This window comes from Nannocystis sp. RBIL2, assembly GCF_026626745.1.
Taxonomy (GTDB): domain Bacteria; phylum Myxococcota_A; class Polyangia; order Nannocystales; family Nannocystaceae; genus Nannocystis.
Genome location: NZ_JAPNJW010000001.1, coordinates 4971364 through 5202049, shown reverse-complemented (window position 1 = coordinate 5202049; position 230686 = coordinate 4971364). Strand labels below are relative to the sequence as shown.

Sequence of the window (230686 nt, the reverse complement as noted above, 5' to 3'; positions counted from 1 at the left end):
CGGGGATCAGCGCATGGCCGCGTAGAACTTGATCGAGCCGCCCTCGGGACGGGTGAGCTCGCAGTCACCGGCTGCCTCGGGCGTGGCTGCCCACGCGCCGAGCGGCACCTTGACGTCGTAGCCGGCGTCGGAGTCGTTGACGGTGCCCGAGTAGCTGTAGAGGTAGTGGAAGTCGCAGCAGCCGTTCAGCATGAAGGCGCTGGCCGTCTCGTTGGTGAAGCCCTGGGTGGTCGTCTTGTTCTGGCAGCTGGTCTGGCCGTCGGGGGTCGAGGTGATGCCGAAGTCACCGCCCTTGAGGATCTTGTTGGGGAGGTTGGCCCAACCCATGAAAGCCTGAGCGCTGACACCGTTGTTGGCGGTGATGGTGACCGGGCCCTTCCAGACGGCGTCGGGCTGGACGAGGTTCTGGTTGAAGGCCGGCTTGTTGACGCGCAGCCAGGTGCCGTTGTTGCGGACGAAGATCGTCTCGGTGGAGATGAGGCTGAGCCCGGTCTTCTTGAGCTGGTTGACGCTGTAGTGCTGGAAGTTCAGCGGGTTATTGTTCAGGTTCTCGGTGTTGGTGACCAGGGTGCGCTCGTTGTCGGCGCCGGAGACGGCGTGGAACACGGTCCAGCCGCCGCCGTCCGTCATCATGTCGCACCACACGTCGAAGGGCGGGACGCCGGGGAAGCCGGGGTCGATCGTGTACTTGCCGCTCTGCTTCGAGGGATCGCCGGCGTGGATCTGCTTGCACGACTGCGGCGCAGTGCAGACGTTGGCGACGCAATTGCCGGTGACGCAGTCGCTGGGGCCGGCGCATGCCTGATCCTTGAGGCACTTGCCGCACATCGGGCCGCCGCAGTCGACGTCGGTCTCGGCGCCGCTCTTGATGCCGTCGTTGCAAGCGGGCGGCTTGCACAGGTGGGTGCAGGTGTCGCTGTCGATCTGGTTGCCGTCGTCGCACTGCTCCTGGCCGGCCCACACGTGGCCGTCGCCGCACGACGCGTTGATGCAGCCGTCGAGGCAAGCGTCGGTCTGCAGCTGGTTGCCGTCGTCGCACTGCTCCTGGCCGGCCCACACGAAGCCGTCACCGCACTCGGCGTCCTTGCAGGAGTCGAGGCAGGCGTCGGTGTTCGACATGTTGCTGTCGTCGCACTCCTCCATGTTGGAGGGCTGGATGAAGCCGTCGCCGCAGTCGGCCAGGTTGCAGGCGAGGGTGCACTGGCCGAGGTTGTCGTTGAGGTCGCCGAGGTCGCACTGCTCGGTGCCCTGCTCGAAGCCGTCGCCGCAGGTGGCGAACTTGCAGACGTTGGTGCAGGCGTCGTTGTTGCTCTGGTTGCCGTCGTCGCAGGCCTCGCCGGGGCCGACGTCGGCGTCGCCGCAGAAGTTGGCGCTGCAGTCGGCCTTGCAGGCCTGGCCGGGGCCGTTGTTGGCGCCGTCGTCACACTGCTCGACGTTGGCGTGGATCAGTCCGTCGCCGCACGCGGCGGCGAGGCAGGCGAGGGTGCAGTCGCCGCTGTCGCTGTTGTTCGCGCCGAGGTCGCAGTCCTCGCCGAGGCTCGGCTGCTCGAAGCCGTCGCCGCAGTCGGGGAAGGCGCAGTTGTCGGTGCAGCCGTCGTCGGGGTCGCCGTTGGCGCCGTCGTCGCAGGCCTCGCCGAAGTCGAGGATCTCGTTGCCGCACTGCTCGAGGTCGCAGATGGCGTTGCAGCCGTCGCCGTTGTCGAGGTTGCCGTCGTCGCAGGCCTCCTCGGGGCCCTGGTCGCCGTCGCCGCAGACGTTGAGCTGACACTGGGCGTTGCAGGCCTTGCCGGGGCCGTTCTCGGCCCCGAGGTCGCACTCCTCGGTGCCGCCGCCGCTGCTCCACACGTGGCCGTCGCCGCAGGTGGCGGCCTTGCAGGTGGTGGTGCAGTCGGCGTCGTCGGCGTTGTCGGTGCCGTCGTCGCACTCCTCGCCGACGCCGGCCTGGATGAAGCCGTCGCTGCAGGCGGCGTTGGTGCAGGTGTCGGTGCAGAGGTCGGTGTTGTCGTCGTTGCCGTCGTCGCACGCCTCGGTGGCCGCGACGATCGCGTCGCCGCAGGTCGCCAGGGCGCAGGCGTTGGTACACTCGTCGGCGTCGTCGTCGTTGCCGTCGTCGCAGCCCTCGCCCGGGCCGACGGCCCCGTCGCCGCAGACGTTGTCGGTGCAGTCGGCCTTGCAGCTGTTCATGTCGCCGTTGCCGGCGCCGTCGTCACACTCTTCGCCGGGGCCGACGTCGCCGTCGCCGCAGGCTTGGGTCTGACACTCGGCGTTGCAGGCCTTGCCGGGGCCGTTCTCCGGCCCGTCGTCGCAGGCCTCGCCGTCCTCGACGATGCCGTTGCCGCACTCGGCGACCGGACCGGTGGTGGTGGTCGTGGTGTCGGTGTCGCCGTCGGTGGTGGTCGTGGTGGTGGTGCCCTGCGTGGTGGTCAGCGGGTCGGTGGTCGCGGTCGTGTCGGTCGTGTCGGTGGAGGTCGTGGTCGACGTCGGCGTCGTGGTGGTCGGCAGCGAGGTGGTCGGGACGCCCGTGGTCGGGTCGGGGCCGGTGGTCGGCCCGACGGTCGTGGTCTGCTGCGACGTCGTGCTCTCGGTCGTGGTGTCGGTATTCGCAGTGTCGGTCGTGGTCGCGGTCGAGTCGGAACACGCCGTCACGTACGCGCAAGTGGCCAAGCCAAAGATCAACCTCAAGCCCTTCATGTTCTCCAAGCCTCCAGCGAGGCGACGCTACCACGGGCGATCGTTCAGCAGCAACGCGAGGGCGCGCTCGCAAGCGCGCGACGATCTTCCGGGGGCGAAAGGTCGATCGCGAATCATTGCGCGGCGGGCGGTGTGAAGCTCCGTCGCGCAGCGATCAAATCACCCCATTGATAGGGCACGGCCCACTCGGGGCGAGCGCTCGCAGGGGCGTCGGGCGCGAGCCCGGGCGTGAGGTCGACGATCGTCCACGGCGTGGCGGTGGTGATGTCTGCGACGACCTCGACGCCCTCGGCCGGGCAGCCGAAGACGGTGACGATACGGGTGTCCGAAGGACCAGGTCGCAGCGCCGTCACGTCGAGGACACGGCCGCCGACGCGGAGGGTGGCGACGGCGCCGCCGGGGATCACGAGCATGGAGGCGAGCGCGCCGGGGCGGGCCCGCAGGGTCATGGTCGCGCGACCCGGCGGGTCGCCCTCGGTCCGCGGGCGCAGCTCGAGGCGCGGGCCGGCGTCGCCGAGCAGAGCCGCGGGCGCCGAGGGGACCGCGCGGCTCGACCACGGCAGCAGCGGGCGCGGCTCGTCCCACGCGAGGGCGGCGGCGAGCGGGTCCGGCACGCCGGACGGGGCCTCGACGACGTGCCACGCGCGACCGGCGTCGAGGTCGGTGAGGTGGACGAGGTTGGCCTTGGCCGGATGGTCGCCGTCGTGGCGCGGAGCGACCGCGGCGAGGGTGACGGCGAGGATGGCGACCAGCACGAAAGGCCATGTCCAAAGGGACAGGGTCTTTTCGCCAGGTTCTTCGGTGCAGGTGGGGAGCAGCGCGGTGCACAGCCAGCCGACGGTGGCGCCGACGAGCGGGGCGGACAGGCCGAGGGCCTCGACCAGTGCCGGGGCGAGCGGGGTCCAGACTGCGACCGCGAGCAGGGCGGCGGCGATCGGGGCGAGGCGCGAGGCGGGGGCGAGGGCGGCGAGGACGGCGGGGGCGAGCAGCAAGATCGCGGCGCCGGGGATCTGGATGGCCACGAAGAGGCCGAGGCCGGTCCACAGCGACCATGTGACGAGCGACTGGGCGAGCGGGCCGGCGCGGCGGACGAGCGGGCGCGCGACGGCGAGGGCCGCGGCGACTGCGGCGGTGGCGAGGCCGAGCAGAGCCGTCGAGGTGGCGGCGCACCAGGTGCCGAGCGGGCGGGTGAGGGCCTCGGCCGCGAGGAGCAGGACGGTGGCAGCGGCGACCGCGGCCAGGACTGCGACGAACGGGGCGGCGAGGGCCAGCAGGACGTTGCGGGTGGACAGCTCGCGGCGGCGGCGGACGGCGGTGACGAGCAGCGCGAGCAGGGCGGCGGCGGCGAGCGGGACGTCGAGCCAGGCGGGCCAGCGCAGCAGGACGAGGCCGAGCAGGTCGACGTAGTGGGCGTTGTGCGGAGCGGGCGGCGGCAGGTCGGCGGTCAGCAGGTTGCGCGCGGTGGCGAGGACGGCCTCGCCCTGTTGTTGCACGCTGCCGAGGTCGAGGTGGGCGAGGTCGTCGCGCGGGGTGTGGTAGCGCAGCACGCCGCCGATGAACGCGAAGTTCATGCCCTGAAGGCCATGTTCCTTGAGGACGGTGAGATCGGTGTCGTTGGGCAGGCGGCGGTAGATCTCGTAGGACAGCGACAGGGCGTTCGCGCCGGCGCCGGCGAAGGCGGCGATCAGGGCGCTGTTGCCGTCGCTGGTCTCGAACATGCTGGAGGCGCCGGTGGTGCCGCGGGCCTCGAGGTTGAGGACGACGCCGATCTCGCCGGCGCGCGGGTGCTCGGCGAAGGCGCGCATGCCGAGCAGGCCGGCCTCCTCGCCGTCGGTGAACACCAGCGCCAGCGGCGGGCGGCGCGGGAGGGGGAGCAAGATCTGCAGCAGCTCCAGCGCAGTCGCCACCCCGTGGCCGTCGTCGGCCGCGCCCGGGCCGGCGCCGACCGAGTCGTAGTGCGAGGTGATCGCCAGCGCCGGGCCGGCGACCTGTCCCGGGAGCCAGACGATCACGTTGGTCACCGGGGCACAGTTGCCGCCGCTGCTGCAGGCGAAGCCATGCTGTTCCTCGGGCTCGGTGCCGAGGGCGCGCAGGCGGGCGACCAGGCGCGCGCGGACGGCCTCGTTGGCGGCCGAGCCGACCGGGTGCGGGCGCTCGTCGCCGAGTAACTGGACCAGCTCCTCGCGGGCGCGGGCGGCCGAGAAATTTTCGCGGGGCGCGTCCGGGCCGGCGGGCGCCGGCGGCTGGCTGCGCACGAGGGCGAGGGAGGCGACGCCGAGGCAGGCCGCGAGGACGACGTGACGGAGGCGGCGCGGGGACACGGAGGTGCGCAGGATAGCGCAGAGTCACCGCGGCCGGCGGGCTCGGCGCGGCGATCGCGGGCGCCGGTTAAACGCGAGACGCGAGCGAGGAGCGGGGCTCCTGCTCGCGTCTTCAGGTGTCGTCAGGGACGGGCTGGATTACCAGCGGCCGCCGCCGCCGCCGCCGCGGCCGCCACGGTCGCCACCGCGGCCGCCACCACCACGGCCGCCGCCGCCGCCGCCGCCGAAGCCGCCGCGACCGCCGCCGCCGCCGCCAAAGCCACCGCCGCCGCCGCCGCCGCCGAAGCCGCCGCGGCCGCCACCGCCACCACCGCCGCCGAACGGACGGCTACCACCGCCACCGCCGCCGCCGCCACCCGGGCGATCGCGGCGCTCTTCGGCCTCGTTCACGCGGAGCGGGCGGCCGTCGAGCATCTGGCCGTTGAGGCTCTCGGTGGCGCGCTTGGCGGCCTCGTCGTCGGCCATCGCCACGAAGGCGAAGCCGCGCGAACGACCGGTGTCACGGTCGAGGACGAGGCGGATCTCGGCGATCTCGCCGAAGTCTGCGAAAACTTGCTGGAGGTCCTCCTCGGTGGTCTGGAAGGACAGGTTACCTACGAACAGTCGGTTGCTCATGTGCGTCGTCTCGTGCGTGCGGCTAGTGGGCGCTCTCGCCCCGTGTTCACACCCCGACCGCCGTGGGAGCCGCGCCACGACAGTCAGCGTCGCCGGAGACAAGGACCGATACAAACTCAGAGACGAGCGTGCAAATGAGCCGAGTGCCAGAAACGTTTGTGCGCGCGTGGGATACCACGAGGTTCGCGGGCGCGCAACGAAGCGGGGGACGGGTCGGCGCACGTCGCGGGGCGAACGGCGGTGCACGGCCGTTCGCTGCGCCGCCGGACCCAGCGGGCCCGGGCGTGAGGGTTCAGTCGGCGAGGGTGGTGTCCAGCTCGCGCTCCTCGTCGAGCACGGCGAGGACGTCGACCTCGGGGCGGATTTTGTCGTACAGGTCGGGGAAGGCGGCCGAGGCGCCGTAGCGTTCGCGGACCTGGCGGTACAGCCGGAGGTCGAACATGACCTCGAATTCGTCGCGGGTCATGAAGGTGTCGGCGTAGAGGAACGGGAAGCCGCGCACGCTGGCCGTGAACGCCTCCATGGCCCGCATCGCGTGGACCGTCTTGAACGGCAGGCCGCGCTGGATCGGCCCGGGCACCCCGTAGACCCCGAGGTCGAAGTACATCGCGTAGTCCTTGCCGGGCACGATGTCCTCGGGGAACGGGCGCGGCAGCTGGCCGCCGGCCTCGCCGTGGTCGTACACCCGCGACGGGTACAGCAAGATCGGGAACATCTCGAACCGCTCGTCCACGAGGTCGATCGCGCGCTTCATCGCGCTCATCGGCAGCACGATGTCCTGGAACACCTGCATGGTGAAGGTCATCTTGCGCACCGCGGGGGTGGTCGAGAACTTCAGGAAGGCGATCCGCGGCGGCATCATCCACCCGAGCAGGGCGCGGAACAGCGGGTGGTTGCCCTCCGGGATCATGTGCGCCACCACCCAGAAGATGCTGCGGTTGTGGCGGAGGATGTAGTCCTGCAGCGGGATGTACTCGTCGCCGCCGCGCTCGGCGAACGTCTCGACGTGCTTGTAGAACCACGGCTTGTACCAGCGGCCGACGTGGTTGATCTTGGCCCGCTCGGCCGGCTCGGTCGGCTCGTCGGCGAAGTCGCCGCACATGATCACCGCGCGGTCCTTGGCGTAGACGGTGGCCTCGAGGAAGTGCGGCGCGTCGTCGGCGTTGGCGAGGCGGTACATCTCGTCGCAGTAGCCCTGCTGCGAGTGGACCGGGACGTAGCGCATGTGCACGTACTTCTTGATCGGGACGACGGCGAGCTCGACGCCGACGAGCAGGCCGAGGGTGCCGTGCGACCAGCCCATGGCGCGGAACAGGTCGGGGTGGCTGTCCTTCGTCACGCGCACGAGGCTGCCGTCGGCCAGGACGACCTCGTAGGCGACCACGGTCTCGAACAGCATGCCGACCTTGTGCGAGTGCGTCGTCATGCCGGCGGCCAGGGCGAGGCCGCCGATGGTGGCGTCGGCGATCTCCAGGTGGACCGCGAGCATGTAGCCGCGCTGCGCCAGGAAGCGCATGGCCTGGCCGACGGTGACGAACGGCTCGACGCGGACGGTGCGCGCCTGCTCGTCGAGGCCGAGGACGTCGCGCAGCGCGCCCATGCGCACCTTGTGCCAGGTGTGCTTGGGCTCGAAGCGGGTCGAGAGGTTCATCCACGTGCGCCGGTCGGTGCACATCGGCTTGCGCTCGCTCGCGGGCTGGCTGGCCCAGCGCCGCACCTGCTCCTGGATCTCCCGCACCTTCTCGTCGTGGCGCTCGGGCGCCGCCCCGAGCAGCTCGTAGGCCCGCGCCCGCGCCCGCAGGACGGCGTCGAAGACGAAGCCGACCGGCAGGCCGACGCCGACCAGCAGCAGCGAGCGGTACTTGGTGAGGAGGTCGACGAGCTTCTGGCGCATGGTGTTTTAAGGGGCAGGTGCGGAGAGACAGGTCCGATGGGACATGGCCGAAGCGACAGGCTTCAGCCGATCAGGCGTGGCAGGTGGACGGCGACCTGGCGCTGCCACCAGTCCCAGTCGTGCCGCGACTCGCGGCCCCAGATGTCGGTGACGCTGGGGATGCCCTTCTCCTCGAGCAGCTGGCCGAGAGCGATCGTCTCCTCGATGCAGCCCTCCTCGTAGGCGCCGCGGCCGCAGACGAGGGTGAGGTGGGTGTTGCGGCGCAGGCGGTCGAGCGCCTCGCCGTGCAGGCCGGGGACGAAGGCCAGCGGGTTGTTGAAGTAGAGGTCCGAGTCCTGGTGCTTGCCGGTCAGCTCGGTGGTGAGGTAGCGGCCGCTCATGCACAGCACGCGGCGGAAGGTCTCGGGGTACTTGAGGGCGAACAGGGCGGCGTAGGTGCCGCCCAGGCTGCAGCCGACGGCGGTCATCGGCGCGCCCTCCCAGCGGCAGTCCTCGCGGATGAAGGGCACGAGGGTGTCGAGGATGAAGCCCTCGTAGGCGCGGTGCCGCTGCATGCGCGCGGCGATCGAGCTCTCCTTGTCGGTCCACACCTGGGAGACGTTGCTCTCCGGGCAGTAGAACTTGACCTTGCCGGCGCGGACCAGCGGGCCGAGCACCTCGAACATGCCGTGGCGGTCCCACTCGTGGGCGAAGCCGGCGGCGGAGGGGAAGGCGATGACGGGCGGGCCGTAATGGCCGTAACACCACAGGTGAACCTTGCGCCCCATGGCGGGGCTCTCGAGCATCAAGTGACGGGCGTGCATGCGTGCGACCTCGATGATGCCGGCGCTCGTCGGGCGGGCGCAAGGGTCGGCCGCGGCGGGGCCCGGACGGGCGAATCAGGCGGGTCCGGGGGCGACCAGGGCAGGCGGGGCCGGGTGGCCGCGCCGGGACCTAGCCTTCGGGACAGGTCTCGGCGAGGGTGCTGCGCGTGACCGCCGGGTCGCCGGCGGCGAGCACGAAGATGCCGGGGAAGCCGGCGGTCTCGAAGCCGTCGCTGGGGTTTGCGCACAGCAGCGAGTCGGTCAACGCGAGGGTGCCGCTGCGGTCGTTACTGACGAAGAAGATCGCGCCGCCGCCCTCGTTGGCGTGGTTGTCGCGCACCTCGGTGCCGCACAGCGAGAGGGTGAAGCTGTTGCCGTCGTTGTAGATCGCGCCGCCGCTGCCGCCGCCCGGCGTGCCGCTCTCGGCCGGGTTGGCGCCGTCGCCGACGGCCCGGTTGTGCGAGAAGTGGCTGTTGATCACGGTGTACGACACGCCGATGCTCGACAGGCCGCCGCCGTTCGAACACACGTTGCCGAGCTCGGGCGCGCCGCCGAAGGTGCTGTTGACGACGTAGACCGGGCGATCCTCGTGCTGGTCGAACACCCGGATCGCGCCGCCGCCGACGTCGGGCCCGGTGGCGGCGCAGACGTTGTTGAAGAAGCGCGTGTTGACGGCGCGAAACCGGCCGCCGCGGACGAAGATCGCGCCGCCGCCGTCCTCCTCGCTCCGGGCGTCGCCGTCGACGAAGGTCAGGTTCTGCACGACGAGCCGCGGGTGGTCCTGGTCGTCGCAGTGGTCGGTGGTCCAGCGCTGCGCCTGGTCGCAGGTGTTTTGATAGAGGATCCGCCGCGCCCCGCCGCCCGAGAGGGTGACCTTGCCGCCGCCGTCGATGACGATCTCGGGGCCGGTGTCGTTGAAGATCTTGGCGGTGCGATCCAGAGTGATGACGACCGGCTCGGGGCCGCAGTCGAAGGTGATGACGCCGCCCTGCTCGACCGCGGCGATGAAGGCGTCGCTCGTGCAGCTGGCAGCGGTGCCGTCGCCGACCACGCGGTCGGGGGCGCTGGTGTCGACAGGCCGCGCCTCGTCGGGGATGTCGCAGGCGCCCTCGGGGTTGCCCGCCGGCGGACCATCGGCGGGATCGGTGAGCGGGTTGTCGACGGGGCCGCGATCGTCGCCGCCGCACGACAGGAGGAGCAGCAGGGCCGGGACGAGACGCGCGGGGCGACGGGGCATGGCGCGCCACCTTAGCGCGGCGAGCGGGACGGACGCGCGCGTATCAGCGCACCGCGCGGTGGCACGCCGACCAATGGCGTGTGACCTGGACCGTGGGTCCGCGGGGCCACGCATCTCGCGAGGGCGCCGGGCGATCGCGCGAATACAATGACAGGAGACCATCAGGCGGGCGCGGATCGTCGCGCGGAATCGCGGCGCTGCCGGAGCGACGTGCAGCGTGAGGCGAGGCACGGTAGGATGCGACGATCCACCCGACGAACCGACCCACACTGAAGCCGATGAAGATCGCAATGATTGGCGCCGGGATCTCCGGCATCGCGGCGGCGCGGATGCTGCAGCGATTCGGCCACGAGATCGTAATGTTCGAGCGCGGGCCCCGGCCAGGGGGCGTATGGGCGGTGGCGTATCCGGAGGTCCGCCTGCAAAACCTGGCCGAACACTATCGATTGGCCGACTTCCCGTGGCCGTTCGCGCCGGAGCTGCACCCGACGCGCGAACAACTGATGCGCTACATGGAGGCCGCGATCGCCCACTTCGGCCTCGACGTGCGGACCGAACACGAGGTGCGCGCCAGCGAGTTCCGCGAGGACGGCTGGTCGCTCGAGCTGGGCACGCCGGCGGGGCCGCGGCGCGAGCGGTTCGATTTCGTGGTGGTCGCGAGCGGACAATACACGCAGGCGCCGCACAGGCCAGAGCTGGCCGACAGATCATGCTTTCCAGGGCAGGTGCTGTCCGACCGCGAGGTCCGCGATCTGGCGGTGCTGGCGAACAAGCGGGTGGCGGTGATCGGGTTCGGCAAGAGCGCGGTCGACATGGCGAGCTTCGCGGCGGCCCGCGGCTCGCACGTCGACCACGTGTTCCGCGAGCCGCGCTGGCTGATCCCGCGCAAGGTCCTCGGGGTCCTCGGGACGAGGCTCATGTTCATGCGCGCGAGCACGGCGATGATCCCGGCGTGGGTCCATCCGACCCCGGCAGAGCGGCTGCTGCACACGCGCCTGCGCCCGCTGGTGCGCGGGTTCTGGGGCCTGATCGGGACGATCCTCCGCGCCGAGGCCGGGCTGCACGGGCTGTGGCGCGACCCCGAGGTGCGCCGACGAATGACGACGCTGATCCCGCGGTCGCCGGTGCCGTTCGAGATGCGCTCGGCGGTGGCGGTGGCCCCCGACAACTACTACCCGCAGGTGATCCGCGGGCAGATCGAGCCGCACTGCGGAGAGCCGGTCGGGTACACGCCGCGCGGGCTGCGGCTGGCCGACGGGCGCGAGCTGGCGTGCGATCTGGTGGTGGTGTCGACCGGCTCGCGGTCGCCGCAATTCCCGTTCCTGCCGCAGGAGTACCGCGATTTGCTCGAGGCGGAGCCGGACGGGGTGCAATTGTACCGTCACGTGATTCACCCGAAGGCGCCGCGGCTGGCGTTCGCCGGCCACAACCACGGGTTTTTGCACGTGCCCGGGGTGGAGGTGGCGATGCTGTGGCTGGGGGCGTACCTGCGCGGGGACCTCGAGCTGCCGCCGGAGCCGGAGATCGAGCGCCAAATGGCGGCAGTGCAGCGGTGGAAGCGGGCGAACATCCTGTTCGAGCCGGCGCGTTCGGGTGCCATCAATACGCGCTTTCATCAGTACCTCGACGTGATGCTGTCGGACCTGGGAGTGTCGCCGTACCGCAAGCGCGGGATGCTGGCCGAATTGACCGCGCCCTACACGGCGGCCGACTACGCCGGGATCTTCGAGGAGTACGAGCGCTCGCGCGGGACCGGGCCGCGGCGGCCGTTGCCGCTGCCGACGTGAATCAGGCCCGTCGCACGTGCTGCCAGTGCAGGGCGGTGGCCAGCAGCCAGGCGCAGGCGAATGTCCACAGCAGGCCCTGCTCGAGCAGGATGGCGCCAGCCCGCGGCAGCGCGTGGTCGGCGGCGGCGGCGGCGACGAAGGACAGCGCGCGAGCGATGCCGGCGACCCCCGCGGCGCCCCAGATCCACGCCCACGTGCCACCGAGCTGCAGGGCGGCGCCGGCGAGGACGACGCAGTAGCTGCCGGCGAGGGCGCCGACGCTGGCGGCGAGCAGGCGAAAGGTGATGATGCCGTTGTCGGTCGGGGCCGGGACGACCTCCGCCTGCAATGCGTAGACCGCGAGCGGCAGCGGGACGACGAGGAGGACGACCAGGAGGTCGCGCGGCCGCGTGCGAATGCCGAGACCGCTGCGCCGCAGGCCGCGGAGGCTGCGGACGACGCCGAGCAGCAGGGCGAGGTCGGCGGCGATGTAGAGATAGCGCAGGCCGTACAAGAAGGCGTCCGCGAGGGCAGGGCGCTTCAAGATGACCGAAGGGACAGCCGACAGGTACATCAGGCCGAGGCGCAGCTCGGCGGCGACGCGCAGGCCGAGGCCGAGGCAGATCGCAGTGCTCGCGCCGCGGGTCGGATCGTCGCTGGCGAGGGCGCGCCGGCCGGCCATCGCGGTGGCGAGCGCGAGCACCTCGACGACCACGGTGGCGATGAAGAGGGCGAGGCGCACGTGGGCGGGCTCGACGTCGCGGAGGAAGTCGATCGCGGCCAGCACCGCCGCGGCGCACCAGATCACGAGGATCGGGGCACGGATCGCGGCGAGGCGGGGCGACAGCACTCGCCCGAGGGTGCGCCCGGGTATGCGGCCCGGTCAAGTTGTGGGCAGGCGCGCGAGGCCGCGCGACGGCGGGCGCGGACAATGTCATCACCGGCCGACCGGGGCGGACAGGTGATTGCGAGGACCCGCGCAACGGCGATTGAGAGGACCCGCCGGCGCGGACGGGTGCCCGGTCACAGGCCCGCGCAGGTGCAGGACGGTCGCCCCGCGCCGGACCATCGGCGCGAGGCAGGCGCGAATGCACCAGGTTCGGGCGGTCAGCAGTCGTTGGTCGAGCAGATCACCCAGCCGGTGTACATGACCGAGGCGTTGGCGTCGTTCCAGCCGCCCTCGATGCCGCAGCCCTCGTTCCACTTGTAGATGCGATAATTGACGCTGTTGTCGCCGTTCGGCTCGAACGAGGCCGGCGGGGCGAGGCAGGACACGTTGCCCTGGGCGTTGTCGGTCATCCAGAACGTGCAGGGCTGGCCCTGGCAGCGGCCGGTCCAGTTGGTGATGTACTGGGCGCCGTTGTTCTTGGGGAACACGTTGTAGAGGTTGGGCACGACGCCGCCGTTCCAGCCGACGATCGCGGTTGCGTGGGCCTTGGTCCGCGGGACGATGACCTCCATGCCGACCGCGGCGCACTTGTTGGTGTAGGCGTCCTGGTGGCCGGCGAGCCCGCCGTCGTTGAAGCGGACCATGGTGTAGCCGCAGGCGCCGGCGTCCATGTCGCAGTGGACGCCGAGCGGCTGGATCGCGCCAGCGCCGTCGGGGTCGATGGTGTAATCGCCGTCGCCGAGCGAAGGGTTGACTTGCTTGAGCTCCTTGCAGCTCTTCGTCAATGTGCAGACATTGTTGACGCAGGCCTGCTGGGCGCAGTCGCTGTTGCTCTGGCACGAGCCGCCGAGGCCGCACTTGCCGCAGGAGCCGCCGCAGTCGACGCCGGTCTCGCTGCCGTTCTTGACGCCGTCGCTGCAGGTCGGCGACAGGCACTGGTTGCTGCAGAAGTCCGCGTTCACCTGGTTGCCGTCGTCGCACTGCTCGACGCCCTGGTAGACGACGCCGTCGCCGCAGCTGGCGGACTTGCAGGTGTTGAGGCAAGCGTCGTTGCTCGACAGGTTGCCGTCGTCGCACTGCTCGCCCTTGCCGGGCTGGACGAAGGTGTCGCCGCAGATCGGGTTCTTGCAGGCGAGGGTGCAGGTGCCGGTGTTGCTGTTGTTCATGCCGGCGTCGCACTCCTCGCCGGGCTGCTTGAAGCCGTCGCCGCAGGTGGCGAGCTTGCAGACGTTGGTGCAGGCGTCGTCGTTGCTCTGGTTGCCGTCGTCGCAGGCCTCGCTCGGGCTCTTGTCGCCGTCGCCGCAGACGTTGGTCTTGCACATGGCGTTGCACGGCTTGCCGGGGCCGTTGGCGGCGCCGTCGTCACACTGCTCGACGTTGGCCTGGACGAGGCCGTCGCCGCAGGTGGCGAGCTTGCAGGCGACGGTGCAGGCGCCGCTGTCGCTGTTGAGGCCGCCGAGGTCGCACTGCTCGCCCTCGTTGGGCTGATGGATGCCGTCGCCGCAGGCGGGGAGCTCGCAGCTGTCGGTGCAGCCGTCGTCGTCGTCGCCGTTCTGGGCGTCGTCGCAGTCCTCGCCCGGATCGAGGGTGCCGTTGCCGCACTCCTCGAGCTTGCAGGTCGCGGAGCAGCCGTCGCCCGGGTCGATGTTTGCGTCGTCGCAGGCCTCGCCGGGGCCCTGGTCGCCGTCGCCGCAGGTGTTGAACTGACAGTCGGCGTTGCAGGTCTTGCCGGGGCCGTTGTCGACGCCGTCGTCGCACTCCTCGACGCCGCCGCCGGTGTTGTAGAGGGCCCCGTCGCCGCAGACGTTGAGCTTGCAGGCGGTGGTGCAGCCGGCGTTGTCGGCGTTGTCGCTGCCGTCGTCGCACTCCTCGCCGACGCTGCCCTGGACGTGACCGTCGCTGCAGGTGGCGTCGGTGCAGGTGTCGGTGCAATCGTCGGTGTTGTCGGCGTTGCCGTCGTCACACTGCTCGGTCGGGGCGACGATGCCGTCGCCGCAGCTGGCCAGAGCGCAGGCGTTGGTACAGTCGTCGGCGTCGTCGTCGTTGCCGTCGTCGCAGCCCTCGCCCGGACCGACGGCCCCGTCGCCGCACACGTTGTTGGTGCAGTCGGCCTTGCAGCTGTTGGAGTCCATGTTGTCGGCGCCGTCGTCACACTCCTCGCCGGGGCCCTGGTCACCGTCGCCGCAGGTGTTGCTCTGACACTGCAGGTTGCACGGCTTGCCCGCGCCGTTGTCGGAGCCGTCGTCGCAGGCCTCGCCCGGATCGACGTGGCCGTCGCCGCAGGCGGGGCCCGGATCTGTGGTCGTGGAGGTGTCGTCGGTGTCGCCGGTGGTCGTGCTGGTGGTCGTGGACGTGTCGGTGGTGGTCGGCCCGCTGGTCGTGCCGCTCATGCCCATCGTCGTGGTCGTCGGCGCGCCGGTCGAGGTCGGGTCGGGACCGGTCGAGATCGGCGCGCCCGTGCTGGTCTGCGCATCGGTGCCGCTCGAGCCGTCGGTCGCGCCGCCGGAGGCGGTCGGATCGGTCTGCCCGCAGGCGCCGATGAACAACATGGCCGAAAGGACAGCCGTACAATCGCTAATTCGGATGATCGATCGCTTCATGACTCCTCCACGCCCCGCGCCAGCCCGCCAAACCCATGCAATGTGGCCCAGAGACCTCTCTTGGATATCAGAGCGGGGTCTGTGGGCACCAGAGTCTGCTTCGGGGCGCCGTTCGGCGTCGAATCACGGGGCGCACTCGCGCGCGGGGGCGGTCCGGGGCGCATTCCGTGCGCGAATTTGGAGGGAGGGACGCTCGGCCCGGCGAGCGTCGGATCGCGGCGGCGAAGTCGCGTACTTCGATAACCTGTCTCGATGGACATGTTATGGGCGCTCGAGTGCGAGGTCGTCGCGAGGCAGAGCGCAGCTCGGTGCCGAATCAACCTGGCCTTCGAGACATGAAGAAGCGGTGACGGATCGCTAGGACGTTCGCGTCATCGCGGTGTCGCGGGCTTCGTCGATCGTTATCGAGCGGCGCAGGGGACGCGGTGTGCAAGAGGACGCGCGCGTCGCTCGGCTTGCCCCGATCGCGGGGGCGTCTGTACCTTGCGCGGCATGATGACGAGCTTGCGGGGACTGGGCTGGACGACCGCGCTGTGCGGCGCGCTGAGCGGGTGTGGTGACGACGGGCGGACGGACAGCGCGGGGCTGACGATGACGGGCAGCCTGACGACGACCGGGGCGAGCGCGCCGACCGGGACGGACACGGAGGCGGCGACGACGACGACCGCGCCGACGTCGACGAGCGAGGGCGGGATGAGCGAGTCGGCCAGCGAGGCGACCACCGGCGAGCCGACGTCGACCGGCGTGGCGACGACGACGAGCAGCACCGGCGAGACGACCGCGGGCGTGTGCCCGGCCGACTGCGAGGCGAAGGGCGGCGTGTGCATCGGCGAGGAGTGCTGCCCCGACGAGGACCACGCGTGCGGCGACGTGTGCTGTCCGCAGGGCGACATCTGCTCGTTCAACACCTGCGTGACGCCGGGCGACGCGTGCATCGACGCCAGCGAGTGCGGCGACGACGAGTACTGCGAGTACAGCCTCGGCGAGCCGGCGATGATGGGCGGCGACGAGATGTGCATGGGCGGGATCGTGCCGGCCACCGGCAAGTGCCTGCCGTCGCCGCCGAAGTGCATGGAGGGCGAGGACCCGGGCGACCCGCCGACGTGCCTGGCGACCTGCCAGTACATCCCGGGCGCCGGCCAGTTCACGCCGTCGGTCAAGTACCACTGGGACGCCGGCACAGTGATGATGACGCCGATCGTCGTGCAGCTCGACGACGACAACTGCGACGCGATCGTCGACGAGCGCGACATCCCCGAGATCGCGTTCACCACCTTCGTCGGCGGGGTGTACCAGGAGAACGGGACGATCCGCGTGATCTCGATCGTCGGCGGCGAGATCGTCGAGAAGTGGACCTACAACGCCGGGATGGTCGACCCGATCGCGCCCGGGCGCGAGCTCGCCGGCGGCGACATCGACGGCCTGCCGGGCAACGAGCTGGTGGCCTGCTCGACCACCGGCAAGACGCGGGCGTTCACCGGCGACGGCCAGCCGCTGTGGACTTCGACGTACAGCGGCGCCTGTCACTTCGTGTCGATCGCCGACCTCGACCAGGACGGCAAGCCAGAGGTCATCGTGCCCGGGGCGGTGCTCGACGGGGCGACCGGGGCGACCGAGCTGATGCTCGGCGTCGGCGGCCACAACATGGCGGCCGACCTCGACAGCGACGGTCAGCTCGACATCGTCTACTCGCGCGGGGCCTTCAACGCGGCCGGCGGGGTGCTGGCGACGACCGGCCTCGAAGGGACCTATCCCGCGATCGCCGACCTCGACCTCGACGGCAAGCCGGAGGTCGCGGTGATCTCGAACGCCAACAGCATGACCGTGCCGCACCACCTGCTGCTGTGGCGCCACGACCCGCAGGCGATGGGCGGGGCGCAGATCCTCCGCGCCGGCATCGACATCAACGGGGCGCTGTCGCCCGACCTGTGTCCGGAGGGCTCGGCCGGCAACCTCCGCGGCGGCGGGCCGCCGACGATCGCCGACTTCAACGGCGACGGCACGCCCGACGTCGCGGTCGCGGGCGGGGTCGGCTACGCGGTGTTCGACGGCAAGAAGCTGATGGACCCGAACGTCGCCGACGAGGACACGTTCATGTGGATCAAGCAGACGCGCGACTGCTCGTCGGCGTCGACCGGCTCGTCGGTGTTCGACTTCGACGGCGACGGCAGCGCGGAGGTGGTCTACTCCGACGAGATCCGCCTCCGCGTCTACCGCGGCAGCGACGGCGAGGAGCTGTGGAGCACCTGCAACACCACCGGCACGCTGCAGGAGTACCCGGTGATCGCCGACGTCGACAGCGACGGCCACGCGGACATCGTCGCGGTGTCGAACAACTACTCGGGCATCACCTGCGACGGGACCAAGCAGACGGGCGTGCGGATCTTCGGCGACAGCGAGGGCCAGTGGGTGCGCACGCGGCGGGTGTGGAACCAGCACGCGTACCACGTGACCAACACCGAGGAGGGCGGGAAGATCCCGGCGATCGAGCCGACCAACTGGCTGACGCCCGGGCTCAACAACTATCGCCAGAACGTCCAGCCGGAGGGCGAGTTCGCGGCGCCCGACCTCATCGTCGACCTGCGCCTGTCGTGCGAGCCCGACCCGTACGGGCTGGTCGGCCGCGTGCGCAACATCGGCGAGGCGTCGGTGCCGGCGGGGGTGCCGGTCCACTTCTTCGAGGGCGACCCGATGAACGGCGGGACGCTGCTCGGGAGCGGGGTGACGACCAAGGTGCTGTACCCGGCCGAGGCCGAGGACGTGACGCTGCTGCTGCCGAACGCGCCGCCGGGGGTGCTCGACGGGTCGTCCGTGGTGTGGGTGGTCGTCGACGACGCGATGCCGATGCACGCGTGGCACGAGTGCCGGGTCGACAACAACTCGGCCAGCGGCACCGGTCAGTGCCCGCTGCCGGGATAGAAAGCGACGAAGGCGAGCGCGGAGGCTCGCCTTCTGGCTTTCGGGACAGGCTGTCTTTCGGGGCAGCCTGCGAGCGGCTGCCCCGAGGGACAGGTCACTTGACGGTGTAGCAGGTGCCGCGGCCCATGCCGTGGCGCTTGAGGCGGCCGTGCTTGACCAGCTGGCCGATGTGGAAGCGCAGCTTGCGACGGCCCATGCCGGTCTGCTCCTCGAGGTCCTGCATGGTCGCCTCCTTGAGCTTGCGGACGATCGGGACCAGCAGCTTGGCGGCCTGGTCGAGGTTCATCGCGTCGCTGTCGTCCTGCATCGCCGCGACGTACATGGCGGCCTTCTTGGCGGCCTTCTTGCTCAGCTTCTTGCCGCCCCCGGCGCCCTTCTTGGCCGGCGCGGCGGGGATGTTGGGCAGCGCGGTCTGGGTCGGGGCGACGCGGCCGCCCTTGCCCTTGGCGGCCTTGCCGGCCTTCTTCGCGACGGCCTTGGCCTTCTTGCTGGCCTTGGGCGGGGGCGGCGGCGCGACGTCCTCCTCGGTCTCGCTGAGGTCGTCGTCGTCCTCTTCTTCCTCTTCTTCCTCGTCCTCGTCCTCGGGCTCCTCGGCGAACGCCTCGACCTCTTCCTCTTCTTCTTCCTCGGGCTCGCCGGCGTCGGCGACCGCGGGCGGCACCGCCGGCGCCGCGACCTCGCCGCCGAGCAGGGCCTCAGCGAATTCGCCGAGCGACAGCTCGCCCATCGCGTCGCCCCAACCGAGCTCTTGCGCGGCGTCGACGATGTCACCGAGCGTCGTCGTCGGGTTCAGTTCGCGGGCGATGGTCTCGAGCACGGCCTTGCGTTGCTCGACGACGAGGTGACGACGGTAGCTGTCTTCGAAGCCGGTCGAGAGGTTGCGCTGCACGGCGCGGAATCTTGCTCCCGGGCCGGCGCCTCAGCAAGCGCGAACAGAGGACCGGCGCGCCGCGCGAAGCATGCAGCACGCGAGGGCAGCGGCGAGGACATCGGGGTGGGTGCGCTAACCCACATCAACTAGGACTCTGTACGTTGTTCTCGGCAGGCGCAGCGGCCTCGGCAGGTCCTGGCGCGGCCTCGGCGGCCGGGCCGTCAGCGGGGGCAGGGGTGTCGCTCGGCTTGGGAATGTAGCCCTCGATCGGCTTCTGCCGCGTGCCCTTGATCCGGCCCTCGGCGACGTCGACGGCGATCGGCTGCACGAGCTTGTAACGATATCCGCGGGTCTTGAGGGCGATCTTGAAGGTCTGGTCCTCGTGGACGAATTCGCGGGAAAACCCGAGCTTGATCTGGCCCTCGCGCACGAACTGCCGGTGGCCGAGGATGAACGAGAACAGTCGCACCGCCGACATGTTGTAGAGGCGGTGACAGCCGTGCGAGTAGCGGCGCAGGATCGACATGTAGTCGACGCTGCCGTGGGTCCGGATCGAGTTGTCGAAGTCGGCCTTGAGGGTGCCGTCGGGGTTCTTGATCTCTTTGATGTGGTAGGCCGCGACCAGGCCGTAGGCCGAGGTGTAGCTGGGCCCGAACTCGGCGTTGTTGACGACCGTGCGGACCCGGCCGTCCTTCCACTTGCGGCGCACCAGCTCGCGCGGCGGCGTGGTCGCCGGCGGGATCCACACCGGCGCCGCGACGATCTCCTTCCACACGCGCGGACCTACGTCGGAGTCCTTGTATTTGTAGTACTCGCCGCCGTTGTACAGCTCGCTGCGCCACGAGCCGATCGTGGTGCGCCAGTGGATCAGCGGGATCTTCTGGCCCTCGTAGACGGTGTAGACGGTGATGTGCGGGTAGCGCTCGCGCGGCTGCGACAGGCGCTTGCCGGTGCTGTCGAACGGGAAGTCGTACCAGACGTCGCCGCGGTCGATGACGACCTCGTAGGTCATGTCCTCGAGGTAGTAGTCGGGTCGCGGCGGCAGCTTGACCGCGACCAGCAGGTCCTCGAAGTTGCCGCCGCCGAGCTCGCTGAGCTTGTCGAGCTGACGTCGGGCGCTCTCGGGCGTGCCGAGGTCGAGGGCGGCGACGGCGGCGTCGACCGACTCGCGCACGACGTCGCGCAGCGGCTGCTCCTCGCCGCGGCGGTCCTTCCAGCGGAACTTCGGCTTCCAGCGCGCGGCGCTGCCGTCCTCGAGGATCGCCGCGCCCGAGACGACGCGCTCCTCGACGACCCGCAGCAGCCGGCGGTGGGCGCTCTCGTCCTGCGTGCGCGCGAGGGCCTCGAGGTTCTCGCGCGTGAAGTGGCCCCAGCCCATGATCGCGTGCTTCTTCTCGAACTGCGCCAGCGCGTGGGTGGTCGCCGAGTCGAACTCGCCCTTGGTGTAGGTGCCCTCGCCCTCGGCCGACTGGAACATCTTCTCGCAGCGGAGCCGACGCTGGGCGTGGTCGATGACGTCGACCTTGCTCTGCAGCGCCCGCCAGTTGTCGTAGGCGCGGCCGAGCTTCGGGTGACCCTTGGCCTGCTCGAGGTCGGCGGGGTCGAGCTTGGCCTTCTTCAGGTCCTTCTCGAGCGAGGCCTTCAGCCGCGCGAGCTTGCGGGCGTCGCCCATCTTCTTGTCGGCGTACGCGATGCCGCCGCCGGTCCACGCGCGCAGGACCTCGGGGTCGAACCCGGCGGCCTGCAGACACGGCCCGATCTCGCCGTCGACGGCGCGCCACTCGCCGGCGACGACCTGCAGCGTCGGCGGGATGCCGTACAGCTCGAGGAAGTTGCGCTCGTGCTTGTCGAGCGCCTCGCCGTCGGCGTCGACGCGGTTGTTGGCGAGGTCGACGTAGCGCTTGCGGTAGTCGTTGGGCTGCGCGTCGTCGACTGCGACCGTCTTCTCGCTGAAGATGTACGGCACCCAGCTGTTGCTGAGGTCGATCACCGTGTAGCCGGCGGCCTCGACCGCGGCGATCTCCTGCCGCTTCGGCTCGGCGCCCGGGCCCTCGAACACCCACGCGTGGCCAGCGGACTGCTCGCGCTGGCTGGTCTTGGGGAACACCAGGGCGGCGGGCGGCGCCGCGGGTTCGCTGGGCTGCGGCGCGGCGCTGGCGGCGGCTCCAGTGGGGACCTGGGGCGCAGGTGCGGAGGGGAGATCCGCAGGCGGGGTGCTCGAGCAGGCGAGACAGAGGGCGAAAAACGCGCTCCAGCGGACCGCAAGCGGTCGCGCGCGCACGAGCCGGGGCGAGGCCCCGCGACCCAGCGATACTGGCATGGTGGACCGAGGATAGCCGGCTGCGGGGAAACTGCCAAAAGCCTGGCCAGAACCCGGCCAGACCGTCTCCTGGGCCACGCGCGCGAAGACAGCGTCACACGTGCGTCGCAGCGCGGTCCGTGGTGAAGAAGTGGACACACGGACGGTACGCGCCACGCCGTCCACGCCATCCATCACCCCATGCGGCGGCGGGTGCGTGGCGACGTGTACGCGGCGACGTGTACGGCGGCGACGGCTGCAGGGGCGGCGTGTGCGAGGAGCCTGCCGTGTGCGAGGTGGCGCAGGCGGGCGCGCGCGACGGATGCTTTACAAGCTGTGGCCGGATGTGCCACGTTGACGCTGCCGCAAGGAGACCGCGTTGAACCTCCTCAAGACTGCCCTGACCTACGCCGTCCTGTTTAGCGTGGGCGCCGTGACCTCGGTCGCGTGCTTCGAGCCGGAGCTCGATATCCCGTCGTTCCGCTGCAACCCGGCCCAGGCGAGCGCGCAAGGCGACAACGGCTGCCCGGGCGACGAGACGTGCTGCTCGGACGATCCCGCGGCCGTCGGCGGCAAGATCCCGAATTACTACATGGACGGGGTCAGCAACGAGCGGTACGGCGCCCCGCTGTTCTCGGACAACAACAACGCGCTCAGCACCCAGGGCATGTGCGTGAAGACGGGTGACTTCGACAGCCCGCTCGTCAACGGCTGCCCCGTGCCGTGCAACCCGAAGTGGGACACGGACACGATCAACGAGATCTGCATGGGCTCGCAGTGCTGCCAGACGCAGGAGCTCGACCCGGCCCGCGACTGCATCATGGTCGACGGCAAGTGGCGCGGGGCCAACGGCTCCGACATCCTCGCCATGCGCTCCGGCTGGGGCGGTCAGCACGCGACCAACCAGGACCCGGTCGCCGCGGGCTGCACGGTCTTCTCGCAGAACGATCCGAAGAGCCTGCGCGACTGCATCGAGCAGCTCGGCGTCGCCAGCTCGCGCGGCTTCTGCTACCTGCTCGGCTGCCCGTGCGTCGAGGACGTGTGCGAGATGAAGAACCCCGACTACGTGCCGCGCTGCACCGGCGGCGCGCCGGGCGTGTGAGCGCCGCGGCCGCGTCGCGCGCCCGCGCGTAAGATCGCCGGAGGCGTCGAGCAAGGCGACCGGCGCGACGAGATCGCACGATCAGATCCGCGCGCCGAGATCTTGCACCGCCACTCCAGGGGGCCAATGCTCCGGTCCCGGACCTGAACTCGCGCTCGGACCGCCAGTCCGCGCCCGTCGCTTTCGTGCGTCGGCATTCGCGTCTCGCTGGCGCCGCCGTGAGGCTTCTATTAAAGAGGTAGGCTCCGGTGGACCTGGCGGTGCCAGGTCCGGGGCTTTTTTATTGCCCCTCCTTCCTGTATCTCGTCTCACACGTGACCCCCATGGCGCGAGCTTCTTCTGCAGACGGCACCAAGACCGACGCCCCCACCAAGACCCGCAAGGTCGCCAAGGTGAAGGCGAAGGCGACCGAGGCGGCCACGCCGGCGAAGCCGAAAGCCAAACCGAAGGCTGCCGAGGCCGCCGCAAAGAAGCCCGCGCCGGCGAAGAAAGCGGCGAAGGCCGCGACGCCCAAGGCGGCCAAGCCGCCCAAGGCGACGAAGGCGCCCAAGGCGACGAAGGCGCCCAAGGAGCCCAAGGAAGCGCCGGAGGCCGCGCTCGAGGAGAGCGACGAGGCCGAGGGCGCGTCGGCGCGCGGGAAGCAGCTGGTGATCGTCGAGAGCCCCGCGAAGGCCAAGACGATCAACAAGTACCTCGGCTCGAACTTCGTGGTGCAGGCGTCGGTCGGCCACATCCGCGACCTGCCGACCAAGTCGGAGAAGGGCGCCAAGCAGCCGGTGCCCGGGGTCGATCTCGAGCACGGCTTCCGCCCGACCTACGTGGTCCTGACCAATAAGAGCAAGACCGTCGCCGACCTCAAGCGGCTGGCGAAGAACGCGTCGCAGGTGTGGTTCGCAACGGACTTGGACCGCGAGGGAGAGGCGATCGCCTGGCACCTCGCGGAGGAGCTGCGCATCCCGCCGCAAGCCGCCCGCCGGGTGGTGTTCAACGCGATCACGCAGCAGGCCGTGCACCGCGCGTTCGCCAACCCGCGGCCGATCGACGTCAACAAGGTCAACGCCCAGCAGGCGCGCCGCATCCTCGACCGCATCGTCGGCTACCAGGCGTCGCCGCTGCTGTGGAAGAAGGTGGCGCGCGGGCTGTCGGCCGGGCGCGTGCAGTCGGTCGCGGTCAAGCTGATCGTCGAGCGCGAGCGAGAGATCGCGGCCTTCGTCCCCGACGAGCGCTGGGAGGTCACCGTCCGCCTGTGCGTCGACCCGACCCAGGCCGCGCCGCTGGCGTCGGCGTGGACCACGTTCCTCGCCACCGTCGACGAGAAGGGCAAGGGCCCGACCCTCAAGTCGCAGAACACCTGGATGTCGCAGCACGCGGCGATCGAGTCGGAGCTGGTCGAGCTCGGCGGCGAGAAGTTCTCGATGACGGCCGTCTCGACCGCGCCGCGCGACCTGTCCGGCGACGTGTCCCGCGTGGTCGAGGCCGTCGGCCTGGTCGACGTCAAGGCGACCGCGCGCGACAACCCGGAGGGCAAGGGCCCGCAGAGGACGCTGCGCACGATCACCGGCGCCCTCGACCCGTCGGCGCGCTACCGCGTCAAGTCGGTCGAGACCAAGCGGACCAGCTCGCGCCCGCTGGCGCCGTTCATCACCTCGTCGCTGCAGATCGCCGCCGCCAATCAGCTCGGCTTCACGACCCAGCGGACCATGCGGGCGGCGCAGCAGCTGTACGAGGGCATCGCCATCCCGGGCGAGGGCCAGGTGGGTCTCATCACGTACATGCGCACCGACGCGACCGCGCTGTCGGCCGAGGCGCTGACGCAGATCCGCGGCTTCATCGAGTCCCGCTTCGGCGAGCCCTACCTGCCCGAGAAGCCCAACATCTACACGTCGTCGAACAAGGACGCGCAGGAGGCCCACGAGGCGATCCGGCCGACCGACATCAGCCGCCGCCCGGAGGACCTGCGCGAGGCGCTGACCGACGAGCAGTTCAAGCTGTACTCGCTGATCTGGTCGCGCACGGTGGCGTGCCAGATGACGCCGGCGCAGTGGGACGCGACCGCGGTGATGTTCGAGCGCGCCGACAAGCCGACCGGCGCGGTGGTCCGCGCGACCGGCCGCACCCTGGTGTTCGACGGCTTCCTCAAGGTGCTCGGGGTCCAGGCGACCGACGAGCAGACGCTGCCGACGCTCGGCGAGGGCCAGGCGTTCGGGGCGTTCTCGATCGAGCCGCAGCAGAAGTTCCAGAGCCCGCCGCCGCGCTACACCGAGGCGTCGCTGGTCAAGACGCTCGAGGCCGAGGGCATCGGCCGACCGTCGACCTACGCGTCGATCATCTCGGTCATCCAGGAGCGCAAGTACGTCGAGCAGCTCGACCGCCGCTTCTACGCCACCGACCTCGGCGAGGTCGTGACCGACAAGCTGGTCGAGGCGTTCAAGGACCTGATGGACGTCGGCTACACGCGGGCGATGGAGGCCCAGCTCGACGAGATCGAGGACAAGGGCGCCGACTGGCAGAAGATGCTCGAGCGCTTCTACGGCGGCTTCCGCCGCTCGCTCGACATCGCCAGCGACACGATGACGCACGCCAAGGCCGAGGCGCAGCCGGCGATCTACAAGTGCCCGAAGTGCGGGTCGCCGACCTGCTACCGGTTCGGCAAGAACGGCCGCTTCCTGTCCTGCACGACTTACCCCGAGTGCGACTACGCGGCGCCGATCACCCGCGACGGCCGGCCGCTGCTGCCGGAGCGCGTCGACATGGTCTGCCCCGACGACGGCTCCGACATGGAGCTCCGCAACAGCCGCTTCGGCCCGTTCCTCGCGTCGGTCAACTTCCCGCACACGAAGTTCGTCATCAACCTCGACAAGAAGGAGGGCGTCAAGCTGCCGACGCCCCCGGCGCTCGAGGTCGACGTGCCGTGCCCGAAGTGCGGCGCGGCGCTCAACCTGCGCATGGGCAAGCGCGGCCCGTGGCTCGGCTGCTCGAAGTTCCCCAAGTGCCGCGGCCGCCTGGCCTGGACGGCCCTCGACGAGGAGAAGCAGGCGGCGCTCAGCAAGCTGCTGAGCGCTCACGAGAAGGCCCACCCGCCCGTGGTGCTCAAGCGCCGTGACGGCCGCGTGATCGCCGAGGGCACGCCGGTGGCGGAGCTGCTGATCCCGGGCGGGCTCGCCGAGCTCGAGATCCACCCGGACGCGCTCGCCGACAAGGCCGCAGGCGACAACAAGCCCGCGACCGTGGTCGCGGCGCCCGCGGCCGCGCCCGAGAAGGCGCCGGCGCTGCGCAACTGAGCGACGGGCGCCGCGAGGCGCCCGGGCGGCACGCCTCAGCTCTGCGAGGCGCAGGCGTGCGACCGCACGGCTGGCGCCGGCGCTGCGCGACGGAGTGAGGAGCACGAGGCGCCCGGCGGGTCGCTCGCCGTATGCTCCTTCGAGCATGTCCTTCCGAGCATCTTCTTTTTAGGAGAGACATGACCGATCGGGCATGCCCCTTGAAGCAGGTCTCGACGTTTATGTCTTGACGGACAGGTCGTCGAGCAGCGCCGCGCAGGCGCGAGCGATCTGCCGGTACGCCGAGAGAAAGCCCTCGGGGCCGCCGCGGACGGGGTCGGGGACGTCGAGGTCGGCGCCGCGGGCGCTGGGGTCGGCGAGCGACGCGAGCAGGCGGATGCGCGCCTGTCGGCCGGGGCCGGCGATCGGGCCGAACGCGGAGCCGGCGGTGAGGCGGCGCAGCTCGGAGGCGACCAGGCGGTCGAGCAGCAGGACCTCGTCGAAGTCGAACAGGTCGTCGCGGCGCAGCAGGCGGCTCGAGTGGGTCAGCGTCAGGCCGTGGTCGGCGGCGACGCGGACGCTGCCCGCGTGGGCGGGGTTGCCGGCGTCGGCGGCCACGCCCGCGCTGTCGATGCGGAAGCGCCCCGCGACGCCGCGCTCGTCCGCGAGCCGCGTGAACACTGCGGCGGCCAGGGGCGAGCGGACGATGTTGGCGTAGCAGACGAACAGGACGCCGACCGGACGCGCGCTCATTTGATCAGCTTCTGCACCTCGGCGTCGTCCTTGACGATCTCGAACGTCGGGTCGAAGCCGACCTGCTTGAGCAGCTTCTTGCCGCCGCGCTTCGACACTTCCTTGAGCAGCTCGACGGTCTGCGGGACCTCGCCGGCGTTGGCGCTCTGCTTGGCGAGGTTGAACACCGGCTCGGGGTACGTGGTGTCCTTGTCCTTGGCCCACGTGAAGAACGCGGCGGCCCGCTCGGGCTCGTCAAACAGCGCCTCGCCGCGGGCGTTGGCGGACTCGGCCAGCTCGCGCACGGTGGCGCCGCCCTTCTCGGCCTCCTCGAGCGCCTTCTTGGCGCGCGTATCGGACGTCTTCTTCGCCTTTGCCTCGTCGAGCAGCTTCTTGTTGGCTTCGGCGGCAGCGGCGGGATCGGCCGCGGGCGCCGGCGGAGCGGCCTCACCCGCGGTCGCGGCGGCGTCGGTCTTGGTGTCCTCGGGGACCTTGGCGTCGCCGGGCGGAGGTGTCGCGGGGTCACCAGCCGTCTTCGTCTCGGTCGACGGGGGCGGCTGGGCGACCTTGGCGTCGGCCGGCGGCGCGCCCTTGCTCTCCGGGGCGTCGGTCTTGCCGGCGACGACGGGCGCGTCCTTCGTCGCCGACTCCGGGTTCGTGTTGCACGCGAGGAGCGTCAGCGACGCGAGGACGAGCCGGGAGAAAGGTGGGCGCATGGCGCGGATATTATCGGAGAGTCCTGCGCCGCGCATTGTGGTAACACTCACGGTTGACGCACATGCTCGTGCCTGCAGCACCACTCGTTATGGCTGTCGTTTCGGCCCTCGCGCCGGCCCCTGACCTCGAGGCGAAGGTCAAGGCGATCTTCGAAGACAGCTGCACCGCCTGTCACGATGATGGCGCCGACGAGGTCTCGCTCGCGGGGTCACCTTCACGGCTGACCTCGGTGAAGTCGAAGGCAAACGGCAAACCGATGGTCGTCGCTGGCGACCCCGACGCCAGTTACCTCTACGCCAAGGTCATGGGCACCAAGGGCATCGCCGGCGAGGCGATGCCGCCGGGTGACTCGCTGCCCGCGGCGCAGAAGAAGGTGCTCAAGGAGTGGATCGCCGGCCTCAAGCCGACGACCGCGCCGGCGCCCGCGGCCGCGCCGGCACCTGGCCCTTCGGCCAGCAGCGGCGGCGCGGCCGGCAACAAGAAGGCAGCCGACCTCGAGGTCAAGGTCCGCAAGCTGTTCGACGACAAGTGCAGCGCCTGCCACGAGGCGGGCGGCAGCGAGGTCGTGCTGGTCGGCGACCTGTCGCACCTGTCGCGCGACAAGTCGAAGGAGTCGGGCAAGCGCTTCGTCGTGCCCGGCGACCCCGAAAGCAGCTACCTCGTCGCCAAGCTGGTGCCCGGCCACAAGGGCATCAAGGGCGACGTCATGCCGATGGGCGACGACCCGCTGAACGCCAAGGAGATGGAGCTCGTGCGCTCGTGGATCGTCGCGCTCGGCGAGTCAAGCGCGGGCGCGGCGGTCGAGACGCCGACGCCGAGCGACGGCGCCGCGGCGGAGCCGAGCGAGGGTCCGAGCGAGGGGCCGGCCGACGCCGGCGGCGACGACAAGCCGGCGGAGAAGGAGCGCGGCAAGCCGCCGTTCCACGGCACGTTCCAGATCAACCTGCCGACGACGACGACGCTCGGGCGGCGGACCTTCGAGTTCCGCATCGACCACCGCTTCGGTCAGGTCGGCGCCGAGCGCGGCGCGTTCGGCCTCGACGCCGGCGCCAACATCTCGTACGGCTTCGCCTACGGCATCCTCAACGGCTGGGACGTGCTGATCCGGCGCACCAACTCGCGCAAGGGCTACGAGCTCGGCACCAAGTACATCCCGATCCGCCAGGAGGACGGCAAGAAGCTGAGCTTCGGCGGCTACGCGTCGGTCGAGTACCTGCGCGACTTCCCGAGCAACACCGCCAACCCGTGGGCCGGCAACTTCCAGCTGCTGCTCAGCCGGCTGTGGTTCGACCGCTGGAGCACGCAGCTGACGGTCGGCTACCACCTGCGCACCAACCACTCGGCCAACGTGCAGGTCGACCTGCCTGACGACGACGTCGCCGGGCCGGTCAAGGTCCGCGACAAGCGCGGCACGCTCGGCATCGGCATCGCCTCGACGGTGTGGCTCGGCCAGAAGAAGCGCTGGGGCATCGACCTCGAGTACCACCTGCCGATCCCCGCCGACGTGTTCTTCTACCGCGGCGGCAACGCCGACCGGAACGGCAGCAACATCGGCTCGTGGGCGATCGGCGGCTCGGTCAACACCGGCAAGCACTTCTTCCAGATCTTCATCACCAACACCCGCGAGATCCACACCAACCTGTACGCCCCCGGCGGTCAGAGCAAGAACCCGTTCAGCGACCGCGGCAACTTCTTCTTCGGCTTCAACCTCAGCCGCAAGTGGAGCCTGTAACGACATGTCCCGGAAGACATCCAAGTCCGTGTCCCTCGCCCTGGCGACGACGACGTTGCTCGCGGGCTGCAACCAGCTCGAGGCGATCGAGACCGAGGGCAGCGGCGGCGGCGGCGGCGGCGGCGTGCCGCCGGCCGTGCGCGAGGCGTTCGAGGCCAGCTGCGGCAAGGGCGGCTGTCACTCGCCCGGCGCGACCCTGCCGGTGCTCGCCGGCGACGAGCTCGACGGCATCCTCACCGGCGAGATCAACGGCGTGCCGCTGGTGACGCTCGGCGACACCGCGAACTCGTACCTGGCGATCGTGATGCTGCCCGACGCGCTGCTGTCGAGCCTCGGCCTCACCCGCACGGTGCCGCGCATGCCGGCCGACAACGACTTCCTGAACCCGAACAACCAGGTGATCCTGTCGTGGATCGGCGGCGCCGAGTTCGAGGGCGGCGGGCCGCCCGCCACCGGCGGCGACACCGACACCGACACCGACACCGGCGGGACCGACACCACCGGCGAACCCGCCGAGCCGACGTTCGCCAACGTGCAGGCGATCATCGACGCCAGCTGCTCGTGCCACTTCTCCGCGCCGAGCGCCGCCAACGGCATGCTCGAGATGCCGATGGGCGACTCCTACGGGGCGCTGGTCGGCGTCAAGTCGCCGACGACCGACCTCAACCTGGTCGAGCCCAGCGACCCGGCCGCCAGCTACCTGTACCTCAAGCTGGCCGGCGGCTTCCTGGAAGCGGGCGGCGCGGGCACGCTGATGCCCCCGGTCATGGGCCTGATGGACGACGCGAAGATCGACCTGGTCGAGGCGTGGATCGCCGCGGGAGCGATGAACGACTGAGGACATGGTCCCGGGGACATGGTCTCCGGGACATGGTCGTTGGCACAGGACACCGAGGACAGGACCGATGGGACAGGAGCTCGAAGTGGTCCAGGCGCTCGTGTGCGTCGACGGGCGCGTCCAGGGCGTCTACTACCGCGCCAGCGCGCAAGCCCGAGCCCAAGCCCTCGGCCTGCGCGGCTGGGTCCGCAACCTGCCCGACGGCCGCGTCGAACTGCGCGCCCAGGGCACCCGCGCGAGAGTGGAGGCGCTGGTCGACTGGTGCCGCAAAGGCCCGCCCTCGGCCCGCGTGACTGCGGTCGACGTCGACTGGGAACCAGTCGACTCCGAGATGCCGCTCAGCTTCATCGTGCTGCGCTGAGTCGCGAGGGGGTCGCGCCACCAAGCCGAGTTGGTGGTCCCGCCGAACGCGACGCTGGAGCGGCGCGCGTGAGGGCCTCGCGGTCGCCTGGACGACCCCGCGCGCTCGAGCTACGTTGCGCGCGAACATGGCCGCCCCTGCGCTCAAGTCGGTCGCGCTGAGCCAGCGCCTGCGTAGCTTCGAGGCCCACCACGGCGCGCTCCTGGCCGAAGTGCTGCACGAGCTGGCCCAGGAGGCCGCACGCGAGCCGCGAAACCTGATCGCTTCCACCACCTACGACAACGCGCTGGTGCTCGCCGGCAAGGCCCGTGAGGCGCGAGCGGAGGCCGCACGAGGCTTCGGGCTGTGGCGCTCGTTGCCGGCGGTATCCCCGGAGATCTCGCTGAACCTGGCGGCCGGCCTCGGCGACGCAGGGCTGGTCGCTCCGGCCAAGCAGGTGCTGGCCAGCCTCGACGAACGAGCGCTGGGCGAGCTCGATGCAGCCCGGACCGAGATCGCGGCGCAGATCGCAGTCCGCCACGGCGAGCTCGAGTGGTTCGCGGCGCGTCGCTCGGATCACCCGACGCCGGAGTTCTTGACGAAGCACGCGCTCGTCGACGGCTGGCAGGCCAGACAATCGGCGATCGAGGCGTTCCTCGGCGCACGCGTGGCCTCGTTCGCCGCGTCGATCGTGGGGATCGACGGCGTCCACGATCGCCTGGCGCTGTACTACTGGACGGACGCGGGTTCGTACGAGGAGCTGGATCAGCTCCAGGATGGGCTCCTCGACGTCGTGGACGCGGTCCAGGGCGGCTCTTCACACCTCATCGGTCGCGTCGTCTTCACGGTCTACGGGCCCGAGATCCCGCTCGAGGAGCTCCGCGCATGATCACCCCGGAGGAGCTCTGGGACGAGGCGCTGCTGCACTGCGAGCGCGCCCAGGCGGCGCAGTCGACCGAAGCCGCTCGTCGCCTGGCGATCGCGGCGCTCTACTATGCGACGTACCACTTCACCGGCAGGGCGGTCGGGCTCGACACGAGCGCGAACGACAGCAACCACGAGCGCCTCCTCCAGGTCCTGAAACACTCCCGCGAGGTCCACGTGCGGCGCGCGGCGCAGCGGTACGACGGCCTGAAGCTCCTGTGGGTGAAGTCCCACTACCACTTGCGTCTGCAGATCGGGGCACAGGAGCTCCTGGTCGCCCGCAATCACGCCCGCGCGGTGCGGGCGCTGCTGCGAATCGGGCCGGCGTAGCGCTCGGGACGGTCGAGCTCAGCACGGACAGCCGACGTAGGGCACGGAGTAGGCGTCGCGGAGCTCGGCGCCGCTCGGGTCGTGGGTGCGGAGGACGGTCTCGAAGCCGTCGTCGGTGACTGCCTCGAGCACGCCGTCGCCCTCGAGGTCCATGAGCGCGGTGAGGCCGAGCCAGCCGGGTTGGTCGAAGCGGACGAGCCGGCCGTCGCGCCGCTCGAGCAGGAGGGCGAGGCTGCCGCCGAAGTCGTCGCTGCAGGCCATGCGATCGACGAGCTGCAGCTCGACGCTGACGATCTGGCGCGAGCCGCCGATCTCGTGCCACGCGGTGGTTCTCAGGTTGGCGGCGACGAACTCGTCCCAGCCCGGCAGGTCGGCGCGGCGCTCCGCGTCCATCGGCGCGAGGTACTCGGCGTACTCGCCCGCCAGGCCGGTGAACTCGGCTTGGGCGCGCACGACTGCGGCGGCCTCGGCCTTCAGGACGGCGGCCTCGGCCTCGCTCGCGCCGCGGCGCCCGAACACGGTCGCGGGCGGGAGGTCGACGCGGCGGGCCCACAGGCCTTCGCAGGGGCGGCCGTCGGCGGCGCGCTGGCGGGCCAGCAGCAGCAGGTCGTCCTCCTCGGCGAACAGCTGTTTGACCCTGTCCCGAAGGACAGCCTTGTCGGTCGGCGGCTCGAAGCTCTCGTGGCCGTCGTCATCCATCGAGTGGAAGACGTCGCCGATCTGCTCGAGGTGGAGCCTGGGCGCGTCGACGCCGGCGACGCAGGTGCTGCCGTCGGCGGCGTGCACGACCATGGTCGCGTCCTCCAGGCCGCGCAGTTGCTCCGGCAAGCTGTCCCAACGGACAGATCGGGTGACGAGCAGGTGGCTGGGCTCGGCCTTGATCACGGGGCGACCGCTGGCCCAGCGCAGGTCGGCGTGGGTGTGGAGGACGAGGGCGTCCTTGCGCACGAGCATGGCCTGGCCCACGTCATCGCCAGCGGGCGGGACCACGGGAGCAGCGGTCGGCTCCGCGGCCGCGGGAGCGACGACGGGAGCGACGGGCGCGGGCGGCACGACCGCGGCAGGCGCGGGCGTCGGGGCGGGCGCGACCGGCTCGAGCGCGGCGAGCGGTTCTGCGCTTGCCGGCGCAGGAGCGTCGAGCGAGGGCAGCGCCTGCGAGACGAGGATCGCGGCGAGCGGGGCGACGAGGATGGCGGACAGGGCGACGAGATCGCGGGTGCGGGCCATGACGCGGCGTCAACGAGCCGCCGCCGGGCCGTTATTTCGTCGCTCGCATGCGCGTGCTCGCGTGCAACCCGTTGCCGGCGCGTCGCGTCGTTCGCATGCACCGCGACGTCGGCGCCGACACTCCAGATCGCGTCATCGCCCGGCGATGCTCCAGATGCTGCGAAGGGGACCCGAGAGGGCGTCAGCGCCTGGCGTCGCGTCGGAGGAGCTACTGCACGAGGGCGCCGGCGTAGGCGACCACGCGCTCGGTGTCGCCGGTGACCTGGCCGGAGTGGGTGTAGCCGACGAGCTCGGCCCGGCGCACGCCGAGCTCGAGCGCGGCGACCAGCGCGACCGTGGCCGGCAAGATCCCGCACATGCTGATGTGGTGGCGGCGGACGGTCTCGTGCAGGCCCGCGGGGTCGAGCGCGAGCAGGCGGTCGAGCGCGAGGTGGTCGAGCGCGGCGGCCTCGTCGGCGCCGATGTAGTGGGACATGTCGCTGCTGGCGGCCAGCAGCACCCGCGGCGCCGCGCCGGGGGTGTCGGCCTCGAGCTCGCGGATCGCCGCGGCGATGCCGACGCCGATGGCCTGGCACTCGGCGAAGTCGAGGCCGCCGAGGCAGACCGCGGCGATCTCTGCCTGCGGGTTGCGGGCGCGCAAGAACGGCAGGTGGACCTCGATCGCGTGCTCGCGCAGGTGCGCCGCGGTGTCGGGCTGGAGGCCGGCGTGGCGGACCAGGGCGTCGGTGAGGTCGGCGGCGATCGGCACCGGGCCGGCCGGGGTGTCCCACGCGCCGCCGGGCCAGATCGATCTCCGCGCGCCGCGCCCGGTGTGGTTGGGGCACAGCACCACCACGCGCTCCGGGACATGTACTTGCGACCATGTCTGTCCGGCCAGGGCGCCGCTGTAGACGTAGCCGGCGTGAGGGGCGAGGATCATGCGCGCCGGCACCGGCACGACGTCCCGGTCGAGGCAGCGCTCGAGCTCGCGGCGGAGCGCGCGGGGCTCTCCGGGGTAGAAGCGGTCGGCGACGGCGGGCGGGCGATGCGACTCGAGGTTGGACATGACGCGGCTCCGTTCACGACAGAGGATGGCGCCGGCCGCAATGGATCGACTCGCGGTGGGCATGGCGCGGCTCCGTTCACGATTCACAGCAGATGATAGCGCCGGCCGCCGGAGGTCGACTGGCTGCGCGCGTCGAAGACGCCGGGGATCTGGCGAGCACAGCCGGGGCAGGTGCCGTCGGCCTTGACGCGGTTGGCCGCGACGGCGTGCCAGCGGCGCTCGATCAGCGGGAGGTCGCAGCCGGGGCACGCGGTGACGGAGCCGACGCGGTCCCAGATGTTGCCGGTGTAGACGAAGCGCAGGCCGAAGCCGCGGGCCTCGTCGCGCGCGCGGATCAGGGTCTCGGGCGGCGTGCGCTCGACGTCCTGCAGCTTGTAGTCGGGGTGGAAGGCGGTGAGGTGGAGCGGGACGTCGGGGCCGACGTGCTCGGCGATCCAGCGGAACTGGGCGCGCAGCTCCTCGGGGTCGTCGTTGTGGCCGGGGATCACCAGCGTGGTCAGTTCGACCCACAGGCCGCGCTTGACCGACCACTCGATGGTCTCGAGGACCGGTTGCAGGTGCGAGAAAGTCAGCTTGTGATAGAAGCGCTCGCTGAAGCCCTTGAGGTCGATGTTGAGGGCGTCGAGCTCGGGGTACATGTCGGCGCGCGCGGCGTCGGAGATGTAGCCGGCGGTGACGCCGACGGCCGCGACCCCGGCGGCGCGGGCGGCTCGCGCGGCGTCGATGACGTACTCGGGGTAGATCGTCGGGTCGTTGTAGGTGAACGCGACCGAGGCGGCGCCCTCGCGGCGGGCCAGCGTCGGCACGTCCTCGGGGGCCAGCTCGAGCGCGCGCTTGTGGTGCGACTTGGCCTTCGACAGGTCCCAGTTCTGACAGAAGCGGCAGCCGAGGTTGCAGCCGGCGGTGCCCATGCTGAGGATCGTGGTGCCGGGGAGGAAGTGCCACAGCGGCTTCTTCTCGATCGGGTCGACGGCGACCGCGTTGGGCTTGCCGTAGGCCAGCGACACCAGGCGCCCGTCCTCGTGCTTGCGCACGTAGCAGAAGCCGTGCTGCCCCTCGGACATCGTGCACAGGCGCGGGCAGGCGGTGCAAACGATGCGCTCGCCCTCGCGGTGCCAGTAGCGGGCCGGGTGGGTCATGAGAATCGAGCTTTGGCCCGGGCGGCGCGGCATGCAAGTCCGCGCCGGGGTGTGTAAGCTTGCGCCGCCATGTCAGAACGCCCCCACGACGACCAAGCCCGCGCCGACCTTCATGCCGAGCTCGCTCGCCTCGAGCACGTGTTCGTCGCTCACGAGGATGTCTCGCTCCATGTCGTCCGCAGCCGCCCGTGGGACCGCGGCGAGCGCCGGGCGCCGGTGCTGTTCCTCCACGGCTACCCCGACACGCTCGACACCTGGTCGCTGCAGCTGGCGTCGCTGGGCCAGTCGCACCCGGTGGCGGCGTTCGACCAGCGCGGGGTGGGCCGCTCGACGGCGCCGACGGGCCGCGGGGGCTACGCGTTCGAGCGCTACCTCGAGGACATCGAGGCGGTGATCGACGACCTCACCGGTCCCGAAGGCCAGGTCCACCTGGTGGCCCACGACTGGGGCGCCGCGCTGGCGTGGATGTTCGCCGAGCAGCCGCGCTACGGACGGCGGCTGCGCTCGCTGTCGATCCTCGCCGGGCCCCACCCGAACCTGATGATGCGCCGCCTCGGCCGCGCGGCCAAGAACCCGCGCGAGCTCGGGTTCTTCTTCGATCAGCTGCGCAAGAGCTGGTACATGGTGTTCTTCCAGCTGCCGTGGCTGCCCGAGCAGCTGATCTCGCGCCAGTTCCCCCGCCTGTGGATCCAGGCGCTGCGCAGCGGCGGGGTGGCCAAGGACGACCCGCTGCTGCGCGACTTCGACGCCGAGGGGGCGCGCCGGGCGGCCCTCACGCCGCTGGCGCTGTACCGCCAGGCGCTGTTCCGCAAGCTGCAGCCGCTGCGCCCCGTCGAGGTGCCGACCTGCCTCCTCGTGCCGCTGCACGACATGGCGCTGCGCCCGGAGCTTTATGACGACATCCACGAGGTGGCCGCCGACCTCGAGGTGCATCGCCTCGACGCCAATCACTGGGCGCACCGCGAGCGGCCGACGGAGGTGTCGGGGATCCTCGAGGCCTTTATTCGAAGGGTCGAGCACGACTCCTGACGGGCGCCCGCGGGGCAGGAGCCCCTGTCCCATGGGGCATGTCGTCGCGGCCGGTGCGATTGTCGCCACATGTCTCATGGGACATGTGTTGTGTGTGGGTGTGAATGCCTGTCCTTCGGGACAGGCATGGCTTCACGCCGCCGCGGCCGGCAGCGGGGCGAATTCGACGCTGGGGCCGGCGCGGAGGGCCTCGGCCCACGCCTCGACGGCCTGGGCTTCGGGGCAGGCGAACGGGTCGGCCCAGAACACGCAGGTCTGGTAGCGGGGGTCGGGGTAGGGGTGGAAGCCCAGGCTGTCGTCGACGACGGCGCCGAAGCGGCGGTAGAGGTCGAGGACGTGCTGGTGGGCGCAGCCGACGATCTGCGCGGCCCCGAGGGCGCGGGCGACCGCGAGGGTGGCGGCGGTCAGGTTGGCGGCGAGGTCGGTGCGGCGATAGGAGGGAGCGACCCAGGTGCCGCACAGCTCGACCAGCGGGCCGGGGGCGCGGGCGACCGCCTGTTCGATGGGACATATCGCGGCGAGGGCCCGCTCGACCGGCAGCGGGCTGCCGGAGCGGCGCAGGTGGACCCGCATGCCGCCGACGGCGGCGCCGTCGCGGGCGCGCGCGAGGACCACGAAGGCCTCGGCGATGTGGACAGTCCAGAGCGCGGCCACGCAGCCGGGATGGCGGCGGTAGCTGTCGGCCTGGCCGAGGCAATAGAGCTCGGCGAGGTCGGGGCGCTCGGCGGCGCAGAAGGCCTCAAGGGTCAGCGAGGAGGGGTGGGGTGAAGAGGGTGAGATAGTCGGCATAGGCGTCATAGCTGGCAGTGAAGGCGTCGGCGGCCAAATGAAGGACGGCGAGGAAGCGTTGCTGGGTGGTGTCGTCGCGCAGCAGGCGAGCGAGGACGGCGAGGGTGGCGTTCCAGTGGCCGTCGTCGCCGCCGTCTTCGCGCACGTGGCTGACGAGGAAGCGGGTCGCTCGCGCGGGCTCGCGGTAGCCCCAGCGGCGGATGTTGTCGGCGAGGTCGTCGAGCACGAGCGGACCGACGCGCGCGGCCAGACCCTCGGCGACGAACGGGGCGGCGAGGAAGCAGGTGAGGTCGCCGTGGAACGCGACCATGCTCTCCTGCACGCTCATGAAGGTCAGCGTCGGGCCCCACGGGACCATCGCGCGCAGCACGAATTCGACGTCGGCCTCGAGGTAGCGGAGGTCGGTCTCGATGAGGCGGTCGTGCTTCTGTTCGCCGCGAAAGTGGCGGGTGAAGTGATCGCGCAGCGGTTCGTCGTCGCACACCGAGATCGCGCGGGCCAGCAGCCGCGGGGTGTAGCGGACGTACTGGTGGGTGTTGGCGAGGGCGGCGATGTACTGCTCGCGGGCGAGGCGACCGGCGTGGACGGCCCGGCACCAGGCGTTGCCTGCGAACACCTCGGCGTGGCGCGACAGGCACGCGGCCGCCTCGGCGACGAAGCGGCCGGTCAGCAGCGCGCGGCCTGCCTCGTCGCAGGCGAGGAACAGGCGGTGCATCGCAGCGTCGAGCGGCGCCGCTCGCAGGCCGCGGTGCGCCAGCGCCGACAGTGGCATCGGCGCCAGCGACTGCTCCGCGCTGACGATCGCGGAGCGTCGCCAGATCCGCGCCCGCTGCAGCGCCACGTAGAGGAGCAGCGCGGTCTCCGGCGTCCCGGGCGCGGCGTCGAGGTCGCGCAGCGCCGCGGCTAGCGAGGCCCCCGTCAGCGACGCGGTCGCCAGCTCGACCTCGGCCGGGACCACCGTGACGCCGATCGGCCGCGCCCCGCCGAGCAGCTCGACGCGCACCGCCGATGGCGCGGCGTCGAGGGCGACCGCCTCGCCGCGGAGGTCTCGCTCGCGCACGAACAAGCTGTTTGAAGGGACAGGTGGCAGATCGATCGCGCGGTGATTCATGACGGCTCGGTCCGCCCGAGTTGCAGATCACATTCCAGGCGCGCAACGAGGCGCCCGCGGTTGTGGGCGGCCTCGTTGTCCACGGCGCGCGACGGCGGGCGTCCGACGGTGTCCACCGGAGTAGACGCCGGGTTCGGCCCGGTCTGCTGGATCTCCGCAGGATCGGGCGGGGTCGCGGGCACCGGCGGGGACGCGCGGGGCGTGGCCACGCGCGGGGACGCCCGCGGCCGACCTCGGGTTTCGCGGATGTCATGTCGCGTGGACAGGGTCGTCCATCGCCGACGGCGCGTAGGCCGTTCACGCGAGCGGACGCGCGGTCAGGGGCGCGAGATGTCCAGCGTCTGCATCAAGTTGTAGATGTGCGCGCGCGTGAGCGCGAGCCGGCGCGCGGCCTCGGCGACGTTCCAATTGCTGTCCTCGAGCGCGCTGCGGACCAGCTGGGTCTGGAAGCGGCGCAGCGCCTCGCGGTAGTTGAGCGGGCCTGCGCTTTCGTACCTGTCCTCACGGTCAGGGAACAAGTGGCGCGTCTCGACCTCGCGCGCGTCCTCGCCGACGGCGCGGATGACCGCGGCCTCGACTGCGTTGGCGAGCTCGCGGATGTTGCCCGGCCAGCTCGCGGCCTGGGCGGTGGCGAGTGTCCATTGGGACAGGCGCAGCGGCGGCAGGCGGTGGCGCACGCACGCGCGGACGCAGAAGTGCTGGGCGAGCTCGGGGATGTCGTCGCGCCGCTCGGCCAGCGAGGGCACGCGGATCGGGACCACGTGGAGGCGGTAGTACAGGTCCTCGCGGAACTCGCGGCGGGCGACGCGGGCCTTGAGGTCGCAGTTGGTGGCGGCGATCACCCGCACGTCGGCGGCGCGCGGGCGGCTGGCGCCGAGCGGGTAGTACTCGCGCGATTGCAGCAGCTGCAGCAGCTTGGCCTGCGCGGGCAGCGAGAGCTCGGCGATCTCGTCGAACAGGAGGGTGCCGCCGCGGGCGGCGAACACCTTGCCCTCGACCGCCTTGACCGCGGTCGAGTGGGCGCCCGGGGCCGCGCCGAACAGCTCGCTCTCGACGAGGTTGTCGGGCAGGTTGGCGCAACTGAGCTCGACGAAGTTGCCGGCGGCGGCCCGCGGGCTCGAGGCGTGCATCACGCGGGCGACGTGGGTCTTGCCGGTGCCCGAGGGTCCGGTGAGCAGGACCGAGACGTCGAGGGGAGCCAGCAGCGAGAGCTGGCGCAGCAGCTCGATCATCGGCGGCGAGCGGCCGATCAGGTCGTCGGCGCGGAGCGAGCTGCGGGAGCGGAGCGTCGGGTCGCGCTTCTCGCCCGGCGAGAACGAGGGCCCTATCTCCCCGTGAGCCTCGGGATGCGCGCTGTCCATACCATCATAGTAGACGCGGAAGGATGGCGGCCGCAGGGCCGGCCCGCGTGAGGACATGTCCTTCGGGACATTATGAAGCGCACCTCATGCGCGGGTCTAGGTGATCGTTCGCGGGAGCGCGCGCGTCACTTCGCCGGACCGGCGAGCCAAGCGTCCCGCAGTTCGCGGACACCAGGTTCTGGTGTCGACGAGGCGGCGAAGCGGAACGCCTTGCGCGGGTCGTCGGCGATGGTGACTCGTCGCTGCAGCAGGCGACCGCCGCGGAAGAGGGCGACTTCGACCGACTGCCCGGGAGCGTGGTCCATCAGGCGTTCGGTGGCCTCCTCGCCGGTGCGGGTGCGGCGAGCCGCGACCGCGACGACCTCGTCTCCGGGCAGGAGGCCGGCGAGCTCTGCCGGCGAGCCCGGAGCGACGCTGCGGATCGCGTTGTCGGTGAACACGATTCCGGTCCAGCCCTGTTTGCGGCGAGCTGCCAGCGGAGAGGACTCACCTGCCGACGGCGCGCGAATCTCGACGTCGAGGCCCATTCGCGCCAGCTGCGCGGGAAGCGGAAGCTCGTCGGTGCCCTCGATGTAGCGGCGGAAGAAGTCGCGCACGTCGCTGCCCGCCTCGGCCGACGCGGCGGCGACGATGTCGTCGAACGTGATGCCCTTGCCGCGCGCGCCGTGGCTGGCCATCAGCCGGCGGAACACGCCGAGCAGCGAGCCCTTGCCGCGCGAGCGCAGCCGCAGCTCGAGGTCGAGGCACACGCCGGCGAGGTGGCCCTTCTCGTAGTAGCTGATGGTGGTGGTGAAGTGGCCGGGCGACGGCTTGTACTGCTTGACCCACGCCTCGACGCTGGCCTGCGTCAGCGGCACGTGGTTGCGCCCGGGCTTTTGCAAGTAGGCGGTCCACGCGGTCGCCAGCTCGCGCAGGAACTCGTCGGGGCTGGTGGCCCCGGCGCGCACGAGGATCTGGTTCTCGACGGTCTCGGTGAAGCCCTCGTGGAACCACAGCAGCTGGCTGTAATCCTCGCGCGCATAGTCGTATGGCACGAGCGCCGCGTCGCGCAGGCGCTTGGCGTTCCACAGGTGGAAGAACTCGTGGCTGGCGAGGTGGAGCGCGCGGCGGTAGCCGCCTTCATCTTGGAACATGTCCCGAGGGACACGCATGAGCGTGCTGTCGGCGTGCTCGAGCCCGCCGTCGCCCTTCTCGTCGGCCAGCATCAGGAACACGTAGCGCGAGGTCGGCAGGCCGCCCATCGCCTCGGCGAAGGCGTGGACCACGGGCCTCAGCTCGCGGGCCAGCCGCTCGGTGTCGGCGTTGCTGCCGCCCGGGGCCGAGAACACCAGCTCGACGCGCGTGCCGCCCTCGTCCCACGCGTGGACCACCGGGGTGCCGAGCTCGAGCGGCGAGTCGACCAGGACGTCGTACGAGGACGCGCGCAAGGTGCCGGGGCTCGGCTGCGGCAAGGCGCCGTGGACGGTCCAGTTCGCGGGCAGGCCGGTGAAGCGCAGCTCGGCCGGGCGCGCGGTCTCGCCGACGAGGTAGAGGAACAGGCCGGTGCCGTTGAGGGTCGCGTGGCTGTCGTCGACCACGCTGGTGCGCACCCCCGGCTCGTCGGCCCACACCCGGTAGCGGGCGCGGAAGCTCTTTCCGCCATGTCCGATGCGCCATGTCTGTTTGTCCAGGCGCTCGACCGGCAGCGACACCCCGGCGAGGTCGGTGACCTCGATGCCGTCGAGGTTGCGGGCGAAGTCGCGGACCAGGTAGGAGCCGGGGATCCACGCCGGCAGGGCGACGTCGCTGCGGCGGCCGCGGGGGCGCTCGACTGTCATGACGACCTCGAGCCAGCGCGACTCGGGGGCGGCCAGCGCCACCTCGTACTGGACCAGCTGCTTGCGCTCGCGCGCCGACCAGTCGGCGGGCGCAGGCGCCGGGGCGGCGACGGCCGTCGCACACGCGCCGCCGAGCGCGAGGGCGAGGAGGAGCGGCGAGAATCGCATGCGCGGCGAGTGTACCGGCGAGGCGAGGTCGGCGCGCTCCGATGTCACGCGAGCGCGACGCGGCCGGGACCGGCGGGGCGCGCGTTCCGCTATCCTGGCCGCGCATGACCTCGCCGCCGCGCCCGCCTCGCCCGCGACCCCGCACCGCCCCGACGCGCCGCGAATTCCTGTGGCAGGTGGTCGCTGCGGCCTCGGCGAGCGCCTGCGGCGGGGTCTCCGGGGGCACCGACGGGTCCGGCGAGGTCAGCAGCTCTGGCACGACCGGCACCTCGACCGAGGCGACGCCGACGACGACCGACGCGCCGACCACGACCACCGGGACCACCGGCGAGCCGACGCTGCCGGGGCCGCCGTTCACTCTCGGGGTGGCTTCGGGAGATCCGCTCGCCGACCGCGTGATCCTCTGGACCCGCCTCGCGCCCGATCCGCTCGCCGGCGGGGGGATGCCCGAGACCGCGATCGCGGTCGCGTGGGAGGTCGCGACCGACGAGGCCTTCGCCGACGTCGTCGCCAGCGGCGAGGCGCTCGCCGAGCCGGCGTTCGCCCACTCGGTGCACGTCGACGCCACGGGGCTACAGGCCGACAGCTGGTACTTCTACCGCTTTCACGTCGGCGACTACACCAGCCCGGTCGGCCGCACGCGCACGCTGCCGGCCCCGGACAGCGCGCCCGAGCGGCTGCGCCTGGCCTCGGCGAGCTGCCAGCGCTTCACCACCGGTTACTACACCGCCTACGCCCACGTCGCCGCCGAGGAGCTCGACCTGGTGCTGTTCCTCGGTGACTACATCTACGAAAACGGCGACAGCGGACCGGTCCGCTCGCACATGAGCGAGGAGTGCCGCACCCTGCTCGACTACCGCGACCGCTACGCGCTGTACCGCGGCGACGCGCAGCTGCAGGCGGCGCATCACCGGTTCCCGTGGGCGGTGATCTGGGACGACCACGAGGTCGACAACAACTACGTGGCCGACATCTCGGCGGTCGACGACCCCGAGTTCCTGGCCCGCAGGACAGCCGCGTACCAGGCCTTCTACGAGCACATGCCGATCCGCGTCGGGCCGCCGACGCCGGAGGGGCTGGCGATCTACCGCAAGTTCTCGTGGGGCGACCTGGCCGAGGTGTTTCTGTTGGACACCCGCCAGTACCGCACCGACCAGCTGTGCATGGACGAGCCGGGCGAGGACTGCGGCGAGCTCGAGACCGAGGACGGCGACATGCTCGGCCCGGAGCAGGAGGCGTGGCTGACCGAAGGGCTCTCGGCGTCGCCGGCGATCTGGAAGCTGATCGCCCAGCAGATCGTGTTCTCAAAGGTCGACTTCAGCGGGCTGCTGATCAACTGGGACCAGTGGGACGGCTATCCGAAGGCGCGCCAGCGCATGCTCGACTTCCTGGCCGGCGAGCAGCTCGACAACGTGGTGATCCTCGCGGGCGACCTGCACGTCGGCGGCATGGGCGACCTCAACGCGGTCGCGGGCGACACCAACACGCCGGTGGTGGCGGTCGAGATCGTCACGACCTCGATCACTTCGAGCTCGGAGACCGACGTGCCGCCCGAGACCATCGAGCAGTTGGTCAGCACGATCCCGCAGATCAAGTACTTCAATGCCCACTCGCGCGGCTACGTGACGGTCGACCTGTCGCGCACCGAGCTGCGGGCGCGCTTCCGGATCGTCGACACCATCGAGGCCGAGACCGCCGCGATCGAGACCGAGGCCGAGCTGACCGTGCTCGCCGGGGTGGCGGGGATTCAGGTGCCCTGAAGGGCATGTCCCGAAGAACATGCCCTGGAGGGCATGTCCTCAGGAGAAGGTGACGAGCTCGGTGGTGGCGCCGAGGCCGTGCAGCAGCTCGCGGTAGTAGGCGGCGGTGGCGGCGGCGAGGCCGGGCAGCTGGCTGGTGCCCCAGACGATCGACAGGGTGCGGCGGGTGCCGGGGTGGGTCTTGGTGCGCTGCGAGTCCTTGACCGGGCCGGCGCACGGGCCCTCGGCGTCCAGCAGCGAGACCAGGCCGCCGATGTCGATGACCTGGCCGCTGGCGTTGAACACGTAGCTGGTGCCCATGGCGGGCACGCCGAGGGAATAAGGAGGGACCGCGCGGTCGGTGTCGACGACGCTGATCGGCAGGCCGCTGTGGAGCGAGGCGACGTTGCAGGCGTCGACCGCGGCGTTGATGCTGCCGAGGCTGCCGTCACCGGCCGCCTTGAGCAGGTACTCCGAGGCGGGCTTGCTGCGCCCGGTCGGCTTGAAGCCGGCCTTGCGCAGCAGATCTCGCACGGCGGCGCGGACGCGGTCGTCGGGGCGAGGCAGGGGCGTGGCTGTCTCGAGGGACAGGCCCGCAGTCAGCGCCGCCGACGTCGGGAGCTCACCGAGCTCGCGGCCGAAGTCGGTCACGAACGCGACGAAGTCGGCGAGGCCCAGCAGAGGTTGCAGCGAAGGGTCGGTCTGCATGCAGCGGGCGGGAGTATACGCGGTCCGGGCGCCGTGGTACCGTGGCCCTGATGTCCGATCGGGCTGGCATTACCCGTCGCGGGCTCTTCCGCGGCATCGGCACCGCGGGCCTGCTCGCCGGCTGCAAGCCGAGCGAGCGCCCGCCCACCACCACAGAGGAGCACGGCGACGCGGCCGGGCCCGGCGCCGGCGAGGCCGCGCTCGGGCCGGGTCCGGCGCCGCTGGCCTTCACGCTCAACGGCGAGGCCAAGACCGTCGAGGTCGCGCCGCACGTCACCTTGCTGGCGGCGCTGCGCGAGCAGCTGCGCTTCACCGGCACCAAGGTCGTGTGCGACCGCGGGGCCTGCGGGGCCTGCACGGTGTTGATCGACGGCGTGGCGCGCAACAGCTGCATGACTCTGGCGCACGACGTCGCCGGCGCGGCGGTGACGACGGTCGAGGGCCTGGCGCCCGGCGGCAAGCTGTCGGTGCTGCAGCAGGCGTTCATCCGCCACGACGCGCTGCAGTGCGGGTTCTGCACCTCGGGCATGTTGATGTCGTGCCAGGGGCTGCTCGAGCGGACGCGCGGGCAGAAGCTGGGGCGCGAGGACGTCGAGGCCGCGATCGCCGGCAACCTGTGCCGTTGCGGCACTTACCCCAACGTGGTGGCGGCGGTGCTCGACGCCGCCGGAGGGAGCGCGTAGCCGTGCCGGACGATCAGAGGGTCACGCTCAAGGTCGGGTTCGCCGAGCAGCTGCGCGACATCGAGGTCCAGCTGCCGGCCGGCGAGCCGAAGCCGTGGGACGCGCGCAGCGAGCTCAAGGTGGTCGGCAAGCCGCACCCGCGCGTCGAGGCGCCGCTCAAGGTCTCGGGCGCGGCGAAGTACACCCACGACATCGTGCCGCCGAACGCGTTGTGGGCGGCGGTGCTGCGCAGCCCGCACCCGTGCGCGGTGGTCGAGTCGATCGACGTCGCGCCGGCCCAGTCGCAGCCGGGCGTGTCGGCAGTGCTGGCGCTGGTGAAGCCCGGCGAGCGGGTGATCTTCGCCGGCCAGGACATCGCCGCGGTGGCCGCGAAGACGCCGGAGCAGGCCGAGGCGGCGCTGCGGGCGATCGCCGTCGGCTACAAGACGGAGCCGTTCGTGGTCGACACCGCGGCGGCGATGCAGGACGGCGCGCCGCTGGTCCACCGCGGCAAGGTCACCGAGCGCAGCACCGAGGGCGACGAGCCGGGCGCGGGCGGCAGCGCGGGCCAGCGCGGAAACATCCGCACCTCGCCGTCGATGAAGAAGGGCGACGCGCACAAGGGCCTGCGCATGGCCAAGGTCTCGCACGAGGCGACGTACACCACGCAGGTGCATACGCACTCGGCGCTCGAGACTCACAGCATCGTCGTGCAGTGGGACGGGCCCAAGGCGGCCACGGTGTGGTGCTCGACGCAGGGCATCTTCAGCGTGCGCGACGAGTTCGCCGAGGTGTTCGAGCTCAAGCCGGCCGACGTGCACGTGCACACCGACTTCCTCGGCGGCGGCTTCGGGGCCAAGTTCGGCGCCTCGGCCCCGGGCTCGCGCATGGGCTTCATCGCCGGCGAGCTGGCGCGCCAGGCCGGCGCGCCGGTGCGGCTGCTGCTCGACCGCAAGGAGGAGCACCTGTGCACCGGCAACCGCCCCGACTCGCGCCAGCACGTGAAGCTCGGGGCCAGCGTCGACGGCAAGCTGACCGCGATCCACGTGGTCGCCCACGGGTCGGCGGGCATCGGCACCGGCGCGGGGGTCGGGCGCAACGCGTTCGGCATCTACTCGCGCTGCCCGAACGTCCTGGTCGAGAGCCACGACGTGTTCACCCACGCCGGGCCCGGCACTGCCATGCGCGCGCCCGGGCACCCGCAGGGGGCGTTCGCGCTCGAGCTGGCGATCGACGAGCTGGCCAAGAAGCTGAAGCTCGATCCGCTCGACCTGCGCCTGTCGCACGACGAGCACCCGGTGCGTCGCCACCAGTTCGAGCTCGGCCGCAAGCAGTTCGGCTGGGACGCCGGACGCAAGCAGGCGGCGGCGCTGCGCGACAAGCAGGCCCGGGTGCGCCGCGGCTTCGGCGTGGCTGCGTCGATCTGGGGCGACTTCGGCCGCGGCAAGGCGGTCGTCGCCACGGTCAGCGTCCTGCGCGACGGCAGCGTCGAGGTCAAGAACGGCCTGCAGGACATCGGCGGCGGCATCACCACGGTGGTCGCGCAGGTGGTCGCCGAGGTGCTGCAGCGCCCGGTCGAGGCCGTCCGCGTGCGCCTCGGCGACAGCGAACTCGGGCCGTCGGTCGGCAGCGGCGGCAGCGTGACCACGGCCAGCGTGACGCCGGCGGTGCGCGCGGCGGCCGAGGGGGTCAAGACCCAGCTGACGGCGCTGGCGGCCAAGCAGCTCGGGCGCAAGCCGGAGGAAGTGACCTGGTCCGAAGGCCAGGCGCGCGCCGGCAGCAAGTCGATCGCGTGGGCCGAGCTGTGCAAGAAGATCGAGGGCGAGGCGGTGGTCGCCACCGGCACCCGGCCCGAGACGTACGGCGCCTACCCGGTCAAATTCATGGGCGGCAACAGCTACCAGATCGCCGGGGTCCAGTTCGCCGAGGTGCGCGTCGACACCTGGACCGGCGTGGTCGCGGTCGAGCGGGTGCTGGCGGTCCACGACTGCGGCAAGGTGATGAACCCGCTGACCGCCCGCTCGCAGGTGCAGGGCGGGGTGATCCTCGGCACCAGCTACGCGCTGACCGAGCAGCGCGTGATGGACCGCGTGCGCGGGGTGATGCTGAACCCCAACCTCGAGACCTACAAGATCGCCGGCGCGCGCGACGTGCCGCGCTCGATCGACGTGGTGTTCACGCCGGTCGACACCGGCGCCAACAACACCGGGGCGATCGGCATCGGCGAGCCGTCGACGATCCCCACCGCCGCGGCGATCGCCTGCGCCGTCCACGACGCGCTCGGCGTGGCCGTCCGCGACCTCCCGCTCACCCCCGACCGCGTGCTCGCGGCGCTCGGCGCGGTGCCGACCCGCGGGGCCGGCTGAGGCCGACCTCCGAGGTTACCTTCGGGACATGTCCTCTCAAACATGACGGAAAGACCATGCAACCGTTCGTGCTGAGCCGCCCCAAGACCCTGGCCGAGGCCGCCGAGCTGGCGAGCGCGAGCCCGCAGGACAGCGCGCTGCGAGCCGGCGGGATCGACCTCATCGACCGCATGAAGGAGGGCCTCGAGGCGCCGGCCCGGCTGGTCGAGCTGCGCTGGCTGGGCGAGGCGGACCGCGAGGTCCTGCGCGCGCTCGGGCCCGGGGACGAGCGCGTGCAGATCGGCGCCCTGGTGACGCTGGCGCAGCTGGCGGCGCACGAGGGCTTCGGCGAGGCCCACGCGGCGCTGCGCGAGGCGGCCGGCTCGGCGGCGACGCCGACGATCCGCAACGCCGCGACGCTCGGCGGCAACCTGCTGCAGCGGCCGCGCTGCTGGTACTTCCGCCACGCCGATCTGGTGTGCCTGAAGAAGGGCGGCACTGCCTGCCTGGCAGTGGCGGGGGAGAACAAGTTCCACGCGATCCTCGGCGGCGGGCCGAGCTTCATCGTCCACCCGTCGACTCTGGCGTGCGCGCTGACGGCCCTCGACGCGCAGGTGGAGATCCGCGGGCCCTCGCCGCGCACGCTGCCGATCGCCGAGCTGTTCGTGACGCCGAAGCAGGATTCGAAGCGCGAGCACGCGCTGCAGCCGGGCGAGGTGCTGGTGCGGGCGATCCTGCCGAAGCCGGGGCCGGAGCAGCGCTCCGGCTACGCGGCGGTCAAGGAGAAGCAGTCGCACGACTGGCCGCTGGCGGAGGCCGCGGTGAGGATGTCCCTTCGGTCAGGTGCGATGACCGACGTGCGCGTGGCCCTCGGCCACGTGGCGCCGATCCCCTGGCGCAGCCGCGAGGCCGAGGCCGTGCTCGAGGGCAAGCCGCCGAGCGAGGCGCTGTTCGCCGAGGCGGCCAAGGCGGCCCTCGGCGGGGCGAAGCCGCTGCGCGACAACGCCTATAAAATTCCGCTGGCCCAGGGGCTGCTCCGCGAGGTGCTGCACCGCGTCGCCGGCGTGCCGCTCCCGGAGTGAGAGAAAGCGAGCCCGCCATGCCGACCTTTCTGCGCGTCGTCGACCCCGACCAGCCAGTCTGCCGCCACCTGCGGACCAAGGCGATGCACGTGTACGGGCGCGACACGCCCGACGCGTTCAGCACCAGCCGCTCGAGCAATTATCACTGCCTGCGCACGCAGTTCGTGACCGGCCCCGACGGCGACCTCAGCGTGCCCGAGAGCTGCGCCGAAGGGCGCGAGTGCTTCGAGCGGCGCTGAGCGCATCGCGGCGCGTCGGCGGCCTGCATTAAACTGCTCGAAGAGACAGGTCGCGCCGCGGCTCGTCAAAACTCGGCGTTGGCGATAATGATCAGCAGCAGCAGCTCGGCGCCCGCCAGCAGCGTGCCGAGCAGCGCGAGGGCCATGCCCGGGCGCGAGGGGCCGCTCAGGTGGCGCCAGCTCGCCGCCAGGCCCATGGGCAGCGCCAGCGGGACGCACAGCAGGCTGAGCTCGAGCAGCGACGAGGCGATATCGGCGGCGAGGCCGGTGCCGCGGACGAAGTCATCCAGAAGGAACCGCAGGCCGAGCGCGAGCAGCGGAATCACCGCGAGCACTGCCGACGCGGTGGACAGGCGCGAGCGCTCGGCGGGCGGTGACGGTTCGGCGGGCATGGGACGATGACAGCACATCGGCGGCCGCGCGGCCATCAGGAGGCGTCGCCGCTGCGGCCCTCGTAAGTAGCGATCCGATCCTCCAGGACGCGCTCCATCGCCGCGAACGCGCCGGCGGCGTCGCCCTGGCGCCGGCGCACTGCCGCGAGGGTGAGCTTGAGGCCAGAGTCGTCGATCAGGCCGGAACGCTGGTAGTGCGGCCCGAGAGCCGCGAGGCCGTCGTCGACGAGGTCGAGGGCGCGCGCGAGGTCGCCGCTTCCGGCGGCGGCGCGAGCCTCGGCCAGCGACTCGACGGCGATCCGCATGGGCGAACGGGAGTCCACTCCCTCAGTATGACGGTCCGCGGGCGCTCCGGTAGATTGACCCGCGTGACCGAGATCGCCTGCTTCCACGTCGACGCCTTCACCGACCGCCGCTTCGCCGGCAATCCAGCCGCGGTGTGCCCTCTGCGGGCGTGGCTGCCCGACGCGACGATGCAGCAGATCGCGGCCGAGAACGCGCTGCCGGAGACGGCTTTCTACGTGCCGCGCCCCGGCACGGACGACTTCGACCTGCGCTGGTTCACCCCCGAGGTCGAGGTCGATCTCTGCGGACATGCCACCCTCGCCGCCGCCTTCGTCCACTCGCGCCTGCGCGCCGGCGCGCCGACCCGCCTGCGCTTCTGGACCCTGTCCGGTCCGCTCGAGGTCGCCCGCGACGGCGAGGACTTCACGCTCGACTTCCCGGCGCGGCCGCCTGTCCCACAGGACATGTCCGAAGAGGTGATCGCGGCGCTCGGCCGGCGGCCGCTCGAGCTGCTGGCGTCGCGCGACCTGGTGGCGGTGTTCGCCAGCGCGGCGGAGGTGCGGGCGCTGCGGCCCGACATGGCGGCGCTGAGCCGCTTGGCCGGGGTGTTCGCGGTGATCGCCACTGCCCCGGGCGGTGAACCCGACGCGGACGTGGACTTCGTGTCACGCTTCTTCGCGCCGGTGCAGGGGATCCCCGAAGACCCGGTGACCGGCTCGGCCCACTGCACTCTGACGCCGCTGTGGAGCGAACGCCTGGGCAAGTCGCAGCTCCGCGCCCGCCAGGTGTCCCGCCGCGGCGGCGAGCTGCGGTGCGAAATGGCGGGGGAGCGGGTGCTCATCACCGGCCGCGCGGTGCTGGTCAAGTCGGGGACATTTTATCTGGGGGATGAGGCTGTTCTAAAGGACATGGCGATGTAGACATGTCCGAAAGAGCAGAAGACAGCAAGCTCATGAGCCTGTCTCGAGGGACAGGCGCTCGGCGAGGCGGCGCCACAGCGGGCGCGGGGCGATGAAGCTCAGGCCGGAGAATTGTGGGTCGCCGGGTTCGATGACGATCCACGCGCCGGACTCGAGCTGGGCGATGTCGAGGGACAGCAGCGGGGCGTCGAGGCGGGCGGCGGCGTGGCGGGCCAGGGCCAGGACCTCGGCCTCCTCGGCGGGCGACAGCGCCACGAATTCGTGGAAGTACGGCCAGTAGTAGCCGTGGGCGATCGGCACGTCGGTGGCGGCGACGCGGTGATGGCGGAGGGGAGCGAGCGTCCGCACGATCGCCCGGCCGCGGGAGTGAAACGAGCTGCGCAGCACTGCGGCCACGCGCTCGCGCAGCTCGGGGATCGTCGTAGCGACGCAGTGGCGCCAGCCGAGGTGCTTGCGCGAGAGGACGGCGCCCTTGACGAAGGCGGGCAGGCCGACGACCGCGGCGGCGGCCTCGACATCAGAGAGATCGGTGACGACGACGCTGGTCGGGGTGAGCCCCTCGAGCCGCGGATAGGCGCGGTCGAACTCCATCACCTGCAGGTGCGCGTCGGGGTCGTTGACGAGGTCGACGCCGCGGGCGCGCAGGGCGGCATACACGGCGCGATAGGTGGCAGGTTCGGGGATCGTGCCGATCCACACGGCTGGTTCGCGGACGGGGCGCATCGCCAGGGCGGCGATCGGGCTCAGCAGATCGCCGCGGTGGTCGGCGTCGGGCGGCAGATGCAACGAATTGAAGCCGGCGGCTATCGCGGCGCGCGTGGAGGCGACGATGTCATCGCCGTCTTCGGGCGGCGGGTCCGGCGCCTGCGTCAACAGCAGCACGGATGAAAACTATCAGCGCGGACGGCGAAGCGCGCAGTTCCTCTTCGGGAGACCGAGCGGCCGCGGCTCCATGACGAGAGATGCTCGGCGTGCGCGACCTCGTCATCCGAGTCGGCCCCTCGTGCCGCTAAAGTGGGGCGTGTCGACCCTGGTCCATTCGCTCGTGGCTCTCCGCGGCTGTCCTCTCCCGGGCCTCGTGATCGTCGGCGACGACGGCGCGAAGCGGATCCGCAGCTTCGGCGAGCTGGTGGTGGCGGTCGAGGGCTTCGCGGCGCGCCTGGTGTCGCGGGGGATCCGTCGCGGCGAGCGAGTGGCGATCGCGGCACCTGACCCGGAGTACATGGTCGTTGCGACACTCGGGCGCTGCGCGCCGGGGTGGTGCCGGTGGTGCTCCCCGATCCGTCCGGCCGCTCGGCGGAGGTTTGGCGCGTCGAGGTGACGGAGGTGATGCGCGCGAGCGAGGCGCAGCGGGTGATCCGTCCGTCGTCGCGCGGATCGCTGCCGCCGCTCGGCGAGGTGCGCGAGCAGTTGATCGACGACCTCGGCGAGCATCCGCTGGGTCCGGTGTTCCTGGCGAACGCGGCACTTTTTAAAGGGGACGATGTGGCGCTGCTGGTCTGTACGACGGATCGCACCGGGACCGGGCAGGTCACCAGCTACACGCACGCAGCTCTGGTGGCCGCGGCAGACGCAGCGCTGGCGCAGACGCGGTCGCCCGAGGCCGGTGACAAGGTGCTGGCGTGTGCCGGTCTCGACCGCTGCTTGATCGCGGCAGTGCTGGCGCCGCTGCGTCGCCGGGTGCCGTTCGTGATCCCCAAACCTCCAGTACGCGATGCGGTCCGCTGGCGACAACTGATCGACGAGCTCGGTGTGACCGTGGCGATCGCGGACTCGGCGCTGGCGATGATCGAGGAGCAGACCGAGCCGTCGCGCGTGCGAGTGCTCGGGACCGGCGGCGAGAAAGTGCAAGCAGCGGCGGCCGAGTCGGCAGTCGCGGATCAGGCTCAGGAAAAGCTTATGGGACGTCATGAACAGATCGTGGCGAGCACTGCATCGAGCGAGGGGGCGACGGCCCTCGGCGGACCGGGCGGGCGTAGCGAGCAGGACATGAGCGTAGCGACGAGCGAGGCGACGCCGGCGCTCGCTGGGCCTCGCGGACAGGATGCAAACAGCGGCGCGTCGGCGAGCGAGGGGGCGGGGCAGCTCCGCGTGACGAAGGCGCCGATCCTGGCCCAGATCACGGTCCGCGAGGGCGCGACGGTGCTCGGCGGGTCGAGCGGGCGAGACGTGTTGTCGCTCGTGGCCGCGGCCTTGCGCCCGCAGGACGTGGCGGGTGAGTCGCTCGAGCGAGCGTCGAGGATCGGCGGGTCTTCTGGCCGTAAGGACATGTCCTACCCGACATTTTCTTCGGCGGTCGAGGTGGGGAACGCGGCGCCTCGCGTCGAGGTCGCGCTCGCGGCGAACGACGACGCGATCGTGGTGCAGGGCTGCAGCTACGACCCGCAGCCGATCGAGCGCGAGGCGGCGCGGGTGCCGGGGATCTGCGCGGGCCAGGTGATCGCGCTGACGCGCCCGGGCAAGCTCAGCGACGAGCTCGTGGTGGTGGCTGAGGGCCGACCGGTCGACCGGGTGGTGTTGAACACGATGGCCGCCACCCTGCGCCGGCGGATCCAGGCGGCCCTCGGGCTGCAGGTCGCCGCGCTGGTCCAGGTGCCCGTGGGCGCCCTGCCGCGGACCGTCGGCGGCGAGCTGCAGCGGGCGGCCGCGCGGGCGCTGTACGCCAGCCAGCCGGGTGCTTGACTGGACGTCGCGCTCGCGCAGGCGGGCGACCGGACGGACCGACCGGCGAGCGCTCCTATATGGTTTAAAGAACATGCCCTGAAGGGCATGTCCTCAAAACCAGCCGAACTCGAGCATCACGGTGCCCACGGGTCCGCCGAGGTTGGCCGGGGCGGTCCAGGTGCGGGCGGCGACGAAGCGGTAGCCGAGGGCGAGGTGCAGGCGGACGATGGGGGCGAGGACGACGCGGAGGCCGGCTCGCGGCTCGCCGACGAAGAAGGCGGTCTTGTCGGCGCAGCGGCCGTTCTCGGGGTTCTGCACGCAACCGCCGCCGCCGCCGAGCAGGCCGCCGAGTGTGCCGGCGACTCGCTTGCCGCGGACGTAGGCGACGTCGACCACTAGGCCGCCGTAGTTGATGTTGATCCGGGTGGCCGCGCCGCGGGCGAACGGGCCGGCCTCGACGGGGTTGAGCAGCCATTGCAGCGAGGCGCCGATCGTGAGCCGCTGCAGGATGTTGATGCCGCCCTCGAGGCCGACGAAGGCCGCGAACGCGCCGTTCAGGCCGGACAGGCGCAGGGCAGGGCCGCCGTAGCCGCTGACCTTCGGCCGCGGATCGGGTCCCCACCAGCGCGGGCGCGTGGGGGGCGAGGATCCTGCGGGAGGCGGTGAGGAGGTGGTAGGGGCGGTCGACGCGGGGGATGGCGACGTCGCGGGCTGGGGTTCGGCGGCGTCGACGGGTGACGGCTGGGGTTCGGCGACGACGGCGGGCGACGAGGTCGTGGGCTCGGCGGGTGGTGACGAGGTCGCAGGCGTGACGTCGGTGGTCGCGTCGGGTGAGGTCGCGGGTGACGAGGTCGCCGGTGTCGAGGTCGTGGGCACGACCTCGGTGATCGCATCGGGTGAGGTCGCCGCGGGCGCGGAGGAAAAGGTCGAAGTCGCGGCCGCGGGCGGAGGTGTCGAGATCGCCGGTGATGAGGTCGCGGGCGTGGAGAGAAATGTCGAAGTCGCGGACGCGGGCGTCGCCGATGAGACGATCACGGGTGCGGACGGAGGTGTCGCGTGGGCGTCGACGGGTGACGAGGTCGCGCTCCACTCGGGGGCTGCGGCCGCGAGTCCGAGCGCGAGGAGGGGGGCGTACACGCGCGCGATGATACCCGGTTCGCGCTTGCACGCGGCCGGCGAGGGTGGGAGCCTGGGCCGCATGCGTACACTCGGGGCAGCGGTGGTCTGCGGGCTCGTGGCGCTGGTCGCGGGTCCGGCGTTCGCCGGTGAGTTGGCGGACGCGAGCCCGCCGCCGCCGCAGCCGATCTTCGGCGGCGAAGAGGCGGGCGAGTGCGACTTCCCGAGCGCGGTGGCGATGCTCGACGCCAGCACCGACGGGTTCTTCTGCACCGGCTCGCTGGTCGATCCGAGCGTCGTCGTGTTCGCGGCCCACTGCATGGACCCGGGACTTTCGTGGGCCGTGCCGGGCAGCGTGATGTTCGGCGAGGACGTCGCGGCGCCGGTGCGCAAGGTGGCGGTGACCGAGTGCGCCACGCATCCGCAGTGGGACTCCGGCGCGATGGTCAACGACCTCGCGTTCTGCAAGCTCGCGCAGCCGGTGCACGAGGTGCCGCGGGTGCCGCTCATCATGGGCTGCGAGGTCGACCCGCTGCTGAACTCGCAGGTCACGATCGTCGGCTTCGGCGCGACCAATGCCGTCCTCGATCCCGAGGGCAACCCGCTGCCCACCGGCGGCGGTCGCAAGCGGTTCACCACGCAGTCGGTCATCGAGGTCTCGCTCGCCGCCAACGACATCGTGATGGTGGGGCCCGAGCACGGCGGGTGCTTCGGCGACTCCGGCGGGCCGGCTTACTTGCGCATGGGCGACGGCACGTGGCGGTTGCTCGGCGCGGCCTCGACGTTGCACCTCGGCGATGAGTTCCCGGAGCCCGGCGAAGAAGTGTGCGGGTTCGGCACGGTGTACGAGATGTTCTGGCCGCACATGCAGTGGCTCGAGGAGGCCGCGGGCGTCGACCTGTCGCCGTGCTTCGACACGGCCGGCAACTGGACACCCACGGCCGAGTGCGGCGGCTTCCCCGGCGACTTGATGGATCCGCAGAGCACGTGGGGCGACGGCTGCTCGACCGCGCAGAGCGGGGGCTGGAGCGCCATCTGCGGCGAGCCGTTCGGTCAGGGGCCGTTCCCGGGGCCGGAGCCGGAGCCGGAGCCTGAGCCTGAACCCGAGCCGGAGCCGGAACCGCCGCCTCCCGAGCCGGAACCGCCGCCGCCGGAGCCTGAGCCTGAACCCGAGCCGCAGCCGCAGCCGCAGCCGCAGCCGCAGCCCGAGCCGCCGGGGCCGATCGACCCGACCGGCGACACCGGCGAGGAGGACAGCGGCGACGAGGCAAGCGCCGGGGCCGACGGCGGCGAGCTGGCCGAGCGCGGTTGCTCCTGCACTTCGGGACAGTCTGTCTCTTGGGACAGCTCGTGGCTACTCGGCGGCCTGCTGCTGCTGGCGCGCCGGCGGCGAGGACGATGACGCGGCGTTCGCTCCCATGGCTGCGTGGCCTCGGCGTGCTGGTCGGGGCGCTGGCGGCGATCGCCGCGGCCCCGCCGATGACGCCGGAGGACGCGCAGATCCTCGCCGACGGGGTCGCGGTCGCGCAGGCCGGAGATCCCGCGCGCGCGCCGGCGTGCGCGGAGCAGCTCGAGCAGCTGGCGCAGCGGCTCGGTGACCGTCACGAGCGAGCCGCGGAGGCGCTCGAGTACGCGGCGCGCTGTCACGAGGCCGCCGGGCAGTACGACGCGATGGTGGCGACGCGCGAGCGGCTGGTCGAGAAGTTCCCGACGCTGCCGGCGACCCGCGTCGCGCTGCTGGCCCTCGTGCGCCACCTGCGGGCGACCCTGTCGTTCGAGCGGGCGGCGGCGGCGATGGAGCGGTTCGCCGAGCGCTACCCCGGCGAGGCCGAGGCGAGCGAGCTGCTGCAGGAGGCGGGGCTGCTCCGCGCGCAGCTCGGCCAGGACCAGCGGGCGCTGGCGCTGTTCGAAAAGGTCGAGAAGATCTACGGCACCAAGGACCCGCAGCGCAGCGCGATCGTCCACTGGGCTCGCGTCGACCTGCTCCCGAAGACATTGCCCGACGACCAGGCGCGGCAGAAGCACGCGATCGAGTACCTGGTGCGCCACGGCAGCAAGGGCGGGCCGGCCCGGCGGATCCTCGCCGAGGTGACCGTCGCGGCGATCGAGTGGCGGCGCGCGTGCAAGCAGAAGGGCGGGCCGATGGACCTGTGCGTCACGTCGAAGCCGGCGGCGATGGATTCGCCGAAGCGCGGCAAGCCGCCGACTGTGACGTGCGCAGGGCCGGCGGCGCAGGTCGTGACCGTGTACCCGCGCGATCGTCAGCTCGCCGATTCGGCGCAGCGACGCCTGCGGCAGGTGATCGAGCTCGGCCAGGCGCTGCCGCCGGTCGAGGACCCGTGGCTGCGCATGAAGGTCACCGAGGCGCTCGACGAGGCGGAGATCATCGTGGCCGACCGCGAGCTCGAGGCGGCGCTCGCGGTGCGGGCCCCGACCGACCTGAACTTCCGCGTCGAGGACTACCTGCAGTACTCGGCGAAGGCCAGCGATCGCAAGAAGTACGCCGAGCAGAAGCGCAAGAGCGAGGATTCGCAGCGGCGCTTCCTCGACTACTGGACGAAGATCCGCGAGCAATCCAACGACGTGACCCGCCGCTACGAGAAGATCGCGGCGCGCAAGGGCAGCGCGCGCGGGGCGTTCGCGTCGGCGGCCCGGGTCGCCGTGCTGGTCCAGGCGCAGGTCGACACGCTGCTGGCCGCCGAGGTGCCGGACGGCCTCGGCTCCGACGAGGCGATCAAGGCCTACTGCGGGGCGCTGCGCGACTACACGACGCCGGTCGAGGCCTCGGCGACTCAGGCGCTGGAGTTCTGCTGGGACCGCGCGGCCGCGTTCGCCTACACCGACGCCTCCGTGGAGTTCTGCGGCGCCGAGCTGCAGCGCCGGCTGCCCCGCGCCCACCCGCCGCAGCGCGAGCTGTTCGGCTGGGTGGCGCCGCCGCCGATCGAGCCGGTCTCGGCGCCGGTGCAGGTCGAGCCGCCGCTCACGGAGGAGTGATTTTAAAAAGCCACCGAGTCGAGAGGTTACCTGCTCTCGAAGAGCATGTATGTCGAACAGGATGCTATGTCCCTTCGGACATAAATAAAGCGACAGGCCCGAGAGCCTGTCGCAGTTGGTCGGTCGATCGGGGGGTCTTCGAAAAATTCAGGCGGCACATTCGCCGCGGCCGATGGCCACGTCGAAGGTGCGCTCCTGGCCGAGGTCGAAGATGTCGTCGTCGCGCAGGTTGGTGAACTGGCTGTCGAGGAGGGCGTCGCCGAGGGCCTCGACGACTTCCTCCTTGGTGACGCGGCGGAAGAAGGTGCGCGCGTCCTCGCCGTCCTCGCGCTCGTCGCGGTAGAGGTCGAGCAGGCGCAGGAGGGCCTCGCCGGCCCGGCGGGCGGGGATCTTGACGATGTGCCGGCCGAACTGGACGCCGTCGGCGTCGAAGCCGCCGCCGAGGTGGAGCTGGTACTCGGGGACCTGCTTGCCCTCGCCGACGTGGCGCACGGTGCCGTGGAAGCCGATCGCGGCCACGTGGTGCTGGCCGCACGAGTTGGGGCAGCCGGAGATCTTGATGTCGGCGGAGCGCGCGAGCTCGACGCTGTCGGCCGACTTGCCCGCGTTCTTGAGGAAGCGGGTGAGGTGCTTGGCCAGGCTCATGCTGTGCGTGACCGCGAGGTTGCAGCTGTCGGCGCCGGGGCAGCTGACGACGTCGTGGATCGTGTTGGAGCCGAGGTCGGCGAGGCCGATCTGCTGCAGCGCGGTGAACAGGTGCGGCAGGTACTCGGTGCGGACCCACCGGACGATCAGGTTCTGGCGGTTGCCGGCGCGCAGGGTGCCGTCGGTGAAGGTTTCGGCGAGCTCGGCGAGCTGGTCGAACTGGTCGGCCGAGATGTCGCCGCGGTCGAGCTTGATCGTCACCGCGGCGAAGCCCGCCTGCTTCTGCGGGTCGACGGTGCGCAGCCACTCCTTGTACTGCGGGTCGTCGTCGGCCGCGCGCGGGCCGGCCAGGGCGCGTTCGTTCCACGCCGGAGCCGTCTCCTCGGGCGGCAGCTCGATGGGCCGCTGCAGCGTGCCGGCGGCGACCAGCAGGGCCACCTCCTCCTCGTACGCCGCCACGAAGCCGGCCTCGCCCAGCGTCTTCATGACGTACTTGAGGCGGGCGCGGGCGCGGTTCTTGCGGTTGCCGTGCTTGTCGAACACACGGATGATCGCCTCGGTGCGCGCCAGCATCTCGTCGGCCGGGATGAAGTCGTGCAGGCGATAGGCCGGGCGCGGGCTGGTCGACAGGCCGCCGGCGACGAACACCTCGAAGCCGCGCACGCCGTCGCGGGTCTTGGCGCGGAAGCCGACGTCGTTGATCGCCGTCTGCGCGTGGTCCTCGTGGGTGCAGCCCTCGAAGGCCATCTTGAACTTGCGCGGCAGGTTGTTGGCCCACTCCTCGCGCAGGCACATGCGCACGAGCGCGTGCATGTACGGGGTGATGTCGTACGCCTCGGTGCCGCTGACGCCGGCGTAGGGGCAGCCGGTGACGTTGCGGACGGTGTTGCCGCAGGCCTCGCGGGTGGTCGCGCCGGTGAGGTCGAAGCGGCCCATCACCTCCGGCATGTCGGCCAGCTTGACGAAGTGGAACTGGATGTTCTGCCGCGTGGTGATGTGGCCCTTGTGGTACTGCGTGTACTCGCGGGCCACGCCGGCCGCGGTGCGCAGCTGGGCCGCGCTCATGATGCCGCCGGGGAACTTGACCCGCAGCATGTTCACGTCCATCTGCCGCTGGCCGTACACCCCGCGCTTCAAGCGGAAGGTGCGAAAGTCCTCCGACGAGATCTCGCCGCGCTCGAACCGCTCGAGGACCGAGACGAACTCCTCGACGTCCGCGGGGCTCGAGAAGTGGGTGTCATAACGTGCTTCTTGGGACATGTGCGGCCGCTCCGACAACTTCGCTAGACTGAAGCGTTGTTCAGGATATGGGACGAAGGCGTCCAGTTCAACGAAAAACCTTCAGGGTATTTTACACACCACATGTCGCAAAATAGAGCACGGAGGGCGCCACATGTCGGCGGACGGCGGCCGATCTGCGCCTGCCTAATGCGACATGAGCGAAAGACCAGGTGAGGCCGTACAGCCGTCCGCGGCGCAGCGGACCAGCCATCCGGCGGTGGCCCCGTGGAGGTAGACCCACCCGGCGGCGAACAGGAAGGCGACCCCGAGGAGGACGCGGATCTGGTTCCAATAGCGCGCCGGACGGCCGAGCGGCAGGGTGACGCCGATCATCGGCGGGACTGCGACGAGCGGGTGGACGGCGACGGCTGCGGCGGCGGCGCCGAGGACCAAAAGGCCGCGGGCGAGCGCGAGGGTGCGCGGCACCCCGAGCGCGACGGCGGTCGTGCGCACGCCGGTGTCGCGGTCGGCGTCGTGGTCGCGGATGACCTGGATCGTCTCGAACACGGCCGAGTCGAGCGCGAGCAGGCCGGCCAGCACCCACCCGAGCACGTGCGTCGGCGGGAACGCGATGGTCAGCATCGCCGCGCCCCACACCATCATCGCGGTGATGTCGGCCCCGGCGACGTGCTTGAGCCGCGCCGAGTAGAGCCAGCACACGCCGCCGCCGACGACCAGCGGGACCAGCAGGCCGAGGTCCCACACGCCGGCGAGGACGAGCATCGCTCCGACGAGGCCGACTTGGGCCCCGACTGCGGCGCCGCGGTGGTCGCGGAGGTAACGCGTGTTGGCGTCGTCGCGCTCGGGCGAGCGCAGGTCGGTCGGCAGGTCGAGGAAGTCGTTGTTGAGGTAGACGAGCAGGTTGAGCAGGAAGGCGAAGCCGAGCCGCACCGCGACGTCTGCCGGCGACAGCCGCAGGGCGAGCATGATGAGCAGCGCGCCGCCCATGTTGGCCATCTCGAGCCGCTGCAGCCGGTAGACCGCGACGTTGAAGAGGATCCGCAGGGCCGCGATCATCGCCGGGCCTCCCCGTAGGCGTTGACGATCTCGAGGTCGGCCGGGTGCGGCGCGGGCACGCGGATGAAGCCGACGTGGTCGAGGTCGTCGATCTTCTCGCGGCGGAGCTCACAACCTGGCTCACAGACCAGGTACTCCATCCAGTGGAAGCGCAGCACCAGGTCGATGTTCGGGTCGCTGCCGGTGACGCTGATCCGGTTGGGCGCGGCGACCACCTTGCCGCCGCCTTGCTGGATCAGGTGCGGCTCGATCGTGGTGCGGAAGATCCGGTGGTGGCCGACCTTGCCGGCCGGAACGATCAGGTCGGGCTTGGTGTTCCACCAGGTCGCGTTGCTGGTGACGATCACCCAGCGCACCGCGTAGGTCTCGAAGTACGTGCGCAGCTGGTCGTCGCCGGCGACCCCGAACTTGTGGCGCCGGTAGAGGTTGGCCATGCTGTGCTCGAGGTTGCGGAAGCGGAAGCCGCCGATGATCTGGGCGTCGGTCTGCCAGTGCAGCCGCTCGCCCACGGCTGGCTCTTCGACCAGGAAGCGGCTCTGGCCGTCGTCGACCTCGCGGACCCACTTCGTCACCTCGCCGTGCTCCGGCCGCGACGGGAACAGCCGGTAGTCCGGGTGCGCAGGGTAGCCGCTGGCGGCCAGCAGGACCTTCTCGCCGCTGTAGAGCGGGGCGACCTCGGGCAGGTGCGCGGGGGTGAAGTAGAGGACGTCGCGCACGAGCATCTGCCCGGCCGGCAAGGCGAGGACGACCAGCAGGGCGCGCGCGGGCGGGGCGAGCGAGCGCCACAGCTCGCGCAGGCGCACCGACTCGAGCGCGGCGGCGGCGGGGATGACCGCGAGGAAGGCGAGCGGGAGGACGTGGCGGTACGGCTGGATCTGTCTGAAGAGCCAGATGTAGCCGGAGGCGTAGGCGAGCAGCACCATCGCCACCACCGCGACGACGAACGGCAGGGTGCGAGGGTCGCGGGCCCGTCGCCAGCGCCACAGGCCGACCAGCGCGCCGCCGAGGACGAGGAAGCGGAAGCCGGTGCGCGTGCCGAGGAGGCCGGAGGTGGCGGTGTCGAGGACGAGGCCGAGGTAGTCGGCGAGCAGCCACTGCGGGCCCGACTGACCGAAGAAGCCGGAGTCGAGGATGTAGTGCCAGAACTGGACGGCGACCGCGAGCCACCAGGTGTTGAGCACCAGAGTGAAGACGACCATCGCCAGGACGGCGAAGTGGCCGCGCGCGCCGAGGCGGCGGAGCTCGCGGAGGTACAGCACGAGCATCGGCGCGACCAGGACGACGAAGGTGTAGGGGTGGACGAGGTGGGCGACGCCGAGCGCGAGGCCGGCGGCGAGGCCCTGCCACGGCTTGCGCTGGCGGGTCCAGCGGTAGAAGAGCGCCAGCGGCAGCAGCGAGAGGTAGCCGCACAGGGCGTAGGCGACCATGCCGATCCACCAGCACCAGTGCGAGAACGAGTCGAAGAACCACAGCGCCGAGGCGAGCGCGGCGGCCCACAGGGCGGCGCGACGCGACAGGTCGAACAGCCGCGCCGAGGCGTAGACGACCGGCAGGACGCCGAGGTGCGCGGCCGCGGCGAACAGGTTGAAGGCGAGCCCGGCCGGAACGCCGAGATGGCTCAAGAGCCAGGTCCAGACCTCCCAGCCCTTGTTGTCGGCGTCGAAGATGACGCCGTGCAAGTAGCCGGCGAGCAGCCGCGGGTCGTACAGCCAGCTGTGACCCCAGCCGTCCATGGCCTCCATGAAGCGCCAGGTCTGGCCGACGTGGGTCTCGAAGTCGACGCCGGTGATCGGGGTGTCGGTCCACCAGACGTCCAGCGGGACGAAGTAGAAGAACCACGCCAGGTGAAACGCGACGATGAGCAGCGCGGCGAGGACGAGCCGCACGGGCCGCTCCGGCGCGGACGACCCAGGTGGCTCGGGCCCGGTCGGGCGCGCGGCAGGGTCGTCGACAGCGGGCATGTGGGCGCGGATGATACGAGAAAACAAACTGGTCCGGCGCGTCAACGAGCGAAGCGCCGCCGGTCGCGTGCCGGCCGCCGGCCGCCCGGGCCCGGCCCGGTGATCAGTCGCGGACCGTGGACCCGCGGCGCGCACAGGTGGATCTCGCAAAGCCCCGGTGGTCGCCGACCTCGACCCGATCCCGAGTCGATCGCGTCGGCGTCGATCGACGCGGCCGAACGAATCGGCGGTGATGCGGACTCGGTCGCGAGGTCCGCGCCCGCAGCGAGTCCGTGGTGCGGCAGATCTGCGGCGGCCGGGACGTCGATCGCGGCGGCGCGGCCGTCCTTCGCGTTCCAGCGGCCCCGCGGGGCCGCTCGCGCGGGTTCGCGCACTCGACACGGGGACGCGATCCGCGGTACCGGGCTTGGGTGAGCGCTGCCCGCCCCCGCAGGTTCGTCGCCGTCGCCGGCAACATCGGCGTCGGCAAGTCGACGCTCGTCACGTTCCTGGCGCGGCAGTTCCGACTCACGCCGCACTTCGAGCCGAACGAGCAGAACCCGTACCTGGTCGACTTCTATTCGGACATGCCGCGGTGGGCGTTCCACTCGCAGGTGTTCTTTCTCGCCAAGAAATTTCGCATCCATCAGGAGCTCATCCGGGCGACGCAGCCGGTGATCGGCGACCGCACGATCTACGAGGACGCGGAGATCTTCGCGGAGAACCTGTACCGCCGCAAACAGATGACGCGGCGCGACTATCAGACCTACCGCGAGCTGTACGAGGCGATCGTGCAGCAGCTGCCGCCGCCCGACCTGATGATTTATTTGAAATGTTCGATGCGGACGCTGCGCAAGCGGATCGCGCTGCGCGGGCGGCCGGAGGAGCAGGCGATCCCGACCAGCTACCTGCGGCGGCTGCAGGAGCTCTACGACGCGTGGTTCTCGCGCTACGACCTGTCGGAGACGGTGACGATCGAGACCGACAAGCTCGACTATCTTCACGATCTGGTCGACCGCATCGACCTGTTCGATCGCATCGAGAAGATCTTGAAATTGCGGCGCGACCCGGACGCTGCGCTCGCGGAGTGATCGGCGGAAATTAAAAAAGAACCGGGCGGAGCCGCGAGGGCGCCGCCCGGTCGGGCGAGGCTGTCTTTCAGGTCAGCCGGGCTGGAGGATGAACGGGTAGGTCACGATCGCGGCGCCGCCCGAGGCCGGCTTGGGGAACGACCAGCGCTTGACCGCCTGGGCGATGCAGGACCCGACTGCGCGGTCCTTGAGGTCGGTCTCGCCGACGACGGCCGAGGTGACCTTGCCGGTGCCGCCGATGGTGAACTGGACGGCGACGCGGCCCTTGAGGTTGGCGTCCTTGGCCAGCCCCTGGTTGTAGCAGTAGCGCACCTCGTTGATGTGAGCCCGCACGACGCGGCGGATGAGGTCCTTGTCGAGCCCGCCGACGACCTCGGCCTTGGTGGCGAGGACCTGCGGGGAGCGGGTCTTGCGGGTTTCGAAGCCCGCCGAGCGGCGGAGCAGCCCACCCTCCCCGTCGCCGGGGCGGTTGTGGCCGATGAGGCCGACCGAGGTCAGACCCACCGTGCCCTCGCCGGTGCCGCCGCCGGAGCGACCGGTGCCGACGAGGCCGAGGCCGCCGAAGCCGTTGGACTCGGCGATGTCCTTGCCGACGAGCTGGCCCCACACGTCGTCGCTGTCGTTGCCGACGGCGAAGGTGTCGCCGAAGGGCGAGGCCATGAAGTGACCCGAGTCGGCCTTCATCAGGCCGAGGACGCCGGTGTTGCGCGCGTCCATGTCCGGGTCGAAGTTGCGGGCCAGCTTGGGGATCGCGGACGCGTTGCCCTTGATGGCGTAGCGGCCGCTGACCTGCTTGCTCTCCTTCTTGCCGGCCTTGCCCTCGTCGCCGACGTGGCGCTCGCCCGCGGCGCCGCCGGGCTCGTCGGCCTGCTCCTCGTCGGTCGGGATGGCCTCGTCCTTCTGCTCGTTCGGCTGCGCGAGGTAGCCGACGAAGCGGCTGTCCGCGAGCTCCTCCTGGAGGGCCAGCGCGCCGGCCTCGTTCGGGATCATCTGCGTGAGCAGGATGAGGCTGCCGATCGCGGCCGCCGACAGGCCGTTGTGGAACCAGAACGGCTTGTCGATCTCGCTCTTGCGAGCGATCACGCGGCCGGGCGCGACCGAGTGGATGAAGAAGGTGAGGCCCTGCCAGCAGATCCGGGCCTTCGCGCCGGCGGCCAGCGGGTAGCTGTAGACGCCGGCCTCGACCTGGCGCGCGAGACCGTTGCGGATCAGCTCCTCGAGGGTCACGTGCGTGTCGCCGATCCGCACCTCACCGGCCATGTCGGCGGTGAACTGCAGGTTGTGGTCGCGCTCGCCCTGGACGATCGGGAGCTCGCGGCGGCCGGGGACGGCGACGTGGAAGGCCGCGTCGTGGCCCTCGCCGAGGGTGTAGGCGGTGCGGGCCCGGTCCTGCATGCGCATCGCCGCGACCCCGAACGGGATCAGGCCGAGCATCGCCAGGCCGAAGCCGAGGCCGCCGAGGCCGGTGCCGGGGGCCTTCGGGGCCGGGGCGCTGACCTCCGCCGCGGCCTTGACGGCCTCGGCGTGGCCGTCCCAGTCCTGGGCGGCGTCGTGGCCGAAGAGGGCGAGGCCGCCGAGCACCAGGGCGCCGCCGGCCGCGAGCCACTTGGGCGCGCTGCGCCGGCCGTCGCGGACCTGGCCGAGGTGCTGCACGTCGAGGACGGTGTCGTTGTACATGGCCACGACCTCGGCGACTCGGCCGCCGTCCTGCACCTCGGACTCGTTGTGGAGGGAGCTGACTTCGATTCGATGGTTGCGGGTCGTCATGGCGTCACTGACTTTCATACAATCGTGTGATGACTGAAGGGACATGTTCTTTGGGTACTGTCTCGACGAGCAGGCTCTTCGCGCCGCGCGGGGGTCCGTCGCGGCGGCGGATGGGCTGCTTCGCAGCCGCTTCCCGCCTCGCCGTCGCAGCACCGTCGACGCGGCTACAGACAGAGGTCAGGGGTCGCGGTTCCTCGGGCGACGAAAAATTGTGTGGGCCGCACGCGACGAACTCGCCCGGGAACCTGCGTCAGGCCGCGTTGTCGCGGCGCCCGGCCAGGAACCGGAGCGGGTGGGCGATGTCGGCGGCGGTGAAAGTGACAGCGATCGCGGGCACCGGGAACCCGGCCGCGGTGGCGCTGTCGCGGGCGGCGTGTGGGACAGCGTGGGGGCCGGATCGGGCGCGGCTGCGGTCGCTGTCACTTTCGCGGGGGGCGCGGCGCTGCGAGAATCGGCGCAGTGGCTTCGCGCAAAGGACCGATGTGGGTTTCAGCCCTGCAGCGGCGCAGTGGCCTCGGCGACGGAGGCGAAGGTGCGGCCCGGTACAGCCGAACGGAGATGGAAGCGGCGAAGGCAAAGTCTTGCCTTGCCATCGCAGCCGCCGAGGCGCTCGTCCTCCGCGGCGAGCACTTCTCGAAGAGGAAGCGCTCGCGGGCTCAACTTACCGCCGTAGCCGCGGAGGAGCTCGTCCTCCGCGGCGAGCGCTTCTCGCGGAAGCGCTCGCGGGCTCAGCTCACCCTCGCATCCGCGGAAGAGCTCGTCTCCCGCGGCGAGTCTTCTTTTGCGAGTGACGGGCGCTCGGGGGCTCAGGCGACCTGGCGCAGCGCGTCGAGCGTCGGGGACACGAGCTCGCGCAGGCCCTCGCGCCACAGCGCGGCGCGCAGCGGCGCGTCGACGACCCCGTGCGCGTGCAGCTCGGGCGCGCCGGGCTCGCGCTCGAGCGCCTCGATCGTGGCCTCGGCGCCGGCGATCGCGGCGGCGAACACCGCCTCCGCGCGTGCGCGCTGGTCCGCGCTCGCGCGCGCGAGGGCCCACTGGACGACGCGCCAGCCGAGCTCGGCGTGGCGCTGCTCGTCGGCGGCGATCTGCTCGAGGATCCGGCGCACGGCGGGATCTTCGGCGCGCAGGGCGGCCTCGCGGGCTTCGAGCGCCGACAGCGTCTCGCCGACGCAGGCCTCGCGGATGACCGCGGCGACCACCGCGTCGAGGTCGAGCGCGCCGAGCGGATCGGCGGCGGTCAGCGGGCCGGGGCCGACGCCTGTCCCTTCGTACAGGCTGGCCAGCGCGAAGCACAGGCGCGCGTGCTCGATCTCGTCGGCGAGGGCCTGCTGCGCGTCCTTGACCAGGTCGGCCGGCGCGCCGACGGCCAGCAGCTGCAGGATGAAGCGCGCGAACGAGGCCACCGAGGCGTGCTCGCACAGGCCGATCTGCTGCCAGTACGCGGCCAGGCGCGCGCGCATCGGCGGCAGCGCGACGGGGACGCGGACGAGGGCCCGCCAGTCGTCGCGCGCGCACGCGGGCGCGGTGACGGCCTGCTCCTCGACGAGGAAGGGCCGGCCGCAGGCCGCGTTGGCGCAGGCCCACGACTGGACGCTGTCCTCGAACACGCACGGCGGGCTGGGGCAGTCGCTGTCGCCGGAGCAGGCGTCCTCGGGGGTGGTGCAGTGCGAGGAGAACAGGCCGGGCTCGCAGATGTCGGCCGCGAAGCCGCAGATCTCGCCGGGGCAGTCGGCGTCGGTGATGCAGGTGGCGGGGATGCACTCGGTATAGAGGCCGAGGCCGTCGCCGGCGCAGCGGCACACCTCGCCCGAGGCGCAGTCGCCGTCGGTCTGGCAGCCGTACACGCAGCCGCAGGTGTCGCCGGGCGCGAGGATGCCGCCGAACACCATGTTGAGCTGGCACGAGCCGAACGGCTTCTCGGTGCAGTCGGCGTCGACGAGGCACTCGCTGTCGGGCGAGGCGTCGGCGGGGCAGCTGGTCGGAGTGAGCGGCGACAGGCACTCGCGCGGCTCGGGGCGGTGGACGAGGCCGTCGTCGCACTTCACGAAGCCCGAGGGCGTCGGCGGCTCGACGAAGGCCTGCATGAGCTCGGTGACGGTGCCCTCGCAGACGGCGGGCGGGACAGTGCCGGTGGTCGAGGTCGGAGCCTCGGTGGTGGCGGCCGTCGTGACGGTCTGGCCGCCGGTCTCGGTGCCGGTGCCAGGATCGGTGGTGGTGCCGGTGGTGGGGCTCGTCGTGCCGGTGCCGGTGGTGGCCGGGTCGGTGGTGGCGCCGGTCTCGGACAGCGAGGAGGAGTCGGTCTCGGTCTCGTTCTTGCCGGGGCCGCAGGCGACGAGCAGGCCGAGTGCGGCGAAGAGGGAGGCGCGGACGGGGTCTAAGGAGGTTCGGATAAGCGTCATGGCGGGAAAGGTGACGCAAGAGCGCGGTGCGGGTCAAGCCGCGCGGTTGCCAGCGGCTGCATCGGTTCGTACCGTCGTCGGGTGACGGACAGCGCTGCGCCGGCCGGCCGCTTCGGCTGGATCTCGCCCGACTCCGGGCCGGTGGTCGCACGGCTGTTCCACGCGCTGCTCGGGCTGGTGTTCGTGATCGCGTTCGCCTCGCTGCGGGCGCAGGTGGAGCCACTGTTCGGCGCCGAGGGTCTGTCGCCGCTGGCCGAGGCGGTCGCGCGGGCGCGCCCGGGCGGGTGGGCTGCGACGCCGACGCTGTTCTGGTGGGAGTCGGGCGACGCGGCGCTGCGCGGGGCCGCGACTGCGGGGATGATCCCGGGGGCGCTGGCGCTCGTCGGCGTGTGGCCGCGCGTGTGGCTGGCGATCGCCACGCTGCTCTACCTCAGCTTCGTCAGCGTCGGCGCGCCGTTCCTCCAGTTCCAGTGGGACAGCCTGCTGGTCGAGTGCGGGGTGCTGGCGCTGCTGCTGCCGCGCGACCGGCCGCAGAAGACCGCGCACCTGCTGCTGCTGTTCGCGGCGTTCAAGCTGTACTTCGAGTCAGGTCTGGCCAAATGGGGCTCGCCGATCGGCGACTGGATCGACGGCAGCGCGATGTCCTATTATTACGAGACTGCGCCGCTGCCGGCGCCGCTCGCATGGTTCGCGCACAACCTGCCCGGTTGGTGGCACGCGCTCGAGAGCCGGGCCACTCTGGTCGCCGAGCTGGTGGCGCCGCTGCTGCTGTTCTGCGGGCGTCGCGGGCGGCTGGTCGCGCTGGTGGTGCTGACGGGGTTCCAGCTGCTCAACCTGGCGACCGCGAACTACGCGTTCTTCGTCTGGCTGGCGCTGGGGCTGCACCTTTTCATGCTGCGCGACGCCGATCTTCTGAAGATGTACGCGCGGCTGCCGGGGCGCGCGGTGTGGGGGCGGGTGTTGCTGCCGCGCGAGGACGTGTCGGCGCCGGCGTGGCCGCGGCTGCGCGCAGGGCTGGTGGGTGCGTTTGGGGTCGTGTACGTGACGCTGTCGCTGGCGACTGCGCGGGTCGAGCTCGGCGCCGGCGCGGGGCGGTGGACGGCGGCGCTGCAGCGGTACGCGGAGCCGTGGCACGTGTTCAACGCGTATCACCTGTTCGCGCAGATCACCCGCGTGCGCGTCGAGCCGGAGTTCGCCGGGTTCGAGGCGGGGGCGTGGCGGACGTACGACATGCGCTACAAGCCGGGGCCGCTCGATCGGGCGCCGCCGATCGTGGCGCCGCACCAGCCGCGGCTCGACTTCATGCTGTGGTTCTACGGGCTGCGAGCCCGGCGAGCGCCGCCCGGGTATGTGCGTCGGCTGCTGACGCAGCTGTGCGAGCAGCCGGAGCGGGCGCAGGGGTTCTTCGTGACGCCGCTGCTGGCCCGGCCGTCGCACGTGCGGGTGCAGTTCTGGCGCTACAGGTTCACCCGGCCGGGGGAGGCCGGCTGGTGGCGGCGCGAGGCGGTGGCGCCCGAGCTGGTCGTGGCCTGTTCGAAGGGACAGGTGCTGCGGTGAGCGAGCGGGGGGGCGCTCGAGCAGGTGAGAACATGCTCGAAGGGATTGTGGTGAGACAGCGAGGGTCCGCAGGGGTGATGTGGGAGGGGCGACGGCGGACGAGCGGGTGATGAGTGGTCGAAGGTCTGGGTCGAGCGGGTGGAGGTGGGTGCGAAAATCAGATGTCTGAAAGGTCAGGTGACGAGGTGGGCCCGCGAGCGGGGCGCGGTGACGCGAGGCTCGCCGGCGCGCCGCTGGTTCGGGCTTGACTTCGCCGGGAGGTGCTCGTAACTTCCTCGCCGTTCCGCGGCTGCTGCTCGGAATTCTCTGGGCCCTGGTGCACGGCTGTCCGTCGCGCCAGGGTGGATAGGACCTGTGCGTCACGACACGGCCCGAGGGTCAGGTCGCACAGGCACGAAGCGCGCGCCACCGAATCGGCGCGTCGCAATGCTCGCGCGTGGGCCGACGCGCGCGCAGGAGCCCAGTGTCATGCAGCCAAAGAACTTGCAACGGGTCTTCGCCGCGCTCGCGCGCGAGGGCCTCCATGTCGAGCGCGACGGTCGTGTCTACCGTGTGCGGCTCAAAGACGTCGCCGATGCCCCCGCGGGCGAGGTGCTCCTCCCCGACGACTTCCCGGTCGAGGCCAAGGCGCTGCGCCAGCTCGCCGGGCTCGCCGCGCTGCGCCACCCGGCCGGCGGCGGCGTGACGACGGTGCGAGCGTCGCCCGACTTCCACCCCGGCGACGCCGGAGTGGCGATCGGCTCGATCGTCGAGACCGAGGGGATCGTCGTCCCCGCGGCCGTCGGCACCGACATCAACTGCGGCATGCGCATGCACGTGGTCGACCTGTCGGCCGAGCAGCTGCTGGCCAAGCGCGATGTGTTGGTCGAGCGGCTCAAGGGCGACTACTTCTTCTCGACGCGCGACCTGCCGATGACTGCGGAGGCGATGCAGGGGCTGTTCCGCGAGGGGCTGGTCGGGTGGCTGTCGGCGGTGCGCCGGCGACCGCTCGGGCAGCTGGCGCGCGCGGACCTCGATCAGCTCGAGCAGGAGATCGATCGCGTCCACCTCGGCGGTGCGCTCGACGGGGACCCGCGCTGGGCCCCTGAAGACATCGTGCCGGCGGAAGGGGTGGTGCGCGACGGCGGGCTGGCGACGATCGGCGGCGGCAACCACTTCGTCGAGATCCAGGTGGTCGAGGAGGTCGTCGATCGGGCTCGCGCGCGGCAGTGGGACGTCCGCGCGGGGCAGGTGGCGATCATGATCCACTCGGGCTCGCGCGGGGTCGGCAAGCACGTCGGCGCGATGTGGCGCGACCGGGCGCGCAGCATGTGGCCCAAGGGCCAGAAGTTCCCGCCGGAGGGGCTGTTCTCGCTGTCGCTGGCGGATCAGCCCGAGGCCGTCGCCGGCTACATGCAGGCGGAGGCGACGGCGGCGAACTACGGGTTCCTCAACCGCTTGCTGCTCGCCGAGCTGCTGCGGCAGCGCCTGCGCGAGCTGTTCGGCGAGGTCGCTGCGCCGCTCGTGTACGACCTTCCGCACAACATCACGCTCCCCGTGGAGGGTCCGGCGCGGCGCTGGATCACCCGCAAGGGCGCGTGCCCGGCCGGGGTCGAGCAGCCGGTGATCATCCCCGGGTCGATGGGCGCGGCGTCGTATCTGCTGGTCGGGCGCGGCTCGCCGCACCTGCTCGGCTCGGCGTCGCACGGGGCCGGACGGGCCACCTCGCGCTTCGAGATGGGCCGGCGCGGCCGCGAGACCGAGGACCTCGGCCTCGCCGGCGTCGACTGCATCACGCTCCGCGAGGAGCGGCGGATCGAGGAGGCGCCCGCGGCCTACAAGCCGATCGGCCCGGTGATCGCCTGCCAGGTCGAGGCTGGGCTGTGCGACGTGGTCGCCCGCATGCGGCCGCTCATGACCTTCAAGGCGTGAGCGGCCGCGGCGGGCGCCGCGGTGTGGTGATTCGGCCCGCGAATCACATCGGGATGAAGCAATTGATCGAGGTGTCGATGCGGAAGTTGCTGCCCGCCTCGCAGCGCTCGGCGTGGAAGGCGTCGAGGCTGTAGGTCTCGCCGACGGTGAGGCCGAGCAAGTCGAGCTCGATCGTGCCCATGGCCGGCGGGTGGAGGCCGCCGATGTCCATCGCCAGCTTGCCGTCGATGAAGATCCACACGTCGTCGTCGCCGCTGAAGCTGAAGGTCTGGCCGGCCTCGTAGACGAAGTTGGTGTGGATCTCCGTGGTGAACGAGCCGTTGTGGTTCGGGTAGGTCTCGCCGGCCCAGTTCTCGGTGACGTTGTTGCCGAAGCCTTGACCGGTGAGCGGGAAGAACTCCTCGCTCTCGAAGCTCCAGATGCCTTGCTGGATCTCCGTCAGCTCCAGCTCGCCAGCGATCTCCACGTTGATGCCGTCTTTGGTGTTGTACCAGTCGCTGAACGACGCGGCCGAGGTGATCTGCGGGTTCGAGCCGCCGTACCCCGGCAGGGTCGGGCCCGGCTGCGGGTTGTAGACCGGCTTGCCGTCGCCGCCCAGCATCGGCTGCACGAGGGTCGGCCGCACGCCGTTGCCCCACATGTGACAGCCGAAGTCGGAGTGCAGCGGCTTCATGTCGCGGTAGATGACCGGCAGGTTGCCACACTCGAGCGGCGGCTCGCCGGTGGTGCTCGTCGTAGTGGTGTCGGTGGTGGTGTCGGTGGTGGTGTCGGTAGTCGCGTCGGTGGTCTCGCCGGCGGTCGTGGTCTCGCCCTCGGTGGTCTCGCCGGCGGTCGTGGTGGTCTCGCCCTCGGTGGTCGTGCTCGAGGTGACCGGCGTCGACGTGGCGGTCGCGGTGTCGGTGTCCGTCGCGCTCGGGTCGGTGGTGCTGGTCGGCGCCGTGGTGGTGGTCGTCGTCGACTCGGTGCCGCTCGCGGTGCCGCTGTCGGTGCCGTCGGTCTCGGAGCCGGTGCCGGCGGTCGGATTGTCGGTGGTGGCGGTGCCGTCCGTCGACGCGGTCGATTCGGTGCCGGCGTCGGAGTCGGTGCCGTTGCCCTGCGGCGCCGAGGTGCCACACGCGACCGAGAAGCTCATCACCATCAGGAGGGTCGAGGGGCCCCCACGAGAAGGAATGCTAGACATCGTGCGAATGTAGCGGATCTGCGCACGACCGCAAGCCGCCGTGCTCGTGCCCACGTCGGGGAACGTCACGCGAGGGGCGATCGCGAAAGTCGCGGCGTGATTGTCTCTTCACGCGGCCGCTCACGCCAAGGGTGAGCGGCCGCGGCGGTGGCATCATTCGCCGCGGGGCCGGCGATCACATCGGAATGAAGCAGGCGATCGAGGTGTCGATGCGGAAGTTGCTGCCGCTGTCGCAGCGCTCCGCGTGGAAGGCGTCGAGCGAGTAGCTGTTGCCGGCCACGAGGCCGAGGGTGTCGAGGTTGATGGTGCCGTTGACGGGGCCGTGGAGGCCGCCGAGGTCCATCGCCAACTTGCCGTCGATGAAGACCCACACGTCGTCGTCGCCGCTGAAGCTGAAGACCTGGCCAGCCTCGTAGATGAAGTTGGTGTGGATCTCGGTGGTGAACGAGCCGTTGCGGTCGGGGAAGGTCTGGTTCGCCCAGTTCGGGGTGACGTTGTTGCCGAAGCCCTGGCCGGTGAGCGGGTAGAACGAGTTGCTCTGGAAGCTCCAGATGCCCATTTGAATCTCGGTCAACTCGAGCTCGCCTTCGATCTCGAAGTTGATGTCGGCCTTGGTGTGGTACCAGTCGTCGAACGAGGCGGCGGAGGTGATCTGCGGGTTCGTGCCGCTGTAGTTGGGCGGCGGGCCCGGGGGGTTCGGGTTGTAGACCGGGGTCTGGTCGCCGCCGAGGTTCTGCATCACGAGGCCCGGGCGGGCCATGTTGCCGTTCATGTGACAGCCGAAGTCGGTGTGCAGCGGCTTGAAGTCGCGGTAGATGACCTTGAGGTTGCCACATTCGAGCGGCGGCTCGCCGGTGGTCGTGGTGGTCGTGTCGTCGGTGGTCTCGCCGACTGTCTCGCCGGTGGTCGTGGTCTCGCCGGTGGTCGTGGTCGTGGTCTCGTCCAGCGTGGTCTCGCCGGTGGTCTCGCTCGTGGTCGAGGTCACCGGGGTCGTCGTCGCGGTGCTGGTGTCCGAGGTCTCGCTGACCGTGGAGTCGGTGGTGGTCGTGGTCGGCGACGTGGTGGTCGGCGAAGACTCGGAGCCGCTGTCGGTGCCGCCGCCCTCGGTGCTCTGCGTGGCCGAGCCCGAGGCGGTGCTGTCGGTGGTGACGCCGGTGCCCTCGGTGACGGCGGTGAGGCCGGTGCCCGAGTCCGAGTCCGACTCGGTGCCGGTGCCCTGGTTCGCCGGGCTGCCACACGCGACGGTAAACGTCATCGCCACCAGGAGCGTCGACACGCCCCCGCGAGATTGAATGCTAGACATTGCGCGAGGGTACCGGATCGCCGCAGGCAGGCAAGAGCCGGTTTCGCGCGCGCGCGCCGGGGCAGGCCCGAGGGGCGGCGAGGTGCGACGCGAGCGCCGAGTCGATCGATTGACAGCTCACAATGAAAGCGAAGACAGGCGCCGGATTTTATGCCGATGCGCGCAGTCGCGCGGCGACGGCCGTCGATGTCGTCCGATTCGCGACCGATGTATGACAACGGTGCGATACGCGGCTCGCGTCATCCACTGACTGCCGTCCGCTTCCGGCGCGCACCGCGGGCCGCGAAGGCGCAAGCGCAGGCGAGTGGATCGCAGTCCAGACCGGCGCAGACGCCTGCACGTGGCGGCGATGGATGGAGTGATTCGCCGGCGAGCGGGGCGCCGCGGATGGGGCCGGGACGCGATTGGTGAGAGTGCCCGCGCTGAGGATTCGAGGGGTGGCGAGGCATTGGTGGCACCGGGTGTTTGCAAACAGGTGCTTGCCCGGCCGAGGTCATTTCGGCGTCATGAATGGCTGCCCGCTCGCCGGCGGCGTAGACACAGGGACAGGACGCCGAGCCACAGGAGGCCGTCCGCGCGAGGATTCGACGTGTTGCACGCGCAACCTCCCGCGTCCTTCTCCTGCGCCACGGTGATCGTGAGTGGATCCGAGAATACCGCGGCGGAGAGGTAACTCGCGCCCGCTGTGAGCTCGTGCTCGCCCGGCGTGAGCTCCACCTCGAAGATGGCCTCGTTCGGGCTCGTACAGGGAGAGCACTTATCGACGAGCTCGCCGTCGACCCAGAGTTCGACAGTGTTGGCGGGCGCGTCGCCAGTATCGTCGGTGTCGCCATAGAAGACGTCGCCGTAGGTGACCTCGACGTTGAACTTCAGCGGGACGACGTCGCCGTCCTGAGGCGTGACGATGACGACCGGCGTGGAGGCGGCTCGCACCGCTGTCGGGCCGAGGAAGCCGGCGAACACGAGCGCGAGCGGGACGGTGCCGAGGATTCGCATTCGAGCGAGTATACGCGGACTGCGTCCAGCGGGGCGCCGAAGTTCGCGCGGCTCGTCTCAGGAGAGGAAAGAGCCGGCGGAGCCGTCCTTGGCGGGTTTCGGGCGGTGTCGGCCTTGCGCCCGATTCGACCCAGGTCGTCATGTTTGCGCCAGCCCTGGGGCGGTCAGAGGATGCAGCCGATGCGGGGCGCTGTCGATCGCGCCCTCGTCCATGCGGCATGATGTCATCATCCTGATTGCCGCCGTGGCTCGTGGCGGAAACTTTCGTCACCTGAACCCTGCTCCCGAAAGCTGGCTCGATGCTCAGGAGATCCTGCGCCACCTTCATCGTCCTCGCGCTCGCCTGCCGGGGTGAGCCGCCGCCTCGCGAGCCCGGCGCGGACGTCCCGGCGAAGCCGCCGCCAGCCGACAGCGGTACGGAGGGCGCTCCGAGGTCGAGTCCCTCCCTCTGCCCGCTGATGCCTCCGCGCACCGAGCCTGTCGGCGTCGCGGGCGAGTACCGCCGCCGTCGAGACGGCGTGACGGGTACGGAGATCTGGGAGCATCGCGCGGCGGGAGCTCGGCCGACCGGCTCGGCGCTGATCGATCGGGTCGACGCCGAGCAGCGAGATCGTCTGAGCGCGGTCAAAGGCGTCAATGGTCACGGGATCGCCATGTGCTGCGATCCAGGGCGCCAGGTCGGCTATTCGTGCCTGTTGGTGACGGCCGAACCAGCCGAGCTCGATGCGGAACAGCTGGCGCGCGCGCTCGCGGCCGTGTTCGAGCGGGCGGACGATCTTGATTACGAGGTCATCGTGTTCCCCGAAGGGCTGGCACACTGAGGCGCGAGATCCTCGACCAGATTGACAGGGTTTCTGGGCCCGGATGCTCGTACGGTGAGTCAGAGGACGCAGCCGATGCGCTTCATTGGCCCTCGCAGCGCTCCAGCGGAGGGTTCATCGGAGAGGGAAATGAGGGTGGCGCGTGCGGTGCCCTGGTGAGGCGTGGTAAATTCGCCCTGTGCTACGGAGCAATCTCCCGGGGAAGAGCTCGCTCATGCGGTGCGGTCACGCGATCGCGGGGTTCGTAGGCGCGCTGCTGCTCCACGGGGGCACGGGCTGCTCGGAGTGGGGGTGCGGTGACCTGGCATGCGCGCCGGGGTATGTCGTGGATTTCATCGCAGATTCGGCGTGGGCGCAGGGGGACTATCGATTTCGCGTCGAGCTCGACGATTACGTGGTGACCTGCGAGGGCAGCTTGCCGCTCGATCCGTCGTGTGAAACGGTCTCCATAAGCTGTGAGGATCCGCGAGAGCTCGTCTTCTTCGGTGAAGACGGATGCGCGCTGAGTCCCGAGAAACAGTCCTTCGCCGGGTTTTGGGTGAACTCGACCGATATCTCGCAGGTCGCGGTGAAGGTGTGGCACGCGGAGGAATTGCTCGTCGATGTCGTCCTGGCGCCGAAATTCGCGGTGGAGCGGCCGAACGGCGAGGGGTGCGCGCCCGCATGCACGATGGCGTCTGACGAGATCGTGTTTTGAGGCGGCTGTCGGTCGTCACTGCTCGACGCAATAGAGGCGCAGCTTTTGTGAGCAGTCGACGGCGGGGCAGCCTTCGGTCCAGCCGAGGTTGGTCGCGTGGACGAGGCCGGCGACCGCGATGCCGCTGCCGAGCAGCCAGCCGCTGCATGGTTCGCCGGGGAAGGGGCTGCCGGTGGCGCGGGTGTGGGTCCAGGCGAGGTCGGCGGGCTCGCTGCAGGCGAGGCCGCCGGTGAGCGCGACGCCGTCGGCGGTGTGATCGATGGCGTGGGCGAGGTCCCCGTCGACGAGGTCGAGCCAGTCGTCGGCGACGGGCGTCAGCGAGCCGGGCAGGACGTAGGGCGCGTCGTGGCGCGCGAAGTCGGCGGCCGGCGGCGCGCCGGGGAAGCTCAGCCAGGCGCGGTAGGTGCCCGGCAGCTTGGCGTCCTTGGCCGATTTCTGACAGCGGTCGTCGGTGGCTGCCACGGTGCCGAGCGCGCCGGAGAAGGTCTCGGCGGTGACGAACACGAAGTAGGCGTCGCGCTCGCAGGTGGCCGAGCAGCCGTCGCCTTCGGCCTGGTTGCCGTCGTCGCAGGCCTCGCCGGCGACGAGCAGGCCGTCGCCGCACATCTCGAGCTGGCAGTCGGGCGTGCAGCCGTCGCCGAAGACGAGGTTGCCGTCGTCGCACGTCTCGGTCAGCGCGAGCAGGCCGTCGCCGCAGACGTTAAGCAGGCAATTGTCGGTGCAGCCGTCTTCGGTGACCTGGCACTCCTCGCCGGGCTCGGGGTCGGTGTTGGCGACGCAGCTGGCGAGGGCGCAGGTGGCGTCGCACGGCGGATCGGCGTCGGCGGGTTCGCAGGCCTCGCCGGGGCCGACGAAGCCGTCGCCGCAGGCCGCGAGGTTGCAGGCGGTGGTGCAGGCGGCGGTGTCGCCGTTGTGCGGGCCGTGGTCGCAGATCTCGCCGTCCTGCAAGACGCCGTCGCCGCAGCCCGTCTCGCGGCAGGTGTGGGCGCACGCGTCGCTGTCGTCGCGGTTGCCGTCGTCGCACTGCTCGTCGCTCTGGTTGACGATGCCGTCGCCGCAGCGCACGAAGGTGCAGTCGGGCAGGCAGTCGTCGCCGCCGTCGCAGACCTCGGTCGGGGCGAGGAAGCCGTCGCCGCAGGCCGCGACGGTGCAGTCGGTCTTGCAGATCGCCCAGTCGCCGTTGAGCGGGCCGGCGTCGCACTGCTCGCCCGCCTGCAGCAGGCCGTCACCGCACACCGACGCGGCGCCGGTGGTCACCTCGCTGGTGGTCGTGGTGGTCGGATCGCCGTCGCCGGTCTGGCCGGGCGGCGGGCCGTCGCCGGGGCCGAGGTCGGAGAAGCAGCCGGCGAGCGCCAGCGCGGCCAGGAGCGGAATAGCGTATGTCCGAAAGAACATGTGCTTTCGGACATGGCGAAGAGGACCGGCGGCGAGGCGCTGGCTCGCCGCGGCCTGACGGGGGCCGCCGGTCACGACGGCTGCTCGAAGCAGTAGATGCGGGCCGACAGGTTGCAGTCGACTTCGCCGCAGCCCTCGGTCCAGGCGAAGTCGTCCTTCTTGACGCTGCCGGCGAGCGCGGACATCCCCATGTCGCCGCTGGCCCACTTGGAGCAGTGGTTGCCGAAGCCGTTGTCGGCCTTGATGCCGGTCCAGACGACGTGGTTGCCGTCGCAGTCCGAGCCGCCGGTCAGCTCCTGGTTGTTGTCGGTGACGTCGATGCCGGTGAAGATGTCGGCGTCGACCAGGTCGGTCCAGCTGTCGGCGATCTTGGCGGTGGTGGTGTTGCGGAGGGTGTAGTAGGGGACCGAGCTCTTGTGGAAGTTGTTGCCGGGGCCGACGGTGCCGTCGCCCAGCCAGGCCTTCCACTTGTGGCCCTTGATCTTGAGCCAGCCCATGTCGCTGGCGGCGAGGTCGGCGCAGCGGGCGTCGGCGGCGGCGATCGAGTCGAAGTTGTTGCTGCCGGGGATGAACAGCTGCGAGCTGACGAACACGAGGAAGCCGCTGCGGGTGCAGTCGGCCTTGCACGTGCCCTTGGTGGGGTCGCTGTTGTTGTGGCTGCCGTGGTCGCACTCTTCCTGGGAGTCGGCGTGCAGCCAGCCGTCGCCGCAGGAGGCGGGCTCGCAGTTATCGAGGCAGTCGTCGGTCTGGTCGTCGTTGCCGTCGTCGCAGTCCTCGACGCCCATGTGGACGAAGCCGTCGCCGCAGGTGTTGCTCTTGCAGGTGTCGAGGCAGCCGTCGGTCTGGACGTCGTTGCCGTCATCGCAGTCCTCGCCGTCCTGGACGATGTTGTCGCCGCACACCGGGTTCTTGCAGGCGTTGGTGCACTCGTCGTCGTCGACCTGGTTGCCGTCGTCGCACTGCTCGACGCCCATGTGCGGCTTGCCGTCGCCGCAGGTGTTGTTCTTGCACGCGAGGGTGCAGGCGGCGTTGTCGGCGTTCTGGGTCACGCCGTTGTCGCAGTCCTCGCCGGTCTGGACGATGCTGTCGCCGCACATCGCGTTCTTGCAGGCGTTGCTGCAGTCGTCGTCGTTGACCTGGTTGCCGTCGTCGCAGTCCTCGCCGGGCGACTTGATGCCGTCGCCGCAGCCGGGCGGGCCGCAGCTGTTGGGGCAGTCGTCGTCGTCGACCTGGTTGCCGTCGTCGCAGTGCTCGTTGCCGTCCCACACCAGGCCGTCGCCGCACACGGCCATCTTGCAGCCGTCGACGCAGGCGTCGGTGTCGAGGTCGTTGCCGTCGTCGCACTGCTCGACCCCGACGTGGGTGAAGCTGTCGCCGCAGCCGGCGTTCTTGCAGGTGCTGAGGCAGGCGTCGGTCTCGTCGGCGTTGCCGTCGTCGCACTCCTCACCGGCGTCCATCATGCCGTTGCCGCACGAGGCGAGCTGGCAGTTGACGCAGCCGTCGACCGCACCCTCGCAGTCCTCGCCGGCGCCGACGTAGTTGTCGCCGCACACGTTGTAGGCGCAGCTCGGGGTGCACACGCCGTTGCCGTTCGGCCCCTGGTCGCACTCCTCGCCGGCGTCCTGCTGATAGTTGCCGCACAGGTCGCCGGGGCCGGTCGTGGTCGTCGGCTCGCTGGTGACGTCGCCGGTGGTCGTGGACGTCGTCGTGCCGGTGGTCTCGGTGCCCGCCTGGGTCGTCGGGGGCTGCTCGCCGAAGCCGGTGCCGTCGAAAGTGCAGCCGGCCAGCGCGATGCAGGAGAACAGCAGGGCCGCGGCGTTGCGGGTGATCATCGGAAGGCGCTCCTAAGCGAAGGCGCCCGGGTCGGGCGCGCAGAATTGCCGACACGATACGAGAGCGGGCGGGTGCGCGTCCACTCGGTCGCGTGTCCTCATCGGTGCGGCTGCGGGTCGCCGGCGTAGGTCATCAGGCCGCCCGGCGCGCGGGCGATCCGGCGCGCGCCCCACAGGAGGACCAATCCCCCGAGCAGCACCGGGATCGCGGTGGTGGCGATCGCAAGGTTGAGGCCCGCGGCCTCCGCCGCGCGCACGGCGGCCTCGGTCGGCTCCTGACCGGCGAGGTAGGCCGTCTTGGCCCGGTCGCTCACGTAGCCGATCAAGGTGCGCGACAACGCGTCGCCGAACGCGTGAATGCAGAAGATGTTGACGGCGAAGGCGGTGCCCCGCAGCCACGCCGGGACGCAGCCGACCAGCGCCGCGTTGAGCGGGCCGGTGTTGAGGAACAGCAGCAGCTCGGCGAAGAAGGCGACCACGAACAGCGCGACGAGCTGGTCCATGCGGGTGAGCAGGACGATCAGCGGGGCGCTCAGGACCAGGCCCACGCCGCTCAGCCAGAAGTAGCCGCCGGCGGAACGGGCCTGCAGACGGTCGCCGAGGCTGCCGCCGAGGAGGGTGCCGCACAGGCCGGCCAGGACGGTGACCGCGCCGAACACGGGGCCCGCGCTGGCGGTGCTCATGCCGTGGACCCGCTCGAGGTAGGTCGGCATCCACAGCGAGAGGCCGCCGACGGTGAAGGTCATCATCGCCAGGCCGACGGTGTTGATGCCCCACGCGGGGGTGCGGACGATCCGCCCCAGCGCGGTGAAGAAGGTGCTCTCGGTCCGCGCGCTCGCCGGGTCGAGCCGGCCGCGCTCGGGCTCGACGATCCGCGCGGCCAGTGCGGCGAACAACAGCCCCGGCAGGCCGCCGACCAAAAACACCGCGCGCCAGCCGAAGTGCTCGCCGATGAGCCCCCCGAGGATGAAGCCCAGCGCCGAACCGACCGGGGTGGCGACGTAGAACAGCGCGAGCTTGCGGCTGCGCTCGTCGGGACCGTAGAGGTCGGCGATGATCGAGGGGGCGGTGGTGGCGTAGGCGGCCTCGCCGATGCCGAGCAGCGCGCGGCACACGAGGAGCTCCTCGTAGGTGCGCGCGAAGGCGGCGGCGAGGGTGGCGAGGCTCCACAGCATGACCCCGCCGGCGATGATGTTCTTGCGCTTGAAGCGGTCGCCGAGGTACCCGAGCGGCGCGGCGATCGTGTAGGTGATGACGAACAGGCTGCCGAGCAGGCCGCCCGCGGTGTCGCTCAGGGTGAACTCGAGCTTGATCTGCTCGAGCACGGAGCTGAGCAGCATCTGGTCGATGTAGTTGAGGAAGTTGATGACCGTGAGGACGGTCAGGATCGCCGCGGCCCGGCCGCGCCAGCTCGTGCTCGCGTCGCTCATGCGTCCCCCAGCGCGGACCGCAGCTCGGCCACCCGCGCGGCGTGCTCGCGGTCGGTCAGCACCGGCTCGACGTCGCCCGCCACGACCTCGGCGAGGTCGACCCACGAGTGACAGCCGGCGTACTCGGCCCGATCGGCGATGTCGATGACCTGTCCCGTGCGATAGGTCCGAAGGAACAGGACCCAAAGGCCATGTTTACGGTAAGCGAAGCGGTCGGCGACGCACTGCGGGGCGAGGCCGTGGGCGTCGCCGAGGCGATCGAGGCGCGCGAGCTCGTGGACCTCGACTGCGGCGTCGACCTCGGCCCACAGAGAGAGGTGCAGGCGGCCGGCGGGCGGGGCGTCGGCGAGGACCTGCGGCAGGCGGGCGCGCGCGGCCGGGGCGAGGTCGCGGTCGCGCCCGGGCTCGCGGGCGTGGAACCAGGTGGGGAGCAGCCAGAAGCCGCGGTGCTCGGGGGTGAAGGTGGGAGCCTGCCCGGCCGCGCGGGGCTCGCGGATCCCGCCCTTGCGCACGAGCACGCTCTGCTCGCCGGCGCCGAGGCCCGCGCACAGGACTGCCCACTCCTTGAGGGCGACGGGGGATGTGACCCGCATGGGCCCTCAGGCTACCATGGGGCGGTGTTCCAGCGCCGACGTCGAGCCGCGCTGATGGTCGTCGCGCTCGGGCTCGCGGGCTGCGCCCACGGCCCTGGGCGCGGGCAGGACGGGGCGCTGCGCTGGCGCTACCGCGTCGAGGTGCCGGCGGCGCTCGACCGTCTGCGCGTCGAGGTCTGCTTCCCCGACAAGGCGCCGCGGCGGCTCAAGATCGACGAGGACGACGCGGCGGCGGTGGCGGCGGTGACGGAGGTGTCGGCCGACAAGGGCTCGGCGCGGCTCGACCGCGAGGCGGCGACGATCGTGCTCGGACCGCTGCCGCCGGGCGCGTGCGTCCGCTACTCGGTGGCGACCGAAGCGCTGCTCGAGGGCTCGGGTTCGCGCCTGTCCGCGCGCGCGGGCGAGGTCGTGTCGATCGATCCACGGCTGGTGCTGTGGCGCCCGGCGACGCTCTACTTCGAAGCCGACGTGGCGCTCGAGCTGGCGCTGGCCGACGGCGTGATCGCGTCGGTGCCGTGGCCCGCGACCGGCGAGAACAAGTTCCACTTGCCGGTGACCGCGCTGATGTGGGCGTCGCAGGCGGTGTTCGGCGGCCTGACGACGCAGACGGTCGAGGCGGCGGGCGCGACGTTCTCGGTGGCGATCGTCGACCAGCCGCGCAAGCTCAGCGCGGCCGGCGTGGAGAAGTGGATCGCGACGGCGGCGGAGACTGTGGCGACGCTCTACGGGCGCTTCCCCGTCGAGCGCATGCAGGTGGTGGTGCTGCCGTTCCCGGGCGGCGGCGGGCCGGTGTACTTCGGCATGGCGCTGCGCGGCGGCGGGCCTTCGGTGCAGCTGCTGGTGTCGAGCGAGGCGGCGGACCACGCGTTCCCCGGCGAGTGGGTGGCGATCCACGAGTTCCTCCACCACGGGATGCCGTTCGTGCAGCAGGCCGACGCGTGGCTGTCGGAGGGCTTCGTCACGTACTACACGGAGATCTTGCCGACCCGCCGCGGCTTCCGCAGCGAGTCGGCCGGCTGGCAAGCGCTGCTCGACGGGTTCGGCCGCGGACGCAAGGGCGGCACCGGCCAGCCGCTCGCGCAGGAGAGCCGCGAGATGCACGAGACGCACAGTTATCAGCGCGTCTACTGGTCCGGCGCGGCGCTCGCCTTGCTCGCCGACGTCGGCCTCAGAGGCGGCGGCGGCGAGAGATCGCTCGACGCCGCCATGCGCCACTTGCTGCGCTGCTGCGCCAACACGCCGCGAGTGTGGACGGCCGAGGCGGCGCTGCGCGAGCTCGACGCCTGGGCCGGCAGCCCCGTGTTCACCGAGCTGGCGACGTCGTGGCTGCCGCGCGCCGAGTTCCCCGAGCTGGACGCGGTCTATAGGAGGCTCGGCCTCGATGTGATAAACGGGGAGGTGAAGATCCGCCAATCCGCCCCCGCTGCCGCTGTCCGTCGGGCCATCTTCGCCAGACCTACCGGTCGCTCCGCAGGCCCCTGAGCGGAACCGACGCGCGCGTCCGCGGGCGCCCAGACCCCCACGAGCAAGAAAGAAGCACCCTGTCATGAACGTCAAGCACATCGCCGCCACCCTCGCCATCCTCGGCTCGGCCTCGTTCGCCGTCACCGGCTGCAAGAAGAACGCGGAGGGCACCGAGGTCCCCGCGGAGGGCGAGAAGAAGGCCGACGGCAGCTGCGGCGCGAACAAGGACGGCAGCTGCGGCGCGAACAAGGACGGCAGCTGCAGCGCGAAGAAGGAAGGCGAGGGCGACGCCGCCGCCGAGCCCCCGGCCGAGGGCACCCCGCCGGCCGCCCACTGAGCCACGGCCCGCTCGACCGGCCCGGATTCGGCCCCGCCTGCGCGGCGCCGGGCCCGGGCCGGGCGCTTGTTCGGCGCCCTGCTATACTGTTTCTTCGGACATGTCTTTTCGAGCAGGCATCGCCGCGCGCGCCGCGGTCCCCACCGGCGTCGGCCTCGGCCTGCGTAGCACGTTCCTCGCCGAGGTCGATCGCGGCGCCGCCGACGGTCGCGTGCCGTTCTGGGAGATCTCGCCCGACAACTACGTGGCCCGCGGGGGCAGCCGCCCGGTCCGCCTGGCTCGCGTCGCCGAGCGCTTCCCGATCCTGTCGCACGGGCTGTCGCTGTCGCTCGGCGGGCTCGACCCGCTCGACGGTGAGTTCCTGCAGGGGTTGCGCGGCTTCCTCGACGCGAGCCTGCCGGCGCCGTGGCACTCCGACCACCTGTGCTTCTCGGCCCACGACGGCAAGATGCTGCACGACCTGCTGCCGCTGCCGTGGACGACCGCGTCGGCGAAGCGCGTGGCGGCCCGCGTGCGCGAGGTGTCCGAGCGGCTGGGGCGGCCGATGCTGGTCGAGAACATCAGCTACTACCTGCCGCTCGGATCGACGCCGCTCGACGAGGCCGCGTTCGTGGTCGAGGTGCTCGAGCGAGCCGACTGCGGATTGCTGCTCGACGTCAACAACGTGTTCGTCAACGCGACCAACCATGGCTTCGACGCGCTCGAATGGCTGGCGAAGATTCCGCTCGATCGCGTGGTCCAGCTGCACATCGCCGGCCACGAGTTCTGGGACGACGAGCGCCAGGATCTGATCATCGACACCCACGGCGCGCCGGTCCGCAGCGAGGTCGACGCGCTGCTGGCGTGGGTGGTCGAAAGGACAGGTGCGCTGCCGGTGCTGCTCGAGCGCGACGAGAACATCCCGCCGCTGGCAGAGCTGCTGGCCGAGCGCGACCGCGTCGACTCGGTGTACCAGGCGGCGCTGGCCCGCCACGCGGCCGCGCAGGGAGGTGCCGCATGAGCGAGGAGGCGCTGATCCGGGCGTTCGCCGCCAGCGTGATCGAGCTCGACGCGCCGGCCGCGGTGAAGGCCGATGTCCGCGAGTTCTTCGCCCGCCACGGGGTGCCGCCGGAGGTGGTGGCCGGCTTGCCGGAAGCGGCCGCCGAACGCCTGGCGATCTACCGGACCATGGTCCACAGCCGCCTGCGCGCGGCAGTCGCCGAGTTCTTGCCGAAGACGGCCGCGCGACTCGGCCGACCGCGGCTGCGCCAGCAGATCGAGCGGTTCGTGGCGGAGGCGGCGCCGAAGGCCCCGTACTTCTGGCGGCTGACCGGCGAATTTTTAAATTGGGCCGGGCCGCGCTGGACCGAGGACGCGACGCTGCCGGACTACTTGCTGGACCTGGCGCGGCACGAGTGGTCGGATGCCGAGGTCGGCAACGACCCCGCCGGCGGTGAGGCCGCGAGCGGCAAGCCGCTGGCGCTCGACCAGCCGGTGCAGTTCGACGGCACTGTCCGGCTCCACCGCTACGCCTGGGCGGTCCACCGGGCCACCGAAACAGAGGCGCCCGAGGCCGAGGCGACCGCGCTGCTGCTCTACCGCGACCGCAAGGACCACCAGGTCAAGGTGCTGGAGCTGACGCCCCGGGCGGCCGCGGTCACGACCCGCTTGCTGGCAAGGGAGCCGCTGCAGGCCGCCCTGATGGAGGCGTGCGCCGAGCTCGGCACGCCGCTGGACGACGAGTTCCTGGCGGCGATGGCCGGCTACTTCGCCGACCTCGCCGAGCGCGGTGCGCTGCTCGGCGCGGCCTGAGCTGTTCACGCCACGAGGCTGCCCTTGAACAGCCCGTGCTCGGCGACGTACCGCACGATGCGGACCTCGACCTCGTCCCCGACGCGGTACCGCGCCCGCAGATCGATCGGCTCGAGCGAGACGTCGGGGATAAGGACGAGGATCGCGATGTCCTCGTGCCGCAGATAGAGGCCGTAGTGCTCCACCCGCGTCACGCGAGCGAGCACCCGCTCGCCGATGAGGTCGGCGCGGGCTACGCTCAGAGAAGTGTCTTCAGACATGTCGAATCAGACATGTCGTACGGGACATGCCCTTAAAAACATGTCCCTAGCGCCAGGCTCATGCCGGCGCGCCGTTGAAGATCCAGCGGAACAGGATCTGCACCTTCTCGGCGTCGAGCGGCGCCTTGCCCTTCGGCATCTGCTCGCCCGTGGTCTGCGTGGTGCGGGTCAGCTTTTTGAACAAATAGCTCTGGCCGGGCAGGTCGGGGATGACCCGCTTGGTCTGGGCGTCCTGGGTCGCGGGGGCGAGCAGGGCGGCGTGGACGTCGGGCGCGGCGAGGTCGAAGGCCAGGCCGGCGGGGGGCATCGCGCCCTTGTGGCAGCCGCAGTTGGTGGACAGGACGTTGAGCGCGTCGGTGAAGGCGGCCGCGGCGACCGCCTGGTTGTTGAGGACCGAGACGGTCAGCGGAGCGCTGACTACGCCCTCGACCTCGGCGGTCACTTCGGAGCTGCCGGGGTTGAGGCCGAGGAGGGTGCCCTTGGCGTCGACGTAGAGCACGGTCTCGTCGCTCGACAGCCACTTGACCGTCGCGCCCATCACCGGGTCGCCGTTCTGGTCGAGGACCGTGACGTCGAGGTCCACGGTCTCGCCGATCTCCACGTTCACCGGGCCCTGCTCGTCGATCGTCACCGAGCCGGCGCCGGGATCCTCGCCGCCGCCGCAGTCGAACGCGCCGGCCTCGGGCGCGCCCGCGTCGATCCACGTCTCGATCAGCGTGACCTGGTCGGGCGTCAGCATGCCGCCCTCGGGCATCTGCAGGCCGACCGGCGGCGCGGGCTTAATTTTGGTGACCAGCCAGCTGCCGGCGGAGTTGCCCGGGTCGACGTAGGGGGTGCCCGGCTGGCCCATGCTGTCGACGCCGACCAGCGCCGCGAACGACTGGCCGGCGTTCAGCGCCAGCCCCTTCGGCGGCATGTTGCTCTGGTGGCAGCCGCAGCTGGCGTCGAAGATCGGCTGGATCGAGGTGGGGTAGTCGCAGTCCGCCGGCGGGGGTTCTTCCGTGGTCGGATCGCTGCTCACCGTCGGGTCACTGCTGGGCCCGGCGCTCGGGTCGGGCCCAGTGGTGCTGCTGCTCGTCGACGAGGTCGTCGGGTCGGGCTGGTCGGTCGTGGCGTCGTTCGAGGTGCCGGTGGAGGTCAAACCGGTCGGGTTGCCGGTCGCTCCGGTGGTGTCGGTGTCATCCCCATCGGGGACCTCGTAGACGGTGCACGCGGTCAGCAGGACCAAGAAAAGACATCGTGTCGAGCGCATGCGCACATGCAACCGCATGCGCAGGCGTGAAGACAGTCCTCCCTCGCCGGGTGTAGGAGTGAAAAACGTCACGCAGAAGCAGGACGCGTGGGACCTGTCCTGAGAGTCAGCTCGTAATTCGCTCGTGCGGGGCGCCGAGGCGGCGGGCGATCGCCACCGCGACGCGGAGGCCGTCGAGCGCGGCGGAGACGATGCCGCCGGCGAATCCGGCCCCCTCGCCGCACGGGTAGAGCTGCGGTGTGCTCGGCGACTCGAGCGTCTCGCCGTCGCGGTCGACGCGGACGGGACAGCTGGTGCGGCTCTCGACACCCACGGCGATCGCGTCGTCGCCGAGGAAGCCGGGCATGCGCGCGCCGAGGGCCTGCAGCGCGCTTTGGAGCGGCGGCCCGAGCGGGCCGAGGAGGCGGTCGAGGCGGGCGGGCTGCAGGCCGCGGTGATAGCTGGTGGCCGGCAGGTCGCGCGAGGCGGCGCCGGCGACGAGGTCGGCCAGGCGCTGGGCCGGAGCGACGAAGGCGCCGCCGCCGGCGCGGTAGGCCTCGGCTTCGAAGCGGGCCTGGTACTCGACCCCGGCCAGCGGGTCGTCGGGCGACAGACCGGCGGCCGCGAGGTGCTGCGGCCCGACCTCGGTGACGAGCCCCGAGTTGGCGAACTTGCCGCGCCGGCTGTGCGGGCTCATGCCGTTGACGACCTGCATCCCGGGGTCGGTGGCCGCGGGCACGATGTAGCCGCCGGGGCACATGCAGAACGAGAAGGCCGCGCCCGCGGCGGTCTGCTCGACCAGGCGGTAGGAGGCCGCGCCGAGGGCCGGGTGGCCGGCCAGCGCGCCGTACTGCAGGTGGTTGATGAGCGCCTGCGGGTGCTCGATGCGGACCCCGAGCGCGAACGACTTGAACGACAGCTTGACCCCGGCCGCGCGCAGCCAGGCCTGGACGTCGCGGGCCGAGTGCCCGGGCGCGACCACGACCGCGCGGGCCGGCACGACCTCGCCGCCGCGCAGGCGCACGCCCGCGGCCGCGCCGTCGTGGACCACCAGCGCGTCGGCGCGGGCCTCGAAGCGGAACTCCACCCCGGCGCCGATCAGGTGCTCGCGCATCGCCGTGACCACCCGCGGCAGCCGGTTGGTGCCGATGTGCGGGCGCGCGTCGACGAGGATCTCCGCGGGCGCCCCGTAGCCGGCGAACGCCCGCAGCACCAGGTCGACGGGCCCGCGCTTGGTCGCCCGCGTGTAGAGCTTGCCGTCGGAGAAGGTGCCCGCGCCGCCCTCGCCGAAGCAGTAGTTGCTCTCGGGGTCGAGCTCGCCGCGCTGACTCAGGCCGGCGAGGTCGTGCCGGCGCGCCCGCACGTCGCGCCCGCGCTCGAGCACGACCGACCGCACCCCCGCGCGCGCCAGGCCCCAGGCGCAGAACATGCCCGCCGGGCCGGCGCCGACGATCACCACGGCTGGCTCCTGCGACATGTTCGGGAGGACATGTGGCAAGTAACATGGCTCTTCGGGCACGTCCTTGCCGACATAGACGATCAGCTCGACGTGGACGCGGACGCGGCCGCGGCGGGCGTCGATCGAGCGGTGGGCGACTGCGACGTGGCGGACGTCGGCCTCGCGCAGGCCGGCCGCGCGGGCGCCGGCGCGGCGCAGGGCGTCGGGGTCGAGGAGGGCGTCGGGGTGGAGGTCGACGCGCACCCGCTGAACGGCGGAAGACACGGCGCTCACTCCGCGGCGGGGGCGGTGACCGGGGTCGAGGTCCCCTGGACCCGCTTGACCACGGTGTCGGGGTTCGATCCGGGCAAGCCGGAGGCGAGGCCGCCGCCCTCGGGCGGGGCCTTGTAAGTGATCGGCAAGCCGTCGGCGACCGCCCGCGTGACCCCGTGCACGAGCGTGCCGATCGAGACCAGACCTTCGTAGTTGATCTTGTCGGCGTGGTCGCCCGGCCGGTGGTAGTCGGCGTGGGTGCCGGTGAAGAAGAACAGCACCGGCAGGTTCTTCTTGTAGAAGCTCGCGTGGTCGCTGCGGGTGGCGACGCTGGCCTCGTAGAGGACCGAGAGGCCGGAGTTGCCGATGCGGTCGAGCAGCGGCATCCAGGCGTCGGACGAGACGATGCCGCCGATCGCCAGGCCCTTCGGTCCGAGTCGGCCGATCATGTCGAGGTTGACCATGGCGACGACCTTGTCGAGCGCAAACGGCGGCTTGTCCGCCAGCGCCTTCGAGCCGAGCAGGCCCAGCTCCTCGCCGGCGAAGTGGGCGAACACCACGGTGCGCCGCGGCCGCTGCTCGGCGAAGTGCCGCGCCAGCTCGAGCAGCATGGCGGTGCCGCTGGCGTTGTCGTCGGCGCCGTTGCAGATGACGTCGACCGCGTCGCCCTTGCGGCTCTCGCCGCACTCGCCGCGGCCGACGGCGCCGATGTGATCGTAGTGGGCGCCGACGACGACGATCTCGTCGCGCAGGTCGCTGCCGGAGATCTTCGCCAGCACGTTGGGCACCTTCACCTGGACCGGCTCGACCACCGCCGACAGCTTCAGCGCGACCCCCGGGAGCTCGGCCGACTGCGGCACGAGCTTGGTGTCGATCGCCTGCTGCAGCGCGGAGATCTTCTGCTTGCCCTTGCCCACGCGCAGCAGCCGGTCGGCCGCCTTCCACTTGAGCTGGACGATCGGGAGCGCGAACGGCTCGCCGACCACGCCGTCCTCTCGCTGCAGCGGCGCGAACGCGTCCGCCTCGCGCTCCTCCGCGTCGAGGAAGCTCCGGGGACCCCTCACGGTGACCACCCCGACGGCGCCGGCCTTGGCCAGGCGCTCGACCTTGGTCCGCAGCGATCCCGCGCCCGGGCCGAACTGCGGGCCCTTGCGCTTGCCGGCCTCACGCATGAGCGGGCCGACGAGCGCCTGTAGATCGAACTCGACCGCGAGCGGGTCGGCCGGCAGCGGCCACATGTCCTTCAGGTCAGCCTCGGGCATGAACCGATGCAGCATGGCGATCACGCGCCCGCGGGTGCGCTCGTGCAGCGCGCGCAGGCCGGCCGCGTCGCCGCTCTGCTTGAGCGGGGCCGCGGCTGCCGCGAAATCGCCCGCTTCGCGCTGAAGCCTGCGAAAGAAGGTCATCGTGTCGGGCCGACCCGGAGCGTCGAGCAGCACGACCGCGATCTTCCCTTTGAGGTCGAGCCCGGCGAGGTCGTCGTAGGGCTTGGCCTCGGCCGGCTCGCCGTCGGCTGCGGGCGTCGACTCCGAGGCGGCCGCGTAGCCGACGAACACGGCGGGTCCCTGCACCTCGCCGCTCGCGGTCTGCGGCGAGATGGAGAACTCGCCACCAGCGATCTCGGTCGCCCGCTCGCCGCGGACGACCTGCAAGCTCACAGGCTGACTCGAGCGCACGCCGACGGAAATCGAAAAGTCGGCCAGGAACGAATCGCCCGCAACCGGCTCGAGGCCGAGCGCGCGGTGCCTCTGCGCCAAGTACTCCGCGGCCTGAGCGAGCTCGGGGCTCAGCGTGAAGCGGCCGCGCAACTCGTCGCGCGCGAGAGCAGCAATGTCCGCTTGCAGACGGGCGCGGTCGGGAGCCCACGTCACCGGCGTCGGGGATGGCGACGCATCAGCTCGCTCGACCGGCGCAGCCGTGGTGGTAGCGACGGGCCGTGTGCAGCCTGGCGCCAGCATCAGGGCCGCCGACAACAAAAGCGACGTGGACGAAAACGGCGTGCGCACGAGCGACTCTTAGCGCCCTTTTGACCGCCACCTCGGACATCGCGGTGCTCCCGCTTGCGTGCGTTGCTTCACGCATCATCGTCCAACTACTCGACCGAACCTGACGATTCATCGCGAACTCGACGGTGCTCGAGGCGCACCGCGTACACGTGCAACCTTGGTTGCACGGCCGCCGTCCGGTGTATTGACGCCCTCACGGACTCTGGCGTACCGTGCCCCCCGCTGTCCCAAACCCGCGAAACGTTACGCGCACGCGCGTGGTGTGTCGGAACCGGTCACTAAGCCCCACAAGGATTACCAGCAATGAAGCGTCTCAGTCTGATTGGAAGTTGGAAGCGCCTCGGCGTGCAGGTCGGTCTCCTGGCCGGCGTCGGCATCGCCTTCATCGGCGGCTCCGAGCCGCCGCCCGCGATCGCGGCCCCCGTCTGTGTCGAGGAAGGTCAGTGCACCTTCGTCAAGCCGCTGTTCCTCATCGTCGCCGACTACTCGACGTCGATGAACGCCGAGTTCGACGCCAACCAGACCCGCTGGGAGGCGGCGGTCAGCGCGATCGTGGCGATGGTCGACGCCGACAACGGCTACCTGCAGGGCAACGTCCTGCTCGGCCTCATGCGCTTCGGCCACGACCCCAACGTCGGTCAGACGGGCACGCTGATCCAGAACGACTCGTCGGGCATCACCGACGGTCAGAAGATCGACGTCGGCTTCTACGACGAGGCGGCCCCGGACAAGGCCTACTACCAGTGTAACGGCGAGGCGATCAAGACCGCCATCATGTCGGTGCCCGCGCCGATCAACGGCAGCCTCACCGGCATCGGCACGTGGACCAAGGGCGCGCTGGACAAGGCCAAGGCCTACATCCTCCAGACCTGGGCCGACCACCCGAACGACAAGCAGCAGCGCAAGGGCGCGATCGTGGTGCTCACCGACGGCGAGTGGACCGACCCGTCGGGCACCCAGAAGCTGCAGCCGGCCAACCAGAACCCGTCGCTCACCGCGAAGGACCTGTTCGACAACAGCGGGGTCCCGACCTACGTCGTCGCCATCGGCGAGGCGATGGGCAAGATGTTCGCCGACGAGCTGGCGATGAACGGCGGCACCGGCACGGCGTACGACGCCGCCAACCCGCAGCAGCTGATCGACGCGCTCAAGATGGTCGTCCAGGCGATCATCAACGACGTCATCCAGCCGGTGTGCGCGCCGGGCCTCCCGCGCATCATGGTGCTCCTCGACGCCTCGTCGTCGATGCTCAACATCAACAACGGCACCCAGGCCGCCCCGATGGGCATGAGCGGCTGGGACGCGGCCCGCGACGCGCTCGCCGGCGCCAACTCGCTGTTCGACCAGATCGTCATGGGCAACCAGGCGGTCGAGAACCTGGTGCACCTCGGCCTCGCGGTGTTCGGCTACAACATGCCGGCGCCGGGCGAGCAGAAGCTGCTCGTCGACTACGGCCCGTGCATGAAGGACAACTTCGCGTGGGCCCTCGACCCGAACACCTCGTGCGAGGCGCCCGGTTGCACCGATCCGTGGGGCGGCCCGCCGATCACCTGGACGTTCAAGGACGGCTCGGCGATCGACCCGCCGGGCTTCGACGCCCAGACCCTGAGCCACATGCCCAAGTGCGACTTCGCCGGCAACCTGCCGAACGCGTGCGTCGGCTCCGGCACGTACACGCACCTCGGCCTCCAGCTGGTCCAGCAGAACATCACGGACTACAAGGCCGCGTGCACGAACCCGATGTTCCCGTACCCGTGTGACGCGAACACCAAGTTCATCAACATCCTGGTCACCGACGGCGACTACCAGTCGACCGACGCGCAGGTCCAGGCGCCGCTGCAGGCGATGTTCAACGCGGGCGTCACGACCTACGTGATCGGCTTCGGCGACCTGGTCAACTCGCCCATGTCGATGACGAAGCTGAACAACATGGCGAACTGGGGCTCCGGCGGCGCCGAGATGTACTACGACGCCAACAACCAGGCGGCCCTTGAGGCGGCGCTCGCCAGCATCATCGAGCAGATCTCGTTCGACCCGTGCTGCGGCTTCGTCAACTGCGCCAACGTGCCCGAGCCGACCACGGACGAGCCCGATCCGCTGCCGGTCGACACGACCAGCACCACGTCGGAGTCGGACACCGACGCGACGGCGACGGACACCGACGCGACGGCGACCGACACCGACGCGACGGCGACCGACACCGACGCGACCGACACCACGCCGGTCACCACGACCGAGACGTCCGAGACCACGGCCGGCCCGACCACCGACACGCCGCCGACCACCACCGACACGCCGACCACCGGCGCGACCGAGACCGGCGGCACGGACAGCGACACCGGCGAGCCGACCACCGGCCCGAACCCGACCGGCGGCCAGGTCACGAGCGTCGGCACCGACGGCACCGACACCGAGACCTCCGACACCGAGGGCACGGACTCCGCCACCGGTGGCAGCACCGACAGCGCCGGCGGTTGCGGGTGCAAGGTCGACGACGCCGAGGGTCAGACCCGCGGCCTGCTCGCCTCGCTCTTCACTCTCGGCCTGGCGGGCTTCATCCGCCGCCGCCGCCGCGCCTGAGCGCACGACTCGGACCCTCGCGGTCCGTGAGCGGCCGAGCCGCACGCAGGGGCCGCCTCCGGTTTTCGGAGGCGGCCTCCGCCTTTTTTGTCGTCGGACCCGATCGCCGCGGGTCGCCGCGGGCGCGGGAGGGTTCGATTTTTTTGCCACAAAACGCGGCGCAGCGGCCCGCTGGGGCCCGCGCGGCGTTTTTATGGGTCGCCTCACACCGAGGCGTGCTCGGCTACTGGCCGGCTAGCGGCCCTTTTGCTATGCACACCGATCGTGTCGCAGGAGCACCAGGACCCCGACCTCAACGCGCTGTCCGACGAGGGCGGCCGGATCGTCGCCGAAGAGCTCGACATCTTGCGGCGAATCCAGGAGCGCCTCGATCGCGAGGCCCAGAACGCGCCCGGGCAGATCGAGGATCTCGACGCCCAGCTCATCGAGCTGCGCGACGCCCTGGCTGAAGCCAAGGAGGAGGACCAGGCCTCGCTGGTCGAGCAGATGCACCAAGTCGCCGCCCTGAGCCGCACGCGCGGGCAGGGCCGCGACGCGCCGGTCGACCCGAAGAACCCGTACTTCGGCCACCTCCGCCTGCGCGAGGCCAAGTCGAAGCGCCTGCGCGACGTGCTGGTCGGCAAGCGCACCCTCCTCGACGACGGCGACGGCCTGTCGATCGTCGATTGGCGCAACGCCCCGGTCTCGCGCCTCTACTACCGCTACGAGGAGGACGACGAGTACGAGGAGGAGTTCGACGCTCGCTCGCTCGAGGGCACCGTGATGGTGCGCCGCTCGGTCGCCGTGATGGAGTCCAGCCTGCGCCGCGTGTCGGCCCCGCAGGGCACCTTCGTCAGCGACCGCCGCGGCCGCTGGCGTGACGCCGTCGGCGCCGCCAAGCCGATGCTCGAGGGCGGGGTCGGCACCGCCGTGCGCGTGCCGCAGGGCCAGCTCGGCGTCCACAGCGACGACGACCAGCCGCGCGCCGACAAGCACCTGCAGGAGATCACGGCGCTCATCGACAAGGAGCAGTTCAACCTGATCACGCAGCCCGAGTCGGGCATCGTGCTGATCCAGGGCGGCGCCGGCTCGGGCAAGACGACCGTCGCGCTGCACCGCGTCGCCTACCTCGCCTATCAGGACCGCCGCCGGTTCGCGCCGGCCAAGATGCTGATCATGGTCTTCAACGAGGCCCTGGTCGAGTACATCCGCCACGTGCTGCCGTCGCTCGGCATCGACGGCGTGCCGGTCACGACCTACCGCAAGTGGAGCACCCAGCTGCTGCGCAAGCTGAAGCTGCGGATCCCCATCAGCCACATCGACGGCGTCCCCGACGCCGTCAGCCGCTTCAAGAAGCACCCGGTCGTCCTGCGCATGATCGACGACCGCATCGGCTGGCAGCTCGAGGAGGCCGAGGAGCTGCTCAAGAAGCGGCTCGGCGAGCGCGCCGGCGCCGAGGCGGCGTTCGCGGTGTGGCAGCGCAACGCCGACCTCCCGCCGGTCGTCCGCGCCGAGCGCACGCTCGACCAGATCAAGGCCGACCCCAGCATCGCCGGGCCCGCGCGCGCCGCCGCCGAGACCGCCCTGCGGACCATCCGCGACGACCTGCGCGACGTCTGCGACGACTGGCTCGAGCTCATGACCGACAGCGAGGCCCTGCGCACGGCGCTGCGGGAGTACGCGCCCGGCGCCTTCAACGACGCCGACGTGGCCACGATCGTCCGCTGGTGCGCCGCCAAGGCCGAGCTCGACGAGGAGCCCGAGGCCGAGGAGGAGCGCGACGAGGAGGAGGCCGAGGAGCGCGCCGAGTCGACCATCGACAGCGAGCCGGCGCCGCCGAAGGGCGAGGCCGAGCCCGATGAGGACGGCGAGGCCGAGGCGCCGCCGCCGCGCACGCGCATGGGCCATCACACCGTCGGCCTCGACCCCGAGGACGACGCGATCCTGCTGCGCCTGCTCCAGCGCAAGTACGGCGGCCTGTTCCTCGGCGGCAAGCGCTTCGAGTACGAGCACATCGTCATCGACGAGGCACAGGACCTGGCGCCGATCGAGGTGCGGGTGCTGCTCGACTGCGCGACCGACGGCCAGAGCGTGACCATCGCCGGCGACCGGGCGCAGAAGATGATCTTCGACAACGGCTTCGTCGACTGGCCGCAGCTGCTCGGCGACGCCGGCCTGCCGCACGTGGCGATCCAGCCGCTCAAGATCACCTACCGCTCGACGCGCCAGGTGATGGAGCTGTCGCGCTTCGTGCTCGGCCCGCTGCACAGCCCGGAGGACGCGCTCATCGCCCGCGAGGGCGCGCCGGTCGGCTACTACCAGTTCGGCGACACCGGCGAGGCGGTCGCGTTCCTGGCCGAGGCCCTGCGCGCGCTGATGCAGCGCGAGCCGACCGCCAGCTGCGCGCTCGTCACCCGCTACCCGCAGCAGGCCGACGTGTACCACGACGCCCTGCGGATCGCCGAGGTGCCCAAGCTGCGCCGCGTCGGCCGCCAGGACTTCAGCTTCACCCCCGGCATCGACGTCACCGACATCCGCCAGGTCAAGGGCCTCGAGTTCGACTACGTCGTCCTGCTCGACCCGACGATCCAGAACTACCCCGAGGTGGTCGAGTCCCGCCACCTCCTGCACATCGGGGCCACCCGCGCCGCGCACCAGCTGTGGCTGGTCTGCTCCGGCCCGCCGAGCAAGCTCATCCCCGAGGACCTGATCGTCGCCAGCCTCGAGTAGCGGCGGGTCCAGGAAGAAGAAAGGGACATGCTCTGCGGAGCATGTCCCTTTTTGCATGTTCTATGGGACATGCCCGCGGGGGCATGTCCCGAAGACCCGCTCAGCTCGCCGACTGCGCCAGCTTCTGCAGCGCCAGGTCGGCGATCGCCTGGCCGACCTCGGAGCAGCGGGCCGCCTTGGCCTCGCCGACGAGGTCGTAGGTGAGGGGGTGGCCGTCGCGGAGCACGTCGACCACTGCGGCCTCGATGGCGACGGCGGCGCGGGTGAGGCGCTCGTCGTTCTTGCGCTCGCCGAGCCACTCGAGGCCCTCCTTGACGGCGAGGATCATGGCGATCGGGTTGACCTTGTCCTTGCCGGCGTGCTTCGGCGCGGAGCCGTGGATCGGCTCGAACATGCCGTGCGAGTGGCCGACGTTGGCGCCGACGGCCATGCCCATGCCGCCCTGCAGCACCGAGGCGAGGTCGGTGACGATGTCGCCGAACATGTTGGTGGTGACCACCACGTCGTAGTACTCGGGCTGGCCGATCAGCCACTGCGTGAAGGCGTCGACGATCGCCGAGTCCTTCTCGATCTGCGGGTACTCCTCGCCGACCTGCTGGAACACCTCGGCGAACAGACGGCAGCCGTGCAGCACGTTGTCCTTGACGACCGCGGTGACGCGCAGCTTGCCGTCCTTCGGCGCGCCCTTGTTGCGCTTCTTGCACAGCTCGAAGGCTTTGCGGATCACCTGCTCGCTGGCGCGGCGCGTGATCACGCGGGTGTCGATCGCCAGCTCGGTGGTGCCGCCGGGGGCGAGCTTGCCGCCGACCTGCGAATACAGGCCCTCGGTGTTCTCGCGGATGATCACCATGTCGACCTGGCCCGGCTGCCACACCAGCTTGTTGGCGCCGTGGATCCGGTGCTGCACGCCCTCGTACAGCTTGACCGGGCGGACGTTGGCGAACAGGTTGAGGCGGATGCGGTTGCCGATGACCGGCGAGTAGCCCGCCATCTTGCCGTCCTTCATCAGCACTGGCCCGGGGCCGGTGGGCGACGGCCAGCCGACCGCGCCGAGCAGGATCAGGTCGGCCGCGTCGCAGCGCTCCTCTGCTCCCTCCGGCCAGTCGCGGCTACCGTGCTCGAGATAGAACTGCCCGCCGCACGGGATGTCCTCGACCTCCCACGCGACATCCAGGACCTTGGACAGCGCCGAGAGCACGCGCAGTCCCTCGCGCATCACTTCCGGTCCGGTCCCGTCCCCGCCAAGGGTCACCAGCTTGTACGCCATGGTTCGGGTGTACACGCGCGTCGGCGCGTGCGACCGACCGCGCCGTTCGCCGCGCCGGTGTGGATCCTCACCCAATTCGCGCGCAGGACGCGGTATACATGCACGGCCAGCCGCGAACCTGTGCGCGGCCTCCTGGGATCTCGACGTGCTCGCGCAGCTCCTGCCTGTCTGGGTCCTGGTCGCGTGGGGTGTGTCCGCACGGGCCTTCGCCCCCGCGCCGGCCGCAGGCGCCGCCGAACCGCCGAAGCCCGCGGCCGCGCCCGCCGTCGACAAGCTCGCGCCCGGCGCGGGCGCCCCGTTGCCGGCGCCGGCGCCGAAGGCTCCTGGCGTTCAGGACATGTCCCAAACGCCATTGTGGGTGCGACCGACCAGCGCGCCGCCGCTGCGGCCGGTGGTCGGCAAGGCGAGGGTCCGCGACTTCAAGCTGAAGTCGGCGCGCATCGACGACGACGCGATCGACATCGACGGCCGGCCGAACGAGGGGGCGTGGCTGGCGGTGCCGCTGCTGCCGGACCTGGTCCAGATCGAGCCGCGCTACGGGCACGCGCCGACGCACGAGACGCGGGTGCGGGTCGCCTACGGCACCAAGGGCCTGTACGTCGCCTTCGACTGCATCGACGACCCGAAGCACGTGCGCGCCGGCGTGTTCCGCAAGGACCAGCTCGGCCCGTCCGACATCGTCTGGCTCGAGCTCGACCCCAACAACAACGACACCACCGGCTACTCGTTCGCGCTCAACGCCTCCGGCTCGCAGGAGGACTCGCAGCTGTTCCGCGACGACTCGGAGGAGCTGCTGTGGGACGGCGTGTGGAAGGGCGCGGCCAAGCTCACCGACACCGGCTGGTCGGCCGAGATGTTCATCCCGTGGTCGACGATCCGCTTCACCGCCCGCGACGAGTACACCTTCGGCGTCAACATCGGCCGGTGGATCAACCACGACGGTGAGACGCAGATCCTCTCGCCCACGCCGCAGGGCCTGCCGGGGCGCATGAGCTGGGCGCTCGACTACGTCGGCGTCAAGAACATCCAGCCCGGCCTCAACCTCGAGCTGCGGCCGTTCTTCTCGCTGCGCGGCGTGCCGCGGCGCGGCGACGACAGCCTCGACCGCTCGTTCCCGCTGCTGCCCAACGGCGGCTTCGACCTCAAGTACGGCCTGCGCGGCAACTTGACCCTCGACCTCGCGGTCAACCCCGACTTCGGCCAGGCCGAGGTCGACCCGGCGGTGCTGAACCTCGGGCCGTTCGAGGTCTACTTCCCCGAGCGGCGCACGTTCTTCCTCGAGTCGAAGGAGATCTTCGAGACCCGCTTCCAGCTGTTCTACAGCCGCCGGATCGGACGGATCCCCCGGGCCGCGCTGGCCGACCAGACGCCGCGCGGCGAGGAGGATGGCGAGATCGTCGCGCTCGATCCGCTGACGCGCATCTTCGGGGCCCTGCGCGTCACCGGCCAGGTCAAGCCGGGCTGGAGCCTCGGCGTGCTGACGGCCAACACCGGCGCGAGCTTCGGCGTCGAGCGCTTCTCCGACGGCTTCGAGCGGCGCGTCACGGTCGACCCGATCAGCGAGTACTCGGTAGTCCGCGTGCGCCGCGAGTTCGACGGTCAGACCAGCATCGGCGCGCTGGTCACCGGAGTGGTGCGCGGCGGCGGCGAGCCGTCGGCGTTCACCGGCGGCTTCGACTACCGGATCCGCTTCCGCGAGCGCTGGCGGCACTCGGCGCAGATCATCGGCACTCACAACGGCCGGCGCGAGGGCATGGGCGCGGTGGCCGACATCAACCGCACCAGCAAGAACCTGTCGATGGGGGCGGTGTTCGAGACCCTGACGCCGCACGCCGACTTCAACGACCTCGGCTTCATGCGCTACAACAACTACATCGACGGCAAGGCCAACGTCGGTGTGTTCAACGCCCAGCCGGTCGGCAACGTGCGGCGCATGTCCGCCACGCTGTCGTCGCAGGTCGCCTCGTCGTACCAGGGCTACCTGCTGCAGAAGCAGCTGCACCTCGACCTCAGCCTGAACACGCTCAAGCTGTGGGGCACCTCGATGAACGCCGGCGGCCACCTGCCGCAGTACGACCTGTTCGAGACGCGCGGCGGGATCCCCTACCTCGTCCCGTTCCACTGGTGGATCGGCGGCACCTACTGGAGCCCCGACAACAAGAAGGTCGTCGGCGTGTTCAACTGGGCCTACGGCGAGCAGAACGGCCGCCCCGGCCCCGACTACGGCGTCGAGCTCCGCCTCCGCCCCGTGCCCCGGCTCGAGCTCACCCTCCGCGGCGACCTCAACCTCAGCTTCGGCCGCCCGCGCTGGACCACCACCAACGACCTCGACGAGGCGGTGTTCGGCCGCGCCTACGTCACCCAGTACATCGGCGTGCTGCGCGGGACCCTCGGCATCCTGCCCAACCTGACGCTGCAGACCTTCAACCAGCTGTACTTCCTCTCGGCCCGCCACACCGACTTCTTCATCCTCGAGCGGCCCGGCACTCTGGTCCCGACCAACCCCGCGCCCTACGCCGGCGAGGTCGACCAGGGCCTCACCAGCTTCATCTCCAACTCGATCCTCCGCTGGGAGTACCGCCCCGGCAGCTTCCTGTTCTTCGTCTACACCCACCGCACCGTGCTGTCCGACTTCAGCCCGCGCTTCAGCTACCGCCCGCTCGGCGGCTTCGGCAACCTCGTCGCCCCGGGCGTGGCCAACGAGGACATCCTGTTCCTCAAGCTGCAGCACATGTTCGGCCTGTGAGCGCAAGTCCATAAAGGCATGTCCCAAGGGACATGCGTGAAGAGACATGTTGCCTGAACGATCGCGCCGAGCGCGCCCGGGGCCGACGGTAACGCAGCCTTAATGTCGCCTACGGGTCGGGCGAGACCAGGCCGGCGCGCACGGCGTACTTGACGAGGCCGGCGAGGTGGTGAACATCGAGCTTGGCCATGATCCGGCCGCGGTGGCCCTCGACGGTCTTCATGCTGAGGCCGAGGTCCCGCGCGATCTGGTTGCTCGACTGGCCCTGCACGACGAGCCGGAGGATCTCGCACTCCCGGTTGGTGAGGGCGTCGGCCGGATGGGTCTCGCGCCGCCGCGAGTCGACGAGCACGAGCTTGGCGATCGCAGGGCTGAAGAAGGCGCCGCCGCGGGCGACGGCGGCGATCGCGGCGAGCAGCTCGCTGAACGCCGACCCCTTCAATAAATAACCGCTCGCGCCAGCGCGGATCGCCGGGCGCACGTACTCCTCGCCCGAGTACATCGACAGCACCAAGACCTGGGTGCCAGGAAAGTCGCGGCAGATCACGCGCGTCGCCTCGACGCCGTTCATCTCCGGCATGCCCAGGTCCATGATCACGACGTCGGGCTGCAGTCGGCCGACGGCCGTGACCGCGGCGCGCCCGTCCGCGACCTCGCCGACGACCTCGATGCCGGGCTGGCCGGCGAGCAGCATGCGGACCCCCTCCCGGACGATCGCGTGATCGTCCGCGAGCAACACCCGGACAACCTGCTTCTGTTCCACGCCCCAAACCGTAGCACGCGCCGCCCCGGCGCGCGCGCCGAGAGCCGCCGACCGTATGAAGACCGATTCATGACATTTCCTAAGGGACATGTCTCAATGGTCATCTGAGTCGAGGCTGAGATGCGTTTTCAAAACAATTACAATCCGCGGGGGTGCGGCGAGCGAGCGGCTCTATCTGGCGCATGGGACATGTGCTCTGCTTCGACTTTGGGTCGGACCCTCACGGCGCCCGTCGAGCCGTGCGGATGAGTAGCGACGCTCTCGCGGCTCATGCATGGCGAGGAGCATGGGCAGGCGACGCGTCCGCGGTGCATGCATCACCGAGAGACACGGGGTGGGGGACACCGCTTCCGCTGTGAGGCTGCGAGAGCGCGGCGCCTCGCGGCGTGCCGCGTCGCCACGGATTGGCATTCACCGCGCGGGGTCAGCGATGGGCAAACTTACGAAGCATGGGCATCGTCGCCATGCCCACGCCTCGCAACGGTCAGGCGGTCGCGGTCAGGCGGTGGATCGGCTGTGGGAGCTCGCGCAGCGTCGCCCGTACGTCGCGCGTGCCTGGGCATCACGCCCACGCCTCGCGACGGTCCGGTGCGTCGCAGCTCGGCCGGCGTCGCGCCCGGATGTCGCGGGCGGACGGCCCCGCCCTGCGGCTCAGCGGCGCGCGAGCTTGCGCAGCATCGCCTGCACCTCGTCGCGGGCTTCGCCGAGGCGCTGCGAGCGGTACACGCCGTAGGCGCTGCCGAGGACCGGGCCGGTGATCATGCCGACCACCGGGAGGACCGACGCGGCCAGGCCGATCTTGGCGCCGCTGATCAGCGCCCCGCCGGGCGTGAGGCGCTCGTGGAGGGCCAGCAGCTCGTCGGCGAGCTTCTGCCGCTCGTCGGCGTCGAGCTCGCTCAGGCGGGCCGTGCGCTCGCGCAGGGAATTGAGCTCGCGCTCGAGCGCCGTGTCGCTGAACGGCGCCACGTCGACCATCTGCTTCAGGCGCTCGCCCTGGGCCTTGGCCCAGCCTTTCGGGTCGTTGCGGAGCTGGTCGGACTGCTGCTTGGCCCAATCTCTCGCCTGGTCGCGGATGGACATCGCGCGCCAGCATAGCAGAGGGTCGCCCGGACGCCCGGACGGCCCGGCCGGCGGGACCGGCCGCGCGGCCCGTGCTATCCGAGGGGCATGGACGACGTCGCCCAGGTCCAGTGCCCGTACTGCTTCGAGGTGGTCGAGATCGTGGTCGACCCGGCCACCCGCGGAGAGCTGATCCAGGACTGCGAGGTCTGCTGCCGGCCGTGGCGCATGCTGGTCCGTCGCCGCCGCGACGGCTCGCCGCTGGTCACCGTCGAGCGCGCGCAGTGAGCTGCCCCGCCTCGCGCGCGCACGCCGGACATGTCCTTCAGGTCATGTCACCGGCTTCGCGGGGGCGCGGGCGAAACGGCGTCTTCCGCGTCGCGTCCGGAGGTGGCGGCGCCGGCCGATCCCGGCGGCATCGGCCCCGCGGCGGCGGCCTGCGTCGAGGTCGGACCGCCGCTGCGGCCCCGCAGGCGGGCGGTTCGGGCTCGCGGGCGTGATGTCCCTCAGGGGCCGGTCCCGCCGGCGCCCCGTCATGCGGCCCGGCGAGAGCAGCTATCCTCCGACCTCATGCCGACGCACAGCAGAGTCCTCATCCTCGGTTCGGGCCCCGCGGGCTACACCGCCGCGATCTACGCCGCGCGCGCGAGCCTGGAGCCCGTGATGGTCGCCGGCCCCGAACCGGGCGGCCAGCTCACCACCACCACCGAGGTCGAGAACTATCCGGGCTTCCCCAAGGGCATCACCGGCCCCGACATGATGGAGGAGTTCCGCGCGCAGGCCGAGCGCTTCGGCACCAAGCTCCACTACGACATGGGCGTGCGCGTCGACCTGTCGCGCCGGCCCTTCGTGGTCGAGGGCGAGGCCGACACCTATCACGGCGACGCGCTCATCATCGCCACCGGCGCCTCGGCCAAGTGGCTCGGCTTGCCCAACGAGCAGCGGCTGCGCATGTCGGGCGGCGGCGTCACGGCCTGCGCCACCTGTGACGGCGCCTTCTATCGCAATCAGGACGTCGCGGTGATCGGCGGCGGCGACACTGCGATGGAGGAGGCCACCTTCCTCACCCGCATGTGCCGCAGCGTGCACCTCATCCACCGCCGCGACACCTTCCGCGCCAGCAAGATCATGCAGACGCGCGCGATCGAGAACCCGAAGATCACGGTGCACTACAACACCGAGGTCGCCGACGTCCTCGGCGGCGACCGGGTCGTCGGCCTGGCCCTGCGCGACACCGTGACCGGGGCCGCGCGCGAGCTGCCGGTCACCGGCCTGTTCCTCGCCATCGGCCACCAGCCCAACAGCGACATCTTCAAGGGCCAGCTCGACATGGACGAGACCGGCTACCTCAAGGTCCGCCCCGGCTCGACCTACACCAACATCCCCGGCGTGTTCGCCTGCGGCGACGTGGCCGACAAGGTCTACCGCCAGGCCGTCAGCGCCGCCGGCACCGGCTGCATGGCGGCGATCGACGCCGAACGCTGGCTCGCCGAGCACCTCTAATAAAAGGCGCACCGCACGGGCGCGGCATGAGACGAGCGCGGCGCGCCGACGGGCGCGGGCGCTCGTCTCGTCGCGAGTGGGTGGTCTATCGGACATGCTTTTAAAAGCATGTCCTCATGCACATTTCCTTATCGACATGTCCTTGTGCACATGTCTTTTAAAACAAGATGAAATAGCACCGCCGGCCGGGCGCAGACCCTTGCCGATCGCTGCTCGCGCGCGAGCCCGGGCGCCGCGAGGGCGGCGGCCGGGCTCGTTCGCTCGCAAGCGATCGCGGGCTCAGCGGCGCTCGATCATCGCCGAGTGGGTCGAGCCGCCGCGCTTCACCTCGACGGCGACCTTCCCGTCGTCGCTCGCCAGCGCGCTGGCGACGTCGTTCACCTGCGACACCTTCTGGCCGTTGATCGTCTGCAGCACGTCGCCCTCGCGCAGGCCGAGCTCGTCGGCGAGCGAGCCGGGCATCACGCTGCGGACCGTCAGGCGTCCGTCCTTGGCCTCGACCTGGGCGCCGAGGCGCGGCTGGCCGTCGGGGAACAGCTTGCCGGACTCGCCGTTCATGCGGCGGGCCGAGCGCTGCAGCTCCTCTTCGCTCGGCAGCTTGCCGATCGTCGCCTTGAGGTCGACCTTCTTGCCGCCGCGGTCGACCGACAGGATGACCTGAGAGCCTGGTTTGGTGTCGGCGACGCGGCCGCGCAGGTCGCTGAAGTTGAGCACCTCGCGGCCGTTGATCGCGGTCACGCGGTCGCCCGCGCGCAGGCCTGCCTCGGCGGCAGGGGTGCCGGACTGGACCGCTCCGACCACCGCGCCGGCCTCCGGCGTGCGGCCCACGGCGGGCTCGATCTCCCGGCCGGAGATGCCCAGCCAGCCGCGCACCACCTTGCCGGACGCCTTGAGCTGCGGGATCACCGTCTTCGCCTGGTCGATCGGCACCGCGAAGCCGAGCCCGCGGCCGATCCCGCCGACCGCCGTGTTGATGCCGACGACCTCGCCCGCCATGTTGAACAGCGGCCCGCCGCTGCTGCCCGGCGCGATCGAGGCGTCGGTCTGCAGGAAGTCGATGTAGCTGTTGGCGTAGAGGCCGAGGCTGCCGCGGCCCTTGGCCGAGACGATGCCGGCGGTGGCCGTCTGCTCGAGGCCCATCGGCGAGCCGATCGCCATCACCCAGTCGCCGACCGACAGCGCCGTGCTGTTGCCGAGCGTCGCCGTCTTGAGGCCGCTCGCGCCCTCGAGCTGGACCAGCGCGATGTCGGTGTACGGGTCGGAGCCGAGCACCTTGCCCTTGTACATGCGGCCGTCGTGCAGCTTGACCTCGAGCCGCTCGGTCCCGTTCACCACGTGGTGATTGGTGACCACGAGGCCGTCGGGCGTGAGCACGAAGCCCGAGCCGATGCCTTGCTGCGGCGGCGCCTCGGCGCCGGGGCCCATGTTGAATTGATCGATGAAGGGCAGCATGCGCGGGTCGATGCCCTGCATGTCGAGCTGCGCGCGCTTGCCATAGGCGCGGATGTTGACCACCGCGGGGGACAGCTCCTTGACGAGCGGCGCCAGGCTGCGGCGGGGGTCGAAGTCGCCGCCGACCACCGGCGTGCCGCTGCCCTCGCGCCACAGTGAGCCGCCGGTGTTGGCCGCGGCGACCTCGCCTGCCGCCTCGGCGTGGGTGTGATAGCTGAGTGCGACCGCTGCGCCGCCGAGCGTCGTCAGGCCGAGGAAGGCGAGGAGCGCCTGCGGCGAACGGAGTCGTCGGGACCGGATCGAGGTTGAGCTCATGCCGCGGGAACCGGGGGCTGGGCCCCGCTATTCCCGTCGTCGGTTTCCTCTTTGAAGCCCATGCGGTAGAGCTCGGCGTAGACGCCGCCGCGCGCGAGCAGGACGTCGTGCGGTCCCTGCTCGACGACCACGCCGTCCTGCAGCACGAGGATCTTGTCGGCCCGCCGGACCGTGCTGAGCCGGTGAGCGATCACCAGCACGCTGCGCCCGCGGAGCAGCCGCTCGATCGCGGCCTGCACCTTGTGCTCGGTCATGCTGTCGACGCTCGCGGTCGCCTCGTCGAGGATGAGCAGCGTCGGCTGGCGCGCGGCCACCCGCGCGAACGCCAAGAGCTGCGCCTCGCCGGCCGAGAGGTTGCGCCCGCGCTCGCCGACCACGAACTGTAGCCCGCCGCGCTCCTGCACGAAGTCCCACGCCTGCACCGTGCGCAGCGCGGCCTCGATGCGCGCCGGGTCGTCGGCCAGCCCGGCCTCGCCGAGGCTGACGTTGAAGGCGACGTCGTCGTTGAACAGGAACACGTCCTGTTGGACCATCAGGACATGTCCCCGGAGACAGTCGGGGACCACGTCGCGGACCTCGAGCGCGCCGGCCGGCGCCTGCAGCGAGACGCTGCCGCGGTAGCCGTCGTAGGTGCGCGTCAAGATCCGCCCGAGGCTGGTCTTGCCCGAGCCGGTGCGGCCGACCACCGCCACGACCTCGCCGGGGGCGATGTCGAAGTCGATGCCCTTGAGCACGTCGGCGGCGCCCTCGCGGTAGCCGAAGCGGAGGTCGCGGACCTGCAGCCCGCCGCTCCAGCCCTGCAGCGGGTCGGCGGCGCCGCCGAGGCGGGCCTCGGGCTGCTCGTCGAGGAGGCCGTAGATCCGCTCGAGCGAGGCGACCGCGCGCTGGATGGTCGCGAGCTTGGCCGAGAACTCGCGGATCGGGATGAACACCCGCTGCAGGTAGTCGATGAACGCGAACAGCAGGCCGAGGGTCACGCCGCTGCGGGCGGCGTCCTCGAACAGGTACGGCGCGGCGAAGTAGATCAGCAGCGCCACGCACATCGCGCTGACGCCGTCCATCACCGAGTAGAGCCCGGCGTCGTACCAGTTGGCGGTCTTGACCGCGCGCAGGAAGCGGTCGCCGAGCCGCTCGAACTCCTGCACCGCCGCGCGCTCGCGGCCGAACAGCTGCAGCACCGTCACGCCCGCCAGCTGCTCCGCCAGGTACCCGCTCTGGACCGACTGGGCGCGCCGGATCTCGAGCTGCAGCGTCCGCAGGCGGGCCGAGAAGTGGGCCACGATCACCCACAGCAGCGGCGCCGCGGCCAGCGACACCAGAGTGAGGCGCCAGTCGAGCACGAACATCGCCACCAGGATCGACAGGATCACCGCGATGTCGGTGAGGATCGTGAACACCCCGAACGCGAGCGTCTCGCTCAGCGCCTCGATGTCGCTGGTGCTGCGCGCGAGCAGGTTGCCGATCGGCGTCTTGTCGTAGAAGCGGGCCGGGAGCCGGAGCACGTGGCCGAAGATCGAGCGGCGCAGGTCGGTGATGGTCGCGTGGCCGGCCCGCGACAGCGCGTAGTTCTGGACCGCGAAGGCGAGGAACTCGGCCATCACCGCGCCGAGGAACAGCATGCCGGTGACGCGCAGGCCGAGCAGGTCGCCCTTGGCGATGTCGGTGTCGACGGCCGCCTTGACCAGCAGGGGCCGCAGCGCCGACATCGCCGCGACCACCGGGATCATCCACATGCCGAGCCACAGCCAGCGCTTGTGCGCCTGCGCGTACGGCCAGAACCGGCGCAGCGCCGCCCAGGTGCTGCCCTGCGGCGCGCCCTCCTGGCGGCCCTTCGACCTGGTCTTCGGGTCAGCCATGGTGCGCGGCCTCCTGGTGGCGGTGGGTCTCGGCGTACACGCCGTCGAGCGCGAGCAGCTGGGCGTGTGTGCCGCGCTCGACGACTGCGCCGCGCTCGAGCACGAGGATCTCGTCGGCGTGCTCGAGCACGCTGGTGCGGTGCGACACGATCACCGTGGTCGCCGCCTGCTTCATCAGGCCGCCGCCGGCCTCGTCGTGGAGCCCGCGGATCGCCGCCACCAGGCGCACCTCGGTGCCCTGGTCGACCGCCGACAGCACGTCGTCGAGCAACAGCAGCCCCGGCCCGCGGTACAGCGCCCGCGCCAGCGCCGTCCGCTGGCGCTGCCCGCCCGATAGCATCACTCCGCGCTCGCCGACCACGGTGTCGAGCCCCTCGGGCAGGGAGCGCACGTCGTCGACCAGGCAGGCCGCGCGCAGCACCTGCTGCAGCCGCGGGTCCTCCGCCTCGGCGCGCAGGTGCGACGACGAGGCCGAGCTGCCGCCGTCCTCGCCGCGCACGTGCCCGCTCCGCTCGCCGCGCAGGCGGATGTTGTCGCGCAGCGTGGTCGAGAACAGGAACGGGTCCTGCGGCACGACCGCGAGCTGGGAGCGGACCTGGTCCAAAGGCAAGGTCGTGACGTCCTTGCCGCCGACCAGCACGGTGCCGACCGGCGGCGTGTACACGCGCGACAGCAGGTGGATCAGCGTCGACTTGCCGGCGCCGGTGCGGCCGAAGATCCCGAGCGTCTTGCCGGGCGCCAGCGCGAACGAGATGTCGCGCAGCGACGGCTCCTCCGCCCCGGGGTAGGTGAAGGTCATGCCGCGCAGCTCGAGCGACGGCGGCGGCCCGGGCGGCAAGATGTCCGTCGGGACAGGTAGACCGTCGGGGGTGGTGACGACCTCGTCGACCCGCTTGATCGCCACGAACCCGCGCGACACCGAGGCCAGCACCCACGCGACCGCCATCAGCAGCGCGACCAGGCTGCCCAGCAGCGTGGTGAAGGTGACCAGCGCGCCGACCGGCAGCTCGCCGGCGATCACCCGCGCGCCGCCGACCCACAGCACGATCGCCGCCGCCACCTGACCCGACAGCCCGAGCACCGGCATCGAGAACGCGCGCATCGACGACAGCCGCAGCTGCAGGTCGAGGTAAGTCTGGTTGCGGGTGTCGAAGTGGCGCAGGATCGCCGCCTCGGCCGCGTGCGCGCGCACGGTGCCGATGCCGGCGTACGACTCGAGCACGCGGTCCGACAGCCGCCCGAGCTCCTCGAACGACACCCGGATCAGCGAGTAGAACCGGCGCACCACCGCGATCGTGTAGGCGCTGCCGACCGCGATCGGCAGCAGGCACCACAGCGTCAGCCAGGCGTCGGTGAGCAGCATCTGCCCGAGGTGCAGCGGGACCGCGACGGCGACGTTGCACACCTGCAGGCCGGCGAAGCCGATGAGCAGGCGGATCGACATCGTGTCGTTGGTCGCCATGCTGACCAGCTCGCCGACCTTGCGCTTGAGGAAGAACGGCCGCTGCAGCGCCAGCAGGTGGGTGAACAGGTCGACGCTGACGCGGTACTCGACCTCGCGCCCGGGGTTGAAGAACAGCACCCGCGACAGGGTGCGCACGACCACCACCGCGACCGCCCAGATCATCAGCTCGAGGGCGATGCCCTGGCCGACCGCGAGGGCGTCGGCCTTGCCGCCGCCGAAGGCGTCGAGGGCGTTGCCGATGAGGGTCGGGATCCGCACCACCGCGTAGTTGGTGGCGACCAACATCGCGAAGCCCAGCGCGTACTGCGGCAGGTTGCGCCGGACGTACCGGTGAAAGAAGCGAGTGGCGAGCGACACGGGCGGGCCGGGGTCCGGGGCCTATAGCAGAAATCGACGCCGGGGGTCGGACACTACACTGCAGAATAAACATGGGCCAGACCGGCGAATCGCCAGTCTGGCCCATGGAACAGCAAGCTGAGATCTCCCGGAGGGAGACCAGGCTTACGGGGTGGGGGGGGTGGCAGCCGCGTCGCCACCCTCGGCCGGGGTACCCTCGGCCGGAGTCTCCTCGGCGGTCTTCTCACCCTCGGCGGGGGTCTCCGCCGGGGTCTCGGTCTTCGCCTCGTCGGGGTTGGCGGTGTCGGTCTTGCTCTTGTTGCAGCCAAAGGTCGCCACCGAGAGGGCGGCGAACACGATCGCGATCGTCTTCTTCATGAGTTCTCCTGGCTTCCCCTCGCGGGGCGAATGCACGGCCCCTTGCGAGGGGCAGTCGTCGTGGACGGTGCTTTAGCCAGGTACCGCAAAACTTGGCCAATTACCAGATTCTTGAGCGTCGTCCGCGCAATGCGCGCAAAATGCCCGCCAGACGCCTGAATTCATGGTCCTGAGGCCAGTTCTTCGTCGTGCTCGATCTCGTCGAGCATGCGTGACACGGCGGTGAGCGCGTCACGGAGATCGACGAGGAGGGCGGAGAAGCGCGCGTCGGCAGCGACTTCTCCGCCGAGATCTTCCCGCAGCTCTTCCCAGCGGCGATAGGCGTCGGCGAGCAGGCGCTGGGCCTGACCGCCGTCGAAGCCGTCATCGGCGACGTGCTGATACAACCCTGCGACGCGGTCGGCGCGTCGTCTCGAGACCCCGCGCCAGCGCTCGTAAGCTCGCTGCGGATCGCTCGCGCGCAGCCATCGTCGGGCCGCGCGCTCGATCTCCGCCACGTTGCCGCGCAGCGCCTTCACCACCTCGCGGTACGCCGGCAGGTTGGCCCGCACGTAGCTGCGAGCGACCCGCTCGCGCGCCTCGGCGCGCTCCGCCTCGAGCGTCGCCCCGTCCTGGAAGCCGGCCTTGCGGCGGGTCTCGGCCAGCTCGTCCGGGGTCATCGACGCCGCGGCCGCGGCGACCGTCGGACGCACCGGAGGAGGCTCCGCCCGCGGCGCCGACTCCGGCTCCGCGCACGCTCCGAACACCAGCGCGACCGCTGCGACCCTGCGCATCTCTCGTCCGGTCAACCTTGTAAAATTGCCCGGCGCCTCGAACAAGCCCCGGGCTACACTTCGCGGCGGTGCTCCCGGTCGCTCGCGCCGTCGTCGACGTCCTGTCCGGAAGGACGGGTGGGCCCGCGGCTCTGGCGACGGTGATCGGCCGTTCGGGCTCGGCGCCGCAGGTCGTGGGGGCCCGTCTGCTCCTGCGCGAGGACGGCGTGCAGGTCGGCACGGTGGGCGGTGGTGCGATCGAGGAGCAGGTGCTCGACGCCTGCCGCGCCAGTCTGCGCGACGGCAGCCCGCGGGTGGTCAAGGCGCACCTGGTCCGCGACCTCGGCATGTGCTGCGGCGGCGCCATGGAGGTGTTCGTGGAGTATCTCGCCCCTGAAGCGCGGCTCGTCCTCATCGGCGCCGGCCACGTCGCCCAGGCGGTGGCTCCGGTGGCCGCCGGGGTCGGCTTTCGCGTCGTCGTCGTCGACGACCGCGAGGATCTGCTCGAGCACCCGGCCTTCGCCGGCGCCGAGCGGCACGCCCGCGACGTCGACGAGCTCGAGCTCGCCGTGCCCGACCTCGGCGAGCGCGACTACGTCGTCATCCTCACCCGCGATCACGCCCGTGACGAGCGGGCTCTGGCGCATCTGGTCCGCCGCCCCCACCGCTACCTCGGGATGATCGGCAGCGTCCGCAAGGTCCACGCGATCGTTGCTCGCGTCCTGCGCCGCGAGCAGGAGCTGGGCCGCCCGCTGCCCGACCTGTCGCGCGTGCGGGCCCCGGTGGGAATTGCGCTGGGTGGGCGCACCCCGGCCGAGATCGCCATCAGCATCGTCGCCGAGCTGCTGGCGGACCGCCACGGTGGCACGGGTGCGGCCATGAACGTCGTGCCGCAGGCGCTCGCCCGGCTCGGAGCACCGGCCTCGACCGTCGCCGAAGGCCGCGAAGGCGACGCGCGCGACGACCGCTGATACACTCCGCCGCGATGTTCACCGCCCGCGTCGCGCTCGTGACGGCCGCCATGGTCGTCGCTCCTGCCACACTTGGCTGCGCCAAGAAGACACCGCCGCCCAACGTCGTCGTGGTCGACGAACCGCAGTCGGACGGCGCCGGCAGCGCTCCGGGCGAGGGTCAGGCCGGGACTCCCACGCGCAAGCCGCCCGCGGGCAAGCCCCTGAAGCTGCGCGCCACCCTCCACGGCGCCGGCGATCTGATGACCCTGGTCAAGCAGACCACCACCGCCTGGACCCCCAAGCTGCCGATCGATCCGGCCGCGCAGATCCAGGCGATGCTGCTGCAGATGGGCTTCGGACCTGGCCTTTGGGCCAGCCTCGATCTGGCCGGCCCGTTCGCCGTCGACGCCACCTTCTTCGCCCAGGACCCGAGCAACGACCTCAAGCTCGCGGGCACCCTCGCGGCCGTCAGCGCCAAGGGCGTCATGGACGGCATGCCCTCGGGTCAGCGGCCGCAGCCGCTCGGCAACGGCCTGTGGGAGCTCGTCCAGGGCGAGCTGCGGGTGCTCCTGCGTGAGAAGCCGAAGGCCCTCGAGTTCGCGCTGTCGAACGCCGACCTCGAGCGGGCCGCCGGGCTCGCCGAGGAGGCTGGGCAGGGGCGGCGGCTGCGGCTGCGCGGCACCGACCTGCCGCCCGGCATGCTCGAGACCAGCGCCCTCTCCGGGCTGCCGGCCGGCCTGCGCCGGCAGGTCCTCGCCGTCCTGCGCGAGGCCACCGCCGGCTCGCTCGAGCTCGACGCCGGCACCGACCGCGACCTCGTGCTGCAGCTCTCGGCCGACGCCCCGTTCTCGCGCCTCGGCCTGTCGCCGCTGGGCCCGGCGCGCACCGCCCCGACCGGGCTCGAAGCTGTCCTTCCGGCCAGCCCCGCCTTGGTCGTGGCGATGCCGTGGGGCACCCCCGAGGTCCTGCACACCGCCCTCGACAAGGGCATCCCGCTGAGCCAGATCCCCGCGCCCTTCGACGTCGTCGCCAAGGACGCCATCGCCGCCGCCCACGCCGTCCTCGACCAGGTCCAGAGCGACGTCGTGTTCGCCCTCTACCTCTCGCCGAAGGGCGAGGCCACCGCGGTGCTGGCCGCCAACGTCAAGGACGAGGCCGGCGCGCGGGCGGCCATCCGCGGCATCGAGCAGGCGCTGGCCAAGGGCTTCGCCGCGTTCGACAGCCTGACCGGCGAGGACAAGTCGGCCAAGATCAACTTCACCCTCAAGACCGACGGCGCCAAGGCCGGCCCGGTCAAGGGCGACCTCCTGACGATCCCTGTCCCGAAGAACATGGCCAAGGAGGCAGCCGATCTCGAGCCGTTCCTGGTCGGCAAGAAGAAGCTCGAGGCCGCCTCGTTCGTGACCGGCAACCTCGCGGTGTTCACCGTCGGCGCCGGCGCGACCAAGGTCGCCGGCGACATCGGCGGCGCGCTCAAGGGCCGCAAGACCAGCCTCGGCGCCGACGCCGGCCTGCGCCTGGCCCGGGCCGCCAGCCAGGGCTGCCACTTCTGCGTCAGCGTCGACCCGGCGGCGCTGCTGCGGCTGTCGGTGCTGAGCAGCGCCGAGGCGCGGGCCGACAAGGCGCGCCTGAAGAAGATCGAGACCGGCGCGGCCGCCTTCACCCGCATCGGCGGGGCCGTGGGCGTCGGCGTCAAGCTCGACCCCAACCTCGGCAGCCTGGCCGTCGGCGTGCCCAAGGCGGTGCTCGTGCCCTCGCCGGCCGACGCCGCCCAGCTCGGCGAGCTGTTCGGGGACAAGGCCGAGCCGGCCCGTCCCAACGACAAGCCGCTGTCGAACAAGGGCGCGGCGCGCGAGCCGACGCCGGCCGGCCCGCCTGCCTGAACGGACAGGTCCTTACGCGCACGTCGAGCCCAGCCGCGCTCCTGACTGAAAGGGCCTGTCCGAACGGACAGGTCCTTTTTGCCATGTCCGATCGAGCATGCCCGATCGACCCGCTGCTTTCACCTTCACCGGCCCGCGGAGGCCGCCCGTGACCGCCCTCGGCGCGGTCGTCCTCGCGGCCGGCGCCGGCGAGCGCATGGGCCGGCCCAAGGCGCTGCTCGAGTGGCGCGGCCGCAGCTTCGTGCGCCACGCCGTCGCCCAGGCCGAGGCCGCGGAGGCCAGCCCGATCGTCGTCGTCGAGGGCGCGGTCGTCATCCCGGCCGAGGACCTCGGGCCGGCGATCAAGGTGACCAATCCGACATGGCCTCAAGGACAGATGGACAGCCTGCGCCGCGGCCTGGTCGAACTCGACATGCTGGCGCCCGGGTGCGCCGCGCTGGTGCTGACGGTCGACCGCCCGCACGTGCGGCCCGAGACGGTCGCGGCGCTGGCTGCGGCGTTCCGCGCGGCGCCCACGCAGGTATGGCAGCCGGAGCACGGCGGTCGCCGCGGACACCCGCTGATCTGGCCGGCGATGTTGGTGCCGCAGCTGCTGGCGCTGGGGCAGGACGAGAGCCCGCGCGACCTGCTGGGACGACCCACGGTCACCGGACTCCGCCGCGCCCTCGCCGTCGACGATCCCGCTGTGCTCGACAACCTCGACCGGCCCGCCGATCTCGCGCGGCTACCGTGAGCCGAGGTGGGTCCCATTACCCGCTGGCACTCGCCCGGCGGCCCTCGTATGGTCTCTCGCGCACATGTTCGAGCGCATCGAGGCCCTGCATCCGCACTACGACCCCGAGCTCCGGCTCCTCACGCTGACCCTCGACCACGGCAAGGCCAACGAGGTCGGCACCGTGACGCTGGACGCCTTCGAGGCGCTGTGTGAGCTGCTCGAGCACGGCGAGGTCGCCTGCCTGTGCACCACCAGCCGGCGCGCCAGCAAGTCGGGCACGCCGATCTTCATCTCCGGCGCCGACGTCACCGAACGCGTCGGCTGGGCCGACGAGCGCGTCAAGGCTCATGTCCGCCGCCAGCGCTCGATCCTCCAGCGCCTGCGCCACGTCCCGCTCTTCACCGTCGCGCTGAGCCACGGCGTCACGCTCGGCTGGGGCCTCGAATTCTTGCTCACCGCCGACTACTGCCTGTCGACGCCGAAGGGCCGCTTCGGCCTGCCGGAGACGGGCCTCGGCATCATCCCCGGGGCCCGCGGCACGGCGGAGCTGGCGCTGGCGGTGGGCCCGGCGCACGCGCTCCGGCTCGGCTGCACGGGCGAAGAGATCGGCGCCGACGAGGCGCTGCGGATCGGTCTGTGCCACGAAATCGTCCCGGACATCGACGCAGGTCTCGCCCGCGTGCGCACCTTCGCCGAACTCCTGCGACGACGCTCCCCGACCGCTGTCGCGGTGTTCAAGCGTGGCCTGTTGGGGGCCACCGGGCAGGCCGAAGCGGAGCGCCTGTGCATCGAGGCGGCCGCGTACGAACGCTGTATCGACACCGGTCAGGCCGCGATCGGGCGCGCTTCGTTCAGCGCAATTCGCGCGGGAGAAGTGCCACCGTGGGGTCCCCGCCGGTCTTGAGCGACGGTGCCCCAAAAACCCGCCGGCCTGCGAATATTTCAATTTGATACGTCACTGGGACGTTGCTGTGGAATACTCGTCCCTCGCGTTCGGCCGGTTCCGGGCGGCGGCACGGGTCCGTTGTCCGCGCACCGCGAGCGCCTGATCGCCGCCCCGTCCATCTCGCGCCATGAACCAGTCCGACGCGCAGCAATCGAAGCCCACGGCGGACGGGGCGGAGCCGCCGATGCCGGACAAGATCGCCGGGCGCTATCAGGTCCGCGGGCTGCTGGGGCGCGGCGGTTTCGGCGCCGTCTACGAGGCCTACGACGAGCTGGAGGAGCGCCCGGTGGCGCTCAAGCTGATCCGCCGCGACGCCAGCCTCGACGCGCCCGGCTCGCGCTCCAGCGAGGCCGCGCCGGCCAGCACCGTCCAGCCGACGGCGGCCGCCGCGAGCTCGAGCGCGCGCCTCGACGGCGCCCGGCGACCCCCGATCACCCGCAGCTTCGGCGCCACCCAGGGCGCGGTCAGCGACGACATCGCCGAGTTCAAGGCCGAGTTCCGCCTGCTGACCCAGCTGCACCACCCGAACCTCGCGGCGGTCTACGACTTCGGCCGCTGCGAGGACGGCGGCGTGTACTTCACGCAGGAGCTGCTCGCCGGCGTGTCGCTGCAGGAGTGCCTGCGCACCGCCCCGCGCGAGACGATCGTCGAGCTGTTCGTCCAGCTGGCGCGCGCGCTCGACTACATCCACGCCGTCGGGTTCGTCCACGGCGACATCAAGCCGAGCAACGTCATCGTCTGCCAGCCCGAATCCGAAGGCGGCCAGCCGCAGGCCAAGCTGATCGACTTCGGCCTCGCGCGCCTGTTCCGTCACCACCGCAAGCTCAAGGACCTCGCGCTCGACCAGCTCGACGAGAACGAGGAGCTGATCAAGGTCCGCGGCACCCCCGGCTTCAGCGCGCCGGAGAAGGTCCGCGGCGGGGTCATCGACAGCCGCGCCGACATCTACTCGCTGGCCGCGACGATCTACACCGCGGTCCGCGGCGTGCGGCCGTTCCCCTCGCGCACCTTCAAGGAGGCGCTGCGCAACGCGATCGACTGGCGCCCCGAGCTGGCCGGCGCGCTGCTGCAGCAGTGCGGCCCGGTGGTCGCCGAGCTGGTCGGCCGCATGCTCTCGCCTGACCCCGAGCTGCGGCCGCAGAGCGCCCGCAGCATCGTGCTCGAGCTGCTGCGGCGCGAGTCGAGCCACATCCGCGACCGCCAGAAGTCGGCCCAGGACCGCCGCGAGTTCGCCCGCGTCCTCGTCGAGCTGCTGCCGTTCGTCGACCGCGCCGACTACCTCGACATCCTGCTCCTGCGCGCCCACGACGTGCTGCGCCCCGACTCCGCGCGCAACCGCGGCAGCCGGGTGATCCGCACCGTCATCGTCGAGGCGCCGGAGGGCATGGGCAAGACCCGCCTGCTCAACGAGCTGCGGCGGGAGATCCAGCTCGGCGACGGCCTGTTCGTCGAGGGCTCGTGCTGGACCGGCGACGGCGAGGGCCTCGGCCCGTTCGCGCCGGTCGTGCTGCAGCTGGCCACCGCGCTCGGCGAGCGCAGCGAGGCCGTCCGCAAGTACCCCGACCTGATCCGCGCCGCCCGCGACCGCAGCCACGAGTCGGCCGCCGCCGCCCAGCTGACCGAGTTCCTGGTCCGCTGCGCCGCCGAGCACCCCTACGTGCTCTACCTCAGCGACCTGGCCCGAGGGACAGAGACCACCCGCGTCCTGGTCGAGCAGCTCACCCGCGCCATCGACCACAACGAGGCCCGCGCGCTGCTCTGCATCACCACCGAGCCGCACCCGAAGTTCCGCCCGCAGCTGGTCGCGCTGAGCCGCGAGCAGCTGGTCGAGCTGTGGAACCTGCGCCCGTTCACGCAGAAGGAGATGATGGATGTCCTCAAGGGCATCCTCGGCGACGCGCCGGCGCTGCGCGAGCTCGTCACCATGCTCGACAAGCTCACCGGCGGCCACCCGCTGAGCTTCCGCGAGACCCTGCGCGTCCTGATCGAGGAGTCGATCCTCGTCCGCGACAACGACACCTGGGTCCTGCGCTCCGCCTCGGCCGCCGCCGAGCAGCTGCACAAGACGCTGGCCCAGCGCAGCGAGGCCCGCCTCGACGCGCTCGGCGTGTCGGCCTGGGAGGTCGCCAGCATCCTCTACCTGATCGAGGCGCCGATCGACGAGGAGCGCCTGGCGCACCTCACCGACCTGCGGCGCGAACGCTTCCGCCGCACGCTCGAGCGGCTCGAGGGCGAGGGCCTCATCTTGCGCAGCGCCATCACCGGCGCCTCACAGGTCGTGCTGGCCCACGCGAGCGTGCGCGAGGCGGTGCGCATCCGCTACGAAGACTCGCTGTCCGAGACGCGCCTCGAGCTGGCCGAGCGGATCGCCGAGCAGACCACGGTCGACCCGCAGTTCGTGTTCCTGCGCGCCCGCCTGCTCGACGCCGCCGCCGACGGCCTCGAGTACCTCAGCGAGCTCGAGAAGGCCGCCGAGGACCTGTTCTCCACCGGTCAGCCGAACCTCGCCGCCCAGGTGCTCGAGCGGGTCATCATTCGCCTGCGCAAGTTCGGCCGGGTCCAGGGCCTGCCGCGACTGCTGCGGGCCCAGCTCAACCTGGTCGAGCGGGCCCCCGGCGCGCTCAACGACCCGCGCCGCGAGGCCGCGCAGCACGAGGCCGGCATCCTCGTCGCCGAGCTGCTCGGCGACCATCGGGCCCAGGCGGTGTTCTGGCTCGGCCTCGTCGACCGCTACACCCTCGACGGCGGCTCCGACGCCGAGATGGCGCTCGGTCGCCTGCAGAATGCCGCGCTCGCGGCCAAGCAGGCGCGCGACCGGATCCTCGAGCTGCGGATCGCCAACCGCCGCGCCGAGATCTTGCTCGGCGCCGGCGAGATCGACGGCGCGGTCCGCTGCTCGAAGGAGGCGATGGAGATCCTCGACCTCCCCGACGCGCAGGATCACTACGTCTGCCACGTCATGGGCACCCGCCTGCGCTGCCTCTCGCTCGCCGGACAGCTGGCCGAAGCTCGCCGCCTGCACGACCAGGCCAAGCCGCTCGCGTCGCGCGTGTCGGTGCTGCAGCGCCAGGCCTATATCTCCGGCATCGCCTACCTCGCGGTGCTCGGCAACGAACCCGAACGAGCGATTCCGGAGACCCGCGCCGCCCTGGAGCAATTGCGCGCTGCAGGGGTCACGCGCATGCTCATCAACCCGCTTCACAACCTCGGCGACCTGCTCCTCCGCAGCGGCGACTTCGAGGGCGCGTCCGAGAGCTTCCGCGAGGCCCTGCGCTTCGCCGGCCTGCACGGCTTTGCCTACCACCTCCACCTCAACCGGGGCTTCCTCGGCTACACGCTGGCCCGCATGGGCGAAGTGGAGGAGGGCGCCGCGATGCTCGCCGAGGCGCGGCGCGGGATCCAGACCATCCAGAACGAGCAGTTCGCCCATCATCAGCTGCGCCTGCTCGACGCCGAAGTCGCGCACATGCTCGGGCAGAGCCCGAGAGCGCGCCGCGAGCTCGAAGAGATGTTGGCCGATTTCCACTCGACCAATGAGCTCAGCCTCGCGCAGTGGGCTCAGGAGGCGCTCAGCCGCATCGAGCGCGACCGCGGCACGAGCTTCATCGAGACCCCCGACGAGGCCGACGCGCAGACCGTCTCCCCCGACCAGGACACCGTGCGGACCAAGCCCCTGCGCTGACGCCGGCACAGTGTTCTGCCCCACGCGCGTCCGGCCTGATTTCCGCTTCCCGGCCCTCCGGGCCTGCATTAATGTCCGTGTTGCCTCGAGCCCTCGAGGCCACCTCATGACCCCCACCCTTAGACTACGCGGCGACGTTCGAGACCAGGCGCTGACATGAACGCCGCGGCTGGCAACCCTCGCGACCTCGCGTCGTTGGTCGGCACCGTCCTGGACGGCACCTACCGACTCGACCAGCTCATCGGCGAGGGCGGCATGGGCGCGGTGTTCCGCGGCCGCCACGTCATCATGATGCGGGACGTCGCGATCAAGGTCCTGCACCCGGACTTCAACCGCGACCCCGAGCTGGTGCGACGGTTCGACCGCGAGGCCCAGAGCGCGGCCCGCCTCGACCACCCGAACTGCATCCACGTGTCGGCCTACGGCACCACCGAGGACGGCATGCGCTACCTCGTGATGCAGCTGCTCGAGGGCGTCGAGCTGGCCGACCTGCTGACCGAGCCGACGGCGCCGAAGCGCGTGGTGGAGTGGTCGATCCAGATCTTGCGAGGCCTCGAGCACGCGCACAGCCAGGGCGTGATCCACCGCGACCTCAAGCCGCAGAACGTGTTCCTCACCCGCGACGCGCACGGCAACCAGCTGCTCAAGCTGGTCGACTTCGGCATCGCCAAGCTGGTCGGCAGTGACGCCGGTGACCCGCTCACGCGCGCCGGCATGGTCTTCGGGACACCTCAGTACATGAGCCCGGAGCAGGCGCTCGGCGTCGAGATCGACCCGCGCGCCGACCTCTACGCCGTCGGCATCCTGATGTTCCAGATGTTGACCGGGCGGCTCCCGTTCAACCATGAAGACGCGATCGCGCTGATCCGCATGCAGGTCAGCACCGAGCCGCCGCAGCTGCCCGACAACGTGCCGCAGGAGCTGGCCGCGATCGTCTACCGCCTGCTGGCCAAGCAGCGCGAGCAGCGGTTCCCCGACGCCCGCACCGTCCGCGCCGCGCTCGAGCGCTACCGCAGCAACATGTCGCACAAGGGCCGCGGAGACACCTCCGACCCGCTGATCGACATCGGCTCCGTCACCACCGACACCGCCACCCGCCCGCTGCCCGAGGCCCTGCGGCCGCGCCAGCTCGACTTCGTCGAGTCGGTGCTGCAGACCGACCGCTGGTCGCGGCGCACGTGGTTCAAGGCGGCGATCGCCGGCTGCGTCGTGCTCGCGCTCGCCTCCGCGGGGCTCATCTACTGGCTGTTCTTCAGCGAGGGTTCGCCCGCGCCGACCCAGCCCGATCCGCTCGCCGCCGAGAGCCCCGCCGACCCGGGCAAGGCGGGCGAGCCGGCGGCCACCGGCGGAGCTGGCCCTTCAGCCATGTCCCCTGCGCCAGGTCCCAGCGAGCTCGAGCTGGCGACCCTCGACGACCTGATCAAGCAGGGAAAGCTCGACGAGGCGCAGACCCAGATCGACGCCTTGCTCGAGCGCTACCCGGGCCACGCGCAGCTGGTGTGGCGCGACGCCCGGCAGCTGGCCAGGCGGCCGACGATGCACGAGTCGGCGGTGCGCCGCTACGGCGAGGTGCTGAAGAAGTCGCCCGACCTCGAGCGCGACCTCGGCTTCATCGACGAGGTCGACGCCCTGCTGCGCAAGCGGCCGTACACCGACGCCGCGATCGCCCTGGCGACCGACCTCGGCGCCGCCGGCGTGCCGATCCTCGTCCACTACATCAACGACGCCAAGTCGTGGGCCACCTGGGCTCAGCGGCGGCAGATCCGCGACGCCCTCCCGGCCGACGCCGCCGCCCAGATCGACGTCGTCCTCAACCGCCGCCGCGACCTCGAGCAGTTCGCCGAGGCGCCCGACCCGTGCGCGGCCGCGTTGCCGGCGCTGCAGGCGATTCAGGCCGAGCCGCTGGCCGACTACGTCCCGGCGCTCAAGGCGGCCGTGGCCCCGGTGACGCCCGCGGGCGCCCCCGCCAATCCGGCCTGCGACCAGGCGGCGGCGCTCCTGGCCACCGTCCGCACCGCCTACGCCGGGCGCTTTCCCGAGGCCTTCGCCCCGGCCAAGCCGGTCAAGAAGAAGCCGGCGGCGAAGAAGAAGAAGAAGCGCGGGAAGTGACCTCCGGGACGATGAGCCCGATCAGGTCACTGACCTGACGGTGCGCCTCGATGCGGTGGCGCAGCGGCAGGTCCTTGTGCACGACGTACAAGTTGCGACGTCCGCTTCGGTGGCGGGTGATGTATCCCGACTCTTCGAGTTCGGTGACGATCCGCTGGACCGCTCGTTCCGTGATGCCGACTGCCTCTGCGACGTCGCGCAGACGGATCTCCGGGTCCTGCGCCACGCAGAAGAGCACGTGCGCGTGATTGGTCAGAAACGTCCACTCCGAGGGCCTATCGGGCACAATGAGTCTCCGGTCTCGAATATGAAGAAATCATCACCTTCGGTCAACTCGCTCGCGCCGGCCCCGCCCGTTTTGTCATGAGAGATTCCTGAAACCCATGCGGAACCTTGTTCTAGCGTCGACTTCGCGCTACCGGCGCGAACTCCTGCAACGCCTCGATGTTCCGTTCTTCACGGCGGCGCCCGCGTACGACGAGCGAGCCGAAGACGCGCACTTCGGCGAACTCGGCGCCCCGGGCTTCGCCCTCAGGCTCGCCCTGGGCAAGGCAGAAAGTTTGCGATCTGCGAACTCGGATGCGTGGATCCTCGGGGCCGACCAGGTCGCGGTCGGGCCCGGTTCCGAGCTGCTCCATAAGCCAGGTACCGAAGACCAGGCGATCGCCCAGCTCATGCGCCTGTCCGGGGCGACCTTTCAGCTGGTCACCGGCGTGGTCCTGCTCGACGCAGCCTCGGGCGCCAGCGACACCGCCGTCGACGTCCAGACCTTGACCATGCGCGCCTACGGCGAGGACGAGGCTGCGGCCTACGTCCGCCGCTACCAGCCGCTCGACTGCGCCGGCAGCTTCCGCATCGAGGACGCCGGCATCAAGCTGTTCGCCCGCATCGACAGCGGCGACTTCACCGGCATCATCGGCCTGCCGCTGCTCGCAGTGGCCCGACTGCTCCGCACCGCCGGCCTGCTCCCGGGCCCGTGACCGGTGATGCATGCGCGGTGCGTGAGTGTCGAGCCGCGCAGGTGATGCATGCGTCGCAGATCACGCAGCGCTGGTTCGTGAGTGTCGAGCCGCGCGGCGATTGCCCGCTGCCGACCGCGAGCTCGCACGAGCCCACGCAACGGCTCACCCGCACGCGCCGTCAATGAGCTCGCCGTCGCGATAGCAGCGCCGGCCAGCTCGGTGCTGGTCTCGCCCTCCTTCGCGCGGCCTGTGACGTCGCACTGCGCTGCGCCAGATCGACTCGCCAGGCTCGAGGTCGTCGAAGTGGCCGCGGCCGAGCGTCATCTGGCCCGGCCCGTTGTCCGAGGACCCGGGCGCCGGCTGGAGGTCGCAAACAATTTTCGGCGGCGTTGCGCGCGAACCTCGTCGCGCTCGCTCGCGGGCGAGCCCCGCCGTCGCAGGCGCCGGTCGGCGAAAATCACTCACGGCGGGCTCGGCTGCGGCCTGCGAACGTCGCCGCGAGCCCGAGCGTGAACCGGCGGGCTCCGCCGTGGTGCGCATGGCGGGCGAGCAGCGCGCAACCGCGCGACGGATGAGCTTTGTTCGGCCGGGCAGTATGCGGCGCCGTGCCGCGACCTGCCTCGCGTCCGCTTCGGGCGGCCGCGGCCTCGGTTCGGCCGTGGACCCGCTATCTTGCGGTCATGCTCCGATCGCTGCTCGTCCTTGCGCTCGCGCTCGCCCCGGCCGCCGTCACGGCGGGCTGCACCGGCGCCGCGAAGACCGAGGTCGAGCTGGTGCGGCCGCTGGTGCTGACGCCGGTCGACGACTCCAAGGGCGCGCTGAAACGGGTCGCCGAGGCCGTCCGCGCCGATCCGCAGTCGGGCCTCGAGGTCGAGTCGGGCGAGGTCGCCGGCGTCGACGGCGGGCCTGCGGTTCAGGAGAACTTCGCGACAGGTCCCGAGAAACATGTCCTCGAGGACTACATCCGCACCCACCCCGAGCTCGCCCCGCCGGCCGACCAGGAGTTCGGCTACGAGCGCCTGCGCGACGGCCAGGGCCAGACCTACTGGCGCATGCACTGCGTCCGCGCCGGCGGCCTCGTGCTGCGCAAGCTGGCGGCCGCCGACCTGATCGAGGGCCCCGACAACCGGCCGCGGATCCGCGTGCGCCTGGCGCCGGAGGACAGCCAGCGCTTCGCGGCGCTGACCGCCGAGCATCGCGGCCACCGACTCGCGGTGATTCAGGACGACGAGGTGTTGACGGCGCCGACGCTGCAAGGGCCGCTGACGACCGGCGAGCTCGAGATCCCCCTCGCCGCGGCGACACGCGCCGAAGCCCAGGCCGCGCTCGATCACCTGCTCGGCCGGTGACCTCTTTTCCAATGCGAGCTCGACCGTCACGCTGCTTCGCCGCGGTCGCGCTCGATCACTCGCTCGAACGGCGAGCTCGACCGCGATGCCGCGGCCGCGCTCGACATCCTGCTCGGGCGGTGACTCGCAGGGACGCGAGCTCGACCGCGTGCGAGGCCTGCCCAGTCCGAGGGCGAGTGTGCAAGACCAAGTTGCTCGCTGCCTCAGCCCGTCGCCGCCGCCTTCACCCCGGGCGCACCGCCACCGGCTCGAGCAGCGACAGCGTCGCCCGGCGGGGGTCGAGCTCGACGCGGGAGCCGCAGGGCAGGGCCGCGTGTTCGTGCGGCAGGTGGCCGAAGGGCAAGCCGAGCACCAGCGGTACCCCGAGCGACTGCAGGCGCTCGCGCACCACCGTGCGCGCGTCGGGACTGTCGGGGTTGCCCGCGGGCGGCTCGTCGCACGCGTACAGCTGACCGATCGCGAACCCGCGCACCCCGGCGAACGCGCCGCTGGTGATGAGCTGCGTCAGCGCGCGGTCGAGGCGGTAGGGCCGCTCGCCGATCTCCTCGAGCGCCACGATCGTGCCGGCCAGGTCGGGCAGCCACGGCGTGCCGACCAGCGAGCGCAGCACCTCGAGGTTGGCTGGCACGAGCGGACCGGCCACGCGGGCCTCGCCGACCCCTTCGTCGCCGGACAGGGGGGCGGGGAGCTCGCCGCGCATCAGCGTCGCCAGGCGCTGGGCGTCGGCCTGCGGCAGGGCGGACAGCTGCGTCACCACCGGCCCGTGGACGCTGCACACCCCGGCGCCGAGGGCCCAGCACAGCAGCGCGGTCGCGTCGGAGAAGCCGACCAGCAGCTTGGGCGCGGCCGAAAATCGCTCCGCGCGCAGGTGCGGGAGCAGGCGGGTCAGGCCGTAGCCGCCGCGCGCGCACACGATCGCCGTCACCTCGGGGTCGTCGAGCGCCGCCTGCAGCGCGGCCAGGCGGACGGCGTCCTCGCCGGCGAAATAGCCGGTCTTTACGCCCAGGTTGGCCGCGAGCGAGATCTCACCGATCTGCAAGTCGCGCAGGGCCGCGAGGCCCTCGGCGAGCCTGGCCTCGGGGACGGGGCCGGACGGGGCCACGACGACGACGCGGCCGCTGGGGCCAGACGAGGGCGGGCGCACGAGAGCGGCCTTCACGGGCGCGACAGTACCAGCGGGCGTGTCAGTTATCGCCTTTCTTCTGCGATCATGCCGCGTGGACACGGGCGCGCCTCGCCCGTACCCTTTGCCCGCGCACGGCCCGCCATGTTCAACGGACTCATCAAGAAGATCTTCGGCACCAAGCACGAGCGGCAGATGAAGAAGCTGCAGCCGCTCGTGAGCGCGATCGCTGGCTTGGAGCCCAAGATGAAGGCCCGCAGCGACGCCGAGCTGAAGGCGCTGACGGCCGACTTCAAGCAGCAGGTCGCCAACGGCAAGCCGCTCGACGACCTCATCCCCGAGGCGTTCGCGGCCGTGCGCGAGGCCTCGGTGCGCGTGCTCGGCATGCGCCACTACGACGTGCAGATGATCGGCGGCATCGGCCTGCACCAGGGCAAGATCACCGAGATGCGCACCGGCGAGGGCAAGACCCTCACCGCCACCTCGGCGCTCTACCTCAACGCCCTGGTCGGCCGCGGCGCCCACCTCATCACCGTCAACGACTACCTCGCCAGCCGCGACGCCGAGTGGATGGGCCAGATCTACGGCTTCCTCGGCATGTCGACGGGCGTGATCGTCAACGGGATGTACCACACCGAGCGGCAGAAGAACTACCGCGCGGACATCACGTACGGCACCAACAACGAGTTCGGCTTCGATTATCTCCGCGACAACATGAAGGAGACGATCGAGAAGTACGTGCAGCGCGACCTGTACTACGCGATCGTCGACGAGGTCGACTCGATCCTGATCGACGAGGCCCGCACGCCGCTCATCATCTCCGGCGAGAGCGACAAGCCGCCGGAGACCTACATCACCGTCAACAAGGTCGTCCCGTCGCTGCGGCGTGACCTCGACTACACCGTCGACGAGAAGGCGCACAGCGTGCAGCTGACCGACGCCGGCGTCGACCGCATCGAGCGGCTGCTCGGCTGCAAGAACCTCTACGCGCCCGAGAACAACGAGCTGCTGCACCACGTGTTCCAGGCGCTGCGGGCCCACGTCCTCTACAAGAAGGACGTCAACTACATCGTCGAAAAAGGCCAGGTGGTCATCATCGACGAGTTCCGCGGGCGCAAGATGGAGGGTCGGCGGTGGAGCGACGGCCTGCACCAGGCGGTCGAGGCCAAGGAGGGCGTGGAGATCCAGCCCGAGAGCCAGACGCTGGCGACGATCACGTACCAGAACTACTTCCGCATGTACGACAAGTTGGCGGGCATGACCGGCACCGCCGACACCGAGGCCGAAGAGTTCCACAAGATCTACAACCTCGACGTCATCGTCATCCCGCCCAACCGCACGATCCAGCGCAAGGACGAGGACGACCTCGTCTTCAAGAACGAGCGCGGCAAGTTCCGCGCGGTCGTCAACGAGATCACCGAGGCCAACAAGCGCGGCCAGCCGGTCCTGCTCGGCACTGCCAGCGTGGAGAAGTCGCAGGTGCTGCACGCGATGCTCGAGCGCGCCGGCATCCCGCACGAGGTCCTCAACGCCAAGAACCACGAGCGCGAGGCGTACATCATCGCCCAGGCCGGGCGGAAGTTCGCGGTCACCGTCGCCACCAACATGGCCGGCCGCGGCACCGACATCCTCCTCGGCGGCAACCCGGAGATGATGGCCCGCGCCCGCTTCGACCCCGACAAGGAGCCGGAGAAGTACGAGGCGCTGTTCAAGCAGATCAAGGCCCAGTGCGACGAGGAGAAGAAGGAGGTCCTCGCCGCCGGCGGCCTCTACGTCGTCGGCACCGAGCGCCACGAGAGCCGCCGCATCGACAACCAGCTGCGCGGCCGCTCGGGCCGCCAGGGCGACCCGGGCCGCTCGCGGTTCTTCCTCAGCCTCGAGGACGACCTCATGCGGATCTTCGGCGCCGACCGGATCACCGGCCTGATGGAGCGCCTCGGCATGGAAGAGGACGTGCCGATCGAGGCGCCGCTGGTCAACCGGGCGATCGCCAACGCCCAGTCGCGCGTCGAGGCGATGCACTTCGACACGCGCAAGAACCTGTTCGAGTACGACAACGTCATGAACGACCAGCGCAAGGCGATCTACGCCCTGCGCAAGCAGATCCTCGAGGGCCGCTACCAGCCGGAGATCCTCGACGAGCAGGCGCGCAAGGAGCAGGCCAAGAGCCTGCCGCCGCCGCCGGAGAAGTCGGGCCCGCACACCGTCAGCTCGCTGTCCGAGACGGTCCGCACCCGCATCACCCAGATCCTGAACAACCACACCGCCGCGGTGTTCGAGGCGCAGGGCCAGCCGATCGTGCCGAACGTGCTGCCGCCCGGCGGCATCGTCCCCGAGAAGCTGACCCACGAGCTCTACCGCCACTACGGCGCGCTGGTGAACCTCGAGGACGTGAAGCACGACCGCGAGAAGATCCTCGCGCGCATGATCGACGTGGTCGCTCGCTCGCTCATCCAGCAGCGCGAGCGCGTCCACGACCTCGCGTTCAAGCTGGTCGAGCAGACCGTGCTCGAGCTGTGCCCCGAGGACGTCCACCCCGACGAGTGGGACCTGCCCGGCCTCGAGAAGGCGCTGCTCGAGCGCTTCAAGGTCAAGACCGACCTCAGCCAGGTCGAGGACAGCGTCGACAAGCTGGTCGATCGCGTGTGGCGCTCGGTCGAGGCGCTGCTGACCCGGCCCGAGCAGGAGTTCGACCTCTACACGTTCCTGTTCTACGTCCGCCAGTTCTACCTCGGCGAGATCGACGATCAGTGGATCGCCCACCTCAAGAACATCGAGCACCTGCGCACCGGCATCGGCCTGGTCGGCTACGCCACGCGCAACCCCAAGAACGAGTACAAGATCCGCGGTTTCAACCTCTTCAAGGACATGTGGGAGGGCATCGAGAACACCGTGCTAGGCAAGGTGACCTCGATGAAGCTCACCGCGGACCAGAAGCGGCAGGCCGAGGAGGGCGCCGAGTACGAGACGGCCGTCACCCGCGCCACCCGCCAGGCCGGCGACAAGGTGTCCTCGGCCCAGCGGCAGATGGCCCAGGTGCGAGCCGAGCTGTCCAAGCTGCAGGAGGCGTCCCGCGCCGTGCGCGAGCGCGTCGCTCAGCCCGCCGGCGCAGCGCCGCCGGCGGCCGAGGCGGAAGCGCCGCCGGCGGCCGAGAAGAAGCTGCCGAAGGTCGGCAAGAACGACCCGTGCCCCTGCGGATCGGGCAAGCTCTACCGCAAGTGCCACGGCAAAGAAGTCGCGGCCTGAGCGGTCGAAGCCGAGTTCGTCCCCGGCGCTCCGTGACGGCCGTTGCCGCTGCGGAGGTCGGGGAGTACCTTCCCGGCCATGCGCAACCTGTTCGCAGTGGTCCTCGGCGTCGCGGTCGCCGTGTTCGCGATCATGGTCGTCGAGCTCATCGGCCACGCCATCTTTCCGCCGCCGAGCGAGCTCCGGGTGGATGACCCGGAGGCCATCCGCGATTACATCGAGCAGGCGCCGTTCCTCGCCCTCGCGTTCGTGCCGATCGCCTGGGCCACCGGCGCCTTCTGCGGCGGTGCCGTGGCCGCGCTGGTCGCCAGCGGCCGCCGCCCGCAGCGCTTCGGGGTGATCGTCGGCCTCGTGCTCCTCGTCGCCAGCGCGATGAACCTGTGGGTGATCCCCCACCCGATGTGGCTCGTGCTCGCCGCCCCGTTCGCGTGCCTGATCCCCGGGCGGCTCGGCGGCGCGCTCGGGGCCCGCCGCGAGCTCTGAGATGGCGCTCGGGACATGCCCCCTCGGGCATGTCCCTTGAAGAATGTCTTAGGGGACATGCGCTGCGGCGGTCGCGACGACGCGCGCGTCGCCCGGGGGCACGCGCGCATCGACGTGACCCCGGGGTCAGTTCTTGGTCAGGTCGTCGAGCTGCAGCACCTGGCGGGCGGTCTCGAGGTCCTTGACGTCGCGCAGGCGGCCGCGCTGCGGCGCGTCGGCGTGCGGCACGTTGGTCTCGAGCAGCTCCTTGAAGCGCTGCAGGTCGGACTCGATCTGCTTCTCCGGGTTGGCCCCGAGCGCGCTCGAGATCATGGTGCCGATCACGCCGGCCGGCGGGTGGTACTCGAGGTTGACGGTGATGCGGGTGGTGTGGCCGCCGACGCCGCGCTCGAACCGGACCGAGCCGGCGTTCGGCAGCTCGGCGCCCTCGAGCGAGCGCCAGGCGATCAGCTCGCCCGGGACGTCGTTGATGATCTCGGCGTCCCAGGAGACCGAGATGTCGGCCGGGCCGCGCACGCGCCAGCGCGAGCGGCGTTCGTCGAGCACGGTGACCGACTCGAGGTGACGCATGAAGCGCGGCAGGTTGTCGAGCTCGCGCCAGAACCGGTACACGCGCTCGGGCGGCTGGCGCACGGTGATCGTGTGCAGCAGCTTGACGCCCTGGCCGTGCGGCACGCTGGCACTGGGGCCGCGCACGCCGTGGGCGGTGCTGACCTTCAGGCGGGCGTAGAGCGGGCTGTGGCCGGTCAGCGCCCGGTGCAGCAGCGCGCCGCCGACGGCGATCACCGGGATGCTGCCCCAGGTGCGCCGGACCGCCGCCAGTGCGAAGCAACCGACGGCGCCGGCCAGGGAGGCGGCGCGCTCGAGCGGATGCACGTTGACTTCATCAGGCCAATCGTTTCGGTCGCCGAGGTGGCGACGCAGGTCTCGGAGCTTGTCGAACATGGCACCTCTACCGCGGCGCGGCGCCATGTTTTGGTTCTGGTCGCCGTGTCGTGCAAGTCGCGAGGTCATGGTCGAGCCCGCTGAGGCGGCCGCGCCGACGCGTCCGCGGCCGCCAGCCGCCTGCTCAGGGCGCAGATCCGGCGGCCTCGAGCTCGGCCTCTTCGGTCCACGCGCGCATGTCCGGGGTGGCGAGGACCGCGTCGACGTAGGCCGCGCACACGGGGTCGAGCGCGACGCCGTAGCTGCGGAAGCGGGTCGCGACCGGGGCGTACATGCAGTCGACGATCGACCATGTCCCGAAGAGCATGTCGCCGCCGGCCCCGAAGCGAGCCCGACAGTCGCGCCACAGCTGGCAGATCCGTTCGATCTCGAGCTGCGTCGCGGGCGACGGCGTGACCCGCGTGCGCAGCGTCAGATCCATCGGCATCTCGCCGCGCAGGTCGGCGAAGCCGCCGTGCATCTCGGTCGCCGCGCTGCGCGCCTGCGCGCGGACGCCGGGGTCCGCGGGCCAGAGACCGGCGGCGGGGAACCACTCGGCGAGCGTCTCGCAGATCGCCAGCGACTCCCAGATGGCCAGCTCGCCGTCGAGGAGCACCGGCACTCGGGCGGTCGGCGAGGCGGCCTCGAGCTCGGCGCGCGTGGTGTCGCGATCGAGGAGGATCTTGCGCTCGCGAAAGGGGTACCTGGTGGCCCGCAGCGCGAGCCACGGGCGGAGGCTCCACGACGACTTGCGCTTGTCGCCGATGACGAGGTGAAGCTCGGGGCTGTGCGGCCTGGACATGCGCTCCGGAGGGTAGGCCAGCGGCTTGGCGGTGGACAGTCCTGTTGCTATCGTGCGCCCGCCATGATCGCACGCCAGGCCGCCTACCCCCTCACGCTCGCCCTCGTCCTCGCTGCCTGCGGCGGCGCCAGCGACCCCGCCAAGGGCGCCAAGGCCGACGCCAAGGACGCCAAGGCCGACGCCAAGACCGAGGTCATTGACACCAAGCGCAACGACGCGACCAGCCTCGACAAGGCGGTGCAGGCGCTCGACCTCAGCGGGCCGGTGCCGCCCGAGGCCAGCGCGGTGTTCTTCACGGTCGACGGCGCGCTCATCCCGATCGGCTGCTACGACAGCGCGAAGAAGAAGCTCGAGGGCGGCAAGGACTGCCTCGGCCTGGTCAAGGCCGGCGACGAGGTGTACCTGCGCTCGAACAGCGTCGAGAAGCTCGACAAGGCCGGGGCGCCCAAGAGCTCGATGTGCCAGCCGGGCGAGGACAAGCCGACCAGCATCGGCATCCCCTCGGTCGACTCCGGCGAGACGTTCGACTACGCGGTGTTCCCGAAGTCGATGGGCAAGCTGATCAACCGCGTCGACCCGGAGACCTACAGCGAGAAGGGCCGGGTGGCCAGCGAGGACGAGAAGAAGGCGCTGACCGAGCTCGTCAAGCCCGACGCCGAGCTGCAGATCAACCAGTCGGTGTCGTTCGACGTCGACGGCGACGGCCAGGCCGACAAGCTGTTCTCGGTCTACGTGGTCAACCCGAAGGACAGCGAGAAGCTGTCGTACAGCGGCGTGCTGCTGCAGCGCGGCACCGCCCCGGGCAAGTGGGTGCCGCTGCTCGAGTCGCGCAACGACACCGAGACCTACACGGTCCGCGCGTTCATCGACCTCGACGGCGACAAGTCGCAAGAAGTGTGGGTCAACGCGGTCCTCACCGACGGCGGCGGCGGCGACCGGATCTTCAAGCTCAAAGACGGCGGCGCCGACCCGCTGGCCAAGTGGTCTTGCGGGATCTGAGGCGAGCCTGAGTGCAGCGAGCGCGGCGGGGTGACCGGCCGCGCTCTTTTCTCGATTGGGGATGGCCGAAGAGACAGATTTCGGCGTGGCGATTTGAGATGGCCGAAGAGACAGGTTGATTCGGCTCTCGGCGCCGCTCGCCGCAGTGCGAGATCGACGCGACGCGGCCGTGGCCGAGCGGCGGTTGAGATGGCCGAAGAGACAGGCAGCTTCGGTGCAGCTGCGGGCTGAGCAGCGTGTGAAATGGCCCAAGAGACAGGTCGCGTCCGCGCGCGGCGACGGCGCGAGTTCGGCCAGGTGCCGCGGTAGAGGCGGTGCGGCGCGTGTTACCGTCGCAGGGGCGATGGGTGGGCCGGGCCGAGCCGGGCTCGAGCTGTTGACCCGCGATCCCGAGGCCGAGCGGCAGCAGCGACGGCGGCGGGCGCTGCAGATCGCCGGTGCGATCGTCGGCAGCACGGTGCTCGTCGCAGGGGTGATGTTCGGCTACGCGGCGGCGAGCCGTCACGCGGGCGAGCGCCGGGCGCAGCGCCGGCTGGAGGCGCTGCACGGGCAGATCGAGGCGCTGCGCGCCCGCGGCGACGCCAACGAGGCGCGCCGATCGCTGCGCACGTTCGTGGCCTTGCCCGAGAACCGCGGCCTGGCGGTGGTCGCTCGCGCGTACCTCGAGGGCCGCGGCGGTGCAGGCATCGACGTCGGCCGCGCCGGGCAGCGCGCAGCAGGTGTGGTGGATCGACGCGTGGCTCGGGCTCGGCGAGGTCGAGCGGGCGGCGGCGGACATCCGCACCCTCCTCGCAGTCGTCGGCGAGAGCGGCCCGGTGTACGACGCGCTGCACCAGCGGCTGCGGCGCGGCGACGCGGCGGCGTGGTTGGCGGCGCGCGCCTCGTTCGGCCCGCGGCTCGTCGATCTGGTGATCGACCCGTCCGTCTCGCTGTCGCTGCGGCACGAGGACGTCGACGTCGTCCTGCATCACCTCGCGGCCACCGATCCGCACGCGGCGCCGGAAGATCCGCTGGCGCTGCAGCGGCTGGTCACGATCGACTATGCGCGCGGCCTGGCGCTGATGCGGGCCGGACGGTTGTCGGCCGCGCGCGAGGCGTTCGGCGGGGCGTACGCTCGCGTGACGGGGGACCGGCCGTTCCCGGCGCGCGACAAGCTGCACACGCGCTTGCTCGCCGAGCAGCTCGACCTCGCGGCGGCGATGGAGGATCGCGCAGCGGCGCTGCGGTGGATCGATGTCGCGTTGACGACCAGCGAGACCCCGTACCTCGCGCTCGAGCGCATGCAGTCGCACCCGGGGCTGTCGCGGTTGTTCGGTCCGGAGGTGTGGGCCCGGCTGAAGGCGCAGGTCGTGGCCGCGCGGCCGTGACGGAGCGGCGCCACATCACGCGGCGTCGCCCTCGGGTCTTGGCGCGCGGACGTCGAGGTTTGCTACGCTGGCGCGGTGATTCGCCCCGGCGGTTGGTTCGGATTGGTGTTGGCGCTCGGCTCCTGTCGCAGCCCGGCGGAGCGGCTGGCGAAGCCGCCGGAGTTCGAGATCCCCGGGCAGGGCAAGTGCGTGGTCGGTGGCGCCGCCTCGCACCCGCTGGTGGTCGAGTGGGCGGCGGCCGAGCGGGCCTCGCTCGAGGCTCGGCTCAAGCGCGGCCTCGTGGCGGTGCGCGTCGATGGTTGCGAGATCGCCGTCATGCGCCAGTGCGACGTCCAGGGCGAGTACGCGTACCTCGGCCTCACTCGCAAGAACGACCGCGTGAAGATCCGCAGCGCCGACGAGCTCTACGCCCAGCTCCCTCTCGGCGCCGCCCGGCTCGAGGGCAAGCTGGCTCGCGCCGGCGAGCTCGACGTCGAGATCGCCCTCGTCGGCATGCTCGAGGCGCCGGAGGGCCGGCCCGGGCGCGACCTGCTGGCGGGCGACTGCGACGCGGCCACGCACATCATCACCGGCGTGCAGGTCGGGGCGTTCCACTTCTTCGCCGGCGGGGCCGGGGAGATCAAGGTCGGCGCCGGTTTTAATCAAATTGGCGCCGGCGGCGGCTCGACCGCCGAGCGCGAGACGCTGTCGGCCGACGGCCAGCCTGCCAGCTGCGACGCTTCGACCACCGCGGACCTGCGGCCGCCGGAGGGCTGCGGGGCGCTGATCCGCATCGAGCTGAGCGCGCTGCCGGGGCTGGCGGTCGCCCAGCCGACGGCGTGTCCGACCGGGAGCCGGTGGGACGGTCAGACCTGCGCGATGGAACCTTGCCCTGTGGGCATGTCCCGAAAGACAGACGGGACCTGCGTCGCGTCGGCCGGTCATCCGGGGCCGACGACGCCCGCGTCGCCGGGCAGCGGGCCGACGCCGGCGACGACGACGCCGGTGAGCGAGCCGAGGCCGGCCAACGACGAGGCTGCCCTGTGCCAGCAGATGTGCGAGCGCCAGCTCGGGTGCGAGTCGGAGGCCAACAACATGGCCCCGCCGGAGGGCAAGGCGCGCGAGCGTTACGTGCGGTCGTGCGGGCGCATGTGCGAGTTCGCGGTGACCGACTGGAACCGGCCGCAGATGCGCAAGTGCATGACCGCCGAGACCTGCGGCGAGTTCACCCGCTGCGTCCAGCCGCCCGACTCGCCGTGAGGCGGCGAGGCTGTCTCACATGCTCCTCGGGGCATGTTCATGAGAACATGTCCCGAGAGAAAGATGATGACGGGTCCGCCGCGTGACGATGCTCTTCAGGGCATGTCCTGAAGAACATGTCGCCGCGGCGGTGTTTCAGTCGCGCAGGATGCCGAGCTGGTAGCGGCGGACCACCGGGGCCTTCTGCGGGTTCTTGAGCCACGACCCGCGGGACAGGTCCGTCAGGCCGTGGAAGTCGATCTCGCCCATCATGTGGACCACGCCCTCGTGGTCGAGGCGCTCCATCGCCGCCAGCTCGTCGGGGGTGACGCCGATGACCTGGAGGAACAGGAGCGAGCCGTAGGGGCCGGTGATCTTGCCGAGCAGCGGGTCGGGGACGCAGACGAGGCCGGTGAGCTCGGTGGTCACGCCGGGGGCGATAGGTCCGCCGAGGTCGGCGCGGTGGCCGGTGTCGAAGCCCTTGCGGCTGCCGAGGACGTAGCGGCCGAGGCTCTGCAGGGTGCGCAGCGGCCACGCGGGCGGCTGGTCCTCGCCCTCGGCCCGCGGCACCCGCATCGTCAGCTCGAAGCCGAAGCCGGACACGTTCGGGTCGTGCGATGTCTTTTCGAACAGCTCGGTGAGGCCGTAGGTGACGTAGTGCCAGTGGGCCGGGCGCTGGCCCTCCCACACTGTGATCGCCGGCAGCGGGCTCGCGGACTCGAGCTCGTAGGCGGTCTTGCTGGTGTACTGGTGCGGGACCTGGCGCGCGTAGAGCCGCTGGCAGGCGGCGTCGATCGCGGCCCAGCCCGGGGCCTTCATGGTTTCGGACATGCGGCGGAGGTCGTGGGCGAGGTCGGGCCTACAGGCGGCGCTCGAACTCGGTGATGAACTCGCACAGGGCGGCGACGCCGGCCTCGGGGAAGGCGTTGTAGATCGAGGCGCGGAAACCGCCGACCGAGCGATGGCCCTTGAGGCCGTCGAAGCCGAGCGCCTGCGCCTCGGCCAGGAACTTCTTGGCGATCGCCTCGCGCTGGGCCTCGGGCGCGCGCCCGCAGGTCCACGCGACGTTCATGTGCGAGCGGCTGCCGGGCTGGGCGTGCGCCTGGAACACCTTGCTGTTGTCGAGCACGTCGTACAGCCGCTGGGCCTTGCGCTCGTTGCGGGCGCCGATCGCCTGCAGGCCGCCCTCGTCGCGCATCCACTCGAGCACGAGCTTGAGCACCAGCACGCCGAAGGTGTTGGGCGTGTTGTAGAGGCTCGGCTCCTTGGCGTGGGTCGCGTAGCGCAGGTACACCGGGACGTGCGCGGCGGGCTTCTTGGCCAGCAGGTCCTTGCGCACGTAGACCAGCGTGACGCCCGAGGGGCCGAGGTTCTTCTGCGCGCCGGCGTAGCCGAGCGCGGCCCGCTCGAGCGCCATCGGCCGCGCGCCGGCGTGGCTCGAGAAGTCGATCACCAGCGGCACGCCGCCCTGGGCCTCGGGGATCTCGGCGTACTCGGTGCCGTAGATCGTGTTGTTGGTGGTGATGTGGAGGTAGCTGGCGCCGGCGTAGCTGTCGGCCGCCGGGAACTCGGGGATCCGATCGTAGTTGGTGGCCTTGGAGCTGGCGATGATGCGGGTCGCTCCGAGGCCCTCGCTCTCGGCGATCGCCCGGTTCGACCACACGCCGGTGTCGACGTAGGCGGCGAACTTGTCGGCCTCGCGCAGGTTCATCGGCACCATCACGAACTGCAGGCTCGCGCCGCCCTGCAGGAACAGCACCTGGTGCGTCTCGGGGACCCCCAGGACCTCGTGGACCAGCTTCTCGGCGCCGAACGTGATCGCCTCGTACGGCGCGCTGCGGTGCGAGATCTCGAGGATCGACATGCCGACGCCGGCGGCGTCCCTGGCGTGCCCGTCCTGACGCAGCTCGTGCACGGCCTCGGCCGCGCGCTCGAGCACCACCGGCGGGAGAATGGCCGGACCGGCCGAGAAGTTCCACAGCTTGGGCTTGCCGCTGTCCATGGCGCAGGAGCATATCAGCGCCGCTCGCGGCCAAGGTCGTGGGTTTGCGCACTCTCGCGCGGCCGCGCAGCGCCTCAGCGGCGCGTGTGACCGCGGAAACGTCGCTCGAGGAACTCGCTCGCGCGGACCACGAGCGCGTGTGTCTCCGGGGACAGGTGACCCTCGCGCGCCGCGACCCGCGCCCGCGCCAGCGCCGGACCCTCGCCGGGCAGCGCGTCGGCGACGGCAGTCAGCCGCGCGCGGGCCTCGGCGACGGTGGCGAGGGCCTCGGCGAGCCCGACCTCGTCGGCCGCGAGCGCGGCGTAAAGCATGCACTCGTAGCTGCGACAGGGGCCGGGGCGGTCGTCGTAGATCGTGCAGCTCCGGTCCTGCAGGGCGGCGCACGGCTGGGCCAGAGCGGGGCCCGCGTCGCGATCGAGGACGACGAGGCCGCGCCGCCGCACTGCTTCGACTTCGCCGGGCTGCAGCGGGACGGTCGCGAACAGGTCGCCGTCGCAACACAGGGCGCAGCGCTGACACAGAGTGGCGAGGGACATGGGAGAGGTGCTCCGCCCGCGCTCCGGCCGGCGCAGTCGCGCGGCGCAGCCCGGTGCGGAGGCGTCAGCGCGAGGAGTAGCAGTGCTTCTCGGTGGGGCCGCAGCGGATCCGCACGTGCATGTGCGTGGTGTGACCCTCGACGTGGCGGATGAGGACGCGCTTGTTGCTGCGCTTCTTGATCTTCACCGGCCACTCGAGCCACGCGTCGAGCTGCTCGCGCGACACGCCCGACTCGCGGGCGGCCTTGTAGAGCCGCTTCTGCAGGTTGTACTCGAGGAAGATGTACTCGACCTCGCCGGTGTCGAGGAAGGCGCGCATCAGCTGCCAGGTCGCCTTCCAGTCGACGTCGGCCGAGGTCGTGTGCCGCTTGCCCTCCGCCGAGCGCAGGACCGGCAGGCGGATGTCGACGTCGCGGCCGCTCTGGTGCGACTTGTGCGGCCGGAACCGGCCGCCGCGGGCCCGGCTCATCCCGCCGATCACGACCTGGCCCTTGAAGCTGCTCTCGTGGCGGAAGCGAGTGATCGCCGCCATCGTCTGCATCACGGTGTGGGTCGAGGCGTACGACTCGTCGGGCTTGCGCTTGACGTAGAGGTCGGGGCGGTCGGGCAGCTCGACGCCGCGGACCAGCTTGCCGCGGTTGGGCTTGCCGATGCTGAGGCCGCCGGCACGCACGCGGATCTGCGACAGCTTGGTGCCGAGGCCGGCCGAGGGCGAGACGTCGAGGTCCTTCCAGGCGACGACCTTGAGCTTCTGCTTGGGCTTGGGCTCGAGCTTGTCGCCGAGGCGCGGGTTCTGCTGCCGCAACGTGGCGACCTCGACCCCGAACTCGGCGCCGATCTTCTCCCACGTGTCGCCGCGCTTGATGAGGTGCTCGAGCTTCTCGCGCGGCGGCGGGCTGTGGGTGGTGATCACCCGCAGGTCCTTCTTCTTCTTCGGGATCGGCTCGCCGGCCCGGAGGCCGTTCCACTTGGCGAGATCACCGACCTCGACCTTGTAGAGAGCGGCGATGTCGTCGAGGGACTCGCCGGGGATCAGCGCGTGCTTGAGCGAGCGCGGCTTGACCGGCGGAGGCGGGGGTGGGGGCGGACCCTCGGCGTAGACGATCTCGGGCTCGGGGCCGGCCGGCTGCGACAGCAGCTCGCGCTCGATCGCCTCGAGCTCCGACTCGGGATCTCCGGCGTCCCCGGTGTCCTCCTCGAGGTCGCCCTCGCCGTCGGTGTCGGTCTCGCCCTCGGCCCAGTCGCCGTCGGGGACGGCCTCGGGGCCGACCACGTCGCGCTGCAGGGGCCGGATCGGCTTCGGCGCGGCGGACTTGCTGCTCGCCTTCTTCTTGCTGCCCGACTTCTTCTTCGCGCTCGACTTGCCGCCGGACGACTTCTTCTTGCTGCTGCTGCTGCTCGACTTGCTGCTGCTCGAGGCCGCTGCGGCTTCGGACACCAGCGGCGAGGCCAGGCCGGCGCACAGGACCACGAGCAGCGCCCAGAACGACCCCCACCGCGCGAGGGCGGCGTGCCGGAAGGGGCGTGCGGACGAGGACTGGGTCATGCGGGCAAGAGCACCGGACAAGCTAGCAGAGGCTGTCCGTTGCGGGCACGTCAGTCGCGCGCGCGTCGCCCTCGTCGGCGCCGGCCGCGGAGCCTGCGGCTATTGCCGCGCCGTGCGGCCGAACGGCGGCGAACACGTGGCGCGGCAGGCAAAATTGCAACTACAATCGGGTTGCAATTCGGTCAGGTGCGCGGCGCGCGAGGCGTCGCGCAGGGGAGATCTTCCCCTGTCACTTCTGGGGCTTTTTGCCCTCAGTGGCGTCTTCGACGCCGAGCACGCGCAGCACCTCGGGATAGACCTTGTCGGCGAAGAACTCGCTGCCGGCCATCGTGAAGTGGATGCCGTCCTCTTCGCGCAGGGCCTGGGCCTTGCGCTTGCCGATCGTCGCGGTGTCGATGAGCTCGCCGGCCGAGTCGGTGATGAAGGGGCTGGTGTCGAGGTAGACGCCGGCCTCGCCGAAGTCGGCGAGCGCCTGGCTCTGCACGTCGCGGATGGTGGTCAGCTTCTGCTCGAAGCTGGTGGTGCCGGTGCGCGGCAGGCCGAGCCACAGGACCTTGCGGCCCTCGGCGGAGATCTCGCTGAGGAATTCAGCGACCCGCGCCTTGTAGGCGTCGTTCCACCCGTCGGACTTCCAGGCCACCCGCTTGCCCTTGCCGGACTTGGTGGTGAGGTCCTGGCCGTCGTTGCCGCCCATGATGACGACGACGAGGTCGGGCTTGCGCTGCTCGACCGCCTTCTTGGCCTCCGACTCCCAGTCATAGAAGTCGGGCCGAGCCAGGCCGGTCGCGCTCTTGGCCTTGCGGAAGCACTCGATGTCGGGGTGCTCGTCGAGCTTCTTCTCCAGCATCGCGCCGAAGCCGGTCGCAGCCAGGCTGTCGCCCAGCACGAGCACCTTGCGCGGGCCGCTGGGGGCGGCGGCAACCTCTACGGGCGCGGGCTCCGGAGTCGCCGGCGCGATCGCGGGCTCCCGGGGAGCCGCCGCGGCCGCGGGAGCAGGCTCAGCGGCCGGCGGCTCATCCGAGGGGATCGCCGCGGGCGGGGGCGTCAGCGCCGGGGTCGCAGGCGTCGCCTTGTCGCAGGCGAGGGCGAACACCAGGGTCAGAGGGACGAACAGCCGCAGGAGGGGCATGGGGCCACGCCTATAGCCCGAAGGCCGGCCGCTTGGCAAAGAAGCTGGCACTTCGCCGGGGCGAACCCGAGCAGTTGCCGGGAATGGCGCCGCAGGAAGGCCGGTATTTGCGCCGCTGGCAACCCCCGCGAAGCTGTGAAACACTCGACAAGCCTGAGCATCCACGACCTCGAGGCGTCAGGCACAGGAGCGATGGTCATGCACAACTCAGAGACCGACACCAACCTGGCCACTTCGATCTCCCGCTGGCGGACAGCGCGGAAGATCATCCTCGGCTCGATCATCCTCGCAGGTTCGATGGCCACCTCGGCCGCCCTGCTGCAGCGCTACGCCGGCACCAACTGCAAGGCCCAGCGTACCGTCTCCGTCGCTGAACGCGGTTACACCTACTCGGGCATCGGCGCTGTGATCCAGCAGCGCGGCGAGTTCGTGGTCGTCCGCGATGTCCTCCCCGGCGCTCCCGCCGACGGCGTCCTCCGCGAGGGCATGCACCTCGTGTCGGTCGACGGCATGTACCCGGTGAGCGTCGAAGACTGGGCCGCCGCCCTCCGCGGTCCGTCCGGCACCAGCGTCACCATCGAGGTCGCGACCCGCTGCAGCGGCCACAAGTTCGTCACCCTCGAGCGTCAGCTGATCCGCGTCCAGAAGTGAGCCCGAGCCGCACGGCTCGGATTCCTCGGCGGTCCTCCTGTCCGCTCCCGACGGCCCCCGGCGCCTCGCGCCGCGGGGCTGTTCGCGTTGATTTTCCGGGCCCCCGCGCAGGCTTCGGGTCCGCGAGGTCCCGCGGTCGACAGCTCCACGATGCGGGCACCTGCTCCGGTCGGCGACTCCGCAGCTCGGCTCGCGGCTCGGCGACGTCGCTTCACGCTGTTCCGGGGCGGCAATCAGCCGGCCCGGGCTTGCTCGGGCCGGCCGGAACCAAAACACTCGCGGACATGATCGTCGCCGAGCACGAGGCCCGCGTCCACACCATCGCCGCCGAGGTCCGCGAGCGGACCGCTCGCGGGGAGCGGGTCCACATCGACAAGGGCGGGGTCCACCACGTGGTGCCGTTGCCCGGCGACCGTCGCTTCCGCAGCCCGGCGATCGACGTGTCGCCGCTGCGCAGGGTGCTGCACATCGACCGCGAGGCGCGGCGCTGCGTGGCCGAGCCGGGGCTGACCTTCGCCGACCTGGTCGATGCGACATTGCCCCTGGGACTGGTGCCCGCGGTGGTGCCGGAGCTCGAGGGCATCACGATCGGCGGGGCGGTGGCCGGGTGCGCGGTCGAGTCGAGCTCGTTCCGCGTCGGCGGCTTCCACGACACCTGCCGCGAGCTCGAGCTGGTGAGCGGCGCGGGGGAGGTCATCACTTGCTCGCGCGAGCGCGAGTCGCTGGCGTTCGACATGGTCCACGGCTCGTACGGGACGCTGGCGATCGTGACGCGCCTCGAGTTCGACCTGGTGCCGGCCGAGCCGTTCGTCGAGCTGACCTACGAGCGCCACCGCGACCCGGGCAGCTACTTCGCGGCGATGCGGACCTACTGCGAGGCCGGCGACTACACGTTCATCGACGGCATCATCCACGGGCCGGACGAGCTGGTGCTGTGCCTCGGGCGCTTCGTGGCCCGGGCCCCGTATGTCAGCGACTACCGCCGGCTCGACATCTTCTACAAGAGCACCCGCGCGCGCGAGGTCGACTACCTGCGGACGCGGGACTACTTCTTCCGCTACGACACCGAGTGTCACTGGCTGACGCGCACCGTCCCTGGGCTCGAGAACCGGCTCGTGCGCAGGCTGGTCGGCAAGCACGTGCTGGGTTCGACCAACCTCATTCGCTGGTCGAACCGGCTCGCGCCGCTGCTCGGGGCGATCAAGCGGCGGCCCGACGTCGTCGTCGACCTGTTCGTGCCGCACCGGCGGATCCTCGACTTCTACGGGTGGTACGCCCGCGAGCCGCGGTTCTATCCGCTTTGGGTGATCCCTTATCGTCTGCCGAGGTGGTATCCGTGGCTGAGCCCGGCGATGGTCGACAAGATCGGCGACCCGCTGCTCGTCGACTGTGCCGTGTACGGCATGCCGAACGGCGATCCCGAGCTCGATTGGTCGCAGTTGTTCGAAGATCAGACGTACGCGTGCGACGGGGTGAAGACGTTGATCTCGCGCAATCACTACACCCGCGAGCGCTTCTTCTCGATCTACGACGAAGACAACTACGCGGCGGCCAAGCGGCGCCTCGATCCGCACGGCGTGTTTCCGGGCCTCTACGAGAAGCTGCACCGCGTCGGTTAGGGACGACATCGCGCCTGGACTTCGCAGGTCGCCCGCTGCACCCTTCGCCGCATGAGCCTTGCGCTTCACACGAACCTCCGCGCGCTCCTCCTCGCCGTGTGTACGCTGCCGCTGGCGGCGTGTCCCGAGAAGGAGAACGAGACGGACAGCAGCACCGGCACTGCGACCGAGCCGAGCACGGCGACCGAGCCGAGCACCGCGACCGAGCCGAGCACCGAGGCGACCACGAACACGCCGACGTCGACCGGCACGCCGACCGAGGGCAGCGCGACCGGGACCGAGAGCGGGACCGAGACCGCGGGCACCGACACGATGGGCGGCGAGACGACCGTGGTGACGACGGTCGACGAGACCACGACGATGCCCGTCGACACCGACACCGAGACGGGCGAGCCGGCCCCGCCCGAGCTCGACGCGGCCTGCATGGCGGCCTGCGACAAGTTCTTCGAGTGCTTCCCGATGCCGCCGTTCCCCGACGTCGCCGCGTGCAAGAGCGACTGCGCGAGCGCGCTCGGCAGCGGCGAGGGCTGCCTCGACGTCACGGTGGCGTTCAACTCGTGCATCGGCGACATGACCTGCGACGAGCTGATGAAGGCGTTCGTCGACGAGGAGTTCGGGCCCTGCCAGGACGAGTTCGACGCCGTGAACATGACCTGCGGCGGCGCCGACGACTGCGCCGGCTTCGGCTCGAGCGACGGCGGCGACAACTGCTCGATCGGCGAGGAGTGCCCCGACACCCAGACCGTCGAGTTCAAGTGCGAGGGCGACACCTGCACCTGCCTGGTCGGTGACATGCCGCAGGGCGAGTGCCCCGCGCCGGCCGGCTTCTGCGACCTGGAGTTCGATCAGCAGTCCCAGGCCGCGGCCGACTGCTGCGACTTCGACCTGTAGAGGTTGGCAGCGGGGCGCGGGTCGGGTAGGTTGCGGCGCCGATGCAACCGGACGACCCGCGTCTCGCGTATGTCCTCTTGTATACCGACGGCGCCTGCGCCGGGAACCCCGGCCCGGGCGGTTGGGCGTACGTGCTGATCCACCCGGCCAGCGCCAAGCAGCGCGAGGAGTCCGGCGGCGAGCCGCACACGACCAACAATCGGATGGAGCTGATGGCGGTGATCCGCGGGCTCACGGCGCTGCGCCGGCCGATGACCGTCGACCTCTACTCCGATTCGCAATATGTTTTAAAGGGCATGTCGGAGTGGCTGCCCGGCTGGAAGCGCGCGGGCTGGCGCACCGCGGACCGCCAGCCGGTCAAGAACCAGGACCTGTGGCAGTCGCTCGACGGCTTCCTCGCGACCCACAAGATCCGCTTCCACTGGGTCCGCGGTCACAGCGGCCACCCGGAGAACGAGCGCTGCGACCGGCTCGCGGTCGCGGCTCGCGACGCGGCCCGCAGCGGGTACGCGCCGAAGGACAAGATCTCGGTGGGCGACGCGCCGAGCCTCGCGGTCAAGCGCTGAGGCCACGGCGGACTGGCCTGAAGGACAGGTGCTCCACCCGGCGGAGGATCCTGTCCAGGAGGACAGATCGCCGGTGAGCGGGGAGGCAAGGGACATCTCCCGAAGGACGAGGCGCACGGCTTCGCCTCGGGGCTCGCCATGCCTCGGCGTCGGGGAGCGGAGTGATCAGCCTGTCCCGAAGGACATGCCGAAGTGCACTGCGTCGCCTCGGGGCCGCCATGCCTCGGCGTAGGCGAGGCGGCGTGAGCAGCCTGTCCCGAAGGCCAGGCCGAGGCACACCGCTCTCGGTCGCCGCGCCTCAGCGCTGGTAGACGATCACGTTGTGGACCAGCGTGTGGGTGCGGCCCGGGTTCTCGTAGCTGTGCGGGACGTCGGCGGCGAAGCTGGCGGTGTCGCCGGCGGAGAGGTCGTGGACCTCCTCGGCGACGCGCAGGCGCAGCTGGCCGACCAGGACCGTGACGCTCTCGCCGGTGCCGGGGGCGTGAGGCTCGGAGCTGTGGACCGCGCGCGGGGCCAGGCGCAGCTCGTAGACCTCGACGCCGCCGAGCGTGCCGGCGGGGGTGAGCGGGCGGCTCTCGAGCTGGCCGTCGGCCGAGCGGAGGACCCGCTGGTCGGGGCGGCGGAGCACGCTGACGCGCTCGGTCTTGTCGGCGCCGAGCAGGGCCGAGAACGGGACCTCGAGGCCGGCGGCGATCTTCCACAGGATGGCGATCGTCGGGTTGGTCTTGGCGGTCTCGACCTGCGACAGGCTGGCCCGCGAGACACCTGACCTTCGGGCCATGTCGTCGAGCGAGTAGCCGCGGGCCTTGCGGAGCGTGCGGATGTTGTCGGCCAGGCGGCGCGTCAGCTCGGCCGCGCCGATGTCGCCCTCGCCGAGCAGCGCGATCTCCGAGGCTGCGTCCGCCGAGGCGCGGCCGCCGGACTCGGGCTCGGCCCCCGCCGGGCGCGGGGCGCTCGCAGCGGGAACAGCCTCCGAAGCCGGGCGCCGTGGCGTTCGTGAGGCCATTTCGCGGGTTCGTTATATGTCAGAGGCCGCCGCGTCCGCAAGCGCGGCGTATGCACGCCCCGGGCCGTTGACGGCCTGGCCGACCTCGCGTAAGCCCCGGGCTGCTTGCGCCCCGCGTCGTCATCCCCGGCCGAGCTCGTGCTGGTCCGCCACGGCGAGACCGCGGGCCAGTCGTCGATCCGCCTGCACGGGGCGACGGACGTGGCGCTGTCGTCGCTCGGGCTGCAGCAGATCGAGCGGGTGGCGGCCGCGCTGGCGGCCGAGCCCGGCTTCGCGGCGGTGCTGGCGTCGCCGCTCCAGCGCTCGCGGGCCGCGGCGGCGCTGGTGGCCGCCGGCCAGCGCCCGCCGCCGCCGGTCACGGTGGTGCCCGAGTTCGCGGAGGTCGACTTCGGCGCGTGGGAGGGCCTCACCTTCGCCGAGGTCGCCGAGCGCGACCCGACCGGCCACGGCCGTTACCTCGCCGAGGGCCTCGGCTTCACCTATCCCGGCGGCGAGTCGCGCCAGGCGTTCTGGGACCGCGTGCAGGCGGGTGCGCGCCGGGTCCTGGCCACGCCCGCGAGCCCGCGCGTGGCCGCGGTGCTGCACAAGGGCGTGATCAAGGCCGTGATCGCCGCGCTCACCGGCATGCCCCACGCCGAGGCCATCGCGCTGCCGGTCTCGCTGGCCGGCGTGTACCGCCTGCGCCACCGCGCGGATGGCCGATGGGACATCCATGTCCAGAATGCCACGGACCACCTCGGAGAGCTCGATCTCGGAGGATGAGGTCCGACGACCTCGGGCCGCCTCGGGCCGCGGTTGGCAGGACCTGGGCCGCTTGCTACCGTGAACCCGAGCGAGGACGGGCATGCCTGAGTTCGTGATCGCCGCGAGCGTCGTCGTGCGATCGACCGATCACGTCGGCGGACGGAGAGCGCGCGAGGTCCGGCGATGAAGCTGCGACTGGTGGCCCACGCGTCGCTGCTGATCGAGGCCGGCGGCGCGACGATCTGGACCGACCCGTGGCTCGGCGGCAAGGTCTTCAATAATTCGTGGTCGCTGGTGGCGCCGCCGGCGTGGGACGCGGCGTGGCTCGAGCAGGTCGATTACCTGTGGGTCTCGCACGAGCACCCCGACCACTTCCACCTGCCGACGCTGCGCGACCTGCCGGCCGCGTTCAAGCGGCGCGTGACGGTGCTGTTCCAACAGATGCCGACCGACAAGATGCCGCAGGCGTTCGCCCGCCTCGGCTTCGCCGACGTGCGGCCGCTGCCGCATCGCGGGCTGGTCGACCTGCGGCCGGGGCTGCAGGTCTACTGCTACCAGGTCGGGCAGATGGACTCTGTCCTTGCGGTCATGGCCGATGGGACATGTCTCGTGAACGTCAACGACGCCGAGGCCGACGCCGGTGACTGCCGGCTGATCCGCGGCGACCTCGGGCCGGCGCAGGTGGTGCTGAACCAGTTCTCGCTGGCCGGCTACGGCGGCGAGGCCGACCGCGACGAGCGGCTGCCGCGGCGGGCCCGCGCGGTCGTCGACAGCATGATCGCCAACCATCGCGACCTCGGCGCCGAGACGACGATCCCGATCGCCAGCTTCGTCCGCTTCTCGTGCGAGGACAACGCGTACATGAACACGTACGCCAACACGCCGAGCCACGTCTCGGCGGCGTTCGAACACCTCGGGCTGCGCCTCGACGTGCTCGCGCCCGGCGAGGTCTACGAGGTCGGGCGCGCGTGGGACTCGCGGCCGGCGCTGCAGTTCTGGGACGAGGCCTTCGCGCGCGCGAGCGCGGCCCCGCTCGACCCGCCGGCGCCGGTCGAGCTGCCCGCCCTCGTCGCCGCCGCCGAGGCGCTGGCCGGCCGGCTCGCCGAGCACTACCCGACGTGGCTGCTGCGCGCGTGGCTCGAGCCAGTGGCGATCCGCGTGCGCGACCTCGAGGTCACGCTGCGCCTCGACCTCGCGCGCGGCCGCTGCGAGCCGGTCACGGGCGGCGCGGCCCATGTCGAGGTTTGCGGGCAGCCGCTGCTGTTCGCGCTGACCCAGCCGTTCGGGCTGCAGACCCTGGGCGTGTCGGCGCGGCTGGTGGTGCGGCGGGGGGCCAAGAACTGGCGCCGCCACCGGATCCTCCTGTCGATGTTCAACGCCGAGGTCTACCTGCGGCCGCGGCAGCTGCTGACGCGGCGCAACCTCGGGCACCTGCAGGCCCGCATGCGCGGCGGTCTGCGGCAGCTGCGGTACCAGCTGCAGCGGATGCGATGAGCGCGGCCGCGTGATAGGGTGAGGCGCGATGATCGAGGAGACTCTGGAGATCCCGATCACCGTCGTCGGGCTCGACGGCGAGTTGATCACGCTCGACGCCCGAACCCGCGCCCTGGTCCAGTCGGTGCTGCCGACGGCCATGAGCCACCTGCGGATCGGCGACGTCATCGCGGCCGGCGGCGTGGGCTCGGTGCGGGTCGTCTTCGACAAGTCGCTGCAGCGGCGCATGGCGCTCAAGACCCTGCAGGCCGGCTCGTACAACTATTACTTGCTGGTCCACGCGTTCATCCGCGAGGCCCAGGTCGCGGGCCAGCTCGACCACCCGAACATCGCGCCGATCTACGAGCTCGGCCGCGACCCCGAGGGCGGCATCTTCTTCACGATGAAGCTGATCGAGGGCCGCTCGCTCTACTCGCTGATCAATGGCCGCCCGGCTCGCACGCCCGACCAGCTGCAGCGCCGCCTCGACGCGTTCGTCAAGGTGTGTGACGGCGTCGCGTTCGCCCACAGCCGCGGGGTGCTCCACTGCGACATCAAGACCGCCAACATCATGGTCGGCGCCTACGGCCAGGTGTTCGTGATGGACTGGGGCAACGCGTTCCTGCTGCCGCCGCGGCCCGGCAGCGAGGAGGTGTGGGCGCGCGAGAGCCTGCCGCCGCTGCGGCCCGAGGAGGCCGACAACATCGTCTGGGGCACGCCCGAGTACATGTCGCCCGAGCAGGCGATGGGCCGCCGCAAGTCGCTCGACGAGCGCTCCGACGTGTTCCTGCTCGGCGGCCTGCTGTTCGAGCTGCTGACCGGCCGCCCGCTCTATCAAGACCATGACCCCAAGCGGGTGCTGAAGATGGCGCAGCGCGGCGAGGTCACCTCGCCCGACGTGGTCGTCGGCCCCGAGGTCAGCTTCCCGCCCGAGCTGGTGCGGATCTGCATGAAGGCGCTGGCGGTCAAGCCCGACGACCGCTACCGCCGCGTCGACGACCTCATCGACGACATCAAGGCGCTGCTGCGTGGCGGCGGCAGCTTCGCGGTCACCAGCGTCGCCGCCGGCGAGCTCGTCATCCGCGAGGGCGAGGTCGGCGAGGCCGCCTACATCGTCCGCGCCGGCAAGCTTCAGGTGTTCAAGAATGTCGGTCAGGGCAAGGTGGTGCTGCGCCAGCTCGGGCCCGGTGACGTGTTCGGCGAGACTGCGATCTTCGCCGCCTCGCCGCGCACTGCCAGCGTGGTGGCGCTGACCGACAGCGAGCTCGTGGTCGTGACGAAGAAGACGATCGAGCGCGAGCTCGACGTCATGCAGCCGTGGCTGGCCGCGTTCGTCCGCACTCTGGCGACCCGCTTCGGCGGCGTCGGCAGCCCTGAGTACCTGGCCTGAGGGACAGATGCGGGAAGCGAGCCGCGCCGAGCTCTGACGAGCGAGGGCGTCGGCGAGGGATTCACGCCGGCGCGAGCGACGGCTCGAACGCGGCGAGCACCTCGGCGGCGCGGTTCTCCTCGGTGTACAGGCGCTCGAAGATCAGGCGCCCGCCGGCGATCTGCCAGATGTCGAGGACATCCTCGCATTGCGACAAGATGGCGTACCAGCGCGCGTCCGCCAGCCGGGGAGCGACGCTGGCGAGGATCTGGTAGGCCAGGTCGTAATGCGCATAGACCATGTCGCTGCCGGCCGGCATGAACTCGAGGTACAGCGCCGCGTCGGGCCACGCCCGCCGCTCGGCCGGTCGATAGGCCATGCCGCGGCGACCGGCCCCGCGCTCCAGCAGCCCGATCGCGTTGCGCGGCGGGTCGCCCCCAGGGCCCGGACACGCCGCCAGGAGCGCGCCGACGCGGGCCCGGACCTCGTCCTCGTGGCCGGGCGCGACGGGCAGCACGGCGGTCCACTCGGCGCGGATCGGCGCGACCTGCCAGACGCGCACGGTGTGCGCCGGCTCGGACGGCGCGAGCCCGGCCTCGTACGCGCGCTGGTCGATGCGATCCAGGATCAGCTCGGGCGGCGCATCGTCGGTCATGCGAGCGAGGATACGCCAGACGACGCGAGCGGTCCGCGCAGACAACGCGAGGGCCGCGACGAAATTCGGCGAGAAAAAATCAATTGTGCGGAACCCGGGCGCGTCGCGGCTGTCATGGCGGTCCGGAGGCGTCGACTGCATGGGCGATGACGGTGAACGCTGGAATCTGGCGCGGCGGCTCGGGCTGTCGTTCGTCGGCCTCTATTTTTGCCTCAACATCGTCCCGCTGATGCTGCTGTCGGTGCCGCTGCTCGACGAGTGGTTCGGCGCGCTGTGGTTGACGCTGTGGGTCAAGCTGATGCCGATCCTCGGCAACGCGGCGCTCGGGATCGAAGGGCCGATCTCGATGGAGATCGCCGGCAGCAGCGACATGACCTGGAACTACGTGCAGCAGTTCTGGTACCTCGTGCTCGCGGTCGTCGGCGCGATCGTGTGGGCCGTCCTGCCGCACCGCCGTCTGCCGTTCCCGACGCAATACGCCTGGTTGCGGATCGTCGTCCGCTACGGCCTGGCGATGATGATGCTGTCCTACGGCTTTTTAAAAGTGTTCGGCGGGCAGATGGAGCCGCTCGGCCCGGTCCACCTCTCGCGGACCTACGGCGAATCGTCGCCCGGCGGCCTGCTGTGGTCGTTCATGGGCTTCTCGCCCTTCTACAAGGGGTTCACGGGGATGGCCGAGGTGATCGGCGGGGCGCTGCTGTTGTGGCGCCGCACGGCCACGCTCGGGGCGCTCGTGACGGCCGGCGTGATGGCGCACGTGGTCGTGCTCAACTACTGCTACGACGTGGCGGTAAAGATCTACTCGTCGCTGTTCATGCTGATGGCGTTGTTCCTGGTGGCGCACGAGGCCCGTGCCTTGATCGATCTGTTCGTGCGCGGGCGAGCGGCCGCGCTCGCCGATCCGTCCCCCGTGCTCGGCCGCCGCATGCGGATCGCCCGCGTCGTGCTCAAGGCGGTCGTGTTCGTCAGCATCCTCGAGACGCCGGTGAAGACTGCGATCCGTCAAGCCGCGCCGCAGCCGGAGCCCGGGCCGCTCGCGGGCGCGTGGGAGGTGGTGGAGTTCGTCCACGACGGGCAGGTCCGCCCGTGGTCGCAGCACGACGAGCTCCGCTGGCGACAGCTGGTGATCTTGCCGTATCCGATGGCGCTGGTCCGGGGCATGCGCGGCCAGAAGACCGGCTACGGCGTGGTGCACGACGAGGCGGCCGGGACGCTGACCATGACGAGCATGGCCGATCCGGACGCGAAGCACGTGCTGGCGCTCGAGCGGCCGGCGGTCGACGAGATGATCCTCCGCGGTGCGATCGCCGGCGGGACGGTGACTGTGCGACTGCAACGCCTCGACACCGAGCACGCGCCGCTGATGACCCGCGGCTTCCGCTGGGTCATCGAGGACGGCTTCGGTTGATGGCATGTCCAATAGGACATGCTTTTTTGCGCATGTTCATGAAGACATGTTCTGAAGTTACTTACGGCGGTGGGCGCGGGCGGCTTCGTCGTCGGCGGCACGGGCCACTGCGTCGGCGCGGGCGGTGAGGCCCTGGGCGCGGAGGGCCTGGGCGAGGGCGGCGAGGGTGGCGGCGCGGCGCTCGGAGGGCGGGCCGACCTCGCCTTGCAGCTCGAGCGCGCGGTGCAGCACCGCGGCGGCGCGGACCGGGTCGCCGACGGCCAGGGTCGCCTCGCCGACCAGGGTCCACGCCTCGGCGCGGGCGTCGGCCGCGGCGGCGATGCGCTCGAGCAGCTCGGCGGCGCGGGTGAACGCGTCGCGCGCGGCCGACACCGCGCCGCGGGCCGTCTGAGTGCGGCCTAGGTCGATCAGCGCCGCCGCGACGTCGGGGTGGTCGGGGCCGAGCAGGCGCTCGCGCAGGGCGAGGGCGTCGTTGTGGAACATGAACGCTTCGTCGAGGGCGCCGTGCGCGAGATGGGCGTCGCCGAGGTTCCGCATCGAGGTAGCGACGTCGTGGCTGTCGACGCCGTAGGCCTTGCCGCGGATCGCCAGGGCGCGCTCGTGGTAGCGCACCGCCTGCTCGTACTCGCCGCGGGCCAGAGCGACGTTGCCGAGGGTGTTGAGCGAGCGGGCCACGTCGGGGTGCTCGGCGCCGAGGAGGGCCTCGCGGAGGGCCAGGGCGCGCTCGGAGTGCTCGCGCGCGGCGTCGAGGTCGCCGCGCAACCGGTAGACGGTGCCGAGGACGCTGTGCAGCCGCGCGGCCCGCAGCGAGTCCTCGGCGCCGAGGCGGTGCAGCGCGGCCTGGCCGAGCCGGGCCCAGCGGAGCGCGTCGTCGTGGCGACCGGCGCGGAAGCTGACCGTGAACGCCAGCGTGGAGGTGGCCTCCGCGACCAGCTCGTCGTGGCCCTCGCCGGTGGCGATCCACACCGCCTCCTCGAGCGCGCGCTCGGCCGCGGCGGCGTCGCCCAGGCGCTCGTGGAGGTTGCCGATCCGGATCTGCGCCTCCGCCCGCAGGGCCGGCAGGCCGAAGCGCTCGGCCTCGTGCAACACGTCGCGCGCGGCGGCCAGGCCCTCGGCGAACTTGCCCGAGTCCTCGAGCGCGGCGGCGCGGACCAGCCGCCGGCGCAGCGCGATCGGGTGCGCGGCAAGAGCTGTCCCCTGGGACAGGTCGACTGGAGGTGGGCTCCGGACCTCGCGCAGGCACGTCGACGCCGGCACCAGCCCGGACGCGAGGTAGGGGGCGCGCTGCACGACCTCGGCGTCGGCCTCGACCAGCACGCCGACCACCGCCTCGAGGTCGATGCGGCGCTCGTCGAGGCAGGCGACCTGGCCGGCCGCGAGCTCGAGGGCGTGCGTGTGATCGACGGTGGCGGCGTGGCAGACCGCGACGCGGGTGGCCTTCCAGTCAGCCGCGATGCGGCCGAGCCACTCGGCGCTGTGGTCGGCAGCGATCGCGCCGAGGCGGGCGCCGGTGCTGGCGAAGGCGGACGCGAGGCGGGCGCGCACGTCGGCGTTCCACACCTGATCGACGGCGGCGCCGGCCTGCTCGCACGCGGCGACGGTCTCGGCGGCCTGGAGCTCCTGCGCGCCGAACAGGCCGCCGATGCCGAGCAGGCCGGTCGTCAGGGCCACGCCTTGCCACCACCGGCGCGCGCGACCCTGGCCGTGCGCGAGCTCGGCGAGCAGGTCGTCCATGGCGGCGAAGCGGGCCCGCGGCTCGGCCGAGAGGCCGCGCTCGAGCGCCCGTCGCAGCCAGCGCGGGGCCGTCGGCGGCGGAGGTCGCAGCGCGCCGCTCCCGACCGCGAGCGCGAGGTCGACGAGGCTGTCGCCGGCGAACGGCCGCTGACCGTAGAGCGCCTCCCAGCAGGTCGCGCACCACCCGAACTGATCGGTGCGCGCGTCGGCGGGCAGGCCGGCGAACTGCTCCGGCGCCATGTAAGCCGGGGTGCCGAGGATCGCGCCGACATGGGTGGCGACGAGGTCTTGCGGGACGTCTCCGGGCGACGGCTTCGCGGGCACGAGCTCGCCCGCCCCGCTGCGCGCGAGGCCGAAGTCCATCAGGCGCACGCGACCGTCGCTGCCGACCATGATGTTGTCGGGCTTGATGTCGCGGTGCACGAGGCCTGCCGCGTGCGCAGCAGCGAGTCCGCGGCCGGCCGCGCACAGGACGTCGAGGACCTCGCGCCAGCTGCGGCGCAGCGCCGCCGACCAGGACGACAGCGCCTGGCCCTCGACGAACTCCATCGCCACCCACACGTGGCCGCGGAAGGCCCCGACGTCGAACACCGCGACCACGTTGGGGTGCTGCAGCCGCGCCATCGCCTGCGCCTCGCGCAGCAGCCGGGCCCGCGCGTCGGCCTCGTCGGCGCGCGCGCGCAGCAGCTTGAGCGCGACCTTGCGGTCGAGCTCCGGATCGTAGGCGGCGTAGACGACCCCCATGCCGCCGGCGCCGAGCCGCGCCAGCACGATGTAGCGATCGACCGCCTCGCCCGAGGCGAGCTCGAGCGGCGGCTCGTCGGTGTTGGCGGCCCCGAGAGTGGCCGCCAGCACCGACGCGGTAAGGTTCGACGCCTGCGCCAGAGAGCTCGCGCGGATGGTGTCGCCGGCCGGGTCCGACAAGCAGCCCAGTATAAACGCTGGCCGCGCCGCCGCTGTCACGTGAGGCATCGTTCACGCCCGTGTTCACGGACCGGCCCGCTCGAACTCGCGCGGCGGGCGAGCGAGAATCATGTTCTAGTTCGGGAATGTCCGTGAGGACATGTCCGATGCGACACCTCGTCGCGTGCCCCGAATCACTTGGGCGGCACCACGAACAGGCCGGCCAGGCACATCTCGTTCTGCGTGCCCCAGCCGGGCGTGATCGGCTCCTTGTCGGCGCTGGTGTCGAACTCACACGTGATCTTGAGGCGCGACTTCGGGGTGATCAGCGGCGGATCGGTGAAGAAGTAGTACGTCTGCCAGGCGAAGTCCCAGCGCTGGACGTCGCCGAGGCACTGCTCGCCGGCGTCGTCGGACAGGGTGACGCGCCACTTGCGGCCGCGCTCGTGCATGTGCGGGAAGATGCCGTGGACCTCGACCGAGTCGGCGCCGACCTCGGCGAGCAGCCAGTCGCCGACGTCGGACACCGACTCGTAGCGCGCGGCGGGCTGGCCGGGCGGGAGCGACGCGGGCTCGCCGTAGAAGAGGGTGTCGAGGAAGTTGTCGATCATGAGGAACACGCCCTCGCGCTCGACCGAGTCCGCCATGCGCAGGCGCACCTGGCTGCTGTCGGAGGCGGTGCTGCCCGGGCCGTCGTGGAGGTTGTAGTGGATCTGCACGACGAACACGTCGGTGTCGCGGACGCGCACGCCGGTGCCCTCGGGGTAGTCGACGAAGCCCATGCCCGGGGCCCAGGTGACCGGCTGCTGCTCGACCGAGACGCCCTCGCCGGCGGCGCTGAAGCACGGCCAGCCGTCGCGGCCGTCGTCGTCGAGCTTCTCGATGACCTCGCGGTTGGTGCTGCCGTCGCCGAGCCACGACTCTGCGTCGAGGTCGACCGCCATGGCGAGCACGTGGTGCACGAGCTGCGGGTTGCCGGGGGTGACCTCATAGCCGGTGATGAACTGGTCGTGGTCGAGGCCGGGCTCGACGAGGAAGCAGCGGTACTCGTCGAAGGCCGCCAGCGGGCCGCCCTCGGCCTTCGGTACGAAATCGGGGGTCACGAGGTCGAGGCCCGCGTCGAGGCTCGGCGGGCTCGCCGGCTCGAGGTCGTCGCGCGGCTCGCCCTCGGGCGCGTCGGCGTCGGCCCACGCGGCGATGGTGTCGATCTGCTCCTGCGACAGGGCCAGCGAGTCGCGGTGCTCGCCGCAGCTGCCGTCTGCGGTGAGCAGCCACGGCGGCATCGTCCGCGCGGCCACGGCCGCGGCGCTCGACTGGGCCCAGGTGCGCGCGTCTTCGTAATTGTCGAGGCGGAACGGCGCGATGCCTCCCTCGGTGTGACAACCGACGCAGCTGTCGAAGAAGATCGGCGCGACGTGCTGCCAATAAGTAGTGGTCGTCTCTTCGGCGGGCGGGGGCTCTTCGTCCTTGCACGCGCTCGCGAGCAAGAGGAGCGCCGGGGTGAGATAGCGGAGGTCACGGAGCATGCGACCTCGAACACCGCGCGCCCGCAGAAGTGTCACCGCCTGCGTCGCGCTTGCGAGGCGGTGTGCGCCTGGACAATCATCCCGCCATGCCGCGCGGCGCGATCGGGGGGGCAGGGCGGTCCCTCACAGGGGCTCGCCCGAGCGGTCACGCGGGCGCGGGCGCCGAGGCCGGCGCGGCTTCGCGCGCAGGGCCGCGCGAGGGGGCAAAAAAAATTCGCCGCCGCGGTGACAGGTCCGGCCGGCGGCGGTGTTGGAGGGTCGAGGCGAGCGGGGGCTGATGGCCATCGACGTCGAGGAGACCTACAAGCGCCACGGACCGATGGTCCTGCGCCGCTGCCGGAGCTTGCTGCACGACGAGCAGCAGGCGGTGGATGCCATGCACGATGTCTTCGTACAACTACTGGTGCACCGCGAGCGCCTGGTCGACAAGGGCGCGTGCAGCCTGTTGTGGCGGATCGCCACCAACGTGTGCCTCAACAAGATCCGCTCGCGCAAGCGGCGGCCCGAGGACCCGCAGTCGGAGATGCTGGCCGAGATCGCGGCGATCGACGACGCCGAGTCGCGCGGGGTGGCGCGGGTCGTGTTAGGCAAGTTGTTCGCGCGCGAGCCGGTGTCGACCGGGACCATGGCGGTGATGCACCTGGTCGACGGGATGACGCTCGAGGAGGTCGCCGAGAGCGTGGGGATGTCGGTCTCGGGGGTCCGCAAGCGGCTCCGGACGCTGCGCGCCGGCGTGATGGCGCGAGAGGGGGCCGCATGAGCGACGCGGGGACGAGGAAGCGACCGGCGCTGCACGTCGAGGAGATCGCGGCCGGCGAGCGGCGCGGGGCGATCGACGAGTCCGAGCTGGCGGCGCTGCGGGCCTCGAACGCGGCGATCCTGGCCGCCCACCCGGCCGCGGCGGTGGCCGCCGAGGTCGGGCGCCGGGCCGGCCAGCGGATGGCCGAGGCCCGCGCGCACCGCCAGCGCCACGCGGCGTGGTGGTTCGGCCTGCCGACGATGGCCGCGGCCGCGGCGGTGGCGATCGTGATGCTGCGCCCGGGCGACCCCGAAGCGCCGGGCGTGGAACCATCTGTCTTTAACGACATGTCCCAAGGGGAATCTGCCGACGGCGTGCGGATCAAGGGCCTGGCCTCGCACCTGGTGCTGCACCGCCAGGTCGGCGAGGCTGCCGAGCAGCTGCGGGCGCCGGCGCGGGCCGGGGCCGGAGATGTCCTTCAGGTCAGCTACGTCGCGGCCGGGGCGACCCACGGGGTGGTGGCCTCGCTCGACGGCGCGGGGGTGGTGACGCTGCACTTCCCGGCCGAGGCCGGCGGCTCGACTGCGCTGCGCCAGGGCGGGGCGATCCGCCTGGCCCAATCCTACGAACTCGACGCGGCGCCGAACTTCGAGCGGTTCGTGTTCGTGACCGCGGACGTGCCGATCGACGCGTCGCGGGTGGTCGCGGCGCTCAAGACCGTGGCCCCGTTCGCCGACGCTCCCACGCGGCCGCTGGCGTTGCCGGCGAGCTGGGCGCAGTCCTCGTTCCTCGTCGAGAAGGTGTCGCCATGATCACGTTGACCTCGCTGGCCGCGCTCACCCTGAGCAGCGCGCTGACCGTCGCCCCGCGCGAGCCGGTCTACGACGACGCCGCCGCGGTGCCGGTGCCGCAGCCGCAGACGCGGCGCGTCGCGCTGATCGTCGGCGCCAACGACGGCGGGCCCGGCCGCGTCAAGCTGCGCTACGCCGGCAGCGACGCCAAGGCGCTGTCGCGGGTGCTCGCGGACGTCGGCGGCATCGATCGGCGCGACGCTTTCGTGTTGCTCGATCCGAACCCCACGCAGCTGCTCGACGGCTTTCGCTGGGCCCAGGACCGCGTCGCCAAGGCGCGGGCCGCCGGCGAGCGCGTGCAGTTCCTCTTCTATTATTCGGGGCACGCCGACGATCGCGGGGTCCACCTCGGCGCGTCGCAGATCGACTACCCCAAGCTGCGCGGCCTCATCCACGCGGTCGACGCCCAGGTCCGCCTCGGCCTGCTCGACTCGTGCTCGTCGGGCGCGTTCGTGCGGCTCAAGGGTGGGAAGATGCGGCCGCCGCTGTCGACCGGCGACGCCAACATCCAGGGCCACGCCTTCCTGACGTCGAGCTCGGCCGAAGAAGCCGCGCAGGAGTCGGACCGGATCGGCGGCTCCTACTTCACGCATTATTTGGTGTCGGGCCTGCGCGGCGCGGCCGACGTCAACCGCGACCGCCGGGTCACGTTGCACGAGGCCTACCGCTTCGCGTTCGACGAGACGCTCAAGGGCACCGAGACGACTTTGGGGCGGGCGCAGCACCCGGTCTACGACATTCAGCTGGTCGGCACCGGCGACCTGGTGATGACCGACCTGCGCGAGACGAGCGCGGTCCTCGACATCCACTCGAGCGTCGGCGGGCGGGTCTACGTGCGCGACGCCGACGGCCGGCTGGCAGCCGAGCTGTACAAGGGCGTCGGCGCCGGCGCGGTGTCGCTGGCGCTCGAGCCGGGGCGCTACTCGGTCGTCATCGACGACGGCGCGAAGATGTGGCGCGGCACCGTCGACGTGCGCCCGGGCGTGCAGAACGAGCTCACGCGCGCCGAGCTGACTGCCGTCGGCGCCGAGACGACCACCATGCGCGGTGACGAGGTGCCGATCGATCCGTCGCAGTACCGCGTCATGCCGTTCCAGCTCGGCCTCGTCTATCCGCTGACCACGAACAAGATCGAGAAGCAGCGCAAGGTCATCAACCGCTTCTCGCTCAACCTCATCCTCGGTCGCGCGGCGCAGATCCACGGGGTCGAGGTGTCGAGCGGCGGCAACTGGGTCGACGAGGACGTGCGCGGGGTCCAGCTGTCGGCGGGCGCTAACTACGTCGGCGGCAACGTGCATGGCCTCCAGTCGACCGCCGGCGTCAACATCGTCGGCGGCAACCTGAGCGGGGTCCAGGGCGCGGCCGGCTTCAACAGCGTCGGCGGCGACGCCCACGGCGTGCAGGCGGCTGCCGGCGTCAACCTCGTCCGCGGCCACATGCGCGGGATCCAGGCGGTCGGCGGCGTCAACTGGGCCCGCTCGGTCGCCGGCGCCCAGATCGCCCCGGTCAACGTCACCAAGGAGATCCGCGGCGCCCAGGTCGGCGTGATCGGCGTCGCCGCCGGCAAGGTCCGCGGCGCGCAGATCGGCGTGATCAACTACGCCGACGAGGCCGACGCCCAGGTCGGCGTGCTCAACGTGACGCGCAAGGGCGGCATCTACGCCGACATCTGGACCTCCGACATCGCCGCGCTCAACCTCGCGGTCAAGTTCCGCGCCAAGTACACCTATTCGTTCCTGGCGATCGGCCTCCACCCGGCCGGCCAGGGCCGCGGCTTCATGTCGGGCCTCGGCTTCGGCGGTCACATCCCGATCAAGCAGCGCTTTTACCTCGACATCGACCTCGCCACCTACTGGGCCCAGCCGCAGTTCCGCTTCCGCGACAACCCGGCCCTCATCAACAGCCTGCGCGTGATGTTCGGCTGGCAGGAGAACCGCAGGTTCGCGGTGTGGGGCGGCCCGACCCTCAACCTCGACATCGACTTCCAGGGCGGGCGCGAGCGCATGGGCTACGGCTGGGTGGTCACGCGCGCGCCGATCGACCCCCACGAGATGCGCGTGTGGCCCGGCTTCGTGGTCGGCATCTCGCTGTGACCGCGGCTGCGTCAAAGGGGCATGCGCGAAAGAGCATGTCCTCGGGGTCATGTCACGGAGCGGCCGGCGGCTGGTTCAGCGCCTGCTCGCACACGGGCTCGAGGACGACGTCGTCGTAAACGCCGGAGATCTCGCAATGCAGCTCGAGGCTGCCGGTCTTGAGGCAGCCGGCGAAGGGGCCGCACGGCGGTTCGCCGAGCGGAAACAGCTGGTCGGCGACGACCGCCTGCACGCAGGCGGCGAAGTTGGCGGCGAGGAAATTTTTGTAGTGGGTGAGCGACTGGAGGACGCGAGCCTTGCAGCCGGCGAGGCCGCCGCACGGGGCAGTGGTCGTCGGGTCGGTGATCAGCTCGTCGAAGCGGAGGAGCGCGCCGAGGCAGGCCCCGTGGGCGCAGTCGCTCTTGCAGGTGGCCGCCAGAGCCTCCGCCGACGCGCCCGCCTCGCAACAGGCGCCCACCTCGTCGTCCGCGGGAAAGGCGACCGGCTCGACCGGTTTTTTGACAGGATTGCCGCAGGCGAGCTTGCATTGATCGTAGTAGAAGAACGACTTGGCGAGCTGGCCCTCGCAGCGCACGAGCGTGCCGGGGCCGGCGCCGTCGGCGAATTGCGGCGTGGCGCACGAATCGAGGCTCCGCGCCGACCGAGATTCTGACTCCTCGCCGTCCCATTCGGCGCTGCAGGCGGCGAGGGCGAGCGCGAGGACGAGCCGGCATTCGACGGTGCTTCGGATCATAACTGCGACGAGGCAGCATAATCGATAACTCCCGAGGGGCACCTCGAAGCGCGACGACGACGGCGAGGCGTTCGCCGCGGCGCTCGCCACGCCGAGCTTTCTATTATCAAGACATCCTCGAGGGCATGTCGTGGAAGACATGCGCCGAAGATGCATTGACCAATCATCAAGCCGGCGGCACCTGGACGATCGAGATCGCGTGGCGCCCGGCCAGGCCCTTGAGCTTGAGCTCCTCGGTGCGGGCGGGCAGCTTCGTCTCGGCGAGGGCCGCGCGGACCTCGGGCAGCTCGAGCATGGCCGGGCTGAGGGCGACCTCGTGGCCGCCGGCGACGCCCTGCACGCGCGCGGCGGTGTTGACCGTGGTGCCGAAGTAGTCGATGCGGTCGTTCGCGGTCATGGCGATGCAGGGCCCGCGGTGGAGGCCGATTCGCAGGGCCAGGCCGGCGCCGCCCTCGGCCTCGCGGAGGCCGGGGATCTTCGCGTGCATCGCCAGGGCGGCGCGGAAGGCGTCGTCGCCGCGGCGGAACACCGCCATGATCGCGTCGCCGATCGTCTTCACCAGGGCGCCGCCGTGCTGTGAATAGATGTCGGCCAGCAGGTCGAAGTGGCGGCGCACCAGGCCGAACGCGGCCGCGTCGCCGAGCCGCTCGTACATCGCGGTGGAGCCGACCAGGTCGGTGAACAGGAACACCATGTTCTGGATCGAGAACTCGGCGCCGGGAGCCAGCAGCTCGCTGCCGAACAGCTCGCGGAACTCCTGCAGCGCGGTCAGCTCGGCGACCGTGACCGCGTCGTCGGCCCAGCGCGCGCGGGCGATCATCAATTCGGCGGGCACGCCGAAGTGGCTGTCGATCGCGAATCGTACGACCCCGGCGCGCACTCGCGCGGACGCGCCCGACAGGCCGTCGGTGGCGAGGGTGAGGGCGGACTCTCGCGGGGCGTCGGGCTCGTCGACGACGTCGAAGTAGACCGAGCCGGCCTGCGGCGAGATGAATTGATGGCGGCCGGCGCCGAGCAGCGTCTCGACCTGTCTCGAAGTACCTGGCTCGAAGTTCCAACCGGCGACGCGGTGCGGGGTGTTGCGCGGGCCGGCGTGGCAGTATTCGGCGGACTCCTCGCCGACGCCGAGCGGGCGGGGGGAGAAGCGGACCTCGACCGCGCGGTCGAAGTCGACGCCGAAGCGGATGTTGCAGCTCGGGCAGTGGCCGTGCTCGCGCAGGTCGGCGAGCGAGGCGACGCTGGCCTTGCTGCGCCGGCACGACGGGCAGATGAGGTGGTACTGCAGGTCGAACAGGCCGGCCTTGGTGGCGTGGAGGAACAGGCGCAGCAGCGGCCGCCGATCGACCTGCCACTCGCCCGCGAGCACGTACGGCGCGAGGCTGTCGAGCTCGCTGTCGGGCCTGGCGAGCAGGTGATGCGACAGCTGCTCGGCGAGCGCGGGGCTGCCGAGGCGGTGGGCCAGCGGGACCAGCACGCGCCGCAGCTCGCGGGCCGCGAACCCGCGCGGCGGCAGGCGCTCGCTGCCGATCGCCGGCAGCTCTTGCCCGGCGGCCCACTGTGGCGCGAGGGCGTAGGCGCGGGCGAAGCCGGCCCGCGTCTGCACGCCGATGGCCACCCGCGCGAGCACGCGACCCATGAAGTGGCGCGGGGTCACCGTGATCGTGTGCGTCAACTTGGTGGTGCCCGGCCGGTCGCCGTCGCGCAGGCGCACCTCGGACACCAGGCGCACGAACGGGCCCTTGCTGTAATCGCGGGTGAAGCGGAAGTACTCCGGCTCGACCCATTCGCACGGGCGCTCGACCCATCGCAGCAGCATCCCCGCGGCCCGCGCCTCGGCGACCACCTCGCTGCCGCCGGTGTCGAGCGGCTTGTATTGATAGTGGACCGGGAACACACCGGCCAGCCGGTTGAGCCGCTCGGTGTCGGACACGAAGGCCCACAGCGAGGGCCGGGCGACGGGGATGTCGAACTCCCAGGCGTAGACTTCCGGCTGCATCACGCCCGACTTTAGCAGGGCGGCGCCGCGCAAGCGAAAAATGCGCGGCGCGCGTTCGCGCACGCGACTCTTGAGGGTAGTGCGTAAAACATGTTCAATGAGACATGTAATGACATGACGTCTCCGCCGCGTGTGCCGAGACGCTGTAGAGCCCCGAGTCGTTCGCCCTGAGTTCAGGGCGTGCTCCGCCGGATTGTCGTTGATTTCCAGAATAGATGTGGTTCGTCCGGGAAGCGCGGGAATGCGGGCCGCGTAGGGAGGAGCGGTCTGCATACTCATTGCGAAAGTTCGCGTGAGGCCCGGGTCGCGCCCTCGGGCTTGTCCGGAGTGACGCGCCGGAGAATGCGGCCGTGCGCGCTTCACCGGGTCCGAAGCGCGACATACGTGCTATTCGCCCGCCGGCGCCGTATATCGCCCACTCCAAGCCCGTCGGCGGTCGCGGTCGGCAGCGCGACGAGGTGCAAATTTGTATGGATCGCAATTCCACGAGTACTCGCGCGGATCGATGGGTAACAAGTCGGCGGAGCGCGACCACGAGCATGGCCGTGCCTGCCGTGCATGAGCGACTCCGAGTGTCCAAAGTCGGAGCTGTGCGTGCTGAACCATTGCGTGCGCGACAGTCAGGTCGAGTGCAGCTCTCGGCGCGACTGCGAGGGCGCGGACGCGCTGTGTTTGCTGACCGGGTACACGACCCACGACGGCCGGGGCAACAGCGACATGCGCGCGTACTGCCTGCAACCCTTCGGTGGGAAGGAGCCCACGCCGGAAGAGGTCGCGGCAGAGTTGGCGCGGCAAAACTCGACCCTCGTCGACGCACCGCCGCCCAGGGGGCCGTCGCCGGAGGAGCGCGTGCATGCGCTCCTTCGCGGCTCACCGAAGGGGCTGTGACCCGCGAGCCTGCTGGGACGCCGCTCCAGTCCGTGTGGCACGTAAAGGCGCGGCGACGGCCCGTTCGCGAGCCGCGGCCGACGCTGCTTCGATGCAGCGTCGCCGCGGTCTTTTACTTTAGGCCGCGGCTTTCGACGGCACGAAGTCGCTAACGGCACCGGACATGCCCGTCCTGCTCTCGTGGGTCGAGGCGTTGCAGCCGCGCCCCGGCGGTCATGCCCGCGCAGATCGATCAAAGTGACCTCGGCGATGTCGGCGTCTCCACGAGGGCGCGCGAGTCGACCATCAGCGAGCTGTGCCCACGCCCGGGCGCCTGTCGACGTCGCCAGGCGCCGGCGATCGCTCGGCCGTTTCGTCGAGCATGCCGGCATGTCCCCAGGGACAGGTGAAAGGCGACATGGCGGATGGAACAGGTTCTTGTAGATACCGCGATGTCCCCCGCGGACTACCGGCAAACGTGAGAGTTTGGATCCAGCCACTCTTACCATTCGCCCGAATGCAAGTGGGAAATCCTGCCCCCAGTCGCTGGGGTTTCGCTGGAATTGCGGGTGCAGCGTACGGAACACGGATCAGGCCGCTGGACATTTTCGCCCTGCTTTGCAAGGTTGCGCACCCCATGACCAAGACCCACCCCTCAGTCCTGTTCATCGCGCTGACGCTCCTGCCGCTCGCGTGCAGCAACTCTGCGAAGACCGACACCGCGACGCCGGAGTCGACGGCCTCGGCCCCGCCCGCGCCGGCACCCGAGCCGCCCAAGCCCGAGGTCAAGCCGATCCCCGAGGGCTTCTTTGCCATCACCCCGCAGATCGTCGTCAAGGGCGTCGACGAGGCGGTCGATTTCTACACCAAGAACCTCGGCGCCACCAAGGTGCTGACGATCCCCGGCGAGGGCGGCAAGTCGATCCACGCCGAGGTCAAGATCGGCGACTCGATCGTGATGATCGACGAGGAGTCGGGCGACATGAAGAGCCCGCTGACGCTCGGCGGCTCGCCGGCGCCGCTGGTCGTCTACTCGCCGGACGTCGACGCCACGATCACCGCCCTGACCGCCGCGGGCGCGAAGGTGACGATGCCCGCCGAGGACCAGTTCTGGGGCGACCGCTGGGGCGAGGTCACCGACCCGTTCGGCCACCGCTGGGAGATCGCCACGCACGTCGAGGACCTGACGCCGGAGCAGCTGGCGGAGCGCGCCAAGATCGCCTTCACGCCGACCAAGAAGAAGCCGAAGAAGGGCGCGGCGCCGGCCTGGAAGAAGATCGCCGGCACCCCGGCGACCGACAAGCTGCCGAAGGACTACCACACGGTCACGCCGAGCTTCGCGGTCGCCGACGCCAACGCGGCGATCGAGTTCTACAAGAACGCGTTCGGCGCGACCGAGAAGTCGCGCATGCTGGCGCAGGACGGCAAGAAGATCATGCACGCCGAGATCGTGATCGGCGACAGCGTCATCATGCTGTCCGACGGCTTCCCCGAGATGGGCAGCAAGTCGATCGCCGACTACAAGGGCACGCCGGTGTCGCTCCACCACTACGTGGCCGACGCCGACGCGGTGTTCGCCAAGGCCCAGTCGGCCGGCGGCAAGCCGCTGATGCCGGTCGGCGACATGTTCTGGGGCGACCGCTACGGGATGCTCCTCGACCCCGCCGGCCTGGCCTGGGGCATCGCCACGCACAAGGAGGACGTGTCCCCCGAGCAGATGGCGGAGCGCATGAAGGCCGAGATGGCCAAGCAGAAGCCGCAGTCCTGAGCCGGCCTCGGACGTGAGCGCGGCGCGCCGACCTCGAGAGCGAGGCGGCGCGCCGTCGCCTTTTAAGGAATGGAGCACTGGGACATGTCTTGAGGGACATACCGTGGGCGCGTCGATGCCCGGGCGGATCGGGCCTGGCGGAAAACACGGGCCCGCCCCCGCTTGCGTGGCGGCAGTAAAACGGCTGTCGTCGCGGTGCATGCCGCCGAAGACGAACCCGGAAAAAACCGCTGCGCCGCACCGGCGCTTCGCCGACCTCATCGAGCGGTGCCGCGATCTGCCCGGCGCCGTCGTCTTGCTCGAGGAGATGGCCGCGGCGCTCGAGGCCGAGGAGACCCGGCGAAATTTGCAGAGCACCCTCGGGCTGTTCTCGGACTGGCTCGGCGAGGTGCGCTGGAAGCACCCGCCGGTCGACGCCGCCCTGGTTGCGCGGGTCCTCGCCGTGCTCGACCGTTTGAAGGCCCTGAGCACCGAGCCGATGCTGGCCTCGGACGCGGGCCGGCTGTACGGCGACCTCGAGGAGCTGCGCGACGCGTGAGCGTCAGCGCGCCGTGAGCCGGAGCGCACCAGTCACATGGTGCTTCGGACATGTTCTAAAAAACAGATCAACTGGCGAGCACGCGCACCACCGGCCCGGCCACCTTGTGATCGAGGCGGCGGGCCGCGCGGTCCCATGCTTCTTTAAATGCGCCGGGCGGGACCAGCTCGATCCGCGGCGGGCGTAGCAGGCGTTGCGCGCGGAGGTGGGCGTAGGCCGGGCTGCGGCGGATCAGGTCGTCGTCGATCGAGCGGCCGAGGCGGGCGCGGAAGTCGGCTCGCGCCACGCCCTGGACCTCGACCTGCACGTGCAAGCCGGTCGCGCGCAGGGGTTGGCGGATCCCCGACACATCGGCCGAGCCGAGCTCCGTGTCGACGAAGTGGTTCGGGCGCGAGTCCGCGGGCGACGGCGCGTCGGCCACGCTTTGAGGGTCGGGGCCGACCGTCGCCGCGACCAGGGCCGGGTCCTCCGGGCGGAACGCCGCGCGCACGCTCGCGGCCAGCTCGGCGCCCGGCAGCGACAGGCCGGCGAGCGGCACCGCGGGGTCGGGCGCGGGCAGGCGGACCACGCGGGGGCGGGGGAACGGGACCAGCGCGGTCGGGGGGTCGAAGCCGACCACGCGCACGAACTCGCCGGTGCGCAGGCGCAGGCAACCTGTCCCCGAGGACACCACCAGCTCGTAGCGCTCGCCGACGATCGCGTGCTCGGGCCACAGCGCGGCCGCCTCGTCGGAGCCGCGGCGGTCGTCGCCTGGCGGCAGCAGCTCGACGATCGCGCTGGCGAGCGCGAGGGTGAAGCCGCGGGCCGGCGGGCGCAGCGACGGCAGGCCGAGCCGCCCGGCGCGCGGGTCGATCCACCCGCCCGAGTGCAGCTCGGCGCGCGCGCGCAGGCGCAGGCGCACGTCGAAGCTGGCCAGCAGCAGCTGCAGGCGGGGCAGGCGGCGCTCGAGCGGCCCGCGGACCTGCTCCTCGAGGCAGGCGAACGCGGCCGCGCTCGGGCTGAGCAAAAGGCCAGGTTCGAACGCGGCCAGGCGCTCGAGCGCGTGGGTCGGGTCGTCGAGCGTGTGCAGGCGCAGCACCTCGGCCCCGAGCGCGGCGAGGTCGTCCTCGGCGATCGCGTCGACGGCAGGGTCGGCGCGGCGGGCCTGCATCAGGCCGGCGCGCAGGCCGGACTCTTCGGACATGCCCGATCGGACATGCTCCGAGAGCCATGTCCTCCAGACCATCACCACCTCGGCGCGCTCGGCCGCGGCGCCGGCGTCGGCCGGGCCGTCGAGGTCGAGCAGCGGGTCGACGCGGGCCGCGTGGGCGCGGGCGTCGAGCAGGGGGACCTGGGCGCGCAGGTCGGGCAGGCCGGCGATCCGGCGCAGGCCGAAGGTGCGACCGAGCTCGCCGGCGCCGAGCTGGTCGACGAGGCGCTCGAGGCAGCGGTCGCGTCCGGGTGCGCGCAGCGGCCTCGGGTCGGACATGCGCGGGGCGTCCTTCTCAGCCGGAGCCGAGCTCGCGGCGGAGGGCGGCGACGACGCGGGTCGCGTGTTGCCGGCGCTCGCGCAGGGAGCCGCCTTGCTGGGCCGCGGCGAGGCCGTCGACGCCGGCGATGAAGCGCTCGAGGTGGGCCAGCGCCTGGCCCTTGCCGCCGACGGCCAGCAGCGCGCGGGCGAGGCCGTAGTGGGCCTCGAGCGAGTCGGGCACGGCGCGCAGCAGCTGGCGGTAGCCGGCGATCGCGGTCTCCGGGTCACCTGTCCGAAGGGCCAGGGCCGCGAGGTTGGCCTGGGCCTCGTGCTGACCGGGGTCGCAGCGCAGCGCCTGGTCGAAGTGGTCGCGGGCGCCGTCGAGGTCGCCGACGGCGGCCAGCAGCGCGCCGAGGTTGGTGTAGGCCGCGGCGAACTCGGGGTCGAGGTCGAGGGCGCGGTCGTAGGCCTCGCGGGCCTCGGTGAACGCCGGGTCGTCGGGGTCGTCGCCCGACCACGCGGCCTCGCGCTCGCAGGCGTACAGGAACCACTCGTAGGCGCTGCGGTCGGGCGCCGGGCCCTGGAAGCGCGGCATCGCCAGCACCTGCGCGACCTCTTGGTGCAGCGTCTGCACGTTGAGGTCGAGCAGCACCTGGCCGGTCGCGGCTTCGAAGCTGTGGGTCTGGTCTTCGACGACCACGCGCTCGTGCTCGCAGCGGACGCGCAGGCGGGCCAGCGGTTGGTCGACCTCGGGCAGCTTGACGCGCAGCGAGTCGAGGCTGCGGCGCACGCGTTGCAGCGGCATCCCGGCGCCGAGCAGCTCGCGGGCGACCTTGATGGCGATGAGGTCGCGGAAGCTGTAGAAGGTGCGCCCGCGGACCCGGATCGACGGGCTGATGAAGCCGGTCTGGGCCCAGTAGCGCAGGCGGCTCTCGGGCAGCTCGAACAGGCGCGACACGTCGCGCACCGCGTAGGCCGACTGCGCCGACGGGTCCGACGTTGCGATGGTGGTCTCGGTCGTCTCGCTCATCGCTTGCTCGCCTCGCGTGCCGCCTCCAGCGATACCATGGCATCGCCGTCGATGAAGACTCGGGTGCCCTCGCTGCGCACGTGATGATCGATCTCCACGTGCAGCTGCGCGGCCGGCACACCCGCCAGTCGCGCCAGCTCCTGTCGCGCCAGCGCCACGAGCTTCTGCCGCACGCGCACGCTCCCCAGCATCAGCTCCGCCAGCTTGTCCGCGGTCGCCACGTCGGCCGGCTCGCAGAAGTGGGCCGCGCAGCGCCGGAGATCCACGGTCACCATCACCGTCGCGTAGAACCGCTGGCCCGGCGCGCGTCGCCCGCGACCCAGCTCCGGCCCGGCCTCGATCACCAGCTCGCCGTACTTGAACAGCAGCTCGAGGGCGCTGGGCGCCAGCACTTCGCGGATCTCTCGCCGGATGAGCTGGACCTTCTGGACCTTCACCCAGCCCGGTTCGGGCAATTGCGCCTTGGGCGCGGATGCGGCGCGGGGTTTTCGGGCGGCGGCGGCCATGGGTCCACAAGTATGTGCATGTAGGATAAAGACCTCCAAATTTCCTGCGGGCGCGGGACCGCCCCCAGAGCGGGTATCCTGGCGCCATGCCGACCGCCAAGCATGCCCGGGGGGACGTGCTGTTCGTCCTCGACCCGCTCGAGACGATCCACCCGAAGAAGGACAGCTCCTACCTCATGATCGCCGAGGCCCTGCGGCGTGGTTATCAGCCGTGGTCGGTCGAGCTGCCCGGGCTGCTCCTCCGCGGCGCCGAGGCCGTCGCGCGCGCCGTGCCGCTGGGGCTCCACGAGCCCGGCGCGCCGCTCGCCCCGGCCGGCGACCCGCAGGTGCGTGCGCTGGCCAGCTTTCGCGTGGTGGTGATGCGCAAGGACCCGCCGGTCGACCCCGACTTCGTGACCGCGACCTGGTGCCTGGACCGGGCGGTGAGCCACACGCTGGTGATCAATCAGCCGCAGGGGCTGCGCGACCTGAGCGAGAAGCTGGCGATCCTCGACTTCCCGGAGTTCATCCCGCGCACGTTCTTGCTGCGCAACATCGGTGACCTGCGCGACGCCCTCGCCGAACTCGGCGGGCAGATGATTCTGAAGCCGGTGTTCGGATTCGGCGGACGCGAGGTGCTGATCGCCCGCGACGGCGACCCGAACCTCAGCACGTTGTTCGAGCTGGCGACCCGCGACGGCCGCACCTGGACGATCGCGCAAGAGTTCGTGCCCGCCGCCAAGCTCGGCGACAAACGTATCTTGTTGGTGGACGGCGAGCCGATCGGGGCGGTGATGCGGGTCCCGGCGGAAGGCGAGCTGCGCAACAATTTCCATGCTGGCGGCAGCCCGGCGCTGACGCAGCTCAGCGCCCGCGACCGGGAGATCTGCGCCGCCCTGGGGCCTTTCCTGCGCGAACGGGGCCAGTTCTTCGTCGGCGTCGACGTGCTTGGCGAGTTCCTCACCGAGATCAATGTGACCAGCCCGACCGGCATGCAGGAGATCAATCGCCTCGGCGGCCTCACCGGCGACGAGACCATGCAGGCGAGGTTCTGGGCCGCCCTCGAGCCGCGGCTGCGCTAGCACCGCCGCGCGACCCAAGCCGCGCGAATGATGCTAGATTGAACTCGCCCCCCCGATGTCCAACCCGACTGAGCTCGCGACCCTGGTGCGCGCCGCGATCCCGCGCCTCTACGCATTTGCGTACGTGATGTGCGGCGCGCGTGACGAGGCATTCGTCCACGTCCGCGAGTCGCTTCGCGGGCTCGACCGCGACGCGCTGCTGGCCGCCGAGCGCCCCAACGATTTCCTGCTCGGCAAGCTGGCCCGCGGGATCGAGGAGGCGCTCGGGCGCAAGGCCGACCACAGCTTCGTCATCCTCGACAACTTGCTGCGCAGCGAGGAGACCCAACCGATCGACGCCGAGAAGCCGCCGATCGAGGGCGACCTGAGCCGCCTGCCGGTGCTGCTGTGGGAGCTCAAGCGCACCTGCCTGGCGTCGGTGCTCGGCGCCCTGCCGCCCGGCGTGCGCGTGTCGTTCGTGGTCACCGACCTGTTCGGCTTCCCGCCCGGGGCGGCGGCCGAGCTGCTCGGCATCAAGGAGAGCGCCTTCCGCGTCCGCCTCACCCGCGCCCGCCGCCGCCTGGAAGACTACCTGGCGCCCCGCTGCGGCCACATCGACCGCCACAACCCCTGCTATTGCGAGGGCCGCCTCAACCTGGCCCTCGAGACAGATTTCGTGAGGCTCCCGCCGCACACCGCCGACGTGCCGGCCGCCGCCTACAACGACGAGCCCGAGCACCGCGACATCGCCGAGCTGTACCGCACCCTCCCGCCCATCCAGCCGACCCCCGAGCAGCACGACACGCTCCTGGCCGTGGCCCTCGGCGACGACGTGGTGCCAACATAGTAGAGAATGCCCGCGCGGCGGCCGGTCCCCAAAGTAGTAGGAATGGGCGGCGGGTCGCGAAGAGCGGAGACCTGATTTGAGGACAGGCCACGAGCGCGGACCGATGCGAACCGCCGCGCCGGTGAGGACGCCATCACCTGTCCGCGAGGACAGGTCACCGACTGCGAGGCGCCAACATGGCCTTCAAAGCCGCGCCCGTCCGCGAGGCCAGAGGATGAGACTGCGGCATGTCCCGGAGGACAGGCGAGCCCGAGTTCGCGGCTGCGGTTCGCCTCGCTCGTCGAAGCACGAAAGAAAAGAAATCACTCCGGCTCGTCGCCGAGGACCTGGACGCGCAGGCGGGCGGCCCAGGCGTCGAGGTTGGCGAGGGTGCTCTGCAGCAGCACCGCCGAGGTGCTGAGCTCGCGCAGTCGCTCCTCCAGCAGCTCGCGACCGCGGCGCAGACGGGTCTTGGCGGTGCCGACCGGGATAGAGAGCACCTCGGCCAGCTCGGCCGCGCTGATGCCCTCCCAGTAGTGCAGCTCGAGCACCACCTGGTAGTCGACCGGCAGCCGGCGCAGGCCCTCGAGCAGCAGCCGCTGCTCCTGCCGCGCCGCGACCGCGCTGATCGGCGACGACAGCTCGTGCGCCGAGTCCTCCGCGAAGTCGACCCGCGCCTCGTCGCGTCGCTGCTCGCGGTAGTGCTTGCACAGCACCTTGTAGGCGATGGCGAACAGGTAGCTGCGAAAGGCCGCCTCGTGGCGGAAGCGCTCGCGGCCCTCGAGGCAGGCGAGGAAGGTCCGCTGGATCAGGTCCGGCCCCGCCTCCCCGACCTTGTTGCGGAAGAACCGCGCGATCGCGGCGTAGTGGCGCTGAAACAGGCGCTTGCCCGCCTCTCGATCGCCGCCGCGCCAGGCGTCGACGAGCGCCGCGTCGCTGTCCTCGACCACCGGGCGGCGATGCTAACAGACTGCCGCGAGGGCGGGCCGCGGACCGAAGTCAGCGGCCCCAGGCGCAATCCTGGCGAAGCCGCCGCGACCGGCGAGCGTGTCGTGGGCGGTCGCTCGAGCGGAGGTCACGCGAGCACGTCGCGCGATGGAGCTGCCCGGCGCTCGAGCGCAGATCGGGTCGACTCGAGCGACGCGAGCGATCCCCACGGCGACGACCTCGAAGCTCACCCGGCCCGGCGTCACGGGGCAGGGCGGGGCGACGCGAGGACGAGCGATTTCGCACGTCTCTCTCTCAGGCCGGGGATCTCGGCCCCCAGCGCCATCGCGCGAGCGCGTCCAGGGTCCGCAGCCCCCGGCCCGTTCCCGGCAAGGCCGGGCCGCTTGGCTGCCAGGGGCACCGCGGTCGGGAAGAGCGGCGCGTTCGTGCGCGTACGGGGCCGGGCGTCCGGCGGGGCGTTTCGCAAATGCGGACTTCCTCGCCCGGGATGGCCCCGTCACCATTCCCCGGGTTCGCCGTAGCGAAAAAAGTTCCCAGGGCCGCGATCCAGCGGCCCCCTTCCGGGACAGCACCCTGAAAGCCGGTCGTCATGCCAGGGCTCCGAGACCGAATCCGCGCGTTGTCGTCCTCCTCCTCGGGAGAGCCGACGCTGCAGCACACGCCGGCCGGGGCCACGCCTGACGGGCGGCAGATCGATCCGAACGCGCCCACCCTGATCCCGATCGTGACGGCCGACACCCGGCCGCTCGCCCGTGCGCCGCGCGTCGAGGACGTGCCCCCGCCGGCGAAGATCGGCCGCTTCATCGTCCTGCGCGAGCTCGGGCGCGGCGGCACCGGAGTGGTCTACGCCGCCTTCGACGAGCAGCTCGACCGCAAGGTCGCGGTCAAGCTGCTGCACTCCGAGACCCGCGAGGACGTCGCGCGCGCCCGCCTGATGCGCGAGGCGCAGGCGATGGCCCGGGTGTCGCACGCCAACATCGTCGGCGTCCACGAGGTCGGGACCTTCGGCCGCCAGGTCTACGTGGCGATGGAGTTCGTCCACGGCATGACGCTGCACTCCTGGCTCAAGCGACAGCGGCGCAGCTTCGCCGAGATCGCGGCGATGTTCGTGCAGGCCGGGTCGGGGCTGGCCGCGGCGCACGAGGCCGGGCTGGTCCACCGCGACTTCAAGCCGGCCAACGTGATGGTCGGCAGCGACGGCCGCGCGCGCGTGCTCGACTTCGGCCTGGCCCGCGCCGAGCTCGAGCCCGGGCCGGCACCTGGCCTCGGGGACATGCGACCCGCCGAGGAGCACACCTCCGCGGTCGCCAACCTGCGCTCTCTCGACGCCTCGATCACGGTCACCGGCGTCATGCTCGGCACGCCGGCGTACATGTCCCCCGAGCAGTTCCTCGGCGGCCGCGTCGACGCCCGCGCCGACCAGTTCGCCTTCTGCGTCGCCCTGTTCGAGGCGACCTACCGCGAGCGTCCGTTCAAGGGCGACACCCTGGCCGAGCTGATGTCGAGCGTGCTGGCCGGCCAGGCGCGCGACGTGCCGGCGCCGGCCGGGGTGCCGCGGGCCGTCCGCGCGCTGCTGCTGCGCGGCCTGGCGCGCGACCCCGACGCGCGCTGGCCGAGCATGCGCCCGCTGCTGGCCGAGCTGGCCAAGTTCGCCCGCCCGCCGGCGCGCCGCAGCTGGACGATCGCCGCCGGCGTGGCGGCGACGCTGCTCGGCGGCGGCGTCGGCCTGGCCTATCAGACAGGTGCGTTCGCCGAGGCGTGCAGCGGCGAGGAGCGGCTGTCGGCGGTGTGGAACCACGACGTCCACGAGCGCCTCGCCGACGTCGCGCGGGCGTCGGGCGTGGCCCAGGCCGAGGCGGCGTGGTCGCGCGCGGCCGCGGCGTTCGACGCCTACGGGGCCGAGTGGGCCCAGGCCTACGGCGAGGCGTGCCGGCAGGAGTCGGCCGAGCAGCTCGACCTGCGCATGACCTGCCTGGGCGAGCGGCGCGACCGCCTGGCGGCGGCGATCGACATGTTCGAGCGGCCCGACGACATGCTGGTCGCCAAGGTCGACGAGCTGACGGCCAGCCTGCCGAGCATCGCCCAGTGCAGCGACGACAAGTACCTGCGCGCCAAGGTGCCGCCGCCCGGCCCGGCGGTGGCCGACAAGGTGGCAGCGGCCCGCGCCGAGCTGGCGCGCGCCGACACGCAAGAGCTCGGCGGGCGCTTCGACGAGGCGGTGACGGTGCTGGGCGCCGCCGAGGCGGCCGCGGCCGGGACCGGCTACCTCCCGGTGCAGGCCGAGCTGGCGTTCCGCCGCGGCTCGGTGCGCGAGAACGACGGCGACTACCTCGGCGCGCGCGCCAGCCTCGAGGACGCGTTCTTCCTCGCCATCGCCGCCGGCCACCAGGAGGTGGCGATCGACGCCGCCACGCGCCTGGCCTACGTGGTCGGCCGCCGCCTGTCCGACTCGTTCGCCAGCCGCGACTGGCTCAAGCACGCCGAGATCTACGCGGTCCGCAGCGGCGACCCGATCCGCCGCGCCCGCGCGCTGACGATCCGCGGGGCGATCGCCAACCTCGCGCGCGAGCACGGCGAGGCCCGCAAGGCCCTCACCGAGGCGATGCGCCTCTACCACGAGGCCGGCAAGGAGGACACGGTCGACTTCGCCAGGGCGCTGCGCTTCTACGGCGACCACCTCATCAACAACAGCGAGACGAAGGAAGGCATCGCTCAGCAGGAGCGCGCGCTCGCCATCATGCGCGCCAAGCTCGGGCCGCAGCACCCCGACGTGGCGATGATCCACAACAGCCTCGGCCTGGCCCTCCGCGTCGACGGCCAGTACGAGCGCGCGCTGGCGGTGTTCAAGGAGGCGCTCGACGCCGCGGTCGACCTGCCGAACCAGCGCAACCACGTCTACATGACCCTGTGGGCCAACACGAGCTACACGTACGATGCGATGCAGCAGCTCGAGCTGGCCGAGCCGCCGGTGCGCGAGGCGATCGCCGTGCTCGAGCGCTCGAGCGACCGCCTGCTCGGCGACAGCTACGACATGCACAACACCCTCGGCATGCTGCTGCTCAAGCTGAAGCGCCCGGACGAGGCCGAGGCCGAGCTGGCGGCCACGCTGGCGCGGGCCGAGAAGAGCTGGGGCGCGAGCGACCCGCGGCTGACGCACGTGCTGCTCAGCCTGGCCGAGCTGAACCACCTCGAGGGCCGCCCCGAGGCGGCCGTCGCCTACGCCGAGCGGGCGCTGACGCTGACCCGCCGCGACCCCATCCCGGCCAACGAGCAATGGGAATACTACGCCCTCTGGCACCTGGCGCTGGCGCTGGCCGGCGTCGGCGAGGACGACCGCGCGACCAGGCTGGCCCAGGAGGCCCGCGGCTTCGCGGTCAAGCAGCGCATGGACAGCAAGAAGTGGGTGGGAGAGATCGACGAGTTTCTCACCAAGCAGGCGATGAAGCGCGGAGGCCATCGATGACCGGCCCGACCATCTCCCCCGAGGCCCTGCGCCCGCAGGTCGAGGGCGACTTCGCCAACGAGCGCGTCAAGCAGGCGATCATGGCCAGCCTGTTCGACGAGCCGGTCGCGCCCGGCAAGATCGGCCGCTTCACCGTGCTGCGCGAGCTCGGCCGCGGCGGCACCGGGGTCGTCTACGCCGCCTACGACGAGGAGCTCGAGCGCAAGGTCGCGGTCAAGCTGCTCCACCCCGAGGCCACCGCCGACGTGGTCGAGGCGCGCACCCGCCTGCTGCGCGAGGCCCAGGCGATGGCCCGCCTGTCGCACCCCAACATCGTCAGCGTCCACGAGGTCGGCACCCACCACGAGCAGGTCTACGTCGCCATGGAGTTCGTCCACGGCGTGACCTTGAGTACATGGCTCAAGAGACAGCAAAGGCCGTGGCGCGAGATCGTCGACGTGTTCCGCCAGGCCGCCTCGGGCCTGGCCGCCGCCCACGAGGCCGGGCTGGTCCACCGCGACTTCAAGCCGCAGAACGCGATGGTCGGCGACGACGGCCGCGTGCGCGTGCTCGACTTCGGCCTGGCCCGCGCCGAGAGTGACCCGCACCTGTTCGCCGACCTCGAGCGGACCCGCGAGCAAGGGCTCAGCCTCGGCTCCGGCTCGTCCGCCGGCGCCAGCCTGCGCGCCCTCGACACCTCGCTGACGCTCACCGGCTCGCTGATCGGCACGCCGGCCTACATGGCCCCGGAGCAGTTCCGCGGCGACCGGGCCGACGCCCGCTCCGACCAGTTCGCGCTGTGCGTCGCGCTCTACGAGGCGCTGTTCCGCAGCCGCCCGTTCCCCGGCGACAACCTCTCCGAGCTGATGCGCGCGGTGCTGGCCGGCCACCTGCGCGACCCCGGCAGCGCCAAGGTCCCGCGGGCGCTGCGGGCCGTGGTGCTGCGGGGCCTGCAGATCCGCCCCGAGCACCGCTACCCGTCGATGGACGCGTTCATCGCCGCGATCGACCGCGTGGTCGAGCCGCCGCGCACCGCCTGGCTGGCGGCCGCCGGCCTCACCGCGGCGTTCGCAGCGGTCGGGGTCGGCCTGTCCTATCAGACAGGTGTGGACATCCGGGTGTGCGAGGACCGGGCGCGGCAGGAGATCGCCGAGGTGTGGAACCCGGGCCGCTTCGCCGGCATCGGCGCGTCGCTGCGCGCGGTCGATCCCACGGTCGCGCAGTCGTGGACGGTCGCGCGCCGCCAGTACGACGAGTACGCCGAGCGCTGGATCGAGGTGGCGGCCGACGCTTGCGTGGCCGCCGAGGTCCGCCACGAGCAGTCGCCCGCGCTGTACGAGCTGCGGCGGGCCTGCCTCGGCGATCGCCTGCGCGACTTCAAGGCGGTGCTCGACCTGTTCGGCCGGCCCGATGTGGCGTTCGCGGTGCACGCGTCCGACCTGGTCGCCGGCCTCGAGTCGCCGCAGTCGTGCTCCGACCCGCTCGAGCTGCAGCGCCACGCGACGCCGCCCGGCGACTCCGAGCTGGCGCGCACTCTGGCCGAGCAGCACGCCGCGATCGCCCGCGCCGAGGCCCACCGCCGCGCCGGCAAGTTCACCGAGGCGCTGGCGGTGCTCGACTCGCTGGCGCTGCCCGACGGCCAGCTGCCGCTGCGCGCCGACTACGAGCTGACCCGCGGCCGCGTGCTCGTCAGCAGCGGCCGGCCGAAGGACGCCTTGCTGTCCCTTCAGACAGCTTACTTCGCGGCCCTCGAGTCGGCCCGCGAGCGGGTGGCGATCGCCGCCGCCATCGAGCTGGTCCAGGTCACCGGCGTCCACCTGGCCGACTTCACCGCCGCCGAGCGATGGGTCCGCCACGTCGACGCCCTGCTCGCCCGCGGCGGCGCGCCGCCCCAGCGGGCCGCCCTCGCCGAGGCCCAGGGCCAGGTCGCGCTGGCCACCGGTCGCCACGCCGAGGCCCTCGGCCACTTCGAGCGCGCGATCGCCATGCACGAGGCGGTCGGCTCGTCGCACCTGCCCGAGGTCAGCGTGCTGTTCCGCCTCGCCTCCGACGCGGCCACCAGCCTCGGTCTGCTCGACAAGGCCGAGCAGCACGTCGACCGCGCGCTCGTGACCCTGCGCGAGCGCCTGTGCGACGCGGGCGCGACGACGGCGAAGACGGTCGACTACGACACGCTGATCGCGGCCGGCGACGCGGCCCCGGCCGAAGCCGGCTGCTGCCAGCGCCACCCCGAATTCGCGGCCAGCCTGCGCTCCGCCGGGATGCTGGCGCTGCGCCACGGCCAGGCCGACGCGGCCGCGGCGATCTTCGACCGCGCCCAACAAGGCATCGCCGGCCTGGTGCCCGACGACAGTCACCTCGCGCTGCAGCTGACGAACGGCGCGGTCGAGGCGCTGATGCAGCGCGACGACGTCCCGCAGGCGGTCCGGCTCATCCGCCGCGCGCTGTTCGGGGCGACCAGCGCGGCGGTGGGCCTGCCGATCGACGCGCGCCCGCTGCACCCGGAGCTGTTCAAGCTGCGGGTGTGGCTGGCGCGGGCGCTGCTGCGCCAGGGCGATCTCGCCGGCGCGGAGGCGGAGATCCGCGCCACCGTGGTCGACGCCGAGCGCGCGTGGGGCGACGACGAGCCCTACATCGCCAGCGCGCTCGAGGTGCTCGCCGAGATCCTCGCCAGCTCCGGTCAGACCACCGAGGCAGTGACCGTGGCCGAGCGCGCGTACGCAGTCGCCAGCGCCCGCGGCGAGCTGGTCCAGCCGTCCCTCCGCTACTCCAGCGCGTTCCGCCTGGCCCGCTCGCTGGCCCGCGCCGGCCAGAGCGAGCGCGCCGAACACGTGGCCGAAGAAGCCCGCGCCCTCGCCGCCGCAGCCAGCGACGTCCGCATGGTCGCCGCAGTCGACGCCTGGCTGCTCGCGCGCAAGAGCGGCTAGCCGTTCAGACATGTCCGAAAGGACATGTTTCGGACGCGTGTCCGTGGCACCGATAAAAACCTGTCGCAAAGGACATGTCGGACGGCTGTCCGCCGTTCGCTGCCGCAGATGTCTCAAGAGCCAGCTCCGGTGCGCCCCGAAGCGCAGGCGCAGACGGCGCGACTGTCGGCCGCGGGGAACTGAGTTGCTGCGCCCCGTCGAGCTCGCCTACGCTGAGATGCATGAAGGTCGCCCCGCTCCCGCAGGATGAACCCGAGCGACTGGCGGCGCTGCGCGGCTACGCCGTCCTCGACAGCACGCCCGAGAACGACTTCGACGAGCTGACCCGCTTCGCCTCGGAGCTGTGCGGCACACCGATCGCGCTGGTCAGCCTGGTCGACGCCGGGCGGCAGTGGTTCAAGGCTCGCGTCGGCCTCGACGCCGCCGAGACGCCGCGCGACATCGCCTTCTGCTCGCACGCGATCTTGCAGCGCGGCGTGTTCGAGGTCGAGGACGCGAGCGCCGACCCGCGCTTCGCCGACAACCCGCTGGTGGCGTCGCAGCCGAACATCCGCTTCTACGCCGGCGCCCCGCTGGTCAACGCCGAGGGCTTCGCGCTCGGCACCCTGTGCGTCATCGATCGCGTGCCGCGCCACCTCGACGCGGTGCAGCGCCAGGGCCTCGCGGTGCTCGGTCGTCAGGTGATCGCCCAGCTCGAGCTGCGCCGCCAGCTCGTCGAGCTCGCCCACGCGCGCGACCGGGCCCTCGCCGGCGTGCGCGCGAAGGACGTGTTCCTCGCCACCATGGGCCACGAGCTGCGCACCCCGCTCGGCGGGATCCTCGGCCTCAGCGAGCTGCTGCTCGAGGGCCCCGTCGGCGCGCTCGACGGCAGCGGGGACGACCTGCGGGCGATCCACCGCGCCGGCTCGCACCTGCTCGAGGTCGTCGAAGACATCCTCGGTTATGCCCAGCTCGAGCTCGACCAGCCGCGCCTGCGCTCGCGCCCGTTCGACCTCGGCGAGCTGCTCGCCGACGTCGAGGCGACCGTGCGCCCGCTGCTGCGCGGCCGCGCCGTCGCGCTGAACGTCGCCCGCGGCCCGGCGCCGATCGTCGCCGACCCGACCCGCGTGCGCCAGATCGTCTACAACCTGGTGGCCAACGCGATCCGCTTCACCGAGCGCGGCTCGGTCGAGGTCACGCTCGAGCCCGGCGAGGGCACGATCGCAGTGCGCGTCCGCGACACCGGCGTCGGCATCCCGAGAGACAAGCTGGCCCTGCTGTTCCAGGACTTCTCCCAGGTCCACGGCGACCACGAGGCCGAGCTGCGCGGCTCCGGCCTCGGCCTCGCCATCAGCCGCCGCTACGCACGACTGATGGGCGGCGACATCGTCGCCGAAAGCGAACCCGGCCGCGGCTCGACGTTCACGCTGACGCTCCCCCGCGAGCAATTTTGAAAAAGGCTCATGGGACATGCTCGAAAGAACATGTTCCAGGGGTTAGCTCCGTAGGACCTGCGGGGCTTGCGTGAGCGGTCCAAGGCGGGCAGCGATCGGAGGCGGTGGGTCACAGGCGGGCAACAATCGCCGGCGGCGGTGGGTCGAACGCGGCGGCCAGCCGGCGCCATGTCTCGGCGTGCGCGTCGAACTCGCTCGCGCTCGTGGCTCGCCGCTCCGGGAACGCGGCGGCGAACGCCTCGGCCGCCTGCTCGCGCCGTGCCGTCGTCGCCAGCGCCGCCGCAGCGTACCAGCGGACCGTCCACGTCGCGCTGGCGAGAGCGTCGACCAGAGCCGCTGCGAGCAGCTCGCCCAGCCCGAGTCGATGCGCCGCGACGGCCGCGTGGATCTGCACCACCGGCGAGCGATCGAGCAGCCCCGCACGCACGACCGGCGCCACTTGTTCGCGGTGCGCGGCCGCGTGCCGCAGCGCCTGAAACACCCACCGCCGGACCTCGGCAGACGGATGCTCGGCGAAGCGCGCCACGCAGGCGACGTCGTCCGCGCTCGGCACCACCCCACGGCGCGGCCAATTGCGGCGCCGAAGCGATCGCGTCAGCGGGAGGTCGCGCCACAGGTGCTCGAGCGCCTGCAGCCGGTGCTGCACCCGCGACTTCGCGTCCGCCGGCAGCGCGCGCAGCCCGGCGACGAAGCCTGCATGCCGCCGAAGATCTTCGGCCGAAGGAGCGGGCAACTCGTGCGCCGTCACCGATGCAGTATGGTGCAGCTCCTGGCCTCCGGGCCGGGTACTGAACCGGCTGGAGGAGGCCAACCCTCACGTCGTTCGGATACGACCGGCGTCGACTACCATCGGTGACGCGAGGCGGAGCCTGGGCCGCCTGCTCGCGTCGGGCGTCAATACGGGAACCCGTCCCTGGGGCAGTCGTTGTCGAGAGCTGGCTGCCAACCGGAGGTGCCGAGCAGCATATTATTACCAATGTCGACGACGTTGTAGTTGAGCTGGACGTTGAGAGACGTGAAATTATAGTGATACACGGGAACCCCCGCGTTCGACTCGTGGGTCATGACGCAAGCGCTGACTCCGCCGTTTAGAACCTGGAAGATGAGCCCCAGGCCGCCGCAGACGTCGACCGTGATCTCCTTCTGCGGGACCGGCGACATGAGTGGCGTCAGGTTCTCACACTCCTTGGAGAGCAGAGTCTTGGACGTGATCTGGACGTTGTACGTCCCTTCCGGCTCACCTCTCGCGTAGATCGTCCTCGACGATTCTTTGTAATAAGTCGAGATGATATCGCGGGATGCCGAGCCGATCTTTTCCAGATCAATCGTGATATCCGCGAGGTCCTCACCCATACAAGCCGACGAGGCGAGCAAGAGGAGCGAGGCGAGGCGTGCGCGTCGCCCGGGATGCGACGGGATGGGTCGAAGGGCCGGAATGTGCATGGAGAGGATGGTGTCTGCCTTTTCTTCAGGCCGGCCAGCGACCCTTCGATCGGGCTTGTAGACGGGGCTACTGGCGCAGGGCAATGACTTCCGAGCAAAGGTCCGGGGCCGCCGCCGCTCGTGACCGCGAGATCGCGTCGCTCGCCTCACCTGCGGTCCGCGCGCCGGCGTCAAGCACGGGCCCCCGTCACGGGATGGCCGTGCCGGGAAAGGCACAGGCGGCTATCGTGGGGTGGATGACGGCAGAAGCGCCGGTGGTGCATCCCAAAGGAACATGGGGTCAGGAGCTTCGCTTTCGTACGCCATCTTCGCTAGCTTTTCGCCAATGGCCGCGGAGTGCTTGAAGCCATGGCCCGAGCAGGGGGAGGCAATGATGATGCGCTCACGCTCGGGCAGGCGGTCGAGGATGAACCGCGAATCTGCTGTCGTGGTATAGAGGCAGACCTCGTTCCTGACGCAGTCCGGCGACAGACCGGGCAGGTGCGGGACGACGAAGTCATCGAAGAATTTCTGGACAGCGTGAGGTGGAACCTTCCGGTCGACCGTCTCCGGTGTGGTGTCGTCGTCCACTTCGGTGGCGACCTTGATCCCCTCCTCGAAGCTTCCGAGCGCCGGGAAGCCGTACAGTGTCCCATGGGCGAGTTGCCAGATGAAGACGGGGAAACGCTCGGGCGAGAACCGCTTGTGCGTCCGCGCGTCTCGGGCGCGGAACCAGAGCTGGACCTGGCGCAGCCGCCTGAAGCGACCCGCGAATTCTCGCGGGAGCAACTCGGGCAGCCAGGGGCCCGCCGTCACCACCAATTGATCCGCAGAGTATCGTCCATGGTTACTCGTGACTTCGACGGCGTGTTCGACTTGCCGGAATGATATAACTTCCTCGTGGAAGCGTAGCTTGGCCCCGAGCTCTTGCGCTTGCATGATCTGGGCCTCGATGCAATTCTCCGGGCGCACAAAGCCGCTGACCTGGTCGTAGTAGGCCCTGTCGCGCTCCGAAACCTGGAACGCGGGGAATCTCCGCTGAATATCTTCATGACGGAAAGTTTTGTACCGCAAAGCCTCTTTTCTCGCGATCTTCGCGGTCGATGCGGCAAAGTTTTTCACGCCGTGATGCGCCGCATTCTGGCCCGATTTCGTGAGCACGAGCAGGCCGTTTCGCATGAACAACGGTTTTCCGGTAACGCCCTCGAGCTCGCGCCAGATCTCGTGGGATCGTCTCGCGTACTTTGAATATGCTGGACCCTCGCCACAGGCGAGCCGAGTGATTCGGGAGTCACCGTGGGATGAGCCGTTCTTGTGCGGAGGTTTGTGCTTGTCGATGCCCAGCACACGTGCGCCAAGCCGAGCCAATTGATAGACGGTCGCGGCTCCATGAGCGCCGAGGCCGAGGACGATCACGTCGAATGTAGTCATCGATCACCGCCGGAGAGAGGGTCTTCGAGCGGAGAAGCGGAGCCTTGCCGTCCGGATGTCGCCGCTCGACCTTGAACCATGGCGACAGTCGGGGCGACTTCTACTCAGTGAAAGAGAAAACCATGGCTTGGAGATAGAACATGGTTCGAGACGAACCATGGGTTCTTTAGGGAGTGCGTGATGCCCCCGCGAGCTCATCGCCCGGATCTGCGCGGGTGGCGCGCGGCCTGCACCCGTTTCAGGGCTCGTTCGCCGGAGCCGGCGCGTACAGCGAGAGCCGCGATAGCTCGGATCGACCCGCAGGGGCACCTCGAGCGACGGCAGCGCCCGCTGCAACGCCCGCGCTGTTCGCCCGGTAATGACACGCCGTCAATGACGCGAAACAGCGCCTGTGCCAGGGGTTCGGGGAAGGGCCGGCCGCGAATTAGAGGCGAGATGGGTGCGAGGAACGAGCGCCAATCCTGCCGGTTAACTCGCAGCCGGTCCTTCCCCGGACCCCCGCGAGGCGCAGTCGGCAATTCGCGAAGCATGACAGGAGGATCGTCGAAGCACGAACGACAATCGCGCAAGTATGCCAAGCCGCCTCACTCCGGAGCCGGCGCGTACAGCGAGAGCCCGCGATAGTTCGGATCGACCCGCAGCGGCACCTTCAGCGAAGGCAGCGCCCGCTGCTCGCAAGCCGTGCGCTCGCACAGCCTGCAGCTCACCCCGACCGGCGTCACCAGCCCCGGATTGTGAAGATCGACCCCGTCCGCGTACACCAACCGCGGCGCGTGTTCGACCGTACATCCGAGGCCGATCGCCTGGACCGGCTGTTGCGCGTGATATCCCCCCGAGTCTTTCTGAATCGTGCGAGCGATACAAAAAAAGCTCGCGCCTTCGGGCATGCGCGACACCTGCACGCGGATCATCCCCGGCGTCTGGAACGCGCTGAAGATGTTCCAGCGCGGGCACACCCCCGCGTAGCGGGCGAAGCGGATCCCGCTGGCCGAGAAGCGCTTGGAAATGTTGCCCGCCACGTCGATGCGCACCATGTGGAACGGCACCCCTTCCTGCGTCGGCCGGCGCAGCGACGTCAGGCGGTGGCACGTCTGCTCGAAGCCCACCCCGAAGCGGCGGCCGAGCACGTCGATGTCGTAGCGCAGCTCTTCGGCCGCGCGCAGGAACTCCGCGTAGGGCATCCACACCGCCCCCGCGAAGTAGTTCGCCAGCGCCACGCGGGCCAGCGCGCGGCTCTCGGGGCTGGTGAGCAACGGGTCGCGGCCCAGGCCGTCGAGCACGTCCGCGTGGGCGATGAGCGCCACCTGGGCCGCCAGCTGGAACAGCCGCGAGCGCGTCGGCAGCAGCTCCGACAGCGTCAGGACCCGGCTCTGCGGATCGAAGCGCCGCAGCGCCGCGCCCGGCTGCCCGCAGCGGGCGATCTCCACCCGCACCTCGCACGCGCGCGCCAGGTGGCGGACCAGCGCGCCGAAGCGGTCGAGCTCCCCGAGCCTCGCCTCGCGCCGCAGCTGCTCGGCCCGCTCCTCGAGCGCCGGGAAGTAGTTCATCTGCTGCTGCAGCAGGTCGCTGACCTCCTCGCTCGGCAGCGACGAGCGCGACGCGCCGCCGGCCTCGTCGCCCGCCTCGAGCCGCGACGACAACGCGTCGGTCGCCCCCTGCGCCCCGCGGTACGCCCGGTACAGCTGCAGCACCGCCCGCGCCGCCGCCGGGCTCGCCGACGCGACCTCGCGGATCTCCGTGTTCGTCAGCGGCGCCTCCTCGAACAGCGGGTCGGCGAACACCTCGAGCAGGTCGTGCACCAGCCGCGCGTCGTCCTCGCCGGCGAACGAGGCGAGGTCGACCGCGAGCACCCGCGCCAGCCGGATGAGCAGCGGCGCGGGCAGGGCCCGCTTGTCGTGCTCGAGCAGATTCAAGTACGACGGCGAGACGTCGAGCCGCTGGGCCAGCTCGGCCTGCGACAGCCCGGCGCAGCGGCGCAGGCTCCGGATCTTCGCGCCGAATCGCGGGGCGTCGCGGGCGCCCGCGGCGGGCTTCCGGGGTGCGCTCATTGACACGATTTACAGCATGACATCCATGTGTCGACAACGGTGAAATGCCGTTGCAACCCTTACAGCTGCGCCTGATTGAGCGGTGCGCCGACTCGGTCCATTGTCACGGCGTCGATGCAGCGGCTCTCCACACCCCCCGGCGTGATCCTGCGCGGCCCCCGCGTCACCGGTGATTCCACCGTTCTGAGCCATGAGGCCCTGACCTTCGTGGCCGAGCTGCAGCGCCGGTTCGGGCCCCGCTTCGCCGGCGAATTGGTGGCACGGCAGGCCCGTCAGAGCCGCCTCGACCGCGGCGAGCAGCTGGACTTCGCCCGCGACACGCGAGACCTGCGCGAGGCCGCGTGGACCTGCGCGCCTGTCCCCGAGGACATCCTCGACCGGCGCGTCGAGATCACCGGCCCGGTCGACCGCAAGATGATCATCAACGCCCTCAACTCGGGGGCGCGCGTGTTCATGGCCGACTTCGAGGACGCGACCGCGCCGACGCTCCACAACCTGGTCGACGGCCAGCGCAACCTGATCGACGCCGTGCGGCGGGAGATCCGCCTCGAGCAGGGCGGCAAGCTCTACCAGCTGGCTGAAGAGACAGCCGCGCTGTTCGTCCGCCCGCGCGGGTTCCACCTGCCCGAGGCGCACGTGCTCGTCGACGACGCGCCAGCCCGCGGCTGCCTGGTCGACTTCGGCCTCTACGCCTTCCACAACGCGGCCGAGCGACGGTGCCGCGGCCTCGGCACCTACGTCTACCTGCCCAAGCTCGAGAGCGCCGACGAGGCGCGCGTGTGGGCCGACGTGCTGCGCGCCAGCGAGGAATGGCTCGGCCTGCCGACCGGCACGATCCGCGCCACCGTGCTGATCGAGACCCTGCCGGCCGCCTTTCAGATGCACGAGATCCTCCACGCCCTGCGCGAGCGCTCGGCGGGGCTCAACTGCGGCCGCTGGGACTACATCTTCAGCTTCATCAAGCGCCGCCAGGGCGACCCCGCCGCGCTGCTGCCCGACCGCGCGCTGGTGACGATGGACCGCGGCTTCCTCCGCGCCTACTCGCAGCTGCTGATCCAGACCTGCCACCGCCGCGGCGTGCACGCGATCGGCGGCATGGCGGCCTACATCCCGATCAAAAACGACCAGGTGCGCAACGCCGAGGCGATCGCCAGAGTCCGCGCCGACAAGGAGCGCGAGGTGCGAGACGGCCACGACGGCACCTGGGTCGCGCACCCCGGCCTGGTGCCGATCGCCCGCGAAGTGTTCGACGCCCACATGCCCGGGCCGAACCAGATCTGCCGCGTCCGCGAAGACGTGCAGGTGCTGGCCGCCGACCTGCTGGCCGTCCCCTACGGCCCGCGCACGGCCGAGGGCCTGCGCCGCAACATCGCCGTCGGCGTGCAGTACATCGAGGCCTGGCTGCGCGGCGTCGGCTGCGTGCCGCTCTACGACCTGATGGAGGACGCCGCGACCGCCGAGATCTCCCGCGCCCAGGTGTGGCAGTGGCTCAAGTTCTCCGCCACCCTCGAGGACGGCACCGCCCTCGACTTCCCGCGCGTGCGCGAGGCGATCGACGCCGTCGTGGCCGAGCTCCGCGCCGAGATGGGCCACGAGCGCTACGCCGCCGGCCGCTTCGCCGCCGCCCGCGCCTTGTTCGAGCGCCTCGTCGCCGCCGAGCGCTGCGAAGAATTTTTGACGCTGCCCGCCTACGAGGCCCTCGTCGCCGACGACGTGACCGCGGCGGAGCCCGACCTCGCCGCTCAGTGACATGACCCGAGAGACATACGCGCCGGGCCGTCTGCGCCTGCGCGGTGCTCTCTACCCATTCGACAAGACTTCGGCGATCCGATCGCCGGGGAGAGGACAGCCATGGACATCGTGCATCCGCAATCGAGCCCGATCCTTCGCCCGTACAGCCGCGCCGACGTCGAGCGTCTGCGCGGCTCCTTCACGATCCGCCACACCCTCGCCGAGCTCGGGGCCGCCCGCCTGCGCGAGCTCCTCGCCGGCCGTTCGTTCGTGCCCGCGCTCGGGGCGATGACCGGCAACATGGCGGTGCAGCACGTCAAGGCCGGGCTCGAGGCGATCTACGTGTCCGGCTGGCAGGTCGCCGCCGACGCCAACCTCGCCGGCCAGACCTACCCCGACCAGAGCCTCTATCCCTGCAACAGCGTGCCGGCGCTGGTCGAGCGCATCAACCACGCGCTCTTGCGGGCCGACCAGATCGAGAGCGCCGAGGGCCACAAGGGCCGGCGCTACTGGCTGGCGCCGATCGTCGCCGACGCCGAGGCCGGCTTCGGCGGGCCGCTGCACGCCTATGAATTGACGAAGGCGATGATCGCCGCCGGCGCCGCGGCCGTTCACTTCGAGGACCAGCTCGCCTCCGAGAAGAAGTGCGGCCACCTCGGCGGCAAGGTGCTGGTGCCGACCAGCCAGTTCGTGCGCACCTTGACCGCGGCCCGCCTGGCCGCCGACGTGCTCGACGTGCCGACCCTGATCGTCGCCCGCACCGACGCCGACGCCGCCAAGCTGATCACTTCGGACGTCGACCCGCGCGACCGCGAGTTCATCACGTCGGCCGAGCGCACGCCCGAGGGGTTTTTCCGGATCCGCGGCGGCCTGGAGGCTGCGATCGCCCGCGCCCGCGCCTACGCGCCGCACGCCGACCTGGTGTGGTGCGAGACCTCGACGCCCGACCTGGCCCAGGCCCGCCGCTTCGCCGAGGCGGTGCTCGCCGAGCACCCCGGCAAGTGGCTCGCCTACAACTGCTCGCCGTCGTTCAACTGGAAAAAGCACCTCGGCGAATCGACGCTGCGCACGTTCCAGCGCGAGCTCGGGGCGATGGGCTACAAGTTCCAGTTCGTCACCCTCGCCGGCTTCCACGCCCTGAACCACGGGGTGTTCGAGCTGGCCCGCCGCTACCGCGTCGACGGCATGGCCGCCTACGCCGCGCTGCAGGAGGCAGAGTTCGCGGCGGAGGTCCACGGCTACACCGCGACCCGCCACCAGCGCGAGGTCGGCACCGGCTATTTCGATGCGGTCGCCGAGATCATCTCCGGCGGCGACACCTCGACCCTGGCCCTCGATGACAGCACCGAGGCCCACCAATTCCACGACCCGCCCCGGCCGCGCGCGATCGCCTCGTGAGCGCTGCGGCTCCCGCGGGCGCACGGGCTCGAGCCCGTCGCCTCTTCCGCGGCTTCGCCGGCCGTCGTATCGTGCGCATATGATGCTGCGACTCAGCCTCGCCGCCGCCCTCAGCCTGATCGGCTGCGGCGACAAATCGCAGGACACGGACACGGGCGGCGAGGCGCCCACGAGCGAGCAGTGCCTGGCGGAATCACAGCAGACCGGATGCGAGGCGCTCGGCTGCCGCTGGCAAGAGACGCTCCTCGTCCCTGACGAGACCAATTGCGCGACCAGCCCGGGCCCCGAGCGCTGCTTCACCCTCGCGGGCCAGTCGGTCGGTCAGGCGTCGGAGCCGCACGCCTATTATCGAATCGACGGCCAGAAGATCGAGTACATGATCCACGCCTACGATTGTGCCGAGCCGCTCGGCTGGCATGAATGCGGCGACGAAGCCGAGACCCCGGCCGGCTGCGCGTGCCTGTGCGGGACGATGGTCGACGGCGAGCCGGTGCGCTGCGGCGCGAGCCCGCTGTGCGACGGCTAGCCGCGCGCAAACGCGCAGGTCGGCCGCGAACCGGGCGTACGACGGCGCGCGGCGCTTATTCAACCGGTGTTGATCCGCGCTGGAACAAGCTCGTGCAGTACAAGACTTCGCATGCAGCAACAACTCGTCCTCGATGACTTCAACCTGGGCGCCGCCGAGCGCCGCCTCTGCACCACCGCCCTCGAGCGCGCCGGCAACATCGTCGGGGCCGCCCAGCTCCTCGGCATCACCCGCCACTCCATGAAGCGCCGTATTATTAAACTCGGCATCGACTGGCCGCGCCGCGTGACCGCCCCGGTGGTGTCCGTCAGCTGACCCGGGCGCGCAGATCCGCGCTCGTCTTCGCTTACGCCTATTCGCTGGATTCGCCGACCGCTCCTCCGCGCATTCGCTGGCGCGCGATGGACCCGTCGATCGCGGTATCGATGGTCGGCGTCGATCAATACGCATGACTTGATGGTCACTCATTAAAGTTAGCAGAGCATAAAATCATCGTTGTCTCCCGAGCCGGGCGTGCGAGGGCCGCGAAGCGGTCTCGCAGTCCTCCGCCCGCCGCTCCCGGCTCGGGACAGATGCGACCTCGCCGATCGGCGGGGCCGCACCAATTTCATTGGGTCCGATTTATGCGTCGCGTTCGCAGCGGACGTCGAGCAGGACGAAGCGGTCGCCGCCGCGGACGAGCTCGAGGCCGCGGCGGAGCGCCTCGGGCACCGCGTCGGGGCGATCGACGCGTACGCCGACGCCGCCGCAGGCGCTGGCGATCTGGTCGTACGCCGGGTCGGCCCCGAGGTCGCACAGCGCGAAGTTGTTGGTCGCCTGGGCGTGGCCGCCGGGGAAGTCGCCGCGGGTCGACTTGCGGATGGTGCTCCACGCGCAATCGTTGAACACCACGATGAGGATCGGCAGGCGGTGCGCCGCCGCGGCGTGCAGCGCCGACAGCGGGGTGTTGAACAAAAAGCTGCCGTCGCCGACCGCCGCGATCACGGTGCGGTCGGGGCGGGCCATCTTGGCGCCGAGGGCCGCCCCGAGGGCCCAGCCGAGGCCGCTGGCGATCGAGTTCTCGAACCAGCTGTCGGGCAGCCGGCGCGGCACCAGCAGCGGGTCGAGCGGGTACTCATTGAAGATCACGACCTCGTCGTCGACCGCCTGACCGACGCAGCGCGACAGCCAGCGCTTGGTGATCGCGGGGCGGTGGGCGTCGGTGTCGGCGGCGACGCGGGCGTTGGCGAACGCCACCTCGTGCTCGATGCGCAGCGCCCCGCGGCGGGCGACCACGTCGGGGACCGGGTCGGCGTCGAGCAGGCGGGTGAGCAGGCGCAGGCTCTCGGCCGGATCGCCGGGCAGCGCCAGGTCGCTGGGGAAGCCGCGCAGCGGCAGGTCGGAGAACAGCGGGTCGACGCCGATCTGCACGATCGGCGGCACCTGTCCGTGCGGCAAGGCGACGAACGCGGGGATGAACGGCACCGGGTCCTCGACCGCGAGGATCAGGTCGGCCTGCGGCACCTGCGTGCCCGGGTCGAAGCCGAGGTGGACCGGACAGTGCGTCGCCAGGTTGAAGAAATTGCGCTTGCCGAACTCGACCACGCCGATGCCGTGGCGGGTCGCCAGCTGCCACAGCGCCTCGGGCCCGCCGCGGTAGCGCCCGAGCTCGGCGGTGAGGATCAGCGGCCGCTTGGCGTTGCGGATCGCGTGGGCCACGCGGGCGAGCGCGACCGCGTCGGGGCGGGCCGGCGGGTTCGGGCGCAGCCGCGGCCGCGGCGACACCGGCGCGTGGCTGGCCGGCGCGCACAGGACCTCCTTGGGCAGCGTGAGGTAGACCGGGCCCGCGGGGTCGCTGTCGGCGATCGCCAGGGCGCGGTCGACCGCGACCTCGAGGTGATCGGCGGTGGCCAGGCGATAGTCCCACTTGGTGAACTCGCGGAAGTAGGCGGCCTGGTCGAAGCTGTCCTGGCCCCATTGCACGAAGTTGGTGCGGTGGCCGGGGACCGCCGGCGAATCGGTGTAGGGCGTGAGGCCGGCCATCACCAGCATCGGCACGCGCGCGCGGCGGGCGTTGATCAGGCCGAGGCCCGAATTGGCGGTGCCCACATTGACGTGGGCCATGACCGCGGGGACCTGTCCCGAGAGCAATTGATAGCCGTGGGCCATGGCGATCGCGGTGTTCTCGTGGGCGGCCGCGACCACGCGCGGGGCCGGGGCGCCGGGGCGCGCGAGGGCCTCGATGAGCGGGGTGAAGTCGGTGCCCGAGTTGCTGAACAGGCACGGGACGTCGCGGCGGTGCAATTGCTCGAGCAGCGCCTCGGCGACGGTGGTCGCGTTGCCGACGGTCGGCGGCGCGGGCGGCAGGGCCAGCGCCTGCGGGGCGCGGGCGCGGGCGCGGCGGAGGAACGGCGCCAGCGCGGCGTTGAAGGCCTCGGCGCGGTCGAGGTTGCAGAAGTGGCCGCCGCCGGCGAGCACCCGCAGCTCCGCCATCGGCACGCGCGCGAACAGGTCGAGCAGCAGCGGGTCGACCGGCGTGATGCGGTCGTCGCTGCCGCCGACGAGCAGCACCGGCACGTCGATCCGCGGCAACAGGTCGCGGTAGTCGACCTGGAACATCGCGTGCCACGACTGCAGGAACACGTCGCGGTCCTTGCCGCCCTCGATAGCGATCGCGGCGTCGACGAGCTCGCGCGGGGCGTCGCTCGCGTACAGGTTCGGCATGTCCATGGCGGCGCTCTCGGCCATCGACATGCGGTTCAGCTTGTCCTGCATCCACGCCCGCCGCGCCTCGGCCTGCGGGTGGAAGCACCACGTGCCCGCCAGGGTCAGCGACTGGACCCGCTCCGGCGCGCGCGAGAAGATCTCCTGGGCCACCACGCCGCCCATCGACAGTCCGACGAAGTGGGCCCGGTAGAACCCTGCCTCTTCGACGAGGTCGATGGCGTCGTCGGCGAAGTTCTGGATCGAGATCTCGGGCCGGTCGGCGCTGAAGCTGCGGGCGTGGCCGCGCATGTCGAAGGTCAGCGTGCTGTAGCGCGCCCGCAGGGCCTCGACCTGGGGTCGCCATGAGCTGTGGTCGCCGCCGACGGCGTGGAGGAAAACGACGAGCTCGTCGCCCCCCTGGGTGAGCGCGGTGTGGATACGGGGCATCGGCCCGCGAGGGTAATGCGGTAGGCGGAGGTGGGCAAACCATGCGACAATGCCGCAGCTGACGAGAGGGCGCCCGGAACACCGTTCACCATGGCCCCGGGGATCCACGATACCGCGCTCCAGACCACCGGCCTGGCCGGTGCGCCGACGCTGGGCGACCCGGTGGTGTCGTCGGCGATCGAGCCGTCGACCACGGTCGCGGGCGGCAAGCTCGGCCGCTTCATGATCTTGGAGCCGCTCGGCTCGGGGGCGATGGGGGTGGTCTACACCGCCTACGACGAGACCCTCGACCGCAAGGTCGCGGTCAAGGTGCTGCGCGACACCGGCGAGAGCGCGCAGCGTCGGCTGCTGCGCGAGGCGCAGGCGATGGCGCGCGTCTCGCACCCGAACGTGGTCACCGTGCTCGAGGCCGGCGTGGCCGGCGGGCAGGTCTACGTGGCGATGGAGTTCATCCGCGGGCAGACGCTCGGCGCGTGGCTGCAGGCGGGGCCGCGCGGCTGGGCGGAGGTGGTCGAGGTGTTCGTGCAGGCCGGGCGCGGGCTGGCGGCGGCGCACGCGGCCGGCCTGGTCCATCGCGACTTCAAGCCGAGCAACGTGATGATCGACGACGCCGGGCGGGTGCGGGTGCTGGACTTCGGGCTGGTGCGCGCGGCCGTGCCGGAGGTGACGCGCGGGGTGCCGGGCTCGGGGGCGAGCAACAGCAACGGCAACAGCAAGCTCGACATGCACCTGACGCACGACGACCAGATCGTCGGCACGCCGGCTTACATGGCGCCGGAGCACTGGCGCGGCCTGTCCCCCGAGCCAGCCGCCGATCAGTTCAGCTTCTGCGTCGCGCTGTACGAGTCGCTGTACGGGGTGGCGCCTTTTCCCTACGGCGACGCGGCCGAGCTGGTGCTCAAGGTGCTGCACGGGCAGGCGAGCGAGCCGCCGCGCAAGCGCGGGCTGCCGGCCTGGCTGGCGCCGGTGGTGATGCGCGGTCTGAAGAATGCCCCAAAGGACAGGTACCCGGGGATGCCGGCGCTGCTGTCCGCGCTCGACCGCGGGCGCGCCCGCGGACGCCGGCGCTGGGTGGTCGCGGCGGTGCTGGCCGGGACGGTGGTGGCCGGCACCGGGGTCGTGTTCGCACGGACCGGCGACGACGAAACCTGCACCGGCGCGCCGGAGGAGCTGGCGCAGGTGTGGGGACAAGCGCAGCGCGACGCGGTGGCCACCGCGCTCGGGGCGGCCGCTCCGGGTTACGCGTCGGTGGTGTGGCCGCGCGTGCAGGAGGAGCTCGACCGCTACGCGGCCGGCTGGGGCGCGGCCCATCGCGAGGCCTGCCTCGCGCATCGCCACGGCGAGCGCTCCGGCGCCCTGCTCGACCAACAGATGCGCTGCCTCGACCAGCGCCGCGGCGCGCTCGCCGAGACCGTCGCCACGCTGGCGGCCGCCGACGCCGACGTGGCCCTGCGCGCGCTCGAGGTCGCGGGCGACCTGCCGCCGCTCGAGGCCTGCCGCAACCTCGAGGCGCTGTCGTCCGAGCAGCCGCCGCCCGACGACCCCGACAGCGCGGCGCGGGTGGCCGAGCTGCGCGGGCAGATGACGCAGGCGCAGGTGCTGGCGCGCTCGGGTCGACTGCCGGACGCGCTGGCGCGGGCGCACGAGATCGTGACCGCGAGCGAGGCGCTGGAGTACCCGCCGGTCCGCGCCGAGGCGCTGCTGCTGCGCAGCAGGCTCGAGCTGCACCTGCCCGATCAGACAGGTGAGGAGGTCGACCGGTTGACGCGGGCGATCAGCGCCGGCTTCGAGGCGCGCGCCGACGCGATCGCGGCCGAGGCGCTGGCGCTGCGGATCTACGCGCTCGCGCGCCAGCCCGACCAGGTCGCGCGCGCGCTGGCCGACGAGCCGCTGGCGTTGGCGCTGGCCGACCGCAGCCCGACGCCGGCGGCGCTGCGCGGGCTCGTGCTCAACAACATCGGCACCGCCTATCTGGCCCGGCAGGAGCCGGCGCAGGCGCGGCGCTACTTCACCGAGGCGCTGGCGGTGCGCGAGGTGGCGCTCGGCAGCGAGGATCTCGAGGTGGCCTACACTCTGGCGAACCTGGCGGTGGCCAGCGACCCGGGGCCGGAGCGCGAGCGCCTGCTCGCGCGCGCAGTGGCGACCTTCGAGCTGGCGCTGGGGCCCGCGCACCCGGAGACCATCGAGGGCCGGCTGGCCGCGGCGCACCTCGTCGACTTCGCGGCGGGCCAGAACCTGCTGCGCCCCGGCTGCGCGGCGCTCGACCGCTTCCTCCCCGGCAACGCGGTCGGCCGCGCGCGCTGCCTCCTTTATCTGGGGCGCCTCGCGCTCGAGCTCGGCGACGAGGAGGAGGCGGAGCTCGCGTTCGGGGCCGGGGCGGCGCTCGTCGACGATGCACGCTCGGGCCCGCAGCTGACCGAGTTCGAGGTCGCGGCCCTGATCGGCTACGCGGCGCTGGCCACCCGCACCCACGAGGCGGCGGTGCGCAGGATCGAGGCGACCTTGAAGACGCTTCCGCAGGCGTGGTGGTCGCGCGCCGACGCGGCCGAGCTGCGATCGATCCTCGGCCTCAACTTGCTCGCGGCCGGGCGGCCGGAGCAGGCGCGTGACAGCTTCGTAATCTCCGTCGCGGACTACGTCGGGCTCATCGACTCGGAGCCGCGATTCGGCGCTGCGCTGGCGCGGACCCGGCGGGGGCTGGTCGAAGCGTTGGTGGCGCTGGACCTCGCCCAGTCGCCGGAAGCCCGCGCGAGCCTCGCGGCCTCGCTCGATTTTTATCGCAGCGCCGGGCTCAGCTTTGGGCGACAGTTGGCTCGGACCGAGCGGTTGGTAGCCTCGACGGGCACCCCGACCGCGATCGGCCCATAAAGTGGGCGGACATCGGAGGCGGAGCCGACATGTACAAGAGGACATATCACTGGATCTTGGCGGGGACCGTGGCGCTGGCCGCGGGTTGTGACGAGGGCGCGCCAGCCGGCGACGACGATATCGCGCTGCGGCCGTACGCGTGCCCGACCTGGAAGTGCGGCTTCAACTCGGCCGAGGTGAACGGCAGAGCGATCCGCGAGCTCAACCTCGACGGCGCTCCCAACGGCGATGGCATGCGGATCGTCGGCTTCGTCGCGCCCCTCGGCCTGCTCGGCAACTATCACCTGACGGTCGAGAACGACGCGCTGGTCGCCCGCAACCCGAGCGGCCAGACCTTGAAGGGGCTGCAGCTGGTCGGCGCGACGATCCTGGTCCAGGCGCCGGGGCTGTTGGCGCTACCGGTGCCGATCTCGGTGCTCGGCTACCAGGAGATCGATTCGTGGGCCGAGGGCGCGCCGAAGGTGCCGACCTACGCGCTCCTCTACCCCGACCTGGCGGCGCTGCTCGGCCTGCGCAACGTCTGTAGCGGCAACCTGCTCGACACCCTCGCCAGCGCGGCGACGGTGATCGGCGGCGAGACCTACGACCTCGAGGACAAGACGGTGAACGCGGGCAAATCGCGGTGGTTGACGATCGCCTGCGCCGGCTCGGCCGCGGCCAAGATGCGCCTGCTCGGCTACGGCCCGCAGTCGAGCGCGACCACGCCGGCGCAGCGGCAGGCGACGCTCAAGATGGTCACCGCCGACTACTGCGGCGGCGGCGAGAGCTACACGCAGAACGGCACCGAGGTCCACTGGGCCAACGCCGGGGGCACCGTCGCGCCGGAGTCGGGCCAGCTCGGCGACGTCGAGGCGGTGTGGACCGAGGACGGCGCGCTGTGCCTCGGGGCGCCGCGCATCGCCGGCACCGTGACGGACTGTAGCCTGCCGAGCTGCGCCGGCCTGTCGGTCGGCGACGGCGAGTGGGTCACCTACACGCCTTGACGTGGCTCACGGGGCATGCTCCGAAGAGCATGCCCTCGAGGACATGATTTTCAGGACATGAACATCAGGGCATGTCCTGACGGCGCGGCCGGATCTCGGCTCACGGCACGCGGGCGATGATCGCCAGCGGGCCGCCGCCGAGCGGGCCGTGGTGTTCGGCGCGGGTGCTGACGTAGATGCAGGGGTCGCCGACGACGCTGGCGAGCACGGCCGCGAGGGCGCCGCGCGAGTGGCGGGTGTCGTCGATGTCGTCGTCGGACAGCATGGTGTGCCGGCGGCCGCGGATCGAGCCGCGGGGGTCGGCCTCGGACTTGGCGAACACCCCGAGCACGTGGGCGCGCTGCTCGGGAGCCAGCTGGCCGCCGGTGACGGGCAAGCCGAGCTCGGCGAGCAGGGCGCGGACTGCGTCGACGTCGAGGATGTCCTTGAGCACGGTGTGGCCGACGACGAGGTCGCCGGTGGCGCGGTCGCTGTTGCCGAACATCAGGATCTCCGTGCGCTGCAGGCCTGGCTTGGCCGAGCACGAGGCGACGCCGGAGTAGAGCGACCAGTCGTCGCAGACGACGTCGTCGGACAGGTCGGGGCGGGCGACCTCGCCGAGGGCGAGGGCGACGCCGAGGGCGCTGGCGGCCCGCGAGTGGACCATGTCGTTGCGCAGCGGGGCGCCGGCGCGGCGGGCGGCGAGGGCGGCCTCGTGGTCGGCCTTGGGGATCGCGCCCTTCATCTGCACGAGGTGGACGTCGGCGGGCGCGAGGCGGAGCTCGCCGGCCAGCTCGGCGACCGCGCGGGCGGTCTCCTCGATCTGCGGCATCCGCCCGATCTCCGCCGGCGTGAACGGCCGCGTGTGAGCTGTCCCGACGACCAGGCGCTTCGGGCCAGGTGCTTCGGACCAGGCGCCCGAGCGGGCGAACGCGACCACGTGCGGCGAGACCACTCCCTCGGTGCCGCCCGACAGCGAGAACACCACGCGGTCCTGCACGCGCGCGGGCGGCAGGCCGAGGCGCGGGGCCAGCAGGTCCTCGAGCGCGCGCATGGCGAGGTCGCGGGTGAAGTCGTTGCGGCCGCCGTTGCCCTCGGTCTTGCCGAGGACGCACACCAGCTCGTCGGCGCGGACGGCCCCGTCGTCGAGCAGGGCTTGCAGGCCGCGGACGTCGGCGGGGCCGTCGGTGGGCAGCTTGAAGGCGTCGACGCGCATCAGAACAGCACCGCGCGCAGCTGGGCGCCGAGGCGCTTGCGGATGTCGATCTTGAACACGTCGCCGTGGGCCATCTCGGTCGGCTCCTTCATGGTGGCGAGGGCCTCGACGACCTCCTCGGAGTTGGCGGTGAGGACGGTGACGGGGCCCTCGACTGCGAGCGGGAAGTCGTGCCAGGTGCCCTCGTGGATCATGATGCCGCTGCCGGGCGGGAGGACGAAGCAGCGCACGTCGTCGAGGTCGGGGGTGTCCATGCCGCGCTGGTGGGTCGGCTTGCCGAGGACCATGGCGAACGGCTGGTCGCCGAGGCCGACGAACAGCTGGGTCATGTTCATGTGGCGCTCGAGCCAGGTGACCTCGGCGGGGCGCCGATGGATGCGGGCCGAGCGGATGACGCAGCGGCCGTTGCACTTGAACGCGAAGTTGTGGCCCTCTTCGACTGCGCCCTTGTAGAAGGGGATGCCGAGGCCGGCCTGGGGGACCTCGGTGCCGATGTAGAGGCCGTAGTCGGCCACGGCCTCGCGGGAGGCGGGGACGACGGGGACCTCGATGTCGCGGACGGCTTGCATGACCCGTTCATCTTGCCATGGGGCCGCGCGGCGAAGCAATCCGCGGGGGGGCGGGGCCTCGATTCACGGGCGCGAAAGGAGTGCGCACCGGCGCGGCGCGGGCCCGGCGCGGCTCTTGTCCCGGTCCGGGGACCAGCCCCTCGGCGCCGCCATCGCTCGCTCCCTCGCCGTGTTTGCACTTTCTTGGTGACTTGTCGTCCTCGGCCGCGCGAGAGGCTGCGAGCTGTCCTCGGGGACAGGCGAACCCGTCACGAGCTGCTCGCGCTCGGGTCGGGGATGGTGAAGCGGAACACGGTCCCGCGACCTGGCGCACTCTCGACCCAGATCCGTCCTCCGTGCGCCTCGACGATGCCCTTGGCGATCGTCAATCCCAGACCGGCGCCGGCGCGGGAGGCCCGTTTGGCCTGCCAGTAGCGGTCGAAGACGTGGGGCAAGGCCTCTGCGTCGATTCCGCGGCCCGAGTCCTCGACCGCGATCTCCACCTCGCCGCCGGAGCGGCGGGCCTGCAGGCTCACTCGACCGGGGGGCGGCGTGAACTTGAGCGCGTTGTCCAGCAGGTTCAATAGTACTTGCATGAGTCGGCTGCGATCGCCGCTCACCTCCAGGCTGTCTTCGGCGACCTCATAGTCGAGGACGATCCCGAGCTCCGCGGCGCGCGGCTGCATGAGCTCGACGACGCCGCGGAACAGCGCGGCGAAGTCCACCCGCGAGCGCTCGATGGCGAGGGTGCCCGACTCGATGCGGGAGGCGTCGAGGAGATCGCGGATGAGGTATTCCGTCGCCTCTGCCGAGCGCTTGATGACTGCGACTCGCCGGGCGCGGTCCTCCTCGGAGAGGCCGGGCCGCTCGAGGCGGGCCACGCCCAGCAAGATCGTGCTGATGAAATTGCGCAGGTCATGGGCGACGACGGCGAGCGTCTCGTCGCGCTGGCGGGTGGCTCGCTCCGCCTGCACCCGCAGCTCGCGCTCGGCGTCGAGCAGCCGCTCGCGGTCGGCTTCGGCCTGCTTCAGCGGCGTGATGTCCTCGAGCGTGCCGGCGTAGCCGACCGGGACGCCGTCGACGAACATCGGCGCCGCGCGGCCGCTCACCCACACCACGCGACCATCTCGATGCAGGAAGCGGTAGGTCTGGAACCACGCCTGCCTCGCCTCTGCGGCCTCGTACCACGACGACACGACGCGGGCCCGATCGTCGGGATGGATCGCCTCCGTCCAGCCCCGGTCATGGGCATCGGCCAGGTCCAGGCCGTGCAGCTCCACGCACTTCGGGTTGTAGAAGACCGGGTGGCCTGCCAGATCCATGATGTCGATCCCCAGCGGTGAAGCGTCCACCAGGGCGCGCATCCGGGCCTCGCTCGCGCGCAGCTTCGCCTCTGCCTGCTTGCGGTCGGTGACGTCGCGATGCACCGCCACGAAGCCGACGGGCTGCCCCTCGTCGCTGTGGCGGACGCTCAGGCTGGCCGCGACCCATAGCGTCGTGCCGTCCTTGCGGGACGACACGAACTCGCGGGTGCGCGTGGCGGCTCGCTCCTGCGAGCGCAGCGCATCGGCGGCGTCTCGCAGGCAGTCGGCGCGGAGCAGCTCCGGCAGAGTCTGGCCGGACGCCTCCGCGGCGGTCCAGCCGTACATCCGCTCGGCCCCCCGGTTCCAGAACGTGATGCGTTCATCCTCGTCGAGGGCGATGACGGCCTCATGCGTGAAGTCCAGCAGGTTCTGCTGGTTCGGCGGCGTCGCGCCCGGCATCGCCGGAGTATTCTCCCGCCGCGGCGTACGACCAGCGCTCTCATGCGATGGGTGGGAGCGAGCGGGCGGTGCAGACGCGCTCTGCTTGGCCCGGAGCAGGTTGGTGCCGGGGGCGCGGCGATCATGCGTGTGGCGCGTCTCGCCACGCGCCTGCCCGGCGCGGCGCTCGGGTCGCGGCGGGTCGCCGGAGCGTGCCGATAATCCGCTCAGCTCTTGGGCGCCGTGAGCGAGGCCTGGATCTCTTTGGCCGTGTTGTAGTGGCGCTCGAGGGTGGAGCGGAAGTTGTTGAGCTCGACCCGCAGCTCCGGCATCTGCGCGTGCGGCAGCAGCTTGGTGTCGATGAAGTTGAGCCACATCGCGTGGGCGTCGACCTGGATGTCGATGTACGTCTTGTCGAACGCGTCGCCCTTGTCGACTTTTTCAAGGACCTCCATCTTCTGCTTGGCGTCGTTCTCGATGTCGCTGCGCAGCCGGCTGTCCGTCTTGCGCAGGCCGAGGCGGTCGCGGGTCTCGTTCGCGCGCGACTTGATCGCGCCGTGGTCGGTGATCATCAGCGCGGCGAACTCCTTGACGCGGGTGCCCTTGGCCCACTTCTTGGCGAACTCCGCCATCTTCATCTCCTCCTCGTTCATGACGTTGAGGACGCCGAAGATCTCGTCGTCGTTGGTCATGTACTCGGGGGGCGCCTTGACCTTGGCGTCCTCGGGCATCGCGGCGACTGCGACTGCGGCCGGGTCGTCCGGCTTGGCGTTGGTGGCCGGCAGGTCGGTCGAGACCTGGCTCGGGGGGACAGTGTCCGGGCTCGTGCGCGAGCACGCCGCGGCGAGCACGAGCGACAGCGTGACCAGAGAAGGCTTGCGGTGGTGCATGGCCCGAGGGGTGGCCGCAGTCGCGCCCCGGTGCCACGTGCTGTGGATCGCAAGCGCGTCTGCGCGCCGTCCAGCCCGCCCGTGGCCGGCGGGCGGGCCGCACGATACGGACGCGGGCGGGCGTGCGCGGGCGCCACCGCCTTCGAGACATGACTGAAAGGCCATGTCATGCCATTGTCCTCCGCTCGCCCGCTCAGTCGGGGAGGAAGGTCGCCCACTCGCCGTCGTCGAGCGAGAAGTCGTCGCAGGCCGGCAGGGCGCAGGCGACGTCGGCGTCGGCGAGGCGCGTGGCGTCGAGGCAGAGCGCGCCGTCCGGGCCCCAGATCGCCTCGGGGAGGCCCCACGGGCCGGGCGAGACCACCGTGCCGCCGCTGTTCTCCCACCGCAGCGCGGTGTGGTTGTGCGTGTAGCTGTCGCCGTCGCCGCAGTAGTCGGCGGTGATCATCTTGAGGGTGGCCTGCCGCTGCGCGGCGCTGGCGGGGTGGCCCTCGCCGTCGAAGTCGCCGTGCGGGCCGTAGTTCATCAGCCGCATCTTGGCGGCGGCCGAGCCGGCGCAGGCGATCGTCAGCCAGCGATCGCGCCGGGGCACGACCGTCTTGTCGTCGAGGTCGTAGGTCTCGCCGCCGATCACCGTGGCTGCGGTGGCGAGGACGTCGAGCAGGTCGCCGTTGCACACGTTGCGCACGCCGAGCAGCGAGTCGAGGTCGAGGTAGAGCATCGCGTAGGCCGGCACCTTGCCCGCGCCCGCGGCCCAGGCGTCGACCTCCTGATAGTTGACGATCGTGATCGGCAGCGGCAACGACAACAGGCCCGGCTTTTTGACCAGGATGGTCGCGCCGATCAACTTGTGGCCGCGCAGGACCGAGCCAGCGGCGTTGCGGGCGATCAGCTCGTCGCCGTCGAAGCCGAGCTTGTAATTGCCGAGGAGGCCGGCGGGGGCGATGAAGCCGACGATCCGCACGCCGTCTTCGTTGGGCTCGCCGTCGAGGTTGAGCTCGCGGATCGATCGACCATTGACCTCGGCGGCATTGAAGCCGCACTGCCATATGGGGCAATGATAGGGGCGTAACTCGATGTCCTCGGCCTCGGGGTCGTCGCACCCCACGAAGAGCGCCGCCACCAGCGCGATACAGAGCTGCCCGGTCCCTCGCGTCATGACCCCACTGTGCGGCCGCCCGCCGGAAAGGACGCAGTTCCGCGGAGTAATCGTGTTCCCCTGCGTGAGCGCCGATGGACTGCGAGACAGGGGTGGAGGTGCGAAGCCGCCGCCGTCGGACCATTCGTGAATACAGGCGTGCACGAGCGGGAATGAGAGTCAGTCGGGCACCCAGGTCGACCATTCGCCGGCGGGCCCGGTATAGGTGGAGCACGATGGCCGCGTGCACGCGACGTCGGCGTCGGGGAGGCGAGTGGCGTCGAGGCAGACCGCGCCGGTCGCGGTCCAGATCGCCTCGAGGTCTCCGTGGGGGCCGGGCGAGGCGACCGTGCCGTCCTGGTTCTCCCACTGCAGCGGGGTGCCGTTGGCGGTGTAGCTGTGACCCGTGCCGCAGTAATCGGCGGTCAACATCTTGAGGGTGGCCTGCCGCTGTGCCACCGTGGCCGGGTGGCCCTCGCCGTCGAAGTCGGCGTGGGGGCCGTAGTTCATCAGGCGCATCTTGGCGGCCGCCGAGCCCGCGCAGGCGAGCGTCAACCACCGCGTCTGGCCGGCGTTGACTGTCTTGTGCGTCAGATCGTAGGTCTCGCCGCCGATCACCGTGACCGCGCTGGCCAGGGCGTCGAGCAGGTCGCCGTTGCAGACGTTGCGCACGCCGAGCAGGGCGCCGAGGTCGGGGTAGACGAGCGCGTAGGTCGGCACCTTGGCCGCGCCGGCGGCCCACGAGTCGATCTCCTGATAGCCGAGCACCGTGAGCGGGACCGGCAGCTCGAGCAGGCCGTCCTTCTTGACGAGGATGATCGAGCCGATCAACTGGAGGCCGCGCAGGGTCTGGCCTTGCTCGTTGCGGGCCACCATCGCGTCGCCGTCGGTGTCGAGCTTGAAGTTGCCGAGGAGGCCCTGCGGCGCGACGAAGCCGATGATGCGCACGCCCTCGCCGTTGGCCTGGCCCTCGAGGTTGAGCTCGCGGATCGAGCGCCCATTCACCTCTGCGGAGTTGAAGCCACACTGCCAGGTCGGGCAATTGTAGGGGCGAAATTCGGTGTCCTCGATCGAGGGGTCGTCGCACCCCGAGGCGAGGGTAGATAGAACCACGATAAGGCCGCTGATTCGCCAGTGTCGCATAACACCTCCGAGTGCCTCGATTGTGTTGTGCCCCACACGAGAGGGAAGGCGACGGCGCCGCGGCGAATGATCGTCGCACCAGGAGGCGCCGCGCGGGCCTCGCAGCGGCGAGTGCGAGGATGCCGCGAATGATTTTCTCCAGTCACTGACGTCTATCGGCGATTGCAGGCAGTCGCCACGCGAATTCGCCCCCGGACTCACGGTACCATGATTCGGCGGCGGCGAGCTGATGCGCGGCGCCCTCGGGGTCGAAGCCGGCGCTCAGCGCCTCGGCGAGGCTCAGGCGGGCCCCGGCGAGGGTGCGCGGCAACACGTTGTCGTGGGCCTTGGCCGCGATCTGCTCGAAGATCGCGACGCTGTCCGCGAGCGCGCGCCGGGCCGCCGGGACGTCGCCGACGGCGAGCAGGTGCAGGCCGATGCAGAGTTCGATCTCGGCGACCTTGCGGCGCTGCCACCATTCCCCGCCGCGCAGCTCGTCGAAGGTTCGCCAAAGGTATGTCAGCGCCGGACCGTGCGAACCGTCGGCGAGGCCGGCGTAGCCGTGAATCAGCGCGTTGTCGAAGCGAAACGGGTCGTCGTCCGGCAGCTGCTCGATCAGCGCGCGCGCGCGCGAGATCTCCTCGTCGGCGAGCGCCTGCTCGCCGGCGTCACGGGCATGCGCCGCGAGGTGCTGCAGGCATTGAGCCCGGGCGCGCAGGTCGTCGCGGCGGTACTCGTCGAGGGCGTCGCAGCCGCGCTCGAGCAGCTGGACGGCGTCCTGCGGGTCCTGGGCGAGGGCGCCGGCGAGGATCCGGACACCCATGGCCTCGGGGTGGGCGACGCCGAGGTCGTGCTCGAGGATCTGCAGCGCCTCGCCGACGAGCTCGCGGGCGCGCGCCGGGTCTTTCGCCAGCAGGGCGAGGTTGCCGAGGGTCTTGGCGACCTCGACGTCGTCCTCGCCGGCGGCCCGGCGCAGGCGCAGTGATTCGCGCAGGTAGGGCTCGCCGTGTTGGGCGTCGCCGACGGTGAGGTAGAGCGCGCCGGCGTTGTTGAAGGCGAGCGCCTGCAGGCTCGGCGGGTTGCCGATCCGCGGCAGCATGGCGGTGACTACGTCGAGGTCTTCGAAGGCGCGCGGCAGGCCGTCGGGGGCGTGGCTGCGGGCGTAGAGGCGCAGCGCGAGGGCCTCGACGACGCGGTTGTCTTCGCCGGCGCCGAGGGCCACGAGGTAGGCGCGGCCGAGGAATGGTTCGGCGCGGGCGGGGTCGACCTCGAGGTCGAGGCGGCCGCGCTGGAGGAACGCCTCGGCGAGCGTGGGTCGGTCGCCGAGCGCGTGGGCCTCGCGGATCACGTCGTCTGCCAGTTCCTTCGCGGCGGCGGTCCGACCGGCGCGCGCGTGGACCTTGACGTCCTCGAGGGCGGCCATGACCTGGCGGCGGCGCACTGCGGTGCCGATGTCGCGCGAGGCCTGGGTGTGGGCGACGAGGCTGGCGCTGCTGCGGCACTCGCCGGGGTCGGGCAGCGAGGTCGCGACCTCGAGCGCGTGCAGGGCGACGTCGGCGTCGGCCTTGCGCAGCACGTCGACCGCCGAGGCGAGCGCGGCGCGGGCCCGCTCGAGGCAGGCGGCGCTGCGCAGGGCCAGCTCCTCGGAGAACTCGTGGCGCTCGCGGGCCTCGCAGGCCGCGCGGTAATTCTGCTGCCAATCGGCGCCCCAGTCGTCGAGCACGCGGCGGGCTTGCGGCCACAAGCTGGTGGCGAACGCGGGCGGCAGCGCGTCGAAGGCGTGCTCGATCGCCGCTCGCGAGTCCGCGTTCCACACCTGATCGATGTGCGCCGCGCCGCCGCTGCACGGGTCGGCCGCCTGCGGGCGCGCGCCGAGGTAGCCGCCGCCGAGGCCGAGGACCGCGGCCCCGGCGACCGCGCCCATCAAGGTGCGACGGCCGCGGGTGCGGTCGGGATCGAGGTCGCGCAGCAATTCTTCCATGCTGGCGAACCTGTCCTTTGGGTCCTGTCGCAATCCTCGCAGGATCGCCGCGCACAGCCGCGACGGCACGCGGACGTGGCGCGGCGGGCTGCGCACCTGGCCGCTGGTGATGTTGAGGCGCAGCTCGTCGGTGCTGTCGCCGGGGAACGGCAGCTGGCCGAACAGCGCCTGGTACAGCGAGGCGCAGAAGCTGAACTGGTCGGAGGCGGGGCCGACGGGCAGGCCGAGGAACTGCTCGGGGGGCATGTACGCCGGCGTGCCGACGACCTCGCGGCTGGCCTTGGCGGGGGTGCAAGACAGGCCGAAGTCGAGGACGCGGACGCGGCCGTCGTCGCCGATCATGGCGTTGCTGGGCTTGAAGTCGCGATGGACGAGGCCGGCGCCGTGGGCCGCAGCGAGGCCGCGGCCGGCCTGGATGAACGCGCCCAGGACCTCGGTCCAGCCGCGCGGCTGCTTGGCGAGCCAGGCGTGGAGCGTGCTGCCGCGGACGAACTCCATGGCGATGAAGATGCCGTCCTCGTGCAGGCCGACCTCGTGGACCACCGCGACGTTGGGGTGCGAGACCTTGGCCATCGCCTGGGCCTCGTCGTGGAGGCGCACGCGACCGTGGCTGTCGGGGCGGCCTTGCGGGCGCAGGACCTTGAGCGCGACCTTGCGGTCGAGCTCCGGATCGTACGCGGCGTAGACGATGCCCATCGCGCCGGCGCCGAGGTACGAGAGGACGGTGAAGCGACCGATCTCGTGGCCCGGCTCGAGCGCGATCGGGTCCGGCAGGGCGTGTGGGACCTGAGTCGTCCGTGTGGACCCGGTCGGCATGCCCGCGCCGAGCCGGGGGCTGTGGCCGCCGCCTTCAGGAGCGCGCACCGTCGGAGACGAGTTCGACACGAGGCTTTTGCTAAGAGGCCCGATCCTCCGACGTAGTCAAGCTCTGTTCCGGTCGTGGAGACTTTGGAAAAATCCGTGATCGTGCGATTGGCCGCAGACTGCTCGCATGTGCCGGGCGCGACAGGCGATGCGCGAACCCGCGGCCATGGTGCCAGAGAGGCGGGCGCGAAGACGATCCGGCCTGCGGGGTCGGCGCGATGGCTCAGGTGACCAGAGCCCAGATCGCCATATAGTGGACCAGGGCGGCGCTGAACACGAAGACGTGGAACAGCTCGTGGTATCCGAACACCAGCGGGGCCGGGTTGGGCCAGCGCAGCGCGTAGATCACCGCGCCGAAGACATAGAGCAACCCGCCGGTGGCGAACAGCAGGAACACTTCGTCGGCGGCGGCGCGGAGGACCGGGGCGGTCGGCAGGGTGAAGCTGCCCATGAGCACGTAGAGCGCGGCGCTGAGCTTGCGGGGTGCGCGGGGCCAGGCGAAGGCCTTGATGATGCCGAGGCCGGCGGCGAGCCACATGGCCGACAGCAGCCACACGCTGGCGGCGCCGTCGAGGGCCAGGGCCAGCGGGGTGGCGGTGCCGGCGATGAGCAGATAGATGTTGGCGTGGTCGAGCTTGCGCAGCCACAGCGCGGTGCGCAGCGGCCAGCCCGGCAGGTGGTAGACCGCGCTACCGACCAGCAGGACGACCAGCGAGACGCCGTAGACGAGGGCGGAGAGGGTCGCGGCGCCTTCGCGGGCGAACACGACCAAAGCGACCACCGCCGGGACCGCGAGGGCGGCGGCGTAGATGTCGGCGACGCCGCGGAGGCGCGGGCGCAGGACCGAGGAGGTCGGCGAGGTCGAGGACACGCGGGCGCGAGGATACACGAGCGGCGCGCGGGCGCGAGGGTGAGGCTAGCCGGCGGCGACCGCGGACGTCTCCGGGGCCGGAGGAATCGATCGACCCGGAGGGCGCAATGGTAGGAGCGTGGTGCGCGGATTCGCGGTGGTGTGATGCGAGGAGGGTCGATTGTGGGGACCGTCCGGCGATCGCGAAAAAATCGTGCGAGGGACTTGACCGGGAAATCGGCATGCTGTACATACCCCGGACCGAGTCAGGGTGAAGGTCGTGACGAACCATCAGCACATCATCGGGTCGATGCTCCAGGGCCAGCCGCGTACGGCGGGGCTCTTGCTGCTCCCCGCGCTGTTGGTCCCGCCGCCGCCGTATCTACGCCTGCCGTATCTACCCCGGTGAAGGGGCGCCCCGGTCGGGGTGCAGGCAGCGCTGCAACGAGCGCGGGAGAAAACCGAATCGTTGCACCTCCGCGTGAGCGTGTCGGCGCGCGCACGTGCAGCTCGATCGATGTCTCGATCGCGCTGCCGGGCGATGGGCATGTGACAGTGGCTTTCGTGCGAGGTCCGTCATGATCGTCTCGGGGCGTAGCTCAGCCTGGTCAGAGCGTCTGTCTTGGGCACAGAAGGTCGTGGGTTCGAATCCCGCTGCCCCGATCCCCCATATTCGGGCCACGGAAGGCCCGAGGGGTACGAGTGACGACAATACGCGCAGGTGCTGGAATTGGTAGACAACTGGCCTCGAGAGCGCCAGGCCCACCGGGCGTGAGGGTTCGAGCCCCTCCCTGCGCATTGCATACGGCGAACGGCGACGAACGACGATGAACGGACGACGAGGAGAGGTCTTTTTTGGAGTGCGCGCAGGTGCTGGAATTCGGTAGACAACCGGCACTCAAAACGCTGGGTCCCGGGAGGGGCGTGAGGGTTCGAGTCCCTCCCTGCGCATTGACGAGGAGAGTTTTTTTGAGCGCTTCCGCGGGACGCCTCAATGGTGAGGCAGTCGGCTGTAAACCGACGGCGCTTCGGCGCAGGCGGGTTCGATCCCCGCCCCGCGGACTCTTTTTTAAAAGGAAGCATGAACGGAGACGCACGCGCAGGTGACGGAATTGGGTAGACGGCTGGCGCTCAGAACGCCAGGCCCCGAGTGGGGCGTGAGGGTTCGAGTCCCTCCCTGCGCATCGATTTTGGGAAGGGGAATGATGGCGAGAATTTCCGCGGGACGCCTCAATGGTGGGGCAGTCGGCTGTAACCCGACGGCGCTTCGGCGCGGGCAGGTTCGATCCCTGCCCCGCGGACTTTTGTTGGAGAAACACGCGCAGGTGACGGAATTGGTAGACGGCTGGCGCTCAGAACGCCAGGCCCCGAGCGGGGCGTGAGGGTTCGAGTCCCTCCTTGCGCATTCATTTTTTGGAGAGACAGAGCAGCGATTCGCGCAGGTGGCGGAATTGGTAGACGTACGGCGCTCAGAACGCCGGGCCCCGAGCGGGGCGTGAGGGTTCGAGTCCCTCCCTGTGCATGATGAGAGGGGAAGAGACGAGGGGAGAAGTTCAACCGCGGGACGCCTCAATGGGAGGCAGCCGGCTGTACACCGGGGGCGCTTCGGCGCAGGCGGGTTTGATTCCTGCCCCGCGGACTTTTGATGCTTGGGGAAAAGATCGTGAAGAGCGCAGGTGACGGAATTGGTAGACGGCTGGCCTTGAGGTGGCCAGGCTCCGGCTGGGGCGTGAGGGTTCGAGTCCCTCCCTGCGCATTTTGTCGAGTGAGTGAGGAGAAGTTTCTCCGCGGGACGCCTCAATGGGAGGTAGCCGGCTGTACACCGGGGGCGCTTCGGCGCAGGCGGGTTCGATTCCTGCCCCGCGGATTTTTGGGGGAGAAACGTGAAGCGCGCAGGTGACGGAATTGGTAGACGGCTGGCCTTGAGGTGGCCAGGCTCCGACTGGGGCGTGAGGGTTCGAGTCCCTCCCTGCGCATCTTTAAAAAACGAGTCTGTGTAGAAGTCGCGCGGCGCTTCGCTCATCGGGGCTTGCCGTGGGCGTGAGGGCTCGAGTCCCTCTCTGCGTATGCGTGCGCGTCAGCTCAGGCGCAGGTTGACCAGCGGCGACGGCTTGTAGCAGGGGCGGCTGTCGTTGCAGGCCTCGGGGGCGGCGAGCTCGTCGTCGGGGCCCCACGGCTGGCAGGTGTGCAGACACGAGTAGGGCACCTGGTTGCGGGCGAAGGTCAGCTGGAATTCGGCCAGCTCGGCGGCGTCGTGCGAGTGGCCCTTCCAGCGCAGGTGGCGGCACAGTTGCATGGGCTGTCCTTCAGGTCAGGTCGGGGCCGGGGTTGCGGCCGGCGGCGCGGCCTGGGTGGGGGGCTGGGCGAGGGCGCGCTCGAGCGCGTCGAGGACCGCGCCGCGGAGGAGGTCGAGCTTGTAGGCGGTGCCCGCGAGCGGCTTGGCGCCGTCGGTTGCGACTGCGGCGGCGGCGGCGAGCGTCTCGGGCCTGGCGGGCTTGCCGACGAGCAGGGCCTCGACTGCGCCGAGGCGGAGCGGCAGGTTGGCCACGCCGCCGACGGTGATCCGCGCGGTCTGCAGCTGGTCGCCCGCGACCACGAGGCGGGCGACGACCTCGACGAGCGGCCACTCGGCGCGGGCGCGGCTGGTCGCGCGCACGTAGGCGGCCTGCTCGGCGGCCAGCGGCGGGCCGAGGCCGACGCCGGTGAGCAGGGCGCCGGGCGGGAGCATGTGCTGGCGGCGCGCGTCGGAGGCGTCGCCGTAGAGGCTGGCGAGGGTGTGCTCGCGGTCGCCGGCGACCTCGACGCGGACATCGTGGGCGAGCAGCGCGGTGGCGAGCGACGACGGGTGCGGCGCGACGCAGGGGCCGAGGTCGAAGCAGGCGTGGAACAGGTGGTCGCCGGTGCGGGCGGGGCAGCCGCTGCCGCCGCTCTTGAGGCAGTCGGCGCCGGGACGGCGGTAGTACCAGCAGCGGACGTGCTGGAGGAGGTTGCCGCCGACGGTCGCGCGCGCGCGGATCTGCGGGGTCGCGATGGTGGCCGCGGTGGCGGCGACGGCCGGGTAGCGGGCGCGCACATCCGGGTGCTCGGCGACCGCCGCGAGGGTGACGAGGGCGCCGAGGTGGAGCTGTCCTTCGCGCCAGGTGATGGCGTCGAGGCCGGGGACGTCGCGCAGGTCGACGACTGTCCCTTTGGACAGGTGTAGCTTGCGCCGCTCGGTGAGGTCGGTGCCGCCGGCGCGCGGTTCGCCGCTGCGACCGAGCGCGGCGTCGAGGGAGGTGGGGAGCTCGAGCGAGGTCATCCGCGTTCTCCTTGGAGCAGGCGCATGAGAATCATCCGCGGAGTCCTTGCAGGACGCGGTCGGGGCGGAGCGGGAGCTCGCGCGGGCGGAAGCCGGTGGCGTGGGCGACTGCGTTGCCGATCGCGGCGGCGGGGGCGAGGGTGACGAGCTCGGCGAGGCCGACGCTGCGGCCGTTGACGCGCTCGTAGCCGTCCTCGACGAAGTGGACGTCGAGCTCGCCGATGTCGCCGATGCCGGGGATCCGGTAGTCCTCGAGGCCGCCGGTGAGGAGGGCGCCGGTCTTTGGGTCGAGGCGGCGCTCCTCGTAGAGGGCGTAGCCGATGCCCTGGATCACGCCGCCCAGGGCCTGGTTGCGGGCCAGCGCGGGCGCGACGATGTGGCCGGCGGCGATGCCGGTGCGCGAGCGGAGCACGCGGATCCGCCCGAGCCGGGTGTCGACCTCGACCTCGATGATCTGCAGGGAGCCGGCGACGTAGCGACCGGGGGCGATGTCGGCGATCGGCGGCAGGAAGTAGCCGCCCTGGTCGCGCTTGCGCGTGCCGACGAAGCGCAGCGGCGGCGAGCCGGCCAGCAGTTGCTGCCAGGTGACGACGCCGCGCGGGTGACGGACGCCGCCGGGGACGGCCACGCCCTTGACGCCGAGGAGCTGTTCGGCGCGCTCCAGCAGCTCGTCGCGCAGTTGTTCGGCGGCCATGATCGCGGCCGGGACCAGCGAGGCGGTGGTGCGGCTGCCGCCGGTCATCGGCCCGGGGACCAGCGAGGAGTCGCCGATCTGCACCTTCACGTCGGCGGGGGCGATGCCGAGGACGGAGGCGACGGTCTCGGCGATCACGGTGCGGGTGCCGTTGCCGATGTCCTGGCAGGCGGTCGAGGCGACGATGCCGTCGGGGCCGGCGTCGATCTGCAGGCGCGCGCTCGGCTGGACGAAATAGAACCACCCGCCGACGGCGAGGCCCATGCCGCGGCGATAGCGGCCGCGGTCGCTCTGCGCGGGCTGTCTTTCGCGCCATGTCTTCAAGGACAGGGCCCAGTCGTACAGGCGGTTGCGCGCGGGGTTGGGGTCGAAGCGCTTGCGCAGGAGGATCGGGTCGAGCTTCAGGCGCTCGGCGGCGACGTCGACGGCCTGCTCGAGGGCCCAGAACACCGGCGGGCCGCCGGGGCCGCGGAACGGCTTGCCGGGCGGGGCGTGGTTGACGACGTCCCAGTCGGCGATATCCTTCGGCGCCTTGGCGTACATGAGGCGCAGCAGCACGGTGCTGTTCGAACCGACGCCGCAGCCGGCGTCGGCGAAGGCGCGCGCGGTGACGCCTTGCAGGTAGCCGTCGCGGTCGGTCGCCAGGGCCAGCTCGATCTCCTGCGCCGGGCGCAGGCCGCCCGTCGTCAGCTCCTCGCGCCGCTCGAGCACCACTCGCACCGGCTTGCCGGTGATCCGCGCGAGCTCGACTGCGGCCACGCACTCGAGCTGCAGCGTGGCCTTGCCGCCGAAGCCGCCGCCGATGTACTGCGCGAGCACGCGGACGTGGTCGCGGCGCAGGCCCCAGCGCTGGGCGATGTCCTCGGCGACGGCGTGGACCGACTGGGTCGAGAGGTGGACCGTGACCGCGTCGGCGGCGGTCCAGTGGGCGACGCAGGCGTGCGGCTCGAGGGCCGAGTGGCACTGGACCTGGGTCTTGTAGGTCCCTTCGACGAGGACGCCCTCGGCTGGTTTTTCGCGCAGCTTGTCGACGGCGCGGCGGGCCTTGTGCTTGGCGGTGCTGAACAGCTTGAACGGGCCGCGCAGGTTGCCGTCCCAGCCGAGCGGCAGCAGCGGGCCCTCGCTGGCGTTGGGGGCCGACTTGCGGGTGTTGCGGGTCGGGTAGACGGGTGGCGCGCCGTCGGCCCGCGCGGCGTCCATGCCGATCAGCGCGGGCAGGACCTCGAGGTCGAGCTCGACGGCCGCGAGCGCGGCCTCGGCGGTGCGCGCGTCGACTGCGGCGATGGCGAGGATCTCCTGGCCGGCGAAGCGGATCGTGGTGCCGCCGTGCAGCAGGTCGACGGCCCCGAACACGCCGGGCAGCGCGAGGGCCTTCGACCAGTCGACCTTGCGCACGCGCGCGTGGGCGTGCGGGGAGCGCAAGATCTTGCCCTCGAGCTGGTCGGGCAGCTGGACGTCGACGGTGTACTTGGCGGCGCCGGTGACCTTGTCGCGGGCGTCGTGGCGCGGGGCCGCGGGCTCGGGGCCGAGCGGCTTTTCGTAGGCGCCGGAGCTGGCCTTTTGGACAGCTCGGATGATGCCGTCGTAGGCGGCGCAGCGGCACAGGTTGCCGGCCAGCGCGGCGGCGACGGTGTCGCGGTCAGGCTCCTGGTTGCCGTGCTCGGCCCGCCAGCGGGTGTAAAAGGCGCTGGCGGCGATGACGAAGCCGGGGGTGCAAAAACCGCACTGCAGGGCGTCCTCGGCCATGAAGGCGCGCTGGACCGGGTGCAGCTCGCCGGCCGGAGCGAGGCCCTCGACGGTGGTGAGGCGCCGGCGGTGCAGCGCGACGGCGGGGAGCAGGCAGGCGGCGACGGGGACGTCGTCGAGGAGGATGCTGCAAGCGCCGCACGCCCCGTGACCGCAGCTCTCCTTGCAACCAGTGAGGCCGAGGTCGCTCCTCACGAGCTCGAGGACGGTGCGCTCGGGGTCGACGTCGAACGACCTGGCGGCGCCGTTGACGGTGAGCTCGAGCTTTTGCGCGGGGGAGTCGGGGGCGGTGCCGGGGGAGGCCGCAGCAGGAGCCTCGGCGCGCTCGCTGACGATTTTCGGGGCGCAGCTCTCGCCGACGAGGACGGTGGTGCCGCCGAGAGTTCCCCGCAATATGCCGCGCCGCGAGATCGGTGGGCTCATGCGTCGGATTGTTCGAGGAGCGCGCGCAGCTTGTCAATGGTGAACGGCTTCATCTCGCACGACGCCGAAGGCTCGGCGAGGTCCGGATGTGCGAGCGGTCGGCGATTGCGACGAGCGGCGATTCTCGTGAGCATCGGGTTCGCTGTCGAGCGTCTCGCCCGGCCTGCGCGACCGGGCGAATCTCCGCATCCCGCAGCTGTGTGCTCGATCAGCGGCCTGCTGATCGGACCGAGGCAGCGGGGCTCAGCCGCACAGGACGCTGCCGCCGTTGACGTTGAGGATCTCGCCGGTGATGTGGCGCGCCATGTCGGAGGCGAGGAAGGCGATCGGGGCGGCGATGTCGTCGGCGGTGGCGACGCGGCGCAGGGGGATCTGGCTCTCGATGCGGGCGCGCGCGTCGAGGTCGTGGCGCAGCGGGCCGGCGGTCATGTCGGTGTCGACCCAGCCGGGCGCGACGCTGTTGACGCGGATCGCCGGGGCCAGCTCGACGGCCCACGACTTGGTGGCGGAGATCAGGGCGCCCTTGGACGCCGCGTAGGGGCTGTAGTCGGCCTCGCCGCGCTGCCCGGCGGTGGAGGTGACGTTGACGATGGATGCCCTTTGGGACAGGCGCAGCAGCGGCAAGGCGCGAGCGACGGCGAGGAAGGGGCCGAGGACGTTGACGTCCATGGTGCGGCGATAGACGTCGAGGTCGAAGCGCGACAGCTCGTCCGCCTCCCACACGCCGGCGTTGTTGACGAGGCAGTCGAGCCGGCCCCACTCGCGCGCGACGTGCTCGAACATGGCGTCGACCTGGGTCGGGTCGGCGAGGTCGGCGGCGAAGCGCAGGTGTGAGACGTCGTGGACGGCGCGCAGCTCGGTCAGCAGGGACTCGGCGACGTCGTGGCGGTCGCGGTAGTGGACGAGGACGACTGCGCCGGCAGCGGCGAACCGGCGACAGACGGCGGCGCCGATGCCACGGCTGCCGCCGGTGACGAGGACGTGAAGGCCGGCGAGCGAGAGCATGGGGCGCGATCTTGCCACGGGTGGCCCGCAGGCGCGAGACGGCAGGCGAAGCGCGACCGGTGAAGGGGAGCGCCGCGCACAGTTCGCGCGAACCGAGCGGCCGCGGCAAGCGAGCCCCCGATTGTGTTTCGAGTGGTCGTGGGCGGCCGGAGGGGCCGCCGAGGTGCGCGCTGGCCGAACACCTGCCGCTATTCGATCGGCAGAGTCGCGCCCGCCCCGGCCAGCACCGCCGCGGGCACCTCCTCCGCCGGGATCGGTGAATAATCGTACGGCGGCACGAAGTCGTCCGGCGGACCATCGATGTGCGGCTCGACGGTGTTGACGAAGATATTGCTGTCCGCGTTGGTGACGCGCCCCGGCCCGCCGACCGAGCTCGAGTAGCCAGTGACGATCGGCAACGACGGGCTCATCCCTTCGTCATCGACCAAGGTGTGATCGAAGTAGCAGTTGTCGACCCGGACCCGCGCGTTGTCGCGCAGCGCCACTCCGTTGCCGATGTGCCCGGTCAGTCGGGTCACCCGCGTGTAATTATTGAACACGTGAGCCTCGCTCAGCCCGACGTACGGCCCGCGCTCGAGGCAGTCGAGGAAGTAGTTATTGTACATCGTCAGGTGCTGCTTGCCGATGTTCTCGATCTCCTCCGGGCCGCCCCCGACCAGCATCGCCTTCCAGCTGTCGGTGAACTTCGTCCACGACACCGTGACGAAGTCGCACCCGCGCGTGATGTCGATCAGCCCGTCGTAGTACTCCTCGTTGCCGTCGACCACGAACGATTCGCCGGGCGGCTGAGCGCGCAGGTCGCAGTGGTCGATCCACACGTGGTGCGTGCCGTACTTCAGGGTGATCGCGTCCTGGTCGCCGTTCCCGAGGTCGGCGATGACCTCCTCGATCGTCAGGTTGCGCAGGATCACGTTATTCACCTCGGACAGCCGCAGCCCGACGCCCTGCAGCTTCGAGCCCGGCAGCCCGAGGATCGTCTTGTTGGAGCGGACGTAGATCTGCTCCTCGCCGACGATCGTCCCCGAGACTTTGATGATCAGGGGGTAGTCCGAATCCTCGGCCGCGCTCCTCAGCTCGTCGTACGTCGCCACGACGACCGTCGGCCCGCCTGCGCCACCGTGGGTCCCGCCCTCGAGCGCCGCGTACCCGATCGGCTCCTCCGCGATCGGCTCGGCCGGGTCTCCGGTGTCGGTCGTGGTCTCGGTCTCGCCCGCGCCGGTCGTCGACGTGCTGTCGCCTCCAGTGCCCGTCGTCAGCGCCCCCGTACTCGTCGTCGGCTCCCCGGTACCCGTGGGATCCGTCCCCGCGGTCGTTCCAGTCGAGGCCCCGCTCCCGGTCGTCATCGTCTCCGGAGAGAGCCCGTCGGGAGGGGGTTGAGGGCAGCCGAGCAGCGCGAATGCAGCAACCAGCAAGACGGGGCTTCGCATTCGCTTCCATACCGCCACTCCGACCGGCGCCGCAAGGCGCAGCGACGCCCGTCGCGTCGCCGCGGATGTGCATTCGCGCGAGCGTCACGTGGCCGGCCGGCCCGGTCACCACTACGCCCGAACGCTGCGGAATTTCCGACTCCCCGCAGCCCCCACCTCTGGGCAATCTCGAGCTGCCGCCGACAGCCCTCGCCTCGGCGTCACCCGGGGTTCAGAAGACTGGCCCCTCGCAGCGGGGAACAACCGAGCGCCCGAGCCTCGTCGGGGCGACGAGGATACGGGCGCATGCATGAAGTGAAGCGAGAGGTCGCCGCGAGGTCTTCTTCGCTAAGAGGAGCCGCCGTGAAGGACGTGAAATGGCGTCTGTTCGGCGGCCAGGCCTGGCCGTCGAACAGGCGCCCCACGGCCTGCTCCCGGAGAGGTCCGTCATCGAAGCCCACGACGGCGGGTCGGCTTCTCACGGCTGCAGCCGCCCCTTCCCCGGGCCCCCCGCGAGGCGCAGTCGGCAATTTGCGAAGCGACACGCCCCGGTCTTCGCATGGCAAAGTCCGCGTGGCACTTCCCTCCGCGAGAAGCCCTCAGAGGCTGCCCTTGATCGCCACGCCGACGCCCGTCAGGCACATCTCGTCGAGGGTGCCTTCGCCGAGGCCGACATCGACCGGGGAGGCGAGGCCGGCCTCGGCCAGCATCTCGACCACGCCGGGGTTCGACATCGTGTTGTTGTAGACGCAACGCAGGCGGACGCGGTCGCCGGCGCGGACGCGGAAGCTCTCGGTGATCGGCGCGTCGTATTGATAGGAGCGCTGCCAGTTGAAGTCCCACTTGGGCGTGTGCAGCAGGCACGTCTCGCCGCTGGCGTTCTCGACCCACACGCGCATGTCGACGCCGACCTTGTGCATGTGGTTGAGGACGGTCCAGACGCGCACGTCGGCGAACGCGGGGATGTTGTTCGGGACCACGTACTCGTACTCCTCGACGTGGGCCGCCTCGCCGGCGGGGATCATCAGCGGGCCGTTCAGCGAATCGCCGACGCCGGGGGCGCCGATGAGGGTGAAGAAGGTCGACCACTCGGCCGCGGTGTCGCTCCAGCGCAGGGCCAGGCCGGTGGCGCTGTCCTCCTCGGGGCCGCCGCCGGTGGCGTGGTAGTGGACGTTGAGGATCAGCCGCGCGCCGGCCGGCAGCTCGGTCGTCACGCCCGCGGGCGCGACCATCGGCATGCCGCCCGGGACCCAGCCGCCGATCAGCTGCGCGTTGCCGATGCCGGCCCCGCCGCCGCAGTTCTGCTTGACGCCGCCGGGCCAGCTCGCAGAGTCGGCGCCGGCGTCGACGTAGATCAGGACGTGATGCACGATCTTCGGGTTGCCGGCGAGCACCTGGATCCCGTCGACGTACACCGGCGCGTCGTTGCCGGGGTCGAGGCTGAGGCAGTGGAAGAAGTCGGTCGTATTGCCGACCCTGTCGACGGTCAGCGGGGTGGTCATCGTGACCGACTTGGTCGGGTCCGCGAGGTCGAGCGAGGGCGGCGGCGGCAGCGGGGCGGCGAGCGCGGGGTCGCCTGCGGGCGCGCCCAGATCGGCCCACCGCTGGAACATGTCCTTTTGGTCATCCGATAGCCGCGGGTCGTGCAGGTAGGGCAGCGGCGGCGCGCACTCGTCGGTCTCGAGGGCGTGCCACGGCGGCATGAGGCCCTGGGCGACGTCGGTGGCCATGACGCCGGCCCACGGCTTGGCTTCCTCGTAGGTCATCAGCGCGAACGGGGCGATCCCGCCGGAGACGTGGCAGCTCTGACAGCTGGCGGTGACCAGCGGGGCGATGTCCTGGTGCCAGTTGGGCCGCACGTCCTCGCCGGCCTCGCTGGTGCTGCCGGTGGTCGGCGGGGCCTCGGTGGTGGTCGGCGCGCTGGTGGCCTCGCTGCCGCTGCTCGCCTCGCTGCTCCCGGTGGCCTCGCCGGTCGACTCGGTGGCGGTGGCGGCGGTGCTGCCTTGCGAGTCGCCGCAGGCGGCGAGGACGAGCGAGGTGAGGAGCAGGGAGCGCGAGACGGAGACCATCGCAGGATGCTGCCACGCGCGCCGGGAAGCCGTCCACGCCTGCCGTGGCGGGCGGCGGGCGCTTCCGCACGGAGACATCGCGCGCGCGGCGAGGGCCCGGACGCGCTAGGGTGCCAGCCGTGCGCAGGACGATCGCAACGCTCGCGCTGCTGGCGGGCTGTGAGCTGAAGGGCGACGGGGTGCCCCAGGAGACGGTGCGCACCGTGCCGCCGTTCTGGCAGATCGAGGTGTTCGACGACTTCGAGGTGACCGTGACGGTGCGCCCGGAGCTCGACCCGGAGGCCGACGTGACGCTGCGCGTGACCGGCGACGCGAATGCGCTCTCACGGCTCTTTACTGAAGTCCATGGGGATGGGCTGCTGTCCATCGCGGCCAACCCGAACCTGCTGCAAGAGCTGAAGGTGATCCCGACGGTGACTCTGGAGGTGCCGGCGCTGAGCGGGGTGTTCGCGACCGACCGCGCAGTGGTGCGCGTGCACGGGGCGAGCGAGGCGCTGGCGATCGAGGCCGAGCTGACGAGCGTGGTCGAGGCGAGCGAGCTGACGCAGGTCGTGGCGAACGTGGTCGCGCGCGACGCGAGCAACGTGATGCTGGCCGGCACCGGGCCGGAGCTGGCGGTCGCGGCCGCCGATATGGCGTACGTCGAGGCGTCGCGGCTGACCGCCGAGCGCGTGATCGTGACGATCGACGAAGGGGCGCCGAGCGTGACTGTGTGCACCAGCGGGGCGCCGCCGGAGATCGTCGGCGAGGCCGAGCGAGTGACGGTCGCCTGCGAGTGACCGAAGGGGCATGTTCCATCGAGCATGATGCAGGGGACATGCGCTGAAGGGCATGTCCGTGCAGTCGTGGGTGGTGTGACGCGCCCGCAGGGGCGGCGAGGGCGGCGGCATGCGGCTGGTCGCGGCCCGTGCGGCGAATGGTTCTCGCGCGCTCGCGCCGGCGATGCACACGCTCCGGCGCGGTGACCCATGGCGTGAGTCAGGAAGCCGCTCGGGATCGCGGCGAGCGGCGGCGGTCAGCTGCCGTAGCGGCGGAGGTAGTCGCGGGTCGGCATCTTGCGGGCGGTGTTGTCGCTGCTCATGTAGCGGACCTTGCCGAAGATCGGGCGCTCGGGGCCCCAGGGGCGGTCGTAGCGGCCGAAGATCCACAGGATGTTGGTGTAGGAGTTGGGGTCGCGGCCGTCGAGGGCGTAGCGATCGTTGAGGCGGAGCAGGCAGGCCAGGGCTTGCTGCGGGCTGGGGCTCCACTCGAGGATCTTCTTGCCCCACAGCATGCGCAAATAGTTGGTGATCACGCCGTCGCGCACGAGCTGGGTCTGGGCGGCGTTCCACAGCGGGTCCGCGGTGGCGGCGGTTTCCAGCTGGTCGACTGTGTAGAGGTGCGGGCGCGGGTCGTCGGCGTGGTCGGCGAGGGTCTTGCGGGCCCAGCCGGGCAGGCTGTCGTATTCGGCGTAGTCGTCGCGGTAGGTGCACATGTTGAAGCCGAGCTCGCGCCAGGTGACGAGCTGGTCGAGGAAGGCCTCGGTGTCCTGGGCGACGCCCCAGAAGCCGTGGCGCTTGCCGCCGGCGTTCTTCTTGAGCTTCTCCACGCTCCAGCCGACCCGACGCATGATCGCATCAAAGACCTCGTGGGCGCCGAGGTGGCCGAAGTGAAGGTACGGCGAGAGGCCGCTGGTGCCGTGCTCGTCGAGGGTGTTGTGGCTGGTCTCGTAACCGGCGAGGGTGTCGCCGAGGAAGGCGGCGAGGCGCTCGTGGCCGGCGACGCTGCCGCCGCGGCCTGCCGGGGCGACCGTGTGATCGATGGGCAATGACGAGAGGTCGTCGGGAATCTGCGCCGGCCAGCGGCGGGTGACGGCCGCCGGCAACGAGGGCAGCGCGGCCAAGCGTAGGCGCGCGAACGGGTCGGCGCGGGGCCCCGCGTCGAGGTGTTTGATAAAGATCGATTGCAGGTAGCGGCGGAAGGCGAAGGCGGTGGGGAAGACGCGACCGGGGGCGCGGATCGGCAGGAGGCCGTTGCCGTCGACCTGCTCGAGGCGGACGCCGAGCTGCTTGCCGGCGGCGGCGACCATGCGCGGGAGGAAGAAGCACGGCCAGTCGTCGGTGACGACCACGCAGGCGCGCTCGGCCAGAGCGGCGAGCAGGCCGGCGCCGGCTCGCTGCTGCGGCTCGACGTAGGGGTAGTAGGCGACGCCGGCCTCGGCGCAGCGGCGCTGGTTGTCGCGCATGCCGGCGAGGACGAAGGCGTGCAGGCGGTCGGAGGCCCACGGGTAGTCGCAGCGCAGCGGCTCGAACACGAGGAGCGGTTTGTTCGACTCGCGGGCCCAGCGGAGGGCGCGATCGAGGCTGTGATTGCCGCGAGTGCGACGATAGGCGATCATCCAATAAAGGACGTAGTCACCTTCGGGGCTGACGGGGGCGTCGTTGACTGCGGTGACGCGGGCGTCGGGGAGCTCGAGAGGGGTCGTCATGGGGGCGGACGGGGACGGGCGGGGAACGTGCGGGTGGGGGATGGCCTTCGGGTCATGTCATGCGAATATCCCGAAGGATATGTCTGAAGAGTCAGGCGGCGGTGGGGCGGCGGCCGAGGCGGGCGGGCATGGGGTAGGTCGGGCGCTCGCCGTTCATGCCGACGTCGACGACGAGGTCCCAGTAGCGGCGGCCGAGCGCGGCGGCGGAGGCGTCGATCGGCGGGAGGGCGGCGCGCAGGCGGTCGAGGCCGCCGAACACGGAGGCGAGCAGGGGGACGGAGAAGGGGTGGCGCTCGGACGGGACGCCGAGCGCGTCGGCGAGGCCGTGGCCGACGAGGTGGCGGCAAAGGCTGGCGCTGAGGCGCACGCGCGCGGCGGCGAGGCGACGCTCGCCCGGGGTGCGCGCGGCCTGAAGGGGAGCCTGCAACAGCGCAGCGGTGAGCGCCCGCGAGTCAGCGTCGGGCGAACCCTGGGTGAGGAAGATGCACTCGGCCAGGCGCCGCGCGGCCGGCTCGCGGTCGGGCACGAGCTCGTCGTCGACGCCGAGGATCCAGCTGGCCAGGCGCCACAAGTGGATGTAGTCGTCGGCCTCGTCGGCGGCGATCTGGAGGCCGAGCAGGCGCAGGCCGTCGAGGTAGACGTGGCTGAAGAGGAGACCGGTGGCGAGCATGTCGTGCTGGTTGATCGGCACGGCCCAGGCGGCGCGGTCCCAGCGGCCGGTGGCGAGCAAGAGGCGGCGCACCTGGGCGTGCATGAGGCGCACGCGCAAGGCGATCGCGCGGCCCTCCCCGCCAGGCAAAAGGCCGCCCGGCTCGCACACCGCGGTGACGAAGCGGGCGGTCTCGGCGAGGCGACGCGGGGCGGCCTCGCGCAAGCGACCGCTGAAGGCCAGCGGCTTGTTGCCGGCCGGCGCGGCGTAGCCCAGCACGAGCGAGCGCAGGCCGAGGACGAAGCCGCCGACCACACCTGCCCGCGAGAACAGGTGGCTGGCGCGCGCGAGGCGGGCCGGCTCGACCCACGCGGGCACGCCGGCGACCGACTCGAGCAGGGCAGCGACGGGCTCGGGGGCGCGCTCGGGCCGGACCAGCGCGGCCTCGAAAACGGCATGTCCTTCGGGACAGGTAGAGAGCCAGGCGGTGGCGGCGTCGGCGAGCGGGTCGGCGCGCTCGAAGGCGGGCAGGAGTCGGCCGATGAGGTCGCCGAACTGAGCGCGCGCGGCCGGGAGGTTGTGGACGCGGGCTGGGACGCCGGACATGACCACGAGCGTGCCACACGTCGGGCCATGCGCACGCGAGGGAGTGCCCCGCGCGGACGGCGGCGTGGTAGGGTGCCGGCCATGCAAGGCCCCGCGCTCGACCACGAAGTCCGGACCCTCGCCGGCGCGACCCGCTCGCTCGCCGATTACCGCGGCCAGGTGCTCCTGATCGTGAACACGGCCTCCCAGTGCGGGCTGACGCCGCAGTACCACGCGCTCGAGGCGCTGCACCAGAGCTTCAAGGGCCGCGGCTTCTCGGTGCTCGGGTTCCCGTGCAACGACTTCGGCGCGCAGGAGCCGGGCTCGCCCGAGGAGATCCAGCAGTTCTGCTCGACGCGGTTCTCGGTCAACTTTCCGCTGTTCGAGAAGGTCAAGGCCAAGGGCGACAAGTCGCCGCTGTACCGCACCCTGACCGAGGAGCTGCCCGAGGGCCTGCGCGGCGAGATCAAGTGGAACTTCACCAAGTTCCTGGTCGGCAAGGACGGCCGCGTGTCGCACCGCTTCGAACCGCAGATCGAGCCGCTCGCGCCCGAGGTGATGCAAGCCGTCGAGCGGGCACTGTCCGCATAAGCGCCCCTGTCGAACATGACCATTGAGCCGGGCCGTTGCGAGGCGCACGCGTCGTGATGTACGTTGCGGCGCGATGTCACGCGACGGCCTGGCGATCTTCTTCGTGATTGCGATGACTGCAGGCTGCGACCGCGCGCCGGCGGAGGTGGCAAAGCCGGCGCCGGTAGAGGTGGCGAAGCCGGAGCCGCCGAAGTCGCCGCCGCTGCCGGCGGCGGTGACGTCGCTGGCGCAGGCCGAGCACCGGCAGAAGGGCGGCGGGGCGGCGCAGATCTGGGCGCTCGCGCGGGGCCAGAACGCGTTCCTCGGCAAGCTCGAGATGGCCCCGGGGGGTAAGGTGCCCGAGCACCGCGACCCGACCGAGGAGTACATCCACATCCTGAGCGGCGCGGGCAAGTTCACGATCGACGGCCAATCGCACGAGGTGGGCCCGGGGACGACGATCTACATGCCGCCGGGCGCGCTCGTCAGCTTCGAGAACGGAGCCGAGCCGCTCGTCGCCATCCAGGTGTTCGCAGGCCCGGAGCCGGCGGGCAAGTACGACGCGTGGGAGAAGGTGCCGGCGTCGCCCTGAAGCCGGCGCGCGCGGGCGAACGCCGGCGCGTCGACCCGGTGCTAGGATGGGACATGCGCTCGCATTCGAGGTTGGGGTCCGCGGTGCTGGCGACGATGCTCGTGGCCGCAAGTTGTCGGCCCAAGCCGGAGACGGCGACCGCGTCGCCGACCGCGTCGACGTCGGCGCCCGCGGCGACGACGTCGCGCAAGGCCGCGCGGCCCCCGGCCTTGACGCAGGCGCAGGCGCCGATCGACCTTCTGCCCGAAAGGACAGGTGTGGTGGTGAGCGCGGCGAGCGTGCGCCACCTGCTGCGGGTAGTCGACCTGGCGGCGCTGATCGGGACGTACCGCCCGTATTACGAGCAGGCAGGGGCGTACTTAGAGCAGTCGTTCGGCCACAACCTGCTCGACCCGGCGCGCTGGCCCGAGATCGGCGTCGACCCGGACCGGCCGATCGGCGCGGCGCTGCTCGACGCGGGCAGCGAGACGACCTGCTACTTCATCTCGCTGACCGACCCGCTCCGCTTCCGCGACTTCATCGATCGCCTGGGTACGAAGCTCGGCGGCTCGCTCGAGTCGGTCTACGAGGACCGCGGGATCGTCCTGGCCCATGAGCCAGGTGCGCGCAATCAGCTGGTGTTGCGCGACGACTTCGCGTTCGTGGTGAACGTCGGCAACCCGAGCCTGGCGCCCTACGACTTCGCCCGCGAGCTGGCGAGCGTCGACCCGGCGCGCGGCCTGACCGCGTCGCAGCGCTGGCAGCAGGCGGTGGGCCCGGCGGAGCCGCGCGACCTGCTCGCGCTCATCGACGTCGGCGGGATGCTGCGCGCCGAGATCGAGGCGGCCCGTCGCCGCGACGAGCAGCCGGCGACGAACTGGGCGGTGCAGGAGCTGCAGCGGCTGCGCGAGCACGGCGGCTCGGCCGAGGAAATCGCGCGCTGGGAGCAGGTGGCGGCCGAGCAGCGGGCTTCGGAGCAACAAGCCCGCGAGAAGCGTCGGCGCGAGCAGGAGCTGTGGAATACGGTGGTCGGGCCGCTGGGGCCGATCGTGATAGGGCTGTCGCTGGGGCCGGAGGCGATCGCCGGGACCGCGCGCGCACGAGTGCCGGAGACTGCGCTGCTGCGGCGAGTGGTGACGGCCGGGGCGGGGCCGCCGCTGGCGATCACCGCGGCCAGCGAGCGAGTGCTGTTCGGGGCGGGCGGCAAGCTCGACGTGAGCGAGGGGATCGCGGGGATCGATTCATTGCTGCGGGCGATCGGCAAGAGCGCCGACGAGCTGTTCGCAGAGCTGCAGCGCAACGTCGGCGGCGACCCGAAGGCGGCGCTGGCGATGCTCGAGGGGACGGTGAGCTTCGCGCTGACGACCACGGACGTGGCGGCGATGGCCCGCGGCGGCAGCAAGGCGGAGCCCGGCTTCAACCTCGCGCTGGGTTTTAAAGATCCGGTCACTGCGGCGGCGCTGGTGACTGTGGCGATGGCGAAGCTGCCGAGCTCGCCGCTCGGTGTGGCGGGACTGAAGGTGAAGCGCGGCAAGTCGCGCGGGCACGTGGTGACGGTGCCGGGATGGCGCGACGTCCACGTGGCCCTGGTCGGCTCGACTCTGACGATCTCGACCGACCCGAAGTTCGCGCAGCAGGTCGAGCGCGGGCCGACGTGGCAGCCGCGGCTCGCCCAGGTCGGGCCGGTCGTGACCGCGCCCGGAGCCGCGGCGACGCTGCTGCTGGACCACGCGCTGTTGATCGGGATGTTCATGGCCCGCCGCCACTTCGAGGGCGAGCGCTACCTGCCGTCGCAGAACCAGCCGTACTGGCGGTTTTCGTCGCTGACGCCGGAGGTGATCAACAAGGTGCCGCAGTCGGCTGTTTACAAGGCGCGGCTCAAGGAGTGGCTGCGGCTCGACGCGAAGATCGAGCGGGTCGAGAAGGTGCAAGAGCGGCGACGCCTGGAAGGCGCGCTGGCGGCCGCGGACAGCCTGGGGGCGCTGGCGCTGCAATTGCGCGAGACGCCGGACGGTGTCGTGACCGAGGGCGGGCAGTACTTCGGCCCCGGCGGGCTGGCCCGCACGATCGAGCGCTTCATCGAGGGGATGTCGGGGGGCGAGACGGACTACTCGAGCTACGAGGAGCGCGGGCGCGTCGAGCAGGAGCTGATGGAGATCCGCGTCCGCGACATCGAGCGATCGCTCGGCGTGCGCGCGAGCGAGTGACCGCGGCTGGAGCGCATCGGTGGTGTGTCTTTAGGATATGCCTTGTGGCCGAGCTCGGGAGGGTTGCCTGTTTTCCTGAAACGGCCGGTATCTCAGTAAGCCGAGCGTGTTCCGCGAGATACCTGCTAGCGGGGTCGGGTATCTTCGGTAGCGAGACCGCCCTTGCTTGGCTATGGCGTCGGTGGAGAGGATGTTGTTGTCGTCCAGCACCGTAACGCAAGATGTCCTCGATGAAGTACCACCAGCCTCAGCGCTGCCGCGGGCACCATGAGTGGGAGGACGACATGGATTATCTTGTCCTCGATGTCATGGATTTCGACTACGACTTCGACGGCGCGCCGCTGTCTTGCCCTTGAGGGTTCAGTCCGACTTCGCGCAGCGGAAGCCGGCTTCCAGCGTCGCGTTGACGGAGTTCTTGGGGGCACCTAGTCGCCTGCAGGCGCGCAAGGTGTACCCGCCCGAGGCGAAATCCCAGGAGCCCCAGTTCGAACCCCGTCGAACGACGAGGTTCCCTGTCGGCTCGCGGACCGGGTCGAGGGCTGGCAGTCCTTCATAGCCGAGACCCTGGCTCTCGTATCCGTCCGCGACCCACTCGGAGGTATTGCCGGATGTATCGCACAAGCCGTAGGGAGAGACGCCCAGCGCGCAGAACATCCCGACCGGGGTCAAGGTCTGGTACATTTCGCGATACCAGCACTCAGGTCCCGGAGTCATCGTGTTGATGTCCCAGGGTTTGTAGTTTGCGTGGTCGCAGGTCGGCTCCTGCATGCCCCACGGGTATTTGCGTCCATCGGTGCCGCGGGCTGCCTTTTCCCACTCGGCCTCGGTCGGCAGGCGCTTGCCGAGCCAGGCGCAATATGTGGACGCCTGTGACCAAGTGGCCGAGGCCGCCGGCATGTCGTCGAGTCCGGGGACGAAATAGCCGCTGCCTTCCTCGCCCTGATACCACTCGGCGTCCCAATGAGGGGTGGGTTCGCACGAGCCTGCCTCGATGCACTGACGGTAAGCGCCCTTGGTGACCTCGTGCTTGTCGATCCAGAAGGCGGACACGATGACTTCGCGCGAGGGTAATTCGCTGTCCGCGCATGGACCGGTCAACTCGTCGGTGTCGAAGCCATCGCGGCAACCCATCCAGAACGGGCCAGCGGGGATGTGCATCATGCCGTCTTTTTCTTCGGTGCATGTAGACGAGTCGGCGTTGCATGCGCCGGCGCTGCAAGTCTTGTCGGGGTTGCAGGGGCAGCCGAGCGTACCGCAGGGACAAGCCTCGTCGTCCTTGCATACAGAGTTGTCGCCGGTCTCGCTTCCGGTGTCCGGCTTCGTACTTGTGCCCGCTTCCGCGGTGTCTGCCGAAGCGGCCGCGGTCGTCGTGGAAGCCCCGGATGTGCTCGTGGCACCTGGGTCGGGTGACCCGCACATGCACGCGCCCAGTAGCGCCGAAGCGAGGACGCTTCGCCGGATGAGGCAAGGCGCGAAACTGTGAGCCGCTGAGAGGCGCTGCATGAGCAGAGCAAGCAAATCCAAGGGGCCCACGCCTGTCAAAGCATGTCGTGGATCTGTCCTTGGAGCCATGTGATGCAGATGCGCGCGATGGCGGCGTCAGCGGTTCGGCAGGCCGAGGAGGAGCTCGACGGTGCCGGGGCCGAGGGGGTCGTCTTCCATGGCCGGGCGGCCGCCGGCGGGCGGGTTGAAGACGACCGGGTAGCGGAGGCGGTAGATCTGGTCGTCGAGGCGGCCGGCGGGGATCTCCAGGGCCCAGGCGGCCTCGAGCAGGCAGGCCTCGAAGCCGGGCTCGCGGTGGTTGAGGCCGGCAGCGTCGACCCTTGCCAGCATGACCTCGCCCTTGCCGACCTCGAGTTCGAATACGACCTTGCCGCCGAGCTGCTTGTCGCGCGTGAGGGCCTTATTGAAGCAGGCGCGGGCGCGGGGGAAGACGCGGATCCCGAGGTAGTTGCGGAAAATCTTCTCGTCGAGGAAGCCGCGCTCGTCGCCGTTGCCGCGGCCGGCCCAGGTGATGCCGAGCCGGGCCACGCGCTGTTGATTGAGGCCGAACCACGGCGGGCGGGTGAAGCCGTCGGCGGCAGCGCGGTCGAGGTCGGACACGCCGAACGAGGCGACCAGGGCGGCGGGCGGCGGGCGCGAGGCGACTGCGCGCAGGGTCCGGCTGGTGCGGACGCCGGCCAGCTTGCCGCGCACGCCGACGCTCGGCGGGGCGCCGGTGTAGTGGCCGCGGACGACGAGGACGTTGCCGGCGACGAGGCCCCCCGGGGCGGGCTCGTCGAGGGCGGCGCGGCGCGGGAGCTGCAGCTCGAGGTCGGAGAGGACGGCGGGGGCGGCCAGGAGCGCCTCGGTGAGGCCCTCGGGCGGTTCGCCGCCGCTGCGGCGGGCGTGCTGGGCCAGCGACTCGAGGCTGATGCGGGCGCCGAGGGCGGTGGCGACGCTGGTGATCGGGTGCTGCGGGGTGATCCCGCCGCGCAGCATCATCGGCTCGTCGACGATGAACAGCAGCTCGGGGCGGGTCGACTTTTTCTCGAGGCTGTCCGAAAAGACATGTCCGATCTGCTGCGCGCCGATGCCGGCGGGGAGCATGCCGTCGGTGATGACGACGACGAGCGGCCTGTGGGCGTCGCGGGCGGCGATCCGGCGGCCGGCGAGGGCGAGGGCGGCGGCGAGGTCGGTGCCCTGCTCGCGCGCGCCGGCGTCGAGGGCGGCGGCGACGCGGTCGCGGGCGCCGCGGTCGCGCACGCTCGGGAACTCGCCGTCAGCCAGCAGCGGGCGCGCGGTGCGGGCGAAGCTGATCGCGTCGAAGGTGAGGGTCGGCGGCAGCTCGTCGAACAGGCCGGTCAGCGCGGCGAAGGCGTCGCGGTGGAGGTCGGGGGCGGTGCTGCGCGAGCGGTCGAGGACGACGACGACGTGGTCGGGCCGCGGCGGCGGGGCGGCGCCGAGGCGCAGGTAGGCGCGGAAGCGGCCGCCGCTGGCCTTGACGCCGGGCGGGGTCGGGTCGGGCAAGAGCTCGAGGTGGCCGTCGAGGATGCCTCTGTCCTTCGAGACATGTTTATAAGGCCATGAAACTAAGGACCTGTCCTCGGGGCGCGAGAGGAGGACGCCGGCGCCGTCGCTGGCGCGGTCGTCGAGCCAGAAGCGGGGGATGTCGCCGGGGCGGGCGCCCTGGACGACGACGCGGCGCTCGGGCGCGAGGCCCCAGCGGTCGTCGCCGCGGCTCGGCAGCTCGAGCTCCCAGTGATCGGCGCGCAGGCGCGGCGGGGCCTTGAGCTGCAGCTCGATCTGGATCGTCGCCTCCGGCTCGAGGTTGAAGACGACGACCTCGGCCGCGGGCAGGTCGCCCGCGACCGCGGGCGCGAGGGCGCGGGCGAACACGGTGCCGGAGGCGCGGTGGGCCGGCTCGACGGCGACGCCGGCGGCGCGACCGGAGCTCCACGTGCCGTCGCGGGCGACCGCGAGGCCGAAGAGCTCGGCGTCGCGGGGCAGCGCGAGGCTGAGGACAGCGTCCTGGCGGCGCTTGCTGGCGTTGTGCAGGGTGACGCGCAGGCGCAGGTCGACCTTGTAGCCGTCGACGCCGGCGACGATCGCCTCGTAGGCGAGCTCCTGCACCGGGGTGAAGTTGCGCTCGGGGTTGGACTGGACGTCGATGTGCAGGTTGTCGGCGCGGGCCGGACCGGCGACCAGGGGACCGAGGACGAGGGCGGCTGCGACGGCGAGGGTCCGGGACGCGGCAGACACGATGGTTCAGTGTAACGCGGCGACCCGCGGGTGGTCTCGGGACCGCGATCAGCCGCGGCGATCGCGGAGGACGGTGCGGAAGGTCAGCGACAGCCGGCGACCGCGTGGGCCGCGATCGGGGTCGCTCTTGCGCGCCGGGATGGCGTGGCGCCAGCGGTAGCGCGCGTCGTCGGCGAGGACCAGGAGGCTGCGGGGCGGCAGCCAGACCGCGGCCCGCGAGCTCGTGGTCGGGTGCGACAATTCCAGAGTTGCGCCGCTGCCGAGGCTGAGCGAGGCGATCACCGGGCCGAAGCAGGGGACGCAGTCGATGTGGGCGGAGATACCCTGGCCGGGCACATACTCGTTGACGATGACCTGGTCCGGAGGACAGGTGAAGATCGCGTCACCGTGGAGGCGCGCCGCCAGCTCCGCGGCCCAGGTCGGCAGCGGCCCGAGCGGCTCGGCGGCGTCGACCTTGCGGCCGCGGTAGGCGTAGCGGTAGCCGTGGTGCTGGACGCGGCGGCGCAGGCCGTCGTCCCACGGGAGGGCGTCGACTGCGGCGATGATGTCGCGCTCGCGTTCGCCGGAGATCCACTCGGGCACGAGGGTGAGGCCGGGGACCGCCGCGGTCATGCGTCATGCTGCCACGCGCCCGCCGCGTCGCCGCGTGCAATTGCGCGCGTGGGCCGGGCTTGCAAGCGGGGCGAACTTGCGAGATGGCGGCCAGGCCATGCGCTCCCTGCTCGCGGCGACCCTGCTCTGGGCGTTCTCCTTTGGGCTGATCAAGCGCCACCTGGGCGGCCTCGATCCGAACTTCGTGGCGGCGATGCGGCTCGTGCTCGCGCTGCCGCTGTTCCTGCCGCTCCTGCGTACGCGTGGGCTCGAGGCGGGCGTGATCACTCGGTTGCTCGTGATCGGGGCGGTGCAGTACGGTCTGATGTACGTCGGCTACATCACCGCGTTCCAGTTCGCGGCCGCCCACGAGGTGGTGCTGTACACGGTGCTGACGCCGCTGTACGTGGCGCTGATCTGCGACGCGTACGCGCGCCGGTTCGACGCCGTCAACGTCGCGCTGGCGGCGATGGCGGCCGCGGGGGCCGCGGTGATCCAGCACCGCGAGGGCGCGGGGGTGGCGTGGCTCGGCTTCCTGCTCGTGCAGCTGTCGAGCGTGTGCTTCGCGTGGGGCCAGTCGGCGTACCGAAGGCTGCGGCGCGAGCGGACCGACCTGCGCGACCGCGAGGTCATCGCGCTGCTGTACCTCGGCGGGGTGGCGGTGACCGTGATCGCGACGAGCCTGAGCGGCGGATGGTCGACGCTGACGAAGGTGTCGAGCACGCAGTGGCTGGTGTTCGCGTACCTGGGGGTGCTGGCCACCGGGATGGGCTTTTATTTGTGGAACCGCGGGGCGGTGCAGGTCGGCGCGGGCGCGCTCGCGGTGGCCAACAACCTCAAGGTGCCGCTCGGGGTGCTGGTGGCGCTGACGATCTTCGGGGAACAGGCCGACCTGCTGCGGCTCGGGATCGGCGGCGGTTTGATGGTGCTCGCGGCGGCGCTGGCGGCGCGGCGGGGCGAGGCTTGACAGGCCGCTGCGGACCGCGTGTCCTGGGCTGGCGATGACGGAGCCCAAACCCCCCAGGCCGACGCCGCTGCCGCCCGGGCCGGCGCTGGTGCGCACGACGCTGATCGCGGTGACGCTCGGGGCCGCGGGCTGCGGCGAGGGCAAGAAGACCAGCGAGTCGGCCAGCGAGACGACGCAGTCGCCGATGCCCGGGCCGACGTCGAGCGACGACCCGACCGAGACGCCGATGTTCACCACCGGCGAGACTTCGGCGAGCACGACCCTGATCCCGCCGATGGTGCCGCCGATGCCCTCCGAGGGCACGACCGCGGTGCCACCGATGCCGCCGCCGACCTCCACCGGGACGACGACCGGGACGACGACCGAGGACACTGCGGGGACGACGGTCGTGCCGCCGATGCCACCGCCGCAGACGACCGGAGCGACCACCGAGGACGGGACGACCGCGATCCCGCCGATGCCGCCGCCGCAGACGACCACCGAGGACGGGACGACCGCGATCCCGCCGATGCCGGCGCCGTAGCCAGGAAGGTTTTAAGGGCATGTCGTAAAGGGCATGCCCATGAGGGCAGGTCTTTCAGAACATGTCGCAAAGGGCATGTTCAGGGATGCAAGTTCGGACATGAGCTTCAGGGCGGTCAAGATGTCGGCGCGGCGCGGGCGGCCGCGGCTGACCCCGGCGTACCGGGCGTGGCTGGCGGAGAACCTGCTGCGCGGGGCCGAGGCGCCGGCGCTCCGGGCGGCGCTGGCCGAGCGCGGGGTACAGGAGGCGGCGATCGCCGGGGCGCTGGCGCGGGCGCGGCAGTCGCCGGAGCTGGCCGGAGCGCGCGCGGCGGCGGCAGGGCTGCGGCGCGAGGCGCTGGTGAACCGGCTGCGCGGGGCGCTGCGGGCGACGTCGCCGGCGATCGAGCGCATCGGCTTGCCGTCGCCGGGGGAGTTCGTGGCCCGCTACTGGTCGACCGGGACGCCGGTGATCTTCACCGACGTGGTGCCGCGCTGGCCGGCGTTCTCGCGCTGGAGCCCGGCAGATTTTAAAAAACGCTTCGGGGCGGCAGAGATCGAGATGTCGATCGGGCGCGCCGGCGATGACGACCCGGATGTCCGCTTCAAGCAGCACCTGCGCCGGACGACGCTGGGCGACTACGTCGAGCGCGTGCTCGCGGCCGGCGAGACGAACGACCTGTATTTGATCGCCAACAACCGCAACCTGGTCCGGCCCGGGCTCGCGGGGCTGCTCGACGACGTGGCGCTGCCGGCCGGCTACTTCGACGCGTCGCGCAGCGCGAGCTGCGGGGCGCTGTGGTTCGGACCGGCAGGCACGGTGACGTCGCTGCACCACGACACCTCGAACATCCTGTTCTTCCAGGTGGTCGGGCGTAAGCGCTTCCGCCTGTACCCGCCGGAGCAGCCGCAATTGCTGGCGGCGGCGCGCGGGGTCTACAGCACGCTCGACCCGGAGCGGCCGAGCCCCGAGCTGGCGCAGGCGTTCGGCTTCGACGAGGTGCTGCTGCCGGGCGAGGCGCTGTTCCTGCCGGTCGGCTGGTGGCACCACGTGCGCGCGCTCGACCTCAGCATCAGCGTGGCTTTCAATAATTTCGTGTGGCCCAACGACTTCGAGTGGTACAAGCCCGGCGCGCCCAGCTGAGGCCGGCGAACGGAGAGGCGTCAGCATCGCCGATTGCGCGCCCGCCCGGGGGCCGGCGCACGTGGCGATCTCGGCGGCCGCTTCGCAGCAATCCCGGCCGGCCGCGGTTGACAGCCGCGAGACCGGACCGAATACTCGGAGGACGCGCGAGGCAAAACGCCCGCGCGGTCCGGACAGCGCCGGGAGCGAGAGCCCCGGCAGAAAGCGACAATCATGCATCCCTGGTTCTCTGCGTGGCGCGGGATTGCGCGCCGGGTGGCCTCGTCTCGACATTACGGGCACGAGCACGCTCATTGCGGTGGTTTTGGTAGGGGTCGCTGCGGCGACCAAGACGAAGGTGGTGGTGGCGGCGATCCCGGAGGCGGCCCGGAGGGCTTCTTCTGGGGCGGCGGTCCGTTCGGCGTGCGCCGGCCGCTGCGGTTCCTGGCCTACAAGCTCGGCCTCGACGAGCGACAGGTCGGTGAGCTGGCGGTGATCCTCGACAGCCTCAAGGTCGAGCGCGCCCAGGCCGAGCTCGACCTCCGCCGCACCAGCAGCGGCTACGCCGATCTGCTGGCGGCCGACACGTTCGACGAGGCGGCGGCCTCGCAGATCGCGGCCGAACGCACGCGCTCGGCCGAACGCGTGCAGAAGGCCGTGCAGGTGGCGGTGGGCAAGATCCACGCGCTCCTGGCCGAGGAGCAGCGGCGCCGCTTCGTGTACATGCTGCGCACCGGCCTCGTGCGCTTGTGATCGCAACGCGCCGCGCGGCGCCATGTTCGCCGCGGGTTTTTCCCGAGCGGAGCGATTCGCGGCGTCGGCCTCGCCGGTCACCCTGCGGTGATTGACGAGGAGCGCCCGGGCGTGCTCGCCCGGGTGCTCGTATTGATGATTGATAGGAGCAGGAGGCGCTGCGAAGCCCAGTTCGCCGACATGTCTCTTGCGACCTGTCGTGCGCCATGTGCCCACGTTCGTTCACCCAGGTGTTTCCGCAACGGCGGAGGCGTACTTCACCTCAGGGTCTGGGTACTCTGGACCGGTGGACGAACGCAGCAACAAGGCTCCTCACGTCACGATCGAAGTGGACGACGTTCTCCAGGTCACGGGCTGGAACCGGCGAGCCGAACGCGTGCTGGGTGTCAGCGCGGACGAGGCGGTCGGTCGCCCCCTCGGGGAGCTCGTCCCCGTGGCCGACGAGGCCGATGCGTGGGCGCGGCGTCTCGTGACGGACAGCGAGGAGCCGGAGGTGCTGCGGATCGACCGGCCCGCGGGCGAGCTGTACTTCGCGGCGTGGTGGGAGGTGACGCGCGAGGCCGACGGTCGGGTGGTCGGCGCCACGCTGCACGGTCACGACATCACGGCGCGCGAGCGCGAGTTTCGCCGGCGCGGCGTCGAGGCGAAGATGCTCGAGGCGCTGCTCGACAACCTCGAGATCGTGGTGTGCTCGATCGACAAGCAGGGGGTGTTCGCGTCGCAGCGGGGCAAGGCGCTGCGGACCGTCGGGCTCAGCCCGGGTCAATTCGTCGGTCAGGATTACTTCGAGCTGTTCGGCGGCACGCCGTCGGGCGAGTCCACGCGCAGGGCGATGAACGGCGAGCCGCAGGTGGCGGAGCTCTCGGAGGTGTACGGCGTCCACTGGCTGTCCTGGGGCATCCCGGTCGAGGACAGCGAGCTGTCGGTCATCACCGTGTCGCTCGACGTCACCGAGACGAAGCGCAACGAGCTCGAGCTGCGGGCCAGGCTCGATCTGATCGAGCGCCAGCAGCAGGTGATCCGCGAGCTGTCGACGCCGATCATCGAGGTGTGGGACGGCGTGCTGACGCTGCCGATCGTCGGTCTCATCGACACCGTCCGCACCGCGGAGATCATGGACAACCTGCTGCAGGCGGTCACGAGCACGCGGGCGAGGTTCGCGATCCTCGACCTCACCGGGGTGGAGGTCGTCGACACCGGCACCGCGAGCCACCTGATCGGGATGATCCAGGCGATCCGCCTGCTCGGAGCGGAGGGCGTCCTCACCGGCATTCATCCGCTCATCGCCCAGACGATCGTGTCCCTCGGGGTCGACCTCTCGCGCGTGCCCGTGTTCGGCAAGCTCCGCGACGCCCTCACGCACTGCATCGCCCGCCTCGGGCGCTCGTCGCGGCCGCGCACCTGAGGCGTCGCCGGCGTCACCGCCATTCGAGCGCGCCGAGGGTGCACGGGTCGCCGCGCGGCTCGCCGCGCTGGTCGGTGGGCGGGCAGTCGCTGCCGGCCGCGAGCGCGGGGCTGCCGGCGAGCGGGGCGACCGTCTGCGTCGGGCCGCCGTTGTCGGCGAGCGCGCCGAGCAAGGGATCGACGCGGGAGATCCCCGGCGTGCAGTCCATGTCGTCCTGGGGACCGGTCGGCCACTGAATGTTGTGATCGCCGGTGCCCGGAGGCGTGGCGAACATCGAGCCGGTGCAGTTGAGCGGGGTGTACTGATTCTCGGCGCTGTTGCTGATGATGGTGTTGCGGACCACGAGCGGGGTGACGCGCAGGATGCCGGAGCCGAATTGCGCGTCGTTGCCGGCGATCGTGCAGTTGAGGATCGTGCCGGTGGTGTGGTCGCCGATGGTGAGGCCGGCACCGATCCCGCGCGTCGTGAAGTCGGCCTGCGGCCAGGTCGAATTGCCGCTGATGGTGACGTTGGTGAGGTCGGCGACGGCGGCCTGGGCCCCGTGGCCGAGGATCCACACGCCCGCGGAGCCGCGGGCCTTGTTGCCGGAGATCGTCGAATGGGTGAGGGTGACCGCGGTGCCCTGAATGTAGAGCGCGCCGCTGCTCGGCGAATCGTCGTCGTCGTGGTCGGGGATCTCGTTGTCGGCGAAGGTGCTGCGGTCGATGATGGTGGGCTCGCCCTCGTAGCCGGTGCGGAACAGGGCGGCCCCGAAGGCGCCGCCCTTGTTGCCGCGCACGGTGGCGCCGCAGATCTTCAGCTCGCGGCCGCTGCCGTCCATGACGATCGCGCCGCCGTTGCCGCCCTTGCCGGCCTGCTCGCCCATCATGTCGATGTAGTTGGCGCCGCGCCCGGTGGCCTCGTTGGCGGTGAAGGTAGAGTTGACGATCGTGAGCGCGGTGTGCAGCGCCCCGACTGCCCCGCCGTTGGCCGCGCGGTTGTTATGAAATGTGCAGCCGACGATGGTGGTAGCGCCGACGCCGATGCCGTAGATCGCCCCGCCGGCGACGTCGGGGCCCCAGGTGGCGGCCTCGTTGTTCTCGAAGGTGCTGTCGATCGCGGTGACGTGGCCGCCGAGGTGGAAGATGGCCCCGCCGCCGCCGTCGACGTCGGTGCCGAGAGGGGTCTCGGTGCCGCTGGCCCTGGCGTCGATGAAGCGCAGGCGCTGGACGGTGAGGTTCGGACCCTGCGACTCGAAGTTGCCGGTGTTCATGTCGAGGATCCGCGTGACCCCGCCGCCGGACAGTGTGACGTCGTGGTCGCCGTCGAGCACGAGGTCGCCGGTGACCTTCAAGGCTTGAGACAGGGTGATGGTGACGGGGCCGCTGCAGTCGAAGGTGACGACGCCGCCGGCAGCGACTGCGGCGGCCAGCGCGGCCTCGGTGCAGCTGGCGGGGGTGCCGTCGCCGACGACCGTGGTGGGGCTCGAGCTGTCGGCGAGCTCGACCGGGACGTCGCAGGTGCCGGCGGGCGGAGGCGGAGGCGGCTCACCGGTGTCGGTCGGGTCGCCGGAGGGGTCGCTGGTGGCGGTGGCGCTGGTCGGGCTGCCGGTCGCCTCGCTGCCGCCGTCGGTCGGGTCGCCGGTGGTGCCGCCGGTCGGCGCGCTGGTGGGACCGGCGGTCGAGTCGCCGCTGTCCGGACCGCCGATGCCGGTGGAACCTGTCCCTTCAGTCATGTTGCCGCCGCCGTCGCCGCAGGCCGCGAGGGCGGCGAGGAGGGCGAGGCCGAGCTTGGGCTGCTGCATGGGCCCGAAGGTACCGCGCGCCCGGCAGCGACTGCGCGGGGGATCGAGGCGACACGAGGGCGCGTGCGCGCGAGGCTGTTCATGACGGCGCCGTCATTCGCGGGGGCACCGCGGGAGGGCGACGGGGCGCTCGGGAATCGCATGAGAATGCTGGAAATGAGGGGACGTCGGGGCCCTCGCGCGAGGGGGCGGCGAGGTCCGCGGATGCGGCCTGGCACGGTCGGCGGACCGCACCATGGTTCGCGAGCATGCACGACGCGAGGCTTCGATGGCTCATGAGCACGATGACGGCGGCGGTCGTGAGCGCGGCGATCCTCGGGTTCGCCTGCGGGGAGCCGCCCGAACAGCCGACCGGGTCGCTGTGCGCGGAGGCGGCGGACTGCTACCGCGACGTCGACCACGCGCTGCTCGGGGAGGTCTTCTGCGAGACCCAGTTCGAGGACGGCTATTGCACGCACACGTGCGAGCGAGACGAGGACTGTTGCGCGTTCGAGGGCGAGTGCATGCCGGGGATCGCCCACGTCTGCACGCCGCTGACGAATGACACGACGAAGCGCTGCTGGGTCAGCTGCGAGGACGGGGCGCGCCTCGACGCCGATCCGATGGCGTATTGCTTCACGCACGTGGGGCCGGGGACGGTGTGCCGCTCGTCGGGCGGCGGGAGCGAGAAACGCAGCATCTGCGGGCCGCCGTGATGTCGCGCGGCGTGGACGACGAGAAGGTCGTCGCCGCGAATGACGGGCGCCGCCGGTGTATGAGCGGCGCGGAGGTTGGTCGGGAGCGGCGTGATGACGGGTGGCGGTATGAGAGGCACGGAGGTTGGTCGGGAGCGGCGCGGGATGATGAGCGCGGCGTGATGAGTGGCGGCGGTAGGAGAGGCGCGAGGTTGGTTGCGGGCGGTGCCGGATGATTGCGCGGCAGGATGGCGGCAGTGAGAGGCGCGGAGGCTCGTTGCGCGCGGTGAGTGGTTGGTGGATGGCCGCGGGCGCGAATGGCTCGTGCGGGTGAGCGTCGTGCGAGGAGCGGCGCGCCAGGTTCGTGAGGACGGCCGGTCGAGCGTCGTCGTGGCGATGGCGCAAACGGACGGGAGACGCGCGCTTGCGTACGCCGGGGGTGTTGGGGCAAGTTCGCCCTGGAATTGGCCTCCGTGAGCGATCTTGCCCCGAACTCTGCCGCCCCGCCCGAGCCCGTGCGGACCCCTCTGCCCGCCACGCTGTGGCTCCGCTCGAAGCGGCCGGTCGCGTCGGGGGCGGCGCGGATCTACGTGCCGATGGCGGTGATCGCAGGGGCGCTGATCTTCGCGCCGCGCGGGCCGGTGTTCTGGGGGCTGCTCGCGGCGGCGGTGCTGTGGTTCGCGCTGTTCCCGGTGATCGTGCACGGGCTGCTCGGTCCGCTCGAGCGGGCGGTGCTGGCGGCGACGCCGAGCACTGCGCAGGGGCTGCTCGACGCGCTGCGCAAGCAAAGGCGGGTGCGGTGGTTCGCGCCGTTCGCGTGGACGGCCCTGCAGGAGGGGCGGCTGCACCTGGTGCGCGGCGAGGGGCGGGCGTCGGCCAAGGCGCTGACGGAGGCGGCGCGGCTGGCCGGGGTGATGGGCGATCCGCCGGCGGGGATCGTGTCGACGCAGGCGCACGCGCTGCTGGTCGCCGACGTGCCGGAGCAGGCGCGCGACCTGCTGCAGGCGCTGGCGAAGCGGCAGGCGCTGGGACCGTGGGACCAGCTGCACCTGGCGGCGGCGCAGCTGCTGGCCGGGAAGCCGCGGGCCGACGAGGTGCGGGCGCTGCTCGACGCGGCCCAGGCGGCGCTCGGGGCGACGCCGCGGGTGCTGGCGACCCGCGCGTTGCTCGAGCAGCGCGCGGGGGCGTCGGAGACGGCGCTGTCGGCCCTGCGCGGCGCCGAGGGGGGGCTCGAGGCCGGGCCCGACGAGCTGGCGCAGGCGCTGGTCGAGCGGGCGCGCCGGCTGCTGCGGCCGGCGGCGAAGGCGAGCGAGAAGCGGGCGCGCAAGCTCGAGGCGCGGGCGGCCGATCGCAAGGATGTCTTTTTAAAAGACAAAGACATGGCGCCGGGGGCAGGTCCGAAGGGACAGGTCGCGGGCAAGCCGGCCGGCGGGGTGAAGCGCGAGGATGTGGCGAGGGTCGCGACACGCGCCGCGGCCGAGGCGCGGCCGGCGAGCGCGGCGGCTCCGAGCGGGGTGGTGCTGGCGCTGCCGGAGGGGCCGGCGGTCGAGGCGGAACGATCGGCGGAGCGCGAGGCCGAGAAGCCGCGCGGGAAGCGGAACGTCCGGCGCGAGGAGCGACGGGCGGCCCGACGGGCGGCCAAGGCCGAGCGGCGGGTGCCCCAGCGGGCTCCGAGCACGCCGGCGCGGACGGCGGGGCGGCCGGTGAGCAAGGTCGCGATCGGGCGCGAGGACGTGGCCTCGGGTGGCTTGAAGGACAGGTCCGGCGGCGCCGAGGCGAAGCGGGCGGCGACGGCAGGCGCGGGCGAGGTCGCGCGGGCGAAGGCGGGCGAGGCTGTCCTTGGGGACAGGGGGGCCGAGGTCGCGCGGGCGAAGGTCGGCGGGGCGCCGGAGGCTGTCCTTGGGGACATGTCGGCCGAGGTCGTTCGGAAGGTCGGCGGGGCGACGGAAGTCGCGCGCGAGGTGACGGTCGGGGGTTCGACGGCCGCGGGTCGCAGTGAGGCTGTCCTTGGGGACATGTCGTCCGAGGCCGTTCGGAAGGTCGACGGGGCGACGGAAGTCGCGCGCGAGGTGACGGTCGGTGGTTCGACGGCCGCGGGTCGCGGCGCGGCTGTCCTTGGGGACAGGGGGGCCGAGGCCGTGCGCGAGACGGCGGCTGGAGGTTTGACGGCCGCGGGCCGTGGTGAGGCTGTCCTTGGGGACAGGGGCGCCGAGGTCGTTCGCGAGGCGGAGGCGGGCGACGCGAGTTATGGGGCTGTTCGAGAGGACAGGGCGGAGCAGACAGGTGCATCCTCTGCCGCTCCCGCTGCGGGGCCGGCGGTGCTGCCGGTCGAGGCGGT

At 71.3% G+C, this 230686-nt stretch carries 177 protein-coding genes and 11 tRNA genes (1 of these 188 cut by a window edge); 96 read left to right on the top strand and 92 right to left on the bottom strand.

The window, feature by feature from the left end:
• Window positions 1–6 precede the first annotated feature (6 nt).
• From OV090_RS20625 to OV090_RS20600, 6 genes are all read right to left on the bottom strand, one after another.
• Entirely contained in the window at window positions 7–2646 is a 2640-nt protein-coding gene (locus OV090_RS20625) for a DUF4215 domain-containing protein (RefSeq protein ID WP_267705632.1), read from the bottom strand.
• A 158-nt stretch (window positions 2647–2804) separates the two neighbouring features.
• A complete protein-coding gene (locus OV090_RS20620; protein ID WP_267705630.1) occupies window positions 2805–5012 on the bottom strand; it encodes a M28 family peptidase in 2208 nt (735 codons plus the stop codon).
• Between the two features lie 138 nt (window positions 5013–5150).
• Window positions 5151–5627: an RNA-binding protein gene (locus OV090_RS20615; protein WP_267705628.1), complete on the bottom strand. Its 477-nt coding sequence runs from the start codon at window positions 5625–5627 to the stop codon at window positions 5151–5153.
• A 292-nt stretch (window positions 5628–5919) separates the two neighbouring features.
• Window positions 5920–7521: an FAD-dependent oxidoreductase gene (locus OV090_RS20610; protein WP_267705626.1), complete on the bottom strand. Its 1602-nt coding sequence runs from the start codon at window positions 7519–7521 to the stop codon at window positions 5920–5922.
• A 62-nt stretch (window positions 7522–7583) separates the two neighbouring features.
• Window positions 7584–8324 (bottom strand): alpha/beta hydrolase-fold protein, encoded by a 741-nt coding sequence (locus OV090_RS20605; RefSeq protein ID WP_267705624.1) that lies wholly within the window; start codon window positions 8322–8324, stop codon window positions 7584–7586.
• A 130-nt stretch (window positions 8325–8454) separates the two neighbouring features.
• Window positions 8455–9561 (bottom strand): hypothetical protein, encoded by a 1107-nt coding sequence (locus OV090_RS20600; RefSeq protein WP_267705622.1) that lies wholly within the window; start codon window positions 9559–9561, stop codon window positions 8455–8457.
• A 278-nt stretch (window positions 9562–9839) separates the two neighbouring features.
• Here OV090_RS20600 and OV090_RS20595 point away from each other — a divergent pair, with 278 nt between their 5' ends.
• Entirely contained in the window at window positions 9840–11348 is a 1509-nt protein-coding gene (locus OV090_RS20595; protein WP_267705620.1) for an NAD(P)/FAD-dependent oxidoreductase, read from the top strand.
• Between the two features lies 1 nt (window position 11349).
• Here OV090_RS20595 and OV090_RS20590 read toward each other — a convergent pair whose 3' ends face one another.
• Both OV090_RS20590 and OV090_RS20585 read right to left on the bottom strand, forming a co-directional pair.
• Window positions 11350–12177 carry a hypothetical protein gene (locus tag OV090_RS20590; RefSeq protein WP_267705619.1) on the bottom strand — a complete coding sequence of 276 codons (828 nt, stop codon included), beginning with the start codon at window positions 12175–12177 and terminating at the stop codon, window positions 11350–11352.
• 257 nt (window positions 12178–12434) lie between these two features.
• Complete coding sequence (locus tag OV090_RS20585) at window positions 12435–14765, bottom strand: DUF4215 domain-containing protein (protein ID WP_267705617.1); 2331 nt, start codon at window positions 14763–14765, stop codon at window positions 12435–12437.
• Window positions 14766–15308: 543 nt separating this feature from the next.
• Here OV090_RS20585 and OV090_RS20580 point away from each other — a divergent pair.
• Window positions 15309–17735, top strand: a complete 2427-nt coding sequence (locus OV090_RS20580) for an FG-GAP-like repeat-containing protein (RefSeq protein WP_267705615.1) — start codon at window positions 15309–15311, stop codon at window positions 17733–17735.
• Between the two features lie 94 nt (window positions 17736–17829).
• Here the strand turns inward: OV090_RS20580 and OV090_RS20575 are convergent, their stop codons facing one another.
• Together OV090_RS20575 and OV090_RS20570 are read right to left on the bottom strand one after the other, a co-directional pair.
• Window positions 17830–18624: a hypothetical protein gene (locus OV090_RS20575; RefSeq protein WP_267705613.1), complete on the bottom strand. Its 795-nt coding sequence runs from the start codon at window positions 18622–18624 to the stop codon at window positions 17830–17832.
• 124 nt (window positions 18625–18748) lie between these two features.
• Window positions 18749–20926 carry a hypothetical protein gene (locus OV090_RS20570; RefSeq protein WP_267705611.1) on the bottom strand — a complete coding sequence of 726 codons (2178 nt, stop codon included), beginning with the start codon at window positions 20924–20926 and terminating at the stop codon, window positions 18749–18751.
• Between the two features lie 358 nt (window positions 20927–21284).
• On the opposite strand from OV090_RS20570, the gene OV090_RS20565 reads away from it, so the two are divergent.
• Window positions 21285–22007, top strand: a complete 723-nt coding sequence (locus OV090_RS20565; RefSeq protein WP_267705609.1) for a hypothetical protein — start codon at window positions 21285–21287, stop codon at window positions 22005–22007.
• Window positions 22008–22330: 323 nt separating this feature from the next.
• Complete coding sequence (locus tag OV090_RS20560) at window positions 22331–25288, top strand: topoisomerase DNA-binding C4 zinc finger domain-containing protein (RefSeq protein WP_267705607.1); 2958 nt, start codon at window positions 22331–22333, stop codon at window positions 25286–25288.
• 219 nt (window positions 25289–25507) lie between these two features.
• On the opposite strand, the gene OV090_RS20555 is transcribed toward OV090_RS20560, so the two are convergent.
• Together OV090_RS20555 and OV090_RS20550 are read right to left on the bottom strand one after the other, a co-directional pair.
• Entirely contained in the window at window positions 25508–26020 is a 513-nt protein-coding gene (locus OV090_RS20555) for a low molecular weight protein-tyrosine-phosphatase (protein ID WP_267705605.1), read from the bottom strand.
• Entirely contained in the window at window positions 26017–26715 is a 699-nt protein-coding gene (locus tag OV090_RS20550; RefSeq protein ID WP_267705603.1) for a hypothetical protein, read from the bottom strand. Before OV090_RS20550 ends, OV090_RS20555 begins: the two co-directional genes overlap by 4 nt.
• An 89-nt stretch (window positions 26716–26804) precedes the next feature.
• Here OV090_RS20550 and OV090_RS20545 point away from each other — a divergent pair, with 89 nt between their 5' ends.
• The 5 genes from OV090_RS20545 to OV090_RS20525 all read left to right on the top strand — a co-directional run bounded on the left by OV090_RS20545 (window position 26805) and on the right by OV090_RS20525 (window position 30880).
• A complete protein-coding gene (locus tag OV090_RS20545; protein ID WP_267705602.1) occupies window positions 26805–28448 on the top strand; it encodes a DUF5777 family beta-barrel protein in 1644 nt (547 codons plus the stop codon).
• 4 nt (window positions 28449–28452) lie between these two features.
• The gene (locus OV090_RS20540; RefSeq protein WP_267705600.1) at window positions 28453–29286 is read left to right on the top strand and encodes a hypothetical protein; all 834 of its coding nucleotides are present in this window, start codon (window positions 28453–28455) and stop codon (window positions 29284–29286) included.
• A 67-nt stretch (window positions 29287–29353) separates the two neighbouring features.
• A complete protein-coding gene (locus tag OV090_RS20535; protein WP_267705598.1) occupies window positions 29354–29647 on the top strand; it encodes an acylphosphatase in 294 nt (97 codons plus the stop codon).
• A gap of 127 nt (window positions 29648–29774) precedes the next feature.
• Window positions 29775–30515, top strand: coding sequence for a hypothetical protein (locus tag OV090_RS20530; RefSeq protein ID WP_267705596.1), 741 nt, complete (start codon window positions 29775–29777; stop codon window positions 30513–30515).
• The gene (locus tag OV090_RS20525; protein ID WP_267705594.1) at window positions 30512–30880 is read left to right on the top strand and encodes a hypothetical protein; all 369 of its coding nucleotides are present in this window, start codon (window positions 30512–30514) and stop codon (window positions 30878–30880) included. The genes OV090_RS20530 and OV090_RS20525 overlap by 4 nt, the downstream gene beginning before the upstream one ends.
• Window positions 30881–30898: 18 nt before the next feature.
• Here OV090_RS20525 and OV090_RS20520 read toward each other — a convergent pair whose 3' ends face one another.
• From OV090_RS20520 to amrS, 3 genes are all read right to left on the bottom strand, one after another.
• A complete protein-coding gene (locus OV090_RS20520) occupies window positions 30899–32107 on the bottom strand; it encodes a hypothetical protein (protein ID WP_267705592.1) in 1209 nt (402 codons plus the stop codon).
• 208 nt (window positions 32108–32315) lie between these two features.
• Complete coding sequence (amrB, locus tag OV090_RS20515) at window positions 32316–33152, bottom strand: AmmeMemoRadiSam system protein B (RefSeq protein WP_267705590.1); 837 nt, start codon at window positions 33150–33152, stop codon at window positions 32316–32318.
• A gap of 83 nt (window positions 33153–33235) precedes the next feature.
• Window positions 33236–34291, bottom strand: coding sequence for an AmmeMemoRadiSam system radical SAM enzyme (amrS, locus tag OV090_RS20510; RefSeq protein ID WP_267705588.1), 1056 nt, complete (start codon window positions 34289–34291; stop codon window positions 33236–33238).
• 69 nt (window positions 34292–34360) lie between these two features.
• Here amrS and OV090_RS20505 point away from each other — a divergent pair, with 69 nt between their 5' ends.
• A complete protein-coding gene (locus OV090_RS20505) occupies window positions 34361–35320 on the top strand; it encodes an alpha/beta fold hydrolase (RefSeq protein WP_267705587.1) in 960 nt (319 codons plus the stop codon).
• Between the two features lie 132 nt (window positions 35321–35452).
• Here the strand turns inward: OV090_RS20505 and OV090_RS20500 are convergent, their stop codons facing one another.
• The 4 genes from OV090_RS20500 to OV090_RS20485 form a co-directional block, all read right to left on the bottom strand.
• Entirely contained in the window at window positions 35453–36109 is a 657-nt protein-coding gene (locus OV090_RS20500; protein ID WP_267705584.1) for a GNAT family N-acetyltransferase, read from the bottom strand.
• Window positions 36060–37220, bottom strand: coding sequence for a hypothetical protein (locus OV090_RS20495; protein ID WP_267705582.1), 1161 nt, complete (start codon window positions 37218–37220; stop codon window positions 36060–36062). Before OV090_RS20495 ends, OV090_RS20500 begins: the two co-directional genes overlap by 50 nt.
• 317 nt (window positions 37221–37537) lie before the next feature.
• Entirely contained in the window at window positions 37538–38581 is a 1044-nt protein-coding gene (locus tag OV090_RS20490; protein WP_267705581.1) for a sigma-54 dependent transcriptional regulator, read from the bottom strand.
• A gap of 125 nt (window positions 38582–38706) precedes the next feature.
• The gene (locus OV090_RS20485; protein WP_267705579.1) at window positions 38707–40566 is read right to left on the bottom strand and encodes a PDZ domain-containing protein; all 1860 of its coding nucleotides are present in this window, start codon (window positions 40564–40566) and stop codon (window positions 38707–38709) included.
• Between the two features lie 104 nt (window positions 40567–40670).
• Here OV090_RS20485 and OV090_RS20480 point away from each other — a divergent pair, with 104 nt between their 5' ends.
• The gene (locus tag OV090_RS20480; RefSeq protein ID WP_267705577.1) at window positions 40671–42326 is read left to right on the top strand and encodes an alkaline phosphatase D family protein; all 1656 of its coding nucleotides are present in this window, start codon (window positions 40671–40673) and stop codon (window positions 42324–42326) included.
• A 39-nt stretch (window positions 42327–42365) separates the two neighbouring features.
• Here the strand turns inward: OV090_RS20480 and OV090_RS20475 are convergent, their stop codons facing one another.
• Window positions 42366–43013: a hypothetical protein gene (locus OV090_RS20475; RefSeq protein WP_267705574.1), complete on the bottom strand. Its 648-nt coding sequence runs from the start codon at window positions 43011–43013 to the stop codon at window positions 42366–42368.
• 50 nt (window positions 43014–43063) lie between these two features.
• Between OV090_RS20475 and OV090_RS20470 the strand changes: the two genes are divergently transcribed.
• Genes OV090_RS20470 through OV090_RS20455 form a run of 4 tightly spaced genes read left to right on the top strand, consistent with a single transcriptional unit; the run spans window position 43064 to window position 47341 of the window.
• Window positions 43064–43696: a (2Fe-2S)-binding protein gene (locus OV090_RS20470; protein WP_267705572.1), complete on the top strand. Its 633-nt coding sequence runs from the start codon at window positions 43064–43066 to the stop codon at window positions 43694–43696.
• A 2-nt stretch (window positions 43697–43698) separates the two neighbouring features.
• Window positions 43699–46041 (top strand): xanthine dehydrogenase family protein molybdopterin-binding subunit, encoded by a 2343-nt coding sequence (locus tag OV090_RS20465; protein ID WP_267705570.1) that lies wholly within the window; start codon window positions 43699–43701, stop codon window positions 46039–46041.
• Window positions 46042–46097: 56 nt separating this feature from the next.
• A complete protein-coding gene (locus OV090_RS20460; protein ID WP_267705568.1) occupies window positions 46098–47102 on the top strand; it encodes an FAD binding domain-containing protein in 1005 nt (334 codons plus the stop codon).
• Between the two features lie 17 nt (window positions 47103–47119).
• Window positions 47120–47341 (top strand): hypothetical protein, encoded by a 222-nt coding sequence (locus tag OV090_RS20455; RefSeq protein WP_267705566.1) that lies wholly within the window; start codon window positions 47120–47122, stop codon window positions 47339–47341.
• A gap of 65 nt (window positions 47342–47406) precedes the next feature.
• Here the strand turns inward: OV090_RS20455 and OV090_RS20450 are convergent, their stop codons facing one another.
• Together OV090_RS20450 and OV090_RS20445 are read right to left on the bottom strand one after the other, a co-directional pair.
• Window positions 47407–47733, bottom strand: coding sequence for a hypothetical protein (locus OV090_RS20450; protein ID WP_267705564.1), 327 nt, complete (start codon window positions 47731–47733; stop codon window positions 47407–47409).
• Between the two features lie 35 nt (window positions 47734–47768).
• Window positions 47769–48038 carry a hypothetical protein gene (locus OV090_RS20445; protein WP_267705562.1) on the bottom strand — a complete coding sequence of 90 codons (270 nt, stop codon included), beginning with the start codon at window positions 48036–48038 and terminating at the stop codon, window positions 47769–47771.
• A gap of 63 nt (window positions 48039–48101) precedes the next feature.
• Between OV090_RS20445 and OV090_RS20440 the strand changes: the two genes are divergently transcribed.
• Window positions 48102–48938: a PhzF family phenazine biosynthesis protein gene (locus OV090_RS20440; RefSeq protein WP_267705560.1), complete on the top strand. Its 837-nt coding sequence runs from the start codon at window positions 48102–48104 to the stop codon at window positions 48936–48938.
• 30 nt (window positions 48939–48968) lie between these two features.
• Here the strand turns inward: OV090_RS20440 and OV090_RS20435 are convergent, their stop codons facing one another.
• Window positions 48969–49820, bottom strand: a complete 852-nt coding sequence (locus tag OV090_RS20435; RefSeq protein ID WP_267705557.1) for an ATP-grasp domain-containing protein — start codon at window positions 49818–49820, stop codon at window positions 48969–48971.
• 139 nt (window positions 49821–49959) lie between these two features.
• Here OV090_RS20435 and OV090_RS20430 point away from each other — a divergent pair, with 139 nt between their 5' ends.
• Together OV090_RS20430 and OV090_RS20425 are read left to right on the top strand one after the other, a co-directional pair.
• Entirely contained in the window at window positions 49960–50259 is a 300-nt protein-coding gene (locus OV090_RS20430) for a hypothetical protein (protein WP_267705556.1), read from the top strand.
• A 5-nt stretch (window positions 50260–50264) separates the two neighbouring features.
• A complete protein-coding gene (locus OV090_RS20425) occupies window positions 50265–51620 on the top strand; it encodes a hypothetical protein (protein WP_267705555.1) in 1356 nt (451 codons plus the stop codon).
• A gap of 93 nt (window positions 51621–51713) precedes the next feature.
• On the opposite strand, the gene OV090_RS20420 is transcribed toward OV090_RS20425, so the two are convergent.
• Entirely contained in the window at window positions 51714–52478 is a 765-nt protein-coding gene (locus tag OV090_RS20420; RefSeq protein ID WP_267705554.1) for a hypothetical protein, read from the bottom strand.
• A gap of 322 nt (window positions 52479–52800) precedes the next feature.
• On the opposite strand from OV090_RS20420, the gene OV090_RS20415 reads away from it, so the two are divergent.
• Together OV090_RS20415 and OV090_RS20410 are read left to right on the top strand one after the other, a co-directional pair.
• Window positions 52801–54120: a trypsin-like serine protease gene (locus OV090_RS20415; RefSeq protein ID WP_267705553.1), complete on the top strand. Its 1320-nt coding sequence runs from the start codon at window positions 52801–52803 to the stop codon at window positions 54118–54120.
• Window positions 54117–55712 (top strand): tetratricopeptide repeat protein, encoded by a 1596-nt coding sequence (locus OV090_RS20410; protein ID WP_267705552.1) that lies wholly within the window; start codon window positions 54117–54119, stop codon window positions 55710–55712. Before OV090_RS20415 ends, OV090_RS20410 begins: the two co-directional genes overlap by 4 nt.
• Before the next feature lie 147 nt (window positions 55713–55859).
• On the opposite strand, the gene OV090_RS20405 is transcribed toward OV090_RS20410, so the two are convergent.
• From OV090_RS20405 to OV090_RS20395, 3 genes are all read right to left on the bottom strand, one after another.
• Complete coding sequence (locus tag OV090_RS20405; protein ID WP_267705551.1) at window positions 55860–57617, bottom strand: nitrite/sulfite reductase; 1758 nt, start codon at window positions 57615–57617, stop codon at window positions 55860–55862.
• A 165-nt stretch (window positions 57618–57782) separates the two neighbouring features.
• Complete coding sequence (locus OV090_RS20400) at window positions 57783–58655, bottom strand: UbiA family prenyltransferase (RefSeq protein ID WP_267705550.1); 873 nt, start codon at window positions 58653–58655, stop codon at window positions 57783–57785.
• On the bottom strand, window positions 58652–60616 hold the full coding sequence (locus OV090_RS20395) for a hypothetical protein (protein WP_267705549.1): 1965 nt from the start codon (window positions 60614–60616) through the stop codon (window positions 58652–58654). Before OV090_RS20395 ends, OV090_RS20400 begins: the two co-directional genes overlap by 4 nt.
• A 410-nt stretch (window positions 60617–61026) precedes the next feature.
• On the opposite strand from OV090_RS20395, the gene OV090_RS20390 reads away from it, so the two are divergent.
• Window positions 61027–61686, top strand: coding sequence for a deoxynucleoside kinase (locus OV090_RS20390; RefSeq protein WP_267705548.1), 660 nt, complete (start codon window positions 61027–61029; stop codon window positions 61684–61686).
• A gap of 72 nt (window positions 61687–61758) precedes the next feature.
• Here the strand turns inward: OV090_RS20390 and OV090_RS20385 are convergent, their stop codons facing one another.
• The gene (locus OV090_RS20385) at window positions 61759–63453 is read right to left on the bottom strand and encodes an AgmX/PglI C-terminal domain-containing protein (RefSeq protein ID WP_267705547.1); all 1695 of its coding nucleotides are present in this window, start codon (window positions 63451–63453) and stop codon (window positions 61759–61761) included.
• Between the two features lie 806 nt (window positions 63454–64259).
• On the bottom strand, window positions 64260–65852 hold the full coding sequence (locus tag OV090_RS20380; RefSeq protein WP_267705546.1) for a ferritin-like domain-containing protein: 1593 nt from the start codon (window positions 65850–65852) through the stop codon (window positions 64260–64262).
• Window positions 65853–65933: 81 nt separating this feature from the next.
• Here OV090_RS20380 and OV090_RS20375 point away from each other — a divergent pair, with 81 nt between their 5' ends.
• Window positions 65934–67409: a lipase maturation factor family protein gene (locus tag OV090_RS20375; protein WP_267705545.1), complete on the top strand. Its 1476-nt coding sequence runs from the start codon at window positions 65934–65936 to the stop codon at window positions 67407–67409.
• A 468-nt stretch (window positions 67410–67877) separates the two neighbouring features.
• A complete protein-coding gene (locus OV090_RS20370; protein WP_267705544.1) occupies window positions 67878–69320 on the top strand; it encodes an RtcB family protein in 1443 nt (480 codons plus the stop codon).
• 43 nt (window positions 69321–69363) lie between these two features.
• On the opposite strand, the gene OV090_RS20365 is transcribed toward OV090_RS20370, so the two are convergent.
• The 3 genes from OV090_RS20365 to OV090_RS20355 all read right to left on the bottom strand — a co-directional run bounded on the left by OV090_RS20365 (window position 69364) and on the right by OV090_RS20355 (window position 72799).
• Window positions 69364–70500 (bottom strand): fibro-slime domain-containing protein, encoded by a 1137-nt coding sequence (locus OV090_RS20365; RefSeq protein WP_267705543.1) that lies wholly within the window; start codon window positions 70498–70500, stop codon window positions 69364–69366.
• A gap of 175 nt (window positions 70501–70675) precedes the next feature.
• The gene (locus tag OV090_RS20360) at window positions 70676–71755 is read right to left on the bottom strand and encodes a fibro-slime domain-containing protein (protein WP_267705541.1); all 1080 of its coding nucleotides are present in this window, start codon (window positions 71753–71755) and stop codon (window positions 70676–70678) included.
• 552 nt (window positions 71756–72307) lie between these two features.
• Window positions 72308–72799 carry a hypothetical protein gene (locus OV090_RS20355; RefSeq protein ID WP_267705539.1) on the bottom strand — a complete coding sequence of 164 codons (492 nt, stop codon included), beginning with the start codon at window positions 72797–72799 and terminating at the stop codon, window positions 72308–72310.
• A gap of 458 nt (window positions 72800–73257) precedes the next feature.
• Between OV090_RS20355 and OV090_RS20350 the strand changes: the two genes are divergently transcribed.
• Window positions 73258–73620, top strand: coding sequence for a hypothetical protein (locus OV090_RS20350; protein ID WP_267705537.1), 363 nt, complete (start codon window positions 73258–73260; stop codon window positions 73618–73620).
• A 325-nt stretch (window positions 73621–73945) separates the two neighbouring features.
• Window positions 73946–74317: a hypothetical protein gene (locus OV090_RS20345; RefSeq protein WP_267705535.1), complete on the top strand. Its 372-nt coding sequence runs from the start codon at window positions 73946–73948 to the stop codon at window positions 74315–74317.
• A gap of 15 nt (window positions 74318–74332) precedes the next feature.
• On the opposite strand, the gene OV090_RS20340 is transcribed toward OV090_RS20345, so the two are convergent.
• The 4 genes from OV090_RS20340 to OV090_RS20325 form a co-directional block, all read right to left on the bottom strand.
• Window positions 74333–75712, bottom strand: coding sequence for a DUF4215 domain-containing protein (locus OV090_RS20340; protein WP_267705533.1), 1380 nt, complete (start codon window positions 75710–75712; stop codon window positions 74333–74335).
• Window positions 75713–75783: 71 nt separating this feature from the next.
• On the bottom strand, window positions 75784–77544 hold the full coding sequence (locus tag OV090_RS20335; RefSeq protein ID WP_267705531.1) for a DUF4215 domain-containing protein: 1761 nt from the start codon (window positions 77542–77544) through the stop codon (window positions 75784–75786).
• 98 nt (window positions 77545–77642) lie between these two features.
• Window positions 77643–78974: an MFS transporter gene (locus tag OV090_RS20330; RefSeq protein ID WP_267705530.1), complete on the bottom strand. Its 1332-nt coding sequence runs from the start codon at window positions 78972–78974 to the stop codon at window positions 77643–77645.
• Entirely contained in the window at window positions 78971–79567 is a 597-nt protein-coding gene (locus OV090_RS20325; RefSeq protein ID WP_267705529.1) for a DUF1802 family protein, read from the bottom strand. Before OV090_RS20325 ends, OV090_RS20330 begins: the two co-directional genes overlap by 4 nt.
• 24 nt (window positions 79568–79591) lie before the next feature.
• Between OV090_RS20325 and OV090_RS20320 the strand changes: the two genes are divergently transcribed.
• The 4 genes from OV090_RS20320 to OV090_RS20305 all read left to right on the top strand — a co-directional run bounded on the left by OV090_RS20320 (window position 79592) and on the right by OV090_RS20305 (window position 83159).
• Window positions 79592–81049 (top strand): hypothetical protein, encoded by a 1458-nt coding sequence (locus OV090_RS20320; RefSeq protein WP_267705526.1) that lies wholly within the window; start codon window positions 79592–79594, stop codon window positions 81047–81049.
• Window positions 81050–81113: 64 nt separating this feature from the next.
• Complete coding sequence (locus OV090_RS20315) at window positions 81114–81368, top strand: hypothetical protein (protein WP_267705524.1); 255 nt, start codon at window positions 81114–81116, stop codon at window positions 81366–81368.
• Between the two features lie 100 nt (window positions 81369–81468).
• The gene (locus OV090_RS20310) at window positions 81469–82368 is read left to right on the top strand and encodes a DUF692 domain-containing protein (RefSeq protein ID WP_267705522.1); all 900 of its coding nucleotides are present in this window, start codon (window positions 81469–81471) and stop codon (window positions 82366–82368) included.
• Entirely contained in the window at window positions 82365–83159 is a 795-nt protein-coding gene (locus OV090_RS20305) for a putative DNA-binding domain-containing protein (RefSeq protein ID WP_267705520.1), read from the top strand. Before OV090_RS20310 ends, OV090_RS20305 begins: the two co-directional genes overlap by 4 nt.
• 5 nt (window positions 83160–83164) lie before the next feature.
• Here OV090_RS20305 and OV090_RS20300 read toward each other — a convergent pair whose 3' ends face one another.
• The 4 genes from OV090_RS20300 to OV090_RS20285 form a co-directional block, all read right to left on the bottom strand.
• Complete coding sequence (locus OV090_RS20300; protein WP_267705518.1) at window positions 83165–83419, bottom strand: S1 RNA-binding domain-containing protein; 255 nt, start codon at window positions 83417–83419, stop codon at window positions 83165–83167.
• A gap of 58 nt (window positions 83420–83477) precedes the next feature.
• Entirely contained in the window at window positions 83478–84647 is a 1170-nt protein-coding gene (locus OV090_RS20295; RefSeq protein WP_267705516.1) for an Ig-like domain-containing protein, read from the bottom strand.
• A 130-nt stretch (window positions 84648–84777) separates the two neighbouring features.
• Window positions 84778–86373, bottom strand: coding sequence for an FAD-dependent protein (locus OV090_RS20290; protein ID WP_267705515.1), 1596 nt, complete (start codon window positions 86371–86373; stop codon window positions 84778–84780).
• Between the two features lie 5 nt (window positions 86374–86378).
• Window positions 86379–88019 (bottom strand): M20/M25/M40 family metallo-hydrolase, encoded by a 1641-nt coding sequence (locus OV090_RS20285; RefSeq protein ID WP_267705514.1) that lies wholly within the window; start codon window positions 88017–88019, stop codon window positions 86379–86381.
• 651 nt (window positions 88020–88670) lie between these two features.
• On the opposite strand from OV090_RS20285, the gene OV090_RS20280 reads away from it, so the two are divergent.
• The gene (locus tag OV090_RS20280; RefSeq protein ID WP_267705513.1) at window positions 88671–90947 is read left to right on the top strand and encodes an MYXO-CTERM sorting domain-containing protein; all 2277 of its coding nucleotides are present in this window, start codon (window positions 88671–88673) and stop codon (window positions 90945–90947) included.
• 264 nt (window positions 90948–91211) lie between these two features.
• On the top strand, window positions 91212–93656 hold the full coding sequence (locus tag OV090_RS20275; RefSeq protein WP_267705512.1) for a UvrD-helicase domain-containing protein: 2445 nt from the start codon (window positions 91212–91214) through the stop codon (window positions 93654–93656).
• Window positions 93657–93756: 100 nt separating this feature from the next.
• On the opposite strand, the gene OV090_RS20270 is transcribed toward OV090_RS20275, so the two are convergent.
• The gene (locus tag OV090_RS20270; protein ID WP_267705511.1) at window positions 93757–94923 is read right to left on the bottom strand and encodes an isocitrate/isopropylmalate family dehydrogenase; all 1167 of its coding nucleotides are present in this window, start codon (window positions 94921–94923) and stop codon (window positions 93757–93759) included.
• A 145-nt stretch (window positions 94924–95068) separates the two neighbouring features.
• Between OV090_RS20270 and OV090_RS20265 the strand changes: the two genes are divergently transcribed.
• Window positions 95069–97669, top strand: coding sequence for a DUF5916 domain-containing protein (locus OV090_RS20265; protein WP_267705510.1), 2601 nt, complete (start codon window positions 95069–95071; stop codon window positions 97667–97669).
• Window positions 97670–97778: 109 nt separating this feature from the next.
• Here OV090_RS20265 and OV090_RS20260 read toward each other — a convergent pair whose 3' ends face one another.
• The gene (locus tag OV090_RS20260) at window positions 97779–98432 is read right to left on the bottom strand and encodes a response regulator transcription factor (RefSeq protein WP_267705509.1); all 654 of its coding nucleotides are present in this window, start codon (window positions 98430–98432) and stop codon (window positions 97779–97781) included.
• A 651-nt stretch (window positions 98433–99083) separates the two neighbouring features.
• Complete coding sequence (locus tag OV090_RS20255; RefSeq protein ID WP_267705508.1) at window positions 99084–99512, bottom strand: hypothetical protein; 429 nt, start codon at window positions 99510–99512, stop codon at window positions 99084–99086.
• 87 nt (window positions 99513–99599) lie between these two features.
• Here OV090_RS20255 and OV090_RS20250 point away from each other — a divergent pair, with 87 nt between their 5' ends.
• Window positions 99600–99779: a CPXCG motif-containing cysteine-rich protein gene (locus tag OV090_RS20250; protein ID WP_267705507.1), complete on the top strand. Its 180-nt coding sequence runs from the start codon at window positions 99600–99602 to the stop codon at window positions 99777–99779.
• A 282-nt stretch (window positions 99780–100061) separates the two neighbouring features.
• A complete protein-coding gene (gene trxB, locus OV090_RS20245; protein WP_267705506.1) occupies window positions 100062–100994 on the top strand; it encodes a thioredoxin-disulfide reductase in 933 nt (310 codons plus the stop codon).
• A 279-nt stretch (window positions 100995–101273) separates the two neighbouring features.
• Here trxB and OV090_RS20240 read toward each other — a convergent pair whose 3' ends face one another.
• The 5 genes from OV090_RS20240 to OV090_RS20220 form a co-directional block, all read right to left on the bottom strand.
• Window positions 101274–102761, bottom strand: coding sequence for a trypsin-like peptidase domain-containing protein (locus OV090_RS20240; protein ID WP_267705505.1), 1488 nt, complete (start codon window positions 102759–102761; stop codon window positions 101274–101276).
• On the bottom strand, window positions 102758–104617 hold the full coding sequence (locus OV090_RS20235) for an ABC transporter ATP-binding protein (RefSeq protein ID WP_267705504.1): 1860 nt from the start codon (window positions 104615–104617) through the stop codon (window positions 102758–102760). The genes OV090_RS20240 and OV090_RS20235 overlap by 4 nt, the downstream gene beginning before the upstream one ends.
• Window positions 104610–106439 carry an ABC transporter ATP-binding protein gene (locus OV090_RS20230; protein ID WP_267705503.1) on the bottom strand — a complete coding sequence of 610 codons (1830 nt, stop codon included), beginning with the start codon at window positions 106437–106439 and terminating at the stop codon, window positions 104610–104612. Before OV090_RS20230 ends, OV090_RS20235 begins: the two co-directional genes overlap by 8 nt.
• Window positions 106440–106583: 144 nt before the next feature.
• A complete protein-coding gene (locus tag OV090_RS20225; protein ID WP_267705502.1) occupies window positions 106584–106796 on the bottom strand; it encodes a hypothetical protein in 213 nt (70 codons plus the stop codon).
• Window positions 106797–106957: 161 nt separating this feature from the next.
• Window positions 106958–107569 (bottom strand): hypothetical protein, encoded by a 612-nt coding sequence (locus tag OV090_RS20220; protein ID WP_267705501.1) that lies wholly within the window; start codon window positions 107567–107569, stop codon window positions 106958–106960.
• 68 nt (window positions 107570–107637) lie between these two features.
• Between OV090_RS20220 and OV090_RS20215 the strand changes: the two genes are divergently transcribed.
• The 6 genes from OV090_RS20215 to OV090_RS20190 all read left to right on the top strand — a co-directional run bounded on the left by OV090_RS20215 (window position 107638) and on the right by OV090_RS20190 (window position 117836).
• Entirely contained in the window at window positions 107638–108519 is an 882-nt protein-coding gene (locus OV090_RS20215; protein WP_267705500.1) for an XdhC/CoxI family protein, read from the top strand.
• Between the two features lie 14 nt (window positions 108520–108533).
• Window positions 108534–110384, top strand: coding sequence for a hypothetical protein (locus OV090_RS20210; protein WP_267705499.1), 1851 nt, complete (start codon window positions 108534–108536; stop codon window positions 110382–110384).
• A gap of 97 nt (window positions 110385–110481) precedes the next feature.
• Entirely contained in the window at window positions 110482–111117 is a 636-nt protein-coding gene (locus OV090_RS20205; RefSeq protein ID WP_267705498.1) for a nucleotidyltransferase family protein, read from the top strand.
• Between the two features lie 64 nt (window positions 111118–111181).
• The gene (locus OV090_RS20200; RefSeq protein ID WP_267705497.1) at window positions 111182–112003 is read left to right on the top strand and encodes an enoyl-CoA hydratase/isomerase family protein; all 822 of its coding nucleotides are present in this window, start codon (window positions 111182–111184) and stop codon (window positions 112001–112003) included.
• 169 nt (window positions 112004–112172) lie between these two features.
• Window positions 112173–115727 (top strand): serine/threonine-protein kinase, encoded by a 3555-nt coding sequence (locus OV090_RS20195; protein WP_276599925.1) that lies wholly within the window; start codon window positions 112173–112175, stop codon window positions 115725–115727.
• Window positions 115728–115883: 156 nt separating this feature from the next.
• Entirely contained in the window at window positions 115884–117836 is a 1953-nt protein-coding gene (locus OV090_RS20190) for a serine/threonine-protein kinase (RefSeq protein ID WP_267705496.1), read from the top strand.
• On the opposite strand, the gene OV090_RS20185 is transcribed toward OV090_RS20190, so the two are convergent.
• A complete protein-coding gene (locus tag OV090_RS20185; protein ID WP_267705495.1) occupies window positions 117790–118074 on the bottom strand; it encodes a winged helix-turn-helix domain-containing protein in 285 nt (94 codons plus the stop codon). The genes OV090_RS20190 and OV090_RS20185 overlap by 47 nt on opposite strands.
• A gap of 145 nt (window positions 118075–118219) precedes the next feature.
• On the opposite strand from OV090_RS20185, the gene OV090_RS20180 reads away from it, so the two are divergent.
• Both OV090_RS20180 and OV090_RS20175 read left to right on the top strand, forming a co-directional pair.
• A complete protein-coding gene (locus tag OV090_RS20180; protein WP_267705494.1) occupies window positions 118220–118816 on the top strand; it encodes a Maf family protein in 597 nt (198 codons plus the stop codon).
• 662 nt (window positions 118817–119478) lie between these two features.
• Window positions 119479–120147, top strand: coding sequence for a hypothetical protein (locus OV090_RS20175; RefSeq protein WP_267705493.1), 669 nt, complete (start codon window positions 119479–119481; stop codon window positions 120145–120147).
• A 223-nt stretch (window positions 120148–120370) separates the two neighbouring features.
• Here the strand turns inward: OV090_RS20175 and OV090_RS20170 are convergent, their stop codons facing one another.
• On the bottom strand, window positions 120371–121306 hold the full coding sequence (locus OV090_RS20170; RefSeq protein WP_267705492.1) for an LD-carboxypeptidase: 936 nt from the start codon (window positions 121304–121306) through the stop codon (window positions 120371–120373).
• A gap of 108 nt (window positions 121307–121414) precedes the next feature.
• Between OV090_RS20170 and secA the strand changes: the two genes are divergently transcribed.
• Entirely contained in the window at window positions 121415–124516 is a 3102-nt protein-coding gene (secA, locus tag OV090_RS20165; RefSeq protein WP_267705491.1) for a preprotein translocase subunit SecA, read from the top strand.
• 78 nt (window positions 124517–124594) lie between these two features.
• On the top strand, window positions 124595–124999 hold the full coding sequence (locus OV090_RS20160; protein WP_267705490.1) for a hypothetical protein: 405 nt from the start codon (window positions 124595–124597) through the stop codon (window positions 124997–124999).
• Between the two features lie 126 nt (window positions 125000–125125).
• Here OV090_RS20160 and OV090_RS20155 read toward each other — a convergent pair whose 3' ends face one another.
• Both OV090_RS20155 and OV090_RS20150 read right to left on the bottom strand, forming a co-directional pair.
• Window positions 125126–125944 carry an SRPBCC family protein gene (locus tag OV090_RS20155; RefSeq protein WP_267705489.1) on the bottom strand — a complete coding sequence of 273 codons (819 nt, stop codon included), beginning with the start codon at window positions 125942–125944 and terminating at the stop codon, window positions 125126–125128.
• 124 nt (window positions 125945–126068) lie between these two features.
• Window positions 126069–126725, bottom strand: coding sequence for a glutathione S-transferase family protein (locus OV090_RS20150; RefSeq protein ID WP_267705488.1), 657 nt, complete (start codon window positions 126723–126725; stop codon window positions 126069–126071).
• 63 nt (window positions 126726–126788) lie between these two features.
• Between OV090_RS20150 and OV090_RS20145 the strand changes: the two genes are divergently transcribed.
• From OV090_RS20145 to OV090_RS20135, 3 genes are all read left to right on the top strand, one after another.
• On the top strand, window positions 126789–127724 hold the full coding sequence (locus tag OV090_RS20145) for a hypothetical protein (RefSeq protein ID WP_267705487.1): 936 nt from the start codon (window positions 126789–126791) through the stop codon (window positions 127722–127724).
• A 677-nt stretch (window positions 127725–128401) separates the two neighbouring features.
• On the top strand, window positions 128402–129091 hold the full coding sequence (locus OV090_RS20140; RefSeq protein ID WP_267705486.1) for a hypothetical protein: 690 nt from the start codon (window positions 128402–128404) through the stop codon (window positions 129089–129091).
• Window positions 129092–129166: 75 nt separating this feature from the next.
• Window positions 129167–130330, top strand: a complete 1164-nt coding sequence (locus OV090_RS20135; RefSeq protein ID WP_267705485.1) for a hypothetical protein — start codon at window positions 129167–129169, stop codon at window positions 130328–130330.
• Between the two features lie 135 nt (window positions 130331–130465).
• Here OV090_RS20135 and OV090_RS20130 read toward each other — a convergent pair whose 3' ends face one another.
• From OV090_RS20130 to OV090_RS20110, 5 genes are all read right to left on the bottom strand, one after another.
• Window positions 130466–131140, bottom strand: coding sequence for a suppressor of fused domain protein (locus OV090_RS20130; RefSeq protein ID WP_267705484.1), 675 nt, complete (start codon window positions 131138–131140; stop codon window positions 130466–130468).
• 28 nt (window positions 131141–131168) lie between these two features.
• Window positions 131169–132311, bottom strand: a complete 1143-nt coding sequence (gene serC, locus OV090_RS20125) for a 3-phosphoserine/phosphohydroxythreonine transaminase (RefSeq protein ID WP_267705483.1) — start codon at window positions 132309–132311, stop codon at window positions 131169–131171.
• Between the two features lie 74 nt (window positions 132312–132385).
• Window positions 132386–132847 (bottom strand): YkgJ family cysteine cluster protein, encoded by a 462-nt coding sequence (locus OV090_RS20120; RefSeq protein ID WP_267705482.1) that lies wholly within the window; start codon window positions 132845–132847, stop codon window positions 132386–132388.
• Window positions 132848–132911: 64 nt separating this feature from the next.
• A complete protein-coding gene (locus OV090_RS20115) occupies window positions 132912–134393 on the bottom strand; it encodes a penicillin-insensitive murein endopeptidase (protein ID WP_267705481.1) in 1482 nt (493 codons plus the stop codon).
• Window positions 134394–134622: 229 nt separating this feature from the next.
• Complete coding sequence (locus OV090_RS20110; RefSeq protein ID WP_267705480.1) at window positions 134623–135522, bottom strand: DUF459 domain-containing protein; 900 nt, start codon at window positions 135520–135522, stop codon at window positions 134623–134625.
• A 198-nt stretch (window positions 135523–135720) separates the two neighbouring features.
• Here OV090_RS20110 and OV090_RS20105 point away from each other — a divergent pair, with 198 nt between their 5' ends.
• From OV090_RS20105 to rnhA, 4 genes are all read left to right on the top strand, one after another.
• The gene (locus tag OV090_RS20105) at window positions 135721–136173 is read left to right on the top strand and encodes a hypothetical protein (RefSeq protein ID WP_267705478.1); all 453 of its coding nucleotides are present in this window, start codon (window positions 135721–135723) and stop codon (window positions 136171–136173) included.
• A 284-nt stretch (window positions 136174–136457) separates the two neighbouring features.
• On the top strand, window positions 136458–137792 hold the full coding sequence (locus tag OV090_RS20100) for an FAD-binding oxidoreductase (protein WP_267705476.1): 1335 nt from the start codon (window positions 136458–136460) through the stop codon (window positions 137790–137792).
• A 51-nt stretch (window positions 137793–137843) separates the two neighbouring features.
• Window positions 137844–138683 carry a hypothetical protein gene (locus OV090_RS20095; RefSeq protein WP_267705474.1) on the top strand — a complete coding sequence of 280 codons (840 nt, stop codon included), beginning with the start codon at window positions 137844–137846 and terminating at the stop codon, window positions 138681–138683.
• 41 nt (window positions 138684–138724) lie between these two features.
• A complete protein-coding gene (gene rnhA / locus OV090_RS20090) occupies window positions 138725–139249 on the top strand; it encodes a ribonuclease HI (RefSeq protein WP_267705472.1) in 525 nt (174 codons plus the stop codon).
• Window positions 139250–139547: 298 nt separating this feature from the next.
• Here rnhA and OV090_RS20085 read toward each other — a convergent pair whose 3' ends face one another.
• The gene (locus OV090_RS20085) at window positions 139548–140255 is read right to left on the bottom strand and encodes an XRE family transcriptional regulator (RefSeq protein WP_267705469.1); all 708 of its coding nucleotides are present in this window, start codon (window positions 140253–140255) and stop codon (window positions 139548–139550) included.
• Between the two features lie 105 nt (window positions 140256–140360).
• Between OV090_RS20085 and OV090_RS20080 the strand changes: the two genes are divergently transcribed.
• From OV090_RS20080 to OV090_RS20070, 3 genes are all read left to right on the top strand, one after another.
• A complete protein-coding gene (locus tag OV090_RS20080) occupies window positions 140361–141017 on the top strand; it encodes a histidine phosphatase family protein (RefSeq protein ID WP_267705468.1) in 657 nt (218 codons plus the stop codon).
• Between the two features lie 165 nt (window positions 141018–141182).
• The gene (locus OV090_RS20075; RefSeq protein WP_267705465.1) at window positions 141183–142493 is read left to right on the top strand and encodes an MBL fold metallo-hydrolase; all 1311 of its coding nucleotides are present in this window, start codon (window positions 141183–141185) and stop codon (window positions 142491–142493) included.
• A gap of 28 nt (window positions 142494–142521) precedes the next feature.
• Window positions 142522–143862 (top strand): cyclic nucleotide-binding domain-containing protein, encoded by a 1341-nt coding sequence (locus OV090_RS20070; RefSeq protein ID WP_267705463.1) that lies wholly within the window; start codon window positions 142522–142524, stop codon window positions 143860–143862.
• Between the two features lie 61 nt (window positions 143863–143923).
• Here OV090_RS20070 and OV090_RS20065 read toward each other — a convergent pair whose 3' ends face one another.
• Window positions 143924–144496 carry a hypothetical protein gene (locus OV090_RS20065; protein WP_267705462.1) on the bottom strand — a complete coding sequence of 191 codons (573 nt, stop codon included), beginning with the start codon at window positions 144494–144496 and terminating at the stop codon, window positions 143924–143926.
• Between the two features lie 139 nt (window positions 144497–144635).
• Between OV090_RS20065 and OV090_RS20060 the strand changes: the two genes are divergently transcribed.
• A complete protein-coding gene (locus tag OV090_RS20060) occupies window positions 144636–145904 on the top strand; it encodes a hypothetical protein (protein WP_267705461.1) in 1269 nt (422 codons plus the stop codon).
• A 57-nt stretch (window positions 145905–145961) separates the two neighbouring features.
• On the opposite strand, the gene OV090_RS20055 is transcribed toward OV090_RS20060, so the two are convergent.
• Entirely contained in the window at window positions 145962–148562 is a 2601-nt protein-coding gene (locus tag OV090_RS20055) for a serine/threonine-protein kinase (RefSeq protein ID WP_267705460.1), read from the bottom strand.
• A 173-nt stretch (window positions 148563–148735) separates the two neighbouring features.
• Window positions 148736–150067, bottom strand: a complete 1332-nt coding sequence (locus OV090_RS20050; RefSeq protein WP_267705459.1) for a hypothetical protein — start codon at window positions 150065–150067, stop codon at window positions 148736–148738.
• Between the two features lie 277 nt (window positions 150068–150344).
• Between OV090_RS20050 and OV090_RS20045 the strand changes: the two genes are divergently transcribed.
• Genes OV090_RS20045 through OV090_RS20035 form a run of 3 tightly spaced genes read left to right on the top strand, consistent with a single transcriptional unit; the run spans window position 150345 to window position 153750 of the window.
• Window positions 150345–150827: a sigma-70 family RNA polymerase sigma factor gene (locus OV090_RS20045; protein ID WP_267705458.1), complete on the top strand. Its 483-nt coding sequence runs from the start codon at window positions 150345–150347 to the stop codon at window positions 150825–150827.
• A complete protein-coding gene (locus OV090_RS20040; RefSeq protein WP_267705457.1) occupies window positions 150824–151618 on the top strand; it encodes a hypothetical protein in 795 nt (264 codons plus the stop codon). The genes OV090_RS20045 and OV090_RS20040 overlap by 4 nt, the downstream gene beginning before the upstream one ends.
• The gene (locus OV090_RS20035; RefSeq protein WP_267705456.1) at window positions 151615–153750 is read left to right on the top strand and encodes a caspase family protein; all 2136 of its coding nucleotides are present in this window, start codon (window positions 151615–151617) and stop codon (window positions 153748–153750) included. Before OV090_RS20040 ends, OV090_RS20035 begins: the two co-directional genes overlap by 4 nt.
• A 52-nt stretch (window positions 153751–153802) precedes the next feature.
• Here OV090_RS20035 and OV090_RS20030 read toward each other — a convergent pair whose 3' ends face one another.
• Together OV090_RS20030 and OV090_RS20025 are read right to left on the bottom strand one after the other, a co-directional pair.
• Window positions 153803–154483, bottom strand: a complete 681-nt coding sequence (locus OV090_RS20030) for a hypothetical protein (protein ID WP_267705455.1) — start codon at window positions 154481–154483, stop codon at window positions 153803–153805.
• A 166-nt stretch (window positions 154484–154649) separates the two neighbouring features.
• Window positions 154650–156479: an adenylate/guanylate cyclase domain-containing protein gene (locus OV090_RS20025; protein WP_267705454.1), complete on the bottom strand. Its 1830-nt coding sequence runs from the start codon at window positions 156477–156479 to the stop codon at window positions 154650–154652.
• A gap of 558 nt (window positions 156480–157037) precedes the next feature.
• Between OV090_RS20025 and OV090_RS20020 the strand changes: the two genes are divergently transcribed.
• The 3 genes from OV090_RS20020 (at window position 157038) to OV090_RS20010 (ending at window position 159652) form a co-directional block, all read left to right on the top strand.
• Complete coding sequence (locus tag OV090_RS20020) at window positions 157038–157367, top strand: hypothetical protein (RefSeq protein WP_267705453.1); 330 nt, start codon at window positions 157038–157040, stop codon at window positions 157365–157367.
• A gap of 616 nt (window positions 157368–157983) precedes the next feature.
• Window positions 157984–159114: a VOC family protein gene (locus OV090_RS20015; protein ID WP_267705452.1), complete on the top strand. Its 1131-nt coding sequence runs from the start codon at window positions 157984–157986 to the stop codon at window positions 159112–159114.
• Between the two features lie 199 nt (window positions 159115–159313).
• On the top strand, window positions 159314–159652 hold the full coding sequence (locus tag OV090_RS20010; RefSeq protein ID WP_267705451.1) for a hypothetical protein: 339 nt from the start codon (window positions 159314–159316) through the stop codon (window positions 159650–159652).
• A gap of 67 nt (window positions 159653–159719) precedes the next feature.
• Here the strand turns inward: OV090_RS20010 and OV090_RS20005 are convergent, their stop codons facing one another.
• From OV090_RS20005 to OV090_RS19995, 3 genes are read right to left on the bottom strand one after another with little or no spacing between them, the layout of a single operon-like run.
• On the bottom strand, window positions 159720–161120 hold the full coding sequence (locus OV090_RS20005) for a GH3 auxin-responsive promoter family protein (protein WP_267705450.1): 1401 nt from the start codon (window positions 161118–161120) through the stop codon (window positions 159720–159722).
• Window positions 161121–161136: 16 nt separating this feature from the next.
• Window positions 161137–162132 carry a tetratricopeptide repeat protein gene (locus OV090_RS20000; RefSeq protein ID WP_267705449.1) on the bottom strand — a complete coding sequence of 332 codons (996 nt, stop codon included), beginning with the start codon at window positions 162130–162132 and terminating at the stop codon, window positions 161137–161139.
• Window positions 162129–162638, bottom strand: coding sequence for a hypothetical protein (locus OV090_RS19995; RefSeq protein ID WP_267705448.1), 510 nt, complete (start codon window positions 162636–162638; stop codon window positions 162129–162131). Before OV090_RS19995 ends, OV090_RS20000 begins: the two co-directional genes overlap by 4 nt.
• A gap of 86 nt (window positions 162639–162724) precedes the next feature.
• Here OV090_RS19995 and gshB point away from each other — a divergent pair, with 86 nt between their 5' ends.
• Together gshB and OV090_RS19985 are read left to right on the top strand one after the other, a co-directional pair.
• Window positions 162725–163699, top strand: a complete 975-nt coding sequence (gene gshB / locus OV090_RS19990) for a glutathione synthase (RefSeq protein ID WP_267705447.1) — start codon at window positions 162725–162727, stop codon at window positions 163697–163699.
• 55 nt (window positions 163700–163754) lie between these two features.
• A complete protein-coding gene (locus OV090_RS19985) occupies window positions 163755–164525 on the top strand; it encodes a sigma factor-like helix-turn-helix DNA-binding protein (protein ID WP_267705446.1) in 771 nt (256 codons plus the stop codon).
• Window positions 164526–164827: 302 nt separating this feature from the next.
• Here OV090_RS19985 and OV090_RS19980 read toward each other — a convergent pair whose 3' ends face one another.
• Window positions 164828–165454 carry a sigma-70 family RNA polymerase sigma factor gene (locus OV090_RS19980; protein WP_267705445.1) on the bottom strand — a complete coding sequence of 209 codons (627 nt, stop codon included), beginning with the start codon at window positions 165452–165454 and terminating at the stop codon, window positions 164828–164830.
• A 617-nt stretch (window positions 165455–166071) separates the two neighbouring features.
• Between OV090_RS19980 and OV090_RS19975 the strand changes: the two genes are divergently transcribed.
• From OV090_RS19975 to OV090_RS19965, 3 genes are all read left to right on the top strand, one after another.
• Window positions 166072–168915, top strand: coding sequence for a serine/threonine-protein kinase (locus tag OV090_RS19975; protein ID WP_267705444.1), 2844 nt, complete (start codon window positions 166072–166074; stop codon window positions 168913–168915).
• Entirely contained in the window at window positions 168912–171821 is a 2910-nt protein-coding gene (locus tag OV090_RS19970; protein WP_267705443.1) for a serine/threonine-protein kinase, read from the top strand. Before OV090_RS19975 ends, OV090_RS19970 begins: the two co-directional genes overlap by 4 nt.
• 221 nt (window positions 171822–172042) lie before the next feature.
• Complete coding sequence (locus OV090_RS19965; RefSeq protein ID WP_267705442.1) at window positions 172043–173254, top strand: GAF domain-containing sensor histidine kinase; 1212 nt, start codon at window positions 172043–172045, stop codon at window positions 173252–173254.
• 109 nt (window positions 173255–173363) lie between these two features.
• On the opposite strand, the gene OV090_RS19960 is transcribed toward OV090_RS19965, so the two are convergent.
• The 4 genes from OV090_RS19960 to OV090_RS19945 all read right to left on the bottom strand — a co-directional run bounded on the left by OV090_RS19960 (window position 173364) and on the right by OV090_RS19945 (window position 178155).
• Window positions 173364–174002, bottom strand: coding sequence for a hypothetical protein (locus tag OV090_RS19960; RefSeq protein WP_267705441.1), 639 nt, complete (start codon window positions 174000–174002; stop codon window positions 173364–173366).
• A 146-nt stretch (window positions 174003–174148) separates the two neighbouring features.
• Entirely contained in the window at window positions 174149–174607 is a 459-nt protein-coding gene (locus OV090_RS19955) for a hypothetical protein (protein ID WP_267705439.1), read from the bottom strand.
• Between the two features lie 312 nt (window positions 174608–174919).
• Window positions 174920–176092, bottom strand: coding sequence for an N-methyl-L-tryptophan oxidase (gene solA / locus OV090_RS19950; RefSeq protein ID WP_267705437.1), 1173 nt, complete (start codon window positions 176090–176092; stop codon window positions 174920–174922).
• A 599-nt stretch (window positions 176093–176691) separates the two neighbouring features.
• The gene (locus OV090_RS19945; RefSeq protein WP_267705435.1) at window positions 176692–178155 is read right to left on the bottom strand and encodes a helix-turn-helix transcriptional regulator; all 1464 of its coding nucleotides are present in this window, start codon (window positions 178153–178155) and stop codon (window positions 176692–176694) included.
• A gap of 114 nt (window positions 178156–178269) precedes the next feature.
• Between OV090_RS19945 and aceB the strand changes: the two genes are divergently transcribed.
• The 4 genes from aceB (at window position 178270) to OV090_RS19925 (ending at window position 182125) form a co-directional block, all read left to right on the top strand.
• The gene (gene aceB, locus OV090_RS19940; RefSeq protein ID WP_267705433.1) at window positions 178270–179904 is read left to right on the top strand and encodes a malate synthase A; all 1635 of its coding nucleotides are present in this window, start codon (window positions 178270–178272) and stop codon (window positions 179902–179904) included.
• A 102-nt stretch (window positions 179905–180006) separates the two neighbouring features.
• On the top strand, window positions 180007–181284 hold the full coding sequence (aceA, locus tag OV090_RS19935; protein ID WP_267705432.1) for an isocitrate lyase: 1278 nt from the start codon (window positions 180007–180009) through the stop codon (window positions 181282–181284).
• A 79-nt stretch (window positions 181285–181363) separates the two neighbouring features.
• On the top strand, window positions 181364–181810 hold the full coding sequence (locus OV090_RS19930; RefSeq protein ID WP_267705431.1) for a hypothetical protein: 447 nt from the start codon (window positions 181364–181366) through the stop codon (window positions 181808–181810).
• 111 nt (window positions 181811–181921) lie between these two features.
• Window positions 181922–182125 (top strand): helix-turn-helix domain-containing protein, encoded by a 204-nt coding sequence (locus OV090_RS19925; RefSeq protein ID WP_267705430.1) that lies wholly within the window; start codon window positions 181922–181924, stop codon window positions 182123–182125.
• A 306-nt stretch (window positions 182126–182431) separates the two neighbouring features.
• Here OV090_RS19925 and OV090_RS19920 read toward each other — a convergent pair whose 3' ends face one another.
• Window positions 182432–184942, bottom strand: a complete 2511-nt coding sequence (locus tag OV090_RS19920) for a thiamine pyrophosphate-requiring protein (protein WP_267705429.1) — start codon at window positions 184940–184942, stop codon at window positions 182432–182434.
• 90 nt (window positions 184943–185032) lie between these two features.
• Here OV090_RS19920 and OV090_RS19915 point away from each other — a divergent pair, with 90 nt between their 5' ends.
• Window positions 185033–187810, top strand: coding sequence for a serine/threonine-protein kinase (locus OV090_RS19915; protein WP_267705428.1), 2778 nt, complete (start codon window positions 185033–185035; stop codon window positions 187808–187810).
• Between the two features lie 29 nt (window positions 187811–187839).
• The gene (locus OV090_RS19910; RefSeq protein WP_267705427.1) at window positions 187840–188793 is read left to right on the top strand and encodes an ADYC domain-containing protein; all 954 of its coding nucleotides are present in this window, start codon (window positions 187840–187842) and stop codon (window positions 188791–188793) included.
• 100 nt (window positions 188794–188893) lie between these two features.
• On the opposite strand, the gene OV090_RS19905 is transcribed toward OV090_RS19910, so the two are convergent.
• The 8 genes from OV090_RS19905 to OV090_RS19870 all read right to left on the bottom strand — a co-directional run bounded on the left by OV090_RS19905 (window position 188894) and on the right by OV090_RS19870 (window position 199141).
• On the bottom strand, window positions 188894–189988 hold the full coding sequence (locus tag OV090_RS19905) for a ring-opening amidohydrolase (RefSeq protein ID WP_267705426.1): 1095 nt from the start codon (window positions 189986–189988) through the stop codon (window positions 188894–188896).
• A complete protein-coding gene (locus tag OV090_RS19900; protein WP_267705424.1) occupies window positions 189988–190557 on the bottom strand; it encodes an ureidoglycolate lyase in 570 nt (189 codons plus the stop codon). Before OV090_RS19900 ends, OV090_RS19905 begins: the two co-directional genes overlap by 1 nt.
• A gap of 248 nt (window positions 190558–190805) precedes the next feature.
• Window positions 190806–192299 (bottom strand): PAS domain-containing sensor histidine kinase, encoded by a 1494-nt coding sequence (locus tag OV090_RS19895; RefSeq protein WP_267705422.1) that lies wholly within the window; start codon window positions 192297–192299, stop codon window positions 190806–190808.
• Window positions 192300–192505: 206 nt separating this feature from the next.
• Window positions 192506–193168, bottom strand: a complete 663-nt coding sequence (locus tag OV090_RS19890; protein ID WP_267705420.1) for a DUF4142 domain-containing protein — start codon at window positions 193166–193168, stop codon at window positions 192506–192508.
• Between the two features lie 193 nt (window positions 193169–193361).
• Window positions 193362–194324, bottom strand: a complete 963-nt coding sequence (locus tag OV090_RS19885) for an ADYC domain-containing protein (RefSeq protein ID WP_267705419.1) — start codon at window positions 194322–194324, stop codon at window positions 193362–193364.
• 159 nt (window positions 194325–194483) lie between these two features.
• Window positions 194484–195416 carry an ADYC domain-containing protein gene (locus tag OV090_RS19880; protein ID WP_267705418.1) on the bottom strand — a complete coding sequence of 311 codons (933 nt, stop codon included), beginning with the start codon at window positions 195414–195416 and terminating at the stop codon, window positions 194484–194486.
• A 172-nt stretch (window positions 195417–195588) separates the two neighbouring features.
• Window positions 195589–198291, bottom strand: coding sequence for a serine/threonine-protein kinase (locus OV090_RS19875; RefSeq protein ID WP_267705417.1), 2703 nt, complete (start codon window positions 198289–198291; stop codon window positions 195589–195591).
• A gap of 202 nt (window positions 198292–198493) precedes the next feature.
• A complete protein-coding gene (locus tag OV090_RS19870) occupies window positions 198494–199141 on the bottom strand; it encodes a hemolysin III family protein (RefSeq protein ID WP_267705416.1) in 648 nt (215 codons plus the stop codon).
• 259 nt (window positions 199142–199400) lie between these two features.
• On the opposite strand from OV090_RS19870, the gene OV090_RS19865 reads away from it, so the two are divergent.
• From OV090_RS19865 to OV090_RS19810, 12 genes are all read left to right on the top strand, one after another.
• A complete protein-coding gene (locus tag OV090_RS19865; protein ID WP_267705414.1) occupies window positions 199401–199529 on the top strand; it encodes a hypothetical protein in 129 nt (42 codons plus the stop codon).
• Window positions 199530–199708: 179 nt separating this feature from the next.
• A tRNA-Pro gene (locus OV090_RS19860) sits at window positions 199709–199783 on the top strand.
• 201 nt (window positions 199784–199984) lie between these two features.
• Window positions 199985–200071 (top strand) — tRNA-Leu (locus tag OV090_RS19855).
• A 28-nt stretch (window positions 200072–200099) separates the two neighbouring features.
• Window positions 200100–200182, top strand: a tRNA-Tyr gene (locus tag OV090_RS19850).
• Window positions 200183–200217: 35 nt separating this feature from the next.
• Window positions 200218–200304 (top strand) — tRNA-Leu (locus OV090_RS19845).
• A 34-nt stretch (window positions 200305–200338) separates the two neighbouring features.
• Window positions 200339–200421, top strand: a tRNA-Tyr gene (locus tag OV090_RS19840).
• A gap of 18 nt (window positions 200422–200439) precedes the next feature.
• A tRNA-Leu gene (locus OV090_RS19835) sits at window positions 200440–200525 on the top strand.
• Window positions 200526–200556: 31 nt separating this feature from the next.
• Window positions 200557–200642: transfer RNA gene (locus OV090_RS19830), tRNA-Leu, on the top strand.
• A 35-nt stretch (window positions 200643–200677) separates the two neighbouring features.
• A tRNA-Tyr gene (locus OV090_RS19825) sits at window positions 200678–200759 on the top strand.
• Between the two features lie 31 nt (window positions 200760–200790).
• Window positions 200791–200876: transfer RNA gene (locus OV090_RS19820), tRNA-Leu, on the top strand.
• A gap of 29 nt (window positions 200877–200905) precedes the next feature.
• Window positions 200906–200987, top strand: a tRNA-Tyr gene (locus tag OV090_RS19815).
• Window positions 200988–201010: 23 nt separating this feature from the next.
• Window positions 201011–201096: transfer RNA gene (locus OV090_RS19810), tRNA-Leu, on the top strand.
• A gap of 101 nt (window positions 201097–201197) precedes the next feature.
• Here OV090_RS19810 and OV090_RS19805 read toward each other — a convergent pair.
• The 6 genes from OV090_RS19805 to OV090_RS19780 all read right to left on the bottom strand — a co-directional run bounded on the left by OV090_RS19805 (window position 201198) and on the right by OV090_RS19780 (window position 209761).
• Window positions 201198–201416 carry a hypothetical protein gene (locus OV090_RS19805; protein ID WP_267705412.1) on the bottom strand — a complete coding sequence of 73 codons (219 nt, stop codon included), beginning with the start codon at window positions 201414–201416 and terminating at the stop codon, window positions 201198–201200.
• Window positions 201417–201431: 15 nt separating this feature from the next.
• A complete protein-coding gene (locus tag OV090_RS19800; protein WP_267705411.1) occupies window positions 201432–202418 on the bottom strand; it encodes an FAD binding domain-containing protein in 987 nt (328 codons plus the stop codon).
• A 31-nt stretch (window positions 202419–202449) separates the two neighbouring features.
• Complete coding sequence (locus OV090_RS19795) at window positions 202450–205281, bottom strand: molybdopterin-dependent oxidoreductase (RefSeq protein WP_267705410.1); 2832 nt, start codon at window positions 205279–205281, stop codon at window positions 202450–202452.
• 243 nt (window positions 205282–205524) lie between these two features.
• Window positions 205525–206286, bottom strand: a complete 762-nt coding sequence (locus tag OV090_RS19790) for an SDR family oxidoreductase (RefSeq protein WP_267705409.1) — start codon at window positions 206284–206286, stop codon at window positions 205525–205527.
• Between the two features lie 188 nt (window positions 206287–206474).
• Window positions 206475–207629, bottom strand: coding sequence for a hypothetical protein (locus OV090_RS19785; protein ID WP_267705407.1), 1155 nt, complete (start codon window positions 207627–207629; stop codon window positions 206475–206477).
• 662 nt (window positions 207630–208291) lie between these two features.
• Window positions 208292–209761, bottom strand: coding sequence for a hypothetical protein (locus tag OV090_RS19780; RefSeq protein ID WP_267705405.1), 1470 nt, complete (start codon window positions 209759–209761; stop codon window positions 208292–208294).
• Between the two features lie 119 nt (window positions 209762–209880).
• On the opposite strand from OV090_RS19780, the gene OV090_RS19775 reads away from it, so the two are divergent.
• On the top strand, window positions 209881–210540 hold the full coding sequence (locus OV090_RS19775) for a DUF2807 domain-containing protein (RefSeq protein ID WP_267705402.1): 660 nt from the start codon (window positions 209881–209883) through the stop codon (window positions 210538–210540).
• Window positions 210541–210776: 236 nt separating this feature from the next.
• Here the strand turns inward: OV090_RS19775 and OV090_RS19770 are convergent, their stop codons facing one another.
• Window positions 210777–212228: a deoxyribodipyrimidine photolyase gene (locus OV090_RS19770; protein ID WP_267705400.1), complete on the bottom strand. Its 1452-nt coding sequence runs from the start codon at window positions 212226–212228 to the stop codon at window positions 210777–210779.
• A 91-nt stretch (window positions 212229–212319) separates the two neighbouring features.
• Window positions 212320–213483 (bottom strand): oxygenase MpaB family protein, encoded by a 1164-nt coding sequence (locus tag OV090_RS19765; RefSeq protein WP_267705398.1) that lies wholly within the window; start codon window positions 213481–213483, stop codon window positions 212320–212322.
• A gap of 81 nt (window positions 213484–213564) precedes the next feature.
• On the opposite strand from OV090_RS19765, the gene OV090_RS19760 reads away from it, so the two are divergent.
• The 4 genes from OV090_RS19760 (at window position 213565) to OV090_RS19745 (ending at window position 217166) form a co-directional block, all read left to right on the top strand.
• On the top strand, window positions 213565–214053 hold the full coding sequence (locus OV090_RS19760; RefSeq protein ID WP_267705396.1) for a glutathione peroxidase: 489 nt from the start codon (window positions 213565–213567) through the stop codon (window positions 214051–214053).
• 73 nt (window positions 214054–214126) lie between these two features.
• Entirely contained in the window at window positions 214127–214624 is a 498-nt protein-coding gene (locus OV090_RS19755) for a cupin domain-containing protein (protein ID WP_267705394.1), read from the top strand.
• A gap of 53 nt (window positions 214625–214677) precedes the next feature.
• Window positions 214678–216810, top strand: coding sequence for a hypothetical protein (locus tag OV090_RS19750; RefSeq protein WP_267705391.1), 2133 nt, complete (start codon window positions 214678–214680; stop codon window positions 216808–216810).
• Window positions 216811–217040: 230 nt separating this feature from the next.
• Window positions 217041–217166 carry a hypothetical protein gene (locus tag OV090_RS19745; protein ID WP_267705389.1) on the top strand — a complete coding sequence of 42 codons (126 nt, stop codon included), beginning with the start codon at window positions 217041–217043 and terminating at the stop codon, window positions 217164–217166.
• Between the two features lie 4 nt (window positions 217167–217170).
• On the opposite strand, the gene OV090_RS19740 is transcribed toward OV090_RS19745, so the two are convergent.
• The 3 genes from OV090_RS19740 to OV090_RS19730 all read right to left on the bottom strand — a co-directional run bounded on the left by OV090_RS19740 (window position 217171) and on the right by OV090_RS19730 (window position 221163).
• Window positions 217171–217971, bottom strand: coding sequence for an SUMF1/EgtB/PvdO family nonheme iron enzyme (locus OV090_RS19740; protein ID WP_267705387.1), 801 nt, complete (start codon window positions 217969–217971; stop codon window positions 217171–217173).
• A gap of 438 nt (window positions 217972–218409) precedes the next feature.
• Window positions 218410–220551, bottom strand: a complete 2142-nt coding sequence (locus tag OV090_RS19735) for a hypothetical protein (protein ID WP_267705385.1) — start codon at window positions 220549–220551, stop codon at window positions 218410–218412.
• Window positions 220552–220599: 48 nt separating this feature from the next.
• Window positions 220600–221163 carry an alpha-ketoglutarate-dependent dioxygenase AlkB gene (locus tag OV090_RS19730; RefSeq protein ID WP_267705383.1) on the bottom strand — a complete coding sequence of 188 codons (564 nt, stop codon included), beginning with the start codon at window positions 221161–221163 and terminating at the stop codon, window positions 220600–220602.
• A gap of 97 nt (window positions 221164–221260) precedes the next feature.
• Here OV090_RS19730 and OV090_RS19725 point away from each other — a divergent pair, with 97 nt between their 5' ends.
• The 5 genes from OV090_RS19725 to OV090_RS19705 all read left to right on the top strand — a co-directional run bounded on the left by OV090_RS19725 (window position 221261) and on the right by OV090_RS19705 (window position 225891).
• Window positions 221261–222109: an EamA family transporter gene (locus OV090_RS19725; RefSeq protein ID WP_267705381.1), complete on the top strand. Its 849-nt coding sequence runs from the start codon at window positions 221261–221263 to the stop codon at window positions 222107–222109.
• 34 nt (window positions 222110–222143) lie between these two features.
• Window positions 222144–222632, top strand: coding sequence for a hypothetical protein (locus tag OV090_RS19720; RefSeq protein ID WP_267705379.1), 489 nt, complete (start codon window positions 222144–222146; stop codon window positions 222630–222632).
• A 99-nt stretch (window positions 222633–222731) separates the two neighbouring features.
• Complete coding sequence (locus OV090_RS19715; RefSeq protein WP_267705376.1) at window positions 222732–223754, top strand: cupin-like domain-containing protein; 1023 nt, start codon at window positions 222732–222734, stop codon at window positions 223752–223754.
• 255 nt (window positions 223755–224009) lie between these two features.
• Entirely contained in the window at window positions 224010–224486 is a 477-nt protein-coding gene (locus OV090_RS19710) for a periplasmic heavy metal sensor (RefSeq protein ID WP_267705374.1), read from the top strand.
• A gap of 286 nt (window positions 224487–224772) precedes the next feature.
• Window positions 224773–225891 (top strand): STAS domain-containing protein, encoded by a 1119-nt coding sequence (locus OV090_RS19705; protein WP_267705373.1) that lies wholly within the window; start codon window positions 224773–224775, stop codon window positions 225889–225891.
• A gap of 13 nt (window positions 225892–225904) precedes the next feature.
• Here OV090_RS19705 and OV090_RS19700 read toward each other — a convergent pair whose 3' ends face one another.
• Window positions 225905–227674, bottom strand: a complete 1770-nt coding sequence (locus tag OV090_RS19700; protein WP_267705371.1) for a right-handed parallel beta-helix repeat-containing protein — start codon at window positions 227672–227674, stop codon at window positions 225905–225907.
• Between the two features lie 275 nt (window positions 227675–227949).
• Between OV090_RS19700 and OV090_RS19695 the strand changes: the two genes are divergently transcribed.
• The gene (locus OV090_RS19695) at window positions 227950–228369 is read left to right on the top strand and encodes a hypothetical protein (protein ID WP_267705369.1); all 420 of its coding nucleotides are present in this window, start codon (window positions 227950–227952) and stop codon (window positions 228367–228369) included.
• Between the two features lie 494 nt (window positions 228370–228863).
• Window positions 228864–230686, top strand: partial view of a hypothetical protein gene (locus OV090_RS19690; protein ID WP_267705368.1) — the 5' portion only. 799 nt of this gene lie beyond the right edge of the window; the window shows 1823 of its 2622 coding nt (coding positions 1–1823); the start codon lies at window positions 228864–228866; the stop codon falls past the right edge of the window.

Bases quoted from the DNA above. Each gene is read 5' to 3' on its own strand.
- OV090_RS20525 (WP_267705594.1), top strand. From the start codon at position 30,512: ATGATCACCCCGGAGGAGCTCTGGGACGAGGCGCTGCTGCACTGCGAG.
- OV090_RS19750 (WP_267705391.1), top strand. From the start codon at position 214,678: ATGCGCTCGCATTCGAGGTTGGGGTCCGCGGTGCTGGCGACGATGCTC.
- OV090_RS20175 (WP_267705493.1), top strand. From the start codon at position 119,479: ATGCTCCGATCGCTGCTCGTCCTTGCGCTCGCGCTCGCCCCGGCCGCC.
- OV090_RS20000 (WP_267705449.1), bottom strand. From the start codon at position 162,132: ATGAGCGAGACGACCGAGACCACCATCGCAACGTCGGACCCGTCGGCG.
- OV090_RS19715 (WP_267705376.1), top strand. From the start codon at position 222,732: ATGAGCTTCAGGGCGGTCAAGATGTCGGCGCGGCGCGGGCGGCCGCGG.
- OV090_RS20100 (WP_267705476.1), top strand. From the start codon at position 136,458: ATGATCGTCGCCGAGCACGAGGCCCGCGTCCACACCATCGCCGCCGAG.
- OV090_RS20550 (WP_267705603.1), bottom strand. From the start codon at position 26,715: ATGCGCCCACCTTTCTCCCGGCTCGTCCTCGCGTCGCTGACGCTCCTC.
- OV090_RS20270 (WP_267705511.1), bottom strand. From the start codon at position 94,923: ATGGCGTACAAGCTGGTGACCCTTGGCGGGGACGGGACCGGACCGGAA.
- OV090_RS19740 (WP_267705387.1), bottom strand. From the start codon at position 217,971: ATGATGCACATCCCCGCTGGCCCGTTCTGGATGGGTTGCCGCGATGGC.
- OV090_RS20495 (WP_267705582.1), bottom strand. From the start codon at position 37,220: ATGAATCACCGCGCGATCGATCTGCCACCTGTCCCTTCAAACAGCTTG.
- OV090_RS19970 (WP_267705443.1), top strand. From the start codon at position 168,912: ATGACCGGCCCGACCATCTCCCCCGAGGCCCTGCGCCCGCAGGTCGAG.
- OV090_RS20540 (WP_267705600.1), top strand. From the start codon at position 28,453: ATGTCCCGGAAGACATCCAAGTCCGTGTCCCTCGCCCTGGCGACGACG.
- OV090_RS19805 (WP_267705412.1), bottom strand. From the start codon at position 201,416: ATGCAACTGTGCCGCCACCTGCGCTGGAAGGGCCACTCGCACGACGCC.
- OV090_RS19985 (WP_267705446.1), top strand. From the start codon at position 163,755: ATGTCCAACCCGACTGAGCTCGCGACCCTGGTGCGCGCCGCGATCCCG.
- OV090_RS20105 (WP_267705478.1), top strand. From the start codon at position 135,721: ATGCACAACTCAGAGACCGACACCAACCTGGCCACTTCGATCTCCCGC.
- OV090_RS19905 (WP_267705426.1), bottom strand. From the start codon at position 189,988: ATGCGCGTCGACGCCTTCAAGCTGCCCACCGACGGCCCCGCCGACGTC.
- OV090_RS20095 (WP_267705474.1), top strand. From the start codon at position 137,844: ATGAGCCTTGCGCTTCACACGAACCTCCGCGCGCTCCTCCTCGCCGTG.
- OV090_RS19785 (WP_267705407.1), bottom strand. From the start codon at position 207,629: ATGACGACCGGGAGCGGGGCCTCGACTGGAACGACCGCGGGGACGGAT.
- OV090_RS20155 (WP_267705489.1), bottom strand. From the start codon at position 125,944: ATGTTCGACAAGCTCCGAGACCTGCGTCGCCACCTCGGCGACCGAAAC.
- OV090_RS19900 (WP_267705424.1), bottom strand. From the start codon at position 190,557: ATGCAAGCCGTCCGCGACATCGAGGTCCCCGTCGTCCCCGCCTCCCGC.
- OV090_RS20555 (WP_267705605.1), bottom strand. From the start codon at position 26,020: ATGAGCGCGCGTCCGGTCGGCGTCCTGTTCGTCTGCTACGCCAACATC.
- OV090_RS19890 (WP_267705420.1), bottom strand. From the start codon at position 193,168: ATGCACCACCGCAAGCCTTCTCTGGTCACGCTGTCGCTCGTGCTCGCC.
- OV090_RS20580 (WP_267705615.1), top strand. From the start codon at position 15,309: ATGATGACGAGCTTGCGGGGACTGGGCTGGACGACCGCGCTGTGCGGC.
- OV090_RS20015 (WP_267705452.1), top strand. From the start codon at position 157,984: ATGACCAAGACCCACCCCTCAGTCCTGTTCATCGCGCTGACGCTCCTG.
- OV090_RS19965 (WP_267705442.1), top strand. From the start codon at position 172,043: ATGAAGGTCGCCCCGCTCCCGCAGGATGAACCCGAGCGACTGGCGGCG.
- OV090_RS20020 (WP_267705453.1), top strand. From the start codon at position 157,038: ATGAGCGACTCCGAGTGTCCAAAGTCGGAGCTGTGCGTGCTGAACCAT.
- OV090_RS19895 (WP_267705422.1), bottom strand. From the start codon at position 192,299: ATGCCGGGCGCGACGCCGCCGAACCAGCAGAACCTGCTGGACTTCACG.
- OV090_RS20200 (WP_267705497.1), top strand. From the start codon at position 111,182: ATGTTCGAGCGCATCGAGGCCCTGCATCCGCACTACGACCCCGAGCTC.
- OV090_RS20040 (WP_267705457.1), top strand. From the start codon at position 150,824: ATGAGCGACGCGGGGACGAGGAAGCGACCGGCGCTGCACGTCGAGGAG.
- OV090_RS19885 (WP_267705419.1), bottom strand. From the start codon at position 194,324: ATGACGCGAGGGACCGGGCAGCTCTGTATCGCGCTGGTGGCGGCGCTC.
- OV090_RS20120 (WP_267705482.1), bottom strand. From the start codon at position 132,847: ATGTCCCTCGCCACTCTGTGTCAGCGCTGCGCCCTGTGTTGCGACGGC.
- OV090_RS20225 (WP_267705502.1), bottom strand. From the start codon at position 106,796: ATGAAGAAGACGATCGCGATCGTGTTCGCCGCCCTCTCGGTGGCGACC.
- OV090_RS20060 (WP_267705461.1), top strand. From the start codon at position 144,636: ATGGGCGATGACGGTGAACGCTGGAATCTGGCGCGGCGGCTCGGGCTG.
- OV090_RS20445 (WP_267705562.1), bottom strand. From the start codon at position 48,038: ATGCGGATCGCCGTCGAGTCGCTGGCCGAGGCTCGCGCCGCCGCCGGA.
- OV090_RS19745 (WP_267705389.1), top strand. From the start codon at position 217,041: ATGAAGTACCACCAGCCTCAGCGCTGCCGCGGGCACCATGAGTGGGAG.
- trxB (WP_267705506.1), top strand. From the start codon at position 100,062: ATGCCGACGCACAGCAGAGTCCTCATCCTCGGTTCGGGCCCCGCGGGC.
- OV090_RS20300 (WP_267705518.1), bottom strand. From the start codon at position 83,419: ATGTCTGAAGACACTTCTCTGAGCGTAGCCCGCGCCGACCTCATCGGC.
- OV090_RS20610 (WP_267705626.1), bottom strand. From the start codon at position 7,521: ATGCGCCAGAAGCTCGTCGACCTCCTCACCAAGTACCGCTCGCTGCTG.
- OV090_RS20235 (WP_267705504.1), bottom strand. From the start codon at position 104,617: ATGGCTGACCCGAAGACCAGGTCGAAGGGCCGCCAGGAGGGCGCGCCG.
- OV090_RS20360 (WP_267705541.1), bottom strand. From the start codon at position 71,755: ATGACGTTTACCGTCGCGTGTGGCAGCCCGGCGAACCAGGGCACCGGC.
- OV090_RS19755 (WP_267705394.1), top strand. From the start codon at position 214,127: ATGTCACGCGACGGCCTGGCGATCTTCTTCGTGATTGCGATGACTGCA.
- OV090_RS19945 (WP_267705435.1), bottom strand. From the start codon at position 178,155: ATGAGCGCACCCCGGAAGCCCGCCGCGGGCGCCCGCGACGCCCCGCGA.
- OV090_RS20385 (WP_267705547.1), bottom strand. From the start codon at position 63,453: ATGACGACCCGCAACCATCGAATCGAAGTCAGCTCCCTCCACAACGAG.
- OV090_RS19790 (WP_267705409.1), bottom strand. From the start codon at position 206,286: ATGCTCTCGCTCGCCGGCCTTCACGTCCTCGTCACCGGCGGCAGCCGT.
- OV090_RS20255 (WP_267705508.1), bottom strand. From the start codon at position 99,512: ATGTCCATCCGCGACCAGGCGAGAGATTGGGCCAAGCAGCAGTCCGAC.
- OV090_RS20595 (WP_267705620.1), top strand. From the start codon at position 9,840: ATGAAGATCGCAATGATTGGCGCCGGGATCTCCGGCATCGCGGCGGCG.
- OV090_RS20470 (WP_267705572.1), top strand. From the start codon at position 43,064: ATGTCCGATCGGGCTGGCATTACCCGTCGCGGGCTCTTCCGCGGCATC.
- OV090_RS19920 (WP_267705429.1), bottom strand. From the start codon at position 184,942: ATGCCCCGTATCCACACCGCGCTCACCCAGGGGGGCGACGAGCTCGTC.
- OV090_RS19930 (WP_267705431.1), top strand. From the start codon at position 181,364: ATGATGCTGCGACTCAGCCTCGCCGCCGCCCTCAGCCTGATCGGCTGC.
- OV090_RS20600 (WP_267705622.1), bottom strand. From the start codon at position 9,561: ATGCCCCGTCGCCCCGCGCGTCTCGTCCCGGCCCTGCTGCTCCTCCTG.
- OV090_RS20455 (WP_267705566.1), top strand. From the start codon at position 47,120: ATGCCGACCTTTCTGCGCGTCGTCGACCCCGACCAGCCAGTCTGCCGC.
- OV090_RS20395 (WP_267705549.1), bottom strand. From the start codon at position 60,616: ATGCCCGCTGTCGACGACCCTGCCGCGCGCCCGACCGGGCCCGAGCCA.
- OV090_RS20240 (WP_267705505.1), bottom strand. From the start codon at position 102,761: ATGAGCTCAACCTCGATCCGGTCCCGACGACTCCGTTCGCCGCAGGCG.
- OV090_RS20210 (WP_267705499.1), top strand. From the start codon at position 108,534: ATGTTCACCGCCCGCGTCGCGCTCGTGACGGCCGCCATGGTCGTCGCT.
- OV090_RS19910 (WP_267705427.1), top strand. From the start codon at position 187,840: ATGTACAAGAGGACATATCACTGGATCTTGGCGGGGACCGTGGCGCTG.
- OV090_RS20560 (WP_267705607.1), top strand. From the start codon at position 22,331: ATGGCGCGAGCTTCTTCTGCAGACGGCACCAAGACCGACGCCCCCACC.
- OV090_RS20250 (WP_267705507.1), top strand. From the start codon at position 99,600: ATGGACGACGTCGCCCAGGTCCAGTGCCCGTACTGCTTCGAGGTGGTC.
- OV090_RS20045 (WP_267705458.1), top strand. From the start codon at position 150,345: ATGGCCATCGACGTCGAGGAGACCTACAAGCGCCACGGACCGATGGTC.
- OV090_RS20490 (WP_267705581.1), bottom strand. From the start codon at position 38,581: ATGGACAGCGCGCATCCCGAGGCTCACGGGGAGATAGGGCCCTCGTTC.
- OV090_RS20085 (WP_267705469.1), bottom strand. From the start codon at position 140,255: ATGGCCTCACGAACGCCACGGCGCCCGGCTTCGGAGGCTGTTCCCGCT.
- OV090_RS19725 (WP_267705381.1), top strand. From the start codon at position 221,261: ATGCGCTCCCTGCTCGCGGCGACCCTGCTCTGGGCGTTCTCCTTTGGG.
- OV090_RS20305 (WP_267705520.1), top strand. From the start codon at position 82,365: ATGAGCGAGGAGGCGCTGATCCGGGCGTTCGCCGCCAGCGTGATCGAG.
- OV090_RS19770 (WP_267705400.1), bottom strand. From the start codon at position 212,228: ATGACGACCCCTCTCGAGCTCCCCGACGCCCGCGTCACCGCAGTCAAC.
- OV090_RS20070 (WP_267705463.1), top strand. From the start codon at position 142,522: ATGATCGAGGAGACTCTGGAGATCCCGATCACCGTCGTCGGGCTCGAC.
- OV090_RS19800 (WP_267705411.1), bottom strand. From the start codon at position 202,418: ATGACCTCGCTCGAGCTCCCCACCTCCCTCGACGCCGCGCTCGGTCGC.
- OV090_RS20130 (WP_267705484.1), bottom strand. From the start codon at position 131,140: ATGTCCGAAACCATGAAGGCCCCGGGCTGGGCCGCGATCGACGCCGCC.
- OV090_RS20205 (WP_267705498.1), top strand. From the start codon at position 110,482: ATGCCCGATCGACCCGCTGCTTTCACCTTCACCGGCCCGCGGAGGCCG.
- OV090_RS19925 (WP_267705430.1), top strand. From the start codon at position 181,922: ATGCAGCAACAACTCGTCCTCGATGACTTCAACCTGGGCGCCGCCGAG.
- OV090_RS20010 (WP_267705451.1), top strand. From the start codon at position 159,314: ATGCCGCCGAAGACGAACCCGGAAAAAACCGCTGCGCCGCACCGGCGC.
- OV090_RS20405 (WP_267705551.1), bottom strand. From the start codon at position 57,617: ATGTCCCAAGAAGCACGTTATGACACCCACTTCTCGAGCCCCGCGGAC.
- OV090_RS20400 (WP_267705550.1), bottom strand. From the start codon at position 58,655: ATGATCGCGGCCCTGCGGATCCTCTTCAACGTCGCGGTCTACCGGCTG.
- OV090_RS20150 (WP_267705488.1), bottom strand. From the start codon at position 126,725: ATGTCCAGGCCGCACAGCCCCGAGCTTCACCTCGTCATCGGCGACAAG.
- aceB (WP_267705433.1), top strand. From the start codon at position 178,270: ATGCAGCGGCTCTCCACACCCCCCGGCGTGATCCTGCGCGGCCCCCGC.
- OV090_RS19720 (WP_267705379.1), top strand. From the start codon at position 222,144: ATGACGGAGCCCAAACCCCCCAGGCCGACGCCGCTGCCGCCCGGGCCG.
- OV090_RS20605 (WP_267705624.1), bottom strand. From the start codon at position 8,324: ATGCACGCCCGTCACTTGATGCTCGAGAGCCCCGCCATGGGGCGCAAG.
- OV090_RS19915 (WP_267705428.1), top strand. From the start codon at position 185,033: ATGGCCCCGGGGATCCACGATACCGCGCTCCAGACCACCGGCCTGGCC.
- gshB (WP_267705447.1), top strand. From the start codon at position 162,725: ATGCCGACCGCCAAGCATGCCCGGGGGGACGTGCTGTTCGTCCTCGAC.
- OV090_RS20340 (WP_267705533.1), bottom strand. From the start codon at position 75,712: ATGTTCTTTCGGACATACGCTATTCCGCTCCTGGCCGCGCTGGCGCTC.
- OV090_RS20615 (WP_267705628.1), bottom strand. From the start codon at position 5,627: ATGAGCAACCGACTGTTCGTAGGTAACCTGTCCTTCCAGACCACCGAG.
- OV090_RS20475 (WP_267705574.1), bottom strand. From the start codon at position 43,013: ATGCAGACCGACCCTTCGCTGCAACCTCTGCTGGGCCTCGCCGACTTC.
- OV090_RS20310 (WP_267705522.1), top strand. From the start codon at position 81,469: ATGTCTTTTCGAGCAGGCATCGCCGCGCGCGCCGCGGTCCCCACCGGC.
- OV090_RS20160 (WP_267705490.1), top strand. From the start codon at position 124,595: ATGCGCAACCTGTTCGCAGTGGTCCTCGGCGTCGCGGTCGCCGTGTTC.
- OV090_RS19765 (WP_267705398.1), bottom strand. From the start codon at position 213,483: ATGTCCGGCGTCCCAGCCCGCGTCCACAACCTCCCGGCCGCGCGCGCT.
- OV090_RS20110 (WP_267705480.1), bottom strand. From the start codon at position 135,522: ATGCCCCTCCTGCGGCTGTTCGTCCCTCTGACCCTGGTGTTCGCCCTC.
- OV090_RS20410 (WP_267705552.1), top strand. From the start codon at position 54,117: ATGACGCGGCGTTCGCTCCCATGGCTGCGTGGCCTCGGCGTGCTGGTC.
- OV090_RS19780 (WP_267705405.1), bottom strand. From the start codon at position 209,761: ATGGTCTCCGTCTCGCGCTCCCTGCTCCTCACCTCGCTCGTCCTCGCC.
- OV090_RS20570 (WP_267705611.1), bottom strand. From the start codon at position 20,926: ATGCCAGTATCGCTGGGTCGCGGGGCCTCGCCCCGGCTCGTGCGCGCG.
- OV090_RS20485 (WP_267705579.1), bottom strand. From the start codon at position 40,566: ATGCGATTCTCGCCGCTCCTCCTCGCCCTCGCGCTCGGCGGCGCGTGT.
- OV090_RS20190 (WP_267705496.1), top strand. From the start codon at position 115,884: ATGAACGCCGCGGCTGGCAACCCTCGCGACCTCGCGTCGTTGGTCGGC.
- aceA (WP_267705432.1), top strand. From the start codon at position 180,007: ATGGACATCGTGCATCCGCAATCGAGCCCGATCCTTCGCCCGTACAGC.
- OV090_RS19760 (WP_267705396.1), top strand. From the start codon at position 213,565: ATGCAAGGCCCCGCGCTCGACCACGAAGTCCGGACCCTCGCCGGCGCG.
- OV090_RS20035 (WP_267705456.1), top strand. From the start codon at position 151,615: ATGATCACGTTGACCTCGCTGGCCGCGCTCACCCTGAGCAGCGCGCTG.
- OV090_RS20370 (WP_267705544.1), top strand. From the start codon at position 67,878: ATGCAGCCAAAGAACTTGCAACGGGTCTTCGCCGCGCTCGCGCGCGAG.
- OV090_RS20365 (WP_267705543.1), bottom strand. From the start codon at position 70,500: ATGTCTAGCATTCCTTCTCGTGGGGGCCCCTCGACCCTCCTGATGGTG.
- OV090_RS19995 (WP_267705448.1), bottom strand. From the start codon at position 162,638: ATGGCCGCCGCCGCCCGAAAACCCCGCGCCGCATCCGCGCCCAAGGCG.
- rnhA (WP_267705472.1), top strand. From the start codon at position 138,725: ATGCAACCGGACGACCCGCGTCTCGCGTATGTCCTCTTGTATACCGAC.
- secA (WP_267705491.1), top strand. From the start codon at position 121,415: ATGTTCAACGGACTCATCAAGAAGATCTTCGGCACCAAGCACGAGCGG.
- amrB (WP_267705590.1), bottom strand. From the start codon at position 33,152: ATGTCCAACCTCGAGTCGCATCGCCCGCCCGCCGTCGCCGACCGCTTC.
- OV090_RS20220 (WP_267705501.1), bottom strand. From the start codon at position 107,569: ATGCGCAGGGTCGCAGCGGTCGCGCTGGTGTTCGGAGCGTGCGCGGAG.
- OV090_RS20450 (WP_267705564.1), bottom strand. From the start codon at position 47,733: ATGCCCGCCGAACCGTCACCGCCCGCCGAGCGCTCGCGCCTGTCCACC.
- OV090_RS19700 (WP_267705371.1), bottom strand. From the start codon at position 227,674: ATGCAGCAGCCCAAGCTCGGCCTCGCCCTCCTCGCCGCCCTCGCGGCC.
- OV090_RS20350 (WP_267705537.1), top strand. From the start codon at position 73,258: ATGCCTCCGCGCACCGAGCCTGTCGGCGTCGCGGGCGAGTACCGCCGC.
- OV090_RS20480 (WP_267705577.1), top strand. From the start codon at position 40,671: ATGACCTCGCCGCCGCGCCCGCCTCGCCCGCGACCCCGCACCGCCCCG.
- OV090_RS19695 (WP_267705369.1), top strand. From the start codon at position 227,950: ATGAGCACGATGACGGCGGCGGTCGTGAGCGCGGCGATCCTCGGGTTC.
- OV090_RS20145 (WP_267705487.1), top strand. From the start codon at position 126,789: ATGATCGCACGCCAGGCCGCCTACCCCCTCACGCTCGCCCTCGTCCTC.
- OV090_RS20025 (WP_267705454.1), bottom strand. From the start codon at position 156,479: ATGCAGCCGGAAGTCTACGCCTGGGAGTTCGACATCCCCGTCGCCCGG.
- amrS (WP_267705588.1), bottom strand. From the start codon at position 34,291: ATGACCCACCCGGCCCGCTACTGGCACCGCGAGGGCGAGCGCATCGTT.
- OV090_RS20415 (WP_267705553.1), top strand. From the start codon at position 52,801: ATGCGTACACTCGGGGCAGCGGTGGTCTGCGGGCTCGTGGCGCTGGTC.
- OV090_RS20330 (WP_267705530.1), bottom strand. From the start codon at position 78,974: ATGAGCGACGCGAGCACGAGCTGGCGCGGCCGGGCCGCGGCGATCCTG.
- OV090_RS20030 (WP_267705455.1), bottom strand. From the start codon at position 154,483: ATGATCCGAAGCACCGTCGAATGCCGGCTCGTCCTCGCGCTCGCCCTC.
- OV090_RS20355 (WP_267705539.1), bottom strand. From the start codon at position 72,799: ATGCGAATCCTCGGCACCGTCCCGCTCGCGCTCGTGTTCGCCGGCTTC.
- OV090_RS19795 (WP_267705410.1), bottom strand. From the start codon at position 205,281: ATGAGCCCACCGATCTCGCGGCGCGGCATATTGCGGGGAACTCTCGGC.
- OV090_RS20500 (WP_267705584.1), bottom strand. From the start codon at position 36,109: ATGCCGACTATCTCACCCTCTTCACCCCACCCCTCCTCGCTGACCCTT.
- OV090_RS20535 (WP_267705598.1), top strand. From the start codon at position 29,354: ATGGGACAGGAGCTCGAAGTGGTCCAGGCGCTCGTGTGCGTCGACGGG.
- OV090_RS19955 (WP_267705439.1), bottom strand. From the start codon at position 174,607: ATGGGTGAGGACCTCGCGGATATCACGATTGATCTGGAAAAGATCGGC.
- OV090_RS19730 (WP_267705383.1), bottom strand. From the start codon at position 221,163: ATGACCGCGGCGGTCCCCGGCCTCACCCTCGTGCCCGAGTGGATCTCC.
- OV090_RS20585 (WP_267705617.1), bottom strand. From the start codon at position 14,765: ATGTTGTTCATCGGCGCCTGCGGGCAGACCGATCCGACCGCCTCCGGC.
- serC (WP_267705483.1), bottom strand. From the start codon at position 132,311: ATGGACAGCGGCAAGCCCAAGCTGTGGAACTTCTCGGCCGGTCCGGCC.
- OV090_RS20065 (WP_267705462.1), bottom strand. From the start codon at position 144,496: ATGACCGACGATGCGCCGCCCGAGCTGATCCTGGATCGCATCGACCAG.
- OV090_RS20520 (WP_267705592.1), bottom strand. From the start codon at position 32,107: ATGGCCCGCACCCGCGATCTCGTCGCCCTGTCCGCCATCCTCGTCGCC.
- OV090_RS20380 (WP_267705546.1), bottom strand. From the start codon at position 65,852: ATGACGCTTATCCGAACCTCCTTAGACCCCGTCCGCGCCTCCCTCTTC.
- OV090_RS20115 (WP_267705481.1), bottom strand. From the start codon at position 134,393: ATGACCCAGTCCTCGTCCGCACGCCCCTTCCGGCACGCCGCCCTCGCG.
- OV090_RS20005 (WP_267705450.1), bottom strand. From the start codon at position 161,120: ATGTCCGACCCGAGGCCGCTGCGCGCACCCGGACGCGACCGCTGCCTC.
- OV090_RS20180 (WP_267705494.1), top strand. From the start codon at position 118,220: ATGCGGAACCTTGTTCTAGCGTCGACTTCGCGCTACCGGCGCGAACTC.
- OV090_RS20315 (WP_267705524.1), top strand. From the start codon at position 81,114: ATGAACGTCAAGCACATCGCCGCCACCCTCGCCATCCTCGGCTCGGCC.
- OV090_RS20195 (WP_276599925.1), top strand. From the start codon at position 112,173: ATGAACCAGTCCGACGCGCAGCAATCGAAGCCCACGGCGGACGGGGCG.
- OV090_RS20280 (WP_267705513.1), top strand. From the start codon at position 88,671: ATGAAGCGTCTCAGTCTGATTGGAAGTTGGAAGCGCCTCGGCGTGCAG.
- OV090_RS20075 (WP_267705465.1), top strand. From the start codon at position 141,183: ATGAAGCTGCGACTGGTGGCCCACGCGTCGCTGCTGATCGAGGCCGGC.
- OV090_RS20530 (WP_267705596.1), top strand. From the start codon at position 29,775: ATGGCCGCCCCTGCGCTCAAGTCGGTCGCGCTGAGCCAGCGCCTGCGT.
- OV090_RS20545 (WP_267705602.1), top strand. From the start codon at position 26,805: ATGGCTGTCGTTTCGGCCCTCGCGCCGGCCCCTGACCTCGAGGCGAAG.
- OV090_RS20460 (WP_267705568.1), top strand. From the start codon at position 46,098: ATGCAACCGTTCGTGCTGAGCCGCCCCAAGACCCTGGCCGAGGCCGCC.
- OV090_RS20325 (WP_267705529.1), bottom strand. From the start codon at position 79,567: ATGCGGGTCACATCCCCCGTCGCCCTCAAGGAGTGGGCAGTCCTGTGC.
- OV090_RS20050 (WP_267705459.1), bottom strand. From the start codon at position 150,067: ATGCTCCGTGACCTCCGCTATCTCACCCCGGCGCTCCTCTTGCTCGCG.
- OV090_RS20505 (WP_267705587.1), top strand. From the start codon at position 34,361: ATGTCAGAACGCCCCCACGACGACCAAGCCCGCGCCGACCTTCATGCC.
- OV090_RS20335 (WP_267705531.1), bottom strand. From the start codon at position 77,544: ATGATCACCCGCAACGCCGCGGCCCTGCTGTTCTCCTGCATCGCGCTG.